Here is a 192,094-nt window from a genome sequence, read left to right on the forward strand (position 1 = left end):
AAATCTGTCAGCTGTTATCTGTTTCGTGCCTTGCCATCCCTCCGCCCCGCCGCGCAGAATGGTACCGACCGAACGGTCAGTCGGTTGGTGCCCGAGTTCCGGGCGGGCCGACGGCGCAGGACACGAGAGGGGACCGTGGTGACAGCAGAGGTGGCCGAGGCGGTCCCCGTGCAGGCGCCGGAGGACCGGTTCGAGGCGGTCGTCGCCGCCGAGCAACGGATCGAGCCCAGGGACTGGATGCCCGACGCCTACCGGGCCACCCTGATCCGCCAGATCGCCCAGCACGCCCACTCCGAGATCATCGGCATGCAGCCCGAGGGCAACTGGCTCACCCGGGCCCCGTCGCTGCGCCGCAAGGCCATCCTGCTCGCCAAGGCCCAGGACGAGGCCGGCCACGGCCTCTACCTCTACGCCGCCGCCGAGACCCTCGGCGTCGACCGCGCCGAGCTCACCGAGAAGCTGATCTCCGGCCGCCAGAAGTACTCCTCGATCTTCAACTACCCGACCCTCACCTTCGCCGACGTCGGTGTGATCGGGTGGCTGGTGGACGGCGCGGCGATCTGCAACCAGGTGCCGCTCTGCCGCTGCAGCTACGGTCCGTACGCCCGTGCGATGGTGCGGATCTGCAAGGAGGAGTCCTTCCACCAGCGCCAGGGCTACGAACTCCTGATGACGCTGATGCGCGGTACCGAGGCCCAGCGCCGGATGGTCCAGGACGCGGTGGACCGCTGGTGGTGGCCGTCGCTGATGATGTTCGGCCCCTCGGACGCGGACTCGCCGAACACCGCGCGCTCGATGGCCTGGCGGATCAAGCGCCACACCAACGACGACCTGCGCCAACGCTTCGTCGACATGACCGTCCCGCAGGCCGAGCACCTGGGCGTCACGCTCCCCGACCCCGAGCTGCGCCGGAACGAGGAGCGCGGCGGTTGGGACTTCGGCGAGCCGGACTGGTCCGAGCTGAACCGGGTCATCCGCGGCCAGGGCCCCTGCAACGCCCAGCGGATCGACCGCCGCCGCGCCGCCCACGAGGAGGGCGCCTGGGTCCGCGAGGCCGCCGTCGCCTACGCCGCCAAGCGCGCCGCGGAACAGCCCACCGCGGAACAGCCCACTGCGGAACATCCCACCGCGGAACAGCCCGCCGAACAGCACGTCGCCGCGCCTGACGGCGCCGGACAGCACGCCACCGAACAGGAGAACGGAAAGTGACCGAGCCCAAGGCCGAGTCCGAGGCCGCGCCCACGACCGGGTCCAAGGCCGGCTGGCCGCTGTACGAGGTGTTCGTGCGTCCCCGGCGCGGCCTGAACCACGTCCACGTGGGCTCGCTGCACGCCGCCGACGACCGGATGGCCCTGCTCGCCGCCCGCGACCTCTACACCCGCCGCAACGAGGGCGTCAGCCTCTGGGTGGTCCGCTCGGACGCGATCACCGCCTCCACCCCGGACGAGCGCGACCCCTTCTTCGAGCCCAGTGGCGACAAGGTCTACCGCCACCCGACGTTCTACGACATCCCCGAGGATGTCCCGCACATCTGACGGGGGAACCGCCATGCAGGACCACACCGCCGCACCGGGGCACACCGCGACCGGCACCGGCCACGACAGCCACGGCAGCCACGACGGTCACGACGACCACGTCTACCTCAGCCTTGCCGAGGCGACCCCCGGCCCCGAGGGCGAGGGCCGCTGGGCGTACGGGACGGGCTTCGCCGACCCGCTGCTCGGCGTGGACACCACCCTGCCCGCCGGGACGGACGGCGCGGACCTGGCCGCCTACTGCCAGATGCTCGGCGACGACGCCCTGATCCTCTCCCAGCGGCTGATCGAGTGGTGCACCCGGGCGCCCGAGCTGGAGGAGGAGGTCGCGCTCGCCAACCTGGGCCTCGACCTGCTCGGCCAGTCCCGCCTGCTGCTGACCCGGGCCGGCCAGGCGGACGGGACCGGCCGCAGCGAGGACGACCTGGCGTACTGGCGCGAGGAGCACGAGTTCCGCAACGTCCGGCTGGTGGAGGCGCCGAACGGCGACTTCGCGCACTCGATCGCCCGGCTGCTGCTCTTCGCCACCGCCCGCGGCGCCCTGTACGAGGCGCTGAGCGCGCACCCCGACCCGGTGCTCGCGGCGGTGGCCGCCCGGGGCGTCAAGGAACTGGCGTACCACCGTGAGTACGCCACCGCCTGGACGCTGCGCCTGGGCGACGGAACGCCGTACTCCGCCGAGCGGATGCAGGCCGGGCTGGACGCCGTCTGGCCGCTGCTGGAGGAGCTGTTCACGGCCCACCCGGTGGAGCTGCGGGTGGGCGTCGACCCGGCGACCCTGCGCGAACCGGTGCTGCGCTCGCTCGCCGCCGTGCTCGCCGAGGCCGGGCTGACCGTGCCGGACGTGGCGCCGCTGGCCACCGTCCTCGGACTGGCCGGCCGCGACGGCGTGCACACCGAGGCCCTCGGCCCGCTGCTCGCCGAGCTGCAGGTGGTGGCCCGCGCACACCCGGGGGCGACGTGGTGACGGGAGCCCCGGGCATGACCGGCATGACCGGAATGACCGGCCCGACCGGCGTGACCGGTCCGACCGGCGCGACTGCCAGAGCCGGCGCGACGGGTACCGGGGTCGCGGGCACCACCCGCGACCTGGCCCGGGCGGTAGCCGCGGCCGTCCCGGACCCGGAGCTGCCCATGCTCACCCTGGCCGACCTCGGCGTCCTCGCCGACGTCGAGGTGGACGACGCCACCGGTGCGGTCACGGCCTGGCTGACCCCGACCTATTCGGGCTGTCCCGCCGTCGCCGAGATGGCCGGCGACGTGGACCGTCGGCTGCGCGCGGCCGGCTACCCGGACGTCCGGGTGCGGCTGCGGCTGGACCCGCCGTGGTCCACCGACCTGATCACCGCCGAGGGCCGCCGCAAGCTCGCCGAGGCGGGCATCGCCCCGCCGCGTCCGACGTCCGCCGTCGCCGCGGCCGGACCGGTCGCGCTCGTCCTCGGCCCGACCCGTACGGGCGCCGGAGCGGTCACCGCCGCGCCTCCCGTGCCGTGCCCGCAGTGCGGCGGAACGGAGACGGAGGAGCTGTCCCGCTTCGGCTCCACCGCCTGCAAGGCGCTCTGGCGCTGCCTCGCCTGCCGGGAGCCCTTCGAACGCGTCAAGGAGATCTGAATGCCCGCCGCCGTCCCGTCCGCCGCCGCCGCCGACACCCGGGCGACCGGCATCCGCCCGGCCCGCCGCCCCACCTTCCACCGGCTGCGGATCGACCGGGTGGAGCGGCTCTGCGAGGACGCCGTGGCGGTGACCTTCGAGGTGCCGGACGAGCTGGCGGAGGGGTTCGCCTTCCGCCCCGGGCAGACCCTGACTCTGCGCAAGCTGGTGGACGGCGCGGACGAGCGCCGCTCGTACTCGATCTGCGCCCCCGTCGGCGGCCCGCTGCGGATCGCCGTCCGGGAGGTGCCGGGCGGGCTGTTCTCGCGCTGGCTGGTGCGCGAGGCGCGGCCCGGCGAGGAGGTGGAGGTGCTGACGCCGTCGGGCCTCTTCACCCCCGAACTCGGCGTCCCCGCCGACCACGTGCTGCTCGCGGCGGGCTCCGGCATCACCCCGATGCTGTCGATCGCCGGCTCCGTGCTGGCCGCCGACCGCCGCTCCACCGTCACCCTGCTCTACGGCAACCGGCGCAGCGACACCGTGATGTTCGCGGACGAGCTGGCCGACCTGAAGGACCGCTACCTCGGCCGCTTCCAGCTGGTCCACGTGCTCTCCCGGGAGACCAGGGACGCCGAGCTGCTCAGCGGCCGCCTGGACCCGGAGCGGGTGCGGGCGCTGCTGGCGGCGCTGGTGGACGTCGACGGCGTCGGGCACTGGTGGCTGTGTGGCCCGTTCGGCATGGTCACCGGGGCGAAGGAGCTGCTCGCCGAGCTGGACGTCCCGGGCGAGCGAGTGCACCAGGAGCTGTTCCACGCGGAGGACGAGCCGCTTCCGGAGCGCGACGAGGACTGGGACAGGGCGGACACCGCGTCCGACGCCGAGCCCGGCGGCGTGCGCAGCGAGGTCACCGTCGTCCTCGACGGCCGCGGCAGCACCCTCTCCCTCCCGCGTGACCGCACGATCCTGGACGGCGCCCAGCGCTCCCGCCCCGACCTGCCGTTCGCCTGCAAGGGCGGGGTCTGCGGCACCTGCCGCGCCCTGGTGACCGAGGGCGAGGTGGAGATGCGCCGCAACTTCGCCCTGGAGGAGAAGGAACTGGCCGCCGGCTACGTGCTCACCTGCCAGGCCCGCCCGCTCACCGACCGGGTGACGGTCGACTACGACCGCTGAGCCGGGGCCGCCGGGCCACGCCCATCCGACGCGTGACCCGGCGGCGGCCTGCGGTTGAGCGCGGCCGCGTGTGGTCGTGAACGGTCGTGTGCGGCCGCCTGCGGTCGTGAACGGTTGAGTGCGGTCGGGGCGGCCAGGGGTGGTCGAGGCGGCCGAGACGGCCGAGGCGTCCGTGGGCGATCAGGGCGCCGTCAGACTGCCGCCGGGGCGGGTTGCCGGGCCGGGTCGCCGAGCAGCTTGACCAGGTCATTGACGGCCGCGCGCCCGGCCCGGTTGGCACCGACGGTGCTGGCGGACGGGCCGTATCCGACCAGGTGGACGCGTGGATCGGCGGTGGCGCGGGTGCCGGTGAGCGCGATGCCGCCGCCCGGGGAGCGCAGTCCGAGCGGGGCGAGGTGCCCGACCTCGGGCCGGAAGCCGGTGGCCCAGACGATCGCGTCCACCGCCAGCTCCTCGTCGCCCCAGGCGACCCCCTGCTCGGTGAGGCGGTCGAACATCGGCCTCCGGTGCAGCGCGCCCAGTTCCTCGGCGCGGCGGTAGGCGACGGACGGGCCGAGCCCGGTCACGCTCACCACGCTGCGCACCGGCAGGCCCTGCCGGACCCGCTCCTCCACCATGGCGACCACCGCGCGTCCGTACTCGGGAGTGAACGGCCCGTCGTGGTAGACGGGTTCGGAGCGGGTGACCCAGACCGTCTCGCCGACCGCCGCCACCTCGGACAGCACCTGGATCGCCGAGGCGCCGCCGCCCACCACCAGGACGCGCTTGCCCGCAAACGCCTCGGGCCCGCGGTAGTCGGCGTAGTGGAGTTGCGGGCCGGCGTAGTGGCCCGGGTAGTGCGGGAGGAAGGGGCGGGTCCAGGTGCCGGAGGCGTTGATCAGCGCGCGGGTGGACCAGGTGCCGCGGTCGGTCTCCACCTGCAGCCGGGAGTCGGGACGCTCGGACTCGGCGCGTACGGCGCGCACCGCGACCGGGCGTACGACCGGGAGCGCGTGCCGCGCCTCGTACGCCGCGAAGTACCCCGGCACCACAGCGCGCGCTGGGCTCTCGGGGTCGACCGGCGGGAGTTCGGCGTCCGGGAGGTCGTGGAAGCCGTGCACGGTGGCCATCCGCAGGGACGGCGAGCGGTGCGCCCAGGCGCCGCCGGGCTCGGCGTTGGCATCGAGCACGACGAAACCGCCGTCGGTGCCGGGCCGGTACGGGGCGAAGCCGCGGCGGCGCAGGTGGTAGGCGGCGGACAGTCCCGCCTGCCCCGCGCCCACCACCAGGACATCCACGCGCTGCGGCGTGCCGTCCGTCGCGCTTCCGAACGTCGCGCTTCCGTCCGTAGCGAGGCCGGCCGTCGCGCTTGCGTTCGTAGCGTCATCGGCCTCTGCAGCCGAGGCAGCTGCGCCCGAGATCGTTGCACCGTAAACAGTCACGCCCGTGAAACATCGGGGGCCCGGCGCCTGTTCCCGCCGTTGCCGTGGTTCGCGCTGCTTCCGCTGGCCCCGCTGCCTCGGCCGGCCCCGCTGTTCCCATGGGCGGAGCCCTGGGTGTCAGCTGGTCGGGGAGATCACGGCGGCGGTGCCGTAGGCGCAGACCTCGGTGCCGACGTCCGCGGCCGCCGTCACGTCGAAGCGCATCATCAGGACGGCATTGCCGCCGCGCGCCCTGGTCTGCTCCACCAGCCGCTGCATCGCCTCGTTGCGGCTCTCGACCAGGGTCTTCGTCAGACCGCGCAGCTCCCCGCCGACCAGTGACTTCAGTCCGGCACCGATCTGGCTGCCGACGTGGCGGCTGCGCACGGTCAGTCCGAAGACCTCGCCGATCACGTGATCGACGCGGAATCCGGGGACGTCATTGGTGGTCACGACCAGGACATCGGCGTTCGGGCCCTGCCCGCCGCCGTACTCGTTGATGTCAGCCATGGGACTCATCCTGCCCATGTCGGGTGTCCGGGTGACAGAGGCCGGGCCGGTAGGTGGCCGAGAAGGCTTCCGGAAGCTGGTCCGCACCGGTGATCGGGCGGCCGAAAGGCCGTACCGTAGCCCCATGGGCGAGCGAAGCGATCATCCACAGGGGCCGGGCGCGGCGGAGGACTCCGGCGCGCAGGAGATCGAGGCGACGGTCGTGCTGGGCCTGCGGATCACCGACTGGCCGGCGTTGCGCGCCGCCGCGATCAGGGCCGTCGAGGAGCTGGACTTCGAGGGTATCGACCCGGCGGGCCAGCGCCGTGAGCTGCTGCGCGAGGTCGCCGAGGACGCCAACGCGGCGCTCGGCGCGCTGTTGCACCCGGACCGGCTGGTGGCCACCATCCCCGGGGTCGAGGCGATGGGCGGCACGCTGGAGATCAGCGTGACCGAGGACTTCACGCCGGACTTCGCCGAGCTGTTCCCGCTGGACGGCGACGACGAGGACGGCGGCGCGGGCGCGGACTGGACGCTCACCCCGCGCACCGCATGCCTGCTCCACGCCCAGCTGCTCGGCCTGGCCGACGCCGCCTACGACGACCTCGACGAGCACGGGGACGAGGCGGTCGCCGACGGCGAGGACATCGACTGGACGGTCTTCGCCCGGCTGCCCCAGCGCACCTGGCGGATGCACCGGGGCTGGCGCCGCGCGATGGCCCGGGCCTTCGACGACCTGGCCGACGACCTCGCGCTCGGCGAGTGGCCGCTGCCGCGCTGCCTCGCCGAGGAGATCGCGCTGCGGATGGCGCTGGTGGACGCCAGGGCGCTGCTCGGCGCCCAGCCCGAGTCGGTGGCCGACATGATGGGCGACCTGCCGGCCGACCTCTACGACTACGACTGGGACGGCTGCAACGACGAACTGTTCGGCGTCTACGGGCCCGACGACGGAGACCCGGAGCTCGGCGCGGAACAGCGGACCGAGGTGCTGCTGGCGGCCACGCACCCGGAGGGCTGGTTCCTGATGTACGAGGACGCGGAGGAGCGGGACCCGCAGCGCGGCTACCGGCGCTGACCGGGCGTCCGGGCCGGGGCCGGGCTGAGGCCGGGGCAGGGCCAGGCCGCGGCTGCCGGTCGGGGGTCGTCGGTCGAGGGCTGCCAGTCGGGGTTCTCGGCCGGGCGGCGCGGGCCTGTGGGTGGGCGGCTAGGCTGCGGGCATGTCCGATGTGTCTGGTATGCGCAATGTGCCCCCGGAGGGTTCCGGCCGGGCGGCCGAGTCTCCGGCCGGTGGGAACGAGTCGGCGCTGGACCGGATCGCGCTCGGCCTGGACGGTGTGCGGGCGGCGCAGCGCGGTCGGACGGCCGAGGCGCGGGCCGGCTTCGAGGCGCTCTGGGACGAGCTGGGGGAGCAGGACGTCTTCCACCGCTGCGTGCTGGCGCACTATCTGGCCGATCTGCAGGACGATGCGAGGGCCGAGCTGGATTGGGACCGGCGGGCGCTGGCCGCCGCCGACTCGTTGACCGCCGAGCGCGCCCAGACCTACGAACCTGCCCTCCAGGTCCGCGCCTTCTATCCCTCACTGCACCTCAACCTGGCCTCGGACCACCTCAAGCTCGGCGAGGCCGACCTCGCCCGCGAGCAGCTGGAGCGGGCGGTGCGCAGCCTGGACGCGCTGCCCGAGGACGTCTACAGCGCGGGTATCAGGGCCGCCGTGGACGAGCTGCGGCAGCGGCTGCGCTGACCAGGGGTCCGGCAGACTGCGCGGGGTCGGGCGAGGCCGAGCGGTGGGTCGGGAGGGGCTGAGCGCGCGGTCGGGCGAGGCCGGTCGGGCGGTCGGGCCGGAGTCGACGGGGTGGGCCGGGCCGGGCCGAGCAGGGCTGGCATGCTGGACGGGTGACTTCTCCGTTCGATGCCCCGGCCGCCGCGTCCTCGCCCACCTCCTCCACCCCGCCCTCGCCCACCTCCTCCACCCCGCCCTCGCCCGCCGACCCGGGCTCGGGCGACTCCCCGGCCCCGGAGGAGCGTGACGCGCGCCCGCAGTACGTGCTGCCGCTGGTCGTCCGGGTGGAGCGGGCCACGCCGCCGGGGCGGACGGACGCGCTGGAGACCTCGGCCCGTGCGGTGCTCACCCTGCTGGCCGACCCGCGGGTGACCGCGGCGGACGGCGAGTGGGCCGAGCGGGTCGCGGCCTGGGAGGACGCCCGGATCCGCAAGGTGGTCCGGCGGGCCCGGGGCGGGGAGTGGCGTCGGGCGGGCGAGCTGCCGGGCGTCACCGTGCGGGGGCGGGAGGCGGAGGTGCGGGTGTTCCCGCCGGTTCCGCTGGACGGCTGGCCCAAGGAGCTCGCCAAGCTGCAGGTCTCCGGGACGGACCTGGAGGAGACGGCCGAGGTCGGCGTGCCCGAGGCGGGACTGCCGGTGCTGTGGCTCAACCCGGAGCTGGAGATGAGCGCGGGCAAGACGATGGCGCAGACCGGCCACGCCGCGCAGCTCGCGTGGTGGCGGCTGGACGAGGCGCAGCGCAAGGAGTGGGCCGAGTCCGGCTTCGCGCTGGCGGTGCGCACGGCCGGGCCGGAGCGGTGGGAGGAGCTCGTTCGCAGCGGGCTGCCGGTGGTCCGGGACGCGGGCTTCACCGAGATCGCCCCGGGCAGCTGCACGGTGATCGCGGAGCATCCGGCGCTGCGCTGAGCGCGGCGTTCCTGTGAACAGCGAACAGATGACAGATTTCGAAATCTGTCATCTGTCATCTGTTCGCTGTTATCTGTTCGCTGCCACCTGTCACCTGAAACCTGTCATCCGTCCGCCGGTGGCTGCCGCCCGGGCTACCCGCCCGAGGCCTCGTACCGGCGCAGTGCCCGCAGGCCGCCGTACACTGCCAGGGCGGTCCAGAGCGCCATGATCAGCAGCCCGGTCCAGTACCCGTAGTGGACGCCCGGCTCCGGCTGGGTGCGCATCGCGTACAGGCCGGCCCGGTCGGGCAGGAACTGGCCGACCTCGCGGACGCCCGGGATGGCGGCCAGCCAGGTGGTGCCGAGGAAGACCATCGGGGTCAGCAGGCCGAGCGCGGCGCTGAGGTTGCCCAGCATCGTGGTCAGTCCGAGGCAGATCAGCACCATCATCGGGTGGTAGAGCACACCGGCCAGGAAGCTGCGGGTCAGGCCCGGGGTGGAGAGGTCCAGACCGACGGTGCCGTCGACGGCCAGGAACGAGCCCGCCGTCGAGACCAGCCCGAGCAGCAGGCCGAGCCCGGCGCCGATCGCGAGCTTGGCGCCGTACAGCCGGCCGCGTCGTGGGACGGCGGTGAGCGAGCCGCCGATCATGCGGGTGTTGAACTCCTGCCCGATCAGCAGGATTCCGAAGCAGGCCACGGCGACGTGGCCGAACAGCAGCCCGTAGTAGATCCCGCCGGCCGGGTCCTCGCCGGGGGTGTGGTCCTTCGTCCCGTAGGCGGCGTTGACCGCCGCGGTGATGCCGACGGTCAGCACCAGAGCCACCAGCGGGGCCGCCCACTGCGAGGGCAGGGTGGTGAACTTGATCCGTTCGGCGCGCAGGGCGTTGGCGGTCGGTCCGGGGTTCATGCCCATCGTCCCTTCGTCCGTGGTCACTTGGTGCGGCGCAGGGCGCGCAGTCCGGCGTACGAGGCTGCGGCGGCCCAGAGCGCCATGATCAGCAGTCCGGTCCAGTGCCCGTACACGACGTGCGGGTCGTCGACGTAGTGCAGGGCGTACTGGCCGGCGCGGTCGGGCAGGAACTGCGCCAGTACCCGGGCGCCGGGCAGGCCGCCGAGGGCCGGTGAGACCAGGAAGACGGTCGGGGTGACCAGGCCCATGGCGGCGGTGAGGTTGCCGAACAGCGTGGTCAGCCCGAGGCAGAACACCACCAGCAGCGGTGGGTACAGCACCCCGGCGACGGCGGCCCGGGTGAACGCGGGGCCGTGCCAGGCGCCGGGGACGGTCGCCGCGTACCCCGCGAAGGCGCCCGCCGTGCCGGCCGCGCCGACGACGAGGCCGACCAGCGCGCCGAGCGTGAGCTTCGCGCCGTACAGCCGGGCGCAGCGGGGGACGGCGGTGAGCGAGACGTCGATCATGCGGGTGTTGAACTCCTGGCCGATCAGCAGGATGCCGAAGCAGGCCAGCGCGACATGGCCGAAGTTGAGCCCGTAGAAGACACCCACGCCGGGGTCGTCGACGATGTTGGGGTCCGCGCCGCCGAGCCAGGCGCCCACGGCCGTGGTGATTCCGGAACTGAGCAGCAGGGCGAGCAGCGGGGTGAGCCAGAGCGAGGGCAGGGTGGTGAACTTGATGCGCTCGGCGCGCAGGACGGGGAGGGTCGGGCGGACCGGGTGGCCGGTGCTCATGCCGCCACCTCCGCGCGGTACTCGACGCTGTCGGCGGTCATCCGCATGAACGCGTCCTCCAGCGAGTCCTGTTGGACCGCGATCTCGTACAGCACCACACCCCGGGCGGCGGCGAGCGCGGCGATCCGCTCGGGCTCGGCACCGGTCACCTCCCAGGCGCCGCCGTCGACTTGGGTGGCGTCGAGGCCGTGGCCGGGGTCGGCGAACAGGGCGACCAGCTTGGTCGGGTCCACGGCACGGACCCGGATCCGGGTGCGGCCGTGCCGGTCGATGAAGTCGGAGGTGGCTGCGTCCGCCAGCAGCCGGCCGCGGCCGATCACCACCAAGTGGTCGGCGGTGAGGGCCATTTCGCTCATCAGGTGGGAGGAGACCAGCACCGCCCTGCCCTCGGCGGCGAGTTCGCGCAGCGTGGTGCGGATCCAGCGGATGCCCTCGGGGTCGAGGCCGTTCACCGGCTCGTCCAGCAGCAGCACCGCCGGATCGCCGAGCAGTGCGGCCGCCACTCCGAGGCGCTGGCGCATGCCCAGGGAGAAGCGTCGGATCCGTTGCCCGGCGGCGTCCGCCAGGCCGACCTGCGCGAGCACCTCGCCGACGCGGCGCTCCGGCAGGCCGTTGCTCGCGGCGAGCCAGCGCAGGTGACCGCGCGCCGTCCGGCCGCCGTGCAGGGCCTGGGCGTCCAGCAGGGCGCCCACCTGCCGCAGCGGGTCGGCCAGTTCGGTGTACGGACGGCCGTCGATCAGGGCGTGCCCGGCGGTGGGCCGGTCCAGGCCGAGGACCAGGCGCATGGTGGTGCTCTTGCCCGCGCCGTTCGGGCCGAGGAAGCCGGTCACCACACCGGGGCGGACCTCGAAGGACAGGTCCTCGACGACACGTCGGCCGTCGTACTCCTTGGTCAGGCCCTGGATCTCGATCACGGCCGTGCTCCCTTCGGGTCGTTCAGTGGCGTGCTGCGGTCGGTGGTTCCGGCCGGTGGTCACATTCGACCGGATCGGGCCGGAGCGGCGGATCCCGCAGCGGAGTGGAGCCGTCTCCCTCTCGGGAGGGAGCCGGTTCACACCCGGGGCGGGAGCCGGGAACCGCCGCTGAACTGGCAGGATGGCGCGGTGACCAAGATCGCTGTGCCCAGGATCCTCGCGCCGCTACTGGCCGGTGCCACCTACGCGCGCCTGCTGCACCTCCTGGTCGGATGGATCTTCGTGGGCGTCGTCATGCTGATCTATCCGGGGACGGTGGGGCTGACGCTCCCCCGGATCGTGGCGGAGTGCGTCGCCGTGGACTCCGTCCTGCTGATGCTGGTCGCCCTCATCCCGGCGACGCGACGGGCGGAGGGGGTCCAGGCCCGGCTGCTGCTGGTGCCCGACCGCGAGCAGGACATCGCCGCCGACTCCTCCCGCGGCTGGGCCGACCGGTGGCGCACCGCCCTCTGGCTGATCGGCCGGGTCGCGCTCGGCTCGGCCGTCGGGATGGCGACCGTGGTCGGCGTCAACGACGGGGGCGGACTGCTGGCGGGGCCCCGGGGGTCGAGCTACCTCCTGCTCCTGCCGGTGGCGCTGTTCGCGTACGGCTGGCTGGTGGTGGCCGCCGGACGCCTCCAACTCGCCATGGCGGTAAGACTGTTGGGTCCGTCACCGGCGGAGCGACTGGCGGAGGCCGAGCTGCGGGCCGAACGGCTGCTGGAGCGCAACCGGTTGGCCCGCGAGCTGCACGATTCCATCGGCCATGCACTGACGGTGACGGTCGTTCAGGCCGGCGCGGCGCGCGAGGTCGGGGACCCGGCGTTCGTCGCCAAGGCGCTGGAAGTCATCGAGGAGACCGGGCGCCGGGCCATGGACGACCTCGAACGCACCCTCGTCCTGCTGCGGGAGACCCCGCCCGGGGAGAACGGCACGGCCACCGAGCAGCCCGGGATCGAGCAGCTGCCGGTGCTGTTCGACACCGCCCGCGCGGCCGGCAGTCCGGTCGAGGCGTGGATCGACGTACCGGCCGGAACGCTGCCCCGGGTGCTCGCCCGCGAGTCCTACCGGATCGTCCAGGAGGGCGTCACCAACGCGCTCAAGTACGCGCCCGGCGCGCCGCTCAGCGTCCGGATCGCCGTCCGGGACGGGCAGTTGGAGCTGCGCTGCACCAACCGGGCACCGAACGGAACGGGCGGAACGGGCGGTGCGGGCGGGGTCGGTGGTGCGGGCGGCGCCGGGGGCGTGCCGCGCCAGGCCGGCGGGGGGCGCAAGGGCGGCAAGGGCCTGCGCGGCATCCGCGAGCGCGCCATGCTGCTCGGCGGCGAGGCCACGGCGGGGGCGGCGGCCGACGGGAGCGGGGAGTGGGTGCTGGCCGTCCGGCTGCCCCTACGCTTGGGGTCGTGACGGATGATCTTGCCGGAGACAGGTCCGGCGGGAGGCGGCACGGGGACCGTGGGGAGGGTGGTGCGGTGATGACGGACATTCTGCTCGCCGACGACGAGGAGCTGGTCCGGTTCGGGCTGCGGGCCGTCCTGGAGGCGCAGGGGGACCTCCGGGTGGTCGGTGAGGCCGCCGACGGCGCCGAGGCGGTGGCGATGGCCCGGACGCTGCACCCGGACGTCGTGCTGATGGACGTCCGGATGCCGGTCATGGACGGCCTGGCGGCCACCCGCGAGCTGCTGCGCCCCGGGGCCCCGGGGGAGCGACGGCCACGGATCCTGGTCGTGACCACCTTCGAGAACGACGACTACGTCTACCAGGCGCTGCGCGCGGGCGCCGACGGCTTCCTGCTCAAGCGCTCCCGCCCGTCCGAGATCGCCCACGCGGTACGGCTGGTCGCGGCCGGCGAGTCGCTGCTGTTCCCGGCCGCGATCCGCCGCCTCGCCGCCGGGCACGGCAACCCGGCCGCCCGAGCCGCCATGGAGCGGGCGGCGCTGACCGAGCGCGAGGCGGAGGTGCTGCGGCTGGTCGCCCGGGGCCTCAGCAACGGGGAGATCGCGGAGCAGCTGTTCCTCGGCGTGCAGACGGTGAAGACGCACGTCAGCAGCGTGCTGGCGAAGCTCGGCGCGCGCGACCGCACCCAGGCGGTGATCGCCGCGTACGAGTCGGGGTTCGTCGAGCCGTCGGAGTAGCCCCGGGACCGGCAGGAGGCAGGAAGCAGGAAGCAGGAGGCGGGGAGCAGGAGGCAGGAAGCAGGAAGCGGGGAGCGGGACGACGGGGCCGGCGGTCGGGCCTCCCGACAGGCCCCGGTTCAGGCCGGGTAGGCGTGGGTCTGGGTGGCCTTGACCGAGGCCCAGACCGTGACCCCCGGCGCCAGCTCCAGCTCCGCGACGGCGGCCGGGGTGAGGTCGGCGGCCATCGGCAGGCGGCCGGCCAGGTCGGCGCGGACCCGGTCGCCGTGCAGGTCCAGGCCGGTGACCTCGGCCTGCCACAGGTTGCGCGCGCTGGACTGCGGCCGCTCCCGGTGGAGGGTCACCGCGGACGGCGGGAACGCGACGAACGCCGGGCCGTCCAGCTCCTCGGTGGTGACCAGCACGGTGCCGTCCGGGAGCGTGACGTGCGTGCCCTCGGACCGGCCCTGGTACAGGTTCAGCCCGACCAGGCGGGCGATGTAGTCGGTGCGCGGCCGCCGGGCGACCTCCGCCGGGCTGCCGGACTGCACCTCGTACCCGTCCTCGACCACCACCAGCCGGTCGGCCAGCACCATCGCGTCCAGCGGGTCGTGGGTCACCAGCACCGCGACGGCCTCGAACTCGGCCAGGTGCCGCCGCAGTCGGGACCGCACGTCCAGGCGGGTGCGGGCGTCCAGGGCGGCCAGCGGCTCGTCCAGCAGGAGCAGCCGGGGGCGGACGGCGAGGGCCCGGGCCAGCGCCACCCGCTGCGCCTGGCCGCCGGAGAGCTTGCCCGGGCGGGCGGAGGCGTAGTCGGCCAGACCCATCCGCTCCAGCCAGGCGGCGGCTTCGGCCCGGGCGTCCCGCTTGGAGCGGCCCTGGCAGCGCGGCCCGAAGGCGACGTTGTCGAGCGCGCTGAGGTGCGGGAAGAGCAGGTAGTCCTGGAACACCACGCCGACCGGCCGTTCCTCGGCCGGGGTGTGCACGCGCTCGACCGGGTCCTCCAGGGTGCGGCCGTCCAGGCGCAGGTGGCCGCCGGTGAGCGGGAGCAGGCCGGCCAGGGCGCGCAGTGCGGTGGACTTGCCGGCGCCGTTGGGCCCGAGCAGCGCGATCACCTCGCCTGGGGCGGCGGTGAGGGCGAGGTCGAGGGTGAACGCGGCACGTTCGACCCGCAGTCGGGCGTCGAGGGCGGTGCTCGGGAGGCGTTCGGTGCTCATCGGGGCGGCGTCCAGACGTTCGAGCGGGCAGTCGAGCGGGCGTCCGGGGAGACGCGCGCGTCCGGGGAGACGCGGGTGTCCGAGGAGTCGTGGGCGTCCGGGGCGACGCGGGCGGGGGCCGGCGGTGTCACGGGGTCGACAGCCAGCGGTCGCGCAGGCCGACCAGGACGGCGACGGAGACGGCCAGCAGCACCAGGGACAGCGCGATCGCGGCCTGCGGGTCGGACTCCATGGCCAGGTAGACGGCCAGCGGCATGGTCTGGGTGCGGCCCGGGAAGTTGCCCGCGAAGGTGATCGTCGCACCGAACTCGCCGAGCGCCCGGGCCCAGGCCAGGACGGCACCGGCGGCGATCCCCGGTGCGATCATCGGCAGGGTGACCCGCCGGAACGCGGTCAGCCGCGAGGCGCCCAAGGTCGCGGCGGCCTCCTCGTAGCGGGGGTCGGCGGCCCGTAGCGCGCCCTCCACGCTGATCACCAGGAACGGCATCGCCACGAAGGCCTCGGCGATCACCACCCCGGTGGTGGTGAAGGGCAGCGTGAGGCCGAAGGCGGAGTCCAGCCAGGTGCCGACAATGCCGCGCCGGCCGAGCACCAGCAGCAGCGCCACACCGCCGACCACGGGCGGCAGCACCAGCGGCAGGGTCACCAGTGCCCGGATCACCCGCCGGCCCGGCAGCTCGGTGCGGGCGAGCACCCAGGCCAGCGGCACGCCGAGGACCAGCGACACGGCGGTGGCCGCCGTCGCGCTGATCAGCGACAGGCGCAGCGCGTCCCAGACGGCTGGGCTGGTGAGCTCGTCGGACAGGGCGCTCCACGGCGCCCGGACGAGCAGGCCGACCAGCGGGAGGATCAGGAACGCCAGCCCGAGCAGCGCCGGGAGCAGCAGGGTGACCGGGACGCGCTGCGTCCGCGACCGGCGCCGGGGGCGGCGCGGCAGGGCCTTCGCGGGGCCTGCCGCGCCGTCGGCGGTCCGGTCGTGGCCGGGCCGACCCGACGGGTGCTCCCCGGAACCGGTGGTGCGGTCGCTCACGGTGCCTGGAAACCCGCCGCGGTCAGCACCTGCTTGGCCTCGGGCGACTGGATGTACGCGGCGAACGCGGCGGCGCCGTCCTTGTTGGGCGCCTTGGCGAGCGCGGCGATCGGGTAGTCGTTCACGGCCTTGTCGGCCTCGGGGAAGTCCACACCGTCGATCTTGGCAGCGTCGGCCTGCACATCGGTCTTGTACACCAGTGAGGCGTCGACCTCGCCGAGTTCGACCTTGGTGAGCGCGCCCTTGACGTCCTGCTCCAGGGTGACCGGGGTGAGGTCGACACCGGCGGTCTTGAGCGCGGTCTGCGCGGCGGCGCCGCAGGGCACCTCCTTCGCGCAGAGCGCGACCTTCACGCCGGAGGCGGTGAGGTCCTTGAGGCCCGCGACGTGCTTGGGGTTGCCCTTGGGGACGGCGATGGTGAGCGTGTTCTTCACGAAGACCGCCGGCTGGCCGCTCGCACCGCCCGCGTCGGTCACGGTCTTCATGGTGGCCGGGCTGGCGGCGGCGAACACGTCGGCCGGGGCACCGGAGTTGATGCTGGTGGCGAGGCTGGAGCTGCCGCCGAAGTTGAAGGTGACCTTGCTGCCCGGGTTGGCGGCCTCGAACTTCTTGCCCAGCTCGGTGAAGGTCTCCTTGAGCGAGGCGGCGGCGAAGACGGTGACGGTGCCGCTCGCCTTCGGCACGCTGCCACCGGCCGCGGGGGCCGAGGAGCCGGACGAGGAGGCGGAGTTCGAGGCCGCGGAGCCGGAGGACTTGCCGCCGTCGCTGCCGCAGGCGGTGACCCCGAGGCTGAGGACGAGGGCCGCTGCGGCAGCGACGGCGAGTCTGCGGGTGGTGCCGGTCGTACGGGTGCTCATCGGGGCTTCCCCTCCGGGGTGCGCGCCGGACGGGGCGCGAGGGACTGGCCGCAGCTGCGGCCATTACGGCGATCATAGTGCCGCAAATGCGAGCGATAAATCCTCTGTCGCTTTGCACAGGCGGGGGCTGGCGCGAGCCTCGGGCCCGCTGTGCGATGGCTCAAACGGGTGTACCCGGGGTGCGCGCAGGCATGTCCGGGGGTGCGTCCAGGGGTGGGATCGGGGCTGCCGGGTACGGCGGGGCGGGTGCCGCATCGGGTGCCGCATCGGGTGCCGCATCGGGTGCCACGCCGGGTGCCGCGTCGGGTGTGAGCCGGGTGCCCGGGCCTGCGGAAAATGCGTCGCGTCGGGGCGGTGCGAGCGGTCAGAGTGGTCGCCGTCCGTACGTTCGTACCTGCGACCGGGCCGCGGAAGTGTGCCGCCACGGTCGAGCCAAGGGGAGGAGTCCGTCCATGTCCATGCTGCGCGTCACCGCCGAGAAGCTGACCATCCTGGAGCACCCGAACGCCGATGTCCTGGAGCTCGCACAGGTCGGCCTCTACCGCGCGGTGGTCGCCAGGGGCGTGTACCGGACCGGAGACTACGCCGTCTACATCCCCGAACAGTCCGTCCTCCCCGAAGAGTTGATCGCCGAACTGGGGCTGACCGGCAAGCTGGCCGGCTCCGGGGCGAACCGGGTGAAGGCGGTACGGCTGCGCGGCGAACTGTCCCAGGGCATCGTCTGCCGGCCCGCCGCGCTCGCCGACACCGACCTGGCCGCCGCGGCCGAGCAGGGCGAGGACTTCGCCGGCCTGCTCGGGGTGGTCAAGTGGCAGCCGCCGGTGCCCACGTCGATGAGCGGCGAGGTGGTCGGCGCCCCGGACCTGCTGCCCTGGGTGGACATCGAGAACCTCAAGCGCTACCCCGGGATCTTCGAGCCCGGCGAGCCGGTGGTGCTGACCGAGAAGCTGCACGGCAGCTGCTGCCTGGTCACGTACACCGCCGGGACGGGCGAGGTGCAGGTGTCCTCCAAGGGGATCGGCGCGCAGGGGCTGGCGCTGGTCGAGGACGAGCGCAACCTGTACTGGCGGGCGGTGCGGGCGTACGACATCCCGGCGGTGGCGGCCCGGTTGGCGGAGCGGCTCGGGGCCGAGCGGGTCGGCATCTTCGGCGAGGTCTTCGGCGAGGGCGTGCAGGACCTCGGCTACGGCGCCTCCGCGCGCACCGACCGGCCCGGGTACGCGGCGTTCGACGTGTCGGCCGTGGTGGACGGGCAGCTGGTCTGGCTGTCCGCGCCCGAACTGCTGGACGGCGAGCTGCCGTTGGCGCCCGAGCTGTGGCGCGGGCCGTTCGACCCGGAGACCGTGCTGGGCCACGCCCAGGGCAGGGAGACCTTCTCCGGGCGTGAACTCCACCTGCGCGAGGGCGTCGTGGTGCGGCCGGTGACCGAGCGCTGGAGCCCGGTGCTCGGCGGCCGGGCGATCGCCAAGGTGGTCAGCGACGCCTACCTGACGCGCAAGGGCGGCACCGAGTACGAGTAGGCCCGCGGGCGGGGGACGGGACGCACGCCTTCCGGAAATGACTACCCGTCAGTAGAGTCGAAGGTGCGCATTCCCGTGCAGAAGGAGTCGTCCATGGCCACCAGAACTGCCGTACCCGGACCGGTCGGCAATCCGCTGGTCGGATCGCTGTTCGACCTCACCCGCCGGCCGCTGCGCACCTACCTGGCGGCCCGCCGCGACCACGGCGACGTGGTGCGGCTCCGGGTCGGCCCGCCCGGGCTGCGGGCCGACTTCTACGCGGTGTTCTCGCCGGACGGGGTCCAGCAGGTGCTGGGCGGCGAGGCGGCCAACTTCCGCAAGGAGAACGCCTTCTACGACGAGCTGCGGACCAGCGTCGGCAACGGGCTGCTGACCAGCCAGGACGGCGAGTACCAGCGCCAGCGCCGACTGGTCCAGCCGCTGTTCACCCGTCGTCGGGTGGACGGGTACGCGGGCGCGGTCGCGCAGGAGGCGCAGTCGCTCGCCGAGCGCTGGCGGGCGGCACCGGACGGCGTGGTGGACGCGGCGGAGGAGACGTCCCGGTTCGCGCTGCGGGCGGTCGCGCGGATCCTCTTCGGCGCGGACGTGGAGGAGGCGGTGGCCGTGGTCCACCGCAACTTCCCCCTGCTCGGCGAGTACGTCAAGGAGCGCGGCTTCGCCCCGGTCCGCCTCCCGCGCACCTGGCCGACGCCGGGGAACCGGCGCGGGCTGGCGGCCCAGGGGGCGCTGTACGAGGTCTGCGACCGGATCATCGCCGAGCGTGCCGCGCGCGGCGGCGGCGACGAGGACGCGGACGACCTGCTCACGCTGCTCGGACGGGCGCGCGGCGAGGACGGGGAGCGGCTGGATCCGGCCGAACTCCGGGACCAGGTACTGGTGTTCCTGCTCGCCGGACACGAGACCACGGCCACCTCGCTGGCCTTCGCGCTGCACCTGCTGGCCAAGCACCCGGAGCACCGGAAGCTCGCCCGGGAGGAGGCCAGGACCGTCCTGGCCGGGCGGGCGCCGGCGGCGGCGGACCTGGAGGCGCTGCCGTACATCACCCGCGTGCTGAAGGAGGCGATGCGGCTCTACCCGGCGGCTGCGCTGGTCGGCCGCAGGGCGGTCGAGGAGACCGTCATCGACGGGTACGTCATCCCGGCGGGGGCGCAGGTCATCGTGGCACCGCTGGTCACCCACCGGCACCCCGACCACTGGACGGACCCGGAGCGCTTCGACCCGGACCGCTTCCTGCCGGAGGAGGAGAAGGCCCGGCACCGCTACTCCTGGTTCCCGTTCGGGGGCGGGCCACGGGCGTGCATCGGGCAGCACTTCTCGATGCTGGAGTCGGTGCTGACCCTGGGGGTGCTGCTGCGGGACTTCGACGTGGAGGCCGTGGACCGGCGGGTCGCGATCGCCCAGGGGATCACGCTGCGGGCGGCGAGCCCGATGCGCATCCGGGTGACGGCCGGAGGCTGACCGGGGCCGGCGCAGCCCGCCGTCCGGGCCACCCGGGCACACGACCGGGACATTCGAACACACCGCCCGTCGCCTGCGGGCTGTTTTTCAGATCTTCGGGTGGCCGTTTCCGACCCCTCGATAGCGTCCCACGCACCCCAGGCCGAAAGCGCACATGCGGCCGGCATATGACGAGACCGGTCCCGCGGACCTGACGACACCCGCGGACCTGACGCCCCCTCGCCGCCGATCGCATGGAGTCCGCCCGGCCCGGGGAGCCCGGGCGCACCGCGTACCGCCCCGGGCCCGACCGGTCGACCGGAGGTCCCATGGGCACCCTCAACCCCCTCAGCCTCGGCTGGCTGACCCCCGCCCTGTCGTACCTGGCGGCCTGCACCGGCGCCGCCCTCGGGCTGCGCTGCGCGCTGCGCGGTCCGGCCGCGAACGGTGCCGCCCGGCGGAACCGGCCGGTCACGGCGGCCGCCGCGATCGGCTCCGGCATCTGGACCGTGCACGTCGTCGCCATGCTCGGGTTCACCGTCGACGGCACCGAACTGCGCTACCGGCACGAACGCGCCGGCTGAGCGCACCGGTCCGCCCCCTACCGTCGCCCTGGCCTCCTGGCCTCCTGGCCTCCTGGCCCTCTGGCCCTGGACCCTCGCAGCCTCAGTGACAGCCACAGCCACAGCCACAGCCCGAAAGGCTCCATCACACATGCGCGAAGACCGCGGCGCCGCCCCCGGTGTCCGCCGGGGTGCCCACGTCGGGCCGGCCGGTCGCCCGGCGCGCCTCGGCTCCCGGTCGGGCCGGCTGCGCCCCCGGACGGTCCGCGCCCGGATCATCGCCCTGCTGATGGTCCCGGTCGTCTCGATCATCGCCCTGTGGGGGTTCGCCACCGTCACCGCCGGCCAGGGAGTCCGGGACCTGCTGCACCAGCGCGACGCCCAGCGCACCGTGCTCACCCCCGTCGCCGGCACGGTCGCCGGACTGCAGGCCGAGCGCACCGCCGCCGGGCAGCTGCTGGCCGCCCCGGGGACCGTCCCCACCGCCGCCCGGGAGAGCGCCCTGCGCGAGGCCTCGGCCGCCACCGACCGGGCGGTCACCCCGCTGTTCCCCGATCCCCGGCACCCCGACCGGGGCTACGACCGCGCCGACGTCCAGGGCCTCGGCGCCGACGCCACCGCCCGGCTGGACGATCTCGCCGGCGCCCTCGCCGACCTGCCCGAGCTGCGCGGCCGCGTGCTGGCCCGGAGCGTCGGCTGGCCCGAGGCGTACGCCGCGTACGGCGAGGCGGTGGACCGGGCGCTCGCCGTGGCCGGGGCCGTCGCACCGCGGCAGGACCACCCGTCCGACGCCGACGCGCGGGTGCTGCCCGAACTCGCCCGCTCCCGCGAACTGCTGGCCCGCGAGGACGCGTTGCTGCGCGCGGCGCAGCTCTCCGGCACGCTCGACGACGACCGGCTGCGCGAGTTCTCCGGCGCGGCTTTCGCCCGGCGGGAGTTCGAGGCGGAAGCGGCGGCCGACCTGAGCCCCGCCGACCGGGCCGCGCTGCTCGCCGTCACCGGCGGCCGGGACCACCGCGAGCTGGTCGACTACGAGGAGGAGGTGCGGTCCGCCGCCGACGGCCGGTCCGCCGTCACCGCGGTGCCGGCGGACCGGTGGGCGATGGTCGCCGGGAGCGTCGCGATCGGCCTGCGCGCCGTCGAGGACCAGGCCGGGCGGGTCGCCGCCGAGCGCCGGAACCCGTACGCCCTGGGCCTGTTCACCCCGGCCGGGACGGCCGTGCTGCTCGGCCTGGTCGGCGTGGTCGCCTCGCTGGTGATCTCGGTGCGGATCGGGCGCGGCCTGGTGACCGAGCTGAACGACCTGCGCAACTCGGCACTTGAGCTGGCAGGAAGCAAACTCCCGTCCATCATAAGGAAGTTGCGGGCAGGTGAGGAGGTGGACATCGAGGCCGAGGCGCCGCGGCCGGCGGGCCGGGACGACGAGATCGGCCAGGTGCACCGGGCGCTCGGCACCGTCCAGCGGGCGGCCGTCACCGCGGCGGTCGAGCGGGCCGAGGTGCTGTCCGGGGTCTCCGGCGTGTTCGTCAACCTCGCGCGCCGCAGCCAGGTCCTGGTACACCGCCAACTCACCCTGCTGGACGCCATGGAGCGCCGAACCGAGGACCCGTCCGAGCTGGCCGACCTGTTCCGGCTGGACCACCTCACCACCCGCATGCGCCGGCACGCCGAGGGGCTGATCATCCTCTCCGGTGCCGCCCCCGGACGGGCCTGGCGCAGGCCCGTCGCGCTGGTGGACGTGGTGCGCGCGGCCGTCTCGGAGGTCGAGGAGTACGCCCGGGTCGAGGTGCACCCGCTGCCGCGCGCCGCTGTCGCCGGGCACGCCGTCGCGGACCTCACCCACCTGGTCGCCGAGCTGGTCGAGAACGCCACCGGCTTCTCACCGCCGCACACCCGGGTGCACATCCGGGGCGAACGGGTCGGCGCCGGCTACGCGTTGGAGATCGAGGACCGTGGCCTCGGGATGGGCCCGGAGGCCCTGTGCGCCGCCAATCGCCGGATCGCCGCGGCCGAGCAGACGGACCTCTTCGACAGTGACCGGCTCGGACTGTTCGTGGTCAGTCGGCTCGCCGGGCGGCAGGACGTCAAGGTCTCGCTGGTGACCTCCGCGTACGGCGGCACCACCGCGGTGGTCCTGCTGCCCACCGTGCTGCTGGCCGACGGGGCCGCGGACGGGCTGTCGCAACCGTGCGACCCGGTGCCCGAGTCGGACGTCGTGCTGCTCGATGCCGACGAGGCCGCTACGGGAGGACGGGCGCAACCCGGCGGGCCCGCAGGGGAGTTCTGGTCGGCTCGGGAGTTCGAGCCGGTGGGGCGGTCCGGTCCGACGCGGGAGCCCGGGTCGGCCGACGGGTGCCGCCCGCGCGACGCGGGCCACGAAGGACTTCCGGCGGTGGGTGGGCCGCCGCCGGAGGGTGGGGCGCAGCTGCCGTTCGGCGTCCGGGGGAACGACCCCGGGCCGGTGCGGCGCACCCCCTTCCGGGCATCGAGTGCCCGGATGGTCGGCCCGGCTGCGGACGAGGGCCCGGGTGCCGCCGTCCGTCCGCAGCCCGGGCCGCCACGGTCGTACCACCCGGATCCGGGTTCGGGTTCGCGTTCGGTGACGGTGCCGGGTTCGGATCCGGGTTCGGCTTCGGGATCAGCTCAGGGTTCCGGCGATCGCCGACTCGACCCGGGGCCCGAGGAGTTGCCGCGCCGGACCCGCCAGGCGAGCCTCGCACCGCAGCTGCGCGAGGCCCCGGCGGGACCGGGACCGGGACCGCGCACCCGTCGCAGGGCCTCCGCCGGCACCGCAGATCCTGCCCCGGCACCGGGGGCGGGCCCCGCAGCCGGCAGTTCCGAGGGCCGTGGCCGTGCGGGCCGTAGCCCCGAGGCGGCGCGGGCGACGATGGCGGTCTTCCGGAACGGGTGGGCACGCGGCCTGCACGCCGGCGGTGGACCGCACGACCCGTCCACCGACCGACCCGCCGCCCGGCAGCCCGCCGACCTCCCCCCGCCACCGGACCCGCGCGGCCCCCTGTCCCCACCCCGACCCGAAGGAGAGCGACCGTGATCGGCACCACCCACCGCGCAGGAGAACTGAACTGGCTCCTGGACGAGTTGGTCAAGCGAGCGCCCGAGGTCCGCTTCGCCGTGATGCTCTCCGCCGACGGACTGGCCATGGGCACCTCGGCCGGACTGCCGCGCGAGGACGGCGAGCACCTGGCCGCCGTCGCCTCCGGCTTCCACAGCCTGGCCAAGGGCGCCGGCCGGCACTTCGACGCGGGCGAAGTCCGCCAGACCATGGTCGAGTTGGAGGGCGGCTACCTGCTGGTCGCGGCGGCCGGGGAGGGCACCTGCCTGGCCGTCTTCGCCACCGCCCGGGCCAACCTCGGGCTGATCGCCTTCGAGATGTCCAGACTGGTCCGCCGGGTCGGCGAGCACCTGAGCACCCCGCCGCGAGCGGCGGACGGCTGGTGAGCCGGGTGCCCCGACCGTCCCCCGAGGGGCCGCCGGCCGGGCTACATCCCGAACACCCGCGGGCCGACCCCGGTCCGCACCCCCGCAACCCGCTCGCCGCCGCCCACCGGGCCCGCTGGTACGACGACGAGGCCGGCCCGTTGGTCCGTCCGTACACCATGACCCGGGGGCGCACCGGGGCCGGCCAGCAGCAGCTCGACCTGATCGCCGTGGTCGTCAGCGACCCGCCCGATCCGGCGCTCGCCCCGGACGCGCCCGAGCCGCCGGCCGGCCCCGAACAGGCACGCATCGTCGCGCTGTGCCGGGGCACCCCGCTGTCCGTGGCCGAACTCGCCGCCGAACTCGACCTGCCGGTGGGTGTCGTGCGGGTACTGCTCGGCGACCTGCTGGCGGCCGGGCTCATCCGGGTCAAGCGTCCCGTCCCGCCCGCCCTGCTCCCCGACGAGCGCATCCTCCAGGAGGTCATCCATGGACTCCGCGCACTCTGACCACCGGACCGAACGGTCCCGCCCGTCCGGCCCGTCCGGCTCGCACCGCCCGTCTCACCCGTCCCGCCGGATCGGGCCGTGCGCGGCGGGGGACCCGGACGACACCGTGCTCGCGCTCAAGATCCTGGTGGCGGGCGGCTTCGGGGTCGGCAAGACGACACTGGTCGGTTCCGTCAGCGAGATCCGGCCGCTGCGCACCGAGGAGCGGCTGACCGAGGCCGGGCGCGGGGTGGACGACCTCGACGGCGTGGAGCGCAAGAGCACCACGACGGTGGCGATGGACTTCGGGCGGATCACCATCCGGGAGGGTCTGGCGGTCTACCTCTTCGGCACCCCGGGGCAGGACCGGTTCTGGTTCCTCTGGGACGAACTGGCTCAGGGAGCCCTGGGTGCGGTGGTGCTCGCCGACACCCGCCGCCTGACCGACTGCTTCCCGGCCGTCGACTTCTTCGAGCACCGGGGCATCCCGTTCGTGGTCGCGGTGAATCGTTTCGCCGGAGCCCGGGAGTTCGGTCCGGCCGAGGTCGCCCGCGCGCTGGATCTGGACGGCGGTACGCCCGTGCTGCTCTGCGACGCGCGCCGCCGGTCGTCGGGGAAGGAAGTGCTGATCAACCTGGTCGAGCACGCGGGCCGCCTGCGCGCGGCCCGGCTCATCGCGGACGCGGCGCCGGTGGGGTTCGGGTGAGGCGGGCGTGCGGACGGCGGGTGGCAGCCGACAGCCGACAGCCGACAGCCGGCGGCGGACAGATGACAGATGACAGCGAACAGATGTTGAAAGTTGTCATCTGTCACCCGTCCGCTGTCACCCGCCGTCCGCCGCCCTCACTCCGCGGGCGGTCGCCCGTGCCGGGGTGCGCCGATCAGCCGCGCCACTGGAAGACGATCTTCGTCCAGCTGGACCCCGGGCAGTTGCCCCAGACGGCCCACGCCTCCGGCCGCGCACCGATCCACAGACCGGTGGTGTGCGTGCCGTTGGCGCAGTAGGTGACGGTGCGCAGCTGGCCGGAGTAGACGTGGCAGTAGCCCTCCCAGCGCCAGCCGTAGTTCGCGGTGATGACGCAGTGGTAGGGCGCGGCGGCGATGGTGTTCGACGCCGGGACGGAGCCCGGCGTGATGCTCTGGTCCGGGGCGGGCGCCGCCGCGGCCGGCGGGGCGGCGATTCCGAGCGTGCCGAGGGCGGCCGCGGTGGCCATCCCGAACGTGGCGATCTTCCTGGCGATGCAACCTCGCACGGTGGTTCTCCTTGCTGAACGGTTCTCGTCGGGCGGAGCGCCCCGGCCGTCCGGATGTCCGGGTGGAGGTGAAGTCCCGTTCCCCGTAAGGCTGGTGACGTGTTGCACACGAATGACTGCGAACAGTGAGACGACGAACTATGATGTGATCTGCGTCACAAGCGGGTCGGATCGGGCTGTGGCCAGGCCCGATCGGGCGTTCGGGGTGCCGGTGTCCGGGGAGGGCGGCATGGCGGATTGCAGCGGTCGACGAGTCGGCGGCGGGCCGGCGAAGGGCTTCGGTTCGTGCGGGAGCGGCGGACAATCGGCGGAGTTCAACCGGGTGTTCACCGATCTGCTGCCCCGGCTCCAGCAGGCGGCCGTGTCGCTCACCGGAAGTCCGCTCGCCGCCGGGGACGTCGTCCACGACGCCTACCTGCGGATCGCCCGCCGGCCTGAGCGCTTCCTCGGTCATCCGCAGCCGTACGCCTACGCGTTCACCACGATGGTGAACATCCTGCGCGACCAGTGGCGCCAGGAGCGGCGGAGGGTCCCGGTGCCCGAGGTGCCGGAGCCGGGTGACGCGGCCGGGCGGGACCGCGCGGCGTCCGGTCCCCGGGCCGGCGGGATGGCCGAGTTGCAGGCGCGCTGGGAGGTGGTCCGGCTGCTGGGCTTCCTGACCGCCAAGCAGGCCCGCGCGGTGGCGCTGGTCGACCTCGACGGCTACAGCGTCGACGAGGCCGCCGAGCTGCTGGGGCTGCACCGCAGCACCCTGGCCGTCACCCGCCGTCGCGCCCACGGACGGCTGCGTGCCGTGGTCGAACGGGAGCGCGAGCGGGGGTGCGGATGAGGCGGTCCCAGCCACCGCCGCCCGCCCCAGCCACCGCCGCCCGCCCCAGCCACCGCCGCCCGCCCCCGCCACCGCCGCCCGCCCCGCCACTCGCCGCTCCTCCTGCCCGCCACCGCCGTCCGCCGCCTTCCTGCCCGCCGCTCCCGTCCGCCGTGCGGTGGCCCGACGCACCGAACTGACGGCAAGTCAGCTGATGCGCCGCCCCGGCCCGTACGCTGAAAATCGTGATCACGTACGAGGACCACCGCCTGCGCGCCCTGGCCGAGGACGGCCGCTGGCACGAGCTGCTCGCCGCCTACCGGCAGGGCCGGGCGGCCGCCGTGGTCGAAGCCGGGGAGGAGACCGCGGCGGCCCTGACGGCGCCGCTCGGCCACCTGATCGCCTACGCGGCGCCGCCCGAGCTGGCCGTCCGGCTGTTCGACCGGGACGGCGGCGAGGGGACGGTCGCCGGGGTGGCCGACCACGACGCCGGTCCGCTCTGGGAGGTGCTGGCGACCCGGCACTCGTGGCTGCGGCTGGCCCCGCTCCTCGGCCCGCCCCTGGTGCGCCGGCTGGTCGCGCACACCCGGGTGCTGCTCGGGGAGGACCTCTCGTACGGGGCCGAGCCCGATCCGGAAGGCGTGCCGATGCGGCTGGAGCCGTGGGAGGCCTCGGGGTGGGAGGAGTCGGCGCGGGTGCGGGAGTACCTGCCCGGCGGAGGTGCGCGGAGCGCGCTGCTGACCCTGCCGCCCAGCCGGGAGGGCCTCGGTGCGGTGGAGCTCCCGGCGTCGGGGACGCGGGCGGACGCTCGGCCCGCCGGTCGGCGGGTCACCCGGGCGCTGGCCGAGCTGGGCGCACTGGCGCCGTGGGCGGAGGCGGTCTGTGTCCGCGGCCAGGCCCCGCTGGCGGCGGCCCAGCTGGCCCGGGGGCGACGGGTGGTCGGCGGGCACCTGCCGTTCGCGCTGGTCTACCCGGCGCTGGTGCGGGCCGCGGCCGTCGGCCGGACGCAGGGCTGTGCTCACGGTCGGCTGGGGCTGTGGCGGGCACTGGCCGCGATGGCCGGGGCGGACGGGCCGGAGTCGGGTGAGGTGAACGCGCTGGTGGCCCGGATGCGCTGCTTCACCTGGCAGGAGCCGTCGGCCGGGCTGCACCACCTGCACGTCGCGCTGGAGGATCCGGCGAGCGGGGTGGCCTGGGGGATCGGCGGCTCGCAGGAGCTGTGAGGGCGGTCGGGCCCGTGGGAGCCGCGTTCCGGCCGCATCGGGGCCGAGCCGCACGGAGCGGAAGGCCCCCGGCCCGGCGCCGTTTCCGGGGGTTGGTGGGTGGCGCCGGACCGGGGGAGTGGGGCGGCCGCTGTCAGACGGCGGCGGGTTCGGCTCCCCGGGCGGGGACCGCCTCGGGGGCGTTCGCGGGTTCGCCCTCAGCCACCGGGCTCCCGGCGCCGTGGCCGTCGACCAGGGTCAGTTCGTCGAACGGCACCTCGCCGGCCAGCACCCGGCGGGCGCGCTCGGCGTCCAGCTCGCCGGTCCAGTGGCCGATGAGGACGGTCGCGACGGCGTTGCCCGCGAAGTTGGTGAGTGCCCGGGCCTCGGACATGAAGCGGTCGATGCCGACGATCAGGCCGACCCCGTCCACCAGCGCGGGCTTGTGCGACTGCAGGCCGCCCGCGAGGGTGGCCAGGCCCGCACCGGTGACGCCGGCCGCGCCCTTGCTCGCGATCACCATGAACACCAGCAGCGAGAGCTGCTCGCCGATCGACATCGGCTTGTCCATCGCCTCGGAGATGAAGATCGAGGCCATGGTCAGGTAGATCGCGGTGCCGTCGAGGTTGAAGCTGTAGCCGGTCGGCACGGTGATGCCGACGACGGGGCGGCTGACGCCCAGGTGCTCCATCTTGGCGATCAGGCGGGGCAGGGCGCTCTCGGAGGAGGAGGTGGAGAGGATGAGCAGGAACTCGCGGCCGAGGTACCTCAGCAGCGCGAACACGTTGACCCCGGCGACCAGGCGCAGCAGCGTGCCCAGTACCACCACGACGAACAGCGCGCAGGTCAGGTAGAAGCCGATCATGATGACGGCGAGGCTCTTCAGCGCGGCCGTGCCGGTGGCCCCCACCACGGCCGCCATCGCCCCGAAGGCGCCGATCGGCGCGACCCACATGATCATCGCCATGACCCGGAAGACCAGCCGCTGCACGTGCTCGATCCCGCGCAGCACCGGGGCACCGGCCGGTCCCATCGCCTGCAGGGCGAATCCGGCGAGCAGGGCGACCAGCAGGGTCTGCAGCACCTTGCCCTGGGTGAGGGCGGAGAACATGGTGTCGGGGATCATCCCGAGCAGGAAGTCGGTGGTCGACTGGGCGCCGCCGGCCGCGGCCTGGGCGTGGCCGGACTTGGCGAGCGCGGCGGTCAGGTGCAGCCCGCCGCCGGGCTCCAGCAGGTTGCCGACGACCAGGCCGATGGCCAGCGCGACGGTCGACATGGCGAGGAAGTAGCCGAGCGCCAGGCCGCCGACCTTGCCGACCTTCGCCGCCTTGGTCACCGAGCCGATGCCCAGCACGATGGTGCAGAAGATCACCGGGCTGATCATCATCTTGATCAGGTTGACGAAGCCGGTGCCGACCGGCTTGAGCTCCACGGCGAAGCCGGGGGCGGCCAGCCCGACCACCACGCCCGCGATCACCGCAGCGATCACGGCGAGGTAGAGGTAGTGGGTCCGGTCCTTGCGTCTGGGTCCCCCCGCCGTTGCGGCTCCAGCGATCGACATCTGCGGCTCCTTCGCCCTGCAGTCCTGGCGGCCCCGGGTGGTGGGCCGCTCCGACTATGGGCCGGAACGTGACGGGGGTCACGTTTGCGTTCATAGAGTTCACGGTCGACGCACCCGGGTCGCCCGCGCCGCCCGTGGTGCACACTGGCTGGCATGTCCGAGCGCACCGCCCCCACGACCTCGCGCCGTCGGCTCCCCCGGTTCCCCGCGCTCGGTCCGCTCCGGTCGTCCGGCCCCGCCCGCCGACTGCCTCGGCGGCTGCCCCGCCGCCTGCCCCGGCGGCTGGTCCGCAGTCTGGCCGGGCAGCTGTTCGTCGTCCAGGTGGTGATCGTCGCCGCCGTGGTCGCGGGCGGCGCGGTGCTGGCGTACCTCTTCACCGCCGACCGGAACGAGGACGCGGCCCGCCGTGAGGTGACCGCGGTCGCCCACGCCGTCGCCGACTCGCCGTCCGTCCGGTCCGCCGTCACCGGCCCGGACCCGACCGCGGTGCTCCAGCCGTACGTCGAGCAGGTGCGGACGGACAGCGGGGTCTCCTTCATCACCGTCATGGACACCGACGGCGTGCGCTGGACCCACCCGCTGCCCGAGCAGATCGGCAAGCGCTACCTCGGGCACATCGACTGGGCGCTCGCCGGGCAGACCCGCAGCGAGACGTACACCGGCACGCTCGGCCCGTCGGTCCGGGTGGTCACACCGGTGTGGGACGACCGGCACCGGGTGGTCGCACTGGTCAGCGCGGGCCGCACCGTCGAGTCGATCTCCGCGCAGCTCAGCGGTCCGCTGATGGCCCTGGTCGGGGTGGCGGTGGCCGCGCTCGCGCTCGGCGGCGCCGGCACCTACCTCGCCAACTCCAGGCTGCGGCGGCACACTCACGGCATGGGGCCGGACGAGCTCAGTCACCTGTACGAGTACCACCAGGCCACGCTGCACTCGGTGCGCGAGGGGCTGGTCCTGCTCGACCGCTCGCACCGGGTCGTGCTGTGCAACGACGCCGCTCGCGAACTGCTGGGCCTGACCGGCGACTTGGACGGACGGCCGATGGCGGAGCTGGACCTGCCGGAGGCGCTGGTGGTGGCCGTCCTGGGCGAGGAGCCGGCCCGGGACGAGGTGCACCTGACCGCCGAACGGGTCGTGGTGCTCAACACCTCCATCATCGGCACCGGCCTCGGCCGGGTGGTCACCCTCCGGGATCACACCGAACTTCAGTCGCTCAGTGGCGAGTTGGACTCCGTGCGCGGTTTCACCGAGGCGCTCGGCGCCCAGGCGCACGAGGCCGCCAACCGGCTGCACGCGGTCGTCTCGCTGATCGAACTCGGCCGCCACGAACAGGCGGTGGAGTTCGCCACCGCCGAACTCGAACTGGCCCAGCAGCTCACCGACCGGGTGGTCGCGGCGGTGAGCGAGCCGGTCCTGGCCGCGCTGCTGCTCGGCAAGGCCGCCCAAGCAGCCGAGCGGGGCGTGGAGTTGACCCTCACCGAGGACAGCAGGATCGACGACGGGGTGCTCCCGCCCGGACTCTCCGCCCGGGACCTGATCACCGTGCTCGGCAACCTGGTCGACAACGCCGTGGACGCCGCCATCGCCGGGGCCGCGCAGAGCACCGCCCCGCCGGAGGTGACCGTCACGGCGCGGATCGAGCGCGGCGGAGCCCCGGGCACCGGCGCCGGTGCGGTTTCTGCGGTTTCCCGTGCGGGCGCGGGCGCGGGCGCGGGTACGGGCTCCGGCGTGGGTACGGGTTCCGGCGTGAGCGGGGAGGGCGACTGCCTGCTGCTGCGGGTCGCCGACACCGGCGCGGGCATCGACCCCTCGGCCGTCGAGGACGTGTTCCGGCGCGGGTGGAGCACCAAGCAGGACGGCCGCGGGCACGGCCTCGGCCTGGCGCTGGTGGCCCAGGCCGCCCGGCGCAACGGCGGCACCGTCGAGGTCGGGCGCGAGCGCGGCGCGGTGCTGACGGTCCGGCTGCCGCTGGCAGGTCGGCCGCAGGACCGGCGGGAGCCGGGGGAACGCGCGGAACCGGGGGAACCGGTGGAATGCGGAGAGCGGCGGGAGCCGGGAGGCCGCGAGCCCGAGGAGGCCCTGGCATGACCCCGTACCGTGGAGCGGATCCCGCGGGGATCTCCGTGCTGGTCGTCGAGGACGACCCGGTGGCGGCCGCCGCGCACACCCTGTACGTCGAGCGCGAACCCGGCTTCCGCGCCGTCGGCACCGTCCACAGCTGCGCCGACGCGCTGCGCTTCCTGGACCGGGCCCGCGCCGCCGGGACCCCCGTCGACCTCACCCTCCTCGACCTCTACCTGCCGGACGGCCACGGGCTGCAGCTGTGCCGCACGCTGCGCGCCGCCGGCCACACCACCGACGTCATCGCGGTGACCTCGGCGCGCGACCTCGCGATGGTCCGGCAGGCGGTCTCGGCCGGGGTCGTTCAGTACCTGCTGAAACCGTTCAGCGCCGCCGCCCTGCACGACCGGCTGGAGCGCTACGCCCGGTACCGGGACAGCCTCGGGCGGACCGGCGAGGCCACCGGGCAGGACGAGGTCGACCAGGCGCTCGCCCTGCTCCGGACCCCCGAGCGCAGCGCGCTGCCGAAGGGGCTGAGCGCGCCCACCCTGGACACCGTCGCCTCGGTGCTCAGGGAGGCCGCGACCGGGCTGTCGGCGGCGGCCGCCGGAACCGCCGCGGGGGTCTCGCGGATCACCGCTCGGCGCTACCTGGAGCACCTGGTGGACACCGGGCGGGCGGTGCGGGAGCCGCAGTACGGCAACGTCGGGCGGCCGGAGCTGTGCTACCGCTGGAAGGCGAATCCGTGATGGCGGTGGCGCTGGCGGTAGCCGGAGACGGGCGACGGGGACGCGCGACGGGCGGCGGCGATCCAGGGAACGGGGCGCGTGACCTTTCGGCGCGACGCTCGTTGGAGGGACCGGGGGCTCGGCGGAGGGTGTGGGGCGGTATCGGGCGGAAGTTCACCCGCTCGGGTGGTTCTCGGTGCCCTGCGGGCATTCCGCCAGGTCGGGAGCGATAAAGTTAGGCTTACCTAACTTCCCCTGGGGGTCTGTCGTGTCGCTCGCTGCCGTACCTGCCCAGGCCGCCTCCGGAACCCCGGCCCCGGCCGCCGGTGAGGCCATCCTGCGTCGCCAGCGCGTCCGCGAGTCCGCCGCCAGAACGTACGCCCGCTCCTTCCCGATCGTCCCGGTCCGTGCCAACGGCATGACCGTCGAGGGCGCCGACGGGCGGCGCTACCTGGACTGCCTCTCCGGCGCCGGCACGCTCGCCCTCGGCCACAACCACCCGGTGGTGCTGGAGGCCATCCGCCGCACCCTCGACAGCGGCGCCCCGCTGCACCTGCTCGACCTCGCCACCGCGGAGAAGGACGACTTCACCAGCGCGCTGTTCGACAGCCTCCCGGCCGGGTTCGCGAGCCGCGCCCGGGTGCACTTCTGCGGTCCGGCCGGCACGGACGCCATCGAGGCCGCGCTCAAACTGATGCAGACCGCGACCGGCCGCACCGGCGCGCTCGCCTTCACCGGCGGGTACCACGGCATGACCGCCGGCGCCCTCGCGCTCACCGGCAACGTCGCCGTCAAGGAGCCGCTGCCGAGCTGCGGCGAGGTCGTCCGGCTGCCCTACCCGTACGGCTACCGCTGCCCGTTCGGGGTCGGCGGCGACGCGGGTGCCGATCTCGCCGTCACCTACGTCGAGCGATTGCTGGACGACCCGTCGGGCGGCGTGGTGCCCCCCGCCGCGATGGTCCTGGAGGCCGTCCAGGGCGAGGGCGGCGTCGTCCCCGCGCCCGACGGCTGGCTGCGCGCGATGCGCCGGATCACCGCCGAACGCGGCATCCCGCTGATCGTGGACGAGGTGCAGACCGGGGTCGGCCGCACCGGCGCGATGTGGGCGATCGAGCACAGCGGCATCGTCCCGGACGCGATGGTGCTCTCCAAGGCCATCGGCGGCAGCCTGCCGCTCGCCGTCGTCGTCTACCGCGAGGACTACGACGGCTGGCGTCCCGGCGCCCACACCGGCACCTTCCGCGGCAACACCCTCGCCATGGCCGCCGGGGCGGCGACCCTCCGTTACGTCGCGGCGCACGGGCTGGCCGAGCGGGCGGCCGTCGTCGGCGACCGGATGGCGGCCCGGCTGCGCGACCTCGCGGGCGAACTGCCGGTGATCGGCGACGTGCGCGGCCGGGGGCTGATGATCGGCGTCGAACTGGTCGACCCGACGGCCGAGCCCGACGCCTGCGGGGCCCGGCCGGCCGATCCGGCGCTCGCCGTACGGGTGCGGGAGGCGTGCCTGACGCGCGGTCTGATCGTCGAACTCGGCGGGCGCCACGACGCGGTCCTGCGGCTGCTCCCGCCGCTCACCGTCACGGACGAGCAGGTGGCGGCCGTGCTGGAGCGGCTCGCCGACGCGATCGCGTTCGTGTCCGGGTCCGAGCGCGGGGCCGGGGCCGGGTCCGAGCCCGGGTCCGGGGCCGTGTCCGGGTCCGCTGCCCCGCCGTCGGGGTCGGCAGCGGGGTCGGCTGCGGGTGGTGCGTGGCGGGCGGAGCGGTGAGCGGCCCCGGGCCCGGTCCGATCGGCATGCCGGGGGGCGAGGTCGCGTCGGACGCCCTGGCCGGCGGCGCAGCCGGGCCCGGGGCGCTCGGGCCACTGCTGGCCACCGTCCTCGACGCGCTCGACACGGGCATCGCCATGCGCTCCGGACCGCTGCCGGCCGGCAGTCCCGCCGAGATCGCCGCACTGGTCGCCGACGCCCTGGCCGCCACCGGCGGCCGCGGCGCGCTCGCCCGGCTCACCGAACTCCTCGCCTACGGAGCCGCCGACCCCGCCGACCCGGCCTGCGCCGCCCACCTGCACTGCCCGCCGCTCGCCGTCGCCGCCGCGGCCGACCTCGCGGTGAGCGCCCTCAACCCGTCGCAGGACTCCTGGGACCAGGCCCCCGCCGCCACGGCACTGGAGACCGCGCTGCTCGCCGAACTCGCCGGGCTGGTCGGCTACGATCCGCAGCGCTCCGCCGGGGTCCTCACCTCCGGCGGCACCGAGTCCAACCTGATGGGGCTCATGCTGGCGCGCGACCAGAAGCTCGACGGCATCGTGGAGCTGGACGGGATCCCGGAGGGCGTCCGGCCGTGCATCCTCGCCTCCGAGGCCGCGCACTTCTCCGTCCAGCGCGCCGCCGCACTCCTCGGGCTCGGCGAGCGGGCCGTCCTCTCCGTCCCCGTCGACCGGCAACTCCGGATGCGGGAGGAGGAGTTGGAGCGGTCCCTGGCGGAGGCCGGCTGGGCCGGGCGGACCCCGATCGCCGTCGTCGCCACCGCCGGAACCACCGACACCGGAGCCGTCGACCCGCTGACCGCCGCCGCCGACCTCGCCCGCCGCTACGGTGCCTGGCTGCACGTCGACGCCGCGTACGGCGGCGGGGCGCTGCTCTCCGACCGGCTGGCGCCGCTGCTCGACGGCATCGCCCGCGCCGACTCGGTCTCCCTCGACTGGCACAAGCTCGGCTGGCAGCCGGCCGCCGCCGGGGTGTTCCTGGTGCGTCGCGCCGAGACGTACGTCTCGCTCGCCCGCCGCGCCGAGTACCTCAACCCGGTCGACGACGAGCAGGCCGGCTACCCGAGCCTGCTCGGCCGCTCCCTGCGCACCACCCGCCGGGCCGACGCCTTCAAACTCGCCGTCACCCTGCGCACCCTCGGTCGCGACGGCCTCGGCCGCCTCGTCGACGCCTGTCACGACCTCGCCCGCGCCGCCGCCGACGCCGTCCGTGCCGACCCCTCCCTGGAACTGCACGCCGACCCCGTGCTCACCACCGTCCTCTTCCGCTACCGTCCGCCGGGCGTGACGGACGGGGCGGCGCTGGACGAGATGAACGGTCGGCTGCGGCGGCTGCTGCTGCGCAGCGGGCGGGCGGTGGTCGGGCGTACCGAGTTGCCGGGGGACGGGCCGGGACGGGTGCGGCTGAAGCTGACGCTGCTGAACCCGCACACGACGGTGGGGGAGGTCGGGACGCTGCTGCGCGAGGTGGTGGGGGCGGGCCGCAAGGTGGCGGGGGAGCGGGCGGGCTAGCGCGGCGCCCCCCGGGGCGCCGTACGGAAGAGCCACGTCGGCCTGTACGGGCGTTTGGTGGGCCCGTGCGGGCGTCGCGCGGGCCTGTACGGCGGAGGCCGGGCGCGCCGGGCGGGTCAGGTGCCCAGGAGGACCTTGTGGGCGAGCTCCCAGGTGTGGGGATCGGCTGCGACCAGGAGGCCGTCCTCGCAGCCGGGGGCTTCGGGGCGGTACGGGGTGCCGTCCAGGCGGGCGGAGATGCCGCCGGCCTCGGTGACGAGGAGGGAGCCGGGGGCGTGGTCCCAGGGGAGGGTGCGCCAGTAGAGGAGGAAGTCGAAGCGGCCCTCGATCACGTCGGGGTACTCGATCCCGGCGGCGTGCCGGCCGGGGGAGACCTCGCCGAAGGCCGTGGCGTTGGCCAGCAGGCGGCGGCGGTGCTCGGGGTCGAGGAAGCGGCTCTTCACCGAACCGCGCAGCTCGGCGGCGTCCCGCGGTGCCGGCGGGCGGGTGAGGCGTTCGCCGTCGCGCCAGGCACCGGAGCCCAGCTCGGCGCGGTAGGCGGTGGCGGTGGCGGGCTGCCAGATCCAGGAGGCCACGGTGCGGCCGCTGCGGACGAGGGAGCACATCACGGCGTACTCGGGGCGGCCGGCGACGAAGTTGGCGGTGCCGTCGACCGGGTCGACCAGCCAGGCGGCGGGTTCGTCGTGCAGCGCCCGGGCGAGTGAGGGGTCGGCGGCGACGGCCTCCTCGCCGACCACGGGGACCGGCAGCAGCTCGTGCAGGCGGCGGGCGATGATGGCCTCGGCCTCGCGGTCGGCGATCGTCACGACCTCGCCGGGCGCCTTCTCCATCACCTCGCCGGCGGCCAGCGCCCGGAAGCGCGGCTCCACCGCCTCGGCCGATGCCTCGGCGAGTATCTCCGCCACCTTGTCCATCAGCACGTTCGCGCTCCCTTCGCTGAGTACCACTCTCCCACGAGAGCGGGAAGGGGGCGGCGGCGGACGGGGAGCCGCGAGCGGCTGACGGCCGACAGATGACAACCGACAGATGACAGCTGACAGATTTCGAAATCTGTCAGCTGTCGGTTGTCATCTGTTCGTTGTCCTGGGTCACCCGCCCAGGTAGTGGAAGCCCGGGCGAGGGTGCATCAGGAACTCGTGGTGCGAGATGTTCCAGGCGTACGCGCCCGCCATGGCGAACAGCACGCGGTCCGCCGCCCGCAGCCCTGCCGCGCCGTCGGCCGCGCGGGCGAGGACGTCCTTCGGGGTGCAGAGCTGCCCGGCCAGGGTGGCGAGGCCGGTGGTCACGGCGGGGCGCGGCCACGGGTGCGGCCACAGGTCCACCGGGAGCACCGCGAAGGGCTGGGAGTGCCCCCGGGTCACCGGGGTGCGCAGGTGGTGGGTGCCGCCGCGGACCACCGCGAAGTCCTCGCCGTGGCTCCGCTTCACGTCCAGCACCTCGGTCGCGTACCAGCCGCAGTGGGCGGTCAGCGCCCGGCCCGGTTCGATCCGCAGGGTGAGCGCGGGGTGGGCGTCGAGCAGTCCGGCCAGCCCCTCGCCGAAGGCCTTCCAGTCGAATCGCGCGGCCGGGTCCTCGTAGTCCACGGCCATCCCGCCGCCGATGTTGACCTCGTCGAGCGGGAAGCCGTGCCGTTCGGCGAGCGCGGCCGACCAGGCGACGATCTGCGCAGCGACCGACAGCTGCTCCGCCGCGTCGAGGCCGCTCGCCAGGTGGGCGTGCACGCCGCGCAGGCGCAGCTGCCGCCCCAGCGGGCCGTCGCCGGTGAGCAGGCGGACGCACTCCTCGGCCTGCTCCGGGTCCAGGCCGAACGGCGTGGGCCGTCCGCCCATCGCGAGCGGCACCGCGTCGAGCGCGTCCGTGGTGACCGCCAGGTTGACCCGCAGCAGCACGTCGACGACCGCCCCCGGCTGCTCCGCGAGCACGGCGGCGAGCCGGTGCAGCTCCTGCTCGCTCTCCACGTGCCAGCGGTGCACCCCGGCCGTCACCGCGGCGGCGATCTCGGCCGGGGTCTTGCCCGGCCCGCCGAAGGCCAGCGGCGCGTCCGGCACGGCGGCCCGAACGTGCGCCAACTCGCCGCCGCTGGAGACCTCGTAGCCGTCGACCGCGTCGCGCAGCGCGATGAGCAGCGGCGTCTCCGGGTTGGCCTTGGCGGCGTAATACAGCTCTACCCGCTCGGGCAGCGCGGCCCGGACGGCGGCGGAGTGCTCGCGCAGCGCGGCCAGGTCGTAGACGTAGGCGGGTAGTTCGTCGGACGCGAGGGCGGCGACATGGCTGCGGACGGTCTCGGTCATCGGGCGGTGCTCCCGGCGTGAAGGCGGACGGGCATGCGGGCGGCCTCGGCGAGGACGGAGCCGGCCAGCGGGGAGGGCAGCCGGACGTAGCCGGCCTCGCGGTCGGCCTTGCGCTCCCAGCGGGTCAGCAGGTTGGCCTTGGCGGGCAGCGGGACACCGGCGAGCAGGGCGCGCAGCCGGGGCGGGCAGCCGTGGGCGGCGGCGTACTCCTCCAGGGTGTCCCGGACGGCCTGCCACAGCGCGCACTCCAGCTCCGGGTGGCGGTCCGCGAGGGCGGCGAGCAGCTCGGAGACGTGGTTGACCAGCAGGCAGTAGACCACGCGGTCCCAGCCGCGCTCGGCGTCGTACGTCATCGGGCCGGCCACCTCGGGCGGGAGGGCGGCGAGGATGTCGGCGTTGTGCTCGGGGACGAGCTTGGTGCCCTCCAGGTCGCGGAAGAGCACCTGGACGGGGTGCCCGGTGGCGTCCACGCCCACGAGCACGTTCTGCAGGTGGGGCTCCAGCACCACGCCGTGGTCGAAGTAGGCGGCCAGGACCGGCGGGACGAGCAGCCGCAGGTAGGCGCGCCACCAGTCGAGCGCCGCCGCGCCGTCCGCGCCGCCGCCCGAACCGGCTTCCAGCAGGCGGGAGATGTGCGCGGAGCTGGTCGGGTGTTCGTCGGCGACGGCGGCCGCGAGCAGCGGGGTGGTGCCGGGGCGCAGCACGCCGGCGAAGCCCTCGCGGACGATCAGGCCGAAGCCCTCGTACAGCGCCCGGTCGGGGTGGCCGTCGGGGCCGGGCAGGGCGAGGGTGCGGAAGGCCGGTTCGCGGAGCATCGCCGTGTCGGGGAAGCGCCGGGCGAGGTCGGCGAGCGCCGGTGCGAGCAGCCGGGTGAGCGCGACGGCGCCGGTGAGTTCGTAAGCCGCGTTCTTGCGCAGGCAGTTGGTGATGCGCACGTTGAGGCTGAACTTCAGGAAGGCGCCGGCGCCGTGCAGGGTGCGCACCGAGGCGGTGGCGGTGAAGCGCTCGCCGCGCGGGCCGAGGTCGAGGACGTCGCCCCTGGCCATGGCCTTGCGCAACAGCGGTTGGTCGCCGATGAGTTGGTACTGCCAGGGGTGGGCGGGCAGCAGCCGGTAGCCGTCCGGCACCTCGCCGAGGCCGTCGAGCAGGGCGGTGGCGCTCCCGTCCAGCGACTCCTCGGCCAGCAGCTCGGCACGGACCGCGAGGTGGCGCAGCCGGAAGTCGGCGCGGGACTCCGGGGCGTAGCGGCGCCAGTCGCCGCGGGCGGCGGAACGGGACTTGGGGGCCGGGTGGAAGCGGTGGCCGAACAGCAGGGCCTGCTCGGACTCCAGGTAGCGGTCGGATCCGGCGGCCGGGCGGCGCTCCAGACCCTGGCGGACGCCGTGGTGGCTGGACGCCACCTGGGCGAGGAACTCCTCGTTGACCGTGCCGGTGCGCAGCTCCAGTTCGTCCCGGACGTACTCGGCCAGCTCCGGCCAGCCCAACACGGCCCAGTCGCCGTCCCGTTCGACCTCGACGGGCCCGGTGAAGCGGTGCGCGCCGAGCAGCGAGGTGCGGCGCAGGGCGACCCGCAGCAGGGCGCCGCGGCGGGGCAGGCGCAGCAGCAGGCGGCCGCCGTCGGCGGCGGTCTGGTGCTCGGGGCCGGAGACCTCGCGCAGCAGGCAGTTCAGCAGGGTGTGGGCCACCACCTCGTCGGAGGTGGGCAGTTCGTGGTTCACGGCCTCGCGCGGGTCGGGCTCGCGGGCCGGCTGGCCGGCGGACGTCCGTACGGCAGTGGCCCGTTCGGCAGTGGTCCGTTCGGCAGTGGTATGCGCGCCCGTCGTCTGTCCGATGGTCGGCTGCCCGGTGGTCGGCTGCGCGCTGGTCGGCTGCGTGGTGGTCGGCTGCGCGGTGGTCATCTGCTCGGCGGTCATCGGCGACTCCAGCGCTGGCGGAGGGACGGGAGGGTGAGGGCGGTGGCCGCGACGGCGGCCAGCAGGGCGGCGGCGGTTCCGGCCACCACGGGGGCGGCGGCGCCGAACCGTCCGTTGGCCAGCGCGGCGACGGCGCCGGCGGCGACGGCGCCACCCTTCGAGACGAGTTCGAGGGTGCCGAACATCCGGCCGGGCGGGCGACCCTTGGCGGCGCCGGCGGCGAGCACGGCGAGGCAGACGAGGCCCAGGGTGAGCCCGGCCCCGAGCAGCAGCCGGACGGCGATGAACACGGGCAGCGAGTACGCGACGGCGTGCCCGGCCAGACCGAGCGCGACGAAGCCGAAGCCGAGCGCGATGCCGGTGTGCGGACGGGAGTCGAACGCCCGGTGGGTGCGGGAGGCGAACACCAGGTAGCACAGGTGCGGCAGGGCGAAGAGCACGCCGGTGGTGGTGCCGTCCACGCCGGGCAGGCGCTGCTCGGCGAGGGCGATGAGGTAGGGGAAGGAGATGACCGTCGCGAAGACGAAGACGAACTCGAAGGCGTAGAGCGTCAGGAGCGGCGCCGAGGCGGTCTTCGCGGACGCCCGGCCCGCGGCGGCTTCGGGGGCCTCGTGGAGCGTCGGCTCGGGCAGCAGCGAGAGGAACACCGCTGCGGTGAGCGGGAGTACGGCCATCACCAGGTACTGGCGGTGCGGGTCGATCCACGGGGAGAGCGCCCCGACCAGGATCGGCGCGGCCACCAGGGCCGCCCGTGCGCTGCCCTGCATCAGGGTGAGCGCACGGGAGAGCCGACTGCCGTCGAGTGCGGCTGCCAGGTAGCCGTTGGTGGCCGCGAAGGTGCCGCCGAGGAAGCCCTGGAGTACCAGTGCGAGGGTGAAGGCGGGCAGGCTGTCGGCGGCGCCGGCGAGCAGGAAGGAGACGGTCAGACCGAGTTGGGCGCGCAGCAGCAGCCGCTTGCGGCCGAAGCGGTCGGCCAGTCGGCCCCACAGCGGCGCGCCGAGCCCGCTGAACACCGTCGGCACGATGTACAGGACGCCCGCCCAGCGGGCCTGCGGGTCGCCGAGACCGGGCAGGATCGCGGTGAGGTACGGCGGCAGGCCGAGCGCGGCGAAGGAGGCGACGAAGTAGCAGGCCGCGACGGCGTGCACCTGGCGTCGGCCGAGCCCTTCGGGGTGCGCGGCCGCGGGCTGCGAGTGCTGCGGGAGCGCCTCCACGGTCATCGGGCGGTCCCGTCGCCGTGCGCGGTGCCGTGTCCTGGCTCGGGTGCGGGGCTGTGTGCGGGGCTGTGTGCGGAGCTGTGCGCTGGACTGAGTGCGGGACTGTGCGCGGGGCTGCGTGCGGCGTCGCGCAGGTAGTTCGGGCCGGTGGTGTAGTGCTTGTTGATGTCGGCGGCGCCCGAGCGCTGCTTGCTGAGCAGTGTCCCGGCGGTGACCATGGCTTTGACCGGAAGGCGCTCGGCGTCCAGCAGGGCCGTCCGCAGCGGCTCGCCCACCGGCCCCAGCCGCTCCACGGCTTCCGCCGTGCGCTTGCGCAACAGCGTGAGGACGTGCGTGAGTTCGGCCCGGCCGTGGTCGGCGAGACCGAAGGCGACGGAGCCGGTGCACAGGTGGCCGGTGATGGTGGCGAAGAGGTCGACCAAGGCCCGGTCGTCCTCGCAGAAGATCCGCGCATCGTCGAACTCGTCGACGGAAGGGGCGAGTTCGCCGAGGGCGGCGGTCATCCGGGCGGTGTGCACGCGCGGGCCGTCGTCGTCCTTGTAGAGCAGCCGCAGACCGTCCCCGTCGAGCACCAGCGAGGTGTTCTGCTGGTGCGACTCCAGGGCGATGCCGTAGCCGAACAGCGTGGTCTGCCAGTCCAGCAGCAGCTCCAGCAGGGCGTCGTAGCAGGCCAGGACGGAGCCATCGTGGTAGCGGTCGGCGAGGTGGTCGATGACCAGGCGGCCGTCGGGCGCGGGGGCCAGCAGGGCGGCCAGCGGGACGGTGGTGGCCCGCTCCAGCCCCGCCGGGTAGCGGCGCAGCAGGACGGCCAGCAGCTCGTGTCCGGCGTGCGCCCAGGTCTGCTCGTCGGCGTGCAGGATCCGGCCGGCGAACCGCGGCTCGCGCTCCAGCACGGCCTCGACCAGCCGCTGGCCGGCCGCGCCGTCGAGCAGTGTGCCGGGCTTGATGGTGCGGCGGTTGAGCCGGCCCAGGCTGGCGGTGGCGAGCGGGAGCTTGAGGTGGCACCCGGGGTCGTCGGCGACGGCGACGGTGCGCATGGACAGGGTCGGGACGACGGTCAGGTACGGCCGGTCGGCGAGCACCGCGCGGTCGGTCAGGCCGGTGGCCGCCAGTGCCTCGTCCAGCGGCGCGCCGACGGTGAGCGGGTGGACCGGCAGGGTGGCCCAGCCGTCGCCGGGGCACCGGTCGGCGAGGCCGAGCCAGGCCGGTGTGGGCCACCAGCTGGGCAGGGGCCGTTCGCCGTGGACGGTCAGCGCGTCGGTCGGCACGGCCAGCCAGCGCAGTTCGAAGGCCGGATGGAACTCGGGTGCATGGGCGCGCAGTTGGGGCTCGGTGAGCCCGGAGCGGCCGCGTGCCGTCGGGTAGACCGGATGGTCGATGTGAGCGGCCAGGGTGTCGTGGCCGAGGGCGGCGACGGGGCCGGTCCAGTCGGCCGGGTCGGGGCCGTACAGGTCGGTCAGCCGGTCGTGCACCTCGGCGCGGACCCGCTCGTGCAGTTCCATGGTGGCGAGGGTCTGGCGGCACTCCTCGGCGAAGGCCGCCCAGCCGGGCCGGTCCTCGGCCTCGGCCAGTTCGGCGAGCGCCGCCACGACGGTGTCCGGGCCGGTGATCCGACGTCCGTCGAGCTCCAGCAGCGGCAGCCGGGCGGCGTACTCGCACTGGAAGCCCTCCGGGGCCACCGGCAGGGCGAGCCGTGCTTCGGGGACGGTCAGCCAGGGGCCGTCCGGACGGGTCTCGACGGTGCCTCGGCTGCGCAGGCCGAGGACGTCCTCGCGCAGCAGGGCGGACAGCACCCGCAGGGTGAGCTGTTGGGTGGCGGTGGCGGTGGCGGTGGCGGTGGCGGTGGCCGTGTTGGCCGTGTTGGCCGTGATGGTGTCCGTGGTGGCTGCGGGGCGGGCCTCGGCCGCCGGCCGGTCTCCGGGGGTCATGGGGTGATTTCCCAGCGGTTGGCGGCGAGGAAGCGGGCGACTGCGGTGTCCACAGCGCCCTGGTCGGTGCCGACGGCCCAGATGACGCCCAGGTAGTCGCGGTTGGTGCGGTAGAGCTCGTGACGTTCGCCGAGCGGGCGCAGCGGTCGGTAGGCGAGCCGGACGCCGTCGCGCTCCTCGTCGTACGGGCCGGGGGCGGCGGTGAGGACACCGGCGCGGTCGGCGCAGACCAGCTCGTTGCGGGCCCGGCGGAGGGTGGCGGCGCACCTCTCCGTCAGGTCGGCGGGCAGCTCGTGGCCGAGGTGGACGCCGAGGACGAGCTCGAACAGCGGTATGTCGAGGATCTCGGCGAGCATCAGGTCGCACTGGTCGCCGATGGCACGGTAGTTGACCTCGATGATCCGGGCGCGGCCGTCCGGTTGCAGCGCGAACTCGGTGTGGCAGACACCGAACCCGACGCCGAGTGCGTCGAGTTGGGCGAGCACCTGGTCGACCACGGGCTGCGGGTGGGCCGGGACGAAGGTGAGCAGCTCCTCGATGAAGTCCGGCGGCGGGGAGATCCGGGTGCGGAAGCCGCCGAGGACGTGGCGACGGTGGCCGTCGCCGAGGGTCTCCACGGTGTACAGCTGCCCGTCCAGGAACTCCTCGACCACCAGGGTGGCGCCGGCCCTGCGGTGCTGGATCTCCTTGCAGCGGGCGAGGAGTTCCGCGGTGTCGGTGACCAGGGTGACGTCCTCGCTGGCCACGCCCTCCCGGGGCTTGACCACGCAGGGGAACGGCGGGTCCAGCTCGGCCGGGTCCTGCCCGGGGGCCAACTCGGCGGACCAGACGGTGTCCTGGCCGGTCAGTGCGAGGTGGCGGCGCAGCTGGCCCTTGTCCTTGGCGCGCAGCGCGGCCTTCCAGTCCTTGGCGGGGAGGCCGAAGTACTCGGCGGCCAGGGCGGTCTGGGCCTGCAGGTGGTCGCTGTTGCTGAAGACCGCGTCGGGTGCGTGGCCCGGGGAGGACAGGGTGAGGCGGGAGATCAGGCTGACCACGGCGCGGAAGTCGCGCACGTCGCACTCCAGGATCTCCGGTGCGGAGAAGGGGAGCGCGGCGTAGGCCTGCCGGTGGGGTTCGGCGCAGTCGGTGAGGACGGTGACGTCGAGCCCGAGCCGGGCGGCGGCGGGCAGGAAGCCGGTGGTGACCGAGTCGGTGGGGTTCAGGGCGAGCAGGTAGAGCCGCATGGGGGTCCTCAGGGGATGGCGGAGGCAGGTGGGCGGACAGCTGACAGCCGACAACTTTCGAAATCTGTCAGTTGTCAGCTGTCAGCTGTCAGCTGTCGGCTGTCAGTCGTCGGTTGTCATCCGTTCGCCGACATGGGGCCGGGGCGCGGGCCGACATTCGCCGGATGACGACCGGGACGGCTACTTGGGCGCGTCCACGCCCGCGGCCTTGGCGATGTCGACGAGCATCGCGTCGGCGGCCTGGACACCGATGCCGGACATCCAGGTCTCGTCCGGGACGTTGAACACCTTGTTGTTCTTGACGGCGTTCAGGCCCTGCCAGACCGGGGTCTGCTGGACCTCGCTCTCCTTGGTCTTGGTCGGGTCGTCGGCGGTGGTGACGAACACCAGGTCGGCGTCCGCCTGGTTGATCTGCTCGGCGCTGACCTCGATGATGTTCTGGTCCACGTCCTGCGCGGCCGGGCGGGTCAGGCCGACGTCCTTGAGCACCACACCGCTGTAGGAGGACTTGGCGTACAGACGGGTCGGGCCGGCCACGAAGCGGACCACCGACGCGGTCGGCATGGTCCCGTTGAACTTGGTCCGGATCTCCTCGCCGAGCTTCTTCGCCCGCGCCTCGTAGTCGGCGAGCGCCTTCTTCGCCTCGTCCTCCTTGCCGAGCGCCTGGGCGTACAGCGCCAGGTTCTCCTTCCACGGGAACCCGGTGGTCTCGGCCAGGACGGTCGGGGCGATCGCGTTCAGCTGGGAGTACACCTTGGCGTGCCGGACCTTGGAGGAGAGGATCAGGTCGGGCTTGAGGGAGGCGATCAGCTCCAGGTTCGGCTCGTTCATCGGGCCGACGTCCTTGGTGTCCTTGATCTTGTCCTTGAGGTAGTTCGGGAACCCGCCCTCGGTCTTCATGTGCGGGGACACCGCGCCGACCGGCGTGATGCCGAGCAGCGTGACGTCGTCCAGCTCGCCGCTGTCGAGGACGACGACGCGCTTCGGCTGGCTCTTGAGCTCGGCCGTGCCCGCCGCGTGCTTGACGCTGCGCGGGAAGCCGGCGGCGGTACCGGCCGAGGCGGCGGACGCGGAGTCGCCGCCCGACTTGGCACCGTCCCCGCTGCTGCCGCAGGCGGCGAGCAGGGTGGTCGAGAGGGCGACGGCGAGGACGGCGACGGGGAGTCGGCGGTTCATCAGGGTTCCTTGGATCGGGTCGAACGGGGGGACGGGGGTGGGAGCTCAGACGGCGGTGGCAGCCGTACAGCCGACGGCATCGGCAGCGGCATCGGCAGCGGCATCGGCAGCGGCATCGGCACTGGCACCCGCACCGGCAGCGGCACCGGCAGCGGAGCCGCGCACCCGCGCCCGCGGCACGACCAGCGGCGTACCGGTCTCCGGATCGGGCACGACCCGGCAGGGCACCTGGAAGACGGCCTCCACCAGCTCGGCGGTCAGCACCTCCGACGGCGGACCGGCGGCCGCGAGCCGTCCGTCCTTGAGTACCACCAGGTGGTCGGCGTACCGGGCGGCCTGTCCGAGGTCGTGCAGCACCATCACGACGGTGCGTCCGGCCTCGGCGTGCAGGTCGGCGACCAGGTCGAGCACGTCGAGCTGGTGGCGCAGGTCCAGGAAGGTGGTCGGCTCGTCGAGCAGCAGCAGGTCGGTCTCCTGGGCGAGCGCGAGCGCGATCCAGACCCGCTGGCGCTGCCCGCCGGAGAGCCGGTCGACCTGCCGGTCGCGGAGCTCGGCGGTGCCGGTGCGTTCCAGCGCGTCCTCGACGGCGGCCTGGTCGGCCTTGGACCACGGGCTGAGCATCCGCTGGTGCGGGTACCGTCCGAGCCGGACCAGCGCCTCGACGGTGACCGCCTCCGGGGTGACCGGCTGTTGCGGCAGCAGGCCCATCCGCTTGGCGAGCGCCCGGGCGGGCATCCGGTGGATGTCGGCGCCGTCCAGGGTGACGGTGCCGGCGGCCGGGTCGAGCAGCCGGACGAGCCCGCGCAGCAGCGTCGACTTGCCGCAGGCGTTCGGTCCGACGATCGCGGTGACGGCGTCGCCGGGCAGTTCGAGGTCGAGCCCCTCGACGATGGTCCGGTCGCCGTAGCGCAGCCCGAGGCCCCGGGCGGCGAGCCGGTTCGCGGTTGCGCCGGGGGCTGCCGGAGGGGTCCGGCCGGCAGCTGCGGCAGGGGTGATGGCGGTCGCGGTGGCAACCGCGGTCGCGGTCTCGGCGGACGTCTCGGCGGAGGTCATCAGCTGCTCCTCTGGGGAAGCCGGCTCTGGCGGATCATCAGCACCAGGAGCCAGGGCGCGCCGAGGGTGGCGGTGACGGCACCGACCGGCAGGCCGTGGACGGGGATCACGTGGAGCACCAGGAGGTCGGCGGAGAGCAGCAGCACGGCGCCGGTGAGCGCGGTGAGACCGAGGGTGCCGAGGGTGGGCGGTCCGGCGAGCAGCCGGACCAGGTGCGGCACGGCGAGCGCGACGAAGGCGACCGGTCCGGTGAGGGCGGCGGCCAGCGAGGCGAGGGTGATGGTGAGCAGCAGCAGTCCGAGCCGGTCGCGGGCCGGGGTGAGGCCGAGGCCGCCGGCCGAGTCGTCGCCGAGGTCGAGCACGGCGACCCGCCGCTGGCTGAGCAGGACGCCGACCGCGGTCAGCCCGATGGCGGAGCCGCCGATCCACACCTCGGTCCAGTTGCGGCCGTAGAGCGAGCCGGTGGTCCACTGCAGTGCCGAGGAGGCCAGCTCGGCCGGGAACCGTACGATCATCAGGTTCACGGCGGCGGCGAGGCCCTGCTGCACCGCCAGGCCGACCAGCACCAGGCGGGTGACGGCCATTTTCGAGCGCCAGGCGAAGCCGCCGAGCAGCAGCGCCGCGAGCAGCCCGCCGCCGACCGCGGCCAGCGGGATCAGCTGCTGGGAGGCGCCGGTGGCCAGCATCAGGACGGCGCCGAAGGAGGCGCCGCCGGTGATGCCGATGGTGTCGGGGGCGGCCAGCGGGTTGCGGAACAGCCGCTGCAGCATCGAGCCGGCCATCGCCAGCCCGGCGCCCGCGATCAGGGCGGAGACGACGCGGGGCGCGCGGAACTGCTGCACCACCAGGACGTTGCCGGGCTCGCCCTGGCCGACGAGCGCGCGCAGGGCGTCCCAGACGGGGATGTCGAGCTGCCCGGTGCCGAGCGCGATCCCGGTCAGCAGCACCAGCAGCGCGGCGGCGACCAGCGACCAGACGGCGGTACGGGTCCGGCGGCGGGCGAGGGCCCGGGCGGGGAGGGCGAGCGCGGTCACCGGGCCACCTTCCGGGCCAGCACCGCGAGCAGCGGCGCGCCGAGGAACGCGGTCACGATGCCGACCTCGATCTCGGACGGGCGGACCACCAGCCGACCGAGCACGTCGGCGGTGAGCAGCAGCAGCGGACCGGCGATCAGGCAGCCGGGCAGCAGCCGGCGGTGGTCGTTGCCGAGCAGCGGGCGGACCAGGTGCGGGGCGGCCAGTCCGATGAACGCCACCGGTCCGGCGACCGCCACCGCACTGCCCGCGAGCAGGACGACGGCGAGCCCGCCGGCCACCCGGATCCGGGCCACCGGCACGCCCAGCGACTGCGCGGTCTCGTCGCCGAGGGCCAGCGCGTTGAGCGCGGGGGAGATGGCGAGGGAGCCGATCAGGCCGAGTGCGAGGAAGGGCAGGACGGGGGTGAGGGTGTCCAGGTGCCGTCCGGCGATCGATCCGGCCAGCCAGAAGCGGGCCTCGTCCAGCGTGCGGTGACTGGCCAGCATCAGCGCCGAGGTCCAGGAGGTGAGCACCACCGTGAGCACGGTGCCGCCGAGCGCGAGCCGGACCGGGTCGAGGTCCCCGCCGCGCCGGGACATCGCGTACGCGGCGACGGCGGCGACGGCTGCTCCGGCGAAGGCGAACCAGAGGTACTCGACCGGGCGGGAGAGGCCCAGCGTGTAGATCGCGGCGACGACGGCGAGGCTCGCGCCCGCGTTGATGCCGAGGGTGACCGGCGAGGCCAGCGGGTTGCGGGTGACGCCCTGGGCGACCGCCCCGGCGACACCGAGCGCCGCCCCGACGGCCAGTCCGATCAGCGTGCGCGGGACCCGAAGGCCCGTCACCACGTCGGCGTCACCGCCGTGGGCGGCGCCGGTGAGGGCGTCGACGACGGTCGACAGCGGGATGGATCGGGAGCCCAGCGCAAGGCTCAGGGCCGCACACAGCACGAGCGCGCACATGCCGGCGAGCAGCACCAGGAGCTGCCGGGCCGCCGAGGCGCGAGGCGTCGGCGGGACTGTGGAGGCGGGCGGATCGGTTCTCAGCACGAAGCGATATCTTAGGTTAGGTTTACCTAAGTTCGTCAAGGGTTCGGGTGATTCGCCCTCGACTGGCCCGATGTGTCGACCTGCCCGCGATCGCCTCTGGTCGCCGGGCGACATGAGGCATTGTAAGGTGAGCCTCACCTTAATCGATCATGCGGAATCGATCTCGGGAGTGCCGATGGTTCCCGGAACACCCCTGCCCGTCGCGCCTCGCGGCGCCCTGCCGTCCGTCGCGCCTGTCGCGCCTGTCGCGCCTGTCGCGCCTGTCGCGTCCGGCGGGGCCGGCGGGTCCGTCGCGCCCGTCGCGGCTGGTGGGTCCACCGCGTCCGCCGCGCTCGTCGGTGACTACCGGCGGCTGCTGGAGCTGTGTCCGGCGCTGGACCTGCGGCTGCTCGACGCCGTCGAACCCGCTCCGCGCGCCGCCGACGGCTGGTACTCCGGAGCCCGGATCGCCACCGACGAACGGGCGCTGGCCGCCGTCCTGGCCGGCGAGGAGTCCCGCATCGCGGCCGAACACGGCCGCGCGCCGCGGCCGCACGTGACCGCTTCCCGGCTGCTGCACCACTACGTCTGGTCGGCCTGCCTGATCGTCGCCGGCCCCTGGCACCTCGCCCGGAGGGTGCCGGTCGTCGACCCCGCCGACCTCTGGCTGCACGCTCCCACCGGTGCGCTCGCGCTGCGCCCGCGCGGCCACGTGACCCTCCCCGGTGACGACGAGCTCCGCGCCGAACTGCGGGCCGCCGTGGTCGCGCACGTCGAGCCGCTGCTCGCGGCCTTCGCCGGGCCCACCCGGCGTCACGACCGGGCGCTCTGGGGCATGGTGACGGACGACCTCGCCTCCGCCGTCTGGTACCTGGGCCGGATGCTCGGCGACGAGGACACCGCCGTCACCGCCGCCGGGGCCGTCCTGCCCGGCGGCACCCAGCCGCTGCCGGGCGCCGCCGACTTCCGCCGCCTGCACACCCCCGACGGGCGCACCCATCACACCCGCACCCGGCTCGGCTGCTGCCTCTACTACGCGGTCGGGCCCGAGGCCGTCGCCTGCCTGACCTGCCCGCGCACCTCCGACGAGGAGCGGCTGCGGCGGCTCTGACCGCAAACGGCGGCGGTTCCGGCTGCGCACGGCTGCAGCGACCCCGACCGCGAACGGCCGCGAGCCGGGCCGCGAACGGCCGCAGCGGCCCGGCCGCGTACGGCGGCGAACCGGGCCGCCGGAACGCTGACGGACCGTCCACAGCGTTGCGCGGAAACGTGGTTCGTTGTCAGTGCTGTCGGCTATGGTCACCCGCATGATCGATTCCACCGTGCGGGTCCGGATCGCCCGCCCCTCGCGCGACCTCGCGGCAGCCGAACGCTTCTACGTCGGCGGCCTCGGGCTCGACGTGCTGTGGCGCACCACCGAGCGGGTCTCCGGCGAGCACGACCTGCTGATGGTCGGCCCGCCCGGTGGCGCCTGGCACTTCGAGCTGACCCACGACCCGGAGCGGCCGCTGGAGCCCACTCCGACGGTGGACGACCTGTTCGTCGTCTACCTCGGCGCGCCGGTGGACGAGGCCCTGGTCGCCCGGCTGGAGGCGGCCGGCGGCACCCGGGTCGAGGCCCACAACCCGTACTGGGAGGAGTTCGGCGTGACGGTGGCCGACCCGGACGGCTACCGGCTGGTGCTCTGCTCCCGCACCTGGGGGGCCTGACCGGCCGGGCCCGTTCCGCTCCCGTCGCGCGGTGCCTGACCGGGGGCGGACTCCCCGGCCCCGCCGCGCGGTACGGGGTCGAGCAGGGCTTCTCCGGCCCCGCCGCGCAGCACCGCCACGCCCCGGTCCAGGTCCACACCGAAGTGCGGCGGCGATCCGGCCTGCGCGTCGTCCCGCAGAGCGAGCCGCTCCTTCTTCTGCTCGACCTGGATCCGCTTCCCCGGACTGAACAGCGCGTGCAACTCGTCCAGCCCGCCGGCGCCCAGCCCCGCGACCCCGGGCCCGCGCTGCCGCGGGCGCGGCGACGCCTCGTCCCGGATCTGCCACACCGCCAGTGCGGCCAGCCCCAGTAACGCCGCCACCGTCGCCACCACACCCACGATCAGCCCCATGCCCGCCCAACGCCGGACCGGGGTGGGGGCGTTCCCCGGACGCCCGTTCGGGCCGGGGCCGCGCCCGCCGGATACGCTGCCACACCAACGGAAGGAGCGCCCTCACCATGACCGTGCGCGGAACCCTCGTGGACATCCGGACGGCGGACGGCACTGCCGACGCCTACCTCGCCCACCCCGATGACGGCCGGGCCCACCCGGGCGTCATCCTCTACATGGACGCCTTCGGGCTCCGGCCGCACCTGAAGCGCATGGCCGACCGCCTCGCCGCCGCCGGGTACACCGTGCTCGTCCCCAACGCCTACTACCGGAACGGCCGTGCCCCGGTCGTCGAACTGCCGGAACTCATCGACGTGGAGAGCGACGACCCGGTCTTCGACCGGCTCGGCCCGTTGCTTGCCACCCTCACCCCCGACGTCACCGAGCGCGACGCGGACGCCTACCTGCGCTGGCTCGCCGAGTCGCAGCTGGTCCAGGACGGCCCGGTCGGCCTCACCGGCTACTGCCGAGGCGCCCTCCTCGCCCTGCGCACCGCCGCCAGCCACCCCGACCGGATCGCCCTCGCGGCCGGCTTCCACGGCGGCAACCTCGCCACCGAGCGCCCCGACAGCCCGCACCTGGGCGCCGAACGGATCACCGCCGAGCTGTACTTCGGCCACGCGGACCAGGACGAGGCACTGCCGCCGGAGCAGATCGACCGGCTCGCCGAGGCCCTCACCGCCGCCGGTGTCCGCTACCGGGCCGAGGTCTACACCGGCGCCCCGCACGGCTACACCCAGGCCGACACCACCCGCTACGACGCGGTCGCCGACGAACGGCACTGGGAGGCACTGCTCGGCCTGCTGAAGCGCGTCCTGCCGGCCTGAGGCCGGGCCACCGGCTACCCGGCCTCCGGGCCGCCCCCGCCCGGCTGCCTGGCCGGGCCGCCCCCGCCTGCGGGCGCGGTCCGGCGGCGCGGTCCGCGCCCGATCTGTTGGTTTGCGGTTCACGGTCCGGACGGGCGGAGTTCGGACACCGGAGTCACCGGCCGGACAACGTCGGGTACCTGACGACAAGTCGGGCCGGGTTGCGCGGGTGTCGGGGGAGCAGACGCGGGCATCGGGGGAACGGGGCCGAGTGACGGATCCAGGGGGGCCGTACGTGCACAGCATGCAGGGCAAGCGGGGGACGCGAGCCGGGGGGACGGGCCTGCGCGGCGTCCAGGAAGCCATCGTGCGGGCATTCGCCGCATGCACGCCCGGCAGGGTGCAGCCGGGCGAACTCGACTGCGAAGGACGGGCGTTGCGCTGGGTGGAGGCCGGGCAGGGGGCCGGTGTCCCGGTGGTCCTGATCGCGGGCTGCGGCACCTCGTCGCTCACCTGGGCGCCCGTCCTGCCCGAACTCGCCCGGCACAGGCGGGTGGTGGCGTACGACCGGGCCGGGATCGGTGCCAGCGACCCCTGCCGCAGCAGCGGCCGGTCCGGGATCGTGACACCGACGCTGGACGGTCAACTCGCGGACCTCGCAGCGCTGGTGCGCCACCTGGACGCCGGTCCAGTGGTCCTGGTCGGCCACAGCTGGGGCGGCCAACTGGCCCAACTCCTGGCCTGGCAGCGACCGGAGCTGGTGGCCGGGCTGGTGCTGGTGGATCCGGCGCACGAGGAGTTCCAGCCGCCGGCCGTCCGCGTCGCCGAATCCGCGCTGAACCGGCTGGGGATGCTCCGTGCGGCACTGGCGGGTGCGGCACCGGTGAACTCGTCGCACGGATCGGCGGATCCGCTCGTCTGTGCCGAGGCGGCCGTGGTCGCGCACCACCACCAGCGGTGGACCGTCCTCGCCGAGAACCGGCTGACCACCGTCGTCGTCCCGGAGATCCGGCGGCGCCGCGCCTCCGCGCGACTGCCCGAGGTGCCGGTGGCCGTGTTGAACGCGACCGAGGGGCTGCCGGGGAGGATGCGCTCCCGGTGGACCGCCGTGCAGTCGCAGATCGCGTCCCGCGCCACCAGGGGGACGCACATCGTGGTGCGCGAGTCCGGCCACGCCGTCCACGCCGACCGCCCCAGGGCGGTCATCGCCGCCGTCCTGGAGGTGTCCGATCACGCCCGGTCCATCCGGAAGGCCTGACGGACCGGCGACAGCCGTGCTCAATTCCTGCCCGCATCAGCTCTGCTGAGGACACGACACGCTCTGGCACACTGTGTGCCGACGACCCGGCGGGGCGGGTCACGACACACGGGGGGACAGCGGCATGAGCGGGGTGGGCACCGTGCTCGGCGGGCGGTACAGGCTGGTCGAGCGGATCGGCGGGGGCGCGATGGGCTCGGTCTGGCGGGCCGAGGACACCGTGCTGGCGCGACGGGTGGCGGTCAAGATCCTGCGCTCGGAGCTGTTCGAGGACAGCACCGCCACCCAGCGCTTCCGCCGGGAGGCCCAGCTGGTCGCCGCGATCGACCACCCGGGCGTCGTCGACGTCCACGACTACGGCGAGAGCGGCGCGGACGGTGACGAACGCTGCGCCTACATCGTCATGGAGCTGATCGACGGCCGCCCGCTGGACCGGGTGCTGGCGGACACCGGCCCGATGACCGTCGAGCGCGCGCTCGACCTGGTGGCCGGCGCCCTGGACGCGCTGCACGCCGCGCACCAGCAGGACATCGTGCACCGGGACATCAAGCCGTCCAACCTCATGCTGCGCACCGACGGCCGGGTCGCCATCACCGACTTCGGCATCGCCCGGGCGATCGCCAGCACCAAGCTCACCGCCCCGTTCGCGATCATCGGCACCGCGCTCTACATGTCCCCGGAGCAGGCCGAGGGATCGTCCCTGGGGCCGGCCACCGACCTCTACTCGATCGGCGTGGTCTGCTACGAACTGCTGGTCGGCGCGCCGCCGTACTCCGGGGACGGGCCGCTGCAGATCGCGCTCAAGCACGTCAACCAACCCGTGCCGGAGCTGCCGGAGGCCTTCCCGGCGGCGGTCCGGGCGCTGGTCGCCAGGGCGCTGGCCAAGAAGCCCGAGGAGCGGTTCGCGGACGCCGCCGAGATGGCGGCGGCGGTGCGCGCGGCACTCGGCGGCGACGGTGCCGAGGACGGCGAGGGCGGTGCGACCGGGAAGGGGCCTGCGTCGGCCGACAGCCGGACGATCGCCCTCCGGCCCGGCGCGGGTCCGGCGGCGAAGGCTGAGGCCGGGTCAACGGAACCCGCTGCGGGCGGATCCGGGCCGGGTGGACCCGCGGCAGGCGGATCCGAGGCGGGCGAGGCCGAGCCCGGGGCCGTGGTGGTTCCCGCCGCGGGTGACACCCCCGCGCCTGCCGAGGTCGCGAAGGTGCAGCCGCAGCCGCAGCCGCAGCCCGAGGCGCAGACCGAGCCCGGCCGGCGAAGGTCCCGCCGGACCCTGTTGGTGCCCGTGATCATCCCCGTCATCATCTCGGCGGGCACCGCCACCGCCCTGCTGATCGACCGCAGTCCCGGCGGCTCCGACGCCACCGTGCCGCCCGCCGCCCAGCCGACCGTCGTGGTCACCGTCCCCGCGAACCCGGTCACCGGCACCCCGGCCGCGGCGACCGGCACCGCGCCCGCCACCCCGCCGCCGACCGACGCCCCGACGGCCGCCCCGAACCCGGACCAGCCGGCCCCCGGTACCGCCGACCAGCAGCAGGCCCCCGTTCCGGCTCCGGGTCAGGCCGGTGGCGGTGGTGCGTCGGGCGGTAGCCGGACCGGCGGTGCGGGTGCGTCCTCCGGTGGCGCGTCCTCGGGCGGGTCCGGGGCAGGGTCCGGCTCCGGGTCGGGGGTCGCCGGCGGCCAGGCGAACCAGCCGGGCGGTGCCGCAGGCGGCAACCCGCCCGCCCCGCCCGCCAATCAGAACCCGCAGCCGCCGGCCCAGACCTCGGGCGGCGGCACCACCGCGGCGCCGCCGCAGAGCCCGAGCCGCCCCGCGTCCTGCGGCGGCAACAGCTGGAGCACCATCGTCAGCGTGAAGCACGAGCGGCCGATCGGGATGCGCAACGACAACCTGAACGGCGACAACCCGCTCGTGCTCGGCGGCGCCGCGCAGTACGGCTGGGTGCGCTCGACCAACCCCGGTTCGTGGATCCTGTTCAACGCCTGCAACAACGGCGGCCCGCAGCTCGTCCAGACCACGGACGGGAGGGTCGTGTTGAGCAACGGGTTCAGCTTCCTCACCAACTGGACCGTCCGCAACGGCTCCACCCCGGGCTCGTACACGCTGGCCGACTACATGAACTCGGTCTGCATGACCGACAACGGCGTGGGCAACGCGATCACCATGGTGGCCTGCACCCCCGGCAACACCGCGCAGGAGTGGCGCCTCCAGTAGCGGCGCCTCCAGTAGCGGCGACTGTTCGAGGATCAGTAGCAGCCCCCGGTGATCCGGGCAAGGGCGAGGGAATGGCGGAACCTCGCCAGTCCGGAGCCGAGGGGCGTGTGGAATCTTCTACACAGATGTAAAAGTCGATTGCCGGTCGACCGGATCCGCCCGCCGGCCACTGCTCCGGCGGGCGGGCGGCCGTCGGCGCTGGCGGTCGGACATGGTTCGTACGGGAACGGCACGCGTGTTGCGGTGAACCGTCCCGGTCCGGCCGTCGACTCCACACTCTTCACGGCATGGCGGGACCTGGCCAACCCCTGAAGCGAACCTGTCATTTCTCCTGATGGATTGTCATGCTTCTGTTCATCCCCCGGCGGCAGCCCCACCCCCACCCCTTGGTGGCGAGCCGCCCGACTGCACGGGATCTCAGCACGTCAGCGCCCGTTCCGCCCCACAGGTGCCGACCCCGGCCCCCGGGACGAGGTGCGACCGCGCCCAGACGCGGTATCCCGGAAGGACTCGTACGTGAAGCGAAAGCTCGCGGCTGTCGCCGTACTCTCGGCCACCGCCCTCCTGACCGGTGTGATCCAGGTGAGCACCGCCGCCCAGGCCGCCCCCGTCGACTCGTCGCCGGCCCAGGCCGCCCGGCAGCACGCCACCGTGCTCGCGGTGGCGAGCGGCCAGTCCGGCCCGCTCGCCAAGGCGCTCGGCCTGGGCGCCAAGGAGCAACTGGTCGCCAAGGACGCCGTGTTGGACAAGGACGGCACCCGCCACCTGCGCTTCGAGCGCACCTACGCCGACCTGCCGGTGATCGGCGGCGACCTGGTCGTCCACCAGAAGGCCGACGGTGCCGTGAAGTCGGTCTCCAAGGCGGTCTCCGCCCGGATCGACCTGCCGAGCGTGACTCCGGCGGTCCCGGCCGACCAGGCCGCCGCGCAGGCCACCGGCGCGGTCAAGGCCACCGTCGGGGTGACCCTCGACGCCGACCAGTCCCCGCTCGCCGACGTCCACCAGACGGGCACGCCCCAGCTGGTCGTCTGGGCCACCGACGGCAGCCCCCGCCTCGCCTACCGCACCACCGTCGAGGGCGTGCGCGCCGACGGCACCCCGAGCAGCCAGGTCCTGGTCACCGACGCCGCCAGCGGCCGGGTGCTCTCCACCCACGAGAAGGTGCAGACCGCCGCCGGTACCGGCAAGGGCGTCTTCGTCGGCCAGGTCCCGCTGACCACCGCGCAGAGCGGCGGTCAGTACCAGCTCAAGGACGACACCCGCGGAGGCCAGTCCACCACCGACATGAGCAACGGCACCTCGGGCAGCGGCTCGCTGTTCGCCAACGCCGGCAACAGCTTCGGTGACGGCACCGCCGGCAACCGCGAATCCGCCGCCGTGGACGCCCAGTTCGGTGCCGCCACCACCTGGGACTTCTACAAGAACGCCTTCGGCCGCAACGGCATCCGCAACGACGGCGTCGGCGCCCTCAGCCGGGTGCACTACGGCTCCGACTACGTCAACGCGTTCTGGAGCGACGACTGCTTCTGCATGTCGTACGGCGACGGCAGCGGTGACGCCGCCCCGCTCACCGAGATCGACGTGGCCGGCCACGAGATGACCCACGGCGTGACCGCCGCGACCGCCAACCTCAACTACGACGGCGAGTCCGGCGGCCTCAACGAGGCCACCTCGGACATCATGGGCACGATGGTCGAGTGGTCCGCCAACCTGCCCTCCAACCCGCCGAACTACTGGATCGGCGAACTGATCAACCTGAACGGCAACGGCAGCCCGCTGCGCTACATGGACCAGCCGAGCAAGGACGGCCAGTCCGCCGACTACTGGGACGCCAACGTCGGCAACCTGGATGTCCACTTCTCGTCCGGCGTGGCGAACCACTTCTTCTACCTGCTGGCCGAGGGCAGCGGCGCGAAGAGCATCAACGGGTTCGACTACAACAGCCCGACGTACGACAACTCGACGCTCGCCGGCATCGGCCGGGACAAGGCGGCGCAGATCTGGTACCGCGCGCTGACCACGTACTTCACCTCCACCACCGACTACGCGGGCGCCCGTGCGGCCACCCTCAGCGCGGCTGCGGACCTGTACGGCTCGGGCGGCACGGAGTACAACGCGGTCGCCGCCACCTGGACCGCGGTCAACGTCAACTGAGCCGGGGAGAGCGAGCCGTCCCCGGGTCCGAGCCGCCCGGCCCGGACCCGGGGACGCGTCCGAGCGAGGCCCCGCCGGGCCGTGGGTGCCGGCCGGAGGGGGCGTAGGCGGCGGGGCGACGGTGTGCGGACCACCGTCGCCCCCGCCGCATGCACGCGATATGACGCCACGTCAGCTGCTCTGGCTGCGTCGGCTGCGGCGCGCGTCGTGCGACTCCTGGGCGGCGAGGACGGCGTCGCCGTGTTCGGCGGCCCAGGCGCCGAGTGCGCGGATCGGGGCGAGCAGGGCCGTGCCCGCCACCGTGAGGGCGTAGTCGACCCGCGGCGGCGCCTCGGCGTAACGGCGGTGCTCCACCAGGCCGTTGTACTCCAGCCGCCGCAGTGCCTCGTTGAGCACCTTCGGGCTGACCCCGCCGATCCGGTCGAGCAGCGCCCGCGGGCGCATCGGACCCCGCTCGCCGAGGACGTGGACGACCACGCTGTCCCAGCGGTTGGCGATCACCTCGAAGGCCAGCCGGGCACGGCAGTCGGCGGCGAAGACGGCACCGCCCAGGTCGTCGCCGTCGTCGCGGCTGTTGCCGTCGTTGCCGTCGTTGCCGTCGTTGCTATTCATGCCGTCCTCGCTGCGCCGGCCCGTGGTGTCCATACGGCCATCCTGCCCGGGCCGATGCCTACCGGGTGGTGTGCATCGGCCCGCCTAGCGTGCCGGGCACAGCAGTTCGCGCCGACCCCGGTCGGGCGACGACGGTGAGGAGTGGACATGAGGATCGGCATTCTCGGAACGGGCGCCATGGCGGCGGCCCTCGGCGGGGCCTGGGTGCGAGCCGGGCACGAGGTGGTGGTGGGAGGGCGCGACCCGGGGGCGGCTCGCCGACTGGCCGCCGAGACGGGCGCGTCGGAGGGTGGCGACCTGGCGCGGGCGGCGAGGTTCGGCGAGGCCGTCCTGGTGGCGGTGCCGGCCGATGCGGCGGTGCCGGTGGTCGGATCGCTGGCGGCCGACCTGGTCGGGCGGACCCTCCTGGACTGCACCGTGCCGATGGCTCCGGGAGCGGACGGCCCTCGCCTGACCACGACGGGCACCGCGCACTCCGTCGCGGTGCGGCTCGCCGCCGCGGCTCCGGCGGCCCGGGTGGCCAAGGTGTTCGGGATCTGCCACGAGAGCATCTGGACCCTGCCGCGGCCGGCCTTCGAGGGCGGCGCGCCGCTCGGGGTCCCGTACTGCGCCGACGACCCGGTCGCCGCCGCACTGGTCGCCGGTCTGGTGGCCTCGATGGACTGCGTTCCCGTGCCCTGCGGGGGCCTCGACCGGGCCGGGCTGCTGGAGGCGACGGCCGTCTTCGCGATCGGCGTCTGGTGGTCCGGCGGCGAGGCGCGCCGGGTCTTCCCGGCCCCCGCCCTGGCGCCGGGCGCGGCGGACGACGACGAGGGGTAGCGAGTCCGGTCGGCCGCGGTGCACCGGGAGGACTCGACCGTCCGCGGGTGGCGGGCTGGCGACGCTGACGGCTAACGGCTGACGGATGACAGCTGACAGATTTCAACCCATCTGTCAGCTGTCAGCTGTCAGCTGTCACCTGGTACCTGTTGCCTGCCGCCCCTCACCCACCCGTCGGCGCCAGGTCCTTGCGGATCTCGTCCAGGATCAGACCGGCCCCGGTGTACCCGATGCCGAGCATCCACAGGTTGTCGTCCACCCGGAACACCCGCCCGTTGCGGACGGCGTCCAGGTTCTTCCACAGCGCGCCCTCGGTGATCTTCCCCTGGTCGGACTTGGCCGCGTCCCCGTACACCGAGTAGAAGACGACGTCCGCAGCCGCCTGGTCCACCTGCTCGGGGCTGATCTCCATCGAGAAGCCGGGCTTGTCCTGGTTGGCGGGTCGGCCGAGACCGAGGTCCTTGAACAGCGAGCCGACGAAGGTGTCGTTGAGGTACAGCCTGGTGGGCGCGCCCGCCAGGAAGCGGGCCATCTCGACCCGGGTGGCCCCGGCCCTGGCCGGCCCGCCCAGCGCGGTGACCAGGTCCCGCAGCTTCGCCTGGTAGGCGGCGTCCGCCGCCGCGGCCTCGCTCTGGCGGCCCAACGCCTCCGCATGCAGACGGACGTTCTCCTTCCAGGTCGGGCCGGTGGTCTTGGAGAGGACGGTCGGCGCGATCTTGGACAGTTCGTCGTACCGCTTGTCGTCGCGGACCTGGTTGCTGAGGATGAGGTCCGGCCGCAGTGCCGCGATCGTCTCCAGGCTGGGCTGGCCGATCGTGCCGACGGCCTTCGTCCCGGCCAGCCGATCGGCGGGGAGGTAGCTCGGGAACGGCGCGCCCGCACTCACGGTGCTGGCGCCGACCGGGGCGAGGCCGAGGGTGACCGCCGAGTCCAGGGCGTCCGTGTCCAGTGCCACCACCCGCTCGGCCCGTGCGGGGACGGTGCTCTCGCCGCGCGCGTGCCGGACGGTCCGGGTGCCGCCGCCGACGGACGAACCGGCCTTCGGGGACGGGGAGTTCGGTCCGCAGCCGGTGAACGCCAGGCCCGGGGCGAGCCCGGCGGCGAGGCCGAGCGCGGCGCGGCGGCTGAGGGGTCTGGGCATTGCGGCACCTCCAACGGGCGGGCTGGGCGCGGGAATCCCTGCCCGCACGGCCACCCGCCTACGCCTCGAACCGCTACGGACCGGTCACGCCCCGGGGGTACAGCGCCGCCGGCGCGCCCCGGGGCGGCGCCGGCCCCCACGGTCCCGAGTCGCGACGCCTCCTCACGGTCCCGGGTCGCGGCGGACTCTCACAGCCCCGGGCCGCAGCGGCCCGTCACGGCCCGGAGTCGCAGCGGATCGTCACGTCTCGGAGCCGTTCTCCCGCCGCTGGCGCAGGAGTTCGTCGTACTCGGCGTGCACCCGCCGGTCCATCGCGAGGGTGAACTGGGCGTCGGCCACGGTGCGGGCCAGCGGTCGTACCCGCAGGATGCGCTCGGTGAGCCGGACCGCCTCGCCGGGCGGCAGCGGGGTGTCGGCGGCCAGTGCGCTGAGCAGGTGCTCGGTGACCACCTCGATGAAGATCTCGGCGATGGCGTCCACGTGCTCCCGGGTGCGTCGGCTGGCGTCCAGCACCGCCGAGAGCGGCACCCCCTCCGCCACCAGCTCGGTGGTGGCGTCCATCAGCCGACGGCTGACGTGGGTGATCCCGTCCTCCTCGACGGTGATGTAGCCCTGCTCGATGGACTCGGCGGTGTTCTCCTCGGTGAGCTGGTCGCCGAAGGCGGCCTTGAGCTCCTCCCAGTCGAGGCGCACCGGGGTCTCGTCCGACCACGGCGCGACGATCGCCGCCTCCAGGCCGATCAGCTCCGCGACGTCCCGACCGCTCTCGCCGGCGCCGATCAGTTCGGCGATGCCGCCCAGGGTGTGGCCGCGTTCCAGCAGTTCGCCGATCATCCGCAGCCGGGCCAGGTGCTCCTCGCCGTACCAGGCGATCCGGCCCTCCTTGCGGGGTGCCTGGAGCAGTCTGCGCTCACGGTAGAAGCGCAGGGTGCGGGTGGTGATGCCGGCCGCTTCGGCCAGTTCCTCCACCCGGTACTGGCGTTTTCTGTCGCCCGCAGCAGCTCTGACCTTGTCCACGGCGATCAGCATAGGTCCGTCGGCTGGGAAGGCTCCCGGAACCGGAGTCGTCGCGCTTCTTCCATCCGGTGTCAGCAAGGGCTACCCTGCCAATCATGCCAGTGATTACTGGCGCGGTTGGAAGGGTTCCGGGGCAGGCCCCGGGAGAGTGCGACGATCACCGCCCCACCCTCAGGAGGAGGCCGCATGGCATCCAGCAGCAAGCGCCCCCGCTCCGGCACGTCCGGTGCGTCCGGCGTCGACGGCACGCCCGGCACGCCCCGTACGGCCGAGGGGTCGTCCGAGACCGGGGCCCGCGCGGCGGAGGAGGCCGTACCGCACGTCCGGGTGGCGGTGATCGGCTCCGGCTTCGGCGGCCTCGGCGCCGCGGTCCGGTTGCGCCGCGCCGGGATCACCGACTTCGTGGTGCTGGAGCGCGCGGACTCCGTCGGCGGCACCTGGCGCGACAACAGCTACCCCGGTTGCGCCTGCGACGTGCCCTCGCACCTCTACTCCTTCTCCTTCGCCCCCAACCCCGACTGGCCGCGCAGCTTCTCCGGTCAGCCGGACATCCGCGCCTACCTGGAGAAGGTCGCCACCGTCTTCGGGCTCCGACCCCACCTGAGGTTCAACGCCGAAGTGCTGGAGGCGCGTTGGGAGAGCGACGGAGCCCGCTGGCGGATCACCACCTCGGCCGGGCAGTGGACCGCCGACGCCGTCGTCTCCGCCGCCGGACCGCTCGCCGACCCGCAGATCCCCGACCTGCCCGGGCTGAGCGGTTTCACCGGCAAGGTGTTCCACTCCTCCCGCTGGGACCACGACTTCGACCTGGCCGGCAAGCGCGTCGCCATGGTCGGCACCGGCGCCTCCGCCGCCCAGATCATCCCGTCGATCCAGCCCGAGGTCGGCAAGCTGACCGTCTTCCAGCGCACCCCGGCCTGGGTCCTGCCGCGCCGCGACCGTGAGATCACCCAGCTGGAGAAGTGGCTGCACGGCCGCCTGCCGCTCACGGCGAAGGTCCGCCGCGGCACCCTGTTCGCCCTCCGTGAGCTCCAGGTCGACGCCTTCGTCCGCCGCCCCGGGCTGCTGCGCATGGTCCAGCAGCTCGCCGAGCGGCACATCGCGCAGAGCGTCCCGGACCCGGCGCTGCGCGCCAAGCTCACCCCGGACTACCGGATCGGCTGCAAGCGCATCCTGCTCAGCAACACCTACTACCCGGCACTCGCCGCCGCCAACACCGAGGTCGTCGCCTCCGGCCTGCGCGAGGTGCGCGGCTCCACGCTGGTCGCGGCCGACGGCAGCGAGCACGAGGTGGACGCCATCGTCTTCGGCACCGGCTTCCACGTCACCGACATGCCCATCGGGGCCCGGGTGTTCGGCGTCGACGGCACCAGCCTGGCCGAGGAGTGGAAGGACGGCATGGAGGCGCTGCGCGGCTCGACCGTGCGCGGCTTTCCGAACCTCTTCTTCGTCATCGGGCCCAACACCGGCCTCGGCAACAGCTCGATGATCCTCATGATCGAGTCCCAACTGAACTACATGATCGACGCGTTGACGACGCTCGGCTCGATCGGCGCCGCCGCCATGCAGCCGACAGTACGCGCCCAGCGGCAGTGGAACCTCGAACTGCAGCACCGGATGGACCGCACCGTCTGGACCACCGGCGGCTGCCGCAGCTGGTACCTCGACCCGAGCGGCAGGAACACCGTGCTCTGGCCCGGCTCCACCGCCTCCTTCCGCCGCGCCACCCGCAAGGTGGACCTCGGCGAGTACGAGCTGATCATGCGCGCGGCGCCGGCCGCCGCCCGCACCGTCCAGGAGGTCTCCGCGTGAGCGCCGCCGTCCTGCCCGCCGAGTACGAACACCCGACGCCTGCCGAGGAGTTGACCGTCCGCTCGGCCGACGGCATCCGGCTGCACGTCGAGGTGCACGGCCAACCCGGCGCGCCCACCGTGGTGCTGGCGCACGGCTGGACCTGTTCGACCGCCTTCTGGGCCCCGGTGATCCGCGAACTCTCCGACCGCTACCGGGTGGTGGCCTACGACCAGCGCGGCCACGGGCACAGCGAGGTCCCGCCGAGCCGGGCCCGCTACTCGACCCGGGCGCTCGCCGAGGACCTGTCCGCCGTGCTGGCCCGGACCGTCCCGGCGGGGGAGCGGGCCGTCCTGGCCGGGCACAGCATGGGCGGCATGACCATCATGGCCGCCGGCGGCCGCCCCGAGGTCGCCGAGCGCACCGCCGCCGCCGTCCTGATCTCCACCGGGCCGAGCGACTTGGTGGCCGAACTCACCGTCCTTCCCCCGGGCGTGCGTTCCCCGGGCCTGCGCCGCTTCCTGCACCGGCGGCTGCTGCGCTCCCGGATGCCACTCGGACCGGTCTCGCCGGTCAGCCGGGTGGCGCTCAAGTACGCGACCATGGGCTCGGGTTCGCCCGCCGGGCAGGTAGAGGCGACGGCCCGGATCGTGCACGCCTGCCCGACCGCGGTCCGCGCCAACTGGGCCGCGGTGCTCGACCGCCTGGACGTCCGTGCCGGGCTCGCCCGGCTCACCGTGCCCACGGCGGTGGTGGTCGGCACCGACGACCGCCTGACCCCGCCGGTGCACGCGCACCGGATGATCGCCGGGCTCAAGGACCCGCAGGGGCTGTTGCTGCTGCCCGGAGTCGGGCACATGTCGCCGCTGGAACGCCCGGCAGAGGTCGCCGGCGAGATCCATCGGATGGCCGCCGAGCACCTGGTCGGCGCGCCCGCCGCCGGGCCTGCCGCCGCGTCGGCCGACGCGGCGCTCGCCGGCACCGCGCCCGCTCCGGCCGCAGCCGCCGCAGTCGCGACTGCCGGCTCCACCGTTGATCCTTCTGTTGACCCCACCGACGAGAGGACCGCCGTCGCATGAACGCCATCCCGCCGTTGTCCGCGCAGGTCGTCGTCGTGACCGGGGCAGCCCGGGGGGTCGGCGCCTCGCTGGCCCGCAAGCTCGCCCGGCGCGGGGCCAAGGTCGCCCTGCTGGGGCTGGAGCCGGAGGAGCTCAAGGCCGTCGCCGCCCAGTGCGGGCCGCACGCGACCAGCTGGGACGTGGACGTCACCGACCTCGACGCGCTCGACGACACCGCCCGCCGGATCAAGGAGCACTACGGGCGGATCGACACCGTCGTCGCCAACGCCGGGATCGCCATCGGCGGACCGCTGACGGACAGCGACCACCGGGCGTTCAGCCGGGTCATCGAGGTGAACCTGCTCGGCAGCGTCGCCACCGCGCGGGCATTCCTGCCGGCTCTCATCGAGAGCCACGGCTACCTGCTGCAGATCGCCTCGCTCGCCGCGCTGACGCCGGCCCCGCTGATGAGCGCGTACTGCGCCAGCAAGTCCGGGGTGGAGGCCTTCGCCCACTCGCTTCGCGGCGAGGTCGCCTACCAGGGGGTGAAGGTCGGCGTCGGGTACCTGAGCTGGACCGACACCGACATGGTGCGGGGGGCCGACGAGGACGCCGTGCTGAAGCAGATGCGGTCGCGGCTGCCGTGGCCGGCGAACAAGACGTACCCGCTGGAGCCCGCGGTGGACCGGATCGTCGCCGGGATCGCGCGCCGGTCCGCCCACGTCTACGCCCAGGCCTGGTTGCGCGGGATGCAACCGGTCCGTTGGCTGCTGCCGAGCCTGATCGCGGTGGTGGGCTCCCGGGACGTCGCCCGGCTCGCCCCCCAGCTCGCCGCCACCGCCGCCAGCCGCCTGCGCGCCGTCGGCGCCGGGGGCGCGGCGGACACGGCGGCCCGGGGGAGCCACAACGGCTCGGGAAGCTGACCGTCGGCAGCCGACGGCTCGTAACGGGTAGCAGGTAACAGATGACAGGCAACAGCTGACAGATGATGAAATCTGTCAGCTGTTCGTCGTTCGCCCGCCGCCCGTCGCCCGTCAACCCGGCACGCCGTCACCGTCCGCCCTCCCCCTCCGTCGCGATCCGCGCCAGCGTCTCCAGCGCCCGTGCCAGGACCGGCAGCGGCGGCGAGGCGAGCGCGACCCTGACGGCGGACGGTGAGCGCCGCGGATCCACGGCGAACGCCGTCGCGGGCGTGACCGAGATCCCGGCGCGTGCCGCCGCCGCGACGAAGGCCTCCGCCCGCCAGGCCCCCGGCAACTCCCACCACAGGTAGTACGAGCAGGGGTCGGCCCGCAGGCGCTGCCCCGTCAGCGCCTCGCGCGCCAGCAGCTGCCGGGCCGCCGCGTCGGCTCGCTTCGCCGCCTCGACCGCGGCCAGTGAGCCGTCCCCGATCCAGCGCACCGCCGCCTCCAGCGCGAACCCGCTCGGCGTCCACCCACCCGAGCGCAGCGCGCCCGCCACCTGTTCCCGCAGCGCAGCCGGGACGGCCGCGAACCCGCTGGTCAGCCCGGGGGCCAACCGCTTGGAGAGGCTGTCCACCAGCACGGTGCGCTCCGGCGCCAGCGCGGCCAACGGCGTCAGGTCGGGCCGCAGGAACGACCAGACGGCGTCCTCGACCACCGGCAGGTCGAGCCGCCGCAGCTCCTCCACGAGCCCCGCCGCCCGCTCGTGCGGCATGCTCGTGCCGAGCGGGTTCTGCAGCCGGGGCTGCAGGTACACGGCGCGCAGCGGCGCGGCCCGGTGGGCGGCCGCGACGGCGTCCGGCACCAGCCCGTCCTCGTCCATGGCCAGCGGCACCAGCCGGATGCCCAGCCGCTCGGCCACCGCCTTGACCACCGGATACGTGAGCGCCTCCACCCCCAGTCGCTGCCCGGGCGGCACCAGCGCGGAGAGCGCCCCCGCGATGGCCTGCCGCCCGTTGCCCGCGAACAGCAGGTCCGCGGCGTCGACCTCCCAGGAGCCGGTCGAGAGCAGGCCGGCGAGGGCCCGCCGGGCCGCGCCCGTTCCGGCCGCGCCGATCGGCCGCAGGGCGTCCCCGAGCGCGTCCGCGCGGAGCAGTGGCGCCAGTCCGCCCGCCAGCAGCTCGGCCTGTCCGGGCACGACGGGGTAGTTGAGTTCCAGGTCCAGGGGCCCGGCGGCGGGTTCGGCGAGAGCGATCCGTGCGCCGTTCGCGCCCCGTCCGGCCCGGACGAAGGTCCCGCGCCCGACCTCCCCGACGGTCAGCCCGCGCCGGGCCAGTTCCCGGTAGACCCGCCCGGCCGTCGAGGCGGCGATGCCCCGGCTGCGGGCGAACGCACGCTGGGTGGGCAGCTGCTGTCCCGGCCGCAGCCGCCCGTCGGCGATGTCGGTGGCGACCCGGTCGGCGATCAGGCGGTAGTCGTCCATCGGTGGCGGGCCTTCCGTGTGCCGTACCGGTGCGCCGTGCCCCCGGGTCCCACCCGAGCGCCGCGCCCCCCGAGCCGCGCCCCTCAGCCGCGCCCATGGGCCGCACCGTCCTCGGGGCACATTGCACCGAGTGCAAAGCCATCATTGCATCGAGTCGGTCACCCGTCCTAGCCTCCCTCCATGGACGCGTTGACTACCGCCGTGGACGGCCACGCCGTGCTCGGGATCGCCGCCGTGGCGCTGGGCATGGTGCTGTCGCCAGGGCCCAACATGATCTACCTGGTCTCACGCTCGATAGCGCAGGGCCGTCGCGCCGGGCTGATCTCGCTGCTGGGGGTCGGCGCCGGCTTCCTGGTGTACCTCGTCGCGGTGACGGCGGGGGTGGCCGCGGTGTTCTCGGTGGTGCCCGCCCTCTACACCGCGATCAAGCTGGCCGGCGCCGGCTATCTGCTCTGGCTGGCCTGGAAGGCGGTCAAGCCCGGTGGTACGGCGGTCTTCGCCCCGCAGCAGCTGCCGCCGGACCCGCCGCGCCGACTCTTCACGATGGGCTTCCTGACCTGCCTGCTCAATCCCAAGATCGCCATCATGTACATCTCGCTGCTGCCCCAGTTCGTGGCGCCGGAGCGGGGTCACGTCGCCCTGCAGAGCCTGCTGCTGGGCCTGACCCAGATCGCGATCGCGATCACCGTCAACGGCCTGATCGCGATGAGCGCGGGCAGCATCGCCACTTTCCTCAACCACCGTCCGGCCTGGCTGCGGGTCCAGCGCTACGTGATGGGCACCGTCCTGGCTGGTCTCGCCGTGCGCATCGCCGCCGACCGCGCCAAGGCGGTGGCGGTCTAGCCACGTCCTCGGATCGCCGCCTCGGTCCGGCGGTCCGTCAGCGCCCCGCCCGGCAGCCGGCCGCCGTCCGCAGCACCTCGTACGCGGCCTGCACGAACCGGCCGTCCAGGGTCGGCCCGGTGTTGGCCAGCGCCGCGACCGCGCTCGCCGTCTCCCGGGAGAAGCCCACGAAGGCCGTGAAGCCCCGGGTCGCGCCGGTGTGGAAGTACAGCTCGCGCCCGCCCGAGCGGCGGCGGTTCCACACCAGGCACAGCTCGTCGGAGGAGTGCGGCCGTCGCAGCCGGGCCCGCTGGGCCTCGCCCAGGGCCTCCTTCAACGCGCCTCCCCCGTCACCGGGTTGCGGTCCGTCGAGGTGTGCCCGGAGGTAGCGCAGCAGGTCGGCTCCGCTCGACCGGACGGCGCCGGCCCCGGGCAGTCCGGGGATGCTCCACGGCGGCGTCGCCCGGCCGCGCCGGTATCCGACGGCCCGGTCCGGCGCGTCCGGGGAGCAGCCGGTGGCGGCGAGGCCCAGGGGCCGGCAGACGCGTTCGGCGAGCAGGTCCCCGTACGGCAGTCCGCCCGTCTCGGCGAGCACCCGGCCGAGGAGCCCGACGCCGTAGTTGGAGTACCGGTACCGGCTACCGGGCCTGGCCCGTACGGTGGTTCGCGGCAGTGCGGCGCGCAACTTCTCCTCGCCGAACGCGGCGTACGGGTTGCCGGACCAGTTCGGGACGGCTCCCGCGAGCAGCCCGGGCGGCAGCCGGGGCAGCCCGGAGGTGTGGGTGGCCAGGTGCAGCAGCCGGATCGGCTCGGGCGAACGGACCGTCACCGGGCGCCAGTCGGGCGGCAGGAGGCGCTCCACCGGGTCGTCCAGGGCGAGTTCACCGTGGGCGGCCAGCTCGGCGAGCAGCAGTGCGGTGAACGTCTTGCTGACCGAGCCGAGTTCGAAGACGGTGTCCGGCGTGCACGGGGCCGACCGCTCGTGCCCGAGGTGCCCGTGGCAGCGCACCTGGTCCCGATCCTCGCGTGCCACGGCCACCGTGACGGCGGTGGCGTACGGCGCGGCCGCCCGGGCCGCTGCCCGGACGGCCGTGTCGAGCTCGTTCACCCGGCGGCCGCACCGGCGCCGCCGAGCGCCCGGGAGAGCAGGACCGTCGCGGCGACGACCGCCACCACGGCGGTGTGTTCGTGTGCCCGGATCGCCGACTCGGGGTCCTCTTCGACCGGTTCGGCGTCCCGAGGGACCAGGCCGTCCGCCCGCTGCACCGCGGCCAGGGCCTCCCAGCCGGAACTCCCCAGCATGGGACGGCCGATACACGCGTCGACGATCAGCAGCTCGCCGACGAGGTCCCACTGGCCGATCTCCATCCAGATGTCGAGCCAGACCGGCAGCCACGCGTGCAGGTAGTCGCGCATCGGTTCGGGCAGGTCCTCGGGCCGCGCGCCCCAGTCGGTGAGGTGGAAGACGGTGTGGGTGACCTGGTAGGCGATCGACCAGGCGATGGTCCACGGTTCGGGGAGCGCGCCGAGCCAGGTGCGGGCGGCGAGTTCGGCCCAGTCCGGCCGGTGGCTGAGACCGATGACCCGCCGCGCGTTCGCCACCGCGAGCTGTCGGCTGCCCTGGATCTCGACCGCGTGGACGGCCCGCAGCCGGCTGATCGATTCGAGCAGCTCCTCCAGTGCGGCGTGCCGGTAGCCGACCCGGGCGAAGTGGGCGTACGTCTCCAGCGGGTCGGTGACCGTGACGTGCCGCAGCTGCCGCTCGTAGAGCATGTCGCCCTCGCGCAGTTGCTGCCAGGCGCCGTCGAGCATGTCGCGCGCGGCGCGGGCGTCCTGCGGTCCGGCGACGCCGTCGCGCAGCACCAGGGAGGAGGCCATCGCGGCCTCGCAGAGCGGCTTGTAGACGTCGTTCGGTTCGGCGAGGTCGATGATGGTGTTGTCGGCGAGCCTGCCCCAGCCGTCCTGGTAGCAGGTGTGCAGCCAGGACAGCGCGCGGGTGCCGAGCTGCTGGGCGGTGGCGAGCACCTCGGTGTCGGTGGTCATCGCGGGTTCCCCTCCGACAGGCGCTCGGCGATGGCGAGTTCGAGCCGGGTGCGGACGGCGCCGATGCCGACGAGGCGGATCCGGTCCAGGATCGGCGCGACCTCCAGGTGCGGTGGCCGGTCCTCGGCGCCCGCCCAGGCGAGCCAGCGGGCGAGCCGGACGGCGGTGGTGAAGTCGCGCCGGAGCATGGCGCGGACGGCGCCGCGGGCGAGTGCCAGGTGGTCCGTGCGGGCGGCGTCGTGGACCGGGCCGTCCAGCCCGGGCAGTGCGAGCACGGACAGTTGTGCCATCCGGACGGACCAGGCCTGCCAGCCCAGCTCAGCCGGTCCGGGCAGCGGGGCGGGCACGTGGTCCGGAGCATGACCCGGCCCGCGATCCGACGCGGAACCCGGGACGTGATCCGGCACGTGATCCGAGGGGGAATCCGGCACGGAACCCGGCGCGGTGTCCGCGTACGGCGTGCGGGCGAGCACCCGGCCGGCGGCCCAGTCCTGCCACGCGATGGCCTGCGCGGCCTCGGGGGAGGCCGGTACCGGCGCGGGGAAGGCCCGCCGGGCCTCGGCGAGCAGCGCGGCGGTGGGTCCGTCGGGCTCGGCTCCGGTGAGCAGCTGCGGGGCGAAGAGGTCCGCGCCGAGCACGCGGACCGCGGCCAGCAGCGGGCGGGGGACGACGGTGTCCGGGTCCGCGAGCGCGGCCGTACCCCCGCCGCCCCGGAGGGCGTCGAGGGTACGGCCCGCCACCCGCTCGACCGCCGCGGCGTACTCGTCACGGAGAGGGGTCTCGGCGAATGGCATGGTGGTGAGGTCCTCCTTCAGGAGGTCGGGCGCGGGCGCGGGGCCCCGTGGGGACGGGGCCCTGCGGACGGAGCGTGGCTACCGGGTCGGCTTCTCCTTGGGCCCCTTCGGGGACAGCAGGAGCAGGCCGAGCAACAGCAGGCCACCAGCGGCCTCGGGCAGGTACGTGGGCGCGTCGGACACGACGGCCTCGTCCTCCACCATCAGGCTGGCTAGGGTGTCGGCCTCGGTCGACGTCGCGGTGCGTGACGTCGAGGCGTTTTCGGTCCGGAACTGAGTAAGCATCAGATGTGCCTCCTCGTCTGGCTTTCACCGTCCGGTCGGGCGGTGCCCCCGTCCGACACTACGTGCACGATCGGGCACCTGCATCCGCAGTCCTGTGAGCTGGGACGTTGCACTCGGTGTGGGCTCGACTGCGGCGAGTCGGTACGGTCGGGGCATGACCACAGCCTTGATCACCGGCGCGACCGCCGGCATCGGAGCCGCGTTCGCCCGCCGGCTCGCCCGCAGCGGCTACCAGCTCGTCCTGGTGGCGAGGGACGCCGAGCGCCTGCAGCGCGCCGCCGCCGACCTGCACGGGAAGTACGGCGTCGAGACGGAGGTGCTGATCGCCGACCTCGCGACCGACGAGGGCATCGGCGCCGTCGAGGCCCGCCTCGCCGACCCCGCCCGCCCGGTGGACCTCCTGGTCAACAACGCCGGCTTCGGTAACAAGGGCGCCTTCGGGGCCGTCCCGCTGCAGGACGAGCTGGACATGGTGAAGGTGCACATCGAGGCGATCCTGCGGCTGACCACGGCCGCACTGCCCGGGATGCGCGAGCGCCGCCGCGGCGCGATCGTCAACGTCGCCTCGGTGGCGGCCTTCCTGCCGCGCGGCACCTACGGGGCGAGCAAGGCGTGGGTGGTCAGCTTCACCCAGGGCGTGCTGCGCGACCTGGGCGGTACGGGCGTGCGGATGATGGCGCTGTGCCCGGGCTTCACCCGGACGGAGTTCCACGAGCGCGCGGGCATGGGCACCGGCAACATCCCGTCCTGGTCCTGGCTCTCCGCCGAGCGGGTGGTGGACGAGGCGATGCGCGACCTGGCCCGCGGCCGGTCGTTGTCCGTGCCGGGCAAGCGGTACAAGGTCGCGGTGGCGATCGCCCGGTTGCTGCCGCCCGGTGGACTGGGCGGCCTCTCCTCGAAGGCGGCGCGCACGTACCGCACCGACTGACGCCGGCGCCCCGGGCGGTCGGCCGTGCGGCGCGGGCTCGACGGGAATAGAGCGAATCTCACTATTAGCTTGTCTAACTATGAGCTATCCTCGCTATATCCATCCCGTCCACCCGTCACACCGCGCGTCCGACCGCCCGTCCGGGCGCTCGTCCCGGCGCCGGTCCGACCGACCCAGGGAGGCCCGCCCTTGAGGCAAGCCGCCATCGACTGGACCCCGCCCGCGCGCGCCGAGGGCGATTCCCGCCCGCCGGCCCCGTGGCGGCGCATCCTCGCCCTCTTCCGCCCCTACCGCGGCCGTCTCGCCACCGTCGGGCTGCTGGTCGCCGCCTCCGCGGTGGTCTCGGTCGTCTCGCCGTTCCTGCTGCGGGCCGTCCTGGACACCGCCATCCCGCAGGGCCGCACCGGCCTGCTCAGCCTGCTCGCGCTCGGGATGATCCTCACCGCCGTGGTGAACAGCATCTTCAACGTCCTGCAGACGCTGATCTCCACCACCGTCGGCCAGCGCGTCATGCACGACCTGCGCACCGCCGTCTACGGGCACCTGCAGCGGCAGTCACTGGCCTTCTTCACCCGCACCCGCACCGGCGAGGTGCAGTCCCGGATCGCCAACGACATCGGCGGCATGCAGTCCACGGTGACGTCCACCGCGACCAGCCTGGTCTCCAACCTCACCGCGGTGGTCGCCTCCGTCGTGGCCATGGTCGCCCTCGACTGGCGGCTCACCGCCGTCTCCCTCCTCCTGCTCCCGCTGTTCGTCTGGATCAGCCGCCGGGTCGGCCAGGAGCGGAAGAAGATCACCACCGAGCGGCAGAAGCAGCTGGCCGCGATGAGCTCGGCCGTCCAGGAGTCGCTCTCGGTCAGCGGCATCCTGCTCGGCCGCACGATGGGCCGCTCCGACTCGCTCGCCCGCGAGTTCACCCAGCAGTCCGACCAGCTCGCCGACCTGGAGGTCCGGGCCAGCATGGCCGGGCGCTGGCGGATGAACACCATCCAGATCGTGATGGCCGCCATGCCCGCGCTGATCTACTGGGCCGCCGGGCTGACCTCCGCCGCCGGCGCGCCGATCGTCTCGGTCGGCACCCTGGTCGCCTTCGTCACCCTCCAGCAGGGCCTCTTCCGCCCCACCGTGAGCCTGCTGTCCACCGGCGTGGACGTCCAGACCTCGCTCGCGCTCTTCCAGCGCATCTTCGAGTACCTCGACCTTCCGGTGGAGATCGCCGAACCGGCCGACCCGGTCACGCTCGCCGCCCCCTGCGGCGAGGTCCGCTTCGAGGGCGTCGACTTCCGCTACGACCCCGCGCAGGAGCGCCCGACCCTCGCCGGCCTCGACCTCACGGTCCCCGCCGGGAGCTCGCTGGCCGTGGTCGGCGAGACCGGCTCGGGCAAGACCACCCTCAGCTATCTCGTCCCGCGGCTGTACGACGTCACCGGCGGCCGGGTCACCCTGGACGGCGTCGACGTCCGCGAGCTCTCCTTCGACACACTGGCCCGCGCGGTCGGCGTGGTCTCCCAGGAGACGTACCTCTTCCACGCCTCGGTCGCCGACAACCTGCGCTTCGCCAAGCCCGGCGCCACCGACGCCGAACTGGTCGAGGCCGCCCGGGCCGCACAGGTCCACGACACCATCGCCGCCCTGCCGGACGGCTACGACACCCTGGTCGGCGAGCGCGGCTACCGTTTCTCCGGCGGCGAGAAGCAGCGCCTCGCACTCGCCCGGACGATCCTGCGCAACCCGCCGGTGCTCATCCTCGACGAGGCCACCAGCGCGCTCGACAACCGCACCGAGCGCGCCGTCCAGCAGGCCGTGGACACCCTCGCGGCCGGCCGCACCACCATCACCATCGCGCACCGGCTCTCCACCGTCCGCGCCGCCGACCAGATCGCCGTCCTGGACCACGGGGTGGTGGTGGAACTCGGCACCCACGAGGAGCTGGTGGAGCTGGACGGCCGGTACGCGGCCCTGCTGCGCCGGGAAGCGCCGGAGGCGGCCGCCCGGCCGGAGGGGGTCGGTCTTGTGGAGTCCGGTCCGGTGGAGGACGTCCTGTCGGGGGAGGTGCCGCCGGCGGGCAAGGCGCTGCTCACGGAGGCCGCCCTCCGTCGGGCCTGATCCCGTCGGGCTGATCCCGCCGGCCTGAACCCGTCGGCCGGACCGGTCCGTCGGGAGTGGCGCCCGTCGAGTCGCCGTCGGCTAGGCCGCCTTCGGGACCTCGTTGTAGTTCTCCGCGACCTCCTGGCCGGAGAGCCGCTGGATCGCCGCCATCACCTCGTCGGTCACCTGCCGACGCGCCTTCAACGAGCGGGCCTGCCCGTGCAGCTCGTCGAAGTGCAGCGGCTCGCCGAAGCGGACCGTCACCTTCTTCAGCCGCGGCACCCGCTTGCCCACCGGCAGGATCTGCTCCGGCCCCTCCAGCGCCACCGGCACCACCGGGACGCCCGCGGTGAGCGCGAGCCAGGCGACGCCCGTCTTCCCCCGGTAGAGGCGGCCGTCCAGGGAGCGGGTGCCCTCGGGGTAGATGCCGAAGGCCTTGCCGTCCTCCAGGATCTCCAGCGCCGACTCCAGCGAGGCCTGAGCGGAACGGTAGGTGCCGCGCTCGACCGGCACCGCGCCGATCGCCTCGAAGAAGCCCTTGGAGAGCCTGCCCTTGAGCCCGGTGCCGGTGAAGTACTCGGCCTTGGCGAGGAAGTGGACCCGGCGCGGGGAGGTCAGCGGGATCACCACGCTGTCGATGAACGACAGGTGGTTGCTGGCCAGGATCACCCCGCCCTTGCGCGGGACGTTCTCGACCCCCTCGATGACCGGCCGCCAGATTCCCCGCGAAGCCGGTTTCAGCACCAGCTTGGTGACGAGGTCGAGCACGATTCCCTCCCTGGACGAACTACCGCCCGGGAGGTGCCCGGGCCACGATCAGATCCGCAGACTACGACACCCACCCCCGCGCCCGTCCACTCCCGCCGCCCGTGGTGCGCACCACGGGCGGGTAGGGTACGGCCGTCCGAACAGAGCAGCACCCCGCAGTACCCAGGAGGGCACGATGGAGACCACCGAGGCGATCAAGGCCTTTTTCGACCGCTTCGACAAGGACGGCGACGGCAAGATCACGGCGGCCGAGTACGCGCTGGCCGCGAACGAGATGGGCGACCACGACGTCACCCTCTCGATGGCCGAGGCCCTGATCCACAGCATGGACACCAACCACGACGGCGTCCTGACCTTCGAGGAGTTCCTGGCGGCCCGCCAGCGCTGAGCCCGCACCGAACGGGGCCGGGCGCCGTACCGGCGGCGCCCGGCCCGGTTCGCCGGCCCGGACCCGTTCCGCGGCTCCACCGCCTCCCGCTGCGGGCTCCTCCGCCCGCCGACCGCCCGCCGACCGCCCGCCGACCGCCCGGCTACCGCCCGCCGTTCACCGGGAACACCCGGCGCACCACCCGCTCCGCCGCCCCGCCGTCGTCCCAGACGCAGAACTTCGCGCGGAACCGCGCCCGCGCCCCCGGCGCCGGATCGCCCGCCTGCAGCGCCCGCGCCAGCTCGTCCGCGGTCTCCGTGACCGCGCCCGGCGGCTCCGCGAACAGGTCGAAGTAGACGCCGCGCTCCCGCTGGTAGTCCGCCCAGTCCGGGGCGAAGATCACCACCGGCCGGTCCAGCACCGCGTAGTCGAACATCATCGACGAGTAGTCCGTCACCAGTACGTCCGCCGCGAGGTAGAGGTCCTCGACGGTCGGGTGCGACGAGACGTCCACGATCTCCGCCGCCTGCCCGTCGGCCGTCAGGTCGCCCGGCCCGCCGGTGTGGAAGTAGTGCGTGCGCACCAGCAGCGTGAAGTCCGGGCCCAGCCGGCGGGCCAGCTCGGCCACGTCGAGCAGCGGCACGTAGCCGCCCTTGCCGCCGCGGTGGGTCGGCGCGTACAGCACCGCCCGGGTGCCCGGGCGCAGCCCCAGGCGCTCGCGCATCGCGCGCACCTCGTCCTCCGCGGCGTCGGCCAGCCGGTCGTTGCGCGGGTAGCCGGTGTCCAGCATCTCGTACCGGCCGGGGAAGGCGCGGGCGAAGTGCTCGCTGGTGTGCGGGTTGGGGGAGACCAGGAAGTCCCAGCGGTCGACGGCCTCCTGGAGCAGGTCGAAGTCCATCCCCTCCGCCGCCGCCGGGCGGTCGCGCAGGTCCATGCCCATGGCCTTGAGCGGGGTGCCGTGCTGGGTCTGCACGTGCACCGAGCCCGGCCGCTTGACCATCGTGCGCGGGAAGTTGACGTTGTTGACGAAGTACTTGGCGGTCGCCATCGTCTTGAGGTACGCGGGGGTGTTGACGATCACGTACGGCACCCCGGGCGGCAGCGTGGCGGCCTGCCGGCGGTTCTCCACCACCCACACGCCCCGGATCCGCGGCGCGAGTTCCTTCGCCTTCTCGTAGATCGCCGCCGGACTGCACGCGTAACCCCGGTGCCAGTACGCGGCGTAGACCGCCAGGTGCTCGTCCAGCGGCAGCCGGCGGAAGGCGTTGTACGCCGTGAACCGGGCGCCGCTGCGCACCCCCTTCTTCACCGCGGGCGCCACCGCCCGTGCCCCGCGCTTGAGTTCGCGCGGCAGCCGGCCGGTGCGGCGCAGCTCGGCGTAGGCGATCCGGGCGCCGCGCGCGGCCAGCCGGTACTGCACGCCGCGCACCCCGCCGGGGTAGTGGTAACCGGCCGGGCGGTGGCGGTCGAAGTGCCGGGCGATCCGCTGGAAGAACTCCTTGCGCAGGCCGGCGGGGACCAGCCCGGGGGTGTCGTAGACGTTCAGCGCCTGGCGGACGGTGCGGTCGAAGACCAGGGTGCGCAGCGACTCCGGGACGGGCCGGCCGGGGCGGTCCGGGCGGTCCAGGAAGGCGAAGATCGCGTCGTACTGGGCGAAGACGTCGGCGTGCTTGGGGGAGGCGGTGGCGGTGATCGCGCCGTCCCGGCCGCGCCGGTAGTTGTAGCAGGGGCGGTCGACGTAGCGCAGCCGCTCGGCGGCGAGCAGCGCCGGGTAGGTGACCGAGATGTCCTCGTAGTAGCCGCGGCCGAAGGAGACGCCGAGGCCGTCCAGGAACGCGCGGCGGAACACCTTGTTCCAGACCGACATCACGGTCTGGAACAGCGCCGGGTGCTCGGCCAGGGTGCAGCCCTCGACCAGCGGGGAGCCGGTCAGCACGTGGCGCCAGGGGTTGGACTCCGTCCCGCCGTCCGGGTAGACGTGGGTGAAGTCGGTGATCAGCACGTCGGCGGGGGTCTCCCGGCGGCGCTCCTGCGCCAGCTCGTCGAGGATCACGCTGACGGTCCGCTCGGGCACCCAGTCGTCGCTGTCGAGGAACCAGACGTACTCGCCGCGGGCCTGCGGCAGGGCGGCGGTGCGGGCACCGCCGAGGCCCTGGTTCTCGGTGAGGTGCAGCACCCGCAGCCGGTGGTCGCGGGCCGCGTAGGCGTCCAGGATCGCGCCGGAGCCGTCGGGGGAGAGGTCGTCGACCGCGATGACTTCGAAGCGGGATTCCAGGGCGGGGGTGTCGCCGAGGATCGAGTCGAGGCAGCGCGGCAGGTACCGCTCCACGCCGTGGACCGGGAGCACGATGCTGAGGAGGAGGGACACGCTGGCCGAGTCTACCGATCCACCGGGCGCGACCTGCGTGGACGTCCGGTACGGGGCTCGCCCCGGGATCCGGCGGCCTCACCGGGGGCCGGGCCCATTGGTGGGGGTGGCGGCGGCGGGGCAGCGGTAGCGGGGTGGGAGGGCCAGGGCCGGGGCCTGGGCGGGTCCGGGGGATTTGTCGACGATCTGCGGGGTGGGACCCGGGACCGCCGGTGCCGGGCCCCTCACGGGGCGGCACCGGCAGTCAGGTGGCGGCCCGGCCGACCCTCTACGGCCGGCCGCCGGTCCGGGCACCGCGCGAGCCTGGCCACCGCAGCGTCGAGGCGGCCGGGCAGTGGCTCGCGGGAGCCGGAGTTCTTCATCACTCGAACACACGCCTGGGTGCGGTGCGGGCACCGACGTGTGCAACAGATATTGCTTGGAGGTTCGGCGGGAGTCAATCCCTCGAATGTGTTCACTTCATGAAGTCGGCCACTTCATGACATCACGCGTACGGCAGGTCGTGGACAGCGGAGCGCCACGGGTGGCGATCGGTGATCGCGGGTGGCAGCGGGGCGTCACGCTCGGTGGCGGGCAGCGTCCTGAAGATCACTTTGTCGACCTGACTGCTGTCCCCTATATGGGGGGTCCACATTGCGGGCCCCCGGGGGGTGTGCGCGGGCGCCTCGACCGCGGCTGTGTCGGACGTCACCAAAGCGCCCCGGTGCGCCGGGCGCGTGCCGCGCGCACGGGCGCGGGGCCGCACCTCTTTGCCCTGCTGACGAACGGCGGGTCGTGCACCATCATTGATGCCTAGTCGTGACCGGCCGGGTGGCCCCTGGTGCATCGTCAGTTGACGCCGCACGATACGGTGGCACAACGCCAAGGACGGTTGCGCGAAGGCCGTCCGTCACGGATAGTCTTCGCCTCACGGCCCTGGCGCCTCGTAGGGGTGGGAAAACTGATGGAACACATGCAAGTGCGGACTCGGCCCCGTGTGCCGGCGATCCAGTGCGGCGTCGGCACGACCGGCCGCCGGATCGAGCGACACCTGGCCGTGCTCGGCGCGCCCGCACTCCCGGCGGTGGACACCGCCGAGGCGCTCGGGCTGATAAGGGAGCTGACGCCGCGCGGCGCCGAGGCCCCGACGACCCGTCGTCGCCACACCAGGATCTCGCTGCTGACGCCGCTGCGTCGGCTGCGGCGCAGCCTCTTCGGCGGGCGCGGCTAGGGGTCCGTCCTCGGTCGTCGCGTCGGGCGTCGGCCGGTCGTCGTACCGTCCTGGGCGGGAACGGGCCCGGTGGACCTCCGGTCCATCGGGTCTTCGGCATGTCCGGGGGGATTGCGCGTGGCGGGCACGGGTGTGCCACGGGGGCAGGGTCCCGGCGGGTCCGCGCAGGGGCGTGGGCGGATGCGTGCGTGGTGGGTCCTCGGCGTTGGGCCGTGGCGGGGTCCGGCGTGCCGCGAGGTGGTCTGAACCTTTCACCCTATGCGAGTTTGCCTCCCTGGCAAGCCGAGTCGGCGAGGCAGTACGCCCGGCCACCTGAGCTGGGCCAGGATGGCGCCATGGCGGACAACCACGACAACAACTCCACCCCGACCGGCTGGTTCCGGACCACCACCTTCGAGATCACCACCGGCAGCCGCGAGGTCGCCCTCGACATCACCGACCGCTGCGCCGCGTTCCTCGACGAGCGGGCTGTCGGGCGCGACGGCCTGCTCAACGTCTTCGTGCCGCACGCCACTGCGGGCATCGCCGTCCTGGAGACCGGCTCCGGCAGCGACGACGACTTCCTCGCCACCCTGCGCGAGCTCCTCCCGGCCGACGACCGCTGGCGCCACCGGCACGGCAGCCCGGGGCATGGCCGGGACCACGTGGTGCCCGGACTGGTGGCCCCGCACGCCACCCTGCCGGTGCTCGGCGGCCAACTGGCGCTCGGCGTCTGGCAGTCGGTGGTGCTCATCGACACCAACGGGGACAATCCGCGCCGGACCGTCCGGCTGTCCTTCCTGGGCTGATCGCGGCCCGCCCCGGCCGTGCCCGGCCGGGGCGGGGCCGTGCGGGGCCGGGGGCTGTGGTCGGGTGGGTCGACTTCCGGTGGCTTCCCGGCTAGCGGCTGACGTGTGCGGCCACGACCGTGAGGTAGCGCTCGATCGCCAGGTGCTGGCAGAGCAGCGCGACCGGGCGGCCCAGGCGTGCGTACCAGGCGGAGAGCCGGGAGAACGCGGTGACCTCGAACCACACCTCGCCGTCGGCGTCCATCGACACCAGGAACGCCTCCTCGCCGCACTCCGGGTGCCCGGGGAGCGTGCCGTACGCGAACCCGACCCGGTCCGGCTCGTCCACCGTCCACACCACCCGGCAGGGGATCACCAGCCGCGGCCACCGGCGCCCGGGCAGACTCAGCCGCAGCAGGACCGTCGCCCCGGGCCGGGCCGGGCCGCTGGGGTGGACCGCGAAGCCGGTGCCCAACTGGGTGCCCCAGTCGAGCACGTAGCGCCCGGCCCGCTGCAGCACCTCCGCCCCGTGCCCGAGGTGCACACGGCGCCGCAGGTGCGCGTACCCGGCCGGCAGGCGCCCGCCCCGGGTGGCTCCCACCTCGGCGTACGACGGGGCGGTGGCGTGGGCGGCGAGCAGGCGTCGGCGGAGATCGGTGGCCATGTCGGACACGGTAACCGCCGGCCGGGAACGCCCGGTCGGCGGGCCGACGGCTGCGGAGGGCGTCGGCGAAGGGGTTGCGGCGGACGGCGGACGGCGGAGAGGTGGCAGGTGACAGAGTTCAGCGAACAGATTTCAGCGAACGTTCGCTGAAATCTGTTCGCTGCACTCCGTTCGCTGTCACCTGTCCGCCGTCCGCCATCCGCGCCCTGAGTGCCCTGCCGGTCGCCGCCGTCCGTCCTGATCAGCCCTCCAACGAGATCGCGTTCTTGGCCCGCTCCACCGACTCCTCGGCGGCCGGACCGCCCGGGTTCTCGGTCGCCAGGTCCTGGTTGATCGCGACGAACGGGCGCAACCGCTCCTCGTACGAGGTGAAGGCGGTGCGGTGGTCGCCGCCGGAGCGGTCGAGGGCGTCGGCCAGGACGTGGGCGCCGACCAGGGCGAGGCTGGTGCCCTGGCCCGACAGCGGGGAGGCGCAGTAGCCCGCGTCCCCGAGGAGCACGACCCGACCCTGCGACCAGCGGTCCATCCGGATCTGCGTCATCGTGTCGCAGTAGAGGTCGGGTGCCTCGGCCAGCGCCTTCAGCAGCCTCGGGGTCTCCCAGCGCAGCGCCGCCATCCGTTCCGCGACGACCGCCCGCTGCGCCTGCGGATCGCGCCGGCCCTCCGGCAGCGGCTCGCCGGCGAAGCCGAAGCTGATCCGCAGCTCGGTGTTGCCGCGTACCGGGTAGATGCCGTAGCCGGCTTCGCCGTCGCGCAGCCACACCTGCCAGTCCTCCAGGCCGAGGAAGTTGTCCGAGCTGAAGATCGCCAGATGCATGCCGAGGTGACGCGCGAACTGCTCCTCGGGCCCGAAGGCCAGTCGTCGGACGGTCGAGTGCAGGCCGTCGGCACCCACGACCAGGTCGAAGCGGCGAGGCTCGGCGTGCTCGAAGGAGACGAGGACGTCGTCCTCGCCCGGTTCGAGCGCGGTAACGCCGTCCCCGAAGACGGACCCGGTGCCTCCGCCTTCCACGGCCCGATCGTGCAGGATCCGTACGAGGTCGTCGCGCAGCAGCTCAAGGTCGTCGCTGTCGAGCCGCCCGCTGCTGAACGTGCTCTCGGTGGAGCGGTGGAGCTCCCGGCCGTCCCCGTCCAGGACGGACATGCCCCGCATCCGGGTCCGGTGGGCGCGGACCCGCTCCAGCACGCCCAGCCGCTCGACCACCTCCAGTGCGACGCCCCGGACGTCCACGGCCTGCCCGCCGCCGCGCGGCCCGGGAGCGCGCTCAACCACCGTGGGGGCGAAGCCCCGGCGACTCAGCAGTGCGGCGAGCGCGGTGCCCGCGATGCCGCCGCCGGAGATGAGCACGGTCTTCATTGGTCGCTCCTCGCTGTCCGTCCGCGCGCGGTGCCGCGCGTGGGGTCGTACGCTGTACGCGATCTGAATGTACGGCGTACGCGCAGCCGGGCCAACTGCTGTTTCGTGTCAACTGATCTAGTGCAGAAGGGCGTTCCCGGGCTGGACTCCTGGTAGCGTCTGCGCTAGTACAGCTCCGGCTGTCGCGGAAAGAGATCCACATCACACGAGGGGCGGTCCGCATGTCCGGCACACCCGAGTCCGTCCCGCCGTACCGGCGCATCGCCGACGAGATCGCCGGGCGGATCGCCGACGGCACGCTCGCGCCGGGCGAGCGGGTGCCCTCGACGCGGCGGATCGTCCGTGAGTGGAACGTCGCGCTCGCCACGGCCACCAAGGTGCTCACCACGCTGCGGTTGGAGGGGCTGGTCGAGACCCGGCCGCGGGTGGGCACCGTGGTGGCCGCTCCCGCGCCGACCGCACCAGTTGTGCCCGCGCCAGCTGCGCCCGCGCCCGCGGCGGCCGCGCCCGTCAGGCCCGGTGTGCCCGTGCCCGTCACGGCGGCCGCGCCCGCCCTGAGGGGTGGGTCACGGGCGGGCTCGGGAGCGTCAGTGGAGCTCAGCGCGGAGCGGATCGTCCGGGCCGCGATGGAGATCGCCGACCGTGAAGGGCTCGCCGCGCTCTCCATGCGCAGCGTCGCGGCGCGACTCGGCGTCGCCGCGATGTCCCCCTACCGGTACGTCCCGAGCAAGGACGACCTGGTGCTGCTGATGGCGGACGCGGCGTTCGGGGAGGAGTCCTTCCCTGCGGATCCGCCGGGGGAGTGGCGGGCGCGACTGGAGACCGGTGCCCACACGCTGTGGCGGATCTACCGGCGCCACCCGTGGCTCGCCCAGGTCGGCGTACTCACCCGCCCGCTGATGCTGCCCGCCCTGCTGGACCACGCCGAGTGGGCGCTCGCGGCGCTCGACGGCCACGGCCTCGACGCCGCGACCGTGCTCGACCTGCACGTCCTGCTCTACAGCTACGTCCAGGGGATCGCCGTTCACCTGGAACGGGAGGCCCAGGCCGAGGCCACCACGGGCCTCACCGAGGACCAGTGGATGGACCGTCAGGGCCCGGCCCTGGCGGCGATCGTCACCGGCGAGCGCCACCCGGTGTTCGCGCGGATGGTCGGCAGCCTCGGCAACGACTACGACCTGGACCTGGACGCGTTGTTCGCCTTCGGGCTGAAGCCACTGCTGGACGGCGTCGCCGCCATGATCGAGTCGGCCGCGAACGCGCCCACGAGCCAGACCTCGACCGCGACCACGTGAAGCGGGGAGCGGGCGGCGGGAGCGGGTCCGGGGTGGTCTTGCCTCGGGGCGGAGTGGCGGAGTAGGAAGGCGGCATGAGCGACAGCACGACGAACGAGCCCACGGCGGTCTGCGAACTCGCCTCCGACGGCGGCAGCACGGGGGCGGCGCTCGGGCACGACCCGGCGGCGTCCGGGCCGCGCGCCGACTGCGTGCTGTGCGGCGAACCGACCGAGTTGCCCGCCGATCAGCCGGGCAGCACGCTCTGCCCGGTGTGCGCCTGGCAGCAGGCGCAGCGCATCGCCTGCTCGGGCTGATCCCGTCCGGTCCGAGGCCCCGTCCGAGGCCCGTCCCGAGGCCCGTCCGGCGGCCGGCCTGGCGGCCCGTCCGCGGCCGGGTGGTGGCTCCCCCTACGCGTCCTCCCGTCCGGCCAGGGCCAGCGTCGAGCCGCGCCGCCCCTTGCGGACCAGCAGCTGGGCCGGGACACGGCTGCGCAGGTCGGCGACGTGGCTGACGATGCCGACTGCGCGGTCCCGCTCGCGCAGGCCGTCGAGGACGTCCATCACCTCCTCCAGGGACTGCTCGTCGAGGGTGCCGAAGCCCTCGTCGATGAACAGGGTGTCCAGCGGCATGCCGCCCGCCTCGTCGGTCACCACGTCGGCCAGGCCCAGGGCGAGGGAGAGCGAGGCGAAGAAGCTCTCGCCGCCGGAGAGGGTCGCGGTGTCCCGCTCGGTGCCCGTCCAGGCGTCCACCACCCGCAGGGCCAGACCCGAGCGTTTGGTGCCGGCGCCCCGGCCGTCGTTGTGCACCAGGGTGTAGCGGCCGCCGGACATCCGGACCAGCCGGTCGCTGGCCGCCGCCGCGACCTGCTCCAGCCGGGCCGCCAGCACGTACGACTCCAGGCGCATCCGCAGCCGGTTCTCGGTGGAGGTGCCGGCGGTCAGCGTGGCGAGCCGGTTGATCCGCCCGTACCGGTCCAGGGCCGGCGCCAGCTCGGCGGCGAGCCCGGCCAGCTGCCGGCCGATCGCGGCCAGCGCCTCGCACCGTTCGTGCGCTGCCGCGCGGGCGGCGTGCGCCTGTCCGAGCCGGTCGGTGGCGGTGCGGAGCGCGGCCGCGACGGCGGGCAGGTCGACCGGTGGACGGGCCGCGGCCTCGGCGAGCTCCGGCAGGTCCAGCTCGCGCCGGACGGCGGCGGTCTCCGCGCGGTGCCGCTCCAGCCGGGCCTCCAGCCGCTCGCGTTCGTCCCGCGGCAGCAGCACCGCCAGTGCCGCCCGGGCGTCCGGGAAGCCCGCCGCGGCGGCGGCCCCGCCCAGCTCGCCCTCGGCCTCGTCGAGCCGGGCCGAGGCCTCCGCGCGGGCGCGGGCGGCGGCGGCCGTGGCGGCGACCTGCTCGGTGGTCCGGGTCAGGGCAGCTGCCCGGTCGGCGACGGAGGCCGCCTCGCCGCGCGCGGCCGCCACCCGGGCGGTCAGCGCATCCCGTTCGGTGTCGAGCTTCAGCAGCCGGTCGGTGAGGACGGCGGCGCGCTCCTTGGCCTCGTGCAGCTCGGCGTCACGGCGGGCACGGTCCTGGGAAAGCCGGGCGATCTCCTGCTCGACCCGGCCGAGCGCCTCCGCCGTGTGCCGCGCCTCGCGGTGCTCGCGCTCCAGCTCGGCGAGGGCCCGTGCGAGCGCGTCCGCGCCCTCCGGCCCGGCAGCTCCCGCGGCGGTCGCCTCGCGCACCCGCAGCGCCGTGAGCGCCTGGTCCGCCACCGTCCAGGCCTTCTCGGCGACGGCCTGGGCGCGGCGGGCCCGCTCCTCGTCCTCGGCGGCGACCCGGCTGCCGGGCGCCACCTCGGCCGGCGCCGGATGCTCGGGAGAGCCGCAGACCCGGCAGGCCTCACCGCTGCGCAGCTGCTCGGCGAGTTCGGCGGCCATGCCCGCCAGCCGCCGGTCCCGCAGGTCCAGGCTGTGCTCACGGGCGTCCAGCGCGGCGGTGCGCAGCTCGACGACCCGTGGCTCGGCCGCCGTGATCTCGGCCCGCAGGCCGTCGCGTTCCCGGGCCGCGTCCAGTCGGATCGTCGACTCGGCGCGCTGTACGTCCAGTTGCTCGACCCTGGCGGTCGCCTCCCGGGCCCGGGTGCGCTGCTCCTCCAGGCGGCTCAGCTCGCCCTCGAACTCGGCCAGCCAGTCCTCGGCCTCCTCGGCCAGCGCCTCGGCGGCGGTCCGGTCCGCCGTCAACGATCCCTGCTCGCGTACGAGTTCGGTACAGCGCAGTTCGTCCGCCCGGGCCGCCTCCAGTCGGACCACCTCGGCCCGCAGCCGCAGCTCGGCCTCGGCCAGCTCGGCGGCGCCGGCCCCGTCGAGCCGCCGGCCCTCACCGCCGGGCGCGGCGGCCAGCACCTCGCGGTGCCGGAGCTCCGCCGTCTGCGCGCGCCGCAGCGCCTCGGCCGCGCTCTCCCGCAGCCGCAGCGCGGCCTCCACCCCGACGGCCTCCTGCGCCGCGGCCAGCCGCTGCCGGTCCAGCGCGGCTTCGGGCTCGAACCGGGCCAGCCGCCCGGCCAGCTCCCGCGCCTCCCGGTGCCGGCGCTGCCGCCCGGCCAGCTCCTCGGCGGCCTCGCGGTGCCGCTGGGCGGTGCGCTGCGCCGCCCCGGCGCCCGCGAGCGCCGACTCCGCGACGGTGAGCTGTTCGGCCGCGCCGCTGCGCAGGACCGCCGCCCAGCCGAGCACCCCGGCGGTGAGCCCGGTGTCACCGTCCTCGGCCGGGACCCAGTCCTCCGCGGGCTCGGCGCCCGGGCCCGCCGCCTGTTCGGCCTTGCTGGCGAGGTCGCGCAGCCGGCGCCGCCCGGCCTGGACCGCCGCCTCCTGGGCCCGCCGCTGCTCGGCCAGCCAGTCCTCGACGTGCCGGTACCGCTCGGTGTCGAACAGCCGCCGCAGCAGCTTGCCGCGCTCCTCCGAGTCGGCCTTGAGGAAGCGGGCGAAGTCGCCCTGCGGCAGCAGCACCACCTGGCAGAACTGCTCCCGGTTCAGGCCGATCAGCCCGAGGACCTCCTCCCCGACCTCCTGGTGCGACTTGCTGAGCCCCCGCCAGCCCGGAGTGCCGTCGCCCGTGTCGGCGACCCACTCGCGCAGCAGGGTCTGCGCCCGTTCGACGGTGGTGCCGGTGCCGACCTTCTTCGGCCGCTGCTGCTCCGGCAGACGGGTGATCTGCAGGCGCCGACCGCCGAGGGTCAGCTCCAGCTGCACCTCGGTGAGCCGCTTGGGGTCGGCGTGGTCGCTGCGCAGCCGGTTGGCGCGGCGGGCGCCCGGAGTCTCGCCGTACAGCGCGAAGCAGACGGCGTCCAGCACGCTGCTCTTGCCCGCGCCCGTCGCGCCGCGCAGCAGGAACAGCCCGCCGGCGGCGAGCGCGTCGAAGTCGACCGTCTCGGAGCCCGCGAACGGGCCGAAGGCGGTGACGGTGAGCCGGTGCAGCCTCATCGGGGCAGGTCCGCCTTCCGGTCGGTGGTCTGCCGGACGCGCTCGAAGCCCTCGCGCAGCCAGCCCAGCTCGTCCGGCTCCGGCTCGGCCCCGGGGCGGACGTGTCGCAGGAAGCCCTCGGCGATCTCCAGGTCGTCCCGGCCGCTCACCCGTGCCGCGTACGACGGGGAGGCCCCGGCCTCGGCCTCGTCCGGGTCGAAGAGCAGCTGCAGGGTGTGCGGGAAGCGGCGGCGCAGCTTCTCCATCGGCTCGCTCGGGCGGACGGCGTCGGTGAGCGTAGCCTGCACCCAGGACTGCTCGTGCTCGGCGTACTGCTCGCCGGTGAGCAGCGCGTCCAGGCTGTCGCGCAGGGTGGCGAGCCGGCGCGGCTCGGGGCAGGGCACGCGCTCGGCGGCCACCGAGCCGTCGGCCGCGAGGTCGACCAGCCACATGCTCTTGCGCTGGTGCACCTCGGAGAAGGAGTAGGCGAGCGGGGAGCCGCTGTAGCGCAGGTGGGGGGCGAGGGTCTGGCAGCCGTGCAGGTGGCCGAGCGCGACGTAGTGCACCCCCTCGAACACCGAGGCGGGCACCGCGGCCACACCGCCGACCGCGATGTCCCGCTCGCTGTCGCTCGGCGCGCCGCCGGTGACGAACGCGTGCGCGAGCACCACCGCGCGGGTACCGGCCGGGCGCGCCGCCAGATCGGCCCGCACCTCGTCCATGGCGGCCCCGAGCACCGCGGCGTGCCCGCCCTTAGCCAGCCCGAACCGCTCGCGCACCAGCGTGGGCTCCAGGTACGGCAGCCCGTACACGGCCACCGGCCCGTGCTCGTCCGCCAGCACCACGGGCGTGGCGCACTCGCCCGGGTCCGTCCGCAGGTGGATCCCGGCCCGCCCGATCAGCCCGGCGCCGACGCCCAGGCGACGGGCCGAGTCGTGGTTGCCGCTGATGAACACCGTCGGCACGCCGAGATCCGCCAGGCGGTGCAGTACCTCGTCGAACATCGCGACCGCCTCCAGCCCGGGCAGCGCCCGGTCGTAGACGTCGCCCGCGACCAGCACGGCGTCCACGCCCTCGGCCCGGACCACGTCCACCAGGTGGTCCAGGAAGGCCCGTTGGGCGTCGTGCAGGCTCTCCCGGTGGAACGAACGCCCGAGATGCCAGTCGGAGGTATGCAGCAGTCGCATGGTCCCCGACCCTAACCGTCGGCACTGACAATCCCACCCGGATCCGTGGAGGCGTGCGTCTCACGGGCACCGGGGGTCCCGTCCCGCGGGGGTGCGGACGGGTCGGCGCGCTTGTTCCGCCCGCCCCCGTCCTCGCCTGCGCGGGGCCTCCCGGGGTCTCGCCGGGCCCTCTGTTCGATTACTCGGGGTGAGTTGTCAGTGGCTGTGTGTATGTTCCTCGACGTCGGCGGCTCCGTCGTTCGGAGCGGTCGGCGCTGTCGGAGATCGAGCAGGTGAGGAAACAGGAGGAGCCATGGCTGCTGTGCGGGAGTTGCTGCGCGGCGTGGTGGGCGCTGCGGGCGTGCGGACGTCGCGGGGGCGCCGGCGGGTGCTGGTGCTGGCGGGGCGGAAGCCGGGGAGCGGTGCCGGCGGGGCGCCGGGTGGTGGGCCCGGTGGTGGGCCCGGTGGTGGGCCCGGTGGGGCGGCGCCGCCCGGAGGTGGGCGGCCGCCCGGTGGGCGCGCGGGAGGGGGTGGTGCGCGGGCCCGGCGCGGCGGGTTGGCCAGGGGCGCGCCCCCGCAGCCGGTCGCGCTGGCGCTGGCCGTCCGGGCCGGGGACTTCGCCGGGCTCGCGCGGTACGGGCTGTTCGGTGGGCTCGACCACCAGGGCTACCTGCGGCGGGCGGAGGAGCAGCTGACGGCCCTGTACCGGCAGGGTCTGGAGGTGCACCTGCGGGTCCTGGAGGCGGACGACTTCGAGGACTACTGCGAGGCGTTCGGCCTCGACCCCCGGATGCCCACGGCCCGGGTCGCCTACGCGGGCGATCCCGAGCTGGCCGGGGAGCCGTTCGTCTACGCGGGCGAGCGGCTGGCCGAGCTGCTGCCGGTGCTGATGGACGACCACCGGGCGCGGGTGCGGATGTCCGTGGCCTGTCTGGCCCTGCTGGACGCCGTCGGCGACGATCCGGACGGGCAGCGCCGGATGGCGGCGGTGATGAGGTACGTGACGTCGGTGTACCTGGCGCTGGCCGAGGGCGCGGGAGAGGGCTGCCACCTGCTGACGCTGCGCTGCCACGGCCCCGAGGACGGCGAGGAGCTCACCTCGGCGGTGGACGTCTGCGTCGAGGGCGGGCAGCTGTACCCCGCCGGGCGGGACGCCGAGGCGTTCTGCGTCACGCTGGCGGCGGGCGTGGCCTCCGGTGGCGAGGGGGCGCTGCTGCTGCACGGCGATCCGTCGGCGGGCAGCCGGGCCGATCCGCGGCCCGGGGACGCGGCCGACCCGCCGACCGGTGGCCCGGCGGGCCCGCCGACCGGTGACGCCGGGGCCCGGCCGCCGGTGCGCGGCTGGGCGCTGGCCGACGGGCGGCTGCGGCCGATGACCGCGCACGAGGTGTTCGACGAGCTCGCGGACGACGCCGCCCGCGGGCTGCCCTTCCCGCCGGGCGTGGACCCTCGGCCGGGGTTCCCGCTGCCCGGCTTCCCCGGCCCCCGGGGAGGGGGTGGGCCGCTGGGGTGATCAGGGGCGTTCACCGCCTCCGCGTCCACCATGCGGCGCTGGGGACTGTTCATCGACCGCCTGTTCGGGGAAGATTCGGAGAAGATCAACAGCAGGAGCGTGCGGTACCCCACGCCGACGCTCCGGCCGCTCCGCTCCGTACCGCGCCCTGCAGGTCCTCTCCGCGCACCGCCGGTCCGGCGAGCCTGACAGCGAGAGGGGGACGCATGAGCGAGCGGAGCGAGCTCGGCGCCGGAGGACGCGCGCAGCCGCACGCCACCGCCGCCGGCTCCGGTGGTGTCTCCGGCGATGGCTCCGGTGAGGTCAATGCCCCGGGTGAGCGCAAGGCCTCCGGTGAGGTCAATGCCTCCGGTGGGGCCGCGGCCTCGGGCAGGAGCGTGACCCCGGGCAGGGTCGAGGCCTCCACCCGGTGGTCCGACGCCCCCGCCGAGCGCCGCGAGGCGAGAGCATGAGCCCGATCGAGTACAGCGCGGAGATCGCCGAGCTGCTCGGGAAGGTCCGGCGTCGCCCCACGGCGGGCTGGCCGTGGCGGCCGGGCGAGCAGGTGCCGGACGGACTGCCGGTCAAGCAGTCCTGGGGGTGGCTGTTCGCCCCGGACGGGCGGGTGCTGACCCTGGTGAACCCCAGGGACGGGATCTGCTCGCTGCCCGGCGGCTCGCTGGAACCGGAGGACGCCGGGGACCCTGCGGCCGCCCTGGCCAGGGAGGCCGCCGAGGAGGCGCAGGCGGTGATCGGCCGACCGTACTACCTCGGGTACCTCTACGACCGGGTCGGTTCGGCGAACGGCGGGCACGAGTGCGCGCGGGTCCGGATGGCGGCGGCACTGAGGGCGGTCGGTCCGAGCGTCGCCGACCCGGCCTCGGGCCGCCACTACCGGCGGCTGCTGGTCGCGCCCGGGCTCGCCGTCGAGCTGCTGGGCTGGGGCGCGCCCGGGCTGCGCCAGGCCCGGGCGGCGGTCGCCATCGCCGTCCGCTGGCTCGGCGTACCCGAGGCCGCGAACGAGGCGATCGAGGAACTGCCGGTCGGGGGCTGCACGGTCTCGCCGGGCACCGTGTACTCGGGCGGCGGCCGCTAGACCGTCGTGCCCGGCGGCCGAGGGCGGTCGGTCGTCCCGTGGCCCGTGCCCGGCGTCCGGTTCTGAAGACGGCTCACGGCGGCGTTCGTCCGGGGCCCGCTCGCGCTCGTCGGCTCGTCGGCTCGTCAGCCTGTCGGCGTCCGCCCGTCCGCCCGTCCGCCCGTCCGTCCGTCCGTCCGTCCGCTCATCCGCTTGCCCGCTCGCGCCCGCGGCCTTCCCACGCCCGCCGCGGTCCCCGCGCGCCCGTCGGCGCGCTCTCGCCCGGACTGCCGACCGGGTCGAAACTGACTCAACGGTGGTCGGACATCGACTCCAGGTTTACCGCGCACTGAACTTCCGCAAGTTGCCGGTCCACGCGCAAAACGCTACGCGCGTCAAAACGCACCCGCACTGACCAGTGCGAACTCACGGGCTGTTGGCGGCAGTTCACCTCTGAGCTATCAGACGCTCCGTCAATATCCTTGGCATGAGCGCTTCCGGGTTCCCCTACCGCCTGGTATCACTTCTGTGACCCACGCCACGCCCCCACTCTCCACCCCCCACCCTGGAGGTGTCATGCCCCGCCCTGCCCGTGCCCTGTCCATCGCCGCGATTGCGGCAGGCCTCACCATGACGACGCTCTTCGCCGCCTCGTCCGCCAACGCGGCCGGTGTGAACTACGTGGCCCTCGGCGACTCGTACTCCTCCGGTGTCGGCGCCGGCAGCTACCTGAGCGACAGCGGTAGCTGCAAGCGCAGCACCAACGCGTACGCGTACCTGTGGAAGAACGCGCACTCGCCGTCCTCCTTCAAGTTCGTCGCCTGCTCGGGCGCCAGGACCGGTGACATCCTCAACAGCCAGATCTCGGCCCTGGACGCCGGCACCACGCTGGTCAGCATCTCGGTGGGCGGCAACGACGCCGGCTTCGCGGACACCATGCAGACCTGTGTCCTGGGCTCCGACAGCTCCTGCCTCAACGCCGTCAACACGGCCAAGAACTACGCCCTCAACACCCTGCCGGGCCAGCTCGACGCCGTGTACTCCGCGATCAAGGCCAAGGCGCCCAACGCCCACGTCGTGGTGATGGGCTACCCGCACATCTACAAGGTCGGCGGCGACTGCGTCTTCGGCATCGGCGACACCAAGCGCGCCGCCATCAACGGCGCCGCCGACACCCTGGACGGCGTCCTCGCCAAGCGCGCCGCCAACGCCGGCTTCGCGTTCGGTGACGTCCGCAACATCTTCACCAACCACGAGATCTGCGGCAGCCTGACCACCTGGCTGAACAGCACCACCCTGCCGATCGACGAGAGCTACCACCCCAAGGCCTCCGGCCAGGCCGGTGGCTACCTGCCGGTCTTCTCGCAGTCGTAACGGCTCGTCGGAAGCCGTTCGACCACCGCAGCACAGCGGCTGCCGCCGCCCCCTCCGGAGGCACGGGGAGGGGACGGCGGCAGCGGCGCTTCGGCTACCGGTCCGGAGCACTCCCCGCGGGGTGCACGACCTGCGCGCGGGCGGGTCCGGTCGGGGGGAAGGGGATGCCGGCGAGGATCGGCAACAACTCGGCCTCCTCGTGGTCGAGGTGCGCCTCCAGCTCGGCCGACATCCGGTCCAGTTCGGTGCGGAGCCGCTCCGGTTCGCTGACCTCGATCCCGGCCAGCAGTGCCACCAGCTCGTCCCTGATCCGTCCGATCGCCCGGTGCTGCTCGTCGAGCCGAGCGAGCACGTCGGCCAGCTCCGGGTGGCTGCGGGTGAGGGCGGGGAAGACCGCGGTGTCCTCACCGGTGTGGTGATGGGTCAGCCCGTCGCAGAACGCCAGGCAGTGCTGCCGCAGCTGCAGCCTGAGGCCCGCCGGTCGGCCGGGAACGTGGGCGTGCGCCGCCTCCCGGACGTGGTGCAGCTGGGCGCGGAGCCGGCCGTGCGCCTCCAGCAGCTTGTCGGCGAGGGTGCGCACGACCGGTGCCTCGCCGGTCGGTGCGGCTCCGGGCCGCTCCCGTTCCAGGATGACGACCGGCAACTCCCGTTCGGTGTGGGCCTGGTAGTCGCCGTACCCCGGCGCCTTCCGGACGACGGCGGCGAACAGCCGCTCCCGCCGGGCGCCCTCGGCGGGCACGGCGACCGCGTCGAAGGTGTCGGTGCCGAGTTCGACCCGGACCACGGGGTGGGTCAGAAGGTTGCGGTACCACTGCGGGTGCTCAGGCGCTCCGGCGGCCGAGGCGACGACCAGGAGCAGCCCCTCCGCCCGGACGTACCCGAGCGGCACGGTGTGCGGCCGCCCGGAGCGGGCCCCGGTGGTGGTCAGCAACAGCAGGTCGCCGCCCTCGAACGGGCCGCCGACCCGCCCGCCGTTGGCGCGGAACTCTTCGATGACATTCAGATTGAAGGACATTGGCATGCGTGTGTGGTGAAGTCTCCGGAAGTGAAGAGGAGTCGCGGCCACACCGCGGTGACAGTCAGGGGCGGCGCATCGCGCACGCGGACACCGCGGGGTGACCGCCCGGCGTCAGATCAGGGAAACGGAGAGCGTGCTCATCGCGCGTCGTCCCTTCGGAAAGGTGCTCGCTCGGCCACCGGCCGGCCCACTGCTCTATGGCCGGCGCCGCGCTGCACGCCCCCATTAGAGCCACGTCGCGGGCGCACTGTCAACGAACATGATCACCAGTCACTCCATCGAACCGCGCCGCCGCACCGCCCGCGCCGCCCGTGCCGCCCGTGCCGCCCGCGCCGCAGCTCCCCGGTGGGGAAGCGGCGGTGCGGCGGCCGGGGCGGGCCATGGGGGGCGACGGGTCAGCGCAGGTAGTCGACCAGGCCGGCCGGCTTGAGGCCGGCGGAGTCGGCGGCGGCGAGGGCGCGCTGCAGGTCGGTGGCCAGGGTGTCGGTCCAGTGCATGATGATGACGTCGCCCGGCTGGAGCGGGCCCGAGTGCCAGACGTTGGCGGCGCCCCAGCTGAAGTCGGCGTCGGCGGTGAGCACGGTGCGGATGCCGCAGTTGGCGGCGGCCTGCAGGGTGTCGGCGTTCCAGGCGAAGAACGGCGGGCGGAAGACCACCGGCGCGGTGCCGAAGAGGCGGGTCATGGTGTCCCGGGCGTCGCAGATCTCGACCTGCTGCTGGTCCAGGGGGAGCTTGCTGAGGTCGGAGTGGGAGACCGTGTGGTCCTGGACCGAGGAGCCGGATACGGCGGTGACCCGCTTGAAGAAGGCCGGGTCGGTGCCGGCCGGCATCGGCAGCGGGAAGGCGGTGATGGGCAGCCGGTGGTCGGCGATGAACTGTTCCGCCTCGGGGGTGCGCTGCCAGCCGTCGTCCACGGTGAAGAAGACGACCTTGTCGCTGGTCGGGACCGAGCTCGCCGCCACCGCCGGGGCGGGCGCGGGGCCGTCCACCCGGACGTCGTCCACCGAGAAGGGGCCCTGCTGGTACCAGCCGTGGACGTACAGCCGGACGCTGCGCGCGGCGGGACCGGTGGTGAACCGCGTGGTCAGCCGCTGCCAGCCGCCGCCGGTGCTCTCCGTCCACGCGGGCGGGAGGTCCCTGCCGGTGCCGGTGACGCCCAGGTGGACGAAATCGCCGCGGACCCAGGCGGAGGCGGTGTAGGTGGTGTCCGGCCGGACGGCGACGGTCTGGACGCACTCGCCAGTGGAGTCGGCGTCCGCCGGGGTGACGGTCAGCGCGGAGGCACCGGAGTGCGGGGCGGTGGTGGTGACGGCCGCTTCGACGGGGCCGCCGGTGCAGTTCCAGCCGGGGATGCTGCCCCAGTCGGCGAGGTTCGGGGCGGGCACCTCGAACCCGGGGTTGGTCGCCAGGTTGACCGTCGCCGCGGTCGCGCCTGCTGCGACCCGCGCAGCGGGCGCCGTCGTGCCGTCGGCGGACGCCGCCGGCACGGCGAAGGCAGTGAGCAGCGCAACGGAGGTGGCGAGTGCGGACAGGCGCGCGGACAAGTGCGCAGACAGGCGCGCAGAAGGGCGCGTGGACATCGACACGTGAGGACTCCAGCGAGTGGGGGACGCCCGTGGGGAGGGCGTGAGCAAGAGCGGACGTGAGCAGGAGTGAGCGCGAGCAGGAGCGAGCACGAGCAAGGGGGCGTGCGCAAAGGGGGTGGTGGTACGCCGCACTCGGACCGAAGAGAAACAATGGACTGGACCAATCGGCCCGTCAAGGGAACGGCAGGTGAACCGGTCGGCCACCGAGCCATGACTGCAAGAGACAAGACGGACCGTCAGAATTCGCCGGAACCCCGCGCACACACGCCGATCAGGAGAGGTACAGCTCCTCTATGTCCGCCGCGTAGTACTCCGCGATGGCGCCCCTGCGCAGCTTGAGCGAGGGCGTCAGCAGCCCCTGCTCCTGGCTGAACTCGCGTGGCAGCAGCCGGAACGCGCGGATCGACTCGGCCCGCGACACCGCCGTGTTGGCCGCCGCCACCGCGCGCTGGACCTCGATGTGCAGCTCCTCGTCCGCGAGCACCGCCCAGGCGTCCAGCTGCTCCCGTCCGTGGGACTTCAGCCAGTGCGCCAGGGCCGCCGGGTCGAGCGTGATCAGCGCGGCCACGTACGGGCGGTCGTCGCCCACCACCAGGCACTGGGAGACCAGTGGATGCGCCTCGACCCGCTCCTCCAGGCTCGACGGTGCGAGGTTCTTGCCGCTGCTGGTGACGATCAGGTCCTTCTTGCGGCCGGTGATGGTGAGGTAGCCGTCCTCGTCCAGCCGACCCAGGTCGCCGGTGGCGAACCAGCCGTCGACCAGCGACTCGGCGGTGCACTGCGGGTGGTTGAGGTAGCCGCCGAACACCGATCCGCCGCGCACCCACACCTCGCCGTCGTCGGCGATCGCCACCGTGGCCCCCGGCACCGGCTGCCCGACGGTGCCGAGCTTCTGCCGCCCGGTGGGGTTGGCGGTGATCGCCGCGGAGGTCTCGGTCAGCCCGTACCCCTCGTACAGCTGGAGGCCGGCGCCGGTGAAGAAAAGGCCCAGCTCGCGCCGCAGCGAGGAGCCGCCGCACATCACGCTGCGCACCCGGCCGCCGAGTGCCGCGCGCAGTCTCGGGTAGACGGTCCGCTCGTAGGCGAGGTGGCGCAGTCGTAGGGCGGCGCTCGGTCCGGGGCCGCGCCCGAAGGCCTTCTGCTCCCGGGCGGCGGCCCAGTCGACGGCCACCTGCCGGGCCTGTTCGAAGAGTTCGCCGCGCCCGGAGTCCTCGGCGGTGCGCCGTGCCTGCTGGAAGATCTTCTCGAAGACGTACGGGACGGCGTGCAGGAAGGTCGGCCGGAAGGTGTCCAGCGCGGGCAGCAGCGCGTCGGTGGAGACCTCGGGGACGTGGCCGATCCGGAAGCCGCCGCGGAGCGCGGCGATCTGCACGGCCCGCCCGTAGACGTGGGCGAGCGGCAGGAACAGCAGGGTGCCGGGCTGGTTGCCGCCGGTGTCGCGCAGGACGTCCCCCCAGCCGGCGAGCAGTGCGTCGGCTTCGGAGGCCAGGTTGGCGTGGGTGAGCAGGCAGCCCTTGGGGCGGCCGGTGGTGCCCGAGGTGTAGACGACGGTGGCGATGTTCTCGCCGGCGACGCCCAGGCGCTGGCGGTGCACCAGGGAGTCGGGCACGCCCCGGCCGTCCTCGGTGATCGCGGCGACGCAGTCGCGGTCCAGCTGCCAGATGCCGGTGAGGTCGGGCAGTGCGTCGCAGACCGCGCCGACGGTCATCGCGGCGTCCTCGTCCTCGACCAGACAGGCCACCGCCTGCGTCTCGGCGAGGATCCAGCGGACCTGCTCGGGGGCGGCGGTGGGGTAGACCGGGACGGTGATGGCGCCGATCGACCAGAGCGCGTAGTCGAAGAGCGTCCACTCGTAGCGGGTGCGGGACATCAGGGCGACCCGGTCGCCGTAGCGCACGCCGTGCGTGAGCAGTCCCTTGGCCAGGGCGAGCACCTGGTCCCGGAACTCCCGGGCGGTGACGTCCTGCCACTGCCCGTCGGCGGCCCGCCAGGACAGTTGGACCAGGTTGGGGGTGCGTTCGGCGGTGTCGTACAGGGAGTCGGCGAGTCCTCCGGCGACCTCGGGTACGGCCGCGGCGGGGGTGGTGAACTCGCGCACGGTCCTCCCCAGTTCGCGTGTCCCGGCGCCTCCTGCCGGCCCGGCCCGCCCGTCCTCCGGTCGCCTGGGCGGCGGCGCCCGGTTGTGCGGGTGGAGCGAAACTATCGGATCGCTCCGTCACTGCCCAGGGTTGCACCGGTGACACGACGAGATCGGCACGGGTCCGCTCGGATGGTGTCGTGATCGGGGAGGCCGGGAGGAGGGACGGAGGAGGGGCGGCGGAGGACTCAGGGAAGATCCAGAAAGGACCCAGGAAGGACTCGGGGAGGAGCCGGCGGGGGCGCGGGGCGGGGGAGCGGCGTGCGGGCCGACCGGAAATGCCGGACGTCTGCGGATGATCCGGACACGAAGAGGGGGCGATTGGGACCGGTTTTTGACGTGTGCGGGGCAAGGTGGAGAGGTGGAGTGGTTCGCCCCTCGAACGAGTGGTCAGGGCGTAGTAGAGTCGCGCAGACCCGTGGCCGGGAGCCCCTTCCGCACCCTCCTCACCGTTCCCCACCGTTCCCCACCGTTCCCCACCGAGCCGCTCCCCTCCCGCCGCGCCCACCGCTTCCACGGCTCCCACCCTCCCCGTCCGCGCCTGGCACTTCCCGACCGAGGACTCCATGCGTCTGCGCAGCAGCTCGATCCGCGCGAAGATCATCGCGCTGCTCCTGGTGCCCATCGTGGCGCTCACCGCCCTGTGGGTGTACGCCACCCTCGCCACCACCGGGGACGTCTGGAGTCAGCTGAGAAACAGTCGTACGTACAAGGAGTTCTCGGGCCCGGTCGACCAGTACGCCGCCGACCTGCAGAACGAGCGCCGCGCCGCCGTCCAGCGCCTGGCCGACCCGCGCTCACCCGTCGCCCGGGACGCCTACGAGCACGCCAAGGCCGCCACCGACCGCAGCCTCACCGTGCTGCGGCAGAAGAAGGACGGCTCCGGGAACAAGCTCTCCACCGCCCAGCGCGGCCGCTTCGTGCAGATCATCGCGGCCGCCGACCAGATGGGGCCGCTGCGCTCCCAGGTCGGCCGTCTGGCGCTCAACTGGGAGTTCGCGCTGGACCAGTACAGCGACCTGGTCAAGCCGGTGTTCGGCTTCCGCTCCGCGTACGTCGCCCGGCAGAGCGGGCAACTCCCGCGTCAGGGAACCATCCTGATCGAGCTTTCACGCGCCCGCGAGTACCTGGCGCAGGAGGACGCGGCGATGGAGGGGCTGCGCACCAGCACCACCAAGCCCACCGCCGAGCAGTACCAGGTCGCGCTGGACGCCCTGCACAACCAGCAGGCGCTGTTCACCGTCTACATCGCCGAGCTCGAACCCGCCGACCAGTCCGACTACGCGGCCCTCCGCGGCGGCGAGGCCTGGAACGCCCTGGCCCGGGCCGAGGCCGACTTCGTCGGCGCCGGCGGCCCCGACCGGGTCGTCCAGGCGCTCAACAGCGACTCCTGGCGGGAGACCGCGGACCGGGCGCTCGGCGACCTCTCCCAGATCAACACCCGGATCGCCGCCGGACTGGACGACCGAGCCCGGTCCGCCGCGATCGGGATGCTCTGGCGCGGCGGCATCGCCGGTGCGGTCGGTTTGGTGGCGGTCGTGCTGTCGGTGCTGATCTCGTTCCGGATCGGCCGGGGCCTGGCCCGCGAGCTGATCGGACTGCGCAACGCGGCCAACGAGCTGGCCGGAACCCGACTGCCCTCCGTCATGCTGCGGCTGCGCCGCGGCGAGCCGGTGGACGTGGCCACCGAGGCGCCCGAGCTGCACTTCGGGGACGCCGAGATCGGGCAGGTCGGCCAGGCCTTCAACGCGGTGCAGCGCGCCGCCGTCGAGGCCGCCGTCGAGCAGGCGGACCTGCGGCGCGGCGTCTCGGCGGTGTTCGTCAACCTGGCCCGGCGCAGCCAGGTGCTGCTGCACCGCCAGCTCACCCTGCTCGACACCATGGAGCGCCGCACCGAGGACCCGGCGGAGCTGGCGGACCTCTTCAAGGTTGACCACCTCACCACCCGCATGCGCCGGCACGCCGAGGGCCTGATCATCCTGGCCGGCGGCTCGCCCGGGCGCGCTTGGCGCAAGCCGGTCCGGATGGTGGACGTGGTCCGGGCGGCGGTCGGCGAGGTCGAGGACTACGCCCGGGTGACCGTCCGGCCGTTCCCCGGCACCGGACTGCTCGGCAGTGCCGTCGCGGACGTCACCCACCTGGTCGCCGAACTCGTCGAGAACGCCGCGGTGTTCTCCCCTCCGACCACCCAGGTCACCGTCCAGGGCGAGGTGGTGGCGCACGGCTTCGCCCTGGAGATCGACGACCGCGGGCTCGGGCTGAGCGAGCAGCTGCTCGCCGAGATCAACGAACGCCTCGCCGTGGAGCAGGAGTTCGACCTCGCCGACACCGACCGGCTCGGCCTCTTCGTGGTGAGTCGGCTGGCCCGGCGGCACGGCATCCGGGTGCACCTGCGGCCGTCCCCGTACGGCGGGACGACGGCGGTGGTGCTCATCCCGCGCGAACTGCTCGCGGAGGCGCCGGACGGGCTGGCGGAGCCGAACGCGGCCGGGCGGCGCCCGGCCGGCGGTGGCGGCCGTCGCGGGCAGCGGGACCTGGTCGCGGTGCCGGGGCCGGGCGCGGGGGCTTCGACCGGGACCCCGGTCGGGCGTTCCTCCGGGGCCTCGACGGGCACCGCGTCCGGCTCGTCCGCCGCTGTCGGAGCCGGTGCCGGCGCCGGCACCGACAGCGACAGCGGCGGTACGGGCGCCGGCGCGGGTGCCGATGCGGGCGGTCGGCACCGGGTGACGGGCGGTCCGCGGCCCTCCGTGCCCGAGGCGGGGCGTACGGCGGGCGGTCTGCCGCGCCGGGCCTCGCGGGGCAAGGGCGGACCGGTCCTGGTCCCCGCGCCCGGGGCGGACGCCGGGGAAGCGCCGGGGACCGGGCGGCACCGGCGGGACGACCTGGTGGTGGCCGCGGCCGAGGAGGCCTTCGCGGCCGCCGAGGCTGCCGAAACCGCCGGGACCGGCGCTGTCGGCACGGCCGCGACTGCCGGGACGACCGGGACGGCTGCGGTTGCCGGGACCACCAGCGCCACCGGTGCCACCGGTCCCGCCGTCGGCGCTGAGGTGCCCCCGGCCGACGCCGCGCTGCGGACGGCGGGTGGCCTGCCGCGTCGGGTCCGGCAGGCGAACCTGGCGCCGCAGCTCAGGGAGCAGCGCACGGAGCAGCTGAAGGAACGATTCCGCAGCGCCGACGGGCCGGACGGTACGACCGGGGACTCCGGATCCGTTCCGGACGCCGCGGACGTGCGGGAGCGCTCTCCCGAGGAGGCCCGGGCGACCTTCGCCTCGTTCCAGCGCGGCTTCACCCGCGGGCGCGGCGCGACCGCTGCGGTGGGCCGTGCCGGTGCCGCCAAGGACCGCGACGCCTCGGCGGAGGGCCGCGACGGTGCCTCGAAGGACCGCGACGGCACGTCGGAGGGCCGCGAGAAGGCGTCGAAGGGCCGCGGGGGATCGTCGCGCGACCGGGTCGCAGCCGTACTGCCCTGGCTGCCGCCGGACCCGTCCCGCCGGGCGATCGCCCCGGCACCCGCCCCGGCGGCGCTGACCGCCCCCACGGACATCGGGCGGGCCCCGCTCGCCCGTCGGCCGCAGTCCGGACCGCCGGTCCGTCGCGGCCCGGGCACCGGCTCACCCGTACTGCCGGGACAACCCGGCACACCCGATTCATCGGCACAGCCGGTACCACCCCTACGACCGGCACCGGCCGTGCGACCGGTACCACCCGTGCGGCCGGTATCACCAGTACGACCCGCATCACCTGCACCACCCGCTCCAGCGGAAGGAACTGATTCATGACCACTTCGACGCAGCCGTCCGGGGACCTCAACTGGCTCCTGGACGACCTCGTGGGGCGCGTCGCGGCCCTGCGGCACGCGGTGATCCTCTCCAGCGACGGCCTGGCCACCGGCGCCTCCCGGGAGCTCGACCGCGAGGACGCCGAGCACCTGGCCGCCGTCGCGGCCGGGTTCCACAGCCTGGCCAAGGGGGCCGGCGGGCACTTCAAGGTCGGCGGCGTCCGGCAGACCATGGTCGAGCTGGACGAGGCGTTCCTGTTCATCACGGCCGCGGGCGACGGCAGCTGCCTCGCCGTGCTGAGCGACGCCGAGGCCGACATCGGCCAGATCGCCTACGAGATGGCCCTGCTGGTCAAGCGGGTCGGCGAGCACATGGCCGCCGAGCCGCGCACCGAAACCGCCCCGCCGGGGAGATGAGCGGGCCGATGGCGGATCCGAAGGCCGACGTGCCGGACGGCCCGGACGTGCCGGTGGGCGCGGACGGGCCGTCCGGTGCGGACGCGTCCCCGGGCGCGGACGCGTCCTCGGGCACGGACGCTCCGGCGGACGTGGAGCAGGTGGACCCGGACGGACCCGACGTCGACCTCTTCCGTCCGCGCACCCCGGTCGACGACCGCTGGTTCGACGACGAGGCCGGCCCGGTGGTGCGGCTCTACTCGATGACGCGCGGTCGCACCCGGCCGGTCGAGGAGGGCCTGTTCGACCTGATCTCGCTGATCACCGCTGCCGAGCCCGGGCCGGACGCGGGGGCCGTGCCCGCGCACGTCCTCGACCCGGAACACCAGACGCTGCTGGCCCTGTGCCGCAACGAGCCGCTCTCCGTCGCCGAACTCGGCTCCTTCACCGACCTGCCGGTCAGCGTGGTGCGCGTGCTGCTCGGCGACCTCTACGACGCCGACCTGATCAGCGTCACCCGACCCGTTCCGCTCGCCGAGCTGCCGGACGAGCGCCTGCTGCGAGACGTGATCAATGGACTCCGTGCGCTCTGACCACCACCTCCGCCCGGACGGTGCCGTGTCCCAACCGGTGAGCCCCAACGACCCGCGGTGGCGCGGCGGTCCGGCCGTCGCGGTGAAGATCCTGGTCGCGGGCGGCTTCGGCGCGGGCAAGACCACCCTGGTCGGTTCGGTCAGCGAGATCCGGCCGCTGCGCACCGAGGAGGAGCTCAGCGAGCTGGGCCGCCCGGTGGACGACACCTCGGGCGTGGAGGCGAAGAGCACCACCACGGTGGCGATGGACTTCGGCCGGATCGACCTGCGCCCCGGTCTCGCGCTCTACCTGTTCGGCACCCCCGGGCAGGACCGGTTCTGGTTCGTCTGGGACGAGTTGGCGCGCGGCGCGCTCGGCGCCGTGGTCATCGCGGACACCCGGCGGCTGGCCGACTGCTTCCCGTCCGTCGACTTCTTCGAGCAGCGCGGCATCCCGTTCGTGGTCGCGGTGAACTGCTTCGACGGCACCGATCGGTTCGCGCCGGACGAGGTGCGGGACGCGCTCGACCTCGACCCGGACATCCCGGTGGTGCTCTGCGACGCGCGGCTGCGCGAGGACGGGAAGGAACTGCTCGTCGCGCTGGTCGAGCACGCGGCGGCGCGCCGGCGCCACGCTCCCGCGCGGGTCTGACCGGGCAGCACCCGGCAGCTCGGGCCGGTGGCTCCCTCGGCCCGGTGGCTCGCTCGCCTGACCTGCGTGCTCGGCCCGGCCGTGCCGCGTCGAAGGGGGTCGGCCCGTGCTGCCGACCGACTCTGAGGGAGCCTCGGGCGACGGCGTTCGCGAGCATCCCGCCCCGACCGACGTCTCATTCCGCCGTCCGCATTCCGGACGGGCAGTGTGCTGAAGGTTGCCTAGACCCGCCCGGCCGTGGAAGGCTCTGTGGACGAAGGCCGCCCGGCCATGCCGTCGGGAGCCGCGGAAACGTCCCGTTCACACGGGCGTTGCCGATCGGCGGACGGCCTTCGACGATCCGGCGAGGCACCGCCGGTGCGCACCGGCAGCGGTGCGGACCGCGCACAGAACGAGGGGGAGGGCAGCATGACGACCGTCGGCCGACGACGCACCGTCACCGTCGTGTCCGGGCCCCTCATGCCCGGCTCCGCCCGTTCGGGCGCTGCCGGTCCGGTGCTCACCGTCCGCCGCTACATCGACCACGCGCTGATCTGCAGCGCGTGTTGTCGCTGACCGGCCTGTCCCGTCCCGGTACGTCCCCGGCGCTCCCGGCCCACCAGCCACCGCCCGACGCACCGTCGATCCCGTCGACCAGGCCGTAGCGGACCGCCGTCCGGCGTGCCGCGGCCGACCAACCGGACCCGCCCAGCGGAGAGACCACCAGTGAACATCGTCTGCCCCAGACCTGCACCCGCCGCCGTCGGCCGTACCCGAACGAGCGGTACGGCCACCGCGATGTGCGCGGGCGGTCGACGGACCGGACGGTGGAACGGGCGCGCGAGCCGCGCCGAGGACAGCCGACGGGGTCGCCACGACCTGGAGCCCTTCTGGCCGTCCCGGCAGCCGCACCTGTTCGATCAGACGTGTCCGGGTTCGCCCAGCGCGTCCCGGCTCTCCGCCCGCTGACCCGGTTCCGTCCGGTCCAGCCCCGGCAGTACGCCCGGTCGACGCGCAGACGACTCCACCCCGTCCGTCACGCGCGAAATGAGCGGCACACCATGTCTTCTTCCTCCACGGCCACCCTCCCCCTGCCCACCGCGACCCCGCACCTGCGCGCGGTCCGCACGGTGCCGACCGTCCCCTCCGGCCCGTCCGTTTCCTCCGCTCCGTCCGTTCCTCCGTCCGTTCCCGGCTCGGTCGGCGACCGGTGGTCCGCGGCCGTCCGCCCGTCGCACGCCGGCTCGGCCCGTCCGGTGGCGGCCCCGACGGCCGCCGCGCCGCAGCCGGGGGCGGTCGTCCCGCCGGTCCCGCAGGCGCTGCTCGCCGCATTGCCGGAGGGGGCGGCCGTCGTCGCCGCCCTGCCGCAGGGCGTGCTGCCGCAGGGGCTGCTCGCCCAGTACGGGGCGCAGTTCGGGACGCAGTTCGGCGGTGCGAACGGGAGCCCGATGGTCGGGTACCTGGTGCTGGTGCCGGCCGAGAGCCCGGTGGCGGCGACTGGGCCGGTCGGGACTGCCGGCCTGCCCGGAGCGGCTGCCGCTGCCGTCACTGTTGCCGCACCCGGGGCTGCCGGGACCGCCGGGTCGTCCGGGGGCCCCGCGTCGGCGGGCGTCCGGCAGGGGCGCCCGGCCGGGAAGGGCATCAGCGTCGACACCGAGCGGCGCAACGCCCACGTCGACGGGCAGCTGCTCGACCTCACCTATCTGGAGTTCGAGCTGCTGGCCCACCTCACCGAACACCCGCAGCGGGTGCACACCCGCGACCACCTGGTCTCCGCGGTCTGGGGCTACGGCCACGTCGGGGACGGCCGGACGGTCGATGTGCACGTCGCCCGGCTGCGTCGCAAGCTCGGACCGGCCTACCGCGACACGATCGTCACGGTCCGCCGGGTCGGCTACAAGTACACCCCGGCCGGTGTCTGACGGCTGACCGCTGACAGCTGACCTGTGACCGCCGACCGCGGCGGCGGGTCGCCCGCGTCCTCGAAACGGACGGTGGCCCGTCGCTGCAAGGATGGTGACGATACGTCAGGCGCGCTGATCGGGCGGCAACAGGAGTACCGCGAGGGCGTCGGCGCAGGTGCGGGCGTGGCCCAGGAACCAGTCCAGCCGGTCGTCGGTGAGGTGTGCCGGGGTCGAGCGGACCGCGAGCGCGAAGCGGGCGCGTCCGGCGCGGTCCAGGACCGGGACGGCCACCGTCCGCACCCCGGCGGCCGATTCGCCGTCGTTGAGCGCGTGCCCCGTCACCCGGACCTTCGCCAGCTCCTCCTCCAGGAGCGCCGGTTCCGTGATCGTGCGGTGAGTGAAGGGCTGCAGCGGCCCGAGCGCGTACGCCGCCGCCTCGCCCGGGCGCGGCCAGGCCAGCAGGACCTTGCCGAGTGCCGTGGAGTGCAGTGGGCGGCGCAGGCCCAGCCCGGTGTCCGGGCGGACGGACCCGCCGACCAGGATCACCGCGTGCGGGCCGCTGCGGATCGCGAGGTCGGCCGTCGCACCGGTGCGCCGGGAGAGCACCTCCAGCTCCGGCACGGCCAGGTGCAATCCACGCTGGTGGAAGGTGAGTTGGCCGAGCTCGGCGACGGCCGGGCCGAGCCGGTAGCGGGCGGTCCGCTCGTTCTGTTCCAGGAAGGCGGCGCTGACCAGCGTACGGGCCAGCCGGTGCGCGGTGGACACCGAGAGTCCCATGCGGCGGGCCAGGTCGGAGGCGCTCAGGTCGGGGCCGTTGTCGTGGAAGCAGTGCAGCAGCCCGAGCGCGCGCTGAACGGCCTGCGCACCGGCCGGCGGACTCTGGACGGCGGTGGCGGCCTCGGCCATGACACCTCGCGTTTCGATTCGGAACCCCGGCGGACCGCCGGAGGGAGTCTCAGCGTAGGGCAGCCAGGGCTGCGGGAATGTGTCGATGACGTTGCGAATGGAATGGCATCGACGAGCAGTGGATCCCATGATGTGGCAAGGTTCTGCTTCCGATTCGGCTGCCGTGGAGCGCTGTCACTTCCGGCGCGCGTCGTCGCCAGGCCAGCGCCTCCCGAGCCGGGCGCCTGTGCGGAATGCGGCGCATTGTCCCGCATCGTGGAATCGTCATCGGCGTCCGGTGGGTGCGCGGCCTGGCCGGCTTCCATGGCGCACTTGCGCTCGCCGGGCTCACCCTGAAGGATGCCGAACTCATCGACGCCCCGGGCGCCGCACCACGGACAGATGACAGATGACAGATGACAGAGAACAGATGACAGATGTTGAAATCTGTCAGCTGTCATCTGTTGCCCGCTCGCCGTCAGCTACCGCTCGCCGCCGCAGCGGGCCGGCGATCGGACCGACGGGCGGTTCACCGGCTCAGCCGGTCGATCTCCGCCAGCTCCTCCGCCGTCAGCGGCCCACCGGCCAGTGCGTCGAGGTTCTGGTCCAGCTGGGCCACGCTGCTCGCGCCGATGATCACCGACACCACCCGCGGGTCCCGCAGCACCCAGCACAGCGCCAGCTGCGCCAGCGACTGCCCGCGCCCCTCGGCGATCTTGTTCAGCGCCCGCAGCTGCTCCAGCTTCTGCCTGGTCAGCGCCTCCTCGGTCAGGAACTTCCCGACCGACATCCGCGAGCCCGCCGGCACGTCGCCGGTGAGGTAACGGTCCGTCAACAGCCCCTGGGCCAGCGGTGAGTAGGCGATCAGGCTGGTCTGGGTGTCGCCCACCGCGTCCAGCACGCCGCCCTCCTCGACGGACCGGTTGAGGATCGAGTACGCCGACTGGTTCATCAGCACCGGCGTCCCCAGCTCCCGCAGGATCGCCACCGCCTCCCGGTGCTGCTCCGCCGGGTAGTTGGAGATCGCCGCGTACAGCGCCTTCCCCGAGCGCACCGCGCTGTCCAGCGCCCCCATCGTCTCCTCGATCGGGGTGTCCGGGTCGTAGCGGTGCGAGTAGAAGACGTCGACGTAGTCCAGCCCCATCCGCTCCAGGGACTGGTCGAGGCTGGCCAGCAGGTACTTGCGGCTGCCGCCGTTGCCGTACGGGCCGGGCCACATGTCCCAGCCGGCCTTGGTCGCGATGAACAGCTCGTCCCGGTACGGCCGGAAGTCCTGGGCGAACAGGTAGCCGAAGTTGCGCTCGGCGCTGCCGTACGGCGGCCCGTAGTTGTTCGCCAGGTCGAAGTGCGTGACGCCCCGGTCGAAGGCCCGGCGCAGCACGGCCCGCTGCACCTCCAGCGGCTGGGCGTCACCGAAGTTGTGCCAGAGCCCGAGCGAGACGGCGGGCAGCTGGACGCCGCTGCGCCCGGCCTTCCGGTAGGTCATCGAGGCATAGCGGTCATCCGCGGCGAGGTAGTTCATGCCGGACATCTTGCCAGTCGCCCCCGATCGATCAAGGCTTCGCCCCGATTCCGGTCGGCGCCCGTCCGTGCGGAGGACCGTCGGTGCGCACGCCGAGTGGAGCGCGGCGCGAGCAACTGGAGCTGCTCGCGGGCGGGGTGGCTCCCGCGATCCGGCGCGAGCGCCCTCGGCTGACGCTCCGTCGTCCGCCCGCGCAGCGCGCCGTGCACCCCCTGCGGGGCGTGATGCCGACAACCGTGTGTGACGTGACGCGCGCCACCGGTCGGGCCGGAATGCCCCTCGGTGGTACGGGGGATGACGAACGGTCGAGGGGCCGTGGCCGCCGGGGGGCGGCGCACGGCCCTCAATCGTTCGGCGGCCGAAGGCGCTTCCGGGAATCGCCCCGGAAGTCGGAAGCCGAAGGTCGGAAGTCGGCAGCCGAAGGTCGGAAGAAGCCGGAAATCGGATCCGGAAGAGGGCTGGCTGTTTGTACCTACTGGTATGTACAGTGATCCGCATGAGCACTCAGGACCGCCTCATAGAGAGCACCCAGGCCCTCCTCTGGGAGCGCGGCTACGTCGGCACCAGCCCGAAGGCCATCCAGCAGCGCTCCGGCGTCGGCCAGGGCAGCATGTACCACCACTTCACCGGCAAGCCCGACCTCGCCGCCGTCGCCCTGCGCCGAAGCGCCGGGGAGATCCGGGGCATCGCCGAGGCCGACCTCGCCGCCCCCGGCAGCGCCTACGACCGGATCGCCTCGTACCTGCGCCGTGACCGCGACGTCCTGCGCGGCTGCCGGATCGGCCGGATGGCCCAGGACCCGGACGTGATCGCCGACCCGCAGCTGCGCGCCCCCGTCGAGGAGACCTTCGACTGGCTGCGCGGCCGGATCGCCGACCTGGTGGCCGAAGGCCAGGCGGGCGGCGAGTTCGCCCCCGGGCTCGACCCGGCCGACACCGCCGCCGCCGTGGTCGCCGTCGTCCAGGGCGGCTACGTGCTGGCGCGCGCCGCCGACAGCGCCGAGCCCTTCGACCAGGCCGTCCGCGGCGCCCTCGGCCTGCTGGTGGCACACCGGACAGCCTGACGGCACGGGCCGAACCGCTTGAGCCGGCCGAACCGGACCGACCGAACGCACCCGGCCGACGGCCCGACGTCGCCCCACCGACCCCGAGGAGCCCCGCCGTGCACGCCATGCAGTACGAGATCACCCTCCCCGCCGACTACGACATGGGCATCATCCGCAAGCGCGTCGCCGACAAGGGCCATCTGCTCGACGCCCACCCGGGCCTCGGCCTCAAGGTGTACCTGGTCCGCGAGCGCGGCCAGGACGGTTCCCCGGTCAACCAGTACGCGCCGTTCTACCTCTGGCGCACCGCCGAGGGCATGAACAGCTTCCTCTGGGGCCCGGGCTTCCGTGGTCTGAGCGCCGACTTCGGCCGCCCGGTCGTCCACCACTGGCTCGGATCGGGGCTGGCGCACGGCGGCGCGGGCGTTGCGGGGGAGGCCGACCCGACCACCGCCACCCGCGACACCGTACGGCTGCCGGAAGCCGTCGACCCGGCCGAGGCCGTCGAGCGGGCCCTCGCCGAACTCCCCGCGGACCCCGCCCTGCACACCGCCGCCGTCGCCGTGGACCCGAGCCGCTGGGAACTGCTCCGCCTGGCCCTGTGGCGCGGCCCGGCCCCGCAGGACGCGCCCGGCATCCGCTACCAGGTGCTGCACCTCTCCCGCCCCGAACTCGACCGGCTGCCGACCGGTCGCCACTGGTGAAAGGCCAGGACACCCCGATGACTTCCGCCCCGCTCACCGATGCCCCGCTCACCGATGCCCCGCTCACCGATGCCCCGCTCACCGCCGCCCCGCTCACCGCCGCCCCGCTCACCCCCGCGCCACTCGACCGGGAAGCCGGCTACGCCCTGCTCGCCGAACTCGCCGGCCCGGGCGCCACCGCCACCCTCGGGGGCCTGGACGCGCTCGCGCCGGGCTTCCCCGACTGGATCGTCACCAGCCTCTTCGGCGGCACCTACCAGCGCCCCGGACTCGCCCTGCGCGACCGGCAGATCGCCAATCTGGCCGCCCTCACCGCCCTCGGCGGCGTGGATCCCCAGCTCGCCGACCACGTCCGCTACAGCCTGCGGATCGGCATGACGAGGGAGGAGGTCACCGAGGTCATCCTCCACCTCGCCCCCTATGTCGGGCTCCCCAAGGCCCTGGCCGGCCTGCGCGTCGCGACCGCCACCTTCGCGGAAGCCGCCGACGACCCGGCGCCCGCCCCCGGCCCCGAGACCGCCGAGACCTCGGAAACCCCTGACGCCCCCGAGACCCCCGAGACCCCCGAGACCCCCGAGGACGAAGCATGAGCCGCACCGTCCGTACCGTCCTCGGCGACCTCGATCCCGCCCGCCTCGGCATCACCGACTCGCACGACCACCTGTTCATCCGCAGCCCGCTGCTCCCCGGACAGGAGCTTGACGATCCGGCTGCCGCCGAGGACGTCCTGCGCGCCTACGCGGCCGTCGGCGGCCGGGCCTTCGTGCAGTGGACCCCGTTCGGCATGGGCCGCGGCGCGGACTCCCTCGCCGCCCTCTCCCGCACGACCGGCGTCCACGTCGTCGCCGCCACGGGCGCGCACCAGGCGGTGCACTACTCGCCGGACACCGACCCCGCCCCCGACGACCTCGCCGCACGGTTCGTCGCCGAGCTCACCACCGGACTGCCGGGCACCGATCCGTCCCCGGACACCATCGGCGCGCCCGGTGTGCCGGGTGTGCCGGGTGTGCCCACCGCGTCCGGCGCTGTCCGGGCCGGGCTGATCAAGGTCGCCGACGACGCCGGCCCCGCCACCCCGCACACCCGGCGGACGATGGCCGCAGCCGCCGAGGCCCACCACGCCACCGGCGCGCCGATCGCCGTCCACCTCGAACCCGACGGAGATCCGCACGAGGTCCTGTTCCGGCTCAGCAGCCGGAACGGAGTCCGGCCCGACCGGATCATCCTCGGGCACCTCACCCGCTTCCCCGACCGCGCCGTGTACCGCAGTCTCGCCGCCGAGGGAGTCCACCTCGCGCTGGACAGTCCCTCGCGTTCCGGCCACCCGGCCGACCTGCAGGCCTTCGACGTGATCGCCGACCTGGTCGAGGCGGGGCACGTCGGCCAGCTGCTGCTGGGCGCCGACACCACGACCCGTACCGCCCGACAGGCCGGCGGCCCGACCCGTCTGCTCACCGACCTCGCCCCGCGCCTCGCCCGCACCTTCGGTCCCGAGCTGCCCGAGCTGCTCCTCACCGCCAACCCGGCGGCCGCCTTCGCCGCGGACTGGCGCACGCCGTGACCTCGGCAGACCCGGGCCGGAGGCGCGCCGCTCGCCCGCGCTCCTGTGGCCGACTCCTCCCGCCCGGGTTTGAATCCGAATAGCCCTCCAGCCGGATGAGGGGCGCCCCCAGAGAGGCGGTCCCGACGATGCCCGCACAACCGGCCCACTCGTGGCTCGCACCCGCCCGGCTCGCCGTGGCGGCCCTCGTCGCCGTCGCCCTCTGCTTCTCCGGCTACCGCGCGGCGACCGACTCCCCCGGGGTGGTGAACTTCTTCAGCTACTTCACCAACCTCAGCGCCCTCGCCGGCATCGCCGTCCTGGGATACGGCGGCTGGGCGGGCCTGACCGGACACCGCCCGGTGCCGGACGAGGTGCGCGGGGCGGTCGTGCTCTACCTGGTGGTCACCGGGCTGTTCTACGGCACACAGCTCGCGACGTATCCGGAGCAGCAGACGATCCCGTGGGTGAGCGACGTGGTGCACCGCGTGCTGCCGCTCGTCGTGCTCGCCGACTGGCTGGTCGACCCGCCCACCCGGCGCATCCGCCCGGTCACGGTGCTCGGCTGGATGGCGTTCCCACTGGTGTACCTGACCTACGCCCTGCTGCGCGGCTACGCGATCGACTGGTACCCGTTCGTGTTCCTCGACCCCGGCCGGCACGGCGGCTACCGCCGGGTGTCCGGGGCCTGCGTCCTGACGGCGGCGGCCTTCGTCCTGCTCGGGGCCGCCGTCGCCGCGCTGGGCAACGCCCTCGCCGCACGCCGGGACGCCGGCGACGGAGCGATCCCCGGGGGCCGTCACGCCCGTGCCGGAACGGGCTGACGGACACCGGACGCGCTGCCTACGGTGCTGACCATGGTGACGCTGCGAACCCTCACGACCGCCGACTGGCCGCTCTGGCGCGACCTCCGTCTCGCCGCCCTGACCGACTCGCCGCACGCCTTCGCGTACGGGATCGCCGAGTGGCGAGCGGGCGGCGAGCAACGGTGGCGCGCCCGCCTCCACCTCCCGGGTGCCCACCACGTCGCCGCCTTCCTGGCGGACGACCCGGTCGGGCTCGTCGGCGGTCTCCACGGATCCCCGGACGGTGTACGGGAGTTGCGATCGCTGTGGGTCGCCCCGCAGGCACGCGGGCGGGGTGTCGCGGACCGGCTGATCGAGGAGGTCGAGCGCTGGGCCCGTGCCACCGGGGGCACCGCCCTGCACCTCGCCGTCCTCCCGGCCAACGCCCCCGCCCTCGCCCTGTACCGACGCCACGGCTTCACGCCCCTGACGCCGGCCGAGGCTTCTGCCGCAGCCTCGGCCGAAGCCCCTTCCGCCGCCGCCGCCGCAGCCGCAACCACTGCCGCAGCCGCAGCCGCAGCCCCTCGGATCGTCCTCGCCAAGCTCCTCCACTGAGCCGCGGCACGCAGCCCGAGGCCGGGGCGCCGAACACGAGCGGGGCCTGTGCCGTACGGGGGATGGCACAGGCCCCGCGGTTCGGGGGCGGCCGTCACATGTGGGTGCCGCCGTCGATGCGGAGCTCGGTGCCGGTGACGAAGGCGCCGTCGTCGGAGGCGAGCATGGCGATCACACCGGCCACCGTCTCCGGGCCCGCGAAGCCCCGGCCGAGGGCGGGGGAGAGCTTGGCGAGCAGGCTGAGGTCGGTGTCGGCGGGCAGGCCGGGGTTGTTGGTCATGCCGCTGTCGATGCTGCCCGGGGCGACGCAGACCGCGCGCAGGCCCTGCTTCGAGTACTCCGAGGCGATGGCGTGCGTGAACGACTGGATGCCGCCCTTGGTCGCGGCGTACGCGGCCATGTAGGGGTGGGCGAAGGTCGCGGAGGTGGAGCTGAAGTTGACCACCACGCCCTTGCCGCCGGCGAGCAGCGCGGGCAGCGCCTCGCGGGTCATCAGGAAGGTGCCGGTCAGGTTCACCGCGAGGAGCTTGTTCCAGAAGTCCAGGGTGGTCTCGTGGGTGTGCGACGCGCGGAGGATGCCGGCCGCGTTGACCAGGACGTCCAGGCCGCCCAGCTCGGCGACCGCCGCGCCGACGCCCGCGACGACGGCTGCCTCGTCGGAGATGTCGAGGACCCGGAGGGTCAGGCGGTCCGCGGTGCCGTCGGCGGTCGCGCGGTCCAGGGTCTTCTTCAGGCCGTCCTCGTTGACGTCGACGGCGACGACCTTCCCGCCCTCGGCGAGGATCCGGTGCACGGTCGCCTGGCCGATGCCCGAGCCGCCGCCGGTGATCAGGACGTTCCGTCCGCTGAAGCGCTCCATGGTGGTACTCCGTTCGTTCGTGGTCTCTCGACCTCAAGAGGCACGGTACGCCCAAGTGGCACGTCGTGCCAACAAGTCTCGAAGCGTCATGAGGGCGTGATGCGCCACAATGGCACTCGGCCGCGTAGGCTGACCCCGTGACCGGACGCCCGACCCTCAATCAGCGCCGCCGTGACGCCACCCGGCTGGAGATCGCCCGCACCGCCGCCGCACTGTTCGCCGACCAGGGGGCGGAGGCCACCACCGCCGAGGAGATCGCCCTCGCCGCGGGCATCTCGCTGCGCACCTTCTACCGGTACTTCTCCGTCAAGGAGGACGCCGTCGCCCCGCTGCTCGCCGCGGGCGGACGGCAGTGGGTCGAGCAACTCGCCCAGAGCTCGGCCGACCTGCCGCTGCGTCAGGCGCTGGAGAGTGCGGCGGTCGCTTCGCTGACGCCGGCCGACGAAGCGGGCGCCGAGATGATGCAGTGGACCCGCAGTCTGCTCCGCGACCCGCGCCTGGAAGGCGCCTGGCAGCGCGTCCACGCCGACTCGGAGATGCGCCTGCGAGCCGTCCTCGCCGAGCGCTGTCCGGAGGGCACCGATCCGCTGGAGATCCGGCTGGCCGCCGCCGCCGCGACCGCGGCGATCCGAGTGGCGCTGGAGCAGTGGGCCTCCTCCGGCGCCCCCGCCACCGGCCCCGGGTCCCCGCACGACCTGGGCGCGCGGTGCATGCGCGAGCTCACAGCGGGGCTGCGGCTCTGGGAGCGGGTGTCCTGAGCCCGCGCGGGCCTCGACGCGGGGCGGGCGGGGGGAGTGTCACCAGACGGGTTTCAGATGACAGATGACAGATTTCGAAATCTGTCATCTGAAACCCGTCATCTGTTGTCTGTCGTCTGAAACCTGAAGTCCGGCCGTTCCCCGCAACCTCCCAGCCGTCATCAGGCTTCTCCCAGCTGGCGCTAGGGTTGGTGATCGCGCCCCGGCGGGGGAACCGGGGTGACCTCCTCGGATGTCCCCAGCGGAGGGGACTGGAGTTCGAGGCGTGGGAGCAAGCAGGACATGGGTCTGACGAGCCACAAGATGTTGGCGCTGACCGTATTGATAGCCGTCGTGGTGATGGGGGGCACGGTCTGGCTGTGGCCGAGACTGGCCAGGAAGACCTGGCAGGCGGTGATCGGCCGGATCGGCGCACTGCTCGTCACCCAGCTCGCGGTGCTCTCGGCCCTGGGCCTGGTGGCGAACAACTACTTCGCCTTCTACAGCAGTTGGGGCGACCTGCTCGGCACCGGCGACACCGGCCCGGTGGTGATCCACAACAAGGCGGACGCCTCCGGGCGCCTCCTGGTGGAGACGATCGGCCACGCCTCGGTCAAGGGCGGTGGCGCGATGGGCCGTGAGCCCGGCCAGTCGGGCGAGATCCGCAAGGTCCGGATCGACGGCGCGGTCAGCCGGCTGTCGACCGAGGGCTACGTCTACCTGCCCCCGCAGTACTTCCAGCCGGAGTACGCGCACAAGCAGTTCCCGGCCGTGATCGTCAGCACCGGATTCCCAGGAATCGCCGAGAACCTGATCACTCGGTTCAACTACCCGGGCGCGGCGCTCAAGCTGCTGCAGGAGGGCCGGATGCAGCCGACCGTCATGGTCCTGATGCGTCCCTCGCCCGCGCTGCCGCAGGACACCGAGTGCGAGGACATCCCGAACGGCCCGCAGTCCGACACGTACTTCACCAAAGACGTGCCCGCGGCGATCCAGGCCAGCTTCCGGGTCTCCTCGGACCCGCAGGCCTGGGCCTTCATGGGCAACTCGACCGGCGGCTACTGCGCGCTCAAGTTGGCCATGCGCCACCCGGACGTCTTCCCGACGGCAGTCGCCCTCTCGGCCTACTACGACGCCGCCGACGACCCGACCACCGGTGACCTCTTCGGCGGCAGCAAGCAGCGCCGCGACGAGGCCAACCTGATGTGGCGGCTGAAGAACCTGCCCCAGCCGAACGTGTCCCTGCTGCTGGCCGGGACCAAGAAGGGCGACGGCGACTACCGGCGGGAGACCGAGGCCTTCGTCGACGCCGCGCGGAGCCCGATGAACGTCTCGTACAGCATGTTGGAGAACGGCGGCCACAACTTCGAGACCTGGAGCGCACTGCTGCCGTCCTCGCTGGAGTGGCTGTCCCAGCACCTCAGGGTCCCGAACCCGACCGCCTGAGGACCGTCCGAACGACCGAACCCCCGGGGCCTGAACGCAGGGCCCGAGGCTTCGGTCGTCCCGCGGTTCAGGCCACGCGCTCCAGCGTTCCGGTGTGCAGCTGCCCGACCCGTCCGCCCTCGCCCTCGAAGGTCCAGAAGGCCCGGACCGTCAGCTCGTTGAGGTCCATCACGTGGCTGACGGTGATCCCGCTCTGCTCCGTCCAGCTGACGAAGTAGATCTCCGGCGCGACCTCGGCGACGTGCAGCCGCACGTCCTCCCACTGGCCCGCGGACTCGCCGAGGCCCTCCCAGCGCAGCCGCGTGCCGTCGGCCGAGTAGGTGTTGCGGAAGGCCGCGCCGTTGTCGGCCCGGAAGACGTAGGTACGGCCGGCGAAGGCGGGCAGGGACGCGGTCATGGTGGGGCGGCTCCTCGTTTCCGGTGTGGTCGTGTTGTGCACTGCGTAAGATGTCGGACCTCCAATTTATCCGACCGGGTGCACACGGTCATCGCTTTGCCACGGTACGGATCGCCACCGCGCTGCCCACCGGGTGTGCGACCGGCACATGGGCACCCGTCGCGCACCGGTCCTACCGTCCGGCCATGAGACGCACCCCCACGACCGGTACCAGCGCGAGACACGCCCGCGTGAGACGCACCCCCACCACGCTCACCGCCGTCCTACTGGCCCTCGCCGCCATCATCCTCGGCACCTCCGCCCCCGCCTCCGCCCGAGCGGGGACCGCCTCCGCCCGAGCGGGGACCGCCACTGCGGCCCTCACCCTGGAAGCCGCCTTCCCCGCCCCCGGCAACGGCTGGGCCAAGGTCGAGCGCTACCTCGACACCACCCCCGGCTTCCGCACCGAGCAGTTCCCGTCCGACGGCCGCGGCGACCAGGACGGAGCCCGCCGGACGTACTTCGGCACCGGTGAGCCCTCCTCCGGCCGCTTCCTGCTCTACTCCGCCACCGGCTGGGACACCGGCAGCCGGGCCACGCCCGTCCTGCTGGTCCACGGCGCCGACGACAACGCCGACCGCGCTTGGGCGAACCCGGGGAGAGCGGCACCTGCGGCGCCGCGACCTGCCCGTCCACCGGCCTCGCCCAGTACCTCGCCGGCACCGGCCACCGGGTCTTCGCCATCGGCTTCGCCCACAAGCACGGTGACAACCTGCTCCAGGCGCAGGCCGTCGGCGACGCGATCGCGCTGATCCGGGCCCGCCTCGGGGCCCCGCAGGTCGACGTGGTCGCCTGGAGCAAGGGCGAGGTCGCCGCCAGGGCGTACGTGTCCTCGGTGCGGCCGTCCTGGGGGCGGGCGTACGCGGGCGACGTGCGCCGCCTGGTCACCCTCGGCGGGCCGAACGGCGGGCTCGACTACGTCTACGCCCACGGCTGGTCGTTCGACCTGGCGACGTGGCCGGCCTGCGGCGGCACCGCCAACGCGCCGTCCCCGCACCTGTACATGACCTGCTACGGCACGTACACCGCGCAACCCTGCCTCGGCGTGCTGCCGACCGGCGGGTACGACTGCTACCCGGGCCAGCGCCAGCTGCTCGCCCGCTGGGATGGCAGGTACGGCGTGGACGGCAGCGCCCAGGACTGGTGGACCACCTACTACGGCGGCCAGGGGTTCTACACCTCCGGCCAGGGCATCCAGGCGGCGATCGACGCGGGCTCCCTGATCGCCCCGCTCCAGCAGGCCGGGGTCCCGGCCGCGGTGCGCACCTACCTGCTGGCCGGCGGGTCGGCGGACATCCCGGGCGTGCTCAACGAGAACCGCGGGCCCAGCGACGGCATCGTGTTCACGGCGAGCGCCCTGGACACCACCGGCATCGCGACGGTCGGCGGCACCCGGCTGCTGAGCGGCCTCGACCACCTGGAGCTCGGGTGGGCGCCGGAGGCCGAGAGCCAGGTGGACGCCTGGCTCGGCTGAACGCCCGGCCGGAACGCCCGGCCGGAACGCCCGGCCGGAACGCGCAACCGGAACGCGCAACCGGAACGCCCGGCCGGACACCCGCAGAGCCACCCCGTCGGGCATCGTTCCAGGCCACGTGAACTGATCAACTCGGCCGCCACACAGCGTCGTTGATCGACACCACTGTGAGCTGCGCGACAACCCGTCCGCCGGAGTTGTCCGTTCACGTACGGCCTGCCTAGCCTGCAACGGTCGTCCGCCCCTCGCGGACCCCGCCGCCGGGACGCCGAGTCCCGTCCACCCGTCGGCGGGTCACCGAGCACCACAGCGGACGGGAGCGGGGAAACCAAGGTCGGCGCCCGGCCCGTGCGCTCGCGCGTACGGGTCGAGGCTAGGGGTGAAGCCGCTCCACAGGCGGCCGGGCAACTGCAGCCCGAACCCGACAGCTAACCTCGCAGGCGTCGCAGAGGTCACCTCATGCCCAAGCCTGCTGCCCGGCGCCGCGCACCGCGTCACGCCCGCCCCTCCCACCGCGGCCGCAACGCCGCCTTCGCCGCCACCGGGGCGCTCGCCATCAGCGGCGCCGGCCTGCTCGGCGTGCCGTCCGTCACCGGTGCCCAGGCGGCCACCGCGCCGACCGTCACCCAGGACCGGCTCGCCCCCGCCACCATGGTCGCGGGCAAGGCCGCCACCGCCTCGCTCGGTCTGCACTCCTCGGCCTGCTTCACCGCCAAGACCGTGGGCGTGGGCGTCCGCGACGCGCGCGGCACCAACCTCGACTTCCCCGGCAACGCCTCCAACGTGCAGATCTGCCCGAGCGGCGTGAACTTCACCAGTGGCGCGCGCACCCTGCCGGCCGGGACGTACACCGAGTTCGGATTCTGGCAGGACCTCGGCGGCGTCTGGCACAACCTGCCCTCGCAGCAGCTGGTGGTCTCGGCCACCGCCACCCCGGCCCCGGCGCCGACCCCCACGCAGACCCCGAGCGCCACCGCGACCCCGAGCGCCACCGCGACCCCCGCGCCGACCCCGAGCGCCACGGCGAGCCCGACCACCCCCGCGCCGTCCTCCCCGGTCGCCGGCAAGTCGCTGGCCTGGTCCGACGAGTTCAACAGCGCCATCTCCTGGGGCCAGCGCTGGGTCGGCGACAAGAGCACCGCCTACAAGTACGGGAACCACAACCCGGACGACAACAAGCTGGACTGGCTGAACAAGAACAACGTCAGCGTCGCGAACGGGGTCGCCACCTTCACCGCCACCTCCGGCGGCCCGGCCCTGGAGAACGGCAAGCAGTCCTGGAACACGGGCTTCCTGACCACCGAGGGCTCCGGCGAGGGCTTCCAGGTCAAGACCGGCGACTACGCCGAGACCCGGGTCAAGCTGCCCGCCGGCACCGGCGCCTGGCCCGCCCTGTGGACCTGGAAGAACGGCAACGGCGAGGTCGACTCCTTCGAGTACCACCCCGACAACCCGAACCTGCTGGAGCTGACCAACCACGTCAACCCCGGCAACGCGAAGTACTACACCGACGCGAGCGCCGTCGCGAAGGACCAGTGGGTGACCATCGGCACCTACTACGGCGCCAACTCGGTGGACTGGTACGTCAACGGCGCGAAGGTCTTCTCGGACGGCAAGGGCGTCGGCGCCAACTGGTCGGCGTACCTGATCCTCAACCTCTCGGTGTGCGCGGGCCAGTACCACCCCGCGCCGCAGGGGACCGCTCCGATCACCATGGCCGCCGACTACGTCCGCGTCTACCGGTAGTCGGGTAGGACGTCCCACCGGTCACCGGAAGCCGGCGGCCGCTCGCCGGCGGCCGGTGACCGGTGGGTCGACGTGGTTCAGGAGCCGTCGGCCGGCTCGGCGACCGTGATGTCGAACGGCTGCCGGTGGTTGCTCTCGTCCTGGTCGTCCGCGCTGCGCACCGCGACCCAGCCGCCGCTCAGGGTTCCCACGGGCAGATCGGGATCCAGCCGGACCGGGACGAGGGCGGTCGCGCTGCGCCCCTCCTTCAGCCCGGGGCCGAAGACGCAGCGCACCCGGTGGCCGCCCTGGAACACCTCGCAGTCCTCGGGGAAGAACGGGCCCACCGGGGTCACACCCGGCGGCAGGGTGACCACGACCGTGAACGGGGAGGCGGTGGTCTCCGGGCCCCGGTTGGCGACGAAGGCGTGGATCGTCGTGGTGCCGTCGGGCGCTGCCGCCTCCGGGTCGAGCCGGACCACCTGCAGGCGGGAGTGGGACGGCTGGGCGACCAGGGCCGGCAGCGTCGACACCCCGGGGCCGGCGGACCCGCCCGGTGCGACCGGCGCGACGGGCACGACGGGCACGACCGGCGCGTTCGGCGTGACGACATCCACCGCCGGGCGTGGCTCAGGCCGACGCAGTGCCCAGGACGGGCCGGTGGCCAGCACCGTCGCCGCGCAGCTCGCCGTCACGACCGCGACCAGCCCGACCCGGCCGAACCCCCCGACCCGGCCGAACCCCCCGACTCTCGCGCCGCGCCGCGGGTCCGCGCCACCCCGTACATCCCGGTGTCTCATCCCGGTCACCCTGCTCTCGTGCTCCGGCGGCCGGCACCGTCGCGGGCCGCGTCGGCACCAGGGTGGCCGAGACGCTGCCGTGACCTGGCGCGACCCGACCCGCCCCGCCCGCCGTGCGCTCGAACGGAGGACGCCGGCCCGTCGGCCTGCCCGGCGGGGCGGCGGTCGGCCTGCCCGCTCCGCAACGGCTCAGCCCCGTCCTACGAGACTGTCCTGCCCGCCCGCCGCGCCGGTCCTTCCTCGCCCGCCGAGATCGCCCGCCTCGCCGTACTACCAAGCAGGTTGACGGAGGGTCAGGGTGCGAGGACCTGCCCGAGCCGGGTGGCGATCTGGTGCATCACCGGGACCAGCGAGGCCGCGCCGGCCTGCTCCTCCAGCGCCCGGATGCGCGCCTCCGGCCCGGAGACCGAGAGGGCGGTGGGCGTCGGGGCGCCCGGGACGGCGAGCGCGATGCAGCGGACGCCGATCTCCTGCTCCTGGTCGTCGACGACGTAGCCGCGCTCGCGCGCCTCGGCGAGCTGGCGCATCAGCTCCTGCGGGTCGGTGACCGTGTACTCGGTGTGCGCCGGCAGCGGGTTGGGGCCGAGCACGGCGCGCGCCTCCTCCTCGGGGAGCTGGGCGAGCAGCGCCTTGCCGACGCCGGTGCAGTGCGGCTGCACCCGCCGTCCGACCTCGGTGAACATCCGCATCGAGCGCCGCGACTGCACCTGCCCGACGTACACCACTTCGCCGCCCTCCAGCACCGCCAGGTTCGCGGTCTCACCGGTGGCCTCCATGAGTTCGGCCAGGTAGGGGCGGGCCCAGCTGCCGAGCAGGCGGCCGGCGGTTTCGCCGAGGCGGATCAGCCGGGGGCCGAGGGTGTAGCGGCGTGCGGTGTCCTGGCGGACATAGCCCTGCTGCACGAGGGTACGAACCAGGCGGTGGATGGTCGGCATCGGGAGGCCGGAACTGGTGGAGAGCTCGCTGAGCGTGGCCACGCCGCCCGAGTCGGCCAGCGCCTCCAGGAGTTGGAAGGCGCGTTCGACGGACTGCACGCCGCCGCTCGCGCGGTCGGCGCCCGTCGTCGATGCTGTGTCGGGGGTCGCAACCACCGGCGTTCCCTTCGCTGTCGGGGAGGAGTAGAGTCCCGGCGACCTCTTCAACAAACCGTTGAAATTCTGTATCGCGGAAACTAGTCTCCACCTTACAGAATCGATCTCGCCGACAGGCGGGAATCGACCGAGGAAGTACACGAGGAAGTTCCCACCGGAGCTCCCTTCGCCAGGCTCAACCGTCTTAGGAGTGTCCTGCTCATGGCTGCAGATCAGGGGCCCTCCCCCAGCCTCCGGCCGGGGGTACCCCCAACCACCTCCTCTCCCGCCGCTCCGGTCGTCACTGTCGCCGGTCCGCGCGTCCACCGGGCGGAGGAGGTGCTCACTCCGGAGGCCGTGGCCTTCGTCGTCGGCCTTCACCGCACCTTCGAGGGCCGCCGGCAGGAACTCCTGGCCAGGCGGAAGACCCGACGCGCCGAGATCGCGGCGGCCGGCACGCTGGACTTCCTCCCCGGGACCGCCGACGTCCGGGCCGCGGACTGGAAGGTCGCCGAGGCGCCGCGCGCGCTCCGGGACCGCCGGGTCGAGATCACCGGCCCGACCGACCGCAAGATGGTCATCAACGCCCTCAACTCCGGGGCCCGGGTCTGGCTCGCCGACTTCGAGGACGCCACCTCCCCGACCTGGGAGAACGTGGTCAGCGGCCAGATCAACCTGATCGACGCCTACGAGAGCCGGATCGACTTCACCACCCCGGCCGGCAAGGCCTACACCCTCAAGCCCGCCGCCGAGCTCGCCACCGTCGTGGTCCGCCCGCGCGGCTGGCACCTGGACGAGAACCACCTGCTGGTCGACGGCACCCCGGTCGCCGGCGCGTTCCTCGACTTCGGCCTGTACTTCTTCCACAACGCCGCCCGGCTGCTCGCCAAGGGCACCGACGACCCCAACTCCGGGCCGTACTTCTACCTGCCGAAGACCGAGAGCCACCTGGAGGCCCGGCTCTGGAACGACGTGTTCACCCACGCCCAGGCCGAACTCGGCATCCCGCACGGCACCATCCGCGCCACCGTCCTGATCGAGACCATCACCGCCGCCTTCGAGATGGACGAGATCCTGTACGAGCTGCGCGAGCACGCGGCCGGCCTCAACGCGGGCCGCTGGGACTACCTGTTCTCGATCGTCAAGAACTTCCGCGACGCCGGCGAGCACTACATCCTGCCGGACCGCAACAGCGTCACCATGGCCTCGCCGTTCATGGCCGCCTACACCCGCCTGCTGGTGCAGACCTGCCACCGGCGCGGCGCCCACGCGATCGGCGGCATGGCCGCGTTCATCCCCAGCCGCAAGGACCCCGAGGTCAACGCGGCCGCACTGGAGAAGGTCAAGGCCGACAAGGACCGCGAGGCCGGCAACGGCTTCGACGGCTCCTGGGTCGCCCACCCCGACCTGGTGCCGGTCGCCCGCGCCTCCTTCGACGCGGTCCTCGGCGAGCGGCCCAACCAGAAGGACGACCCCGGCCCGTCCGAGCCGGTCACCGCCGCCCAGCTGCTCGACGTCGCCGGCGCCGGCGGCACCTGCACCCACGCGGGGCTGCACAACGCCGTCCAGGTCGGCATCCGCTACATCGAGGCCTGGCTGCGCGGGCTGGGCGCGGTCGCCATCTTCAACATGATGGAGGACGCCGCCACCGCCGAGATCTCCCGCTCGCAGATCTGGCAGTGGATCCACAACGGGGTCGTGCTGTCCGACACCGGCGAGAAGGCCACCGCCGAGCTGGTCCGCGCGCTCGTCGCCACGGAGCTCGCCGAACTCCTCGCCGAGCTGGGCGAGGACGCCTACAGCGCCGGCCGCTGGCGCGAGGCCGCCAAGCTCTTCGAACAGGTCGCCCTGGCCGAGGAGTTCGCGGACTTCCTGACCCTCCCCGCGCTGCCCCTGCTGGGCTGAGACCAACGTAGTCCGCCGCTGCCGGCGCCGACGCCTGCCAGGCTGTAGCACTCCGGCGGCCCGTTACTCCGTTCCGTACGGCGACGAATCCACCTGTCCTCTCGTCGCCGTACGGAACGGCCTTTCCCACGAGGAGTCCACCCATGCCGCGCATCTTCTTCAACGGCCAGGCGATGGTCGGCGGCCCGTTCCACGCCAAGGTCGCCGACGCGCTGATCGGGCCCGTACGGACCGCACCCGGCTACCGCTTCTTCTCCATCGACCACAGCGGCGGCACGGACGTCTGCCCGGGGCTGCTGCCCGACCCGAACGTCGACACCGCCATCGAGGGCGAGCTGTACGACGTCGGCCTGGAGCGGCTGCGGGACGTCATCCTGCCCGGCGAGCCGCGCGAACTGGAGCTGGGCGTCGTCACGTTGGCGGACGGCTCCGCCTGCTTCTCCATGCTGCTCGCCCGGGGGGAGGTCGAGCGCGGGGTGCACCGCGAGATCACCCACCACGGCGGCTGGCGCGCCTACCTGGCGACGATCGGGCGCTCGGCCTGACGGTGGCGGGGCGGGGGTGGAGGCGGAGCAGTCGGCGGCAACCTTCAGCCGACGACCGACGGATAACAGCTGACAGATGATGAAAGTTGTCAGCTGAATCCTGTTCGCCGACCCCTGTCACCCGTCCGCGCCCGCCACCAGCGCGTTGCCCAGTCGGCTGCGCCGGTACAGGACGCGGTGGCCGTGCCGGGTGCGGTCCAGCAACCCCGCCGCGGCGAGCGCGCCCAGGTGGCGGCTGACCGCGCCCGGGGTGACCCCGAGCCGCTGCGCCAGCTCCGTCGTGCTCGCCGGGGTCTCCAGCATCACCAGCAGCCGCGCCCGCGGCGCCCCGATGAGCCCCACCAGCGCCGCGCCCGCCCGCGCCGACGGCAGCTGCGCACCCAGCCCCTCCGCCATCGTCGCCTTGCCGCGGGCCGGGTAGCAGACCAGCGGCGGCCCCGCCTGGGTGACGTCGGTCTGCGCGCCGAGCCCGAACAGCGTGGGGATCAGCACCAGCCCCCGCCCCGCGACGTCCACCGTGGTGCCCACCGCCTTCACGGCCGGGTGCGGGTCGACGAGCCGCAGCACCCCGGCGTGCCAGGTCAGCCGGGCGTCGAGGTCCGCGAACAGCCCCTCCGCCCCGCGCTCCGAGAGCATCCGCCCCCGGTAGGCGATGTCCGCCTCCAGCACCGACCGGGCGCGCGGCCACCAGGCGGGGGCGAGGCAGTGCGTCCAGTACGCGTCCAGCGCCTCGGCCAGCCGGACGGCCAGGGCCGCCGGGTCGTCGATCAGCGCGCTCAGCACCGGCGGCAGCGGGCTCGGGTTCCCGCCGCCCCGGTACGCCTCCAGCACGTCGGCCCGTACCACCTCCGCCGGCGTGGCTGCCAGCCGCTCCACCTCCGTCGCGAAGTCCGGGCGGGGGCCGAGCGGGCGTGGCGTGAGGAAGTCGGGCACGAAGCCGACCGGCGCGATCATCGACTCCAACAGCGCGGTGTCCAGGGTCTGGTAGCGCTCCTGCCAGCCGGCGATCCACGGCTGCTGCTCCGGGTAGCGGCCCGGCCAGAGGCGGGCGCGCACGCTCAACACCGCCTCCTGCAGGGCGGAGTAGCCGAACCAGGTGGCGGCGAGGTCGTCGACGCCCAAGCGGAACTCGAACATTGACCGCAACGGTAAAAGAGTTCCGCGGCTTCGGAAACCCCGGTCTCCTTCTGCCATGACTACGACCGCCGTGCGTCCGGCCAGTTCCGGACGCCTCCTCCGTCATGACCCGCTGGTGCGCCGGCTCGCCCTGATGAGCCTGGTGACCAACATCGGCAACGGTTTGTTCGTGACGGTCAGCGTGCTGTTCCTGACCCGCTCCGTCGGCCTGACCCCGGGGCAGACGGCGCTCGGGCTCGCCGCGGCCGGCGTCTGCGGGGTGTTCGCCGGGGTGCCCGCGGGGCGGCTCGCCGACCGGGTCGGCAGCAAGCGGCTGCTGCTCGTGGTCGGGCCGCTGGAGGCCGTCGCCGTCCTCGGGTACGCCTTCGTGCACTCCTTCGCCGCCTTCGTCGCGCTCGCCTGCGTGGCGACGCTGCTGGAGCGCGGCGCGGCGGCGGTGCGCAGCGCGCTGATCGCCCGGGTGCTCCCGGCGGAGCGGCAGGTCCACTCGCGGGCGCTGCTGCGGTCGGTGATGAACGCCGGTCTGGTGGTCGGTTCGGGCGGCGCGGCCCTGGCCCTGCAGGCGGACAGTTACACGGGCTACGTGACCGTGATGGTCCTGGACGCGGTCAGCTTCCTCGGTGCCGCGGTGCTCCTGGCGGGGCTGCCCGTCGCCGACGTGACGGACGGTCGGGACGCCGGCAGCTGCGCCCCGGTGCGGACCCGGGGCGCAGCCCTGCGCGACCGCCGCTACCTGCTCGTGGCCGCGCTGCACGCCGTCCTGGAGCTGCAGCTCGCGCTGCTCAGCGTGGGGATACCGCTCTGGACCGTCCTCGCGACGGATGCGCCCGCGGCCGTGGTGGCCGCCGTCAACGTGGTCAACTGCCTGCTGGTGGTGGTGTTCCAGGTGCGGGCGAGCCGGGGCGTCGTGGACGTCCCGTCGGCGGCGCGGGCCTGTCTGCGGGGTGCGCTGCTGCTGGCGGGCGGCTGCCTGCTGTACGCGGCGGCGCAGCTCGGCCCGGCGGCGGTCGCCACGGCGGCGATCCTGCTCGGCGCCCTGGTCCACAGCCTCGGCGAGCTGCTCACCTCGGCCGGCGGCTGGACGCTGAGCCTGGACCTGGCCGATCCGCGGTCCCACGGTGAGTACCAGGGCGTCTTCATGAGCGGCCAGGCGGCGGCGCACGTGCTCGGTCCGGTGGTGGTCGGCCTGACGGTGGTGGACCACGGTGCGGTCGGCTGGGCGGTCCTGGCGGGCGTGTTCGCCCTCGCGGGTGCCGCGCTCCCGGCCGTCACCCGGACACGGACCCGGAGTCGGAGCGAGCAGCGGTGAGCGGGGAGCGGCCGACCGCCGTCCACTGACCCCCGGGAGCGCTCCGGAGCCCTCCTGATCGTCCGGCCGGTTCCCCACGGGGGTGGGAGCCGGCCGGGCCGGGCCGGGCGCGCCGCGGCCCCGGACCCTCGCCGTGGGTCCGGGGCCGCGGTCCGCGCACCCGCGGCGGGGTGCGCGGAGTCCGGGTGCGCACCGTCCCTGGGCGCCCCGGAGTCCGAGGGTGCGTCAGACCGGCCGGGCCGCCAGCTCCCTGGCGGCCCGGGCGCAGTCGCGCGCGATGCGGTCCTCGTTGACGGTGGTCAGCTGTCCCTTCTCGACCACCGCGTTGCCGTTGACGAACAGCACCGACAGGGGCGGCAGCGCGCCGAAGGTGAGGGCGGCGACCGGGTCGGCGATGGAGGAGTGCATGACCCCGTCGATCTTCCAGAGCGCCAGGTCGGCGAGCTTGCCGACCTCGATCGAGCCGATCTCGTCCTGCCGGCCGAGCACCCGGGCGCCGCCCATGGTGCCGAGGCGCAGCGCCTGTCGCCCGGTGAGGGCCTTGGGGGAGCCGTGCAGCCGGTTGATGAGCAGCGCGTTGCGCAGTTCGGTGCCGAGTTCGCCGGACTCGTTGGAGGCGGTGCCGTCCACGCCGAGGCCGACCGGGACGCCGGCCCGGAGCATGTCGGGTACGCGGGCGATGCCGGCGGCGAGGCGGGCGTTGGAGGACGGGCAGTGGGCGACGCCGGTGCCGGTCTCGGCGAACTTGGCGATGTCGGAGTCGTTCATGTGGACGCAGTGCGCCATCCAGACGTCCTCGCCGAGCCAGCCGACCGACTCGAAGTAGTCGGTCGGGCCCATGCCGAACAGCTCCTTGCAGAACTGCTCCTCCTCGGCGGTCTCCGAGCCGTGGGTGTGCAGCCGGACGCCCTTGCGGCGGGCGAGTTCGGCGGACTGGCGGAGCAGGTCGGTGGAGACCGAGAAGGGCGAGCAGGGCGCGATGGCGACGTGCAGCATCGAGCCGAAGGAGGAGTCGTGGTACCGGTCGACGGCGGCCTCGGAGGCGGCCAGGATGTCGTCCAGCTCCTCGACGGCGTGGTCCGGCGGCAGGCCGCCGTCCTTCTTGCTGCGGTCCATCGAGCCGCGCAGCGCGGTGAAGCGCAGGCCGAGCTCCTGGACGGCCTCGATCGAGGCGCCGAGGATGTCGCCGCCGTCCCTGGGGAACACGTAGTGGTGGTCCGAGGCGGTGGTGCAGCCGGACTTGAGCAGGGCGGCGGCGGAGCCCTGGCTGGCGGCGTGGACGAGCTTGTCGTCGATCCGGGCCCAGGTCGGGTAGAGGGCGACCAGCCAGTCGAACAGGATGTCGTCCTGGGCGAGGCCGCGGGTGATCCACTGGTAGAAGTGGTGGTGGGTGTTGACCAGGCCGGGGGTGACCAGGTGGCCCTCGCCGTTGATCCGGCGCACCACGTTGTCCAGCCACGCGGGGGCGGGGCCGGAGCCGACCGCCTCGATCGTGTTGCCGAGGATGACCACGTGCCCGCGGGCGTACTCGGTGTCGTTCGCGTCCACGGTGGCGATCGCGACGTTCTCGATCACGATGCGCTGGTCGGCGGGTGGGGGCTGGACTGCCATGGTGTCACTCCTAGGGGGGAGGGCCGGGAGGGGTGCGCGTCGGGCGTGTGCGGGTGGCACGCGCCCCTCCCGGGCCGGTCAGGACGGTGTCGCCGTCGGCACCGTCGCGCCGGAGGCCTGGCCGGATCTGGACCGGCGGGTGGTTCCGACGTGGTGGAAGAGCAGGTTGAGCAGGACGGCCATCACGCAGCCGGCCGAGATCCCCGAGTGCATCAGGGTCCGGACGGCCTCCGGGAAGGGGTCGTAGAACGTCGGCACCGCGATGGGGATGATGCCGACGCCGAGGGAGACCGACACCAGGATGGTGTGGGAGCTGGACTCCATGCCCGCCTCCGCGAGGGTGCGGATGCCGCTCGCCGCGACCGTGCCGAAGAGCACGATCCCGGCGCCGCCGAGGACGGGCTGCGGCACCAGGGAGACGACCGAGCCCAGCACGGGGAACAGCCCCAGCAGGACCAGGATGCCGCCGCCGGCCGCGACCACGAAGCGGCTGCGGATCTTCGTCAGCGCCACCAGCCCGATGTTCTGGGCGAAGGCGCTGGCGGCGAAGCCGTTGAAGACGGGGCTGAGCGCGGTGGCCAGGCCGTCGGCCCGCAGGCCGGCGGCGAGGGTGGGCTCGTCGGCCTCGCGGTCGACGATCTTGCCGAGCGCGAGCATGTCGGCGGTGGACTCGGTCATCGAGACCACCATGACGATGCAGAGCGAGGCGATCGCGGCAGCGTCGAACATCGGCGCGCCGAAGTGGAACGGGGAGGGGAGCGCGAAGACCTTCGCGTCCCGGACCGCGCCGAAGTCGGCCAGTCCCAGCGGGAGGGCGGTCAGGGTGCCGAACGCCAGGCCGATGAGCAGGGACAGCTGCTGCCAGAAGCCGCGCAGCAGCCGGTTGCAGAGCACCACCGCGACGAGGGTGGTCGCGGCGAGGCCGATGGCCCGCATGGAGCCGTACCCGGGGGCGCTCGGCGAGCCGCCGCGCGCCCAGTTGACCGCCACCGGGAGCAGGGACACCCCGATGAGGGTGATCACGGTGCCCTGGACGACCGGGGGGAAGAACCGGATGAGCTTGCAGAAGTACGGCGCCGCGAGGAAGCACAGGACCCCCGCGACGATCACCGCTCCGAAGATCACCGGGAGGGCGTCCTTCGGTCCGTGCTCCTTCGCTATGGCGATCATGGGCGCGACCCCCGCGAAGGAGACGCCGTTCACGAACGGCAGCCGCGCGCCGATCTTCCAGACGCCGAGCGTCTGGAGGAGGGTGGCCAGTCCGGCGGTGAACAGGCTGGCCGAGATGAGCAGGGCGAGTTCGGCGGGGGAGAGCCCGACGCCGGCGCCGACGATGAGCGGGGGTGCGACGACTCCCGCGTACATCGCGGCGACGTGCTGGAGTCCGGTGGAGACCAGCTTCACCGGGGGCAGCAACTCGTCCACGGGGTGGGGCCCGTGGACGGAGGGATCACCGGGGAGGTGTGCCGGTGAGCCCTCCGGGCCGTGGGTTCTTGCAGGGGTGGAACCGCCGTCTGTACTGCTGGTGTTGCTGGGTGCCATGTCGAGCCCCTCTTGTGCCCGTGGCTCCCGGCGCGCCCGCGGCGCTGGAGACCCCCCGAGGACGGGACGGCGGAGCAAGGATTCCTCGGGGTGCTTCTCCAGTGCCCCGGGCCGGCCGCCGCGAGGCAGACACGAACTCCGGTGGGTGGGGGTGGAGAAACTGGTGGTGCGGGTGGTGCGGGTGGAGAAACGGGTGGTGCGGGTGGTGCGCGTGGACCTGCCCGCCCGGGCTCGACCGGCCTGCGAGGGCCGGAGGGTACGGCGATTCCGGGCGGTGTCCACGGGTGGAGGAGGTCAGACGACCGGGATGACCGGGACGACGCCCTCGCGGTGCACGGTGCCCTCGATCAGGCCGTACATGCGGTCCGCGGCGTAGTAGACCTCGTTCTCGTTCTTGAGGCCGAAGGGCTCCAGGTCGACGAGGAAGTGGTGCTTGTTGGGCAGTTCGAGGCGTACCTCGTCCACCTCGGCGCGGTTGTTGAGGACCCGGGTGCCCATCGCGTGCAGGGTCTGCTGCAGCGAGTAGGAGTAGGTCTCGGCGAACGCCTCCAGCATGTGCCGCTTCACGTGGGCGTAGGAGCGGTTCCAGTTGGGCTGGGCCTCGCCGTCCCTGCCGCTGTAGCCGTACTTCCAGCGGGCGGTGACCTGGGTGGCGAGGATGCGGTCGTACGCCTCCTGCAGGGTGGTGTACCTGTCCTTGATGTAGCCCCAGAACTCCGAGTTGGTGGAGTTCATCACCACGAGGTCCTTGAGGCCGGAGATGACCCGGACGGTCTCGCCGTCGTAGGAGATCTCGGTGGTGCGGACCTCCTGGCCGGTGCGGACGAAGGAGTGGCCGACCTCCTCCGAGCCGATGAAGCGGGCCGAGCTGTCCGGCGTCCTGATCCGGTCCCAGGAGTACTCCTCGATCCGGATCCGGGCGCCGTGGACGACGCCGCGCTCGGTGTTGTCGACGAAGTGGCGTGCCAGGACGATGCCGAAGGCCTCGGCCGACTCGATGCCGTACTCCTTGGCGAAGGCGTAGACGGTGTTCTTGGTGGTGTCGGTGGGGAGGCAGTTGGCGTTGGACCCGGTGAGGTGGACGTCCTCGAACTCACCCTGGAGGGAGACCGAGACGTTCAGGTCCTTGATCTCGTGCCGGGTGGAGTCGCGGGAGATCCGGACGATGCGGTTCTCCGCCTTGCCGTACTGGTTCTGACCGAGCACGTGGGCCATGACGTGGCTCCTAGAGCTTCCAGGTCGGTCTACTAGCTTCCGCGGTAGACCGAGTATCCGAACGGGTTGAGCAGCAGCGGCACGTGGTAGTGGTGCTGTTCGGGCGCGACCGTGAAGACGATCGAGACCTCGGGGAAGAACGGCGGCTCCGTGGACTTGAGCGCGTAGTAGGCACCGGTGTCGAAGAGCAGCCGGACGACCGAGCCCGCCTCCACGACCGGGAGGTCCTTGACCCGGCCGTCGGAGTCCGTGGCGGAGGTGCCGAGCACCTGCCAGCCACCCTCGGTGTGCAGTGCGAGCTCGACCGGGACACCCTCGGCCGGGCGGCCGAGGCTGGTGTCGAGCACGTGGGTGGAGATGCCAGTCATGGGTGAAGTGACCTTACTGATGGCAGAGGTGATGGTGCGTCAGGTTCCTTGTGACATGCCGGCCTGTCCGGGTGCGGGAGCGACACGGGCTGACGGTCGATCAGAGGTGCTGGTCGGGCCGGTGTCGATCGGGCGGTGTCGATCGGAGAGTGCCGATCGGGGGTGCCGATCGGGCGATGCCGATGAGGCGGTGTCGATCAGGCCGTGTCGATCAGACGGTTGAGCCGGATGTCGTTGATCTTGCGCAGCTCCCCGCGGACGATCTCCGCCTCGGTGGCGGCGTCGTTGGGGTGGCGCTCGCGCAGGGCGGCGAGCATGCCGGTCGCGGTGCGGCCGGTCGCGCAGATCAGGAACACGTGGCCGAACTTCGCCTCGTAGGCGGCGTTGGCCTCGCGCAGTTCGTCGAGGACCGCTTGGTCCACGCCCTGGATCCCGGCCTGTTCGCGCTCGGAGGTGGCGTCGCCCGGCTTGGGCGTGCCGATCCGGGCGTGGCCGGCCATCGCGTCGCGCAGGTCCTCGGCCGTCAGCGACGCCATGGCCGCCGCGTTGGCGGCGAGCAGGGCCCCGCGGTCGGACCAGGGCTTGGCCTCCGCTACCGCGGCGGCCCAGCGGGGGCTGGAGCATACCTCCAGCAGGATCGCTTCCAGCTCGGCGGCGTCGACCGCAGCCAGGGCGTCAAGGGCGTGGGGGTGGTTGGTCACGGGTGGACCTCCTGAAGAGTGGTGCCACCCGGAAAAGCTAGATCGACCCCACCCGGCCGTCAACACTTTGTTGAACGGTTGGTGGTTACGTTTTGAACCGGCCCGCCGTGCCGGGCCCTTTCGTGTGCGATTCGCCAAGTGTGCCCCGCCGCGGGCCGATCCAGACTGGCCGCACCGACGGGGTCACCCGTTCGGAAGCCCTCGCGAGGGGGCTTCGGGAAGCTCGTCAGGAGGACTTCGAGCCGTCCTGGCGGTTCAGGTAGTTGTACACCGTGAAGCGGCTGACGCCCAGGGCCGAGGCGACCGTCTCGACGCCGTGGCGGACGGTGAAGGCGCCGCGCTCCTCCAGCAGGGCGACGACCCGCTGCTTCTCCAGCCGGTCCAGCTCGGCCAGCGGGCGGCCGTCGAACTGGCGGGTCATCTCGGCCAGCAGCCGGTCCAGCGCGCTGCTGAGGTGGGGCAGCCGGACGGCCAGTGCCGGCGTGCCCTCCCACTCCAGGACGACGTCCTCGGGCTTCGCCTCGTCCAACGGGACGGGCGTCGCGCCGACCGCGTCCAGCAGCGGCTTTATCGCCGCGGCGAGCGGGTGTTCCACGTGTTCGGTCACGGCGTACCGCCCTCCTCGTCCAGGACGCTGACCTGGACCGAGATGCGGGTCGCGCCCGCATCCAGGGTCTCCCGGAGCAGCTTGGTCACCGCGGCGAGGACCTGGTCGGCCTCGCCCTCGGCGCCGGTCCCGAAGGGGCCGACCGACACGGCCAGGCCGGCGTCGTCGACCGCCTTGCGGGCCGCCGCGGCGTGCTCCGGGAACGTGTCCAGTTCGAACGGTTCTGTCGTGAACTCCACCATCAATCGCACGGGATCACTGTATCGAGCGGGGGTGCGGGCGGGCAGGGGCTGGGTGATCGAACAGCCGGGGGCGGGGTGGTGGAGTGCACTCCGAGCGTCTTCAACAAATTGTTGCGACGCCCTTGACACTCGCTTCGCCGTCCGGAGATGCTTCCACCACACAGAATCCCTCTTCCGGATCGTGGAAGTTGCGGATGACGGAAGAGAGATGAGAGGTGATTGACGTGACGGCCGCTGCCAAGCACCACTTCACGGTCAACCTGTCGATCCTGTTCGGCGAGCTGCCCCTCCTGGAGCGCCCCGCCGCGGCCGCCGCGGCCGGCTTCACCGCCGCCGAGCTCTGGTGGCCCTTCGGCGAGGAGCACGACCCCTCGGAGGCCGAGATCGACGCGCTCCGCAAGGCGTTCACCGACGCCGGGGTGCGGCTCACCGGCCTCAACTTCCTGGACGACCTCGGCAGGGGCGCCCGCGGGACGGTCTCCGTACCGTCCGAGCGGGACCGCTTCCGGGCCAACGTCCCGGTCGCCGCCGGGATCGCCGGCTCGCTCGGCACCAAGGCGCTCAACGCGCTGTACGGCAACCGGGTGGCGGGCGTCGAGGCGGCCGAGCAGGACGCCCTCGCGCTGGAGAACCTGGTGCTCGCCGCCCGGGCGGCGCACGGGATCGGCGCGGTCCTGCTGATCGAGGCCCTGAACGGGGCCGAGTCCCCGGACTACCCGCTGGTCTCCGCCGCCGCGGCGGTCGAGGTCGTCGACAAGGTCAACGCCGCCACCGGCCTGGGCAACGCCCGGTTCCTGTGCGACCTCTACCACCTGGCCAAGAACGGCGAGGACCTCGCGCAGGTCATCGACGCGTACGCCGACCGCATCGGCCACGTGCAGATCGCCGACAACCCGGGCCGCAACGAGCCCGGCACCGGCGGCCTGGACTTCGAGGACCTGTTCGCCCGGCTCACCGCCGCCGGCTACACCGGCCCGATCGGCCTGGAGTACCGCCCCTCCACCGGCGTCAGCGCCGACAGCTTCGGGTGGCTGCCGCGCGAGCTGCGCGCCGCCGCGTAGCGCTCGCCGAGCCGCGACGCGACGCGCCGCCGACCCACCCTCCAACCCCGCACACGTAAGGAACTCGACGCGATGAGCCGCAAGATCGCCTTCATCGGCCTCGGCATCATGGGCAGCCCGATGGCCGCCAACCTGGTCAAGGCCGGCCACCACGTCACCGGCTTCAACCTCACCCAGCCGCAGATCGACGCCCTGGTCGCGGCCGGCGGCCACGACGCCGCCTCCATCGCGGACGCGGTGCAGGACGCCGAGGTCGTCATCACCATGGTCCCGGCCGACCCGCACGTCGAGCAGGTCATCCTGGGCGAGGGCGGCGTGCTGGAGAACGCCAAGCCCGGCACCCTGGTGATCGACATGTCCTCGATCACCCCGCAGACCTCGATCAAGGTCGAGGCGGCCGCCAAGGAGAAGGGCGTCCGTACGCTGGACGCCCCGGTCTCCGGCGGCGAGGCCGGTGCCGTCGAGGCCGTCCTGTCGATCATGGTCGGCGGCGCCGCCGAGGACTTCGCCGAGGCCAAGCCGCTGTTCGACGCGCTGGGCACCACCGTGATCCACGTCGGTCCGGCCGGCGCCGGCCAGACCGTCAAGGCCGCCAATCAGCTGATCGTCGCCGTCAACATCCAGGTGCTGGCCGAGGCCGTGATCTTCCTGGAGAACGCCGGCGTCGACCTGCAGGCCGCGCTGGACGTGCTCGGCGGCGGCCTGGCCGGCTCCACCGTGCTCAATCGCAAGAAGGCGAACATGCTGAACCGCGAGTTCGCCCCGGGCTTCCGGATCGACCTGCACCACAAGGACATGGGCATCGTCACCGACGCCGCCCGCGCCGTGGGCGCCGCGCTGCCGGTCGGCGCCGTGGTGGCCCAGCTGGTCGCCTCCGCCCGGGCCAACGGCGACGGCTCGCTCGACCACTCGGCGCTGCTGCGCGGCGTCGAGCGGCTCTCCGGCCGCGAGGTCGCGTAACACCCTCGGGGGCTCCCGCGCGGAGCCCCCGTCCCTGACTCCTCCTGGCGGCGTGTACCCATCCGGTCGTGCCCGCGCCGCCAGGAGGTCGAACCCGACCGGCGTGCGGGCTGGGGCTCATCCGCCCGCCCGCCGGTCGATCCAGCCGGTGATGCGTACTCCCACCAGGGGGCACTTCGGTCGTGCCTGCGCGTCGCCTGGCCCCCTCCCCGCCGAGGGGAGCCCCCCGTACGTCGGAAGCGGGACGGGGGGAACGGCGGGGAGGGGGTCGCACCCTCCCGGGGCAGGGCCCGTTCAGAGCGGTCCCGTTCACACCGGGCCCGTTCACACCGGTCCGGGCAGGGACCGTTCACACCGGTTCGGGCCGAGGGGCTCGCACCCCCGGACCTCCGGGCACATGCTTGACGCACGTCGCAGTACCACCGCCACACCCGTACGGAAGCGAGGACCGCACCATGCCCCCCACCCCCCGCCAGGGCCATGTGGTCGTCGCCCCCGACAAGTTCAAGGGCAGCCTGGAGGGCGCCGAGGTGGCCGCCCGGATCGCCGCCGGCATCCGCCGCGCCGCGCCCGGCACCGAGGTGCGCGAGCTGCCCGTCGCCGACGGCGGCGAGGGCACCCTGGCCGCCGCGCTCGCGGCCGGCTTCGACCGCGTGCCGGCCAAGGTGGCCGGTCCGACCGGTCTGCCGGTGGACGCCGCGCTCGCCGTCCGGGGTGACACGGCCGTCGTCGAACTGGCGCAGTCCTCGGGCCTCGCCCGGCTGCCCGGCGGCCGGACCGCCCCGCTCGCTGCCGGGTCCTTCGGGGTCGGCCAGCTGATCGCCCGGGCCGTCTCGCTCGGCGTCAAGCGGATCGTGCTGGGCCTCGGCGGCAGCGCCTGTACGGACGGCGGTGCGGGCATGGTGCAGGCGCTCGGGGTGCGCCTGCGGGACGCCGACGGCGCCGAACTCCCTCCCGGCGGTGCCGCGTTGCGCAGGCTCGCGGAGATCGAGCTCGGCCCGCTGGCCGACGCGCTGGGCGGTGTCGAGATCGTGGTGGCCTGCGACGTGGACAACCCGCTGCTCGGGCCGCGCGGCGCCACAGCCGTCTACGGTCCGCAGAAGGGCGCGGACGGCGACGACCTGGTGGTCCTGGAGGAAGGACTCACCCGGTTCGCCGACCTCGTCGCCGAAGCCACCGGACGGGACGTCCGGGAGGCCCCCGGCGCCGGCGCCGCGGGCGGGGTGGGCTTCGCCGCCCTCGCCCTGCTCGGCGCCACCATGCGACCCGGCATCGAGCTGCTGCTCGACCTGCTGGGCTTCGACGAGGCCGTGCGTGGGGCACGCCTCGTCGTGACCGGCGAGGGTTGCCTGGACGCGCAGACGCTCCACGGCAAGGCCCCCGCCGGGGTTGCCGCGGCGGCCGCCCGGGCGGGGGTTCGGGTGGCTGCCGTGGCGGGCCGGCTGGAACTCGCCGAGCCGCAGTGGCGGGCGGCCGGCTTCGCCGCCGCGATCGCGCTGACCGACCTGGCCGAACAGCCCGGGGACAGCATGGCCAGGGCCGCCGAGCTGGCCGAGGTCGCGGGGGAGCGGTTGGCCGGTGTGCTGCTGCCGCGCTGAACCCTCGTAGGTTCATCCATTGACGTTTTGTTGAAGGCGGGCCTAGGCTCCCCGCAATCCCCGCCTCCTCCCTCGCCTCCCTCCTCGCCCCTTCCTTCGCCCCTCCCGCGAATCGTTGCCGCGAACCGTTGCGAAGCGCCCCCCAAACCACCACCCCCGACTCCTTGGTCCCGGAGGTCTCCCATGCCTTTCAGTCAGCCGACGGTGATCCGCTCCCGACGGGCGGTCCTGCCCGACGGCGAGCGCCCCGCGGACGTGCTGATCCGGGACGGGAAGATCGAGCAGGTCGCCGCGCACGGCTCGCTCCCGGCCGGCGACCGCGAGCTCGCCGACCTCGGCGACACCGCCCTGCTGCCCGGCCTGGTCGACACCCACGTGCACGTCAACGAGCCCGGCCGCACCGAGTGGGAGGGCTTCGCCACCGCCACCCGGGCCGCCGCGGCCGGCGGCGTCACCACGATCATCGACATGCCGCTCAACTCGATCCCGCCCACCACCACGGTGGAGGGACTGCTGGTCAAGCGGAAGACCGCCGAGGGTCAGGCGTGGGTCGACCTGGGCTTCTGGGGCGGGGCCGTCCCCGGAAACGTCGCCGACCTCGAACCCCTGCACCGCGAGGGCGTGTTCGGCTTCAAGAGCTTCCTCGCCCCCTCCGGGGTGGACGAGTTCCCGCACGTCGAGGCCGCCGACCTGGAGGCCGCGCTGGCCGAGCAGGCCCGGATCGGGGCGCTGGCGATCATCCACGCCGAGGACCCGACCGTTCTCGCCGCCGCCCCGCAGCAACCCGGCGTCCACTACCGGGACTTCCTGGCCTCCCGCCCCGCCGACGCCGAGACCGCGGCCGTCGCCCACCTGCTCGACACCGCCCGGCGCACCGGCGCCCGGGTGCACATCCTGCACGTCTCCTCCGCCGCCGTGCTGCCCCTGCTGCGCCGGGCGCGCGAGGACGGCGTCCGGGTGACCGCCGAGACCTGCCCGCACTACCTGACCCTCGCGGCCGAGCAGGTGCCCGACGGCGACACCGCCTTCAAGTGCTGCCCGCCGATCCGCGACGAGTCCAACCGGGACGCCCTCTGGGAGGCCCTGGCGAACGGCGAGTTCATCGCCGTCGTCTCCGACCACTCGCCGTCCACCCCCGACCTCAAGCTGCTGCCCGAGTACGGCGGCAGCGGGGACTTCGCGGCTGCCTGGGGCGGCATCGCCTCGCTGCAGCTCGGCCTGCCGGCCGTCTGGAGCGAGGCCCGCCGCCGCGGTCACACCCTGTCCGACGTCGTGCGTTGGATGTCCGCCGGACCGGCCGAACTGGTCGGCCTCACCGGCACCAAGGGCGCCATCGCGCCCGGCCACGACGCCGACCTGGTCGCCTTCGACCCCGACGGCGAGTTCGCCGTCCGGGCGAGCGGGTTGCACCACCGCAACCCGGTGACCCCGTACGCGGGCCGGACCCTCACCGGCGCGGTGCGCACCACCTGGCTCCGCGGCCGCGAGGTGGACACCGCGGCCCGCCCCTTCGGCCGGCAGCTCGCCCGGCCCGCGGCCCCGGCTGCCGCTCCTGCCGCCGCTCCTGTCGCCGACCGTACCGCCGCGCGTACCGCCACCCCGTCCGATCGCTCCTGAAGGAGAGTCAGTGACCACTGCCGACACCCCGAGCGCTCCGTTCACCGAGCTGGTCGACCTGGCCTCCCGACTGCTCGGCGCGGGCGTCGTCGCCACCAACGAGGACACCTTCGCGGACGCCGAGAACCTGCTGGTCGCCAAGCCGGCCGAGTTCCGCCCGCACACCTTCGGCCACAAGGGCCAGATCATGGACGGCTGGGAGTCCAAGCGCCGCCGCGGCGTCTCCGCCGAGCAGCCGCACCCCACCGACCAGGACCACGACTGGGCGATCGTCCGGCTCGGCGTCGCCGGCGCGATCCGCGGCGTGATCGTGGACACCGCCCACTTCACGGGCAACTACCCGGAATCCGGCTCGGTCCAGGCCGTGTCCGTCCCCGGCCACCCCTCGCCGGAGGAGCTGCAGGCCGCCCGGTGGACCACGATCGTGCCGCGCACCCCGCTGCGCGGGAACACCGCGCACGAGTTCGCCGTCGACGACGACGCCCGCTACACCCACGTACGGCTGAACATCTTCCCGGACGGCGGCGTCGCCCGGCTGCGCGTGCACGGCGAGGTGCTGCCCGACCCGCGCGAGCTGGACGGCCTCACCTTCGACCTGGCCGCCCAGGAGTACGGCGGCGTCGCCGAGGCGGCGTCCGACCGCTACTTCTCCTCCCCGCACAACCTGAACGCTCCCGGCCGCGCCTCCGTCATGGGCGACGGTTGGGAGACCCGGCGTCGGCGCGACAAGGCCAACGACTGGGTGCAGATCGCCCTGGCCGGGGGCGGCGAGGTCCTGGCCGCCGAGGTGGACACGTCCCACTTCGTCGCCAACGCCCCCGGCTGGGCCGACCTGATCGGCTTCGACGCCTCGACCGGGGCCGACCCGGCCGACGGCGAGTGGTTCGAGCTGCTGCCGCGCACCCGGCTCCAGCCCGACACCCGGCACCGCTTCCGGCTCGACACCGGCCGCCCGGTGACCCACGTGCGCATCAACGTCTACCCGGACGGCGGCCTCGCCCGCCTCCGGCTCACCGGCCGCCTCACCGAGGCCGGCCGCGCGGCCCTCGCGCTGCGCTGGTTCAACGCCGTCCCGGCCGACGAGGCCGCCACCGCCCTCACCGAGGCCGGGCTGACCGCCGACGAGGCCGCCGCGCTGACCGCCGCCCGCCCGCTGGCGGACCCGGCCGCCGTCGGCGCCGCCGTCGCGGCGCTCCGGCCGACCGACGGCCCCGACGGCGAGCACTCCTCCCGCCGCCGCGCGGCCGCCTGGCGCCTGCTCGGGGCCTGACCCCCCGGCCGGGGCGACAGCCCGACGGATCGTCAGCCCACCCTCCATGCAACGCCCTTATCGACACCTGAAGGACCCTCCATGTCCAAGATCCTGACCACGGAGTCCGGCGCCCCGATCGCCGACAACCAGAACTCGGCCTCGGCCGGCGAGTACGGCCCGCTGTTGATCCAGGACCAGCAGCTGCTGGAGAAGCTGGCCCGGTTCAACCGGGAGCGCATCCCGGAGCGCGTCGTGCACGCCCGCGGCTCCGGCGCCTACGGCTACTTCGAGGTCACCGACGAGGTGTCGCGCTACACCCGGGCGGGCTTCCTCTCCGAGGTCGGCAAGCGCACCGAGGTCTTCCTGCGCTTCTCCACCGTGGCCGGCAACCTCGGCGCGGCCGACGCGGTGCGCGACCCGCGCGGCTTCGCGCTGAAGTTCTACACCGAGGACGGCAACTACGACCTCGTCGGCAACAACACCCCGGTGTTCTTCATCAAGGACCCGATCAAGTTCCCCGACTTCATCCACTCACAGAAGCGCGACCCGTACACCGGCGTGCAGGAGGCGGACAACGTCTGGGACTTCTGGGCCCACTCGCCCGCCTCGACCCACCAGATCACCTGGCTGTTCGGCGACCGCGGCATCCCGGCCTCCTACCGCCACATGAACGGCTACGGCTCGCACACCTATCAGTGGGTCAACGCCGAGGGCGACGCCTACTGGGTGAAGTACCACTTCAAGACCAACCAGGGCGTCCGCTGCCTGGACGGCGACCAGGCCGCCGAGGTGCTCGGCGCCGACGCCGACTCGCACCAGCGCGACCTCCACCAGGCCATCGAGCGCGGGGTGTTCCCGTCCTGGACCCTCTACGTCCAGCTGATGCCGGTCGCCGAGGCCGCGGACTACCGCTTCAACCCGTTCGACCTGACCAAGGTGTGGCCGCACGCCGACTACCCGCTGGTCAAGGTCGGCCGCCTGGTGCTCAACAGGAACCCGGAGAACGTCTTCGGCGAGGTCGAGCAGTCCGCGTTCTCGCCGAACAACTTCGTGCCCGGCATCGGCCCGTCCCCGGACAAGATGCTCCAGGGCCGGCTGTTCGCCTACGCCGACGCCCAGCGCTACCGCCTCGGCGTCAACCACACCCAGCTGCCGGTGAACGCCCCGCGCCCCACCGAGGCCGCCAACTACGGCCGGGACGGCCTCATGGCCGCCAACACCGCGGGCCGCGGCAAGAACTACGAGCCCAACTCGTACGACGGCCCGGCCCAGACCGACGCCGCGCTCGCCGCGCCGGTCAAGGTCGACGGCCACACCGGCACCTACACCACGCCGGCCCACAGCAAGGACGACGACTTCTTCCAGGCCGGTGAGCTCTACCGGCTGATGTCGGCCGGGGAGAAGACCCGTCTGATCGACAACATCGCCGGCTTCCTGGCGCAGGTGACCCGCGACGACATCGTCGAGAAGAACCTCGCCCACTTCCACGCCGCGGACGAGGAGTACGGCGCCCGCCTGGCCGCCGCCGTCGCCAAGCTGCGCGCGGGCGACGAGGGCTGACGGCCGCCGCGGCCGACCGACCACCCTCCCCGGCCACCGGGCCCGCACCCGGTGGCCGCACGGCGGGCCTCTCCCCCCTGGGCAGTGGGGGAGGGGCCCGTCGCGGCGTTCGGCCCGGGGCGGTGCTGTCGGGTCGTCACCGTCGGCTTCGTCACTGCCGGTTGTTGCTACCGGGCCGTAACCGCCGAACCGTGACCTCCGGGGCGCGTTTCCCCAGGTCGACCGGAGGTTGCTCCACGGAATGTTCACGGATATTCACGGACGGCAGTCGTCGGGCCCGCCGGGTCGATAGGCTGGTGCGTGCCCGCGGTCGCTCCGTGGGGGGACATCGGAAGGGGACGACATGTCGACACCAGCCCCGGGTCGTCACGCCGCGCTGGACCAGGGCCTGACCGGCCCGTTCACCTCCCTGCAGCACGCCCTCAGACTGCTGGAGGCGGTCGACCGCCACCCCGACGGCGCCACCCTGGTGGGCCTCGCGCGGGAGACCTCGCTCGGGCTGCCGACCGTGCGGCGGCTCGCGGAGATCCTGGAGATCGAAGGCTATCTCCAGTGCCAGGACGGCGGTTGGGTGCTCGGCGGCACCTTCGCCCTGCTCGGGCAGAACAACCGCGAGCAGCTGGTCAATGCCCGACTGAACCGCAAACTGGCCGAACTCCGGGACGAGTTGGGCGCCGCGGTGTACTTCAGCCGTTACCACGAAGGCGAGTTGTCGGTGGAGGCGGTCTCGGCGGCCGACTACGCCCCGGCGGTCCAGGAGTGGGTGGACTTCCGGGCCACGGCGCACGCCAGTGCGATCGGCAAGTGCCTGCTCAGCCAGCTGGACTCGGACGCCCGGCGCGACCACCTCTCCCGGCACCCGGTCGCCCGGCTCACCTCCCGAACGGTCACCGACGCCGACCAGTTGATGCACCGTCTGGAGCGGCAGCCGGCCACCGTGCCGGTGCTGGACATCCAGGAGTACGCGCTGGGCACGGTGTGCGCCGCCGTGCCGATCACGGCGGGAAGCACGGTCGGCTGCCTGGCCACCTCCATGTCGGCGGACAACATCCACAAGCTGAAGGCCGCCGCCGAACTGCTGGCGGCCCGGGCGGCGCCGCTGATGCTGGCGATGGCGGTCTGAGCCGTCCGCCCGCAGGGCCCCGCCGGACGTGTCGCGTCCGGCGGGGCCCGTGCGTTTCTCACCGCACGTTTCCTTCACGTGTTCCGCCGCGCGGTTCCCGCGTGGTTCCCGGGATGTTTCCGGGGGCGTCCAGCGGTGCACATCACTTATTAGACTCGATGTCGATAAGGGTCGCCGAAACCCTTGTCCCGGCCGCTACCCGCGAGTACGTTTCCCTGAGCCGAGCCGCCGCCCCAGGTCAGGAGGGCCTGCCATGCCCCGATCCACCCCTGTCCCCGCCCTCGCCGCCCCCGCCGCACGCGTGCACGACAGCCTCGTCCTGGAGCCCCGGGACGTCCGCTTCGACTGGGCCCAGCTGCCACTGCACTGGATCCCGGACGAGCCGATGGCCACCCACGTCATCAACGTGCTGCACCTGCTGCTGCCCGAGGGCGAGCGCTGGTTCGTCAAGGTGTTCAAGGAGGCGCTGCCGCTCATCCGGGACGACCAACTGCGCGAGGAGGTCCTCGGGTTCATCGGGCAGGAGGCCATCCACGCCGAGGCGCACCAGGAAGTCCTGGACCACCTGCTCGGCCAGGGGCTGGACCCTCGTCCGTACGTCCGGCAGGTCTCCTGGCTGTTCCAGCGGGTCCTGGGCGACAAGCCGGGGCTGACGCCGGCGCGGCGGCGGGAGAACATCATCGAGCGGGTCGCGTTCATCGCGGCCATCGAGCACTTCACCGCCTTCCTCGGCAACTGGGCCCTCAACTCCCCGGGCCTGGACCGGGCCAAGGCCGACCCGACGATGCTCGACCTGCTGCGCTGGCACGGCGCCGAGGAGGTCGAGCACCGCAGCGTCGCCTACGACCTGATGGTCCACCTGGATCCGGGCTACTTCAGGCGGATCCGCGGGATGGCGGTGTCCGGGCCGCTGCTGGTCCACCTCTGGGTGCGCGGCGCCCGCTTCCTGCTCGCGGCCGACCCGACCCTGGCCGGGCGGCTCAAGCCCAGCTGGCGCGAAGCCGGGCGGATCGCCAAGCGCGGCCTGCTGCCGGACCCGATCGGGTCGATCCGCTCCGGGCTGCGGTACCTGCGGCCGGGCTACCACCCGACCCAGGAGGGGTCCTCCAGCCAGGCGCTGGGCTACCTCGCCACCTCGCCGGCCGCCCGCGCGGCCGCCGCGCGCGGCTGACGGCCGACAGGGTTCAGTGAACCGATGGCAGCGGACGGATGACAGCGAACAGATTTCAGAGAACGTCATCTGTCATCTGTCATCTGTCATCTGTCAGCCGTCCTCCGTCGCCTGTGACCCGTCACTCGTCACCCGTCACCCGCCCCGCGCCCGAAGCCCCGCCCGACGCCTCTCCCGACGCCAAGGAACCCCGCCGGATGGACCTGCTCACCCCGCCCCCCGACCTCTACGGCCGCCCGCGCGCCGACGCCTTCATGCGCTGGCTCACCGCCTTCGGCGACCGCTACTCCCCGGCCCTCGGCGGCCCCCTGCTGCGCCGCAACCCCCGCCGCCCGTTCAGCCGCCCCACCCCGCAGCTGCAGCTGGTCGTCATCGCCCGCCGCGAACTGGCCGCCGACGTCGTCGAGTTGCAGCTCGCCGACCCCTCCGGCGGCCCGCTGCCGGCCTGGCAGCCCGGTGCCCACCTGCGCCTCGCCCTGCCCTCCGGCCGCGAGCGCCACTACTCCCTCACCGGTGACCCGGCCGACCGCACCGCCTACCGCATCGCCGTCCGGCGGCTGCCCGGGGGCGGTGGCGGGTCCGTCGAGATCCACGACGCCCTGCACCCCGGCGCCCGCCTCACCGCCCGCCGCCCGCGCAACGGCTTCGCCTTCTGCGCCGAACCCGCCGTCCTCCTGCTGGCCGGCGGCATCGGCATCACCCCGCTGCTCCCGATGGCCCGCGAGGCGCAGCGCCACGGCCTGGACTGGCGCCTGGTGCACGTCGGCCGCAGTGCCGACACCCTCCCGTACGCGGACGAGCTGCGCGCCCTCGATCCGCGCCGGGTGGTCCTGCGCACCGACGACGAGCACGGCGGCCTCCCCACCGGCGCCGAGCTGCTGGCCCACGCCCCGCGCGGTGCCGCCGTCTACTGCTGCGGCCCGGCTCCGATGCTCGCCGCCGTGCAGCGGGCCCTGGACGGCGGCCCGGAGGGGGCCGACGGGCCCAGCGGTGCGCTGCACTTCGAGCGCTTCGGCGCCGCCCCGATCACCGACGGCGAGCCCTTCGCCGTCCGCCTCGGCACGGACGGCCCGACCCTCGACGTGCCCGCCGACCGGTCCGCCCTGGACGTGCTGCGCGAGGCCCGCCCGGACCTCCCGTACTCGTGCCACCAGGGCTTCTGCGGCACCTGCGAGGTCCGCCTGCTGGCCGGCTCGCCCGACCACCGGGACCGCCGCCTCACCCCCGAGCAGCGCGCCGCCGGTGCCCTGTTGCCCTGTGTCTCCCGGGCCGCCGAGGGTGAGACCCTCGTGCTCGACCTCTAGAAGGAGCAGCCCCCGCCATGGCGAAAGCGACCCCCGCCTTCCGCTACACCGAGCGCGACCTCGCCCGCTTCCGCGAGACCCAGCAGCTCGCCTACCACTGCGCCGAACAGGTCGCCGCCTGGATCGAACCCGGCGTCACCGAGCGGCAGGCCACCGCCGAGCTGCGCCGCCGTCTGGTCGCCGCCGGGGTGCAGGACTTCTTCCACGTCCCGTTCGCCTGGTTCGGGGACCGCACGGCGTTCCGGCACTTCCACACCCCGCTGCAGTTCTTCGCCGGCAACCGCCGCCTGGAGGAGGGCATGCCGTACGTCCTGGACTGCGCGCCGGTCGTGGACGGCTACACCGCCGACATCGGCTACGGCGGCAAGGTCGGCGAGAACCGGGTCTGGGACCGGCTCGCCGCCGACCTGCGGGTCTACCGCGAGCTGATCCTCGCCGAGGTGCGGGCGCGCAAGCCCCTCGCCGAGGTGTACGCGGCGGTGGACGCGCAGCTCGCCGCGCACGGCTACGACAACCGCCACCAGGTCTACCCGGGTCGGGTGATCGGCCACCAGGTCACCCGGACCGTGGCCCGCGGCCCGGCCGGGGTGAACGTCTTCGGCTTCGGCGTGCGCACCCTGCAGACCCTCGGCCGCGAGCTCATCTCCGAGCGCCTGCACGGCCGTTCACCGCTCTGGGCGGACGGGCGGTCGTCCCGGCACGCGCCAACCCCCGGCCTGTGGGCGGTCGAGCCGCACATCGGCTTCCGCGGTGTGGGCATCAAGTTCGAGGAGCTGCTGGTGGTCACCGAGGACGACGCCTACTGGCTGGACGACGACCTGCCGCACGTCCGCCGCTGGACCGCGACCTCGACCTCGACCTCGACCGCGACCTCGACCGCAACCTCGACGTCGACCGAGACCACCGCGACGCCCGCGCCCGCCGGGCCCGAAGCCGCTGCGCCCGCGCCCGCCGCAACGACCGCTGAGCCGAGCACCCTGGAGGCCACCCGATGACGACCCCGACCCGCCGCCGGACCGTCCACTCCGGCGGCCTGCCGCTCGCCGTCTTCGAGCAGGGCGACCCGGCCGCCCCCACCGTCCTCCTCGTCCACGGCTACCCCGACACCCACGCCGTCTGGGACGACATCGCCGCCGACCTCGCCCGCGACCACCACGTGGTCCGCTACGACGTCCGCGGCGCCGGCGAGTCCGGCGTCCCCGCTGACCGCGACGGCTACCGCCTGGAGCGGCTGGCCGATGACCTGTTCGCCGTCGCCGACGCGGTCAGCCCGGACCGCCCGGTCCACCTGGTCGCCCACGACTGGGGCTCGATACAGTCCTGGGAAGCCGTCACCGCGCCGGGCGCCGAGCACCGGATCGCGTCGTACACCACCATGTCCGGCCCCAGCCTGGACCACATGGGGTACTGGCTGCGCCACCGGCTGCGCCGCCCCACCCCGCGCCACCTGCGGCAACTGCTCCACCAGGGCCTGCACTCCTGGTACATCACCGCCTTCCACCTGCCCTACCTGGCCCCCGGCGTCTGGCGCCTCGGCCTCGCCCGGGCCTGGCCGCGGGTGCTGCGCGACCTGGAGCACGTCACCCCGCGCGCCGACCACCCGCAGCGCAGCCTGCGCCGTGACGCCGTGCGCGGCATCGAGCTGTACCGGGCCAACTTCCGCCCCACCATGGGAAGTCCGCGCGAGCGGCCGACCCTCGTGCCGGTCCAGCTGATCACCCTCACCCGGGACCGCTACGTCGGCACCTACCTCTCCGAAGGCCTGGAGCGCTGGGTGCCCGACCTCACCCGCAGGACGCTGCACGCCGGCCACTGGTCGGCGCTGCTGGAGAAGGGAGTCACCGTGGCCGGAATGGTCCGCGAGTTCACCGCCCGCACGGAGGCCGGCCGCGCCGACGAGGCCACGGGGGAGCGACCTGCCCTGGACGACGGCCGGCTGGTGGTCGTCACCGGCGGCGGCAGCGGCATCGGCCGGGCCACCGCGCTGGCCTTCGCCGAGGAGGGTGCCCGGGTGGTGGTCTGCGACTTGGACCTCGCGTCCGCCGAGCGCACCGCCGAACTCGCCTCGCTGATCGGCCCCGCGGCGCGCGCCTACCGGGTGGACGTCTCCGACGGCGCGGCGGTGGACGCCTTCGCGCAGACCGTCGCCGCCGAACACGGGGTGCCCGACGTGGTGGTCAACAACGCGGGCATCGGCCACTCCGGGACCTTCCTGCAGACCACCGAGAAGGAGTGGCAGCGCGTCCTGGACGTCAACCTCTGGGGCGTGATCCACGGCTGCCGCGCGTTCGGCACCCTGATGGCCGACCGCGGCCAGGGCGGCCACATCGTCAACGTCTCCTCGGCCGCCGCCTACCTGCCCTCCAAGGCGCTCACCGCCTACGCCACCAGCAAGGCCGCGGTGTTCATGCTCTCCGACTGCCTGCGCGCCGAGTTCGTCGACCACGGCATCGGCGTCTCCACCATCTGCCCCGGCATCGTCAACACCAACATCACCCGCACCTCCACCTTCTCCGCCACCACCGCCGCCGAACAGGCCGCCAAGCAGGCCCGTGCCGCCAAGCTCTACGCCCGCCGCGGCTTCCCCCCGGAGAAGGTCGCCACCGCCGTCCTCGCCGCGGTCCGCACCGGCAAAGCCGTCGTCCCCGTCACCCCCGAGGCCAAGGCGGCCCGCTTCCTGTCCCGTCTCAGCCCCGGCCTGCTGCGCCTCGCCGCCCGCCTCAACGTCACCTGACCGGGTGAACGTCGCCGGAACGGACCAGCGGGGCCTGCGACATCGAGTGGGATTGTCGACATCGCAGGCCCCGCTCCGTTCCCGGGAGGTCGACCATGGCCCGTATCGTGATGGACGTCAATGACGCGCTGCTGGCCGAGGCCGCCGAGATCCTCGGCACGTCCACCACGGTCGCCACCGTCAACGCGGCTCTCGAAGACGAGGTCAAGCGCCACAGGGGCCAGGAATTCCTCGACCGGTCGGCCGCGGGCGGGCTGCCCGATCCCCGCCGGCCGGCCGACCCGGTGGGTCGTGCCGTCCGGTGCCGCGGACTGACGCCGCCCGGGGCGGTGTCCGGGCCCTGTGAGAGCATCCAGGGCCATGGAGATGACAACCGCGCTGTGGTCCTTCGCCCTCGTCGTGGGGCTGCTCACGCTGACGCCCGGGATCGACACCGCGCTGGTCCTGCGGACATCGGCGCTGGGGCGGCGGCGGCAGGCGTGGGGGGTCGTACTCGGCATCCAGACCGGCACGCTGATCTGGGGGACGCTGACCTCGGCGGGGGTGACGGCGCTGCTCACCGCCTCGCAGCTGGCGTACGACGTCCTGCGCTGGGCGGGCGCGGCGTACCTGGTGTGGATGGGCATCGGGATGCTCCGCGACCGGGGTGCCCGGGTGGCGGTCGAGGACGAGCCGACGGAGGGCGGGTTCGGGCACGGCTGGCGGCGGGGCACGCTGACCAATCTGCTGAACCCCAAGGTCGGGGTCTTCTACGTGGCCGTGCTCCCGCAGTTCATCCCCGCGGGGGCCCCGCACTTCGCCGCCGGCGTGGCGCTGACCTGCGTCCACGTCGTGGAGGGGGTGCTCTGGTCGACGGTGCTGGTGGGCTTCGCCCGGGTGCTGCGGGGCTGGCTGCGCCGGCCGGCGACCCGCAGGCTGATGGACCGGGTGACCGGTGCGGTCGTGGTGGGCTTCGGCGTGAAGCTGGCGCTGGGCGACTGACCGGCGGCCCGCCGGCGGGGCCGGGGGCGGGGCCGGGGCCGGGGGAGTCAGGAGGCCAGTCGCTGCAGGCCCGTCATGAGGTCGTCGGCGTTCATGCAGATGTGCAGGTCGACCTTGGCGTTCATGCGTAGCCAGAACGGCTCGGCGATGGACGGCACCGCGGCCTCGTCCGCGACGTCGATCACGGCGATCAGGGCGCGGTTCCCGTTGCGGGCGAAGAAGTAGGCCGCCTCGGGCTTGAGTTCGGCCAGTGCTTCGCGGAGGCCGTCCGCCATCTCTCCACTGGTGATGGCCTGGTTGGCGGTGGCCGTGTCGAGTTCGATTTCCAGCAGGGCGCGCATGGTCCCCGCTCCTTCCCCGGGCTCGGGGCGAGTCCGCAACTCCAGCGTCCCGCCGCCCCGGTGGGCACGCAACGTCACGCTCAGGCGGCGTGGGTCCGCGGCGGCCGCGCCTCCTCCGCACCGGTGCGGGCGCCGTCGTCCGCCGCGGCCCGGGCCGTGTCGTGGTGGATCGGTCCGTCGCCGGTGCTCAGCGGCAGGCAGCTGCCGCCGCGCCGGTGGGCGATGATCTCGGCGGCGACCGAGACCGCCGTCTCCTCGGGGGTGCGCGAGCCCAGGTCGAGGCCGATGGGGGAGCGCAGCCGGGCCAGTTCGGCCTCGGTGAGCCCGACCTCGCGCAGCTTCGCCTCGCGGTCCCGGTGGGTGCGGCGCGAGCCCATCGCGCCGACGTAGCCGACCGGCAGCCGCAGGGCGCGTTCGAGCAGCGGGATGTCGAACTTGGCGTCGTGGGTGAGCACGCAGAGCACGGTGCGTCCGTCGATCCGGCCGAGCTGGGAGTCCAGGTACCGGTGCGGCCAGTCGACGACGACCTCGTCGGCCTCCGGGAAGCGGCGGGTGGTGGCGAAGACGGGCCGGGCGTCGCAGACGGTGACGTGGTAGCCGAGGAACTTGGCGATCCGCACCACCGCGGCCGCGAAGTCGATCGCCCCGAACACCAGCATCCGCGGCGGGGGCACGTAGGACTCGACGAAGCAGGTGACGGTGCCCAGCTCGTGCTCGTCGCAGGGGCGCCCGTCCAGGCCGAGGACGAGGCGGCCGGTGCGTCCGGCCTCCAGCATCGCCCGGGCCTGCGCGACGATCGCCCGCTCCAGCCCGCCGACGGTGGACGGCCCGACGGACAGCGCCCCGGAGAGGCCGTCGGCGGTGACCGCGAGGGTGGCGCCGAGCAGCGCGGCCGGTCCGGCGATCACCCGAACCAGCGCGACCGGTGTCCCGGCGGCGATGTGGGCGATCCCCGCGTCCAGTCCGGCGTCGGCCCCCGGCACGACCGGCTGGACGAACACGTCCAGGACTCCGCCGCAGGTCAGGCCGACCGCGAAGGCGTCCTCGTCGCTGAAGCCGAAGCGTTCCAGCACCGGCTCGCCGCTCTCGATCGCGGCCTGGCACAGCTCGTACACCGCGCCCTCGACGCAGCCGCCGGAGACGCTGCCGATCGCCTCGCCGCCCGCGTCCACGGCCAGCGCCGCCCCGGGATCGCGCGGTGCGCTGCCGGAGACGCCGACCACGGTGGCCACGGCGAATGCACGCCCGGCCGCGTGCCAGGCCTGCAGCTGCTCGGCGATGTCCTGCATGGCGGAGGCTCCTTACACGGTTCGACAGTAGCGGTGGACGCCGCCGTACGGGAAACGATCCCGTACGGCGGCGGTGTTGCGAGGGGCCGGTCGCACCCACGGAGCCGGCGGGGCCGGTCGCACCTACGGAGCCGGCGGGGCCGGTCAGTGCACGCCGAGCCAGGACTTGATCGGCGTGAGCGCGAAGTAGAGCACGAACACCCCGGTGAGGATCCACATCAGCGCCCCGGGCTCGCGCCAGCGCCCGACCCCGGCCTTGATCACCGTGTACGAGATGACGCCGGCCGCGACGCCCGCGGTGATGCTGTACGTGAACGGCATCAGTGTGCAGGTGAGGAAGGCCGGGATGGCCACCTCGCGGTCGGACCAGTCGATGTGCCGGGCCTGGCTCATCATCATCGAGCCGATCACGACCAGGGCGGCGGAGGCCACCTCGACCGGGACGATGCCGGCGATCGGCGAGAAGAACAGCATCAGCGCGAACAGCCCGCCGGTGACGGTGGACGCGAGGCCGGTGCGGGCGCCGTCGCCGACGCCGGTCGCGGACTCGACGAAGACGGTCTGGCCGGAGGCGCCCGCCAGGCCGCCGACCGCGCCGCCGGCGCCGTCGATGAACAGCGCCTTGGACAGACCGGGCATCCGGCCCTGCTTGTCGGCCAGTCCGGCCTCGGTGCCGACGCCGATGATGGTGGCCATCGCGTCGAAGAAGCCGGCCAGCACCAGGGTGAACACCGCGACCGAGGCGCTGATCGCGCCCATGCCCCGGGCGCCGAATGCGCCGAACAGGTCGACGTGGCCGAACAGGCTGAAGTCGGGCGCGGAGACCGGGCTGCCGGGCCACACCGGTACGGAGTTCTTCCAGGCGTCGGCGGGTACGTGGGCGGCCTTGTTGACGATCACCGCGAGCACGGTGCCGCCGGCGATGCCGATCAGGATCGCGCCGCGGACGCCGCGGGCCATCAGGACGAAGATCGACAGCAGCGTGACGCAGAAGACCAGGACCGGCCAGCCGGCCAGTTCGCCGGTCGGGCCGAGGGACAGCGGGGTGGGGCCGCCGGTGTGCATGAACCCGGCCTTGTAGAGGCCGATCACGGTGACGAACAGGCCGATGCCGATGGTGATGGCGTGCTTGAGCGGCAGCGGGATGCCGTCCATGATCTTCTCGCGCAGTCCGGAGACCACCAGCAGCACGATCAGCAGGCCGTAGATCACGCACAGGCCCATGGCCTGCGCCCAGGTGGTGTGGGGGACGACCAGCGCGGAGACCGCGCCGGAGACCGAGAGGCCGGCGGCGAGGGCGAGCGGCACGTTGCCGACCACGCCCATCAGGATGGTGGTGACGGCCGCCGCCAGCGCGGTGGCGGTGGTCAGTGCGGCGTGGTCCAGCTTGACGCCGGTGACGTCCGCGCCGCTCAGGATGAGCGGGTTGAGCAGGATGATGTACGCCATCGCCATGAAGGTGGTGAGACCACCGCGGAGTTCGTTGGCGAGCGTCGAGCCGCGTGCCGAGATCTTGAAGTAGGCGTCCAGTGCGCTCGACGGGCGGGGGGCCGGGGACGACGGGTGGGTGTCGCCCCCGGCGGGTCTGTCTTCGGTGGTGCCGGGCTCCGTGGGGATCCTGGTCATGTCCACTCCCAAGTGTCAAAGGGGGTTGGGGTGGGCGAGCCGACCTGACTGCCGGTCAACGAAGCGGCGTAGGGGGACGCATCGACTCACTGGGGGGCACTCGAAATGAGGGGGAGTGCCGGCGGTGCTTGGAGGGTGGTGCGCACCGCTGCTGACCCCGGCGTGGGCAGGGCAGCGGGTGGGGGTGGTGCCCCCGGGGCGGCGGGGAAGACGGTCGCCGCCCCGGGGAAGCGTGAACTGCCGGGATCAGCCGGGCTGTTCGGTGGTCAGGTGCTCCGGGCGGACCGGGATCCGGTTGAGCGGGAGACCGGTGGCGTTGCGGATGGCGGCCACGATGGACGGCGTCGCCGAGACGGTCGGCGCCTCACCGACCCCGCGCAGCCCGTACGGCGCGTGGGGGTCGGGAAGTTCGAGGACGTCCACCGGGATCGGCGGGGTGTCCAGGATGGTGGGGATCAGGTAGTCGGTGAAGGAGGCGTTGCGGACCTTGCCGTCCCGCACGATGATCTCCTCCATCACGGCGAGGCCGAGCGCCTGGGTGCAGCCGCCCTGGATCTGGCCGACCACGGAGAGCGGGTTGAGCGCCTTGCCGACGTCCTGGACGGCGGTGAGCTCGACCACCTTGACCAGGCCCAGCTCCACGTCCACGTCCACCACGGCGCGGTTGGCACAGAAGGTGTACTGGACGTGGCCGAAGCCCTGGCCGGTCTCCTTGTCGAAGGGCTGGGTGGGCCGGTGGTGGTGCTCGCGGGTGAGGTCGATGGCCTCGTCGCCGAGCAGGTCCACCATGGAGACCAGGACGCCGGCGCTCTCCGAGACGACCTTGCCGCCGGCCAGCACGATGTCCTTGTGACTCCAGCCGTAGCGCCGCCGGCCCTTGTCGATCAGCTCCCGCTTGACCGCCTCGGCGGCCAGCTTCACCGCACCGCCGGTCATGTACGTCTGGCGCGAGGCCGAGGTCGAACCGGCCGATCCCACCTCGGTGTTGGCCGGGTGAATGGTGACCTGCTCGACGCCCAGCTCGGTGCGGGCGATCTGGGCGTGCACGGTGACGCCGCCCTGGCCGACCTCGGCCATCGCGGTGTGCACCATCGCGACCGGCTCGCCGCCGATGACCTCCAGCCGCACCCGGGCCGTGGAGTAGTCGTCGAAGCCCTCGGAGAAGCCGACGTTCTTGATGCCTACCGAGTAGCCCACGCCGCGCACGATCCCCTCGCCGTGCGAGGTGTTGGACAGCGCGCCGGGCAGCGCGCGCACGTCCAGGTGCTCGGTGTCCAGCGGCGGCGGCAGCGGCATCTCCTTGGCCCGGCGCAGCAGTTCGGCCACCGGCGCGGGCGAGTCGATCTGCTGGCCGGTGGGCATGAAGTCGCCCTCCGACATCGCGTTCAGCTGCCGCAACTCCACCGGGTCCATACCCAGTTCGGCCGCCAGCTTGTCCATCTGCGACTCGTAGCCGAACGCCGCCTGGACCGCGCCGAAGCCGCGCATCGCCCCGCAGGACGGGTTGTTGCTGTAGAGCGCGATGGCGTGCATCCGGACGTTCGGGATGACGTACGGGCCGTGCCCGAGCGAGGCCGCGTTGCCGACCACGGCCGGCGAGGCGGAGGCGTAGGCGCCGCCGTCCAGCACGATCCGGCAGTCGGCGAAGACCAGCTTGCCGTCGCGGGTCGCGCCGTGCTCGTAGTGCATCCTCGCCGGGTGGCGGTGCACGTGGCCGTAGAAGGACTCGTCCCGGGAGTAGACGATCTTGACCGGCTTGCCGGTGTGCTGGGCCAGCAGGCAGGCGTGGATCTGCATCGAGATGTCCTCGCGGCCGCCGAAGGCGCCGCCGACGCCGGCCAGCGTGAGCCGGACCTTCTCCTCGGGCAGGTCCAGCACCGGGGCCATCTGCTCGCGGTCCACGTGCAGCCACTGGGTCGCGATGTAGAGGTCGATGCCGCCGTCCTCGGCGGGCACCGCCAGGCCGGACTCCGGCCCGAGGAAGGCCTGGTCCTGCATGCCGACCTCGTAGTCGCCGCTGACGATGACGTCCGCCAGGGCCCGTACCTCGTCGGTCACGCCGCCGCCGGAGACCAGCCGCTGCTCGTGGCAGATGTTGCCGTACGCGTGCGACTTGTACTCGTGCGGCTCGTGGACGTAGCCGTGCGTCTCCGGGTCGAGGCACTGCTCCTCGGTGACGATCGGGGTGAGCACCTCGTACTCGACCGCGATCTTCTTCACCGCGCGGCGGGCCGTCTCCGGGTGGTCGGCGGCGACCAGCGCGATCGCCTCGCCGTGGTATCGGATCTTGTCGATCGCCAGGGCCGGCTGGTCCTGGATCTCCAGGCCGTAGTACTTCGAGCCGGGGATGTCCTCGTGGGTCAGCACCGCGTACACGCCGGGCACCTTGAGCGCCTCGGAGATGTCCACCGAGAGGATGTTGGCGCGGGGGTGCGGCGAGCGCAGCGCCATGCCCCACAGCATGTCCTCGTGCCACATGTCCGAGGAGTAGGCGAATTCGCCCTTGACCTTCAGGTTGCCGTCCGGGCGCAGCGGCGAGCCGCCGATGCCGTCCTTGGACGCCTGGTTGATGTTCTGCAGGTTCTTCTGGCCCTGGATGGTCCTGGTGGTCATGCCGAACCCTTCCCGGCGCACTTGCGGGCCGAGGCGAGCCGCACCGCGTCCATGATCTTCTCGTAGCCGGTGCAGCGGCACAGGTTGCCGGACAGCGCCTCGCGGATGTCGTTGTCGCTCGGCTGGGCGTCGTGCTCCAGCAGGGCGTCGGTCTGCACCAGCAGGCCGGGGGTGCAGAAGCCGCACTGGACGGCGCCGGCGTCGATGAACGCCTGCTGGACCAGACCCAGTTCGCCGTTCTCCTCGCTCAGCCCCTCGACCGTGCGGACCTCGCGGTCCTGCACCTGGCCGGCCGCGACCAGGCAGGAGCAGACCGGGACGCCGTCCAGGTAGACCGTGCAGGAGCCGCACTCGCCCTGCTCGCAGGCGTTCTTCGAGCCCGGCAGGCCGACCCGCTCGCGCAGCACGTAGAGCAGGCTCTCGCCCTCCCACACGTCGTCGGCCTCGACGGGCTTGCCGTTGGCGGTGAAAGTGACCCTCATGCCGCGCTCCTGATCTGCTTGCCGTAGTCGTTCCAACACCAGGTGAGGGTGCGGCGGGCCATCACGGCCAGGGAGTGACGCCGGTAGTCGGCGGTGCCCCGGACGTCGTCGATCGGCGAGGCCGCGTCCTTCACCAGCTCGCCGAACCGCTGGATCACCTCGGCGCCCAGCAGCTCGCCGGACTCCCAGAGCCCGCGCTCGGCGAGCACGCCCTGCAGGTACTCCTCGGCCTCGACGGCGCGGCGCGGCGTGGGGGCAGCCGAACCGATACCGGTGCCGACGGTGCCGTTCCTGGGGTGGAGGGCGAAGCCGAAGGCGCAGACCGCGATCACCATCGCGTTGCGGGTGCCGATCTTCGAGAACTGCTGCGGGCCGTCCGCCACCGGGATGTGCACCGCCCGGATCAGCTCGTCGGCCTCCAGGCTGTTGCGCTTCACGCCGACGTAGAACTCGTCGATCGGGATCATCCGGGTGCCGCGCACCGAGGCCGCCTCGACGAACACGTCCCGTCCGGCCGCCAGCAGCGCGGGGTGCGCGTCACCGGCCGGCGAGGCGCCGCCGAGGTTGCCGCCGACGCCGCCGCGGTTCCGGATCTGCGGCGAGCCGACGGTGTGGGCCGCCAGGGCGAGGCCGGGCAGCGGCCCGGACAGCTCGTCGATGATCCGGGTGTAGGGGACCGAGGCGCCGAGCTTGACGACGCTGCCGTCGTTGGACCATTCGGTGAGCTCGGTGATGCGGTTCAGATCGAGAATCGCGGATGGCCGGTGCACGTCGAAGTTCATCTCGACCATGACGTCCGTCCCGCCCGAGATGGGCAGTGCGGTCGGGTACTCAGCCTTCACCGCGAGTGCCTCGTCCCAGGTGGCGGGCCGAAGGAACTCCATGCGGGTGTCTCCTCAAGTCGTCGCCCGCCGGGTGTCCGGCGGCGTGTCGCCCAGTGAACCCCTGTGACGCGGCCCACTGGCAGTCACCGATGGCATGAAGCCCCGGCTGTGGTCCCGCCCGGCATCCTGTACGTTCCTCTAAGGAGCAGAATCTCGCAGCCCAGGTGTTCGCCGGGTGCTACCTACGACCGTAATCCGGCCGTGACGGACGGGCTACGGGCCCGTGATCCGGCCGCCCGCTGGTGCGTAACACCGAGCACGGATGTTCGGGCACACTGTGACCCCCGGACCGACGGTCCGGTGCCCCCTTCCCCCCGATCCCTCCGCCCGATCCCCACCCGATCCCTGCGCCCGACCCCCCCCTGATCCCCCCTCTCGATCCCCTCGATCCAGCCCCCTAAGGAGTCCGCGGATGCGTGTCCGTGACCTGCTCGCCCCCGGCGCCCCGCGACTGCGCCTGCTCGCGGCCGAGGAAGAGCTGGACCGGCAGGTCAGTGGCGTGATGACGACGGACCTGCAGGACCCCGGCCGCTACCTGCACGGCGGTGAGCTGGTGCTCACCGGCATGCTCTGGCGCACCGTCCCGGCCGACTCCGAACGCTTCGTGCGGACCCTCGCGGCCGGCGGCGCGGTCGCCCTCGCGGCCGGCGAGGCCGAGGTCGGCCCGGTGCCCGAGGACCTGGTCGAGGCCTGCCGCCGCCACCGGATGCCGCTGCTGGCCGTCCCCGACGACATCGCGTTCGGCACCGTCACCGAGTTCATCGGCCGTCAGGTCTCCGCCGACCGCGCCGCCGACCTCGCCGCCCTGGTCGACCGGCACCGGCTGCTCGTCTCGGCGGCCGGCGGCGGCGGGCTGGACGCGGTGCTCGACCTGCTCGGCGGCGACCTCGACCTCGACTGCTGGGTCCTCGCCCCCACCGGCGCGGTGATCGCCGGCCCCGCCGACCGGCTCTCCGCCGAGGACCGCGACCAGCTGGTGCGCGCCCACCTCGCCGCCCAGCGCCAGCGCCGCCGCCCCCCGCACCGGGTCCGTCTGGCCGCCGGCTCCTACTCGCTGCTGCCCGCCGCGGCCTCCGCCGAGCACGAGGTGCCGCTCGCCGACTGGATGCTCGCGGTCGCCGGCGACATCACCGAGTGGACCACCAAGCGCCAGCAGCTCGCCGAGAACCTGGCCCGGCTGGTCGCCGCCGAGCGCCACCGCCGCGACGAGGGCCGCCGGCTGCGCCGCCGCCTCGCCGACGAGGTGCTCGCACTGCTGCGCCGCGACGCCGACCCGGCCGAGATCAGCCGCACCCTGTACGCCTCCTCGGCGATGGCCGCCCGCTACGAGGGCCCCGAGTCCAAGTCCCCGGCGGAGGACGCCTCCTGGCTGGTGCTCAGCGCCGAGGGCACCGGCCTGCCCGAGGGCAGCGTCCGGGCCGTCCTGGAGGAGGCGCTCGGCACCGCCTCCGACCGCGCGCTGGTCGCCGGGACGGGCGCCGGCGCCGTCGTGGTGCTGCCGGCCCCGGACAGCCCGGTGCCCGCCGACGCCCTGCGCGACCTGCTCGCCCCGCTGGAGGCCGGGCTCGGCTCCGAGGGCCGGATCACCCTCGGGGTCTCCGCCCCCGCCTCCGAGGCCGGCGGCCTGCGCGGCGCCCTGGAGGAGGCCCGGCACGCCCGCCGGATCGCCGCCTCCCGGGTCGGCCGGGTCTGCGTCGCGGGCCCCGAGGAACTCGCCTCGCACGTCCTGCTGCTGGCGGCCGTCCCGGACGAGGTCCGCCGCGCGTTCCGCAGCCGGCTGCTGGACAAGGTGATCGCGTACGACATCGAGCACCAGGCGGACCTGGTCCGCACCCTGGAGGCCTTCCTGCGCTCGGACGGCTCCTGGACCCGCTGCGCCGCGCAGCTGCACGTCCACGTGAACACCCTGCGGTACCGGATAGGCCGGATCGAGGAACTGACCGGGCGTGACCTCTCCCGGCTGGAGGACCGGGTGGACTTCTACCTGGCGCTCGAACTGGCCTGACGGGGGCTCCGGCACGCGCGAGGGCCCGCCGCGATCGATGTCGCGGCGGGCCCTCGCGCGTGCGGTCGCCGGGCGGTCCGGTCGTCCGGTGGTCGTGCGGTCGGCCGCTACTGGGCCGGGATGATCGAGGTCAGCCACTGGAAGGCGCCGGGGACCATCTTCTTCCACATCTCGGTGGTGTGCGGGCCGGTGCCCTCCTCGACCTGGACGGTGGTCGGGGCCTTGGCGGCGCCGCGGATCGCCTCGCCGTCCTCGTAGCCGTCGCCCTTGGCGCCGCTGATCAGCATGGCGACCTTCGGCGGCTGCTGGGCGGCCTTCAGGATGGTGACCGGGTTGTTGGCCTCGCGCAGCTTGGGGTCCTTGCCGACCAGCGAGTCCTTCTCGGTCGCCGGGTCGTTGTAGCCGGACATCGCGATGGCGGCGCGGTACCGGTTGGGGTGGGCCAGCGACAGCTTGGCCGCGCAGTGCGCACCGGCCGAGTAGCCGGCGATCGCCCAGCGGTCCGCGGACGGGTCGGCGCGGAAGTTGTCCAGCACCATCTGCGGGACGTCGCGGGTGATCCAGGCGTCGGCGTTGATCTTGCCGGGGATGTCGGTGCAGCCGGCGTCCTGGCTCTGGCCGAGCAGCAGGGTGCGCGGCGAGACCAGGATGAACGGGGCGACCTTGCCCTGCTGCATCAGCGGCTTGAGCTGCTCGGAGACCTTGAGCGTGCCGTACCAGGTGGACGAGGAGCCCGGGAAGCCGGGGATCAGCTCGACCACGGGGAACTTCTTGTCCTTGAACGCCGGGTCGTTGTACTGCGGCGGCAGCCAGACCAGCACCTCGCCGTCGACGCCGGAGACCTGGCCCTTGAGGGTGGTCTTCTGCACGTCGTTGGGCACCGCCGGGTCGTTCACGCCGCCGAAGCTCTGCTTCACCTTCGGCGGTTCCTTGGCGGCGTCACCGCTCCCGCCCGCGCCGGCCGCGTCCGCCGGCGGCACCGGGGGCACCGCGCGGACGTGGTTGCCGGTGCCGAGCAGGTCGTCCCAGCTCCCGTAGATCAGGTTGGCGTTGTTGACCATCACGAAGACCATCAGCACGGCCGTGACCTGGCAGAACATGATCATGACGATCCGGGTGAGGGCCTTCACCGGCTGCGGGCCGCCGACCTTCCCCCAGAACAGCAACGCCACTGTGATGGACACCGGCACAAGGATGACGGTGAGGATGAGGAATGGCGTACCTGTCAGTTCCATCGCGTTCTCGTATCCGGGTCGCTCGCCGCCCGGGCCCCAGTCGCCCGAACGCACGTCAATGTCATCAGACGGGGAGAACCGGGGATCGGTTGCCGTCCGAATCTGTGCGGAACCTGAGAGGAACATCACGTTCGCGTGATGAACCCCGTTCGGATCGGCGCCTAGTCTGTCATCCGGACGAAGGTCGTCCGGACCAGATGTTCAGCGAACTTCCAGGAAAGGTCCCCCGGGGCACCTTACCTCCCAGGGCGTTCCGGCCGCCGGGCGAGGCGGTGCGATCGCGCACGGCCGGGCCAGGGAGACTATGGGGATGAGCATCACCCGCTTTCGCCCGTCCCGACGCTTCTGGCCCGTGTGCGCCGTCCTGGCCCTCGCGGTCATGGCGGCCGGCTGCAGCAGTACCGGAGGCAGACGCGCCGAGGAGGCCCGCGCCAAGGCCGCGGCCGCCGGCGGCAGCGCCGTCACCACCCCGCGCTGGAAGGTCGCCATGGTGACCCACTCCGGGGCCGGCGACGCCTTCTGGGACACCGTGCGCAAGGGGGCCGAGCAGGCCGCCGCCAAGGACAACATCACCTTCCTGTACTCCAACGACGCGCAGACCCAGAACCAGGTCCAGCTCGTCCAGGCCGCCATCGACCAGAAGGTCGACGGCCTGCTGGTCACCCTCGCCAAGGGCGACGCCATGGCCGACGTCCTCGCCAAGGCCAAGGCCGCCGGCATCCCCGTCATCACCATCAACTCCGGCCAGGAGTACTCCCAGAAGTTCGGCGCGCTCACCCACATCGGCCAGGACGAGTCCACGGCCGGCCAGGCGGCCGGCGCCGAGCTGGCCAAGCGCGGGCGCAAGAACGTGCTCTGCGTCATCCACGAGCAGGGCAACGTCGGCCAGGAGCAGCGCTGCTCCGGCGCCCAGTCCAAGGCCGGCGGGTCCTTCCAGGTGCTCTACGTGAACGGCGTCGACATGCCCGACGCCCGCGCCGCGGTCTCCGCCAAGCTCCAGGCCGACCCGAGCATCGACACCGTGCTCACCCTCTCCGGCCCGATGGCGGCCACCGGTCTGCAGGCCATCCAGGACGCCCGCCGCCCCGTGGAGCTGGACACCTTCGACCTGGGACAGCAGGTGGTGGCCGGGCTCAAGTCCGGCAGCGTCGGCTTCGCCGTCGACCAGCAGCCCTACCTCCAGGGCTACGAGGGCGTCGACCTGCTCTGGCTCTACAAGTCCAACCTGGACATGCTCGGCGGGGGCAAGCCGGTCGAGACCGGCCCGCAGATCCTCACCAAGGAGAACGCCGACGCGCTCGCCGAGTACGTCGCGAGGGGGACCCGGTGAGCAGCTCGGACCTCCTCGCCCAGGACGGCCTGCTCCAGGACCGTCCGGCGGCCCTGCGGCGGCTCCTCGCCCGCCCGGAGCTGGGTTCGCTGATCGCCGCCGTCGCGGTGTTCGCGGTCTTCGCCGTCGCCGCCGGGCCCTTCCTGCGGCTCGGTTCGCTGGGCACCGTGCTCTACGCGGCGTCCACCATCGGCATCATGGCGGTGCCGGTCTCGCTGCTGATGATCGGCGGCGAGTTCGACCTGTCGGCCGGCGTGCTGGTCACCACCGCCGCTCTGACCTCCTCGATGGTCTCGTACCAGTTCACCGCGGTGACCTGGGTCGGCGTCGTGGTCTCGCTGGCGACCACGCTGGCGATCGGCTGGTTCAACGGCTGGATGCTCGGCCGCACCAGGCTGCCCAGCTTCATCGTCACCCTCGGCACCTTCCTGATGCTGACCGGCGCCAACCTGGGCGTCACCAAGGCGATCTCTGGCACCGTCTCGACCAAACCGATCGCCGACATGGAGGGCTTCGAGTCCTGCCGCTGGCTGTTCGCCTCCGAGGTCACCATCGGCGGACTGACCGTCAAGGCCACCGTGTGGTGGTGGCTTGGCCTGCTGGTGGTCGGCAGCTGGGTGCTGCTGCGCACCCGCTTCGGCAACTGGATCTTCGCCGTCGGCGGTGACGCGGACGCCGCCCGCGCGGTCGGCGTGCCGGTCGCCCGGACGAAGACCCTGCTGTACCTGGGCGTCGGCTTCTGCGCCTGGGTGCTGGGCCAGCACCTGCTGTTCTCCTTCGACACGGTGCAGTCCGGCGAGGGCGTCGGCAACGAGCTGATCTACATCGTGGCGGCCGTCATCGGCGGGTGCCTGATCACCGGCGGCTACGGCTCGGTGGTCGGCTCCGCGCTCGGTGCGCTGATCTTCGGCATGGCCAGCAAGGGGATCATCTACGCGGAGTGGAACCCGGACTGGTTCAAGTTCTTCCTCGGCGCGATGCTGCTGCTGGCCGCACTGCTGAACGCCTACGTCAAGCGCCGGGCCGAGCGGGGGCCGCGATGAGCACCGAACACGTGACGACCACCGAACCGGCGGGCACCGAACTGCTCTCCCTCGACGGCGTCGGCAAGAGCTACGGCACCGTCCGGGCGCTGCAGGACGTCTCGCTGACCCTGCGGACCGGCGAGATCAGCTGCGTGCTCGGCGACAACGGGGCCGGCAAGTCCACCCTGATCAAGATCATCTCGGGACTGCACCGGCACGACGAGGGCAGCTACACCGTGGGTGGCGAGGAGGTCGCCTTCGACTCCCCGCGCCAGGCCCTGGACCGCGGCATCGCCACCGTCTACCAGGACCTCGCCGTCGTCCCGCTGATGCCGGTCTGGCGCAACTTCTTCCTCGGCTCCGAGCGGGGCACGCGCCGCTGGGGCGGCCTGCGCCTGGACGCCGACGGCATGCGCGCCACCACCCGAGAGGCCCTCGCGAGGATGGGCATCGACCTGCACGACGTCGACCGGCCGATCGGCACCCTGTCCGGCGGCCAGCGCCAGTGCGTGGCGATCGCCCGCGCCGTGCACTTCGGCGCCAAGGTGCTGATCCTGGACGAGCCCACCGCCGCGCTCGGCGTCAAGCAGTCCGGAGTGGTGCTCAAGTACGTCACCGCGGCGCGCGACGCCGGACTCGGGGTCGTGCTGATCACCCACAACCCGCACCACGCGTACTTGGTCGGCGACCACTTCACCCTGCTCAAGCGCGGCCGGATGGCGGGCAGCCACCCGCGCGCCGAGATCAGTCTGGAACAGCTCACCACCGAGATGGCCGGCGGCTCCGACCTCGCCGAGCTCTCGCACGAGCTGGCCCGTCCCTCCGTCCCCGACTCCCGTGAGGAGCGTCCGCAGCCGTGACCAGCCCTCAAGGCAGCACCCGGCCGCCCGTCCTGCCCACCCTGCTCGGCCTCGGTCCGCGCGCCGAGCGCCGCCGCCGTGCCCTGCCCGCGGGGATACTGCGACTGCCCACCATCGGCGTCGACATCGGCGGCACCAAGGTGGTCGCCGGGGTGGTGGACGGCGAGGGCAAGGTGCTGGAGAAGCTGCGCACCGACACGCCGGACAAGAGCAAGAGCCCCAAGGTGGTCGAGGACGTCATCGTCGAGCTGGTGCTGCAGCTCTCCGACCGTCACGACGTCCACGCCGTCGGCATCGGCGCGGCCGGCTGGGTCGACGCCGACCGCTCCCGGGTGCTGTTCGCCCCGCACCTCAACTGGCGCAACGAGCCGCTGCAGCAGGCGCTCAGCGAGCGACTGCGGTTCCCCGTGATCGTGGAGAACGACGCCAACGCGGCAGCCTGGGCCGAGTGGCGCTTCGGCGCCGGGCGCGGCGAGGACCACATGGTGATGCTCACCCTGGGCACCGGCATCGGCGGCGCGGTGGTCCGGGACGGCTACGTCGACCGCGGCAAGTACGGGCTGGCGGGCGAGTTCGGGCACATGCAGGTGCTGCCCGGCGGCCACCGCTGCCCGTGCGGCAACCGCGGCTGCTGGGAGCAGTACTCCTCCGGCAACGCGCTGGTGCGTGACGCGCGCGAACTGGTCGCCGAGGAGTCCCCGGTGGTGCAGCCGCTGCTGGCCCGGGCGGGCGGGACGGTCGAGGGCATCACCGGCCCGCTGGTCACCGAGGCCGCGCAGGACGGCGACCCGACCGCCATCGAGCTGCTGTACGAGGTCGGCACCTGGCTGGGCGTCGGCATCGCCAACCTGGCCGCCGGGCTGGACCCGGGCCGCTTCGTCATCGGCGGCGGCGTCTCCGAGGCCGGCGACCTGCTGCTCGGACCGGCCCGCGACACCTTCCGCCGCACCCTCACCGGCCGCGGCTTCCGCCCGGAGGCGGCCATCGTGCACGCCGCCCTCGGCAACGAGGCCGGCCTGGTCGGCGCCGCCGACCTCGCCCGGCAGGTGGCCCGGCGCTTCCGCACCATCAAGCGGCGGCGGGTGGAGCGCAGCGCGCTGTAGTGCGCCGTGGTGGTGGGGGATACGGGGCGGTGGTGGGGGATGCCGGGTGCTGCCCGGGGCGACAGAGTTCAGCGGACAGATGATGAAATCTGTTCGCTGAACTTCGTTCGCCGAACTCTGTCGGCCGTGCTTCCGTCTCGTCAACTACCCGCCGGTAGCGGCACCGTGTGGTTGTCGGATCATCCCTCCTGTGGAACAACTGAGTTGACGTCGACTCAGGAGGACTCGGATGAGGGCTCTGACCCGTCTGGCACCACCACTGCTGCTCACCACCGCACTGGTCTGGTCCACCGCGCTGCCGGCCGGGGCCGCGGCCCCGCCGCCGAAGGTGCCCGAGGCGGTCGGCTGGGGGGGAGCGGTGGCCACCGTCGACGCCGACGCCACCGCCGCCGGGATCGAGGTGCTGCGCAACGGCGGCAACGCCGTGGACGCGGCGGTCGCCGCCGCGGCCGCCCTCGGGGTCACCGAGCCGTACTCCTCCGGCATCGGCGGCGGCGGGTACTTCGTCTACTACGACCACGCCACCGGCCGGGTGCACACCATCGACGGCCGGGAGACCGCCGGCCGCACCGCCGACACCGGGCTGTTCCTGGAGGACGGCAAGCCGCTGCCCTTCGCCGACGCCGTCACCAGCGGCCTCTCCGTCGGTGTCCCCGGCACCCCGGCCACCTGGGACGCCGCGCTCCGCCAGTGGGGCACCCGCTCGCTCGCCCGGGCCCTCGAACCCGCCGAGCGGATCGCCGACAACGGCTTCGTCGTGGACGAGACCTTCCGCGGCCAGACCGCCGACAACCAGGCCAGGTTCAAGGACTTCCCGGCCACCGCCGCGCTCTACCTGCCCGGCGGAAAGCCCCCCGAGGTCGGCAGCGTCCTGCGCAACCCGGACCTCGCCGCCACCTACCGGCTGCTCGCCAAGGACGGCGTGAAGGCCTTCTACCAGGGGAAGTTGGCCGAGGACGTCGTCAACACCCTGCAGCACCCGCCGGTCGACCCGGCCTCCGGCCGCAACGCCCGCCCCGGCAAGGTGGACGTCGCCGACCTCGCCGCCTACCGGGTCCGCGACCAGGCCCCCACCCACGTCGCCCACGGTGCCTACGACGTCTACTCGATGGCCCCGTCCAGCTCCGGCGGCACCACCGTCGGCGAGGCGCTGAACATCCTGGAGGACGGCGGCGACGTCTCCGCGTACAGCGGCACGCAGTACTACCACCACTTCCTGGAGGCCTCCCGGATCGCCTTCGCCGACCGCAACCGGTGGGTCGGCGACCCGGCCTCCGTCGACGTCCCCACCAGGCAACTGCTGTCCGAGCGCTACGCCGCTTCCCGGGCCTGCCTGATCAGCCCCGACCACGCGCTGACCAGCCCGCTCGCCCCCGGCGACCCGCGCCACCCGGCCGACTGCGCCGACACCGGCCAGGCCGTGGCCGAACCGTACGAGGGCCCCAACACGACCCATCTGACGGTCGCCGACCGCTGGGGCAACGTCGTCTCCTACACGCTCACCATCGAGCAGACCGGCGGTAGCGGCATCACCGTCCCCGGCCGCGGCTTCCTGCTCAACAACGAGCTGACCGACTTCGACTTCACCCCGCTCGCCCCCGGCGTCCCCGACCCCAACCTGCCGGGCCCGGGCAAGCGGCCGCGCTCGTCGATGTCGCCGACCGTCGTGCTGCGCGACGGCGAGCCCTTCCTCGCCACCGGCAGCCCCGGCGGCGCGACCATCATCACCACCACCCTGCAGGTGCTGCTCGGACGGCTGGACCGCGGCCTGAGCCTGGAGCAGGCGATCGCCGCGCCGCGCGCCAGCCAGCGCAACACCGCCGCGACCCAGGCCGAGCCCGCCTTCCTGGCGCTGCCCGAGCGGGCCGGGCTGGAAGCGCTCGGGCACGCCTTCGCCGGCGTGGCGGAGATCGGCGCCGCCACGGGCGTGGAACGGCTGCCGGACGGGCGCTGGGTGGCCGCCGCCGAACCGGTGCGGCGCGGCGGCGGCTCGGCCGCGGTGGTCCGGCCCGCACGCTGACCCGGCCGGCGGCCGCGCGCCGGGGCCGTCCGGATTGTCAGTGCCGGACGGTATGTTCGGGGTGGGCCTCCCTCACGAGGGCAGGCCCGCCCCGTCAGCAGCACCCCGTCAGCACCCCGTCAGCACCTCGTCAGCACCCCGTCCGCACCGAACCACCGGGAAGGCCGCCCGCCGTGACCGTCCGCATCGCCACCTGGAACATCAACTCCGTCACCGCGCGGCTGCCCAAGCTCCTGGAGTGGCTGGAGAGCGCCAAGCCCGACGTGCTCTGCCTCCAGGAGCTCAAGTGCGCGGCCGACGCCTTCCCGTACGACGAGGTCCGCGAGCTCGGCTACGAGACCGCCGCGCACGGCACCGGCCGGTGGAACGGCGTCGCCATCGTCTCCCGGCTCGGCCTGGAGGACGTCGTGCGTGACCTCCCCGGCCAGCCCGGCTACCTCGCCGACGGCGCCCTGCTGCCCGACGTCGAGCCGCGCGCCGTCGCCGCCACCTGCGGCCCGGTCCGGGTCTGGTCGGTCTACGTGCCCAACGGCCGCGAGGTCGGCCACGCGCACTACCACTACAAGCTGGAGTGGCTGGAGGCGCTGCGCAAGGCCTCCGTCGAGGACGCCGCCGGCGCCCGTCCGTTCGCCGTCCTCGGGGACTTCAACATCGCCCCGTCCGACGAGGACGTCTTCGACGTCGCCGCCTTCGAGGGCCTCACCCACGTCACCCCGGTCGAGCGCGCCGCCCTGGAGGCCCTCGGCGAGATCGGCCTGCACGACGTCGTGCCGCGCCCGCTGAAGTACGACCGTCCGTACACCTACTGGGACTACCGCCAGCTGGCCTTCCCCAAGAACCGCGGCATGCGGATCGACCTCACGTACGCCAACAAGGCCTTCGCCGACGCCGTCACCGACAGCTACGTCGACCGCGAGGCCCGCAAGGGCAAGGGCACCTCGGACCACGCGCCGGTCGTGGTGGACCTCGACCTGTGAGCACCCCGATCGCCGGGGCAGCGGGGCCGCCCGGCCGGTGACCTCCGGTAGCGGCGCGGTAACCCGAACGGTCCTGAGCGCTGGCTGAGTGCGGGGCGGGTGCCTACCGTCGGTGAATGACCGGGTGCGGTTGATCGACCACGTGGACATGGGAGTCCCCGGCTGCGCCCGAGAATCCCGGAGGTTCCGGCATGCGCCCCATGCGTACGGCCGCCGCCGCCCTGATCGGCGCGACGGCGCTGACCGGCCTGACGGCCCCCCTCGCTTCCGCCAGGGACGGCTCGGCCTCGGTCAGCCCGTCCCAGGCCGCACCGGGCCAGACCGTGACGGTCACGGTCTCCTGCGAGAAGTCGGACAAGCCCGACGCCAAGACCATCACCGCCCACTCCGCCGCCTTCGAGGGCGGCCCGGCGACCCTCACCCTCGGCCCGGACGGCAAGCACACCGGCTCCGCCCGGTTGGCCTCCCAGCAGTCCGGGGACAGCAAGGTCGACGGCATCTGCCCGGACGGCGGCGCCTTCTCGACCACGGTGACCGTCGCCACCGTCACCCCCGCCACCCCCGCCACCCCCGACAAGAGCCTCGGCGACTGGGGCAAGGCGGCGGGGGAGTGGGCCGGCTCGCTCGGGCAGTCCGGCGCCGGCAGCCAGCAGGTCGCCCCGCACGGCGCCGTGCAGACCGGCCTCGGCGGCTCGGTCGCGGAGAACCCGGCGGAGCTGGCCGGTGGCCTCGCCCTGGTCGCGGGAGGCGTCGGCGGCTTCTGGCTGCTCCGGAGGCGCGGTGCCTGATGGCGTCCCCGATACCCCTGTGCCGCACCGCACCGCCGGACCCTGACGGGACCGGCGGTGCGGTGCGGTGTCGGGCGGTCCGCCGGGTCCGCCGGGTCCGCAGTTCGGACGGGTCGCAGTTCGGGCGGGTCGAACGGCTCAGACGGTCCGGGGCTCCAGCGGCGCGACTCCGGTCCGCCGGGCGAGCCCGCTCCACTCGGTGGTGCCGTCCTCCTGGGCGCGTCCCTCCTCGTGCGCGAGCAGGCCGCCGGCCAGCAGGTACTGGGCCAGCACATAGGTGGCCATGATCCAGAACTGATGCCCCGGCAGCTCCCGCCACTTCGCCAGCTTGGTGGCGATCAGCGTGTCGGAGAGCAGGAACAGCGCCCCGCCCAGTCCGGTCCGCCAGCTCAGTCCGGCCGAGGTGACGGCCGTCGAGGTCAGCAGCAGGCTGTAGCCGGCCACCGGGACCCGCAGGTCCCCGAGGTCCGGCCAGAGCCGACCGACCAGCGCCACCCAGGCCGTCGCGTACGCGGCCGCGACGACGAGGGCACGCCGGCGGTCGGTGAGCGCCCCGCGCTGGACGAACATCGTCACGTAGCAGACGTGCGCGGCGGCGAAGGAACCCATGCCGGCCAGGAACGCGGGGTCGTTCTTCAGCTGGAGCAGCACGTCCCCGCCCGCGCTCAGCAGCAGCGCCGGTGCCAGCAGCTTCGGCGCCTCCCGCTCGGCGGTCCTGGCCGCCGCCACGCTGTGGGCCGCCAGCAGCGGCATCAGTGCCGGCTTGGTGGCGTTCTGCAGCACCGACGCGCCGGACAGGATCGAGCCGAGGTGCGCCGCCGAGGTGGCTGCGAATCCGCCCAGCAGGCCGCCGGCCGACCGCAGGCGTGCACCGAGGACGGCACGGGTGGTCGTACGAATGCTCATGTGCACCTCTTGGTGAATCGCTCGCGGGGCTCGCTCATGCCGGCGTGGCCTCCGGGGCTCGGGCGGTGGCGGATCCGTGCCGGTGGTGGCGGATCCGTACCGACCCTAAGGGAGCCGAACGGGGGCCGGAAGGGTAGGTTACCGGTGCGTAACCCGGGCGGCGTCGGGCGGGTGACGGCGCGGCCGGGGGGCGGTGGGCCGCGGAGCGGAGGGGCAGCGGCCGATTCCAGGGCTCTTGCGGAGACTTCCTCAGGAGGGCGGTTGCTGCCACCGGGTGACCCGGGCACCGTCTACTCTGGACTCCGACATGGATCAGCAGGAGTACGCGGTCGGTGCCACCCGGGTGGCGGCCGGTCGGCCGAACGGACGTACGGGCGGGGCAGGTCGGGGGACCGCCGCCGCCGTCCTCGCCGTACGCGAAGCCGCGCGGGCCGGTGCGGCCGACGCCCTCGATGCCGCCGGCGCCTCCGACACCGCTGATGTTGAACCCGGGACCGGCGCCGCGGACGGTGCCGACGACGCACAGGCCGCCGGTGGCGCCCACGGTGCTGCCCAGGATGTCGCCCTCTCGCCCGACCCGGGGCTGCTGCGGCTGGCCCACTGGTTCGCGGCCGCGACCCCCGCCGCCGCCGACGACCTCTGCACCGCCTCCTTCGGTCTCTACCCCGCCCGCCACCTCGGCGCGCCGGCCGAGCCCGCCGACCCCGACGTCAGCTGGTGGCACGGCCCCACCGCCTACGGCTTCGCGTCCGCGCGCTCCCGTGAGGCCCGCGGCGACGGCGGACTGCGCCGCGCCCGGCGCGACTCCGCCGAGCTGCCCGTCGTCCGGTCAGGCGCCAAGCCGGGCAGGCCCGGCAGGCACCGCAAGCCCGAGCGCATCCCGCTGATGCCGGAGGAAGCCGCGAGTGCGGGCCCGCCTCCGCTCGTGGTCGCGCAGGATCGTTCCGGCGAGGAGCTCCCCGCCGCCGAACGCCGGATCGCCGCCCGGCTGTTGCTGGCGCACCCGCTGGTCACCGCCTCCGGTCCGCACGCCGACGGCTTCCCGCTGATCCGCCGTCACCGCGACTGGTTGGCCGAGCGCTTCGACACGCTGCTCGGTTACCGCCTCGACGTCGGCCCCTGGCACGCCCGGCTGTGCAAGGCCGGCCTCGGCCTCGGCGCCGCCCGCCGCCTCGAACACCCCGTCACCGGCGCGCCGTTCACCCCCGGCGGCTACGCCCAACTCGCGCTCGCCCTGGCCCTGTTGGTCGACGCCCCCGAGCAGCTGGAGTACCGGAGGCTGCTCGACGCGATGCGGGCCGCCGCCCCCGGCCTGACCGCCGACCCGGCCGACCTCGACATGGCGCTGGCCGCGCTGGCCGGATGGCAGGTGCTCGGCGAGCTGCCGACCGACCCCGCCGCAGATGCCCCTGCCGGCCCTTCCGCCGACACCTTCGTCCTGACCGTGGACCGCGAACTCGCCCGCGCCGTCCCGGTCGGCCCGCCCGCCCTGGCCGCCGACGCCGCCGACCTCGTCCGCCGCGCCGCCGAGGCCGAACCCGCCACCGCCGTCCGCCGCCTCCTCGCAGAGACGCCCGCCGTCCTCGCCGCCGACCTCCCCGAGGACTGCCGCACCTGGCTGCACGAGCACCGGCTCAGCGGTCCCGCCGCGCTCGCCGACTTCCTCGGCCTGGAGACCGAACTCCGCGCCGAGGGCGTCGCCCTGCTCGACCCGGCCGCCGAACTCACCGACCTCGCCCTCCCCGGCGCCGGCACCCTCGCCCAGGCCACCCTGCTGCTGGTCGAGCGCCTGGTCGAGGAGGTCCGCCCGCTGCCCGCGGAGACCAGCGAGGGCGACGTGCCGATCGCCGACGCGCTGATAGACGGCGTCCTCGGCGACATCACCGACGAGTACGGCCTCCCGGCCCGCTACCTCTCCGACCGCACGGCCCTGCGTCGCGACGCCCTGGACCTCCTCCACCGGCTCGGCCTGATCACCCCGACCCCGCAGCCCAAGCGCCCGCCGACCTGGCACCTACGCCCCCACGCCGCCCGCTTCGCCCCCGCCCCGGACCTCCAGCCCACCCCCGGCACCGGCCGCCACTCCCGCCCGGCCCCGTTCATCCCGTCGCCCCCGGGCCCCCGCGCCGGACAGCGCGCGTAGCGCCCGCCCGGCGCCCTTCATCCGTCCGGCGGCCCGGACGAGCAGGGCGGTAGCGGTCAGCACGGTGCCGAGCAGGGGCCGGTGGCTGCCGGCCCGGTGCGACCGACGCTTCCGTCCGGTTCCGGGGCCCGGCTACGTGGCCCGGCTACGTGGCCCGGCTACGGGGTGGGCGGCAGGGGGCCGCCTGCGCGGGCGAGCGTGATGGCTTCGTCGACCTGGCGCCGGTCGTAGCCGCGGCGGACCAGGTCGAACTGCGGGCGGTCGGGGCGCCGCTGCGCCGGCAGTGCGAAGTACTCGTCGACCTGGGCCCGGTCGTAGCCCCGCCGGGCCACGTCGAAGCCTGCGTGCGGTGCTCGCCCGGCATCCGTCGGGCTGCCACTGCCCCGGTGTCCGTCCTCGACCATCTGTCCTCCCCCGACCGGAACGTTTCGGCCCAGCATGGCACGGTGCCGGCGGACGGCTGCCGTGGACGGTGGATTCGTCACGCGGCCGGGAGGACGGGGGCCGGGAAGACGGAAGCACCGCGCCCGGACTGCGGGCGGCGGTGCTGGGAGCCGGGGTGCGGTTACTTGCCGGCGGTGGCGGTGGCGCTGACGAGGGAGCCGTGTTCGACGGTTTCCACGGTGGCGCCGACGCCGAGGGCGCCGAGGGCGATGGAGGCGAGGACGGCGGTGCAGGCGAGCAGACGACGGTGCCGCTGCGGGAGCGGGAAGCGCGGTTCCTGGTAGGGCGCCTGAGGGCTGGCGTTCATGACCCGGAGGTTGCCATTGCGGCGTGAACGGTCGGTACGCGCGGGTGAAGTCCGGACGGGGGTTGGGCGTCGGTTGGCCGCGTACGCCCCACCCCTCCCGAGCGGGGCGTACGCCCTGGTCAGCGCCGTGTCGATCGATCGCCGACGGCGACCCGGGCGGTGACTCGGACGCCGACCCGGGCGGCGACCCGGGCGGCGACTTCCCGGAGGCCGGCCGGGACGGCGGAGGGGTGTCCCGTCAGGCTGCGTGTTCCGCGTCAGTGCCGTGCGCGGTGGCGATGTAGTGGGAGAGGGCGACGCGGTTGCCGGTGAGGTCGTCGATCCGGGCGTCGAGTTCGGCGAGCTCGCCGCGCAGCGTGGCGAGCAGGTCCGGACAGGCCTCCAGGACCGGGACCGGGCCGGTGGCGCAGGGCAGCAGTTCGCCGATGACCCGGGTGGTCAGTCCTGCCGCCAGCAGGCTGCGGATCTGCCACACCCGTACGGTGTCCTCCTCGCCGTACTCGCGGTAGCCGGCCGTCGTGCGGGCGGGCCGGAGCAGGCCCTGCTCCTCGTAGTAGCGGAGCAGCCGGGTGGACACCCCGGTCAGGCTGGCGAGTTCTCCGATGCGCATGATCGGGCGAACGTCGCGGTCGGCCGGGGTGTTCCCGCCTGCCCGGCCCTCGCGGACGGGCTCTCGCGGACGGGCTCTCGCGGCCCGGCTCTCGCGGACCGGCCCGCTCGGTCAGCCCTCGTCCAGGCCCTTGATGAACTCCATTACCACGCCGCGCAGTTCGGGCAGCGCCTCGACCACCGGCAGGTGCCCGCTGGAGAGTCGGACGTAGCGCGCGCCGGGGATGCCCTCGGCCAGCAGACGGTGCTGGGACGGGGGGACGAGCATGTCCTCGGCGGTGCCGACGACCAGGGTCGGCACGGCGACCGCGCCCAGCTCCGCCCGCACGTCGGCCTCGGCGGCGAGCCGGAACTGCTGGCGGAAGCCGTCCGACAGCGGGGACTTGAGTGCCTCCAGCAGCCCGGCGAGCTGTTCGGCGGGCAGGGCGTCCACCCAGGTCCCGCCGAGCACGACGGTGAGCACCAGGCGGGCGAGGTCGTCGGGTCGCTCGCCGAGGTCGACGATCAGCTCGGAGAGCAGCCGCATCCGGGCCGAGCCGCCGGCCACGCCGGCGAGCAGCAGCAGCGAACGGACCCGCCCGGGGTGGCGGGTGGCGATCCGGACGGCGACGGCGGCGCCGAGCGAGTAGCCCGCCAGGTCGAAGGTGTCCAGGCCCTCCGCGTCGGCGGTCGCGACCAGCCGCTCGGCCAACTCGTCCAGGGTGGGGCCGCCGGGTTCGAACGGGCTGTCGCCGGAGCCGGGGTAGTCGGGGGCGACGACGGTGCGGTGGACGGCCAGGTCGGGCAGCAGCGGGCCCCAGTTGTCGCGGGCGCTGCCGCCGGCGCCGTGCGCGAGCAGCAGGCCGGGGCCGGAGCCCTGGACGATCCGGGCGAGCGGGGCGGGGGTGGACGGCATGACGGCGCTCCTTGGTGGGCGGTGGATTCCTCCGACAGCGAGGACCGTAGGTGTTCACACCGGTGGGAAGGTCAAGCGCGGGCACCGGACCGGTGCCCGGGGAGCGCGCCGTACGCCCGGGGCGCGCGGTACGCCGGGAGGCGCGCCGGACGCGGGGGCGCGCCGGAAGCGGGCCGGAAGCGGGCCGGCCGCCCCCGCCGTGGTCACGTACCGCGCAGGAACGCCTACGCTGGGAGCACGGAGCGCGGTTCGGGCACCGTACGAACGCTCTCCGCCGCCGGGGCGCCCACCGTGCCCGCGTCGGCCGCACCGGTGTTGCCCCGGGCCGGGTGGTCGCCGAGGAGGTGCCAGGCCCCATGTCCGGAAACGCCGCGTCCGGCGGTGCCACGTCCGGCAGCGTTCCGTCCTTTGACGCCACGCCCGGTGATGCCGTGTCGGGCGATGCCACGCTCGGTGATGCGACGCCTGGCGATGCCGTGTCGGGCGATGCGCCCGGTGACGCCACGTCGGGGATCGTCAAGCCGCTGCCCGCCGAGTGGTTCGTCCCGCACGGCACCAACGCCGAGATGCGCTGGGAGGCGCTGCGCGACGCCGAGGGCCGGCCGACCGTCGGCCGGCACGTGCCGGTGGAGCGGTTCTTCGTCCGCAACCACACCGGCACCCCGCTGATCGACGCCGGCACCTGGCGGCTGCGGCTGTTCGGCAGCGGTCTGCGCGGCGCCCCGACGGCCGAACGGCCCGTGGAGTTCGACCTGGCGGCGCTGCGGGCGCTGCCCGCGACCCGGATCAGTGCGGTGATCGAGTGCGCCGGGAACGGCCGAGACTACTTCCGCCGCCAGCAGGGCCGACGCGCCCCGGGCACCCCGTGGACGCTCGGTGCGATCGGCTCGGCGCTCTGGCGGGGCGTCCGGCTGGCCGAGGTGCTGCGGGCGGCCGGACTGACCGGCGAGGCGGTCGACGTGCTGCCGACGGGCCTGGACGCGCACTACGTCGTCGACGGCGTCGACCACGGCCCGGTGCGCCGCCCGCTGCCGATCGCCAAGGCGCTGGAGGACGCGCTGCTCGCGTACGAGATGAACGACGAGCCGCTGACCCCCGACCACGGTGCGCCGCTGCGGCTGGTGGTGCCCGGCTGGGTGGGCATCGCCTCGATCAAGTGGGTCGGCAGCATCGAGGTCGCCGACCACCCGCTCCACTCGCCGTGGAACACCGACTTCTACCGGATGTTCGGCCCCGACCACCCGCCGGGCGGCGGCGCGCCGCTCACCGCGCAGGTGGTCCGGAGCGCGTTCGAACTGGCCCGGGGCGCGGTGCTGGAGGCCGGTCGCGTCCACCGCTTGCACGGGCGCTCGTGGTCCGGCACGGCGGCGGTGCGCCGGGTCGAGGTGAGCACCGACGGCGGCCGGACCTGGCGGCGCGCCGTGCTGCACGGCGGGTCGCGCGCTGACGACTGGACGCGCTGGAGCTTCGACTGGCGCCCCGGGCGGCCCGGCCGGTACGAGCTGCGCGCCCGCGCGACGGACCGCCGGGGCAACGGCCAGCCCGAGCGGGCGGTCCTCAACCGGGAGGGCTACCTGTTCGGCGCGGTGGTGGCCCACCCCGTGACGGTGGTCTGACCGCGCGGTCCGGCCGCGCCCGTATCCGCGCCCGTACCCGCGCTCGTACCCGTGCCCGCCCCCGGGCTCGGAGCGCCGACCCGACCCGCCTGAGGGTCGGTCGGCGGTCCGGCCCGGGCCGGGCGGGAATCAGCCGGTGGACTGGACCTCGTACGGGGCCGGGTACTGCGTCTCGTACGGGGTCAGCACCAGCCGCACCACGTCCTCCAGCCGCCGCCGGGCGTCCCCGAGGGTGGTGCGGCCGGTCACCCAGGCGGTCAGCTCGCCCTGCCAGGCGTGGGCGACGATGTGCCGCACCAGGTCGCTGGACGCGGCCGGCACGTCGGCCGTCACCGCCTGTAGAGCGGTGCTGTCGGCCCGGGCCATGCCCTGCAGCGCCTCGCTGGCGAACGGATCGGTGGAGGCGGCGACGGCCACCCGTAGCCGGGCGAGTTCGGGCTGCCGCTGGTAGGCCCGCATCCCGCCCCGGACGAACCGGACCGCCCGGTCGGTGTCCCCCAGCCCGGCCCGTGGCCCGCGCAGCTCGGCCACCAGGTCGGCCAGCAGCAGGCGGTGCCACTCGGCGATCGCCGCCGCCAGGAGGTGGTCCTTGGACGAGAAGTAGCGGTACGCCGTCCCCAGGGCGACTCCGGACCGCTCGCAGACCTGCTTCATCTGCAGCCGCTCGACGCCGATCTCGTTCACCAGGGCGAGCGCGGCCGCGATCAGGCTTTCGCGGCGTTCGAGCTGACGCGGAGACATCGCCTCCACCGGCCGTGGTGACAGGTCAACCTTGGTCACCCGCACCATGATACGGGCCGGGGCCGCTCAGGAGTATGACGCCGACCGGCCCCCTTCCGTTCGCCCGGGGGCCACCCGGGTGCGGCAGGGCCAGGGCCCGTCTTCAAACCCTCGCCTGCGGGGCGGCGTTGGCTCCCTAGTCCTGCCGGCGGATCAGCGCCTCCTGGACGGCCGAGGCGACCAGCCGGCCGTCCCGGTCGTAGAACTCGCCGATCGCCAGTCCGCGGCCGTCCGAGGAGGACGGGCTGCGCTGGGCGAACAGCAGCCACTCGTCGGCCCGGAACGGGCGGTGGAACCACATCGCGTGGTCCAGCGAGGCCATCAGCAGTGTCGGCGGCTCGGTGCGCTGGAAGAAGTTCGGCTGCTCGTCCAGCCCGGCGGTCGAGGCCAGGGTGAGGTCCGACAGGTAGGCCAGCGCGCCGGCGTGCAGCAGCGGGTCGCCGTCCGGCAGCCGGGAGGCGGTGCGCATCCAGACGAAGTGCTGGAGCAGCCCGGGGACGGACGGCGGCACCCCGGGAGCGCCCGGCGGGACGAAGCGGACGTCGAGGTCGCGGAAGCCGCCGGTGAGGGCGACCGTCCGGCGGACCTCCTCGGGCGCGTTGGCGACGGCGTCCGGCAGCGACTCGGGGCCGGGCAGCGGCGGCATCTCGCGGTGGCGGTCGGCGCCCGGTTCGGGGTGCTTGAGGGAGACGGTGAGCGAGAAGATCTCGTTCCGCTTCTGCACCGCCGTCACCCGGCGGGTGGTGTACGAGACGCCCTCGCGCACCCGCTCGACCACGTAGTCGATCGGGCGGGTCGGGGTGCCCGGCAGCAGGAAGTAGCCGTGCAGCGAGTGCACCGGGCGGCGGTCCTCGCAGGTGCGCCCGGCGCTGACGATCGCCTGTGCGGCGACGTGGCCGCCGAAGGCGCGCATCGGGGCACCGGCGTGGCAGTAGCCCCGGAACGTGTTCTCGTCCAGCTGCTCCAGCTCCAGCAGCTCGGCGAACGGGGAGGTCGGTCGGGTGTCCGGGGCGGCCGGGACGGGCGGTGCGGTCAGGTCGGTCACGAGGTCATAGTGGCAGAAGCCAACCGTGCCGTGGTGTGACCTGGATAACTCGGCCGACCCCGAAGGCGGTGTAGAACACGTTCCAGTCCGGTCGTGCCCCGCCGGACTGCCACACCCCTCACCTAGCGTGTTCGCCATGACGCAATCCGCACACGCGTACGCCTATCTGCGTCCGTCGGCCGTCCTGGACGGCGCCGACGGCCGGCGCCTCGACCTGGCCACCTCCGGCGGCGCCACCCCGCTCGGCGCCGCCGCCAACCGGCGCTTCTTCGCGGGGTACCGCGGGACGTCCTCGCGGGGTGAGGGTGAGGGCGGCTCACGGTCGGCAGCCGGCAGCCGGCAGCGAACAGGTTTCAGAAGACAACTTTCAGCGAACAGATGTTGAAATCTGTTCGCTGAAAGTTGTCAGCTGAACTCCGTCACCTGCTCGCGCGGCTCGGCCGTCTCCGTGGCCGACGCGGCCGACGCCGCCGACGCGGGGGCGGCAGCCTCTGCCTCAGCCCCCGCTGCGGCCGCCCGCTCCTCGGTCGGCGGTTCGACGCCGCGCGGGGCGGTGACGGCGCGCCACCAGAGGCGCAGGGCGGGCGGGTCGGCGGGCTCGAAGGGCTTGCCGGGCCGGGGCATCGCGAGGCGTGCCCCGAGCACCTGGGCGGAGGTGACCACCCGCTCGGCCGGCTCCTCCCACGGGTGCAGCGCCAGGTTGAAGGTGCACCAGTGGATCGGCAGCAGCAGCTCGCCGCCGAGGTCCAGGTGCGCCCGGACACCCTCCTCGGGCGTCATGTGCACCTCGGGCCAGAAGTCGCTGTACGCGCCGACCTGCACCATCGTCGCGTCGAACGGGCCGAGCCGGCGGCCGATCTCGGCGAAGCCCGGGAAGTAGCCGGTGTCCCCGCTGTGGAAGATCCGGTGACTGTCGCCGGCCACCACCCAGGAGGCCCACAGGAACAGGCTGCTGGTGCGCGGGCCGCGGCTGCAGTAGTGCCGGGCCGGCGTGGCGGTCAGGGTCAGTCCGGCGACCTCGGCGGACTCCCACCAGTCCAGCTCGACGATCCGTTCGGGCGGCACGCCCCAGTGCTCCAGGTGCGCCCCGACCCCGAGCGGCACGGCGAACACGGCCGCCGTCCCGGCCAGTGCCCGGATGGTGGCCATGTCCAGGTGGTCGTAGTGGTCGTGGGAGACCACGACCACGTCCACCGGCCCGAGTTCGGACAGCGGCAGCGGCACCGGGTGCAGCCGCTTGGGGCCGGTCCAGCCGAACGGGGAGCAGCGCTCGCCCCAGACCGGGTCGAGCAGGACGCGCCGTCCGTCGATCTCGGCGAGCACGGTGGCGTGACCCAGCCAGGTCAGCCGCAGTCCGGAGTCCGGCGGCGTGGCCAGGTCGCCCGGGAGCAGCCGGTGCACGGGTACGGCGGCGGCCGGGGCCCGTCGGGCCTTGTCCCCGGTCAGCTGGGCGCGGGTGATCTCCAGCGGGCTGCGCTCGTACACCAGGCGGCGGGTCGGTACCGGGTTGCGGAAGGCGCCGTCGGCGAACTGCGGGGAGCGGCGGATCCGGGCCAGTCGCTCGCCCCGGGGCTCGGCGCCGAAGGCGTCGGTCCGCACCCGGTGCCACGCGGCCCGGGGCAGCCCGGCCAGCCCGGGGACGGCGCGGTCGGCGGCGGGGCCGGCGGCGGGCGGGGCGAACTGCGAGGACAGACCGGCGAGGCGGGAGAACCAGGGGACGGGGCGGGGCACGGCTCCTCCAAGGACGGTCACGGCTACCGGGCAGGCCGGGGCGCGCACCTCGGTGACGGCCGTGGTCACGGCCGTCGGCCGGGGTCACTGCGGTACGACAACCATCTCGTCGGAGGTTACTCGCCGTGGGCCGTCCGGACCTGGTGGAGGGCCCGGCGCGGTCCAATCGGCGTACCCGGGGCGGGCTCCGGCGCCGCCGGCCCGGCCGGGCTGCGGCGCCCGGGCCGGCCCGGTCAGGCGTAGAAGCGCGTGATCGTCTCCGCGACGCAGTGCGGCTTGGCACTCCGCTCGCTCGTGATGGTGAAGCGCACCACGGCCTGGACGCCGCCGGGCACCTCGGTCGCCGAGAGCAGCTCGGCGGTGGCCCGGATCGCCGTGCCGACCGGCACCGGCGCCGGGAAGCGCACCTTCTCCGAACCGTAGTTCAGCGCCATCCGCACGCCCTCGACGGCGTAGCACTCCTTCGCCAGCACCGGGATCATCGACTGGGTCAGGTACCCGTGCGCGATGGTCGAGCCGAACTGGCTCTCCTTGGCCCGCTCCGGGTCCACGTGGATCCACTGGTGGTCGCCGGTCGCCTCGGCGAACAGGTCGATCTGCCGCTGCTCGATGGTGTGCCACTCGCTGGTGCCCAGCTCGGTGCCGACGGCGGCGGTGAGGTCGGCGAGGGAGGCGAAGGTCGTCACGGTGCGCTCCTGGAGGGGGACGGGCCCGCGGAGGGGCCAGGACGCCGGAAGCGTATGCCTACCCACCGGTATCTGTCAGGAGCCCGAGCCCGAGCCCGAGCCCGAGCCCGAGCCCGGAACCGGAACCGAGCCCGGAACCGGAACCGAGCCCGGAACCGGAACCGGAACCGAGTCCGAGACGGGAACAAGAACCAGGCCCGCGGGCCCCGCCGCCGCCCGGCTGCTCAGGGCCGCAGCGCGGCGCGCCCCACGGCGCCCTGCCCGGTCGGGAACAGCCGCCGACCGCTCACCAGTTCCGGCACCAGCGCGACGAACAGCGGCTCCGGGTCGCCCACCCACGGCCGCAGCCCGGAACGCAGCACCCGCCGCACCTGCTCGGGATCGCGCACCACGTCGGCCCGCCCGTGCACCAGCACGCTCCACCCGGTGCGGGTGACCGGGTCCAGCAGATCGGCCTGGAAGGCCACCACCGTGCCGTCGAGCCCGCGCGCGGTGGCACTTCCCCGGCGCACCGCGAGCACCAGCCGCCCGTCCAGGACCTCGAAGGAGACCGGCAGGACGGCCGGCAGCGCGTGCTCGGTGTACACCACGCGCCCGACGGGCACGGTGCTGAGCAGCCGCAGGCACTCGGCCTCGCTCAGGGTCTCCACTCGGTCCTCACGCTCCATGCGTCCGATCGTCCTCGGTCGGCGCGTGCGTCGATAGGGCCCATGGTCCCTGAGCGGGCGGGTCGGGAGCCCCGTCGGAGGCCGCCCGGGCGATAGCCTGCCCGGCGGCGGAACGGCGACGCGGGCCGGGAACGGTGACGCGGGCCGGGAACGGTGACGCGGACGGCGGCCCGTCCGCGAAGCGCGGCGGACCGCAGTGAGGGCGGCGGCCCCGGGTGCGCCGGGGCCGGCCAGGAGGGGGAACCGATGGCGGGCGGGGTCGATCTGGTGGTGATCGGGGCGGACGGCGGGCCCGACCGGGCCTTCGGCGGTGCGGCGCTCGCGCCGGACGGTGCCCGGCTGCTCGCGGAGGTGCTGCCCGGGATGTGCTTCGACACCGGCGCGGCCGGCTGTCGGGTCGTCACGGCGCCGCCGGACGCGGACGCCAACGCGATGCTCACCGCCGTGCGGGACGCGGCGCAGCACCCCGGCCGCTGGCTGGTGGTCTGCCTGGTCGGTCAGCTGGTCGCCGACCCGCGCGGGCGCCGGCTCGCCCTGGTCACCGGCGGCAGCACCCCCGACAACGCCTACCGCCGGGGCCTCGCCTGGGACTGGGTGGTCAGCGCGATGGTGCACGGGGACCAGGAGGAGGCGCTGCTGGTGGTCGACGCGGTGGCCGACCGGGACACCTGGGCGGCCCTGGAGCGCGGCGGCGAGGACAGCGCGGGAGAACTGCTGAGCTATTCGCGCGTCCCGCTGTGGGGCCGGATCGGCCGCTACACCCCGGGCAGACGCGGCCGGGACGCCGTACTGCCGGGCGGTGAGGGCTCGTTCAGCCGGGGCCTGACCACCGTCCTGCGCCAGGGTGTCCCGGGTGCCCCCGCGGCCGTCGCCCCGCTCGACCTCCAGCCCGCCGTGGCGGCGCTGACGGACGGGGGTCAGTCAGCCGGTAGTTCGGGTGCGCCGGGCGCGCGCCTGCTCGTTCCGCCGCACGGCGGGCGCCTGTTGATGCGCAATCGGGCCGCGGTGCGGGGCGCATTGGCCGGATTGTCGCTTTCCGAAGAACTGTTGGCCGTTCTGTGGCGGGAAAGTGCCCCGACGGAACCGCCTTCCGCGTAAGGTCAGGGGGCCTGAGGTGTTGCCGTGATGGGGTGGGTTGGCGAAGAATCGATCCCCAGCGGAAAGACCGGCGGGACGGCGGAATTGTTCTGGCGGCCGTGGATCACGGACCGGGTCGGTCGCGACGAGGTGGGGCAATGCGGCAGCGCGGAAATGTGTTGCGCCCTGGGGCGGTTGGGGTCGGTGGGGCGGTTCTGGCGTTGCTTCTCGGTGCTTGTGCGGGCGGTGGTTCCGGCGGTTCCGTCGATCACCTCGGGACGGCGGCGCCCACGGTTGCGGGAGTGGCTCCGGTAACTCCTTCGAGTGGTTCCTCAAACGCCTCGATCGCGCCGACCGACGGTCCGGAAGGGGCGACGGGGCGGGCGGCCCTGAGGGCGTATCAGGATTGGTGGCAGGCCCAGGCCGAGCTCTTCGGGCGATCGGATTCGGACGGGTACGCGCTGGAGCAGTACTCCTCCGGGCGCGCCCTGTCCGACGCCCTCGCCGGTCTCCGGCAACTCCACGACGCCAAAGTGGTGATGACCGGAACGCCGCGCAATTCTCCGGTGGTCAAGTCCGTGGGTCTGAAAACCGATCCGCAAACCGCAGTGATCGAGGACTGCGTCGATCTGACGGGCTGGCACCGCGTCGACGCCGTCACCGGGGCCGCAAAGGATCCGGCCCAGCGCCTGAACAGGTATGTCGCGACCGCGTCGCTGCGACTGTTCCAAGCACATTGGCTGATCTACGAGTTCAAGCGGGAGGTGGACCGGACATGCTGAACGCGCGGAAACCGGCCCGGCGGTTCGCGGTCGTCGCGTCGCTGTCGGCCGGTGTGCTGCTGTCCTCGGCGGTGTCGGCGACGGCGGACGAACCGCCGAGCGGCGGTGCCGAGCAGTGTTTCCCGAACGTGATCTGCGCGGGCGCCAATTCCGGCGGAAAGACCCCCGCGCCGGGCTCGACGAAAGAGAGCGGAGGCGGCGGAGGCGGCGGATCGGACAGCGGCCCGCAGCTCTGCAGCTACCACGGTGTGCCGTGGGCCTGCTACGACCCGCAGTGGGGCTGGTTCGACAGCGGTGAGGGCTGCTACTTCCGCGAGTTGGACGATCCGCCGGCGGCGGGCGACCCGGCCTGGGAGAACCACGACCCGAAGGACGGCGCGCTCTACTCGAAGGTCTGTCCGCAGACCGGTGGGGGCCAGGACGGCGCCCAGATCGTCTTCCTGGCCACCGCGCCGGGCGGCGCGGCGACCGCACTGGACGATTCCAGGGCCGTCGAGGAAGCGAAGAAGAAGCTCGTCTTCGGGCAGCCGGTGGGCCGGGTGGCGCCCGGCGGCACGGCGGTGGTCAACTCCCCGGTGTGGCTCTGGGCGGACAACGCCGCGACGCCCGAGCCGAAGACGGCGGCGGTGCACGGCATCTCGGTCACCGTCACCCCCAAGCTGGTCGAGTCGTACTGGGACTTCGGCAACGACCTCACGACCAGCTGTGCGACGGCCGGAACGCCGTACGACCCCAAGTACGGCGCCGCCCAGTCCCCGGACTGCGGCTTCGTGTTCAAGGCCGCGTCCGGCAAGCAGAAGGACGGGGTGTACAACGCCACGGTGACGATGAAGTGGGAAGTCTCCGTCGCCGTCGTCGGCGGACCGAACCCGCGGACCTTCACGATCCCCATGAAGCAGACCAGTCCGCTCTTCACACTCAAGGTCGCCGAGGTGCAGGTCCTCAACTGACCACGCCACCAGAGCGATTCGACGACTGACGAGCCGGCAACGAACGAGGGAAGGGCGGAACCCGGTGGAGAACCGTACATTCGCGACGCCGGGATCCGGCACACCCACGGCCGCCGGGGCGTCCGTGGCGCTCCCGGAGCAGCAGGAGCAGGGCGGCGCTCAGGGCAAGGGCCGGGGGCGGGCGGCACCGCACGCGCCCGCGCGGACCATGCGGGCGAGGCGGCGCCGCCCTGCGGTGCTGGCGATGGCGGTCGCGCTGATCGCGGCCGGCGGGCTGGGCGGGGCCGTCCTCTACAACAGCACCGGTCAGCGGGTCGCGGTGCTCGCCCTCGCCCGGGACGTGCCGTGGGGCCAGGTGATCACCGAGGACGACCTGGTGGTCGCCCGGATCGCGGGTGACCCGGCGCTGCACCCGGTGTCGGCCCAGGACCGGGCGAAGGCGATCGGCATGCGCGCCGCCACCGACCTCAAGCGCGGCGCCATGCTCACCAGCGGGGACCTCGCCCAGGGCCTCACCGTGCAGCCCGGGCAGATCGTGGTCGGCGTGTCGGCCAAGCGCAGTCAACTGCCCGCCAGCCGGCTCCAGCCGGGGGTGCAGCTGGTCGTGGTGTTCACGCCCGACAACGGCCGGGCCGACTCGCTGCCCGCGACGGTGATCACCGTCGGCCGGGTGGACACCGACGGCAGCCAGGTGATCGACGTCGCGGTCGGCACGGCCGACGGGCCACGGCTGGCGCAGTGGGTGGCGAGCGGCCGGATCCAGGTGCTGCTGGCTCCGCGCGGCGCTGCGACCGGTGGTGCCGCGACCGGTGGTGCCGCGACCGGTGGCGCCGCGCCGAGCCCGGCGCCGAGCGGCGCACCCGCCGCGGGCGCGCCTTCCGCCGGTGCCCCCGCCGCCGGCGCGCCGTCGGCCGGTGCGCCGGCCACGGGTGCGCCGGCCGCCGGAGCCCCGAGCGCGACCGGGGGCGCCTGATGGCGGTGATCGCGGTGGTCGGCGGCCCGGGCGCGCCCGGCGCGACCACGACCGCGCTGGCGCTGCTGCTGGCCTGGCCGCTCCAGCCCGGTCGGCGGATCCTGCTGGTCGAGGCCGACCCGGACGGCGGCGCCGTGCTCGCGGGCGCCCTGGAGGGCCGGGTCGAGGCGGTGTACGGGCTGCGCAACCTGGCCGTCGCCGACCGTCGCGGGCTGCTCGCGCAGACCATCTGGGAGCAGCTGATCGACCTCTCGCCCGACGGCGACGCCGAACGCCTGCTGCTGCCCGGGCTGACCGACCCCACCCAGGCCCCCGGCCTCGCCTACACCTGGGAGCCGCTCGTCGAGCTGCTGCACGGCATCGAGCAGCAGGGCTACGACGTCATCGTGGACCTCGGCCGTTCCGGCGCCACCGGCGCGAGCGCGGTGCTGGCCCGCCGGGCGGACGTGGTGGCGGTGACGGTGCGGACCACGCTGCGCGGGCTGAGCGCCGTCCGGCCCCGGCTGTCCGCCCTCGTCGAGGACCTCGCCTCCGGCGGCACCGGGTCGGACGCGCTCGGGCTGATGCTGGTCGCCGAGGGGCCGTACACCCGGGCGGAGGTGTCGCGCGAACTCGGGCTGCCGGTGCTCGGCGTCCTGCCGCACGCCACCCGGACCGCCAAGGTGCTCTCCGACGGCGGCGACACCACCGACCGGCGGTTCATCCGCTCCGAGCTGATGCGCACGGCAAGGTCGGCGGCGGACGAGGTGCAGCTGCTGGTCCGGCGCAGACGGCAGCGGCTCGCGCCGAATCCCGCCCCCGGGTCGGTGCCGGGGCAGGCTCCCGCCCGGCCGGTGGCGCCCGCTCCGGCGGCGGGCGCGCCGGCGGCCGGCGCACCGCTGGCGGCCGCGGTGCCGGCACCGGTGGTGCCCGCGCCGTCGGTGCCGGCCCGGCCGATGCCGACACCCACCCCGGTCACGTACGGCCAGACCACGTACGGCCAGGCCGCGTACGGGCAGGGCGGGTACGGCCAGACGGGCTCCGGGCAGTCGGCCTACGCGCAGCCCGCCCACGGCGCGACGGCGTACGGCTCGACGGCCCACGGCTCGACGGCGTACGGCCAGGCCGGGTACGGGCAGTCGCCCTACGGTCCGGGGGAGGCCGAGCCGCCGTCGTACACGCCGCCGCAGCCTGTCCCGCCGGTGATCACCACCGGTCCGGTGGCGCCGCTGGCCGGGTTGGCGCCGCAGCCGGCCGCTCCGGCGCCGTTCCCGGCACACGTCCAGTCGCCCGATCCGGCCGAGCCCGACGACCAGTACCCGCTTCAGCAACCGATGGTGACGGACGGTCAGGTACAGGTGAACGGGCAGTACCCGCACAACCCCGGGGAGGTGCTCCGTGCGCGGTAGCCCCCTGCACCAGCATCCCGCGGCCGACCCGGCCGCACTGCCCTGGGCCACGCCGACGGCCGCGCCTGCGCCTGCGCCGACGGCCGCGCCGATGCCGCAGCCCGTCGTGCCGGGCCCGGTCGCTCCCGGCGCGGCCGCGCCCACCGCCGTCCCCTCCCAGCTGCCCTCGCTGGACGTGCGCGGCGCCGCCACCCGGCCGGCCGTCGACCCGCAGGTCGCCCGGGAGCTCAAACGCCAGGTCGCGGCCGAACTGCACCAGCAGATCAGCAGGTTGACGGCCACCTCCGGCTCCGAGCCGGACCGCGCCACCCGCCGCCAGCGCGGCCGGGCGCTGATCGAGGAGTCCGTCGCCCGCTGGTCCGACGCCTACGCGCAGACCCACGGCATCCCGCCCACCCGGGAGCAGGACCGCGCCCTCGCCGAGGCCGTCTTCGACCTGCTCTTCCGGGCCGGGCGGCTCCAGCCCTACCTGGACGACCCGGAGATCGAGAACATCCTGATCAACGGCTGCGACGACGTCTGGGTCTCCAAGGTGCACCAACCCCTCCGCCAGGTCCCGCCGGTGGCCGACAGCGACGCCGAACTCGTCGAGCTGCTGCAGGACCTGGCCCGCCAGCACGGCGGCGGCGAGCGCAGCCTGTCCACCGCAAGCCCGACCCTCGCGCTCCGGCTTGAGGGCGGCATGCGCCTGCAGGCGCTCACCGAGGTCACGCCCCGTCCGTACGTGGCGATCCGGCGCCACCGGGTGGCCTCCGCGACGCTTCCGGAGATGGTCGAACTCGGCACCCTGGACGGCACCTTGGCCGCCTTCCTGGCCGCCGCGATCCGGGCCCGGAAGAACGTGATGATCACCGGCACCCAGGGCGTCGGCAAGACCAGCCTGCTGCGCGCCATGGCCGCCGAGATCCCGCCGGACGAGCGGATCGGCACCCTGGAGTCGGAGTTCGAGCTCTGGCTGCACACCCTCGGGCACCTGCGCCAGGTCGTCCCGATGGAGGCCCGCGAGGGCAACGGCGAACGGGTCGAGGGGCGGCTCGCCGGGGAGTTGACGATCGGCGACCTCATCCCGGCCGCGCTGCGCATGACGCTCTCGCGCATCATCGTCGGCGAGGTCCGCTCCGGCGAGGTCGTCCCGATGCTCCGCGTGATGACCAACGGCGAGGGCGGCTCGATGTGCACCCTGCACGCCCGCGGCCCGCACATGGTGGTGGACCGCATCGCCGAACTCTGCCTGGAGTACGGCTCGCACATGACCGACTCGCTCGCCTACCGGCTCACCGCCAACGCCCTGGACCTCATCGTGCACGTCAGCATGGTCGACGAGACAGCCGTCGGCGGCCGACGGCACCGCTTCGTCTCCCACGTCCTGGAGGTCACCGGCCTCGGCGAGAGCGGCCGGCCCGCACTGAACACCGTCTTCGGGCCCCGGCCGGACCTCGGTGAGCCGCGGGCCGTCCCGCACACCCCGCCGCAGTGCCTGGACGACCTGCGCCGGGCCGGCTTCGACGCCGGCCTGCTCGGTTCCCGGTACGGGAGTTGGGCCACCCCGCTGCAGCTGCGGATCGGCGGTGGCGCGCGGTGATGCTGCTGTTCGCCCTGTGCGGGCTGGCGGTCGCGGGCGGCCTGGTCGCCCTGGTGGCCTGGGCCCGCGGCAGCGAGCCCGCCGACGAGGACACCGCCGGGCGGCCCAACCCGCTCGCCGGGCGCGCCCACGTCTTCTGGTACGGCGCCCCCGGGGCGGCCCCGGCCCGGATGGTGCGGCTGCGCCGGGTCCAACTGCCGCTCGCGCTCGTCGGCGCGCCGCTGGCCTGGCTGTTCACCGGCATCCCGCTGACCGCGCTGCTGGTGCCGCTGGCCGTCTTCGGCCTGCCCTGGCTGTTCGACACCACCCGCCCGGACACCCACCGGATCGAGCGCCTGGAGGCGCTGTCCGAGTGGACCCAGCGGATCGCCGACGTGCTGCTGCTCGGCGTCGGCCTCAACCAGGCCATCCTCACCAGCCGCCGCACCGCCCCCGCCGCCCTGGAGGACGAGGTCGGCGAGCTCGCGGCCCGGCTGCAGGCCCGCTGGCGGCCCGAGGAGGCGCTGCACGCCTTCGCCGACAGCCTGGCCGACGCCACCGCCGACAAGGTGCTCGCCGCGCTCGTGCTTCGGGCCGGGGACAGCGGCCCCGGTCTGGCCCGCACGCTGTCCGACATGGCCGACTCGGTCCGCGAGGAGGTCCGCCAGCGCCGCGCCATCGAGGCGGACCGGGCCAAACACCGGACCACCATCCGCTGGCTGGTCGGCATCATCGTGCTGGTCGTCACCATCGGGTCCTTCAACACCGAGTACACCCGGCCGTACGGCACCTTCCTCGGCCAGCTGGTCCTGGCCGTGGTCGCCGCCCTGTTCGTGGCGATCATCGCCTGGATGCGGGCGCTGGCCTCCCACCCGCCGGTGCCCCGGCTGCTGACGCCGGACCGGCGCAGCAGGAGCGGGCGGCGCACGGGCGCACCGGCGCGCGAGCAGGAGCCGACCGAGCAGTTCGGGGAGGTCCGGTGATCTCCCCCTGGTCCGTGCTGGCCGGCGCCGTCGCGGCCGGCGGCCTCGCCCTGCTGGTGGCCGAACTGCGGCCGGCACCCCCGGACCTGCGCCAGGCGCTGGACCGGTTGCACGCCGTACCCGCCGACCGCGCGCAGGACCCGGACGAACGTCCGCGCTGGTACGACCGGATCGGCGAGCGGTCCGTCCGGCTGCGCGGGGTCTCCGTCCCGCGCCGCGAACTCGCCCTGATCGGCCGCACCCCGGCCCGGTTCATGGTGCACAAACTGCTGTTCGCCGCGCTCGGCCTGGTGCTGCCCGCCTACCTCGGCGCGATGGCCGTGCTGATGGACATCGGCCTGCCCTTCGCGCTGCCGCTGGTCGCCGGGCCGCTGCTGGCCGGCCTGCTGTGGTTCGTCCCCGACGCCGTCGTGCGCGGCGAGGCCAAGGAGGCGCGCACCGAGTACCTGCACGGCATCGCCGCCTACCTGGAGCTCGTCGCGCTGGAGCGGGCCGCCGACTGCGGCCCCGCCGAGGCGCTGCGCCGGGCCGCTTCGGTCGGCCGGGGCGCGGTGTTCCTGCGGATCCGCGACGCCCTGGAGCGCGCGGCCACCGACCGGCTCCCGCCGTGGGCCGGACTCGACGCGCTGGCCGAGGAGTTGGGCCTCACCCCGCTGCAGGACGTGGCCGACATCATGCGGCTGTCCGGCACCGACGGCGCCGCCGTGTACGACACCCTGCGGGCCCGCGCCAAGGGCCTGCGCGGCGAACTGCTCGCCGAGGATCTGGCCAGGGCCAACGCCGACAGCGAGCGGATGGTCGCGCCGGGGGCCGCCCTGACGCTGCTGATGACCGTCCTGATCGTCTTTCCCGCGCTCCACCAGATGCTCAACTGAACGATCAGCCCAGCAGCTGACACCACACCACATACCGGGAGAACCCGATGAACGTTCGACTCGCCGACCTGGCAGGCCGGGTGCTGCGACCCGCGCTGCTGCCCGTGCAGTTCGCCCTGCTGCTGTTCACACTGCGGCTGGGCCGGCTACGGGCCGCCCGCGCGCGCGGCGACCGCGGCGCCATCAGCATCGAACTCGCCCTCGCCATCATCGCGTTGGTCTTCGTGGCGGGCGCCGTCGCGACCGCGCTCTACCTGCTGAAGGACAAGGTCGTCCAGAAGGTCCAGCAGGACCCGAACATGCCGGGCGGCGCCGGCGGCGCGGGCGGGGCCACCAAGGGATGAAGCGTCCGGTCCGCCGTGGCGACCAGGGGTCGATGAGCGTCAGTCTCGCCATCGTCTTCCCGGTCGTCCTGCTGCTCCTGCTGATCACCGTCCAGGCCGGACTGATCTGGTTCGACCGGCAGGTCGCGCTCACCGCGGCCCGCGAGGGCGTGGACGCCGGGCGGGTGCAGGGGAGCGCGACGGACGAGCAGAAGAACGCCGCGGCGGTGCGGCAGGCCCGGGACTTCCTGGAGCGGCAGGGGGCGCACGGGTACGAGGTGAGGACCGACGGCAGCTCGGCCACCACCATCCGCGTCACCGTCGAGCTGACGCCGCCGCTGCTGATACCCGGGCTCTCGGCGCCCGTCATCCGGCAGTTCGCCGAGGCGCCGCGGGAGCGCTTCGTACCGCCGGTGGTGAAGCCGTGAGCCGGGGGTTCCCGGCACTGCGCCGGTGGCGACGGCTGCGCCGGGACGGGGGCGGGGTCGCGATCGAGGCGGCGATCGTCGCCCCGGCGGTGGTCGGGCTGATCCTGGTGGCCGTCGCCGCCGGGCGGGTGCAGACCGCGGCCGGCACCGTCGAGGCCGCCGCCCGCGCCGGAGCCCGGACCGCCTCGCTGCAGCGCGATCCGGCCGCGGCGCAGACGCAGGCGCAGGCCAAGGACTCCGCCCTGGCGACGCTGGGCCAGCAGGGCGTGGTCTGCCGGAACCAGGACGTGCACGTCGAGGACGGGCAGCTGAAGCTGCCGGACGGCACCGTCCGGACCGTCAAGGTCACGGTGGTCTGTGACGTCGAACTGGCCGACCTGATCGGCGGACCGTCCGGGGTACCCGTGACGAAGCACCTCGTCGGAGAGTTCACCTCGGTGGTGGACCGTTACCGGGGCGCATGAGGGCGCGCGCCGCCACCACCGGGAAAACGGGGGATTGGAGGCGGCCCGCGCGGGGGAGACGCAAGCGGAGAGCGCTCGGGGGATGACACAACGGTACCGAGTGGCACCCGGTGGGGGCCGGTGGGGAGAGGGACGTGCGGATCGGGGGGAGGGGATGCGGGTGTTGAGCCGTCTGCGGCGAGCCGTGCGGGCGCGACGGTCCGACCGGGGTGCGGTGGCCCTCTTCGTCGCGATCTGCGCGGCCTACGTCGTGCTCGTCATCGCCCTGGTGATCGACGCGGGTGGCCGACTGCGGGTCGCCGAGCGCACCGACGCCTACGCCCAGGAGGCCGCACGGGTCGGCGGACAGCAGCTCGACCAGGCCGCCGTGCTGCAGGGGAAGGGCTTCAAGGTCCAGGAGCAGTACGTGCGGGACGCCGCCGACGCCTACCTCGGCCTGTACGGCCTGCGGGCCGGCGGCATCGAGTTCTCCGGCGACGGCAAGGTCGTCACCGTCACCGTGCAGGCCGACTACCGGCCGGTCCTGCTGGGCGCCCTCGGGGAGCGGAAGGTAACGGGCAGGGGCAGTGCGACCCTCGTCCACGGAGTCGAGAAAGCGGAGACCGACTGATGGCCGCGCCACGTGCCAAGGACCAGGCCCGAACCGCCCAGGACCAGGCCCGAACCGCCCGGGCCCGCAACGGCCGGGCCGGGGCCGCACATCGAGGGGGCGGGGGCGCGCGACGGCCCGGCGCCCCGGCGCCCCGACCGCCGCGCGGACGCGGCCGCGGGGGCGCCCTGCTCACGGCGCTCGCCGCGCTGGTCACCCTGCTCGTCCTGCTGTTCGGCGTTCCCGCGCTGCTGCTCTACGGCACCCACGCGGTCGCCGGGATGGGCGAGGTCGCGCCGGGCGGCGTGGGCGAGGCGCTCACCAGTCCGGACGACGGACGGCTGTTCCTGTGGGCGCTGGTGGTGGTCGGCTGGCTCGCCTGGGCGTGCTTCGCGTTCTCCGTGCTGCTGGAGATCCCCGCCCAGCTGCGCGGCCGGATCGCCCGCCGGATCCCGGCGTTCGGCTGGAGCCAGCGGCTCGCGGCCGGACTGGTCGGCTCCGTGCTCGCCCTCCTGCCGGTGGCCGGTTCGGCCTTCGCGGCCGTCCCCGAACTGGCCCAAACCCACGCCGTCCAGGCCCAGTTGACCCCCGGCGTGCAGCGCGCCGCGCTCCCCGCCGTGCAGTCCGCACCCGCGCTCGCGCCCGCCGTCGAGCAACAGCCCACCTACACCGTGCGGGACAGCCGGCCGGCCGACAGCCTGTGGTCCATCGCCGAGCGCCAACTGGGCTCGGGAGAACGGTGGGTGGAGATCGCCAAGCTCAACGACGGCCGGGCGATGGACGATTCGGGCACCCGCTTCGACGCCGACCGGCCGATCCAGCCCGGCTGGGAACTGCTGATGCCGACGGACGCCAAGCCGGACGAGGCGAAGAGCCCGGCGCCCGCCCCCTCGGGCGGCACGGCGCAGGGCGCTCCCCAGGGTGCTCCCCAGGGGGCTGCGCAGGGCACTCCGCAGGCGACGACACCGCAGGCCGGCACGGGACCGGGTGCGGGCTCGAACGGGCAGCGGACCGTCACCGTGCAGTCCGGGGACAGCCTGTCCGCCATCGCCCAGCGGGAGTTGGGGGACGGCGAGGAGTGGCCGAAGCTCTTCGAGGCGAACAAGGGGGTGCAGGCGCCGGACGGGGAGCAGCTGACCGACCCGGACGTGGTGGTGCCGGGGATGGTGCTCACGGTGCCGGGGGCAGCCGCCACACCTGCGCCCGCGCCTGCTCCTGCCCCTGTGCCCGCTCCGGCGCCCGCCCCGGCTCCTGCTCCTGCGCCCGCGCCTTCGCAGGGCGCGCCGCAGTCGGCCCCGGTGCCGACGCACGCGCCGCCCACCCACGCGCCGGCCCCCGCCGCACACGCCGACCCGGCCCCCAGCGACGACTACACCATCGCCCTCACGGCCTCCACCGTCGGCGTCCTGCTCGCCGCCATCATGATCGGCACCGTCGCCCACAAGCGCGGCACCCAGCAGCGCGCCCGCCGACCCCGGCACCGCATCGCGATGCCCGCCGCCGAGGCCGCTGCCTTCGAGAACGAGCTGATGGCCCGGCAGGACCAGGCCGGGCTGGAACTGCTGGACCGCGCCCTGCGCACCCTGGCCCGCAACACCGTGCGCGGCGGCAAGCGCCTGCCCGCCATCGTCGCCGCCCGGATCACCCCCGGCCACACCGTCGAGCTGCACCTGTCCGGCCCCGCCACCCCGATCGCGCCGTTCCGCGCCGCGCACGCCGCCAACGTCTGGTGGTGCAGCGCCGACTCCGGCGACATGCTGAGCCCCGCGCAGGCCCGCAAGACCGCCGCGCCGTACCCCGCGCTGGTCACCCTCGGCACCTCGCCCGACGGCTCGGTGGTCCTCGCCGACCTGGAGGCCGTCCGACTGCTCCACCTCTCCGGCCACCCGGACGACGCCCGCGACGTGCTGCGCACCCTCGCCATCGAGCTCGCCCACAGCCCGCTCGCCGACCGGCTCCACCTGCACCTGGTCGACCTCGCCGAGGAGGTGCCGATCAGCGGCCCGGCCGCCGAACGCGTGCACCGCCACCCCACTCTGGAGGCGGCGCTCGCCGCCCTGGGCCCGCGCACCGCCAAGGCCCGCGCCACCCTGGTCGCCGCCGAGGCCGCCAGCCCGCGCGACGCCCGCAGCCGGGGGCAGGCCGACGAGTCGTGGACCCCCGAGATCGTGCTCTGCGCCCAACAGCCCGGCGGGGAGATCCCCGCCGAACTGGGCCGGCTGCTCGACGCCCGCCCGCGCACCTGCGTCGCCGTCATCACCCGGGCCCCGGAGCGCGGCACCGGCCCGGTGGCCCGCTGGACGCTGCCCACCGCCGGCCAGGCCGCCATCCCCGGCCTGCACCTCACCGTCGAGCTGCAGCGGCTCAGCGGACGGCAGTACGACCAGGTCGCCGAGCTGCTCCGGGCCGCCGACGACACCACCCAGCACCCCGCCCCGGCCTGGACCCTGGACGGCCCTGAGGACACCGACACCACCGAACTGCCCGCCGCCGTACCGGTGCTGGCCGCCGTCGGGGCCTCGGGCGGTGCGGACGAGAGCGGTACGGACGCGGCCGCCGGCCCGCGGCTGCTCGCCCGGGTCATCGGCACCGGCGCCAGCCCGTTCGCGGGCACGGACCCGGTGACGCCCGCTCCGGCGCCGCTGCCGGCCGGCGCGTCGGGCGGGCCGGCTTCGGGTGGTGCGTCGCGCGGTACGGCGTCCGGCGGTGCGGCGTCGGGCGGTGCGGCGTCGGGCGGTGCGGTTCCCGGCGGGTCGAGTGCGGTTCCGGCCGGACCGGCCCGGTTCGCCGTCAACGGGCAGGGGCGGCACGCCGCGGGCGACGAAGCCACCCGGGATCTGCGGCGGCCGAGCGTGTCCGAGGTCGAGGCGGCCGAGGAGGCCGCTGCGGGGGCCTCCGGCGATGCCGTCGACGGTGCCGTGGAGGCCGTGGAGACTCCGACGGCCGTGCTCGCCGTCGTGCCGGTGGTTCCGGTCGTGCCGAAGCCGGGCCCGGGCGAGGAGCCGGTGCCGGCTGCGGAGCCGACCGCCGAGGCCGAGGCGGAGGTCGAGGCCGACGTCGAGGCCGATGACGAAGCCGGGGCCGGAACCCCGGTGGGGACGGTGGTGGCGGCGGGGACCGGGGACACCCGAGCCGTCGCCCCCGAGCCCGCCGTGGAGCCCGGACCGGCGGCCGAGCCCGGTCCCGCAGCCGTCGCCCCCGTCGCCCGGACCACCCCCGGCCGCAGCGACAGCGACGACCTGCTCGCCATCCTGCGCTCCCCGGAGGCGCACGCCCAGCGCAACGCGCCGCGGATCCGGCTGCTCGGCCCGGTGGACGTCGCGGGCGTGCTCGGCACCGCCGAAGCCGGCGCGCTGCCCCGGCTCACCGAACTCGCCGTCTACCTCGCGCTGCGCCCCGGCTCCGACCGCCACGCCCTCGACCACGACCTGCACCCCGGCGCCGCGCACCTCGATCCGCACCCCACCACGGCCGACGCGAAGAGTCCGCTGCCGGACAAACTGGCCGACCTGGCCGCCTGGTTCGGCACCTCGCCCGAAGGCCGCGCTTTCCTGCCCACCGACACCACCGAGGGCTACTCCTTCGCCCCGGCGGTCACCTGCGACTGGGACGAGTTCCGCAGCCTCTACCGGCGCGGCATGCGCAGCACCAGTGCCACCGCCGATGCCGCCCTGGCCCACGCACTCGCCCTGGTCCGCGGCGCCCCGTTCGCCGAGGCCCCGCCCGCCTCGTACGGCTGGGCCGAGGCCGAGCGCCAGGACATGATCGCGGCGATCGTCGACACCGCCCACGAACTGGCCGCCCGCCGCCTGCAGTACGGCGACCACCGCAGCGCCGAGGCGGCCGTCTTCCGCGGCCTCGCGGTGGCCCCGGACGTCGAACTCCTGCACCGGGACCTCTTCTACGCCTACGCCTCGGCCGGCGCCCGCGACCAGCTGCTGCGCGCCGTCAACCGGCTGGACGCCCTCAGCCGCCGCACCGGCCGCGACCTCGACGCCGACACCGTCGCCCTGCTGCGGGACCTGCTCGCCGGGTCCTGAGGGCTCGCGCCAGGGACAGGGCCGTCCCCGGCCGCGTGGCATCCGTCGTTGCCGCGCGGGCGGGGTCGCGGGCGGGGTCGCGGGCGGGGTCGCGGGCGTCGGTCGCGGGCGTCGGTCGTGGAGCGGGGGGCGGTGCGCGACGTGGCCGCTCCGGCCGAACCCGAACTCAAGGAGCGGGAAGCCGAGTTCGAGGAAGCGGTAGCGGCGGTGTCGGCGGTCGTCGCGTCCGCCGCGGATCGTCTCACGGTCGGGCTGCGCACGCCGCCGTAGCCGACCGATCGACGGTGCGTGTCCGGACTTCGCGTGCGGATCCCGTGCGGGGAACTCGTGTTCAGGTGGTGCGCAGCCAGGTGTCCAGGGCGGTGAAGTCCTCCTTGGTGAGGCCGCGTTGGGGGTCCACCCGGTGGAGCAGCGTGCGGGCGGGGGAGTGGGCCGCGACCCAGCGGCGGTCCGCCTCGGTGATCTCGTCGTCCACCCAGGCGAACGGACGGCCGGCGGCCCAGGCCACCAGCGTGCGGGTCTTCCAGTGCACCCCGCCCGGCTCGTCCTCCTCCTCCACCGGCCAGTCCACGACGGGAAGTTGCGTCAGCCCCAGCCACGGCGCCACGCAGTGGTTGGCGTCCGCCAGCCAGGTCGTCGCCCACACCGGTTCGCACGGCAGGCTGAGCAGGCGCGGCCCCAGCGCCGGGTCGACGCGGGCCACCAACGGGTTCCCGCCCGTGGCCGTGCCGGAGCCGTACGGGCTGCGGTAGGTGGGGTAGCCGCCCGGGGGCGGGGCGCCGAAGGGGATCAGCGGTCCGTCCACGTCGAGGAAGAGCAACGGGCGGTCGGTACCGGTCATGACGGCACGATAGCGGCCGGCGCGGCGGCCGTGGCGCGCCGATCGGCCACCCGGCCTGGATCGGGTGCGGCGGGATCTCGTAGGGTGGCGGCGCACGGAGTGTGGTGGCTGGCACCATGCAGGCAAGGGCATCAGACGCCGCGGGAGCGGCGGGGCGGGGCGGTGACCAGGAGATGGCGGAGACGACAGCGGTTTCCGGAGGCCCCGACCCGACTGCGGACTCGGGCCCCTGGGACGCCGTACCGCCGCCGGGCCCGCGCCTCCCGTCCGAGGAGCACCCGCCCGGGCCCGCGGCGCTCTACGAGCCGCCGCCCGCGCCCCCGGCCGTACCGGCTCAGATGCCTGCTCCGGTGCCCGCTGCCGTGCCTCCGGCGGTGCCTGCTGCCGCGTCTGCTCCGCTCGCGCCGCAGCAGCCTGCGCAGGTGCCGGCGCCTCCGGTTGCGCCGCCTGCCGCACCTCCCGCCGCGCCGCCCGTCCCGCCGACCGGCTGGACGCTCACCGGACTGCCGGCCGCAGGGGCGGCGTCCCCGGTGACGCCGCCTCCGTTCCCGGCCGCGGGCGGTGCACCGAGTGGCCTGCCGGGCGCGGCCGCCGCCGCTGCCGGGGGGCTCGGGGCCGCGCCGCGCGGACGGATCCTGGTGATCGAGGGCGGGTACGGCAACTCCGGGCGCCGCACCTGGGGCCGGGGCGGACCGGCCCAGGCGCCGGTGCTCTCCGCGATGCTCGCCGCGGTCTCCCCGCAGGTGCTGCTCGCGGCCGACGCGGTGGACGCCGTCCACCTCCCGGGCGCCAGCGACCCGCACACCGTCCTCGCCCACCTGCGTGCCGCCTCCCGGCACCCCGGGCCGCTGCTGGTGCACGTGGGCGGCCACGTGGTCGCCGACAAGCGCGGCGGCCAGCTGCAGCTGACGCTGCGCGACGCCAAGCAGGACGGTCTGCCCTGGCAGGCCATCGCCGCCGAACTGAGCCACCGTCCGGCCGAGTGGCAGACCCTGGTCATCGCCGACCTGAGCGCCGACCAGAACGCCTGGCCGTACCTCCAGGGCACCGTCTCACCGCTCAGCGAGGGCATTCCGCTGTGGGCCGTGGTCAGCCCGGACCCGGAGCAGATCGGCACCTTCACCCGCGCGCTGATCGAGGCGCTGCACGGTGGCCGGCCCGGTGCGGGCGAGGTGCTCGCGCCCGAGCAGCTGCGGCAGCAGGTGTACTCGGTGCTGCGGCCGGACGTGGTCATCCTGGCCACGCACACCCCGGACCGCCCGGTCTTCCGCAACACCGCGCGGCGCGGCGACGGCCTGGCGGTCGACCTGCCGCAGGTGCCGGACCCGGTGCGGGCCGCGGACCGGGGTGCGGACCGGGGTGCGGACGTGGTGCCCGCGGGGTTTCCGCAGCCCCCGGCACCGTCGCTGCCGCGCCCCGCGCGGCCGCAGGACGGCGTCGCCGCGCCGCCGGTGCCGGCCCCTGCCGCCGCTCCGGTGGGCGTCGGCGGCCCGGTGAGCCTGGTCAAGCCGGGCGTGCCGCCCACCCCGCCCCGGCCGGCCCGCCCGGTCAGCCTGCTGAAGGCGGGCGGGTCCTCGGAGTCTGCCGGGTCTTCCGAGCCCTTCGCGCCCTCCGAGTCCTCCGGAGCCTCCGAGTCCTCCGGAGCCTTCGAGTCCTTCGAACCGGTCGGGTCCTCCGGGACCGAGGTGGTGGCGTCGGGCGTGACCCTGCGCAAGCCCGCCCCGGCCGACGCCGCGCCCGCGGACACCGTGCCCCCGGCGGGCGTCACGCTTCACAAGCGCCGGCCGGAGGCTGCGGACGCCGCCGTCGAGGCCGAACTCCCCTCGGTGGAGGACGTGGTGGCGACCGCGGAGGCCGTGGAGACGGCCAGGGACACCGATGTCGCCGTCGTCGTCGAAACGGTGACGGAGGAGACGCCCGAGACCGAGCAGACCGACGACGTGCCTGCGGACGCCGTGCCTGCGGACGCCGTGCCCGCTGACGAGGTGCCTGCCGACGCCGTCCCGCAGGACGAGGCGCCGCAGGACGAGGTGCCGGCCGATGCTCCGCCCGCCCCGGCGGAGGCCCCCGCCGAGGCGCCGGCCCCGGCCGAAGCCGCTGCCGACGGCCGGCCGCGTGCGGACTACCGCGAGGTCATCGGGCGGATCGTCCGCAGCGCCGACGCCGGGGACCACGCTGTCGCGACGGACCTGGCCTTCGCCCTCGAACTGGAGGCCATCGCCGAGCACGGTGCCGTCTCCGAGCCGGTGCTCCAGGTGCGCCAGGTCCGCGCACACGTGTGCCGGCTCGCGGGCCGACCGGCCGAGGCCGCGGACATCTACCGCGAAGTGGCCCTGACGCTGCTCCGCTCGCAGGGCCCGGACCACCCGGAGACCCAGCAGGCGGCCACCAACGCCGAGGCCTGCTGGCGATCGATCACCGACCGCGCGGAGGCCATCCGCATCGCCCCGGAGATCATCGAGCTGCGCGCCTACCTTCCGGGCCCGGAGGGCCGCAAGCTCCGCGCTGCCGAGCGCTACCTCGCCCAGCTGGCCGCCACCGGCTGACGGGCGACGGGCGACGGGAGCCGGGAAGCGGCGCACCGAGGTCGGCGCACAGCAGACAGCAGACAGAAAACAGCAGACAGAAAACAGCGGACAGCTGACAGA

The 192,094-nt window shown here is 74.1% G+C and carries 168 protein-coding genes, 4 pseudogenes and 1 riboswitch; of the genes and pseudogenes, 102 read left to right on the plus strand and 70 right to left on the minus strand.

Annotation, left to right across the window (positions count from 1 at the left end; translation table 11 throughout):
- The first annotated feature begins 138 nt into the window (after positions 1-138).
- From paaA to paaE, 5 genes are read left to right on the plus strand one after another with little or no spacing between them, the layout of a single operon-like run.
- The gene (gene paaA / locus ACIGG8_RS13445) at positions 139-1,209 is read left to right on the plus strand and encodes a 1,2-phenylacetyl-CoA epoxidase subunit PaaA (RefSeq protein ID WP_396547765.1); all 1,071 of its coding nucleotides are present in this window, start codon (positions 139-141) and stop codon (positions 1,207-1,209) included.
- A complete protein-coding gene (gene paaB / locus ACIGG8_RS13450; RefSeq protein WP_350519018.1) occupies positions 1,206-1,535 on the plus strand; it encodes a 1,2-phenylacetyl-CoA epoxidase subunit PaaB in 330 nt (109 codons plus the stop codon). Before paaA ends, paaB begins: the two co-directional genes overlap by 4 nt.
- A gap of 13 nt (positions 1,536-1,548) precedes the next feature.
- Positions 1,549-2,502, plus strand: a complete 954-nt coding sequence (paaC, locus tag ACIGG8_RS13455; RefSeq protein ID WP_396547767.1) for a 1,2-phenylacetyl-CoA epoxidase subunit PaaC — start codon at positions 1,549-1,551, stop codon at positions 2,500-2,502.
- A 14-nt stretch (positions 2,503-2,516) separates the two neighbouring features.
- Entirely contained in the window at positions 2,517-3,146 is a 630-nt protein-coding gene (gene paaD / locus ACIGG8_RS13460; protein ID WP_396547769.1) for a 1,2-phenylacetyl-CoA epoxidase subunit PaaD, read from the plus strand.
- A complete protein-coding gene (paaE, locus tag ACIGG8_RS13465; protein WP_396547771.1) occupies positions 3,147-4,295 on the plus strand; it encodes a 1,2-phenylacetyl-CoA epoxidase subunit PaaE in 1,149 nt (382 codons plus the stop codon). It abuts the gene before it with no gap.
- Between the two features lie 191 nt (positions 4,296-4,486).
- On the opposite strand, the gene ACIGG8_RS13470 is transcribed toward paaE, so the two are convergent.
- Both ACIGG8_RS13470 and ACIGG8_RS13475 read right to left on the minus strand, forming a co-directional pair.
- On the minus strand, positions 4,487-5,572 hold the full coding sequence (locus ACIGG8_RS13470) for an NAD(P)-binding domain-containing protein (protein ID WP_396547772.1): 1,086 nt from the start codon (positions 5,570-5,572) through the stop codon (positions 4,487-4,489).
- 261 nt (positions 5,573-5,833) lie between these two features.
- Positions 5,834-6,205, minus strand: a complete 372-nt coding sequence (locus tag ACIGG8_RS13475; RefSeq protein WP_350519014.1) for a YbjQ family protein — start codon at positions 6,203-6,205, stop codon at positions 5,834-5,836.
- A gap of 124 nt (positions 6,206-6,329) precedes the next feature.
- Here ACIGG8_RS13475 and ACIGG8_RS13480 point away from each other — a divergent pair, with 124 nt between their 5' ends.
- The 3 genes from ACIGG8_RS13480 (at position 6,330) to ACIGG8_RS13490 (ending at position 8,870) form a co-directional block, all read left to right on the plus strand.
- Positions 6,330-7,259, plus strand: a complete 930-nt coding sequence (locus tag ACIGG8_RS13480) for a hypothetical protein (RefSeq protein WP_396547774.1) — start codon at positions 6,330-6,332, stop codon at positions 7,257-7,259.
- Between the two features lie 142 nt (positions 7,260-7,401).
- Positions 7,402-7,926 carry a hypothetical protein gene (locus ACIGG8_RS13485; protein ID WP_396547776.1) on the plus strand — a complete coding sequence of 175 codons (525 nt, stop codon included), beginning with the start codon at positions 7,402-7,404 and terminating at the stop codon, positions 7,924-7,926.
- Positions 7,927-8,078: 152 nt separating this feature from the next.
- Entirely contained in the window at positions 8,079-8,870 is a 792-nt protein-coding gene (locus ACIGG8_RS13490) for an aminoacyl-tRNA hydrolase (protein ID WP_396547777.1), read from the plus strand.
- A gap of 134 nt (positions 8,871-9,004) precedes the next feature.
- Here ACIGG8_RS13490 and ACIGG8_RS13495 read toward each other — a convergent pair whose 3' ends face one another.
- Genes ACIGG8_RS13495 through ACIGG8_RS13505 form a run of 3 tightly spaced genes read right to left on the minus strand, consistent with a single transcriptional unit; the run spans position 9,005 to position 11,453 of the window.
- Positions 9,005-9,760, minus strand: a complete 756-nt coding sequence (locus ACIGG8_RS13495) for a hypothetical protein (RefSeq protein ID WP_396547779.1) — start codon at positions 9,758-9,760, stop codon at positions 9,005-9,007.
- A 23-nt stretch (positions 9,761-9,783) separates the two neighbouring features.
- Positions 9,784-10,539 carry a hypothetical protein gene (locus ACIGG8_RS13500; protein ID WP_396547781.1) on the minus strand — a complete coding sequence of 252 codons (756 nt, stop codon included), beginning with the start codon at positions 10,537-10,539 and terminating at the stop codon, positions 9,784-9,786.
- A complete protein-coding gene (locus tag ACIGG8_RS13505; RefSeq protein WP_396547783.1) occupies positions 10,536-11,453 on the minus strand; it encodes an ATP-binding cassette domain-containing protein in 918 nt (305 codons plus the stop codon). Before ACIGG8_RS13505 ends, ACIGG8_RS13500 begins: the two co-directional genes overlap by 4 nt.
- Before the next feature lie 189 nt (positions 11,454-11,642).
- Between ACIGG8_RS13505 and ACIGG8_RS13510 the strand changes: the two genes are divergently transcribed.
- A complete protein-coding gene (locus tag ACIGG8_RS13510) occupies positions 11,643-12,899 on the plus strand; it encodes a sensor histidine kinase (RefSeq protein ID WP_396547785.1) in 1,257 nt (418 codons plus the stop codon).
- 68 nt (positions 12,900-12,967) lie between these two features.
- Positions 12,968-13,627: a response regulator gene (locus ACIGG8_RS13515; protein ID WP_396547787.1), complete on the plus strand. Its 660-nt coding sequence runs from the start codon at positions 12,968-12,970 to the stop codon at positions 13,625-13,627.
- Positions 13,628-13,746: 119 nt separating this feature from the next.
- Here the strand turns inward: ACIGG8_RS13515 and ACIGG8_RS13520 are convergent, their stop codons facing one another.
- From ACIGG8_RS13520 to modA, 3 genes are all read right to left on the minus strand, one after another.
- Positions 13,747-14,823: an ABC transporter ATP-binding protein gene (locus ACIGG8_RS13520; protein ID WP_396547789.1), complete on the minus strand. Its 1,077-nt coding sequence runs from the start codon at positions 14,821-14,823 to the stop codon at positions 13,747-13,749.
- 127 nt (positions 14,824-14,950) lie between these two features.
- Entirely contained in the window at positions 14,951-15,760 is an 810-nt protein-coding gene (locus ACIGG8_RS13525) for an ABC transporter permease (RefSeq protein ID WP_396548004.1), read from the minus strand.
- Positions 15,761-15,849: 89 nt separating this feature from the next.
- Positions 15,850-16,710, minus strand: coding sequence for a molybdate ABC transporter substrate-binding protein (gene modA / locus ACIGG8_RS13530; RefSeq protein WP_396547791.1), 861 nt, complete (start codon positions 16,708-16,710; stop codon positions 15,850-15,852).
- Positions 16,711-17,162: 452 nt separating this feature from the next.
- On the opposite strand from modA, the gene ACIGG8_RS13535 reads away from it, so the two are divergent.
- The 7 genes and pseudogenes from ACIGG8_RS13535 (at position 17,163) to ACIGG8_RS13565 (ending at position 24,862) form a co-directional block, all read left to right on the plus strand.
- Positions 17,163-18,230, plus strand: a complete 1,068-nt coding sequence (locus ACIGG8_RS13535; protein ID WP_396547793.1) for an RNA ligase (ATP) — start codon at positions 17,163-17,165, stop codon at positions 18,228-18,230.
- Between the two features lie 93 nt (positions 18,231-18,323).
- Complete coding sequence (locus tag ACIGG8_RS13540) at positions 18,324-19,688, plus strand: cytochrome P450 (protein WP_396547794.1); 1,365 nt, start codon at positions 18,324-18,326, stop codon at positions 19,686-19,688.
- Between the two features lie 308 nt (positions 19,689-19,996).
- A pseudogene (locus tag ACIGG8_RS13545) lies at positions 19,997-20,230 on the plus strand (MHYT domain-containing protein); the annotation flags it as partial.
- Positions 20,231-20,381: 151 nt separating this feature from the next.
- On the plus strand, positions 20,382-23,282 hold the full coding sequence (locus ACIGG8_RS13550) for a nitrate- and nitrite sensing domain-containing protein (protein WP_396547796.1): 2,901 nt from the start codon (positions 20,382-20,384) through the stop codon (positions 23,280-23,282).
- Positions 23,279-23,689, plus strand: a complete 411-nt coding sequence (locus tag ACIGG8_RS13555; RefSeq protein ID WP_350518999.1) for a roadblock/LC7 domain-containing protein — start codon at positions 23,279-23,281, stop codon at positions 23,687-23,689. The genes ACIGG8_RS13550 and ACIGG8_RS13555 overlap by 4 nt, the downstream gene beginning before the upstream one ends.
- Positions 23,690-23,829: 140 nt before the next feature.
- Positions 23,830-24,177 carry a DUF742 domain-containing protein gene (locus tag ACIGG8_RS13560; RefSeq protein WP_396547798.1) on the plus strand — a complete coding sequence of 116 codons (348 nt, stop codon included), beginning with the start codon at positions 23,830-23,832 and terminating at the stop codon, positions 24,175-24,177.
- On the plus strand, positions 24,158-24,862 hold the full coding sequence (locus ACIGG8_RS13565; RefSeq protein WP_396547800.1) for a GTP-binding protein: 705 nt from the start codon (positions 24,158-24,160) through the stop codon (positions 24,860-24,862). The genes ACIGG8_RS13560 and ACIGG8_RS13565 overlap by 20 nt, the downstream gene beginning before the upstream one ends.
- A 175-nt stretch (positions 24,863-25,037) precedes the next feature.
- On the opposite strand, the gene ACIGG8_RS13570 is transcribed toward ACIGG8_RS13565, so the two are convergent.
- Positions 25,038-25,409 (minus strand): hypothetical protein, encoded by a 372-nt coding sequence (locus ACIGG8_RS13570; RefSeq protein WP_396547801.1) that lies wholly within the window; start codon positions 25,407-25,409, stop codon positions 25,038-25,040.
- Positions 25,410-25,731: 322 nt separating this feature from the next.
- Here ACIGG8_RS13570 and ACIGG8_RS13575 point away from each other — a divergent pair, with 322 nt between their 5' ends.
- Together ACIGG8_RS13575 and ACIGG8_RS13580 are read left to right on the plus strand one after the other, a co-directional pair.
- Positions 25,732-26,238: an RNA polymerase sigma factor gene (locus ACIGG8_RS13575; protein ID WP_396547802.1), complete on the plus strand. Its 507-nt coding sequence runs from the start codon at positions 25,732-25,734 to the stop codon at positions 26,236-26,238.
- A gap of 224 nt (positions 26,239-26,462) precedes the next feature.
- Positions 26,463-27,440, plus strand: a complete 978-nt coding sequence (locus ACIGG8_RS13580) for a hypothetical protein (protein WP_396547804.1) — start codon at positions 26,463-26,465, stop codon at positions 27,438-27,440.
- 133 nt (positions 27,441-27,573) lie between these two features.
- Here ACIGG8_RS13580 and ACIGG8_RS13585 read toward each other — a convergent pair whose 3' ends face one another.
- A complete protein-coding gene (locus tag ACIGG8_RS13585; protein ID WP_396547805.1) occupies positions 27,574-28,980 on the minus strand; it encodes a cation:dicarboxylate symporter family transporter in 1,407 nt (468 codons plus the stop codon).
- 153 nt (positions 28,981-29,133) lie between these two features.
- Between ACIGG8_RS13585 and ACIGG8_RS13590 the strand changes: the two genes are divergently transcribed.
- The 4 genes from ACIGG8_RS13590 (at position 29,134) to ACIGG8_RS13605 (ending at position 35,042) form a co-directional block, all read left to right on the plus strand.
- The gene (locus tag ACIGG8_RS13590) at positions 29,134-31,065 is read left to right on the plus strand and encodes an ATP-binding protein (RefSeq protein WP_396547807.1); all 1,932 of its coding nucleotides are present in this window, start codon (positions 29,134-29,136) and stop codon (positions 31,063-31,065) included.
- A complete protein-coding gene (locus ACIGG8_RS13595) occupies positions 31,062-31,787 on the plus strand; it encodes a response regulator (protein ID WP_396547808.1) in 726 nt (241 codons plus the stop codon). The genes ACIGG8_RS13590 and ACIGG8_RS13595 overlap by 4 nt, the downstream gene beginning before the upstream one ends.
- A 247-nt stretch (positions 31,788-32,034) precedes the next feature.
- Positions 32,035-33,531, plus strand: a complete 1,497-nt coding sequence (locus ACIGG8_RS13600) for a diaminobutyrate--2-oxoglutarate transaminase family protein (RefSeq protein WP_396547810.1) — start codon at positions 32,035-32,037, stop codon at positions 33,529-33,531.
- Between the two features lie 26 nt (positions 33,532-33,557).
- Positions 33,558-35,042, plus strand: a complete 1,485-nt coding sequence (locus ACIGG8_RS13605; protein WP_396548005.1) for a pyridoxal phosphate-dependent decarboxylase family protein — start codon at positions 33,558-33,560, stop codon at positions 35,040-35,042.
- 116 nt (positions 35,043-35,158) lie between these two features.
- Here the strand turns inward: ACIGG8_RS13605 and ACIGG8_RS13610 are convergent, their stop codons facing one another.
- The 10 genes from ACIGG8_RS13610 to ACIGG8_RS13655 all read right to left on the minus strand — a co-directional run bounded on the left by ACIGG8_RS13610 (position 35,159) and on the right by ACIGG8_RS13655 (position 47,821).
- A complete protein-coding gene (locus tag ACIGG8_RS13610) occupies positions 35,159-35,956 on the minus strand; it encodes an inositol monophosphatase family protein (RefSeq protein ID WP_396548006.1) in 798 nt (265 codons plus the stop codon).
- A 174-nt stretch (positions 35,957-36,130) separates the two neighbouring features.
- Positions 36,131-37,333: a type III PLP-dependent enzyme gene (locus ACIGG8_RS13615; RefSeq protein ID WP_396547812.1), complete on the minus strand. Its 1,203-nt coding sequence runs from the start codon at positions 37,331-37,333 to the stop codon at positions 36,131-36,133.
- Positions 37,330-39,246: an IucA/IucC family protein gene (locus tag ACIGG8_RS13620; protein WP_396547814.1), complete on the minus strand. Its 1,917-nt coding sequence runs from the start codon at positions 39,244-39,246 to the stop codon at positions 37,330-37,332. The genes ACIGG8_RS13615 and ACIGG8_RS13620 overlap by 4 nt, the downstream gene beginning before the upstream one ends.
- Positions 39,243-40,466 (minus strand): MFS transporter, encoded by a 1,224-nt coding sequence (locus ACIGG8_RS13625; RefSeq protein WP_396547816.1) that lies wholly within the window; start codon positions 40,464-40,466, stop codon positions 39,243-39,245. Before ACIGG8_RS13625 ends, ACIGG8_RS13620 begins: the two co-directional genes overlap by 4 nt.
- Positions 40,463-42,391, minus strand: a complete 1,929-nt coding sequence (locus ACIGG8_RS13630; protein WP_396547817.1) for an IucA/IucC family protein — start codon at positions 42,389-42,391, stop codon at positions 40,463-40,465. The genes ACIGG8_RS13625 and ACIGG8_RS13630 overlap by 4 nt, the downstream gene beginning before the upstream one ends.
- Positions 42,388-43,614: an acetyl-CoA carboxylase biotin carboxylase subunit family protein gene (locus ACIGG8_RS13635; RefSeq protein ID WP_396547818.1), complete on the minus strand. Its 1,227-nt coding sequence runs from the start codon at positions 43,612-43,614 to the stop codon at positions 42,388-42,390. Before ACIGG8_RS13635 ends, ACIGG8_RS13630 begins: the two co-directional genes overlap by 4 nt.
- Before the next feature lie 180 nt (positions 43,615-43,794).
- Positions 43,795-44,790, minus strand: coding sequence for an iron-siderophore ABC transporter substrate-binding protein (locus ACIGG8_RS13640; RefSeq protein WP_350518986.1), 996 nt, complete (start codon positions 44,788-44,790; stop codon positions 43,795-43,797).
- A gap of 45 nt (positions 44,791-44,835) precedes the next feature.
- On the minus strand, positions 44,836-45,843 hold the full coding sequence (locus tag ACIGG8_RS13645; RefSeq protein WP_396547820.1) for an ABC transporter ATP-binding protein: 1,008 nt from the start codon (positions 45,841-45,843) through the stop codon (positions 44,836-44,838).
- Complete coding sequence (locus tag ACIGG8_RS13650) at positions 45,843-46,877, minus strand: FecCD family ABC transporter permease (protein ID WP_396547822.1); 1,035 nt, start codon at positions 46,875-46,877, stop codon at positions 45,843-45,845. The genes ACIGG8_RS13645 and ACIGG8_RS13650 overlap by 1 nt, the downstream gene beginning before the upstream one ends.
- Positions 46,874-47,821 (minus strand): FecCD family ABC transporter permease, encoded by a 948-nt coding sequence (locus ACIGG8_RS13655; RefSeq protein WP_396548008.1) that lies wholly within the window; start codon positions 47,819-47,821, stop codon positions 46,874-46,876. The genes ACIGG8_RS13650 and ACIGG8_RS13655 overlap by 4 nt, the downstream gene beginning before the upstream one ends.
- 262 nt (positions 47,822-48,083) lie before the next feature.
- Here ACIGG8_RS13655 and ACIGG8_RS13660 point away from each other — a divergent pair, with 262 nt between their 5' ends.
- Both ACIGG8_RS13660 and ACIGG8_RS13665 read left to right on the plus strand, forming a co-directional pair.
- On the plus strand, positions 48,084-48,998 hold the full coding sequence (locus tag ACIGG8_RS13660; RefSeq protein ID WP_396547824.1) for a (2Fe-2S)-binding protein: 915 nt from the start codon (positions 48,084-48,086) through the stop codon (positions 48,996-48,998).
- A 196-nt stretch (positions 48,999-49,194) separates the two neighbouring features.
- Positions 49,195-49,596, plus strand: a complete 402-nt coding sequence (locus ACIGG8_RS13665; RefSeq protein WP_396547825.1) for a VOC family protein — start codon at positions 49,195-49,197, stop codon at positions 49,594-49,596.
- Here the strand turns inward: ACIGG8_RS13665 and ACIGG8_RS13670 are convergent.
- Entirely contained in the window at positions 49,557-49,988 is a 432-nt protein-coding gene (locus ACIGG8_RS13670; protein WP_396547827.1) for a DUF6191 domain-containing protein, read from the minus strand. The two genes, ACIGG8_RS13665 and ACIGG8_RS13670, sit on opposite strands and share 40 nt — an antisense overlap.
- Before the next feature lie 107 nt (positions 49,989-50,095).
- On the opposite strand from ACIGG8_RS13670, the gene ACIGG8_RS13675 reads away from it, so the two are divergent.
- The 4 genes from ACIGG8_RS13675 to ACIGG8_RS13690 all read left to right on the plus strand — a co-directional run bounded on the left by ACIGG8_RS13675 (position 50,096) and on the right by ACIGG8_RS13690 (position 56,457).
- Positions 50,096-50,854 carry a dienelactone hydrolase family protein gene (locus ACIGG8_RS13675; protein WP_396547829.1) on the plus strand — a complete coding sequence of 253 codons (759 nt, stop codon included), beginning with the start codon at positions 50,096-50,098 and terminating at the stop codon, positions 50,852-50,854.
- 283 nt (positions 50,855-51,137) lie between these two features.
- Entirely contained in the window at positions 51,138-52,091 is a 954-nt protein-coding gene (locus ACIGG8_RS13680; protein WP_396548010.1) for an alpha/beta fold hydrolase, read from the plus strand.
- A gap of 124 nt (positions 52,092-52,215) precedes the next feature.
- Complete coding sequence (locus ACIGG8_RS13685) at positions 52,216-54,303, plus strand: protein kinase (protein WP_396547831.1); 2,088 nt, start codon at positions 52,216-52,218, stop codon at positions 54,301-54,303.
- Positions 54,304-54,819: 516 nt separating this feature from the next.
- Positions 54,820-56,457, plus strand: a complete 1,638-nt coding sequence (locus tag ACIGG8_RS13690) for a M4 family metallopeptidase (protein ID WP_396547833.1) — start codon at positions 54,820-54,822, stop codon at positions 56,455-56,457.
- A gap of 171 nt (positions 56,458-56,628) precedes the next feature.
- On the opposite strand, the gene ACIGG8_RS13695 is transcribed toward ACIGG8_RS13690, so the two are convergent.
- Positions 56,629-57,102: a winged helix-turn-helix transcriptional regulator gene (locus tag ACIGG8_RS13695; RefSeq protein ID WP_396547835.1), complete on the minus strand. Its 474-nt coding sequence runs from the start codon at positions 57,100-57,102 to the stop codon at positions 56,629-56,631.
- A 114-nt stretch (positions 57,103-57,216) separates the two neighbouring features.
- On the opposite strand from ACIGG8_RS13695, the gene ACIGG8_RS13700 reads away from it, so the two are divergent.
- Positions 57,217-57,888 (plus strand): NADPH-dependent F420 reductase, encoded by a 672-nt coding sequence (locus ACIGG8_RS13700; RefSeq protein ID WP_396547837.1) that lies wholly within the window; start codon positions 57,217-57,219, stop codon positions 57,886-57,888.
- A gap of 163 nt (positions 57,889-58,051) precedes the next feature.
- Here the strand turns inward: ACIGG8_RS13700 and ACIGG8_RS13705 are convergent, their stop codons facing one another.
- Together ACIGG8_RS13705 and ACIGG8_RS13710 are read right to left on the minus strand one after the other, a co-directional pair.
- Positions 58,052-59,029, minus strand: a complete 978-nt coding sequence (locus tag ACIGG8_RS13705) for an ABC transporter substrate-binding protein (RefSeq protein ID WP_396547839.1) — start codon at positions 59,027-59,029, stop codon at positions 58,052-58,054.
- A gap of 240 nt (positions 59,030-59,269) precedes the next feature.
- Positions 59,270-60,058 (minus strand): MerR family transcriptional regulator, encoded by a 789-nt coding sequence (locus tag ACIGG8_RS13710; protein ID WP_396547840.1) that lies wholly within the window; start codon positions 60,056-60,058, stop codon positions 59,270-59,272.
- A 174-nt stretch (positions 60,059-60,232) separates the two neighbouring features.
- Between ACIGG8_RS13710 and ACIGG8_RS13715 the strand changes: the two genes are divergently transcribed.
- The 3 genes from ACIGG8_RS13715 to ACIGG8_RS13725 are packed head-to-tail and all read left to right on the plus strand — an operon-like array spanning position 60,233 to position 63,818.
- Positions 60,233-61,858 (plus strand): flavin-containing monooxygenase, encoded by a 1,626-nt coding sequence (locus tag ACIGG8_RS13715; RefSeq protein ID WP_396547842.1) that lies wholly within the window; start codon positions 60,233-60,235, stop codon positions 61,856-61,858.
- A complete protein-coding gene (locus tag ACIGG8_RS13720; protein WP_396547844.1) occupies positions 61,855-62,916 on the plus strand; it encodes an alpha/beta fold hydrolase in 1,062 nt (353 codons plus the stop codon). The genes ACIGG8_RS13715 and ACIGG8_RS13720 overlap by 4 nt, the downstream gene beginning before the upstream one ends.
- Positions 62,913-63,818, plus strand: coding sequence for an SDR family oxidoreductase (locus ACIGG8_RS13725; RefSeq protein WP_396547846.1), 906 nt, complete (start codon positions 62,913-62,915; stop codon positions 63,816-63,818). The genes ACIGG8_RS13720 and ACIGG8_RS13725 overlap by 4 nt, the downstream gene beginning before the upstream one ends.
- 127 nt (positions 63,819-63,945) lie before the next feature.
- Here the strand turns inward: ACIGG8_RS13725 and ACIGG8_RS13730 are convergent, their stop codons facing one another.
- Positions 63,946-65,280 (minus strand): PLP-dependent aminotransferase family protein, encoded by a 1,335-nt coding sequence (locus ACIGG8_RS13730; RefSeq protein ID WP_396547848.1) that lies wholly within the window; start codon positions 65,278-65,280, stop codon positions 63,946-63,948.
- Positions 65,281-65,460: 180 nt separating this feature from the next.
- Between ACIGG8_RS13730 and ACIGG8_RS13735 the strand changes: the two genes are divergently transcribed.
- Positions 65,461-66,123, plus strand: coding sequence for a LysE family translocator (locus ACIGG8_RS13735; protein WP_396547850.1), 663 nt, complete (start codon positions 65,461-65,463; stop codon positions 66,121-66,123).
- A 37-nt stretch (positions 66,124-66,160) separates the two neighbouring features.
- On the opposite strand, the gene ACIGG8_RS13740 is transcribed toward ACIGG8_RS13735, so the two are convergent.
- From ACIGG8_RS13740 to ACIGG8_RS13755, 4 genes are all read right to left on the minus strand, one after another.
- A complete protein-coding gene (locus ACIGG8_RS13740; protein WP_396547852.1) occupies positions 66,161-67,210 on the minus strand; it encodes a serine hydrolase domain-containing protein in 1,050 nt (349 codons plus the stop codon).
- Positions 67,207-68,145, minus strand: coding sequence for a DUF6895 family protein (locus ACIGG8_RS13745; RefSeq protein WP_396547853.1), 939 nt, complete (start codon positions 68,143-68,145; stop codon positions 67,207-67,209). Before ACIGG8_RS13745 ends, ACIGG8_RS13740 begins: the two co-directional genes overlap by 4 nt.
- Positions 68,142-68,939: a hypothetical protein gene (locus ACIGG8_RS13750; protein ID WP_396547855.1), complete on the minus strand. Its 798-nt coding sequence runs from the start codon at positions 68,937-68,939 to the stop codon at positions 68,142-68,144. The genes ACIGG8_RS13745 and ACIGG8_RS13750 overlap by 4 nt, the downstream gene beginning before the upstream one ends.
- Positions 68,940-69,017: 78 nt before the next feature.
- Positions 69,018-69,224: a hypothetical protein gene (locus ACIGG8_RS13755; RefSeq protein ID WP_396547857.1), complete on the minus strand. Its 207-nt coding sequence runs from the start codon at positions 69,222-69,224 to the stop codon at positions 69,018-69,020.
- 154 nt (positions 69,225-69,378) lie between these two features.
- Here ACIGG8_RS13755 and ACIGG8_RS13760 point away from each other — a divergent pair, with 154 nt between their 5' ends.
- Together ACIGG8_RS13760 and ACIGG8_RS13765 are read left to right on the plus strand one after the other, a co-directional pair.
- Positions 69,379-70,152 carry an SDR family NAD(P)-dependent oxidoreductase gene (locus ACIGG8_RS13760; protein WP_396547859.1) on the plus strand — a complete coding sequence of 258 codons (774 nt, stop codon included), beginning with the start codon at positions 69,379-69,381 and terminating at the stop codon, positions 70,150-70,152.
- Positions 70,153-70,341: 189 nt separating this feature from the next.
- Entirely contained in the window at positions 70,342-72,261 is a 1,920-nt protein-coding gene (locus tag ACIGG8_RS13765; RefSeq protein WP_396547861.1) for an ABC transporter ATP-binding protein, read from the plus strand.
- An 81-nt stretch (positions 72,262-72,342) separates the two neighbouring features.
- Here ACIGG8_RS13765 and ACIGG8_RS13770 read toward each other — a convergent pair whose 3' ends face one another.
- A complete protein-coding gene (locus ACIGG8_RS13770) occupies positions 72,343-73,011 on the minus strand; it encodes a lysophospholipid acyltransferase family protein (RefSeq protein ID WP_396547863.1) in 669 nt (222 codons plus the stop codon).
- Positions 73,012-73,186: 175 nt separating this feature from the next.
- Between ACIGG8_RS13770 and ACIGG8_RS13775 the strand changes: the two genes are divergently transcribed.
- Entirely contained in the window at positions 73,187-73,399 is a 213-nt protein-coding gene (locus ACIGG8_RS13775) for an EF-hand domain-containing protein (RefSeq protein WP_224282188.1), read from the plus strand.
- A 142-nt stretch (positions 73,400-73,541) separates the two neighbouring features.
- On the opposite strand, the gene ACIGG8_RS13780 is transcribed toward ACIGG8_RS13775, so the two are convergent.
- Positions 73,542-75,746, minus strand: a complete 2,205-nt coding sequence (locus tag ACIGG8_RS13780; protein ID WP_396547865.1) for a CDP-glycerol glycerophosphotransferase family protein — start codon at positions 75,744-75,746, stop codon at positions 73,542-73,544.
- 943 nt (positions 75,747-76,689) lie between these two features.
- Here ACIGG8_RS13780 and ACIGG8_RS13785 point away from each other — a divergent pair.
- A complete protein-coding gene (locus ACIGG8_RS13785) occupies positions 76,690-76,956 on the plus strand; it encodes a hypothetical protein (RefSeq protein WP_350526204.1) in 267 nt (88 codons plus the stop codon).
- 335 nt (positions 76,957-77,291) lie between these two features.
- Positions 77,292-77,744 carry a YjbQ family protein gene (locus ACIGG8_RS13790; RefSeq protein WP_396547867.1) on the plus strand — a complete coding sequence of 151 codons (453 nt, stop codon included), beginning with the start codon at positions 77,292-77,294 and terminating at the stop codon, positions 77,742-77,744.
- A gap of 91 nt (positions 77,745-77,835) precedes the next feature.
- Here ACIGG8_RS13790 and ACIGG8_RS13795 read toward each other — a convergent pair whose 3' ends face one another.
- Together ACIGG8_RS13795 and ACIGG8_RS13800 are read right to left on the minus strand one after the other, a co-directional pair.
- A complete protein-coding gene (locus ACIGG8_RS13795; RefSeq protein ID WP_396547868.1) occupies positions 77,836-78,387 on the minus strand; it encodes a DUF1990 family protein in 552 nt (183 codons plus the stop codon).
- A gap of 241 nt (positions 78,388-78,628) precedes the next feature.
- Positions 78,629-79,744 (minus strand): FAD-dependent monooxygenase, encoded by a 1,116-nt coding sequence (locus tag ACIGG8_RS13800; RefSeq protein ID WP_396547870.1) that lies wholly within the window; start codon positions 79,742-79,744, stop codon positions 78,629-78,631.
- A 221-nt stretch (positions 79,745-79,965) separates the two neighbouring features.
- On the opposite strand from ACIGG8_RS13800, the gene ACIGG8_RS13805 reads away from it, so the two are divergent.
- Positions 79,966-81,039, plus strand: coding sequence for a TetR/AcrR family transcriptional regulator C-terminal domain-containing protein (locus ACIGG8_RS13805; protein ID WP_396547871.1), 1,074 nt, complete (start codon positions 79,966-79,968; stop codon positions 81,037-81,039).
- A 74-nt stretch (positions 81,040-81,113) separates the two neighbouring features.
- Positions 81,114-81,335, plus strand: coding sequence for a hypothetical protein (locus ACIGG8_RS13810; RefSeq protein WP_396547873.1), 222 nt, complete (start codon positions 81,114-81,116; stop codon positions 81,333-81,335).
- A 93-nt stretch (positions 81,336-81,428) separates the two neighbouring features.
- Here ACIGG8_RS13810 and ACIGG8_RS13815 read toward each other — a convergent pair whose 3' ends face one another.
- Both ACIGG8_RS13815 and ACIGG8_RS13820 read right to left on the minus strand, forming a co-directional pair.
- Entirely contained in the window at positions 81,429-84,470 is a 3,042-nt protein-coding gene (locus tag ACIGG8_RS13815; protein ID WP_396547875.1) for an AAA family ATPase, read from the minus strand.
- A complete protein-coding gene (locus ACIGG8_RS13820; protein ID WP_350526211.1) occupies positions 84,467-85,636 on the minus strand; it encodes an exonuclease SbcCD subunit D in 1,170 nt (389 codons plus the stop codon). Before ACIGG8_RS13820 ends, ACIGG8_RS13815 begins: the two co-directional genes overlap by 4 nt.
- Positions 85,637-86,171: 535 nt before the next feature.
- On the opposite strand from ACIGG8_RS13820, the gene ACIGG8_RS13825 reads away from it, so the two are divergent.
- From ACIGG8_RS13825 to ACIGG8_RS13840, 4 genes are all read left to right on the plus strand, one after another.
- Positions 86,172-87,128 (plus strand): hypothetical protein, encoded by a 957-nt coding sequence (locus ACIGG8_RS13825; RefSeq protein WP_396547877.1) that lies wholly within the window; start codon positions 86,172-86,174, stop codon positions 87,126-87,128.
- Between the two features lie 206 nt (positions 87,129-87,334).
- Positions 87,335-87,580, plus strand: a complete 246-nt coding sequence (locus tag ACIGG8_RS13830; protein WP_396547878.1) for a hypothetical protein — start codon at positions 87,335-87,337, stop codon at positions 87,578-87,580.
- Positions 87,577-88,203, plus strand: coding sequence for an NUDIX domain-containing protein (locus tag ACIGG8_RS13835; protein WP_396547879.1), 627 nt, complete (start codon positions 87,577-87,579; stop codon positions 88,201-88,203). Before ACIGG8_RS13830 ends, ACIGG8_RS13835 begins: the two co-directional genes overlap by 4 nt.
- Positions 88,204-88,758: 555 nt before the next feature.
- Positions 88,759-89,556: an SGNH/GDSL hydrolase family protein gene (locus tag ACIGG8_RS13840; RefSeq protein WP_350526215.1), complete on the plus strand. Its 798-nt coding sequence runs from the start codon at positions 88,759-88,761 to the stop codon at positions 89,554-89,556.
- A gap of 94 nt (positions 89,557-89,650) precedes the next feature.
- On the opposite strand, the gene ACIGG8_RS13845 is transcribed toward ACIGG8_RS13840, so the two are convergent.
- The 3 genes from ACIGG8_RS13845 to ACIGG8_RS13855 form a co-directional block, all read right to left on the minus strand.
- On the minus strand, positions 89,651-90,577 hold the full coding sequence (locus ACIGG8_RS13845; protein WP_396547881.1) for a nitroreductase/quinone reductase family protein: 927 nt from the start codon (positions 90,575-90,577) through the stop codon (positions 89,651-89,653).
- A 392-nt stretch (positions 90,578-90,969) separates the two neighbouring features.
- Positions 90,970-92,118 carry a polysaccharide deacetylase family protein gene (locus ACIGG8_RS13850; RefSeq protein ID WP_396547883.1) on the minus strand — a complete coding sequence of 383 codons (1,149 nt, stop codon included), beginning with the start codon at positions 92,116-92,118 and terminating at the stop codon, positions 90,970-90,972.
- A gap of 313 nt (positions 92,119-92,431) precedes the next feature.
- Complete coding sequence (locus ACIGG8_RS13855; RefSeq protein ID WP_396547884.1) at positions 92,432-94,258, minus strand: AMP-dependent synthetase/ligase; 1,827 nt, start codon at positions 94,256-94,258, stop codon at positions 92,432-92,434.
- A gap of 605 nt (positions 94,259-94,863) precedes the next feature.
- Here ACIGG8_RS13855 and ACIGG8_RS13860 point away from each other — a divergent pair.
- From ACIGG8_RS13860 to ACIGG8_RS13885, 6 genes are all read left to right on the plus strand, one after another.
- The gene (locus ACIGG8_RS13860; RefSeq protein WP_396547885.1) at positions 94,864-98,076 is read left to right on the plus strand and encodes a nitrate- and nitrite sensing domain-containing protein; all 3,213 of its coding nucleotides are present in this window, start codon (positions 94,864-94,866) and stop codon (positions 98,074-98,076) included.
- Positions 98,073-98,492: a roadblock/LC7 domain-containing protein gene (locus ACIGG8_RS13865; RefSeq protein ID WP_350526220.1), complete on the plus strand. Its 420-nt coding sequence runs from the start codon at positions 98,073-98,075 to the stop codon at positions 98,490-98,492. Before ACIGG8_RS13860 ends, ACIGG8_RS13865 begins: the two co-directional genes overlap by 4 nt.
- A 140-nt stretch (positions 98,493-98,632) precedes the next feature.
- Positions 98,633-99,064: a DUF742 domain-containing protein gene (locus ACIGG8_RS13870; RefSeq protein ID WP_396548011.1), complete on the plus strand. Its 432-nt coding sequence runs from the start codon at positions 98,633-98,635 to the stop codon at positions 99,062-99,064.
- Entirely contained in the window at positions 99,045-99,695 is a 651-nt protein-coding gene (locus ACIGG8_RS13875; RefSeq protein ID WP_396547887.1) for a GTP-binding protein, read from the plus strand. Before ACIGG8_RS13870 ends, ACIGG8_RS13875 begins: the two co-directional genes overlap by 20 nt.
- 408 nt (positions 99,696-100,103) lie before the next feature.
- Positions 100,104-100,250: a hypothetical protein gene (locus ACIGG8_RS13880; protein WP_396547889.1), complete on the plus strand. Its 147-nt coding sequence runs from the start codon at positions 100,104-100,106 to the stop codon at positions 100,248-100,250.
- Positions 100,251-100,735: 485 nt separating this feature from the next.
- Positions 100,736-101,596: a winged helix-turn-helix domain-containing protein gene (locus ACIGG8_RS13885; protein WP_396547890.1), complete on the plus strand. Its 861-nt coding sequence runs from the start codon at positions 100,736-100,738 to the stop codon at positions 101,594-101,596.
- Between the two features lie 105 nt (positions 101,597-101,701).
- Here the strand turns inward: ACIGG8_RS13885 and ACIGG8_RS13890 are convergent, their stop codons facing one another.
- Positions 101,702-102,484, minus strand: a complete 783-nt coding sequence (locus tag ACIGG8_RS13890) for an IclR family transcriptional regulator (RefSeq protein ID WP_350526223.1) — start codon at positions 102,482-102,484, stop codon at positions 101,702-101,704.
- Positions 102,485-102,992: 508 nt separating this feature from the next.
- Entirely contained in the window at positions 102,993-103,985 is a 993-nt protein-coding gene (locus ACIGG8_RS13895; RefSeq protein WP_350526224.1) for an aldo/keto reductase, read from the minus strand.
- 496 nt (positions 103,986-104,481) lie between these two features.
- On the opposite strand from ACIGG8_RS13895, the gene ACIGG8_RS13900 reads away from it, so the two are divergent.
- The 6 genes from ACIGG8_RS13900 (at position 104,482) to ACIGG8_RS13925 (ending at position 108,674) form a co-directional block, all read left to right on the plus strand.
- Entirely contained in the window at positions 104,482-105,048 is a 567-nt protein-coding gene (locus ACIGG8_RS13900; RefSeq protein ID WP_350526225.1) for a TetR/AcrR family transcriptional regulator, read from the plus strand.
- A 98-nt stretch (positions 105,049-105,146) separates the two neighbouring features.
- Positions 105,147-105,734, plus strand: coding sequence for a DUF4865 family protein (locus ACIGG8_RS13905; RefSeq protein WP_396547891.1), 588 nt, complete (start codon positions 105,147-105,149; stop codon positions 105,732-105,734).
- A gap of 17 nt (positions 105,735-105,751) precedes the next feature.
- Positions 105,752-106,324 (plus strand): carboxymuconolactone decarboxylase family protein, encoded by a 573-nt coding sequence (locus tag ACIGG8_RS13910; protein WP_396547892.1) that lies wholly within the window; start codon positions 105,752-105,754, stop codon positions 106,322-106,324.
- Positions 106,321-107,295, plus strand: a complete 975-nt coding sequence (locus ACIGG8_RS13915) for a phosphotriesterase (RefSeq protein ID WP_396547894.1) — start codon at positions 106,321-106,323, stop codon at positions 107,293-107,295. The genes ACIGG8_RS13910 and ACIGG8_RS13915 overlap by 4 nt, the downstream gene beginning before the upstream one ends.
- Before the next feature lie 128 nt (positions 107,296-107,423).
- Positions 107,424-108,098, plus strand: a complete 675-nt coding sequence (locus ACIGG8_RS13920) for a Pr6Pr family membrane protein (protein ID WP_396547895.1) — start codon at positions 107,424-107,426, stop codon at positions 108,096-108,098.
- 33 nt (positions 108,099-108,131) lie between these two features.
- Complete coding sequence (locus ACIGG8_RS13925; protein WP_396547897.1) at positions 108,132-108,674, plus strand: GNAT family N-acetyltransferase; 543 nt, start codon at positions 108,132-108,134, stop codon at positions 108,672-108,674.
- 94 nt (positions 108,675-108,768) lie between these two features.
- Here ACIGG8_RS13925 and ACIGG8_RS13930 read toward each other — a convergent pair whose 3' ends face one another.
- On the minus strand, positions 108,769-109,533 hold the full coding sequence (locus tag ACIGG8_RS13930) for an SDR family NAD(P)-dependent oxidoreductase (RefSeq protein ID WP_396547899.1): 765 nt from the start codon (positions 109,531-109,533) through the stop codon (positions 108,769-108,771).
- Positions 109,534-109,670: 137 nt separating this feature from the next.
- On the opposite strand from ACIGG8_RS13930, the gene ACIGG8_RS13935 reads away from it, so the two are divergent.
- Entirely contained in the window at positions 109,671-110,291 is a 621-nt protein-coding gene (locus tag ACIGG8_RS13935) for a TetR family transcriptional regulator (protein ID WP_396547901.1), read from the plus strand.
- Between the two features lie 282 nt (positions 110,292-110,573).
- Positions 110,574-111,716, plus strand: a complete 1,143-nt coding sequence (locus tag ACIGG8_RS13940) for an alpha/beta hydrolase (RefSeq protein ID WP_396547903.1) — start codon at positions 110,574-110,576, stop codon at positions 111,714-111,716.
- A 67-nt stretch (positions 111,717-111,783) separates the two neighbouring features.
- On the opposite strand, the gene ACIGG8_RS13945 is transcribed toward ACIGG8_RS13940, so the two are convergent.
- On the minus strand, positions 111,784-112,113 hold the full coding sequence (locus tag ACIGG8_RS13945) for a phenolic acid decarboxylase (protein ID WP_350526233.1): 330 nt from the start codon (positions 112,111-112,113) through the stop codon (positions 111,784-111,786).
- A 622-nt stretch (positions 112,114-112,735) separates the two neighbouring features.
- Between ACIGG8_RS13945 and ACIGG8_RS13950 the strand changes: the two genes are divergently transcribed.
- Both ACIGG8_RS13950 and ACIGG8_RS13955 read left to right on the plus strand, forming a co-directional pair.
- A complete protein-coding gene (locus ACIGG8_RS13950) occupies positions 112,736-113,626 on the plus strand; it encodes an esterase/lipase family protein (RefSeq protein WP_396547905.1) in 891 nt (296 codons plus the stop codon).
- A 292-nt stretch (positions 113,627-113,918) separates the two neighbouring features.
- Positions 113,919-114,084, plus strand: a riboswitch (cyclic di-AMP (ydaO/yuaA leader).
- 1 nt (position 114,085) lies between these two features.
- Positions 114,086-115,372 (plus strand): hypothetical protein, encoded by a 1,287-nt coding sequence (locus ACIGG8_RS13955; RefSeq protein WP_396547907.1) that lies wholly within the window; start codon positions 114,086-114,088, stop codon positions 115,370-115,372.
- Between the two features lie 77 nt (positions 115,373-115,449).
- Here ACIGG8_RS13955 and ACIGG8_RS13960 read toward each other — a convergent pair whose 3' ends face one another.
- Complete coding sequence (locus tag ACIGG8_RS13960) at positions 115,450-116,046, minus strand: hypothetical protein (RefSeq protein ID WP_396547908.1); 597 nt, start codon at positions 116,044-116,046, stop codon at positions 115,450-115,452.
- A gap of 398 nt (positions 116,047-116,444) precedes the next feature.
- Positions 116,445-117,242 (minus strand): IclR family transcriptional regulator, encoded by a 798-nt coding sequence (locus ACIGG8_RS13965; RefSeq protein WP_350526237.1) that lies wholly within the window; start codon positions 117,240-117,242, stop codon positions 116,445-116,447.
- A 201-nt stretch (positions 117,243-117,443) separates the two neighbouring features.
- On the opposite strand from ACIGG8_RS13965, the gene aceB reads away from it, so the two are divergent.
- Both aceB and ACIGG8_RS13975 read left to right on the plus strand, forming a co-directional pair.
- On the plus strand, positions 117,444-119,126 hold the full coding sequence (gene aceB, locus ACIGG8_RS13970) for a malate synthase A (RefSeq protein WP_396547910.1): 1,683 nt from the start codon (positions 117,444-117,446) through the stop codon (positions 119,124-119,126).
- A gap of 143 nt (positions 119,127-119,269) precedes the next feature.
- Positions 119,270-119,671, plus strand: a complete 402-nt coding sequence (locus ACIGG8_RS13975; protein WP_396547911.1) for a gamma-glutamylcyclotransferase — start codon at positions 119,270-119,272, stop codon at positions 119,669-119,671.
- Positions 119,672-119,788: 117 nt separating this feature from the next.
- On the opposite strand, the gene ACIGG8_RS13980 is transcribed toward ACIGG8_RS13975, so the two are convergent.
- Positions 119,789-120,808, minus strand: a complete 1,020-nt coding sequence (locus tag ACIGG8_RS13980; protein WP_396547913.1) for a helix-turn-helix domain-containing protein — start codon at positions 120,806-120,808, stop codon at positions 119,789-119,791.
- A 55-nt stretch (positions 120,809-120,863) separates the two neighbouring features.
- Between ACIGG8_RS13980 and ACIGG8_RS13985 the strand changes: the two genes are divergently transcribed.
- On the plus strand, positions 120,864-122,117 hold the full coding sequence (locus tag ACIGG8_RS13985; RefSeq protein ID WP_396547914.1) for an MFS transporter: 1,254 nt from the start codon (positions 120,864-120,866) through the stop codon (positions 122,115-122,117).
- 225 nt (positions 122,118-122,342) lie between these two features.
- Here ACIGG8_RS13985 and ACIGG8_RS13990 read toward each other — a convergent pair whose 3' ends face one another.
- The 7 genes from ACIGG8_RS13990 to ACIGG8_RS14020 form a co-directional block, all read right to left on the minus strand.
- Positions 122,343-123,728 (minus strand): 8-oxoguanine deaminase, encoded by a 1,386-nt coding sequence (locus ACIGG8_RS13990; RefSeq protein WP_350525491.1) that lies wholly within the window; start codon positions 123,726-123,728, stop codon positions 122,343-122,345.
- A 78-nt stretch (positions 123,729-123,806) separates the two neighbouring features.
- Positions 123,807-125,270: a nucleobase:cation symporter-2 family protein gene (locus tag ACIGG8_RS13995; protein WP_396547916.1), complete on the minus strand. Its 1,464-nt coding sequence runs from the start codon at positions 125,268-125,270 to the stop codon at positions 123,807-123,809.
- 294 nt (positions 125,271-125,564) lie between these two features.
- On the minus strand, positions 125,565-126,485 hold the full coding sequence (gene pucL / locus ACIGG8_RS14000) for a factor-independent urate hydroxylase (RefSeq protein WP_396547917.1): 921 nt from the start codon (positions 126,483-126,485) through the stop codon (positions 125,565-125,567).
- Between the two features lie 32 nt (positions 126,486-126,517).
- Positions 126,518-126,853, minus strand: a complete 336-nt coding sequence (gene uraH / locus ACIGG8_RS14005; protein WP_396547919.1) for a hydroxyisourate hydrolase — start codon at positions 126,851-126,853, stop codon at positions 126,518-126,520.
- Positions 126,854-127,050: 197 nt separating this feature from the next.
- Complete coding sequence (uraD, locus tag ACIGG8_RS14010) at positions 127,051-127,554, minus strand: 2-oxo-4-hydroxy-4-carboxy-5-ureidoimidazoline decarboxylase (RefSeq protein WP_396547921.1); 504 nt, start codon at positions 127,552-127,554, stop codon at positions 127,051-127,053.
- A gap of 226 nt (positions 127,555-127,780) precedes the next feature.
- Positions 127,781-128,161, minus strand: a complete 381-nt coding sequence (locus tag ACIGG8_RS14015) for a helix-turn-helix domain-containing protein (protein WP_350525496.1) — start codon at positions 128,159-128,161, stop codon at positions 127,781-127,783.
- Positions 128,158-128,403, minus strand: a complete 246-nt coding sequence (locus tag ACIGG8_RS14020) for a thiamine-binding protein (RefSeq protein ID WP_396548013.1) — start codon at positions 128,401-128,403, stop codon at positions 128,158-128,160. Before ACIGG8_RS14020 ends, ACIGG8_RS14015 begins: the two co-directional genes overlap by 4 nt.
- A 215-nt stretch (positions 128,404-128,618) precedes the next feature.
- On the opposite strand from ACIGG8_RS14020, the gene ACIGG8_RS14025 reads away from it, so the two are divergent.
- The 13 genes and pseudogenes from ACIGG8_RS14025 (at position 128,619) to ACIGG8_RS14085 (ending at position 143,764) form a co-directional block, all read left to right on the plus strand.
- Positions 128,619-129,464, plus strand: coding sequence for a TIM barrel protein (locus ACIGG8_RS14025; protein ID WP_396547924.1), 846 nt, complete (start codon positions 128,619-128,621; stop codon positions 129,462-129,464).
- A gap of 57 nt (positions 129,465-129,521) precedes the next feature.
- Positions 129,522-130,424: pseudogene (locus ACIGG8_RS14030) on the plus strand (2-hydroxy-3-oxopropionate reductase); the annotation flags it as partial.
- Positions 130,425-130,879: 455 nt separating this feature from the next.
- Positions 130,880-132,022, plus strand: a complete 1,143-nt coding sequence (locus ACIGG8_RS14035) for a glycerate kinase (protein ID WP_396547926.1) — start codon at positions 130,880-130,882, stop codon at positions 132,020-132,022.
- Positions 132,023-132,205: 183 nt separating this feature from the next.
- The gene (gene allB / locus ACIGG8_RS14040; protein ID WP_396547928.1) at positions 132,206-133,639 is read left to right on the plus strand and encodes an allantoinase AllB; all 1,434 of its coding nucleotides are present in this window, start codon (positions 132,206-132,208) and stop codon (positions 133,637-133,639) included.
- Positions 133,587-134,696: pseudogene (gene alc, locus ACIGG8_RS14045) on the plus strand (allantoicase); the annotation flags it as partial. The gene allB and the pseudogene alc, both read left to right, overlap by 53 nt.
- Before the next feature lie 294 nt (positions 134,697-134,990).
- Positions 134,991-136,451 carry a catalase gene (locus ACIGG8_RS14050; protein ID WP_396547930.1) on the plus strand — a complete coding sequence of 487 codons (1,461 nt, stop codon included), beginning with the start codon at positions 134,991-134,993 and terminating at the stop codon, positions 136,449-136,451.
- 343 nt (positions 136,452-136,794) lie between these two features.
- Positions 136,795-137,574 (plus strand): IclR family transcriptional regulator, encoded by a 780-nt coding sequence (locus ACIGG8_RS14055; RefSeq protein WP_396547932.1) that lies wholly within the window; start codon positions 136,795-136,797, stop codon positions 137,572-137,574.
- Positions 137,575-137,827: 253 nt separating this feature from the next.
- Positions 137,828-138,745 carry a metal-dependent hydrolase gene (locus ACIGG8_RS14060; protein WP_396547934.1) on the plus strand — a complete coding sequence of 306 codons (918 nt, stop codon included), beginning with the start codon at positions 137,828-137,830 and terminating at the stop codon, positions 138,743-138,745.
- A 197-nt stretch (positions 138,746-138,942) separates the two neighbouring features.
- Complete coding sequence (locus ACIGG8_RS14065) at positions 138,943-140,049, plus strand: PDR/VanB family oxidoreductase (protein WP_396547936.1); 1,107 nt, start codon at positions 138,943-138,945, stop codon at positions 140,047-140,049.
- A gap of 17 nt (positions 140,050-140,066) precedes the next feature.
- Entirely contained in the window at positions 140,067-141,044 is a 978-nt protein-coding gene (locus tag ACIGG8_RS14070; RefSeq protein ID WP_396547938.1) for a M24 family metallopeptidase, read from the plus strand.
- Positions 141,041-142,783 carry an SDR family oxidoreductase gene (locus tag ACIGG8_RS14075; RefSeq protein ID WP_396547940.1) on the plus strand — a complete coding sequence of 581 codons (1,743 nt, stop codon included), beginning with the start codon at positions 141,041-141,043 and terminating at the stop codon, positions 142,781-142,783. The genes ACIGG8_RS14070 and ACIGG8_RS14075 overlap by 4 nt, the downstream gene beginning before the upstream one ends.
- Positions 142,784-142,893: 110 nt before the next feature.
- Positions 142,894-142,998, plus strand: a pseudogene (locus ACIGG8_RS14080) (type II toxin-antitoxin system VapB family antitoxin); the annotation flags it as partial.
- A gap of 145 nt (positions 142,999-143,143) precedes the next feature.
- Positions 143,144-143,764 carry a LysE family translocator gene (locus ACIGG8_RS14085; RefSeq protein ID WP_350525508.1) on the plus strand — a complete coding sequence of 207 codons (621 nt, stop codon included), beginning with the start codon at positions 143,144-143,146 and terminating at the stop codon, positions 143,762-143,764.
- A gap of 47 nt (positions 143,765-143,811) precedes the next feature.
- On the opposite strand, the gene ACIGG8_RS14090 is transcribed toward ACIGG8_RS14085, so the two are convergent.
- The 6 genes from ACIGG8_RS14090 to ACIGG8_RS14115 all read right to left on the minus strand — a co-directional run bounded on the left by ACIGG8_RS14090 (position 143,812) and on the right by ACIGG8_RS14115 (position 150,999).
- Positions 143,812-144,105 (minus strand): hypothetical protein, encoded by a 294-nt coding sequence (locus ACIGG8_RS14090; protein ID WP_350525509.1) that lies wholly within the window; start codon positions 144,103-144,105, stop codon positions 143,812-143,814.
- 80 nt (positions 144,106-144,185) lie between these two features.
- Positions 144,186-145,394, minus strand: a complete 1,209-nt coding sequence (locus ACIGG8_RS14095) for an XdhC family protein (RefSeq protein WP_396547943.1) — start codon at positions 145,392-145,394, stop codon at positions 144,186-144,188.
- Positions 145,395-145,538: 144 nt separating this feature from the next.
- Positions 145,539-147,020 (minus strand): NCS2 family permease, encoded by a 1,482-nt coding sequence (locus ACIGG8_RS14100; RefSeq protein ID WP_396547944.1) that lies wholly within the window; start codon positions 147,018-147,020, stop codon positions 145,539-145,541.
- Between the two features lie 246 nt (positions 147,021-147,266).
- The gene (gene pucD, locus ACIGG8_RS14105; protein ID WP_396547946.1) at positions 147,267-149,633 is read right to left on the minus strand and encodes a xanthine dehydrogenase subunit D; all 2,367 of its coding nucleotides are present in this window, start codon (positions 149,631-149,633) and stop codon (positions 147,267-147,269) included.
- Positions 149,630-150,115 carry a (2Fe-2S)-binding protein gene (locus tag ACIGG8_RS14110; protein WP_350525513.1) on the minus strand — a complete coding sequence of 162 codons (486 nt, stop codon included), beginning with the start codon at positions 150,113-150,115 and terminating at the stop codon, positions 149,630-149,632. Before ACIGG8_RS14110 ends, pucD begins: the two co-directional genes overlap by 4 nt.
- Positions 150,112-150,999 (minus strand): FAD binding domain-containing protein, encoded by an 888-nt coding sequence (locus ACIGG8_RS14115; protein WP_350525514.1) that lies wholly within the window; start codon positions 150,997-150,999, stop codon positions 150,112-150,114. Before ACIGG8_RS14115 ends, ACIGG8_RS14110 begins: the two co-directional genes overlap by 4 nt.
- Before the next feature lie 412 nt (positions 151,000-151,411).
- Between ACIGG8_RS14115 and ACIGG8_RS14120 the strand changes: the two genes are divergently transcribed.
- Positions 151,412-153,004, plus strand: a complete 1,593-nt coding sequence (locus ACIGG8_RS14120; RefSeq protein WP_396547948.1) for a PucR family transcriptional regulator — start codon at positions 151,412-151,414, stop codon at positions 153,002-153,004.
- Positions 153,005-153,111: 107 nt separating this feature from the next.
- Here the strand turns inward: ACIGG8_RS14120 and ACIGG8_RS14125 are convergent, their stop codons facing one another.
- A complete protein-coding gene (locus ACIGG8_RS14125) occupies positions 153,112-154,188 on the minus strand; it encodes an alpha/beta hydrolase-fold protein (RefSeq protein WP_350525516.1) in 1,077 nt (358 codons plus the stop codon).
- Between the two features lie 367 nt (positions 154,189-154,555).
- Between ACIGG8_RS14125 and ACIGG8_RS14130 the strand changes: the two genes are divergently transcribed.
- The 7 genes from ACIGG8_RS14130 (at position 154,556) to ACIGG8_RS14160 (ending at position 162,342) form a co-directional block, all read left to right on the plus strand.
- Positions 154,556-155,569 (plus strand): sugar ABC transporter substrate-binding protein, encoded by a 1,014-nt coding sequence (locus ACIGG8_RS14130; RefSeq protein ID WP_396548015.1) that lies wholly within the window; start codon positions 154,556-154,558, stop codon positions 155,567-155,569.
- A complete protein-coding gene (locus ACIGG8_RS14135; RefSeq protein ID WP_396547950.1) occupies positions 155,566-156,612 on the plus strand; it encodes an ABC transporter permease in 1,047 nt (348 codons plus the stop codon). Before ACIGG8_RS14130 ends, ACIGG8_RS14135 begins: the two co-directional genes overlap by 4 nt.
- Positions 156,609-157,454: an ATP-binding cassette domain-containing protein gene (locus ACIGG8_RS14140; protein WP_396547952.1), complete on the plus strand. Its 846-nt coding sequence runs from the start codon at positions 156,609-156,611 to the stop codon at positions 157,452-157,454. Before ACIGG8_RS14135 ends, ACIGG8_RS14140 begins: the two co-directional genes overlap by 4 nt.
- Positions 157,451-158,557, plus strand: a complete 1,107-nt coding sequence (locus ACIGG8_RS14145) for an ROK family glucokinase (RefSeq protein ID WP_350525520.1) — start codon at positions 157,451-157,453, stop codon at positions 158,555-158,557. The genes ACIGG8_RS14140 and ACIGG8_RS14145 overlap by 4 nt, the downstream gene beginning before the upstream one ends.
- 229 nt (positions 158,558-158,786) lie before the next feature.
- Positions 158,787-160,577 (plus strand): gamma-glutamyltransferase, encoded by a 1,791-nt coding sequence (ggt, locus tag ACIGG8_RS14150; RefSeq protein WP_396547954.1) that lies wholly within the window; start codon positions 158,787-158,789, stop codon positions 160,575-160,577.
- A 173-nt stretch (positions 160,578-160,750) separates the two neighbouring features.
- The gene (locus ACIGG8_RS14155) at positions 160,751-161,554 is read left to right on the plus strand and encodes an exodeoxyribonuclease III (protein WP_396547956.1); all 804 of its coding nucleotides are present in this window, start codon (positions 160,751-160,753) and stop codon (positions 161,552-161,554) included.
- 191 nt (positions 161,555-161,745) lie between these two features.
- Positions 161,746-162,342, plus strand: a complete 597-nt coding sequence (locus ACIGG8_RS14160; protein WP_396547958.1) for a hypothetical protein — start codon at positions 161,746-161,748, stop codon at positions 162,340-162,342.
- A 138-nt stretch (positions 162,343-162,480) separates the two neighbouring features.
- On the opposite strand, the gene ACIGG8_RS14165 is transcribed toward ACIGG8_RS14160, so the two are convergent.
- Complete coding sequence (locus tag ACIGG8_RS14165; RefSeq protein WP_396547959.1) at positions 162,481-163,248, minus strand: lysoplasmalogenase; 768 nt, start codon at positions 163,246-163,248, stop codon at positions 162,481-162,483.
- 307 nt (positions 163,249-163,555) lie between these two features.
- Here ACIGG8_RS14165 and ACIGG8_RS14170 point away from each other — a divergent pair, with 307 nt between their 5' ends.
- Positions 163,556-165,391, plus strand: coding sequence for a DUF2398 family protein (locus ACIGG8_RS14170; RefSeq protein ID WP_396547961.1), 1,836 nt, complete (start codon positions 163,556-163,558; stop codon positions 165,389-165,391).
- 158 nt (positions 165,392-165,549) lie between these two features.
- Here ACIGG8_RS14170 and ACIGG8_RS14175 read toward each other — a convergent pair whose 3' ends face one another.
- The 4 genes from ACIGG8_RS14175 to ACIGG8_RS14190 all read right to left on the minus strand — a co-directional run bounded on the left by ACIGG8_RS14175 (position 165,550) and on the right by ACIGG8_RS14190 (position 167,646).
- A complete protein-coding gene (locus tag ACIGG8_RS14175) occupies positions 165,550-165,795 on the minus strand; it encodes a hypothetical protein (protein ID WP_396547963.1) in 246 nt (81 codons plus the stop codon).
- A 161-nt stretch (positions 165,796-165,956) separates the two neighbouring features.
- Positions 165,957-166,142 carry a hypothetical protein gene (locus ACIGG8_RS14180; protein ID WP_396547965.1) on the minus strand — a complete coding sequence of 62 codons (186 nt, stop codon included), beginning with the start codon at positions 166,140-166,142 and terminating at the stop codon, positions 165,957-165,959.
- A gap of 238 nt (positions 166,143-166,380) precedes the next feature.
- Complete coding sequence (locus tag ACIGG8_RS14185) at positions 166,381-166,752, minus strand: MerR family transcriptional regulator (RefSeq protein WP_396547967.1); 372 nt, start codon at positions 166,750-166,752, stop codon at positions 166,381-166,383.
- 111 nt (positions 166,753-166,863) lie between these two features.
- Positions 166,864-167,646, minus strand: a complete 783-nt coding sequence (locus ACIGG8_RS14190) for an alpha/beta fold hydrolase (RefSeq protein WP_396547969.1) — start codon at positions 167,644-167,646, stop codon at positions 166,864-166,866.
- Between the two features lie 356 nt (positions 167,647-168,002).
- On the opposite strand from ACIGG8_RS14190, the gene ACIGG8_RS14195 reads away from it, so the two are divergent.
- Positions 168,003-169,262 carry a sulfite oxidase gene (locus ACIGG8_RS14195; protein ID WP_396547971.1) on the plus strand — a complete coding sequence of 420 codons (1,260 nt, stop codon included), beginning with the start codon at positions 168,003-168,005 and terminating at the stop codon, positions 169,260-169,262.
- Between the two features lie 129 nt (positions 169,263-169,391).
- Here ACIGG8_RS14195 and ACIGG8_RS14200 read toward each other — a convergent pair whose 3' ends face one another.
- From ACIGG8_RS14200 to ACIGG8_RS14220, 5 genes are all read right to left on the minus strand, one after another.
- Positions 169,392-170,042 (minus strand): TetR/AcrR family transcriptional regulator, encoded by a 651-nt coding sequence (locus ACIGG8_RS14200; protein ID WP_350525531.1) that lies wholly within the window; start codon positions 170,040-170,042, stop codon positions 169,392-169,394.
- 136 nt (positions 170,043-170,178) lie between these two features.
- Positions 170,179-171,087, minus strand: a complete 909-nt coding sequence (locus tag ACIGG8_RS14205) for an acyl-CoA thioesterase (protein WP_396547972.1) — start codon at positions 171,085-171,087, stop codon at positions 170,179-170,181.
- Positions 171,088-171,492: 405 nt separating this feature from the next.
- Entirely contained in the window at positions 171,493-172,719 is a 1,227-nt protein-coding gene (locus ACIGG8_RS14210) for an MBL fold metallo-hydrolase (RefSeq protein ID WP_396548016.1), read from the minus strand.
- 332 nt (positions 172,720-173,051) lie between these two features.
- Positions 173,052-173,504: a MaoC family dehydratase gene (locus ACIGG8_RS14215; RefSeq protein ID WP_350525535.1), complete on the minus strand. Its 453-nt coding sequence runs from the start codon at positions 173,502-173,504 to the stop codon at positions 173,052-173,054.
- 224 nt (positions 173,505-173,728) lie between these two features.
- Complete coding sequence (locus tag ACIGG8_RS14220; protein ID WP_396547974.1) at positions 173,729-174,172, minus strand: pyridoxamine 5'-phosphate oxidase family protein; 444 nt, start codon at positions 174,170-174,172, stop codon at positions 173,729-173,731.
- A gap of 246 nt (positions 174,173-174,418) precedes the next feature.
- Between ACIGG8_RS14220 and ACIGG8_RS14225 the strand changes: the two genes are divergently transcribed.
- The 14 genes from ACIGG8_RS14225 (at position 174,419) to ACIGG8_RS14290 (ending at position 188,875) form a co-directional block, all read left to right on the plus strand.
- On the plus strand, positions 174,419-175,270 hold the full coding sequence (locus tag ACIGG8_RS14225; protein ID WP_396547976.1) for a hypothetical protein: 852 nt from the start codon (positions 174,419-174,421) through the stop codon (positions 175,268-175,270).
- 281 nt (positions 175,271-175,551) lie between these two features.
- Positions 175,552-176,031 (plus strand): hypothetical protein, encoded by a 480-nt coding sequence (locus ACIGG8_RS14230; protein WP_396547978.1) that lies wholly within the window; start codon positions 175,552-175,554, stop codon positions 176,029-176,031.
- The gene (locus tag ACIGG8_RS14235; RefSeq protein ID WP_396547979.1) at positions 176,025-176,981 is read left to right on the plus strand and encodes a hypothetical protein; all 957 of its coding nucleotides are present in this window, start codon (positions 176,025-176,027) and stop codon (positions 176,979-176,981) included. Before ACIGG8_RS14230 ends, ACIGG8_RS14235 begins: the two co-directional genes overlap by 7 nt.
- A 64-nt stretch (positions 176,982-177,045) precedes the next feature.
- Positions 177,046-177,954 (plus strand): SAF domain-containing protein, encoded by a 909-nt coding sequence (locus tag ACIGG8_RS14240; protein WP_396547981.1) that lies wholly within the window; start codon positions 177,046-177,048, stop codon positions 177,952-177,954.
- A complete protein-coding gene (locus tag ACIGG8_RS14245) occupies positions 177,954-179,342 on the plus strand; it encodes a hypothetical protein (RefSeq protein WP_396547983.1) in 1,389 nt (462 codons plus the stop codon). The genes ACIGG8_RS14240 and ACIGG8_RS14245 overlap by 1 nt, the downstream gene beginning before the upstream one ends.
- Positions 179,332-180,924 (plus strand): CpaF family protein, encoded by a 1,593-nt coding sequence (locus ACIGG8_RS14250; RefSeq protein WP_396547985.1) that lies wholly within the window; start codon positions 179,332-179,334, stop codon positions 180,922-180,924. The genes ACIGG8_RS14245 and ACIGG8_RS14250 overlap by 11 nt, the downstream gene beginning before the upstream one ends.
- Positions 180,924-181,886 carry a type II secretion system F family protein gene (locus ACIGG8_RS14255; protein WP_396547987.1) on the plus strand — a complete coding sequence of 321 codons (963 nt, stop codon included), beginning with the start codon at positions 180,924-180,926 and terminating at the stop codon, positions 181,884-181,886. Before ACIGG8_RS14250 ends, ACIGG8_RS14255 begins: the two co-directional genes overlap by 1 nt.
- Positions 181,883-182,761, plus strand: a complete 879-nt coding sequence (locus tag ACIGG8_RS14260; RefSeq protein ID WP_396547989.1) for a hypothetical protein — start codon at positions 181,883-181,885, stop codon at positions 182,759-182,761. The genes ACIGG8_RS14255 and ACIGG8_RS14260 overlap by 4 nt, the downstream gene beginning before the upstream one ends.
- A gap of 47 nt (positions 182,762-182,808) precedes the next feature.
- The gene (locus ACIGG8_RS14265; RefSeq protein WP_396547991.1) at positions 182,809-183,105 is read left to right on the plus strand and encodes a hypothetical protein; all 297 of its coding nucleotides are present in this window, start codon (positions 182,809-182,811) and stop codon (positions 183,103-183,105) included.
- Between the two features lie 32 nt (positions 183,106-183,137).
- Positions 183,138-183,512, plus strand: a complete 375-nt coding sequence (locus ACIGG8_RS14270; protein ID WP_396547993.1) for a TadE/TadG family type IV pilus assembly protein — start codon at positions 183,138-183,140, stop codon at positions 183,510-183,512.
- Positions 183,509-183,976, plus strand: a complete 468-nt coding sequence (locus ACIGG8_RS14275; protein WP_396547995.1) for a TadE/TadG family type IV pilus assembly protein — start codon at positions 183,509-183,511, stop codon at positions 183,974-183,976. Before ACIGG8_RS14270 ends, ACIGG8_RS14275 begins: the two co-directional genes overlap by 4 nt.
- A 214-nt stretch (positions 183,977-184,190) precedes the next feature.
- Entirely contained in the window at positions 184,191-184,586 is a 396-nt protein-coding gene (locus ACIGG8_RS14280) for a hypothetical protein (protein ID WP_396547997.1), read from the plus strand.
- Positions 184,586-188,605: a LysM peptidoglycan-binding domain-containing protein gene (locus ACIGG8_RS14285; RefSeq protein ID WP_396547998.1), complete on the plus strand. Its 4,020-nt coding sequence runs from the start codon at positions 184,586-184,588 to the stop codon at positions 188,603-188,605. Before ACIGG8_RS14280 ends, ACIGG8_RS14285 begins: the two co-directional genes overlap by 1 nt.
- A 132-nt stretch (positions 188,606-188,737) precedes the next feature.
- Entirely contained in the window at positions 188,738-188,875 is a 138-nt protein-coding gene (locus ACIGG8_RS14290; RefSeq protein WP_396548000.1) for a hypothetical protein, read from the plus strand.
- 61 nt (positions 188,876-188,936) lie between these two features.
- Here ACIGG8_RS14290 and ACIGG8_RS14295 read toward each other — a convergent pair whose 3' ends face one another.
- Positions 188,937-189,446 (minus strand): HAD domain-containing protein, encoded by a 510-nt coding sequence (locus ACIGG8_RS14295; RefSeq protein ID WP_396548001.1) that lies wholly within the window; start codon positions 189,444-189,446, stop codon positions 188,937-188,939.
- A gap of 530 nt (positions 189,447-189,976) precedes the next feature.
- On the opposite strand from ACIGG8_RS14295, the gene ACIGG8_RS14300 reads away from it, so the two are divergent.
- Positions 189,977-191,992 carry a hypothetical protein gene (locus ACIGG8_RS14300; protein ID WP_396548002.1) on the plus strand — a complete coding sequence of 672 codons (2,016 nt, stop codon included), beginning with the start codon at positions 189,977-189,979 and terminating at the stop codon, positions 191,990-191,992.
- Positions 191,993-192,094: the final 102 nt, after the last annotated feature.

This window comes from Kitasatospora sp. NPDC085464, from assembly GCF_044541955.1.
In the GTDB taxonomy this organism is placed as follows: domain Bacteria; phylum Actinomycetota; class Actinomycetes; order Streptomycetales; family Streptomycetaceae; genus Kitasatospora.

What these genes read in the sequence shown, in the direction of transcription:
- paaC (WP_396547767.1), top strand. Translation starts at nt 1,549, where the DNA reads ATGCAGGACCACACCGCCGCACCGGGGCACACCGCGACCGGCACCGGC.
- paaD (WP_396547769.1), top strand. Translation starts at nt 2,517, where the DNA reads ATGACCGGCATGACCGGAATGACCGGCCCGACCGGCGTGACCGGTCCG.
- paaE (WP_396547771.1), top strand. Translation starts at nt 3,147, where the DNA reads ATGCCCGCCGCCGTCCCGTCCGCCGCCGCCGCCGACACCCGGGCGACC.
- ACIGG8_RS13475 (WP_350519014.1), bottom strand. Translation starts at nt 6,205, where the DNA reads ATGGCTGACATCAACGAGTACGGCGGCGGGCAGGGCCCGAACGCCGAT.
- ACIGG8_RS13480 (WP_396547774.1), top strand. Translation starts at nt 6,330, where the DNA reads ATGGGCGAGCGAAGCGATCATCCACAGGGGCCGGGCGCGGCGGAGGAC.
- ACIGG8_RS13485 (WP_396547776.1), top strand. Translation starts at nt 7,402, where the DNA reads ATGTCCGATGTGTCTGGTATGCGCAATGTGCCCCCGGAGGGTTCCGGC.
- ACIGG8_RS13495 (WP_396547779.1), bottom strand. Translation starts at nt 9,760, where the DNA reads ATGAACCCCGGACCGACCGCCAACGCCCTGCGCGCCGAACGGATCAAG.
- ACIGG8_RS13500 (WP_396547781.1), bottom strand. Translation starts at nt 10,539, where the DNA reads ATGAGCACCGGCCACCCGGTCCGCCCGACCCTCCCCGTCCTGCGCGCC.
- ACIGG8_RS13515 (WP_396547787.1), top strand. Translation starts at nt 12,968, where the DNA reads ATGACGGACATTCTGCTCGCCGACGACGAGGAGCTGGTCCGGTTCGGG.
- ACIGG8_RS13520 (WP_396547789.1), bottom strand. Translation starts at nt 14,823, where the DNA reads ATGAGCACCGAACGCCTCCCGAGCACCGCCCTCGACGCCCGACTGCGG.
- modA (WP_396547791.1), bottom strand. Translation starts at nt 16,710, where the DNA reads ATGAGCACCCGTACGACCGGCACCACCCGCAGACTCGCCGTCGCTGCC.
- ACIGG8_RS13535 (WP_396547793.1), top strand. Translation starts at nt 17,163, where the DNA reads ATGTCCATGCTGCGCGTCACCGCCGAGAAGCTGACCATCCTGGAGCAC.
- ACIGG8_RS13540 (WP_396547794.1), top strand. Translation starts at nt 18,324, where the DNA reads ATGGCCACCAGAACTGCCGTACCCGGACCGGTCGGCAATCCGCTGGTC.
- ACIGG8_RS13550 (WP_396547796.1), top strand. Translation starts at nt 20,382, where the DNA reads ATGCGCGAAGACCGCGGCGCCGCCCCCGGTGTCCGCCGGGGTGCCCAC.
- ACIGG8_RS13565 (WP_396547800.1), top strand. Translation starts at nt 24,158, where the DNA reads ATGGACTCCGCGCACTCTGACCACCGGACCGAACGGTCCCGCCCGTCC.
- ACIGG8_RS13585 (WP_396547805.1), bottom strand. Translation starts at nt 28,980, where the DNA reads ATGTCGATCGCTGGAGCCGCAACGGCGGGGGGACCCAGACGCAAGGAC.
- ACIGG8_RS13590 (WP_396547807.1), top strand. Translation starts at nt 29,134, where the DNA reads ATGTCCGAGCGCACCGCCCCCACGACCTCGCGCCGTCGGCTCCCCCGG.
- ACIGG8_RS13595 (WP_396547808.1), top strand. Translation starts at nt 31,062, where the DNA reads ATGACCCCGTACCGTGGAGCGGATCCCGCGGGGATCTCCGTGCTGGTC.
- ACIGG8_RS13605 (WP_396548005.1), top strand. Translation starts at nt 33,558, where the DNA reads ATGCCGGGGGGCGAGGTCGCGTCGGACGCCCTGGCCGGCGGCGCAGCC.
- ACIGG8_RS13610 (WP_396548006.1), bottom strand. Translation starts at nt 35,956, where the DNA reads ATGGACAAGGTGGCGGAGATACTCGCCGAGGCATCGGCCGAGGCGGTG.
- ACIGG8_RS13615 (WP_396547812.1), bottom strand. Translation starts at nt 37,333, where the DNA reads ATGACCGAGACCGTCCGCAGCCATGTCGCCGCCCTCGCGTCCGACGAA.
- ACIGG8_RS13620 (WP_396547814.1), bottom strand. Translation starts at nt 39,246, where the DNA reads ATGACCGCCGAGCAGATGACCACCGCGCAGCCGACCACCACGCAGCCG.
- ACIGG8_RS13625 (WP_396547816.1), bottom strand. Translation starts at nt 40,466, where the DNA reads ATGACCGTGGAGGCGCTCCCGCAGCACTCGCAGCCCGCGGCCGCGCAC.
- ACIGG8_RS13630 (WP_396547817.1), bottom strand. Translation starts at nt 42,391, where the DNA reads ATGACCCCCGGAGACCGGCCGGCGGCCGAGGCCCGCCCCGCAGCCACC.
- ACIGG8_RS13635 (WP_396547818.1), bottom strand. Translation starts at nt 43,614, where the DNA reads ATGCGGCTCTACCTGCTCGCCCTGAACCCCACCGACTCGGTCACCACC.
- ACIGG8_RS13640 (WP_350518986.1), bottom strand. Translation starts at nt 44,790, where the DNA reads ATGAACCGCCGACTCCCCGTCGCCGTCCTCGCCGTCGCCCTCTCGACC.
- ACIGG8_RS13645 (WP_396547820.1), bottom strand. Translation starts at nt 45,843, where the DNA reads ATGACCTCCGCCGAGACGTCCGCCGAGACCGCGACCGCGGTTGCCACC.
- ACIGG8_RS13655 (WP_396548008.1), bottom strand. Translation starts at nt 47,821, where the DNA reads ATGTGCGCGCTCGTGCTGTGTGCGGCCCTGAGCCTTGCGCTGGGCTCC.
- ACIGG8_RS13660 (WP_396547824.1), top strand. Translation starts at nt 48,084, where the DNA reads ATGGTTCCCGGAACACCCCTGCCCGTCGCGCCTCGCGGCGCCCTGCCG.
- ACIGG8_RS13665 (WP_396547825.1), top strand. Translation starts at nt 49,195, where the DNA reads ATGATCGATTCCACCGTGCGGGTCCGGATCGCCCGCCCCTCGCGCGAC.
- ACIGG8_RS13670 (WP_396547827.1), bottom strand. Translation starts at nt 49,988, where the DNA reads ATGGGGCTGATCGTGGGTGTGGTGGCGACGGTGGCGGCGTTACTGGGG.
- ACIGG8_RS13675 (WP_396547829.1), top strand. Translation starts at nt 50,096, where the DNA reads ATGACCGTGCGCGGAACCCTCGTGGACATCCGGACGGCGGACGGCACT.
- ACIGG8_RS13680 (WP_396548010.1), top strand. Translation starts at nt 51,138, where the DNA reads ATGCAGGGCAAGCGGGGGACGCGAGCCGGGGGGACGGGCCTGCGCGGC.
- ACIGG8_RS13685 (WP_396547831.1), top strand. Translation starts at nt 52,216, where the DNA reads ATGAGCGGGGTGGGCACCGTGCTCGGCGGGCGGTACAGGCTGGTCGAG.
- ACIGG8_RS13695 (WP_396547835.1), bottom strand. Translation starts at nt 57,102, where the DNA reads ATGGACACCACGGGCCGGCGCAGCGAGGACGGCATGAATAGCAACGAC.
- ACIGG8_RS13700 (WP_396547837.1), top strand. Translation starts at nt 57,217, where the DNA reads ATGAGGATCGGCATTCTCGGAACGGGCGCCATGGCGGCGGCCCTCGGC.
- ACIGG8_RS13705 (WP_396547839.1), bottom strand. Translation starts at nt 59,029, where the DNA reads ATGCCCAGACCCCTCAGCCGCCGCGCCGCGCTCGGCCTCGCCGCCGGG.
- ACIGG8_RS13710 (WP_396547840.1), bottom strand. Translation starts at nt 60,058, where the DNA reads ATGCTGATCGCCGTGGACAAGGTCAGAGCTGCTGCGGGCGACAGAAAA.
- ACIGG8_RS13715 (WP_396547842.1), top strand. Translation starts at nt 60,233, where the DNA reads ATGGCATCCAGCAGCAAGCGCCCCCGCTCCGGCACGTCCGGTGCGTCC.
- ACIGG8_RS13725 (WP_396547846.1), top strand. Translation starts at nt 62,913, where the DNA reads ATGAACGCCATCCCGCCGTTGTCCGCGCAGGTCGTCGTCGTGACCGGG.
- ACIGG8_RS13730 (WP_396547848.1), bottom strand. Translation starts at nt 65,280, where the DNA reads ATGGACGACTACCGCCTGATCGCCGACCGGGTCGCCACCGACATCGCC.
- ACIGG8_RS13735 (WP_396547850.1), top strand. Translation starts at nt 65,461, where the DNA reads ATGGACGCGTTGACTACCGCCGTGGACGGCCACGCCGTGCTCGGGATC.
- ACIGG8_RS13745 (WP_396547853.1), bottom strand. Translation starts at nt 68,145, where the DNA reads ATGACCACCGACACCGAGGTGCTCGCCACCGCCCAGCAGCTCGGCACC.
- ACIGG8_RS13750 (WP_396547855.1), bottom strand. Translation starts at nt 68,939, where the DNA reads ATGCCATTCGCCGAGACCCCTCTCCGTGACGAGTACGCCGCGGCGGTC.
- ACIGG8_RS13755 (WP_396547857.1), bottom strand. Translation starts at nt 69,224, where the DNA reads ATGCTTACTCAGTTCCGGACCGAAAACGCCTCGACGTCACGCACCGCG.
- ACIGG8_RS13760 (WP_396547859.1), top strand. Translation starts at nt 69,379, where the DNA reads ATGACCACAGCCTTGATCACCGGCGCGACCGCCGGCATCGGAGCCGCG.
- ACIGG8_RS13775 (WP_224282188.1), top strand. Translation starts at nt 73,187, where the DNA reads ATGGAGACCACCGAGGCGATCAAGGCCTTTTTCGACCGCTTCGACAAG.
- ACIGG8_RS13785 (WP_350526204.1), top strand. Translation starts at nt 76,690, where the DNA reads ATGGAACACATGCAAGTGCGGACTCGGCCCCGTGTGCCGGCGATCCAG.
- ACIGG8_RS13790 (WP_396547867.1), top strand. Translation starts at nt 77,292, where the DNA reads ATGGCGGACAACCACGACAACAACTCCACCCCGACCGGCTGGTTCCGG.
- ACIGG8_RS13795 (WP_396547868.1), bottom strand. Translation starts at nt 78,387, where the DNA reads ATGGCCACCGATCTCCGCCGACGCCTGCTCGCCGCCCACGCCACCGCC.
- ACIGG8_RS13800 (WP_396547870.1), bottom strand. Translation starts at nt 79,744, where the DNA reads ATGAAGACCGTGCTCATCTCCGGCGGCGGCATCGCGGGCACCGCGCTC.
- ACIGG8_RS13805 (WP_396547871.1), top strand. Translation starts at nt 79,966, where the DNA reads ATGTCCGGCACACCCGAGTCCGTCCCGCCGTACCGGCGCATCGCCGAC.
- ACIGG8_RS13810 (WP_396547873.1), top strand. Translation starts at nt 81,114, where the DNA reads ATGAGCGACAGCACGACGAACGAGCCCACGGCGGTCTGCGAACTCGCC.
- ACIGG8_RS13815 (WP_396547875.1), bottom strand. Translation starts at nt 84,470, where the DNA reads ATGAGGCTGCACCGGCTCACCGTCACCGCCTTCGGCCCGTTCGCGGGC.
- ACIGG8_RS13820 (WP_350526211.1), bottom strand. Translation starts at nt 85,636, where the DNA reads ATGCGACTGCTGCATACCTCCGACTGGCATCTCGGGCGTTCGTTCCAC.
- ACIGG8_RS13830 (WP_396547878.1), top strand. Translation starts at nt 87,335, where the DNA reads ATGAGCGAGCGGAGCGAGCTCGGCGCCGGAGGACGCGCGCAGCCGCAC.
- ACIGG8_RS13835 (WP_396547879.1), top strand. Translation starts at nt 87,577, where the DNA reads ATGAGCCCGATCGAGTACAGCGCGGAGATCGCCGAGCTGCTCGGGAAG.
- ACIGG8_RS13840 (WP_350526215.1), top strand. Translation starts at nt 88,759, where the DNA reads ATGCCCCGCCCTGCCCGTGCCCTGTCCATCGCCGCGATTGCGGCAGGC.
- ACIGG8_RS13845 (WP_396547881.1), bottom strand. Translation starts at nt 90,577, where the DNA reads ATGCCAATGTCCTTCAATCTGAATGTCATCGAAGAGTTCCGCGCCAAC.
- ACIGG8_RS13860 (WP_396547885.1), top strand. Translation starts at nt 94,864, where the DNA reads ATGCGTCTGCGCAGCAGCTCGATCCGCGCGAAGATCATCGCGCTGCTC.
- ACIGG8_RS13865 (WP_350526220.1), top strand. Translation starts at nt 98,073, where the DNA reads ATGACCACTTCGACGCAGCCGTCCGGGGACCTCAACTGGCTCCTGGAC.
- ACIGG8_RS13875 (WP_396547887.1), top strand. Translation starts at nt 99,045, where the DNA reads ATGGACTCCGTGCGCTCTGACCACCACCTCCGCCCGGACGGTGCCGTG.
- ACIGG8_RS13880 (WP_396547889.1), top strand. Translation starts at nt 100,104, where the DNA reads ATGACGACCGTCGGCCGACGACGCACCGTCACCGTCGTGTCCGGGCCC.
- ACIGG8_RS13885 (WP_396547890.1), top strand. Translation starts at nt 100,736, where the DNA reads ATGTCTTCTTCCTCCACGGCCACCCTCCCCCTGCCCACCGCGACCCCG.
- ACIGG8_RS13890 (WP_350526223.1), bottom strand. Translation starts at nt 102,484, where the DNA reads ATGGCCGAGGCCGCCACCGCCGTCCAGAGTCCGCCGGCCGGTGCGCAG.
- ACIGG8_RS13895 (WP_350526224.1), bottom strand. Translation starts at nt 103,985, where the DNA reads ATGAACTACCTCGCCGCGGATGACCGCTATGCCTCGATGACCTACCGG.
- ACIGG8_RS13900 (WP_350526225.1), top strand. Translation starts at nt 104,482, where the DNA reads ATGAGCACTCAGGACCGCCTCATAGAGAGCACCCAGGCCCTCCTCTGG.
- ACIGG8_RS13910 (WP_396547892.1), top strand. Translation starts at nt 105,752, where the DNA reads ATGACTTCCGCCCCGCTCACCGATGCCCCGCTCACCGATGCCCCGCTC.
- ACIGG8_RS13915 (WP_396547894.1), top strand. Translation starts at nt 106,321, where the DNA reads ATGAGCCGCACCGTCCGTACCGTCCTCGGCGACCTCGATCCCGCCCGC.
- ACIGG8_RS13920 (WP_396547895.1), top strand. Translation starts at nt 107,424, where the DNA reads ATGCCCGCACAACCGGCCCACTCGTGGCTCGCACCCGCCCGGCTCGCC.
- ACIGG8_RS13925 (WP_396547897.1), top strand. Translation starts at nt 108,132, where the DNA reads ATGGTGACGCTGCGAACCCTCACGACCGCCGACTGGCCGCTCTGGCGC.
- ACIGG8_RS13930 (WP_396547899.1), bottom strand. Translation starts at nt 109,533, where the DNA reads ATGGAGCGCTTCAGCGGACGGAACGTCCTGATCACCGGCGGCGGCTCG.
- ACIGG8_RS13940 (WP_396547903.1), top strand. Translation starts at nt 110,574, where the DNA reads ATGGGTCTGACGAGCCACAAGATGTTGGCGCTGACCGTATTGATAGCC.
- ACIGG8_RS13945 (WP_350526233.1), bottom strand. Translation starts at nt 112,113, where the DNA reads ATGACCGCGTCCCTGCCCGCCTTCGCCGGCCGTACCTACGTCTTCCGG.
- ACIGG8_RS13955 (WP_396547907.1), top strand. Translation starts at nt 114,086, where the DNA reads ATGCCCAAGCCTGCTGCCCGGCGCCGCGCACCGCGTCACGCCCGCCCC.
- aceB (WP_396547910.1), top strand. Translation starts at nt 117,444, where the DNA reads ATGGCTGCAGATCAGGGGCCCTCCCCCAGCCTCCGGCCGGGGGTACCC.
- ACIGG8_RS13975 (WP_396547911.1), top strand. Translation starts at nt 119,270, where the DNA reads ATGCCGCGCATCTTCTTCAACGGCCAGGCGATGGTCGGCGGCCCGTTC.
- ACIGG8_RS13980 (WP_396547913.1), bottom strand. Translation starts at nt 120,808, where the DNA reads ATGTTCGAGTTCCGCTTGGGCGTCGACGACCTCGCCGCCACCTGGTTC.
- ACIGG8_RS13985 (WP_396547914.1), top strand. Translation starts at nt 120,864, where the DNA reads ATGACTACGACCGCCGTGCGTCCGGCCAGTTCCGGACGCCTCCTCCGT.
- ACIGG8_RS13990 (WP_350525491.1), bottom strand. Translation starts at nt 123,728, where the DNA reads ATGGCAGTCCAGCCCCCACCCGCCGACCAGCGCATCGTGATCGAGAAC.
- ACIGG8_RS13995 (WP_396547916.1), bottom strand. Translation starts at nt 125,270, where the DNA reads ATGGCACCCAGCAACACCAGCAGTACAGACGGCGGTTCCACCCCTGCA.
- pucL (WP_396547917.1), bottom strand. Translation starts at nt 126,485, where the DNA reads ATGGCCCACGTGCTCGGTCAGAACCAGTACGGCAAGGCGGAGAACCGC.
- uraH (WP_396547919.1), bottom strand. Translation starts at nt 126,853, where the DNA reads ATGACTGGCATCTCCACCCACGTGCTCGACACCAGCCTCGGCCGCCCG.
- ACIGG8_RS14020 (WP_396548013.1), bottom strand. Translation starts at nt 128,403, where the DNA reads ATGGTGGAGTTCACGACAGAACCGTTCGAACTGGACACGTTCCCGGAG.
- ACIGG8_RS14035 (WP_396547926.1), top strand. Translation starts at nt 130,880, where the DNA reads ATGCCCCCCACCCCCCGCCAGGGCCATGTGGTCGTCGCCCCCGACAAG.
- allB (WP_396547928.1), top strand. Translation starts at nt 132,206, where the DNA reads ATGCCTTTCAGTCAGCCGACGGTGATCCGCTCCCGACGGGCGGTCCTG.
- ACIGG8_RS14050 (WP_396547930.1), top strand. Translation starts at nt 134,991, where the DNA reads ATGTCCAAGATCCTGACCACGGAGTCCGGCGCCCCGATCGCCGACAAC.
- ACIGG8_RS14055 (WP_396547932.1), top strand. Translation starts at nt 136,795, where the DNA reads ATGTCGACACCAGCCCCGGGTCGTCACGCCGCGCTGGACCAGGGCCTG.
- ACIGG8_RS14060 (WP_396547934.1), top strand. Translation starts at nt 137,828, where the DNA reads ATGCCCCGATCCACCCCTGTCCCCGCCCTCGCCGCCCCCGCCGCACGC.
- ACIGG8_RS14065 (WP_396547936.1), top strand. Translation starts at nt 138,943, where the DNA reads ATGGACCTGCTCACCCCGCCCCCCGACCTCTACGGCCGCCCGCGCGCC.
- ACIGG8_RS14070 (WP_396547938.1), top strand. Translation starts at nt 140,067, where the DNA reads ATGGCGAAAGCGACCCCCGCCTTCCGCTACACCGAGCGCGACCTCGCC.
- ACIGG8_RS14075 (WP_396547940.1), top strand. Translation starts at nt 141,041, where the DNA reads ATGACGACCCCGACCCGCCGCCGGACCGTCCACTCCGGCGGCCTGCCG.
- ACIGG8_RS14085 (WP_350525508.1), top strand. Translation starts at nt 143,144, where the DNA reads ATGGAGATGACAACCGCGCTGTGGTCCTTCGCCCTCGTCGTGGGGCTG.
- ACIGG8_RS14090 (WP_350525509.1), bottom strand. Translation starts at nt 144,105, where the DNA reads ATGCGCGCCCTGCTGGAAATCGAACTCGACACGGCCACCGCCAACCAG.
- ACIGG8_RS14095 (WP_396547943.1), bottom strand. Translation starts at nt 145,394, where the DNA reads ATGCAGGACATCGCCGAGCAGCTGCAGGCCTGGCACGCGGCCGGGCGT.
- ACIGG8_RS14100 (WP_396547944.1), bottom strand. Translation starts at nt 147,020, where the DNA reads ATGACCAGGATCCCCACGGAGCCCGGCACCACCGAAGACAGACCCGCC.
- pucD (WP_396547946.1), bottom strand. Translation starts at nt 149,633, where the DNA reads ATGACCACCAGGACCATCCAGGGCCAGAAGAACCTGCAGAACATCAAC.
- ACIGG8_RS14110 (WP_350525513.1), bottom strand. Translation starts at nt 150,115, where the DNA reads ATGAGGGTCACTTTCACCGCCAACGGCAAGCCCGTCGAGGCCGACGAC.
- ACIGG8_RS14115 (WP_350525514.1), bottom strand. Translation starts at nt 150,999, where the DNA reads ATGGAGTTCCTTCGGCCCGCCACCTGGGACGAGGCACTCGCGGTGAAG.
- ACIGG8_RS14120 (WP_396547948.1), top strand. Translation starts at nt 151,412, where the DNA reads ATGCGTGTCCGTGACCTGCTCGCCCCCGGCGCCCCGCGACTGCGCCTG.
- ACIGG8_RS14140 (WP_396547952.1), top strand. Translation starts at nt 156,609, where the DNA reads ATGAGCACCGAACACGTGACGACCACCGAACCGGCGGGCACCGAACTG.
- ggt (WP_396547954.1), top strand. Translation starts at nt 158,787, where the DNA reads ATGAGGGCTCTGACCCGTCTGGCACCACCACTGCTGCTCACCACCGCA.
- ACIGG8_RS14160 (WP_396547958.1), top strand. Translation starts at nt 161,746, where the DNA reads ATGCGCCCCATGCGTACGGCCGCCGCCGCCCTGATCGGCGCGACGGCG.
- ACIGG8_RS14165 (WP_396547959.1), bottom strand. Translation starts at nt 163,248, where the DNA reads ATGAGCATTCGTACGACCACCCGTGCCGTCCTCGGTGCACGCCTGCGG.
- ACIGG8_RS14170 (WP_396547961.1), top strand. Translation starts at nt 163,556, where the DNA reads ATGGATCAGCAGGAGTACGCGGTCGGTGCCACCCGGGTGGCGGCCGGT.
- ACIGG8_RS14175 (WP_396547963.1), bottom strand. Translation starts at nt 165,795, where the DNA reads ATGGTCGAGGACGGACACCGGGGCAGTGGCAGCCCGACGGATGCCGGG.
- ACIGG8_RS14180 (WP_396547965.1), bottom strand. Translation starts at nt 166,142, where the DNA reads ATGAACGCCAGCCCTCAGGCGCCCTACCAGGAACCGCGCTTCCCGCTC.
- ACIGG8_RS14185 (WP_396547967.1), bottom strand. Translation starts at nt 166,752, where the DNA reads ATGCGCATCGGAGAACTCGCCAGCCTGACCGGGGTGTCCACCCGGCTG.
- ACIGG8_RS14190 (WP_396547969.1), bottom strand. Translation starts at nt 167,646, where the DNA reads ATGCCGTCCACCCCCGCCCCGCTCGCCCGGATCGTCCAGGGCTCCGGC.
- ACIGG8_RS14195 (WP_396547971.1), top strand. Translation starts at nt 168,003, where the DNA reads ATGTCCGGAAACGCCGCGTCCGGCGGTGCCACGTCCGGCAGCGTTCCG.
- ACIGG8_RS14220 (WP_396547974.1), bottom strand. Translation starts at nt 174,172, where the DNA reads ATGGAGCGTGAGGACCGAGTGGAGACCCTGAGCGAGGCCGAGTGCCTG.
- ACIGG8_RS14225 (WP_396547976.1), top strand. Translation starts at nt 174,419, where the DNA reads ATGGCGGGCGGGGTCGATCTGGTGGTGATCGGGGCGGACGGCGGGCCC.
- ACIGG8_RS14235 (WP_396547979.1), top strand. Translation starts at nt 176,025, where the DNA reads ATGCTGAACGCGCGGAAACCGGCCCGGCGGTTCGCGGTCGTCGCGTCG.
- ACIGG8_RS14245 (WP_396547983.1), top strand. Translation starts at nt 177,954, where the DNA reads ATGGCGGTGATCGCGGTGGTCGGCGGCCCGGGCGCGCCCGGCGCGACC.
- ACIGG8_RS14255 (WP_396547987.1), top strand. Translation starts at nt 180,924, where the DNA reads ATGCTGCTGTTCGCCCTGTGCGGGCTGGCGGTCGCGGGCGGCCTGGTC.
- ACIGG8_RS14265 (WP_396547991.1), top strand. Translation starts at nt 182,809, where the DNA reads ATGAACGTTCGACTCGCCGACCTGGCAGGCCGGGTGCTGCGACCCGCG.
- ACIGG8_RS14270 (WP_396547993.1), top strand. Translation starts at nt 183,138, where the DNA reads ATGAGCGTCAGTCTCGCCATCGTCTTCCCGGTCGTCCTGCTGCTCCTG.
- ACIGG8_RS14285 (WP_396547998.1), top strand. Translation starts at nt 184,586, where the DNA reads ATGGCCGCGCCACGTGCCAAGGACCAGGCCCGAACCGCCCAGGACCAG.
- ACIGG8_RS14295 (WP_396548001.1), bottom strand. Translation starts at nt 189,446, where the DNA reads ATGACCGGTACCGACCGCCCGTTGCTCTTCCTCGACGTGGACGGACCG.